Raw genomic sequence first — 224,200 nt, 5'->3', positions numbered from 1 at the left:
CCGAAGGCGTGCGTGGGTGATCCGTGCTTCGATGCCGTCGACTACGTGGTGAGCGGCGCCGGGCACGAGGGGGTCGAGGCTCGTTGCCGTTCGGTGGCGAACGCGTGCGGCCTCGACGAGGAGAGGTTGTACACCTGGAGCCGCGTCGTCGCGCCGATGTTCGCCATCTCGCACTTGACCTATGGCGGCCCGGAGCAGGCCCTCGGCGAATGGCTCGCCCTGGCTAGCTGAGGAACTCGCGCAGTACCGCGGCGACCTGCCGGATCTCACCCGCGCGCACGTTCTCCTGGCGGGTGTGCGCCAGCGTCGGGTCGCCGGGGCCGAAGTTCACCGCCGGAATCCCGAGAGCCGCGAAGCGCGCGACGTCGGTCCAGCCCAGCTTCGCGACCGCCTTGCCCCCGGCCGCGGCGACCAGCTCGGCCGCGGCGGGAGCGCTCAGCCCGGGCAGCGCACCAGGTGACAAGTCGACAATCTCGACGTCGTAACCCTCGAAGACCTCGCGAAGGTGCGCCTCGGCCTGTTCGCCGCTCCGGTCGGGCGCGAACCGGTGATTGATCGTGAGCACGGCCTCGTCCGGGACGACGTTGCCCGCGACGCCGCCGCCGATCTTCGTGGCCTGCAAGCCTTCGCGGTAGGTCAGGCCGTCGATGTCGACCACGCGCGGCGTGTACTCGGCCAGCCTGCGCAGCGGTTCGGCGAGGCCGTGGATGGCGTTGACGCCCATCCAGCCGCGCGCGGTGTGCGCACGGGCGCCTTCGACGCGGATCTCGATCCGCATCGTTCCCTGGCAGCCGCCTTCGATCCCGCCGTTCGACGGCTCACCGAGGATCGCGAGGTCGGCCCGCAGCCACTCGGGCAGCTCGCGCTCGATGCGCCCGAGACCGTTCTTCGTCGCTTCGATCTCTTCGCAGTCGTAGAACACGAAGGTGATGTCGTGCCTCGGCTCCCGGAGAGCGGCGGCGAGGTGCAGGAAGACGGCGTCGCCGCTCTTCATGTCGACGGTGCCCAGACCGTGCAGGATCTCGTCGTCACCGGTCCCCTCACGGCGCACCGGCAGGTTCTCGTTGACCGGAACGGTGTCGAGATGCCCGGCCAGCAGCACCCGCGAGGGGCGGCCGAGGTTCGTGCGGGCGAGGACCGCGTCACCGTTGCGGATCACCTCGAGATGCGGCGCCTGCTCCTGGAGCGCGGCCTGCACGGTGTCCGCGATCACCTTCTCCTGCTCCGAGACGCTGAAAATGTCCACCAGCGCGGCGGTGAGGTCGACGGGATCGGCGTGCAAGTCGAGCGAAGGCATGCCCGCACCGTACCGCCGGGGGCCCGCGACTACCGTGGAGGAGTGCGCATGCGAACGATCTTGGTCGCCCTCCTCCTGGTGCTCAGCGGGTGCGGATCGAGCGAAGTCCCGGTGAAGGTCCGGCCGACCCAGGACACGGGGCCGGACGTGCTGCCGATCAAGCTCAAGGCACTGACCACCGACCAGTGCTATCTGGCGCCGGGGACCGAATCGCCCAAGAGCTGCCAGAAGTACGTGACCGAACTCGCCAGCGCCGCGGGCACCGTCCGCAAGCGTCGCCCGGACCTCTCGTCGCACGCCGACGTCCTCGATCGCCCGATCGCCGCCTACCGCACCGCGAACTGCCAGAACCAGGACGCCGCCGGTGGGCCGTGCGGCCAGGCGCTCAACGACATGGCGACGGCGCTGACCAGTGTGAAGAGCCTCGTCGGCGGCTGAGGAGGGTCACTGGGTTACCGTTCAGGTCGTGAGCGAGCAGACCCCTGACCCCGAAACGACCGGCGCCACCGGCGTCGGACTGGCCACCGTCACGACCGACGGCACGGTACTGGACACCTGGTTCCCGCTGCCCAAGCTGACCGACGGCACCGATGGCAAGGCCGGCACGGTACGGCTGACCGCCGAAGAGGCCTCCGAGGCCCTCGGCGAGGCCGCGGCCGCCCAGCTCGGCCCGGACACCGATCGCGGTGTCGAGGTCGTCGCGGTCCGCACGACCATCGCCCGGCTCGCCGACGCCCCCGGTGACACGCACGACGTCTACCTGCGGCTTCACCTGCTGTCGCACCGGCTGATCCGGCCGCACGGCGCGAGCCTCGACGGCATCTTCGGCCTGCTGGCGAACGTCGTGTGGACCAACCACGGGCCGTGCCCCGTCGAAGGCTTCGAAGCGACCCGGCTGCGGCTTCGGGCGCGCGGCAACGTCACCGTGTACGGCGTCGACAAGTTCCCGCGGATGGTGGACTACGTCGTGCCGGCCGGCGTCCGGATCGCCGACGCCGACCGCGCCCGGCTCGGCGCGCACCTGGCCAACGGCACCACGGTCATGCACGAGGGCTTCATCAACTTCAACGCCGGCACGCTCGGCGCCTCGATGGTCGAAGGCCGGATCTCGGCGGGCGTCGTGGTCGGCGACGGCTCCGACGTCGGCGGCGGCGCGTCGATCATGGGCACGCTGTCCGGCGGTGGCAAGGAGACCATCTCGATCGGCGAGCGCTGCCTGATCGGCGCGAACGGCGGCGTCGGCATCTCGCTCGGCGACGACTCGGTCGTCGAAGCGGGCCTGTACGTCACGGCCGGCACGAAGGTGACCTTCGAGGGCAAGGTCGTGAAGGCGCTGGAGCTGTCCGGCATCTCGGGCGCGGTGTTCCGGCGGAACTCCGGGACCGGCGCCGTCGAGGTCGTCGCGCGCACCGGCGTCGGCATCGAGCTGAACGCGGCCCTGCACGCCAACTGACCTGCGAAAAGAGAGCAAGGGACCTTTGCTACCGCCTGGGGTCTCTCGGGTGTCGCGAAAGCCACTTTCGCGACGTCTGACGTCCCGAAAGTGGCTTTCGCGACATCCTCGGCTGCACCAAAAGAGAGCAAGGGACCTTTGCTACCACTCTCCCCCGGAGGGCGGTAGCAAAGGTCCCTTGCTTCTCTCACGGCCTGGACCACCTTGCCGGTTCACCTAGAATTCATCTTGTGACAGCCGAGACCCTGCCGCGCAAGAACGTCCCTTCGACAACTCCGGCCGCGCTCGGGCTCGGCGACCGTCCCGCGAAAGCCGGGCCGGACGATCCGGCGGCCACCCACGTCCGGGTCAAACTCGACGTCGAGATCCGCGCGCTCCTCGCGCACGAACCGGGCACCAAATCCGGCGCCGACCCCGAAGATCTCCACCAGATGCGGGTCGCGCTGCGCCGCATGCGGAGCGTCCTCAAGCTCTCGGGCCGTCTCGTCGGCCCGGACGCCGAGACGGTGCGCGCCGAGCTCGGCTGGCTCGGCCAGTCCCTCGGCGACGTCCGCGACTACGACGTCCTGATCGGGCACCTCCGTGAGGTCGTCGCCGAATTCGAAGTGCGCGACCAGCCGGCCGCGCGCCGTCTGGTGTCGAAGTTCGTCACCGAGCGCGGCGTCGCGAAGCGGCGGCTCACCCGCGCGCTCGCCAGCCCCCGGTACGCCTCGATGCTCCAGGACATCGGCCGCCTCGCCCGGCAGCCCGCCACCGAAGAAGCCGCCGAAAGTCCCCAGACCTCGGCCGATCTTGTCGCTGGCCTCGCGAAGCCACATCGGAAGCTCGCCAAGGCTGTGAAGGCCCTTCCCGCCGATCCACCGGACGACGACCTTCACGCGCTTCGCATCTACGGCAAGAAACTCCGCTACGCCGCCGAGATGGCCAAGCCCGCCGCGAAGAAGAAGCAGGCGGAACGGATTCAGCGGTTGATCAAGGCCACGAAGAACTTCCAGACCGTCCTCGGGGACCACCAGGACGCCTGCGTCGCCGCCGACCGGATGCACAGTGTGGTGGCCTCCGTCGACCCCGAGGTCGCGTTCATCGCGGGCCGGATCGCGGAGAAGGAGCTGCTGCGCCGAGCCGAGGTCCGTGCCGTGTGGCGCGACGTCTGGGCCGAAGTCGACCAGGCCGCTCAGGCGGTGAGCGCGCGGACATAGCCGTCCGGACGGATCAGCACCTGCCGCCCGTTCCCGGCTTCGTATGCGGCGAAGGCATGCCCGCCGACGTCCTCGAAATCAGTGTCGGACAGCGCGCTGCCCGCGGGCAGGATCCGCCGCGCGCCTTCGGGCGCCGGACCGTCGCCGAACACCAGCACCGTCGCCTGCGGGCCGCGCAGCAGCTCGAACAGCCGGACGGACTTGCCGTTCGCGTCCTTCAGCGGCGCGTCCGGCGCCCGGTCTCCGGCCCGGATCCGGCCGGTGGACGCGGGCGCGAGCGGACCACCGCGATACCCGATGTCGAGCTGACGCGTGTTCTCCCCGCGCTCGTGCGCGTCGTCCGCGCCTTCCTTGTACTTCTCCAGGATTTCGGTGCTGATCTTCAACACCCGCGCGGCGACTCCACGCCTTTCGGGCTCGTAGCTGTCGAGCAGTTCCGGTGACCCGTCGGCGAGCTTCCAGCCCAGGTTGTACGCGTCCTGGACGCCGGTGTTGAGCCCCTGCCCTCCGGTCGGCGGGTGGACGTGCGCCGCGTCGCCGGCGAGGAACACTCGACCGTCACGGAACCGCTCGGCGAGCCGGATGTTGGGCCGCCACACCGTCGACCAGGCGAGGTCGTGCAGCCGGACCCCGCCGCCGGACAGCTCGTCGAGCCGGGCCTGCAACGTATCGAGCGACGCCTCGACCTCCTCCTCGCCCAGCGGCGCGCCGAACTGGAAGTGCGGCACCCCGGGCAGCGGCGTGAGCACGATCCCCGACATCGGATCCTCGGGCTTCGCGAACCAATGCCCGTACGCGCGATCGAGCCCCTCGGCCTGGACATCGCCGAGCAGCATGCGGACCGACTCGTCGGTGGCGCCCTCGAACGCGATCCCCAACGCCTTGCGTACGAAACTCTTTCCGCCGTCGGCGCCGACGAGGTAGTCGACCCGCACCCGCTCGCCCGGCAGCTCGGCCGTCACCCCTCCGGTGTCCTGCTCGAAGCCGAGCAACGGCGTACCGAGCTCGACCTGGACGCCGAACTCGGCGAGCCTGTCGCGCAGGATCCCTTCGGTCCGGGACTGGCCGAGGAAGAACCCGTTCGGATACGGCACGTCCGGGGTCGGCTCGGCGAGCTCGGCCATCCAGCGCTCGCCGACGACCTCGCCGCCCAGATGGATCTTCATCGCGACGGGCGGCTGCCCGGCGGCCAGCACCGCGTCCAGCACGCCGAGATCCTCGAAGACCTCCAGCGTGCGCGGTTGCAGCCCATCACCGCGCGAGCCCTCGAAGAACGTCTCGGCCTTCTCCACGATCCGCACGCCGACACCGCGGCGCGCGAGATCGATGGCCAGCGTGAGCCCGGTCGGCCCGGCGCCCGCGATCAGTACCTCGGCCATCGTCCCCTCCAATGAATTATGATTCAGTGAATTCGGATTCAGTTTGACCGTTGCTAGCCTTCCTTGTCAAGGAGGTGCCGATGACGGCGACGAGCCGCAAGGAGAAGGCGGCGGAAACCGAGGCCGCGCTCAAGGAGGCGGCGAAGCGCGTCTTCGCGGCGAAGGGGTACCTGAACACCAAGATCACCGACATCACGTCGGAGGCCGGGCGCGCGGCGGGTTCGTTCTACAACCACTTCACGAGCAAGGAAGAACTGCTCGAAGCGCTCCTCGACGACCTCGCGGCGGAGAGCGACGTCAACGCGACCTCACCGGAGCACATACCCGACTTCACCGACCCGCAAGCCGTGCGCTGGCACGTCTGCGAGTACTGGAACTTCCACCGCGACAACGCCGCGACGATGCTCGCGCTGCGCCAGGCCGCGATGGTCAGCGACGAGTTCGCGCGCACCTACGCGCGCTTCGGCGCCGCCCAGGCGGCAGATCTCCTGGACCACCTCGGGTACATCACCGCGGCGGGCATGGAGCTGCCGGCGTCGGAGCAGGTCACGCTCGCGATGATGGCCGAACTGGTCAACGGTTTCGCGCACACGTGGCTGCTCGACCCCTCGGCGATCTCCGAAGAAGAAGCCGTCGAGGCACTGACGCGCTTCGTCTACCGGGGTTTCACCGGTCGCGACGTGCCATGAACGGTCCTTTCCTTGCAAATTTCGCAAGGAAAGGACCGTTCCTAGCACGCGATGGGGCGCACGAAACGCGCCGAAATCAGGCGGTGAGCCGCTCCACAGCCGCGTCGATCCGCTCGTCCGTGGCGGTCAAGGCGATCCGGACGTGCCGCCCACCGGTCGGCCCGTAGAACGTCCCCGGCGCGGCGAGGATGCCGCGCTCGGCCAGCCAGTCGACCGTGTCGAGCGCGGATTCGCCGCGCGTGGACCAGAGATACAGCCCGGCCTCGGAATGCGAGATCTCGAAACCGCTGTCCAGCAACGCCTTCCGCAGCACCAGCCGACGGCGCGCGTAGCGTTCCCGTTGCGCGGCAAGCGCTTCGTCGTCCTTCAGCGCGGCGACCATGGCCTCCTGCACCGGCCGCGGCACGATCAGCCCCGAATGCTTGCGGATCTCCAGCAGCCCGGCGACGAGCTTCGGGTCACCGGTGACGAAACCGGCGCGGTAGCTGGCGAGGTTCGCCGACTTCGACAGCGAGTGGACGGCCAGCAGGCCGTCGAGGGAGCCACCGCACACGGACGGGTGCAGGATCGACACGGGCTCGTCTTCCCAGCCCAGCGCCAGATAGCACTCGTCGGAGACCACTACGACGCCGCGTTCACGCGCCCACTCGACGACTTTGCGCAGGTGGTCGACACCGAGCACGCGCCCGGTCGGGTTGGACGGCGAGTTGATCCACAGCATCGCGGGCCGCTGCGGGCCGACCGCGACAGTGCTGTCCGCGCGCAGCAGGGAAGCGCCCGCCAGCAGCACGCCGACCTCGTAGGTCGGGTACGCCACCTCGGGGATGACGATGAGGTCGCCGGGGCCGAACCCCAGCTGCCGCGGCAGCGAAGCGACCAGTTCCTTCGAACCGATCGTCGGCAGCACGGCCGCCTCGGGAATCCCCTCGATGCCGTGCCGCCGCGAAAGCGCCTCGATCGCGGCGGCCCTGAGCTCGGGAATCCCGTGCGTGGTCGGGTACCCCGGGATCTCCGACACGGACGCGAGCGCCGCGCGGATGCTCTCGGGGACCGGGTCCACCGGCGTGCCGATCGACAGGTCGACGAGGCCGCCGGGGTGCGCCTGGGCCTTCGCCTTCGCCTCGGCGAGGGAATCCCAGGGGAAATCGGGAAGAGCGACCCGGCTCATTCGCCCTGCGGGGGAAGAGCCTTGATGAAGGCGGGGTCGTGACTGGTCTTGCCGACCTTGGAGGCGCCACCGGGCGAGCCGAGCTCGTCGAAGAAGTCGACGTTGGCCTTGGTGTAGTCGTTCCACTCGTCGGGGACGTCGTCCTCGTAGTAGATCGCCTCGACGGGGCAGACCGGCTCGCAGGCACCGCAGTCGACGCATTCGTCCGGGTGGATGTACAGCATGCGGTCACCCTCGTAGATGCAATCCACGGGGCACTCGTCGATACACGCCTTGTCGAGCACGTCGACGCAGGGCTCGGCGATCACGTAGGTCACTGCGTACTCCTGCTTTATCTCTGCTTCACCAGTCTGCAACGGACATTACGCGCCCACGGGCGCGACCGGCCCGCTTAGGCCACCCTTATCGCCAACCCCGGGTATGGGCTTTCAGCGGTCTTTCCGGCGCGGCGGCGGAGTGGCCCTGCTGTCCCCGGTGATGACGAACTTCGGCGCGGCGGGCTTGGCCGCCACTGCGTCCTTCTCGTCCTTCTCGACGGCCTTTTCCGCGCCCAACGCCCGGTTGAAGCCGTCCGAGATCTCGCGGACGAGGTCTTCGTTGTGCCTGTCGTCCTTGCGCGCGATGCTCATCGGGGTCCCTCCACTGCCTTCCTTGGCACAATCTAACCGTGAACAGTGCGGAAATGCTCGAGCTCACCTGTAGCCGGGCTTGGCCTCCCCTGCTGGAGAGCCGGATCGGCGACTGGCGGCTCCGCTGGGCGGACGGGTTCACCGCCCGGGCCAACAGCGCCCTGGCGATCGGTGACCCGGGAAAACCGCTGCCAGAGGCCCTGCGGGCGGTCTGTGACTTCGCCCACGATCATGCCATCCCGCCGGTCGTTCAGGTGATCCAGAACACGTCTTTGGAGGATGCCATCGCCGCCTGCGGCTGGGTCCAGTATGTGGAACATCGGCCCGCGCACGAGGTTCGCGTGCTGACCGGCCCGCTTCCGCGAGGGACCTCGGTGGGAGCGGCGATTCTCGACGAACCGACGTCCGGATGGTGGGAACTGACGGCGGACGGCGCGGATCCGGCGGAAGCGCCACGGCACGTCCTCGGCACCGGCAAGGTCGGCTTCGGCCTCGTGGAACTGGACGGTGTCACAGCCGGCGCGGTTCGGGGAGCGATCGTCGGCGAGTGGCTGCACATCGCCCGGTTGGCGGTACGGCCGGAGTTCCGGCGGCGAGGGCTGGCGCGCGGGCTGATGAACGCCGTGGGCGGCTGGGGTGCCGCTCAGGGCGCGACCGGGATGGTGCTGCAGGTCGCCATGGCGAACTCCGGCGCGCTGAAGCTGTACGAAAGCCTGGGCTGTACGGAGCACCACAGGTACCGCTACTGGGCCCCGGCTCCGGGGGCGTGCGAGGATCGCCCGTCGTGAAGGTCGTCATTTTGGTCGGCGGAGTGGGCGGGGCCCGCTTCCTGCTGGGGGTCAAGCAAGCACTGGGTCTGCCCGCGAGGGGTTCCGCGCCGGAATCGCCGCACGAGATGACCGCGCTGGTGAACACCGGGGACGACGTGTGGATGCACGGTCTGCGCATCTGCCCGGACCTGGACACCTGCATGTACACCCTCGGCGGGGGGATCGACGAAGAGCGCGGCTGGGGCCATTCCGGGGAGACCTGGACGGTCAAGGAGGAGCTCGCCGCGTACGGCGCCGAGCCGACCTGGTTCGGGCTGGGCGACAAGGACATCGCGACGCATCTGATCCGTTCGCGGATGCTGCGCGCGGGCTATCCGCTCTCGCAGGTCACCGAGGCGCTGTGCGATCGCTGGCAGCCGGGCGTGCGCCTGCTGCCGATGTCCGACGACCGCGTGGAAACGCATGTCGTGATCGACGATCCGGAAGATCCGGGCCAGCGCAAGGCGATCCATTTCCAAGAGTGGTGGGTGCGCTACCGCGCCGAGCCGAAGGCGCATTCGATCGTCGCCGTCGGCGCCGACGAGGCCAAACCGGCGCCGGGCGTGCTCGACGCGATCGCGGCCGCCGACCTCGTGCTGTTCGCGCCGTCCAATCCGGTGGTCTCGGTGGGCACGACGCTCGGCGTCCCCGGAATCCGCGACGCGCTGCGGAAGACACGCGCCAAGGTCGTCGGTGTCTCGCCGATCATCGGCGGGAAGCCGTTGCGCGGGATGGCCGACGCGTGCCTGAGCGCGATCGGCGTGGAGACCTCGGCCGAAGCCGTCGGACGGCATTACGGCTCCCGCAAGGAATCCGACGGTGTCCTCGACGGCTGGCTGGTCTCCGAAGGGGAGACCGTCGACGTGCCGGGGGTCGCCGTCCGCGACGTACCGCTGCTGATGTCCGATGTGGACGCTACGGCCGCCATGGTGCGCGCGGCCTTCGATCTGGCTGGAGTTTCCGTTGAGTGACCACGCTTCGGCGAAGATCGAGATCCTGCCGGTCGGCGGCCTGCCGGAGTTCCGGCCCGGCGACGACCTGACCGGCGCCATCGTCGGCGCGGCCCCGTGGCTGCGCTCGGGAGACGTCCTGGTCGTCACGAGCAAGATCGTCTCCAAGACCGAGGGCATGCTGATCCGCGTCCCCACCGATCCTGAGGAACGCGACGCCGCCCGGCGCAAGCTCGTCGAGGAGGAGTCCGTCCGGGTGATCGCGCGGATCAACCGGACGGTGATCACCGAGAACAAGCTCGGCATCGTGCAGGCCGCGTCCGGCGTGGACGCGTCGAACGTGGCCTCCGGTGAGGTCGCGCTCCTGCCGTCCGATCCGGACGCTTCCGCGCTCGCGCTGCGGAACGGGCTGCGTGAACGGCTCGGCGTCGAGGTCGCCGTCGTGGTCACCGACACGATGGGCCGCGCGTGGCGGGTCGGGCAGACCGACGCCGCGATCGGCGCGTCCGGTCTGCGGGTGCTGCATTCCTACGCGGGCGAGGTCGACGGCCAGGGCAACGAACTCGCCGTCACCGAGGTGGCGATCGCCGACGAACTCGCCGCCGCGGCGGATCTGGTGAAGGGCAAGCTCGGCGGGACGCCGGTCGCCGTCGTGCGCGGCCTCCAGCTCACCGACGACGGCTCGACCGCCCGTAAACTGCTCCGGCCGGTCGAGGAGGACCTGTTCCGCCTCGGTACCAACGAATCCATCGCGCAGGGCCGCCGTGAAGCCGTGCTCGCGCGGCGTTCGATCCGGTCGTTCACCGACGATCCGGTCGATCCCGAGGTGCTGCGCCGCGCGGTCGGAACCGCGCTGACCGCGCCCGCGCCGCACCACACGAAGCCGGTCCGGTTCGTGTGGCTGCGCGAGGAAGGCTTGCGCCGCCAGCTTCTCGACGCGATGAAGGCGTCGTGGCAGGCGGATCTCGAAGGCGACGGCTTCACGCCCGGGCAGGTCGCGAAACGGCTCGGCCGCGGCGACATCCTGTACAACGCGCCCGAGGTCGTGGTGCCGTTCCTCGTCGCCGAGGGCGCGCACACCTATCGGGACGAGCGCCGGAACGCTTGTGAGCACACGATGTTCACCGTCGCCGGCGGCGCGGCGGTGCAGGGCCTGCTGGTCGCGCTCGCCGCCGAAGACCTCGGCTCGTGCTGGATCGGGTCGACCATCTTCGCGGCGGACGTCGTGCGCGACGTGCTCGGCCTCGACGAGCGCTGGGAACCGCTCGGCGCCGTCGCGATCGGGCATCCCGCCGCGCTCCCGCCCGCGCGCGGTTCCGTCGAACCCGGTGAAGGACTTCTCGAACTGTGACCCTGCATGACGACGTCGTGTCCACTTTGTCCGGTTGGCGACCGGTGGACGCGACCCAGGAATCCTTACGCCAGGCCTATCTCGGCTTCCTCGCCGCCCGCGACGACGTCTGCCTTCGCGAATGCGCGGCCGGGCACATCACCGCGTCGGCCGTCCTCCTCGACGCCGACGCGGAACACGTGCTCCTCACCCTGCATCCGCGAGTCGGCCGCTGGCTGCAGCTCGGCGGGCACTGCGAACCCGGCGACGCGACGCTCGCGGACGCCGCTCTCCGTGAGGCACGAGAGGAATCCGGTATCGAGGACCTCGTCATCGACCCGGCGCCGGTGCATCTCGACGTCCACCCGATCACGTGCTCGCTCGGCGTGCCGACCCGGCATTTCGACGTGCGTTTCGTGGTGCGCGCACCCCGGGGAGCACAACCGGTCCAAAGCGACGAATCGGACGATCTTCGTTGGTGGCCGGTGGATTCCCTGCCGAAAGGGTCGGAAGATCTCGCCGAACTGATGGAAGCCGCCGTACCCGCGACGTCCGGCCGTTAGGGTGTCGGCTGACGTTCTTAAGGGGGAATGATGCTGACGACGCTGACGCCATACCTGGACCGGGTCCGGGTGCACAGCAGCGGTGACGGTGACGGTTTCGGCTGGTTTCTGCTGATCCTGGCGATCATCGTCATCATCATCGTGATCGTGGTGATCATCGTGAAGGTCAACCAGGCGAAGAAGCCGCCGATGACCTTCCCCCAGAACCCGAACTTCGGCGGTGGCGGCCCGGCCCCCGGTTTCCCGCCGCCTCCCCCGCCCGGCGGTGGCCCCGCCCCGCAGGGCAACTGGCAGCAGCAGCCCGGTTTCCCGCCGCCTCAGCCCGGCTACGGCCAGGCGCCCGGTTTCCCGCCGCCCCCGGCCCCCGTTCCGGCGGGTTTCGCGCCCCCGCCCGGCGCCCCTGCGCCCAACCCATTCGCCGGGGCCCAGCCGCCCATGCCCGGTTTTCCGCCGCCTGCTCCGCAGGCCGGACCGCCGATCGACCCGAACGCGGACCGCACCCAGGTCGTGTCCCCTCAGCAGCAGGCGGCCGCCGACCGCACTCAGGTGGTCTCCCCCGCCGGCGCCGACCGCACTCAGGTCGTCTCGCCGGCGGGCGGCGACCGGACACAGGTGGTGCCAGGCGGCAACGGTGACGCCACCCAGGTCGTCCCACCCGCTCGCTAGCCCCGCTTGCTTTTGTGTCACTGATTGTGTCATCATGGCGATACGATCGCTGACACAAAGGGGGGCGGCACAGTGGTGGAACTCAGCGAATCCCAGCAGTTTCAGCTGACCAGGATGAAGCTGCGCAGCCGGATCAGAGGGCAGACGGTCGCCGTGGCGGTGGTTCTTTTCGCGGCGACCTGGGGAACCTGGTTCCTGCTGAGCCAGGAGTTCGTCGTACGGAGTTCGGGCGCCGCGGCGGAGGTTTTGTCGCGCCGGAGGGCAGGCTGGCCGGAGTTCTCCGAATCGGGAGCGTTGATCGCGGTTCTGGTGAGCTTCGCCGTGCTGGCCGGGCTCATCTCGTGGACCTTCCAGCGAATACGGAAGGCGGAAAAGCGGCTGGCAAGGTCCCTGCCGCGCCGGATCGCGCACGGGAAAAAGCTGGGCGTCCTCGACGTGGCCGGTGCCGGCCCGGTCGTGCTGTGGCTGCTCAGCACGGTCGGCGGGATCGCCATCGGCCTGGGCATCGGACTGCTCGCGGAGCCCATCGAAACCCGGCTGGCCGGCTTCACCTACGCGGCGGGCATCGTCGTCCTCGGCGGGCTGTCTCTCGTCCTCGTCCGTCAAGTGATCGAGCAGCCCGCACTGGCCGACGACGAACTTTCCCTGCGCACGGACGACGCGCTCCGCCGGAAGGACGGGCAGCTGGCCCTGCTGCCCGCCGGGATCTACCTCGCGCTCCCCATGACCACCGCGGTGCCGGAATTCGCCGGGCTGTTCTGGGGGTTCCTCCTGGGAGCCGCGGCGGTCACCCTGGTCGCCGTACTGGCGGCCCGGATCCGCCAGCCGCATCGGCCCCCATCGGCGCCGCCGAGCACGGTGCTCTGATCAAGCCCGCCGACAAAGAGACCCCTGGAGCACGAAGTGATCGTCAGCGTCGACACCAACTCACCGGTCCCCCCGTACGAACAGGTACGAGCGGCCTTCGCCGCACAGATCACGGACCGGACGCTGTCCGTGGGAACGAAACTACCGACGGTCCGCAAACTGGCCGAGGATCTCGGTATCGCGCCCAATACGGTCGCCAAGGCCTACCGCGAACTGGAAGAGGCCGGCCTGATCGAAACCCGCGGCCGGGCAGGCACCTTCGTCGGGGACTCTGGCGACCAGAACCGGAAACTGGCGCAGAAGGCAGCCTCCGAGTACGCGGCGATCACCCGCAAGCTGGGGCTGAGCCAAGGCGAAGCGATCGCCATCGTGAACGCCGCACTGGCCGCGAACGTCACGGCATACCGCACGCGGCTGCAGGAACGCCCCGCCCATTGAGCACCGTTGCCACCTCTGCCACCTCCGGAGACACCGCGGCCGGGACGGTTCGAGGCGGCACGGCGAGCCGACCGGCCGCCGCCGGGCCGGTGACCGGATCGCCGGTTAGGCTCACGGCATGGTCTTCCTCTTGGTACTGGTGGTCGGCGCCCTGATCCTGGCCGGGATCGGCGTCGGGATCTACTTCCTCGTGAAGTCGAACAGCAAGCCGCAGCCGCCCGCTCTCCCGTACCACCAGTACCCGCCCCAGCAGCCGCAGTACCCGAGCCAGCAGCAGCCCTACCCGCCGCAGGGCTGGGGTAACTGACAACCGCGTCTAGAGGACTGAACGCGGGCCTCGGGCGATCACATCGCGCGATAGTCGCGGAGCTCGATCTTCGGCCCGAACCTCGGGCGGCGGAATCCGGCCGTCGACAGGTAGCGCACCGCGCGCTGCCGTTGCGGTGAATACGGCGCCAGCACCTCGGACATCCCGGCGTCGTCGAGTTTCGTGCCGACCAGCGCGTGCCCGACCATCGACGGGATGTTGTAGTCACCGAAGCTCACCGCGTCCGGGTCTCCCCAGGCGCGCTGCGCGATCTCCGCCGCGGTCCACACGCCGATGCCCGGCACCTTCCGCAGCCAGGCCCGGCCTTCGACACCCTTCAGCTCCACGGCCTTCTCCAGCCGCGACGCGACGCGGGCCGCGGCGATCAGCGTCGTCCGCCGTTTCAGGTCCACCCCGGCGCGATGCCATTTCCAGTCCACAATGGATCGGATGGCGACGGGCGTCGGCGGCACCCGCAGCCGCGACGGGCCCGGCCCCGGGGCCTGCTCCCCGAACCAGCGGCACAGCTCACCCCACGACCGCAGCGCCTCCGTGCTGGTCACCTTCTGTTCCAGCACGGCGAGCACCAGCGCGTCCCACACCCGGCCGGTCGAGCCGAGGCGCAGCCCCGGGTTGCGGCGGCGCGCCGTCGCGATGACGTCGTGGTGGGCGACGAATTCCGAGTCGTCGTCGTGCGCGCCCAGCATCGCCGGGACACCCTCGAGCAGCCTGTCCGCGCCGGGCCCCCAAGCCTCCGCCTCGATCTCCCCGTCCGCGCGCCGCAGCAGCGCGAGCGTGCCCGCGCCGTCCGCGGTGTTGGCGGCCACCCAGGTGACCCCGCTCTCGGCGCGGACGACGTTGGGCGACCGCGATCCACGGCTCAGCGGGCCCAGAACCGTGTCCAGGTCCAGCTCGAAGGCAGGACGGAATCGCACACGCCGAACCTACCCGGCACTCGGCTAGGGTGAGCGGGCCACCTGTAACCGTAAGCCTATGGAGGACACCGACGATGACCGAGCGACCGGCGAAGGCCTCGATCGTCAGCGGGTACTTCAACCCGCTCCACCAGGGCCATCTCGACCTGTTCGAGGCCGCGCAGGCGCGGTCCGGCTACCTGATCGTCATCGTCAACAACGATCACCAGCAAGTCCTCAAGAAGGGCAGGGTGATCCAGACCGAGGACGTCCGTGCCCGGATCGTCCGCGCGCTGCGCATCGTCGACGACGTGTACATCGCCGTCGAGCAGGGGCCGGGTATCAACGAATCGTTCGACCAGATCCGCGCGGCGTACCCGGACACGGAGCTCGAGTTCTGCAACGGCGGCGACCGGCGCAACGTCGACGAGCTCCCGGCCGACGAGGTCGAGGCGGGGGCCCGCAACGGCATCTCGATGATCTACGGCATCGGCGGCACGGACAAGGCCGACTCCAGCACCCGGATCCTGTCGGACATGGAAGCCTGAGGCCTTCGCGGCGCGCCAACTTTTGTCGGAAGACGTTTGCGGGTCTGCTGACGGCGGCCGCACCTAGGGCCTACCCTAGACAACACACAGTCGGCCCTGATCCCAGAGGGCCCCAGGTCAGTCGGGAGGCCTAGGGGAATGGACCCCCGTGCTCGGGCGGACGCCTTGCTCGCACGCGCAAGCGCGCGTGGAGCCTTCGTCGTGACACCGGACAACGCGACGTCTCCGATGGACTCCGCGAACACCCAGCAGATCCCCCGATCGGTGGTCGCCGAGATCGACCGTTCCTCGGACCCGGATACGACCACTCAGCTGCCGGCTTCGTTGATCGCCGAGAACGATCACCCGCTCGCGGGGCCCGAACCGACGACGCGGCTGGACCTGCCGCCGGCTCGGGGCGAAGGCTCGACTCAGCCGCAGCCGTACCCGCGCCGCCCCGGCGCTCCGCAGCAGACCAGGCCGTTACCGCAGGCGACGACCCCGCTCACCCGGCGGCCGCCCGCCGCGCCGGTGCAGAGTCCCCTGATCGAGCAGCCGGAGCCGGAGACCGTCGAGAACGAGGTCGGCGGCCTGGTGCCGACGGTGAAGCAGAACCCTTCGGGGCGGTCGAACCTCTCGCGCCGCCTGGACGGCATCTAGCCCCTTCACGCGCGCTATGAACGGTCCGTTCCTTGCAAATTCTGCAAGGAACGGACCGTTCATAGCGTCTGGATCACCCGGTCGATCTCCTGGATCGCCGCTCCCCCGCCGTACGTGGCGTTGGACAGCATCGCGACGTCCAGGCCTTCGGCCGGATAGTGGCGCATCAGCGCGCAGACGCCGACGTTCCCGCCGTCCTTGTAGTAGTGCCGCACCGAGCCGTCCGGCGCCAGGACGAATTCGAGACCGAAGCCGTACCAGACGCCGCTGCTGTGAAGCACCTGCGGCGTGAGGAACTCCTTCGTGCGCGCGGGGCTCAGAAGCCGTTCTTCGCGGATCGCCCGCAGCAACCGGACGAGGTCGCCGACGGTGCAGTACAAACCACCATCAGGTGAACCGATCGGCGGGTAACTGAAGAGGTTCTGCTTCCAGCCGGCGACCCGTTCACCGTCGAGAATGGGATCCCAGCCTTCGGCGACCCTCGGCTCCGGATCACGGCGGTCGAAGAAACCCGAATCGGTCATCCCCGCGCGATCGAGCACGGCCTCGCGGACGTGGTCGCGATACGGCCTTCCGGTGATCTCCTCGATCACCAGCCCGGCGAGGACGTAGCCCGAATTGCAGTATCGGCAGCCCTCGCCCGGCGCGAAGTTCGGTGCCCGGTAAGCGAAATTGGGCAGATGGTCCCGCGTGTCCACCACCGAGTACACCGGCTTGTCGACCCACAACGCCTCGTAGCTCTCGCCCGCTTCCTCGTCGGCGTCGTCGGCGATCCCGGACGTATGCGTGAGCAGCTGCCGCGTCGTCGCCCCGGTGGCGATCGCCGTGCCGCCGAGGTCGACGAGCTCGCCGATCGGGCGGTCGAGATCCAGCCGCCCCTCGTCGGCCAGCCGCAGTGCGGCGATCGCGGTGACGACCTTGGTGATCGACGCGGTGTCGTACCGGACGTCCGGCGCGTTCGGCACCGACCAGCGGCGGCTGGCCAGGCCGTACCCGTGCTCGAACAGCGTCTCGTCTCCGCGCCGGATCAGCACGACGCCGGAGAAGCGGTCCTCCCCGGCGCGTTCCGTCAACCAGGTGTCCAGTGCGGCGAAGTCCATGCACCGACGGTAACGACGGCCGGGAGCCGGGTCGCGCGAATTCCGGTGGCCGGAACGGTTACTTCGGGCGCGTTTCGAGCTTGAGCCGCAGCGCGAGACCGGCCTTCACCGCGAGCATGACCGGCTTCCACAGGAGACCGCGGTAACGGTCCGCGAGGTAGCGGTACGCACTGTCGTGGTGCGCACGCAGCATCTTCGCCGAAGCCTTCGAAGTCGAGTGCCCGCCGATGTGCATGACGCTGGACGAAGGCGCGTACACGTTCAGCCAGCCCGCGCGGGTCAGCCGATCACCGAGGTCGACGTCCTCGAAGTACATGAAGTAGCGCGTGTCGAACCCGTCGACCGAGTCGAAGGCCTCGCGGCGGAACAGCAGGCAGGATCCGGAAAGCCAGCCCGCCGTGCGCTCGACCGGGGTGCCGGTCTCCTGCCGGTACTGCCGTGTCCACGGGTTGCCCGGCCACAGCTTGCCCAGCGCCGCGTGCCCGATCCCTCGGCCGAAGGACGGCAGGAGCCGGGCCGACGGGTAGACGGTGCCGTCGAGATCGTGGATGAGCGGACCGAACGCGCCACCGCGCGGCCACCGCGCGGCCACCTCGAGCAACGCGTCGAGCGAACCGGGTTCCCATTCGACGTCCGGGTTGACCACGGCGATCCAGCCGTAACCGTCGTCGAGCTCCGCGACACCTCGGTTGGCGGCCGTGCCGTAGCCGACGTTCTCGCCGATCCTGAGCAGCTTGACGTTGTCCCGGCGGGCGGCCTTGTCCAGCGCGTCGTCCGTGGAGTCGTTGTCGGCGACGACGACCTGGACGTCCCGGTCCGTCGCCTTCTCGAGCGTGTCGAGGAACTTCTCCAGGGTCTCGCCGGGGAAGTACGTCACGGTCACGACGGCGAGCCCGTCGCCGTAGCTGGGGTGCTCAGTCACGCGGTCATTGTCCACCCGTCACCGAACGCGACCACGCCCCCACCCACCTCGTGAGTGTTTAGGACGGTTCTAACCGCTCTAAACACTCACGAGACGTGGGCGAGCCTCAGCCGGCCCGCCGCCGTGCATGCCGGTGCCAGGCCTTCGCGTAAGCCTCCCGATGCCGCTCCGCGGTCGTCGCCCACGAGAACTCCTTCGCCCGCCGGAGCGCGGCTTCGGCCAGCTCCGCCCTTCGAGCCGGGTCGTCGAGCAGCTCCGAGATGGCCGCCGCGACGTCTCCCGCGCCGACCCCGCAGTAGGCGACCGCGTCCCCGCCGACCTCCGGCAGCGAAAGCCGCCTGGTCGTCAGCACGGCCGCGCCGCACGCCATCGCCTCAAGCACCGGCAGCCCGAACCCCTCTCCGAGGCTCGGGTACGCGACCAGCTCGGAGCCGCCGAGGAAGCCGGCGAGCGTGTCGAACGGCAGATATCCGGCCCGGATCACCCGCAGCCGGTGCGGTACGGCGTCGAGTGCGCGTTCGACCTGCGAATCCCAGCCCGGTTGCCCGGCCAGTACCAGCGCAGGCGGGTTCGGCCTGCCGGTCACGGCGTGCGCGAAACCACGGATCAGCGCGGGCACGTTCTTGCGCGGTTCCAGCGCGCCCAGGAAGGCGACGTACGGAGTCTTCCCGAGCCCGACGGCCTGGCGCGCGGCCTCGATCTCGGCGGGTGAGGGCGGATGGAACCGGTCCGGCTCGACGCCGTGATGGATGATCTCCAATTCCGCGTCGCGCACTTGGCCGACGCGCTCCAGTTCGGCCGCCGTCGCGATGCTCGGCACGATGCACAGCGTGGCGCGGCGAAGCGCCGTCGCGGTCCAAGCGCGGAAGAAGCGCGCTTTCACCGAAGAGTGCAGCACGGCGTCGGTGAAGAAGGTCGCGTCGTGCAGCGTCACCACCGACGCGGCCGGGCTGGCCAGCGGCATCGTGTAGTGCGGAGAGTGGACGACGTCGGCGGCGAGCCGCCGGACCAGCCGGGGCAGCGTCGCCTGCTCCCACGTCAGCCTGGCCGTCCTGGTCGACGTCGACGGCGAGGTGGGCACGATCCGCGCGCCGGGCGCCAGCCGGTCGTACAACACCGCGTCCCGCGGCTGGCAGACGACGGTGATCCGTGCACCGTCTTCGTCCAGCGCCGCGACCAGCGAATCCACGTAACGTCCGACGCCACCCCGGTCCGCGGGGACAGCGGTCGCGTCGATCAGCACGCGAGGGTCTTCGGTCACCCTAGGAGGGTACGGCGGCCTACCGGCTCCGCGGTGGGGAACCAACAAAGTCCTCGCGCAGGTGAAGATCCCACACGGCCGAAGCGGCACGCTGCCAGGTGAACTCACTCGAACGGCTGAGACCGCTGTCACGCAGCGCCGCAGCGCGCTCCGGATGTTCGAGTACGCCGCGAAGGGCGTCCGCAAGCGCTTGCGCGTCGCCGACCGGGACCGTCACGCCCGCTCCCCCGGCCACCTCGACCAGCGCGGGGACGTCCGAATGCACCACCGGCACCCCGGCCGCCATCGCCTCGATCAGTGGCAGCCCGAATCCCTCGGCCCGGCTCGGCATCGCCAGCACCGACGCCCCCCTCAGCGCGAACGCCAGCTCCGCGTCGCTCACCTTCCCCAGCACCCGGACGTCGGCGCCGTGCTCACGCGCCAGCGCCACCGGGTCGATGCCACCCCAGCCCGGCTGGCCCGCCAGCACCAGCGGCACCCCGATCCGCCCGACGGCGTCGATCAGCACGTCGACGCCTTTGCGCGGCTCGATGGTCCCGATCGCGAGCACGAACCGCTCCGGCAACGAGACCTCGGCGAACCCGGCGTGCGGCCGGACACCGTGCGGGATCACGCGCAGCGGCACCGAGACCGGCACCAACTCGGTGAGCTCGTCCGCGATCGCTCGCGTCGGCACGGTCAGGGCGGTCGCCCGCGACGCGGCCCGCGCGATCACCGCCTTGTGCCACGAGACGCCGCGCGGGGTCAGCGTCTCGGGATGCGTCCAGGGCACGGTGTCGTGCACCGCGACCGACAGCGTCCGCCCCTTCGGCACTCGCGCGGGCGCCAGCGGCGTCGGCGCGTGGACCGCGTCGCCGCCCGGCCACCACGGCAGCCCCAGCTGCCAGGCGGCGATCAGCGCCCGGGGCGGGATCGGCAGCACGCGCGGACCCTCGACCCCCTCGACGACCGCGGCCTCGACGCCGGCATGCCGGGCGACCACGCTCGACACCGTCCAACCCGGCGGCGCGGTCTCGGCGAGCGCCCGCAGCAGCTCACCGGTGTAGCGGCCGGTGCCGCCGGGGACCGGGGCCAGCAGTTGCTCGGCGAGCACGACCAGTTCGGGCATGGTCTCTATTCTCTCTGGCATGACCAGCACCACCGTCGTCGTGGTCACCTGGCGCGGCGCCGCGCACATCACCGCCTGCCTCGACGCGCTCGCCGCGCAGACCCGCCCGCATCGGACGCTGGTCGTCGACAACGCCTCCGACGACGGAACGGCCGAGCTGCTCGCCGCCCATCCGTCGAAACCCGAGGTACTCCGGCTGCGGCACAACACCGGGTACGCGGGCGCCATGGCCGCCGCGCTGGACGAAGTGGGCACCCCGCTGATGGCGTGGCTGAACGACGACGCCGCCCCCGGCCCGGAGTGGCTCGCGACCTGCGAAGACACTCTCGCCAAGGCACCACTCGCCGCCGCGGTGAGCGCACGGCTGACGCTGGCCGACGGGACCGTCCAGTCCACCGGGGTCCGCCTGACCGCCGACGGCCACGGCGCCGACCTGCCCGAACCCGTCGACGAGGTCTTCGGTTTCTGCGGGGGCGCGGCCGTGCTGAACGTCGAGGCGCTCCGTTCCGTCGGCGGCGTCCCGGCCTCCTACTTCTGCTACTACGAGGACACCGACACCGCGTGGCGGCTCCGGCTGGCGGGCTGGGACGTCGTCGGCGCCGAAGCCGAGGTCATCCATCGGCATGGCGCGAGCACCCGGCCGGGTTCGGTCCCGTTCCACCTGTGGAACGAACGCAACCGCCTGCTGACTCTCCTGCGGTGCGCCCCGCCCGCGGTGGCGATCCGTCAGCTGGTGAAGTTCACGATCCTGACCGCGATACTCCCCCTTCGCGGGAAACCGGCGGCACCGAACTTCCGTCTGAGTCTCCGGTGCCGGGTCCTGGGCGCCGTCGCCGCCCGCCTGCCGCGCACGCTGCTCGAGCGGCGGGCCATCGGGCGACGGGCGACACTGGGCCGAGGCGCGGTCTGGGACGCGTGGGCGGGCAATTAAGCTTGCCCCAATCGAGAGCAGGGAGCACGGCTTTGGCGCAGGGGGAAACGCAACCGGTCGTCTCGGTGATCGTGGTGAACTACCGGGGAGCGGCCGACACCGTCACCTGCCTGCGCGCGCTCGCCGAACACGATTACCCGAACCTCGAGGTCATCTGTGTCGACAACGCCTCCGGCGGCACCGACGTGGCCGAGATCAAGGCCGCGGCCCCGGGCGTCAAGCTCGTCGAGTCCCCGGTGAACTCCGGTTTCGCGGGCGGCTGCAATCTCGGCGCGAGGCACGCGACGGGCACCGTCCTCGCCTTCCTCAACAACGACGCCCGCCCGGCTCCCGGCTGGGTCGGCACGGCCGTGGCCGAACTGCGCGCGCAGCCGACCGTCGCCGCGGTGGCCAGCAAGGTCCTCGACTGGGACGGCACCGGCACCGACTTCGTCGACGCCGGCCTCACCTGGTTCGGCATGGGCTACAAGCGCCACGCCGGCAGCCCGCTGTCGGACGTCCCCGCCGCCGAGCACGAGATCGCCAAGGACGTCCTGTTCGCGACCGGTTCGGCGATGTTCGTCCGCGCCGGGGTCTTCGCCGAACTCGGCGGCTTCGACGAGCGGTTCTTCATGTTCTACGAGGACGTCGACCTCGGCTGGCGGCTGAACCTTCGCGGCTGGCGCGTGCGCTACGTGCCGGAGTCGCTGACCTACCACCGGCACCACGCCACCATGTCCACAGTGGACGCGCCGGACTCCGGGCGAGAGACGTTCCTGCTGGAGCGCAACGCCTTGGCGGCGCTGTACAAGAACCTCTCCGACGAGACACTGACCCGCGCGCTGCCCGCGGCGCTGGCGCTGGCCGTCCGCCGGGCGACCGCGCGCGGCGACCTCGACACCACCCGGTTCGATCTCGCCCAGGGCGTCGGCCCGGCCGAAACCGGCCCGGTCGAGGTGCCGAGGACGACGTTGGCCGGTGTGCTGGCGATCGACCAGTTCGTCGAACTGCTGCCTTCGCTCACCGAGTCCCGCGCCGCCGAACAGGCCGCCCGCGTCCGCACCGACGCCGATCTGCTTCCGTTGCTACGTAAGGCTTTGGAACCCGCGTATCCGCTGCCGCGTTATCTCGCCGCACACGAGATCCTCGTCGAGACGTTCGGTATCGACGCGCTCTTCGGGCAGCGTCGCAAGGTATTGGTGATCACCGGCGACGCGATCACCGAGCGGATGGCGGGCCCGGCGATCCGCGCGTGGAACATGGCCGCGACGCTGGCCACCGAACACGACGTCCACCTGGTGACGGTCAACCCGCTCGCCGATCCGCCGCCCGCGGCGTTCCGGGTCAGCGCGGCCACCCGACGCGACCTGGAGACGCCGATCGCCTGGGCCGACATCATCGTCCTGCAGGGCCACGTGCTCGAATTCGCGCCCTCGCTGAAGAAGGAGTACGCGCACAAGATCGTCGTCGCGGATCTGTACGACCCGATGCACCTCGAACTGCTCGAACAGGGCAAGGGCGTTCCCGACGACAAGCGGGCGCTGGACCTCATCGGGGTCACCAAGGTCCTCGACGCGCAACTGGAACGCGGCGACTTCTTCCTCTGCGCCTCGGACCGTCAACGCCACTTCTGGCTGGGCCACCTCGCCGCGATGGGCAGGCTGTCGCCGCGGCTGTACGACGCCGACCCGACCACCCAGTCGCTGCTGTCGATCGTGCCGTTCGGACTGTCGTCGCAGGCTCCGGCGCGCACCGGCCCCGGCCTACGGTCCACTTTGGACGGTATCAGCGAGACCGACCACGTCGTGCTGTGGGCGGGCGGCGTCTACAGCTGGTTCGACCCGCTGACCCTGGTGCGGGCGATCGAACTGCTGCGGCAGCGCCGCGGTGACGTCCGCCTGGTCTTCCTCGGGATGAAGCATCCCAACCCCGAGGTCACCGAAATGGACATCGGCACGCGGACGATGCTGCTGTCCGACACGCTCGGGCTCACCGGCAAGCATGTGTTCTTCAACCAGCAGTGGGTGCCGTACGAGGAGCGCCAGAACTGGCTGCTCGACGCGAACTGCGGCGTCACCACGCACTACGAACACGTCGAGACGACCTTCGCGTTCCGGACGCGGGTGCTCGACTACCTGTGGGCCGGGCTGCCGATCGTGACCACCGACGGCGACTCGTTCGCCGACCTGGTCCGCGAGGAACGGCTCGGTGTCGTCGTCCCGGCCGAGGACGTCGACGCGCTCGCCGACGCGCTCGAAAAGGCGTTGTACGACGAGGAGTTCGCCGCGGGCTGCGTCGAGCGGATGGCCGCGGTCGCCCAGCGCTACGCCTGGCCGGAGGCACTGAAACCGCTGGTGGAGTTCTGCCGCAACCCGCGGCCCGCCGCCGACCGGCTGCCCGGCTCCAGCGACCTCGTGGTCGCCGAACCGGTGCGAGGCAAGGAAATGCTGCACCGCGACGTCGCACTGATCCGCGAGTACCTCGCCGACGGCGGCCCGAAGGAGCTCGCGCGACGCGTCGGCGGCCGCGTGGTCAAGGTCGCCAAGCAGAGGCTCGGCCGTGGCTGACCGCCCCTTGCGCGTCCTGCTCGACGGGACCCCGCTGCTCGGTGCCAGGACGGGTATCGGCCGGTACACCGTCGCGCTGTCCGAAGAGCTCGCCTCGATGTCCGAAGTGGACACTCGTGCGGTCGCGTTCACGTTGCGCGGCTGGCGAAGGCTGCGGCACGTGCTCCCGCACGGCGTCCGGGCGCGCGGGATGCCGGTGGCGGCGCGGCTGCTGCGCAAGGCATGGCTGCGTTCGCAGCTGCCACCGGTGGAGCTGTTCGCCGGGCCGACGGATGTCGTGCACGGCACCAACTTCGTGCTGCCGGGCCGGTTCCGCGCCGCGGGCGTGGTGACCATCCACGATCTGGCCTTTTTGGACGCCCCCGAGGAGCTCGCGCCGAGCGATCACGAGCTGCCTCGGCTGGTGCGGCGCGGCGCCCGGCTCGCGGACGCGATCTGCACACCCACCAACGCCGTCGCCGACCAGGTCGCCGAACGGCTCGACGTGGATCGCGGCAAGATCATCGTGACCCCGCTCGGCGTGAACCCGGCCTGGTTCACCGCGCGCCCGCCGGACCCGGAACGCCGCAAGGAACTCGGGCTCCCGGACAAGTACCTGCTCTTCGCCGGCGCCCCCGGGCCCCGCAAGGGCCTGCACTGGCTCCAGCAGGCACACGAGGCCGCGCCGGATCTGCCGGATCTGGTGTTCGTCGGCCCCGGTTCGTTCGCGGTGGGCTCACGTTCGCGGCACGTCGGCTACCTGTCGGACGTCAACCTCCGGCGCGTCGTCGCCGGGGCCAGCGCGCTGGTGCTGCCGTCGCGCGACGAAGGCTTCGGGCTTCCGGTGCTGGAGGCGCTGGCGTCGGACGTCCCCGTGGTGTGCACGGACATCCCGGCGCTGCGCGAGGTCGCGGGGAACTGCGCGAGCCTGGTGCCCTACGAGGACGTCGACGGGCTCGTGGAGGCGCTGCGGATGGCCGTCAGCGATCCGCACGCCGTCGCCACTTCGGCCGCGCGCCGCGCGCACGTCGCGAACTTCACCTGGCGCGCGTGCGCCGAACTCACCGTCGCCGCGTACCGCCAGGCGAGCACGAAGCACTGACCACCCGCGCGTTTCGTCCTCTAGTTGCGGTACTTGCACACGCAAGTACCGCAACTAGAGGACGAAACGCGGGGAGGGATCAGGAAGCGAAGTAGGCCTTCAGCGCCTCGGGCCAGCCCCGGAGCGGAGTGAGGCCCGCCTCGCGCCACGACGCGTTCGACAGCACGCCGTACGCCGGGCGCGCGGCCGGACGGGGGAACTCCGCCGTCGTGCAGGGCTTCACGCGCGCCGGATCCGCGCCCAGCTCCGCGAAGATCGCCTTCGCGAACCCGCACCACGTCGTCGACCCACCACCTGTGCAGTGCAGCACCCGCTGCGACGGCCCTTCACCGGCGGCGACCCGGCCCGCCAGCTCCAGCAGACCCGCGGCGAGGTCACGGGACCAGGTCGGCGAACCGGCCTGATCGTCCACAACGGACAGTTCGTCGCGCTCCTTTTCCAGACGCGCCATGGTCTCCACGAAATTCGACCCGGTCTTGCCGTACACCCAGGACGTCCGCACGATCCACGATCGGGCTCCCGAACCGAGCAACGCGTCCTCGCCGGCGGCCTTCGTCCGGCCGTAGGCGTTGAGCGGCCCCAGCAGATCCGTGGCCTCGTACGGCGAAGTCGCGTCGCCCGGGAACACGTAGTCCGTGGACACGTGGATGAGCGGCACCCCGCGCGAAGAGCACGCGGCGGCGAGCACCCGGGGGCCGTCGGCGTTCACCGCGAACGCCCGCTCCTCGTCGGTTTCCGCCGCGTCCACCGCGGTGTAGGCGGCCGCGTTGATCACCACCGGCGACTTCCCCGCCGCCCGCGCCCGGTCCGCCAGCTCGGTCACCGCCGCGACGACCTGGCCGGTGTCGCGCACGTCCAGCTCCGACGAAGACGGGGTCGTGGCGTCGATGGAGCCCACGGCCAGTGCCCCGAGGTCCCGCCCCAGCTGCCCGGATCCGCCCGGCACGAGAATGCTCAGCACGTCGTCACTCCCCCGCACGCTTCTTCAGCGGTTCCCACCACGATCGGTTCCCGCTGTACCAGGCGACCGTTTCGGCCAGACCGTCCTCAAAGGACTTCCGGGGCGCGTACCCGAGCTCCCGCGAGATCTTGGTGATGTCGACGGAGTACCGGCGGTCGTGTCCCTTGCGGTCCACGACCGGCTCGACGCTGTCCCAGCCGGCGCCGACGGCGGCCAGCAGCCGCTCGGTCAGCTCGCGGTTGGTCAGTTCGGTGCCGCCGCCGATGTTGTAGACCTCGCCCGGCCTGCCCCCGTCGGCGACGAGCTGGATGCCGTTGCAGTGATCGTCCACGTGCAGCCAGTCACGGACGTTGAGCCCGTCGCCGTAGAGCGGGACCTTCCGGCCGTCGAGCAGGTTGGTCACGAAGAGCGGGATGACCTTCTCGGGGAATTGGTACGGACCGTAGTTGTTCGAGCACCTCGTGACACAGACGGGCAATCCGTGCGTGCGGAAGAACGAACGGGCCAGCAGATCCGAAGACGCCTTCGACGCCGAGTACGGCGAATTCGGCTCCAGCACGTGGTCCTCGTCCCAGGACCCCTTGTCGATCGAGCCGTAGACCTCGTCGGTGGACACGTGGACGAACTTCCCGACCCCCGCCTCCAGCGCGGCCTGCAACAGGGTCTGCGTGCCGAGCACGTTCGTCAGCACGAAATCGGCCGCGCCGGCGATCGAACGGTCCACATGGGACTCCGCGGCGAAGTGCACGACCAGGTCGACGCCCCGCATCAGCTCGCTGACCAGGGCGGCGTCACAGATGTCGCCCTTTTCGAACCGGTAGCGCGGATTCTCGCGGACGAGCTCCAGGTTCGCCTCGTTGCCCGCGTAGGTCAGCTTGTCGAGCACGATCAGCTCGGCGTCGGCCAAGCTCGGGTACGCACCCGTCAGCACCTGCCGGACGTAATGCGACCCGATGAACCCGGCGCCACCGGTGACCAGCACTCGCATGCCGCGATCCTCCCTCTGCTCCTTCATGACCGGCCGAGTGTGTCACGACCGGGGCAACCTTTCACCAGCCTACGGACGTCTAACACGAGACTCAGTAGAGTCTTGGACGAGGCACGCGTGTGCCCTGGGGAGATTCGTGGAGGACCGCACGTGACCGAGTGGCCCGGGCCACCCATTCCGGCGCGCCGTGGCGGCGGCGTCGTGGTGATCGCCCGCCGTGGCGTGAAGGTCGTGTTCAGCCTGGTCTCGATCACGATCCTGGCGCTGACCTGGTGGGGCTGGCAGTTCATCGGCGACCCGACCCAGGGCTTCGCGACCACGAACATCTTCGGGGACAACGGCCACCCGCCGGCGAAACCGCTGGACGGCGCGATCGACATCCTGCTCGTCGGCCAGGACAGCCGCACCGACGCGCAGGGCAACCCGCTGCCGCGCGAGGTCCTCGACATGCTGCACGCCGGTATTTCCGACGGCGAGCGCCAGACCGACACGATGATCCTGGTGCACATCCCCCAGAACGGCAAGAAAGCGGTCGCGATCTCCTTCCCCCGTGACTCGTGGGTCGAGATCGCCGGGGGTTTCGGCAAGCACAGGCTCAACAGCGCGTACGTGTACGCCTACAACGACACGTCGAAGACGCTGCAGCAGCAGGGCAACACCGACCTCAAGGACGTCGACGCCAAGGCCAAGGACGCCGGCCGCAAGAACCTGATCGCGACGCTGGAGAAGTTCATCGGCAAGCCGAAGATGATCGACCGGTACGCCGAGGTGAACCTGTCGAGCTTCTACGAGATCACCAAGGCGATCGGCGGCGTCGAGGTCTGTCTCAACAACGCGGTCAAGGAGAAGAAGTCCGGCGTGGATCTGCCTGCCGGGAAGTCGACCGTCGAGGGCGTCCAGGCGCTCGCGTTCGTCCGCCAGCGCTACGACCTGCAGAACGGCGACCTCGATCGGATCGCCCGGCAGCAGGCCTTCCTGTCCGGCCTGGCGAACAAGGTGCTCTCGTCGGACGTCCTGATCAACCCGGCGAAGATCGCGGACCTGATCGAGGCCGTGAAGAAGTCGGTCGTCCTGTCGGCCGGCTGGGATCTGCCGGAGTTCGCCGCCCAGATGCGCGGCCTGACCAGCGGAAACGTCGAATTCCACACGATCCCCACCCAGGGCGACGCGATCATCGGCGGCGCCGCGGTGCTCCGCGTCGACCCGGCGCAGGTGCAGGCCGAGGTCGCCCGCCTGACCGCCGACGGGGAGACGGCGCCGTCCGAGACCCCGGCCACCCTGCCGGGCGCGGAAGCCGTGACCGTCGAACTCTTCGACGGCACCGGTTCGCCCACGGTGGCCACCGAGACCCGGAACCAGTTGCAGGGCAAGGGTTTCAAACTCGCGGCCGAGACCAAGCTCAGCACCCGGAACTCGACGGTCATCCGGCACGCCCCGGGTGACGACGCCGCGCTGGCCCTGATCGAACAGGTCTTCGGCACCGCGGTGCAGGCCGAGGCGGATCGGGACGTCGCGCCCGGCAAGGTGCGGGTGCTGCTCGGCAAGGACTTCAAGGGCGCGTCCACCGGCCCGGCCACGCCCCCGGCGAAGACGTCGGAGCCCTCGAAACCGGCCCAGCCGCCCGCCAGCGCTCCGGCGGCGCCCACCACGAAGCCGATCGTCGCGGGCAATGTGCCCTGCGTCAATTAATTCCGGGTACTCAGCGTGGCCGCCCTCACGGTGGCTTAGCCTTCTCCTACTATCGAACAGCTGCCGCGCCAGGGGAGGTGATCAGGGATGAGCGACGAGGAACCGAAGTCCGAAGAGGACGCCGAATCGGACACCGAGAGTGACGAAAAGCTCGTCCCGACGCCGTACCCGCGGAATCCGCCCCTCCCCCAGCCGTCGACCCCGGCCGAGGAGGAGGACGAGCCGATCTCGGGTGTGCTCGACGTGCCCGAGCGCCCGCTGCGCCGCGCCGGCCGGATCACCCGGCGGATCGCGGTCGGCCTCGTGTCCCTGCTCGCCCTCGGTACGACGGGCTACGCGTACGTCACCAAGGACCAGCTGCAGGACAACGTCCCCACGACGAACGCCCTGAGCAAGCCCGACGACCCCGCCGCGCCGCCCGCCGACGACGGCGCGACCGACATCCTCCTGGTCGGCAGCGACGCGCGGACCGACGCGCAGGGCAACCCGCTGCCACCGCGTGTGCTCAAGCAGCTGCGCACCGAGGAGAAGGCCGGTGTCAACACCGACACCATCATCATCCTGCGCGTCCCGAAGAACGGCTCGAAACCGTCCGGCGTCTCGATCCCGCGCGACACCTGGACCGACATCCCCGGCCGCGGCCCGAACAAGATCAATTCGGCGTACGGCGTCGCGAAGACCAACTACGTGAACGCCCACAAGAGGGAAACCGATCAGGCGAAACTCGAACGTGATTCCGACCAGGAAGGCCGCAAAGCACTGGTCCAGACCGTTCAGGAGCTGACGCAGATCCGCGTCGACCACTACGCCGAGGTCAACCTGCTCGGGTTCTACCTCCTGACCGAGGCGCTGGGCGGCGTCAAGGTCTGCCTGAATCACTCCACCGAGGACAAGGACTCGGGCGCGAACTTCCGGCGCGGTGAACAGACCGTGTCGGGCGGCGAGGCGCTTTCCTTCGTGCGTCAGCGGAAGAATCTGCCGCGTGGTGACCTGGACCGCATCGTGCGGCAGCAGACGTTCCTGTCCTCGGCGCTGAACCAGGTGCTTTCGGCGGGGACGCTCACCAGCCCGTCGACGATGGCGGGCCTGATGGACGTCGTGCGCCGGTCGATCGTCCTGGACGAAGGGCTGGACCTGCTGGAGTTCGCGCAGCAGGCGAAGGGGATCGCGTCGGGCGATCTGACCTTCACGACCATCCCGGTGGTGAACATCAACGGCCGGAGCGCGGACGACCAGAGCATCGTCGAGATCGACCCCGCCGCCGTGCGGACCTTCATCTCCGGCTTGGCCGGCCGGGGCGGCGGTGGCGGCGCTCCCGGCGCGGCCGGAGTGCTCGCCGCGTCGAGCGTTCCCTGCGTGAACTAACGTCGTGGGCGTGAGCCTCACCGAACTGCTGCTGCGGCCCGTGCTCGGGTCGCCCGCGAAACCGCTGATCACGCATTACGACGACAAGCAGGGCAGCCGGGTCGAACTGTCCGTGGCGACCACGGTGAACTGGGCGGCCAAGACGGCGAACTGGCTGGTCGACGAATTCGACGTCGAACCCGGTGACGAGGTCGCCGTGGTGCTGCCGTCGCATTGGCAGACCGCCGGTGTCCTGCTGGGCGCGTGGTGGTGCGGCGCCAGGGTGGTGACGGAGACCGCGGGCGCGCGGGTGGCGTTCGTCGCACCGGGCGGCGCGTCCGACGCGGCCGCCACTGCCGTCGTCTCGTTGCACCCGATGGGCCTCGGGCTGCCCGCCGGCTCCGTGCCGGACGGGGCGCTGGACTACCTGACCGAAGCCCGGCTTTCGGGTGACCAGTTCAGCCCGCTGTTCCCTGTGCCCGGCGACACCCCGGCCCTTGGCTCGTCCACTGTGGACGAAGTGCTCGCCGAAGCCCGCTCTCGCGCTTCTTCGGCGGGCCTGACCGCCGAGGATCGCGTTCTGTCCACTGTGGAGTGGGCGGGCGAGGAAGGGATCCTCGCGGGGTTCCTGACGCCGTTGGCGGCGGGTGCGCATCTGGTCCAGGTCACCGACGCAAATCCGGCCAAACTCGCCTCCCGGCGCGAAGCCGAACGGACGACGGCGGATCTCGCCTCCTGAAGTGCGATGAAGGACCCTTTCCTGGCAAATTTCGCAAGGAAAGGGTCCTTCATCGCATCCGAGGTCAGGCGTCCTGGAGCTGCTTCGCCTCACGCTTGCGCCCGAAGAGCGCGTGGTCGAGCGACAGCTTGCCGGCGTTGAAGCCGAGCGCGAGCCCGGCGACCGCCAGGACGAGGACGAGTTCGTAACCGCCCTGGCCGGTGAGGCCGTTGTCGAGGTGGACCGAGAGCAGGGCACCGACGGAGACCACGACGAAGCCGAGGCCCACCAGCGGCGTCAGGAAACCGACGATGAACAAGATCGCGCCCACGATCTCCACCGCGATCGCGAAGATCGCCGCGAGCGTCGGCAGCGGGATTCCGGTCTGCTCGAAGAACTTCGCGGTGCCGTCGATCCCGTTTTCCCACTTCTGCAGGCCGTGTGCGAGGAAGACCACACCGACACCGATCCGGCCGAGCAGGAGGGCGACATCCTTGAAACGAGCGAACATCGGGTATCAGCTTTCTGGTCGGTGAATATTCAACTTACCCGGATCACGGTAGGGCACCGGACGCCTCCGATGGCACCTCCGGAGCGTGATCGACAGGTACCCGACAGGAATCCTGTCTGGCAGACTCGCGTCCGTGACGGACGAACGGCTGACCGGCCTGTGGTCGGATGAAATCCTGCAGCCGGGCAGCGTCGAATACGTCGATCTGGCGTTCCGCCGCGACGGCTCCGGATGGTTCTACTGGAAGAGCTGGAGCACCGGATTCTCGGTGTCACGCTTCACCTGGGCGACTCCGGGCGCACTGGTCGTGAAGTTCCATCGCACCCTCGATGGCAGGTGGTCCGTCGACAACGGGGTCACGCGTCACGACGTCGAGTCCGACGAGGAGGACGAGTCCCTCATCGAGCTGGGGTACGAAATCGCGCCTGTCGAAGACCCGTTCGGGACCCCGGTGACCCTGCTCTCGCTGGACCGTCCGCTGATCGAGTACCTGGCGGGTTCGCAATTCGCCCGGGTCGAGAAACCGGAATCGCTCAGCGACCCGACCGCCGATGCTCTGCGGCCAGACCCGTCCAGCCACCGCTGACGGCCAGCACCTCGAGCACCCGCTCGGCCTGCTCCGCGAACCCGGCCAGATCGGCGTGCAGCAACGCTATCCGCTCGGCGTCGAGCGGGACCTCGTCGTCGGCCCACAGCTCGATCACCGTGCTGACGGTCCACACGAGGAACTGGATGATCCGGATGAACCCCTCCGACGGCTCGTCGACGGCCTCGCGGTAGCCCGTCTCGATCTCGTCGCAGGCCGCGACCAGCTCCCGCAGCGGCCGGACGACGTCGGCCGCCGTCCCGTCCCACGCGGCCGTCGGCCACGTGCGATCCCCGAGTTCGAGCCACAACCGCCAGCCGGCGATCAGCTCGGCCTCGTCGTGCGGTGTCCACGACACCGGTGCGAACCAGAACATCTTTCGAGAGTGACACCGGTTGTCCATGATCGCCGTACTTCCGTGAAGCATCTCACCGAGGGTTAATCGATCGCGTACCTCCACGGGCGTCTCTAACCTGACGCCGTGCCCGCCATGAATCCGCCCTGGTCGGGCGACGACGAGAACTTCAACCGCGCCTGCCACGCGCGCTGGCGCGAGCGCCTCAACCGAGAAGCGCACGACGAGCAATGCGGTGGATGCGTGTTCTGGGTCGCCCTGCACGGACGACTCGGCCAGGACTACGGCGCCTGCACGAACGCACACTCCATCTTCGATGGAATTGTTCGTTTCGAGCACGACGGCTGCACCGCTTTCGCGGACCGCGGCGACGGTTCGTTCGGCTGATCCATCACACGAGCCGTAAGTACGTGAAGGCTCCCTTCATTGCGCCTAACGCAATGAAGGGAGCCTTCACGTACTTAGAAGATCAGCCCTTGAGCAGGGCGCGTGCCATGACCATGCGCTGGATCTGGTTGGTGCCTTCGTAGATCTGGGTGATCTCTCGGTCGGTTTCGGCCTTCCTGGCGATCTTGCTTGAAAACGGCCTCTGAGCTGCTCAAACGCCTCTCGACAGTTCTCGGCGGATCTTGGCCCTACCCGGCGTCTGACGGCCTGTAGACGGCCTGGCGAAACCCTGCCCACACCTCCCCTTCATTCCGATACGAAGCCAGCACGCGGCCGGTGACATCGGGTCAAGGCACGCTTTCCAGCCTTGACGCGGTGTTTCCGGCCGTTGTCACGATCAGGCATCGGGGTGAAGGGGAACCCCCGACTCGGCGTAACAGGTGGCGATACATCGACGACCGGTATGTCACGACGTTCGTTGAGGAGGGCCGACGTTGGCTATGGGGACTTGTGCGCTGCCGCTGGGTGGCGCTGCGCAAGGTGACCCGCTGGCGGCCGCGTCGCCCGGCCGGCGGGCGGAGCGGAGCGGCAGCCCGCCGTGTCGGGAACCGGCGCGGCCGCCCAGGCGAGGGGCTACCTACGCGCCCGGCGCGCCGCCCGGCGGCGGCGCGCCCTTGATCCCATAGAGCCAAATTCGGCAGTCGCTGGTGTTCGCAGTGACCGAAATCTACCCCTCTACGCATTGGATACCACTCAAAATGGCACTGACTATTCATTTTCTCAACGTTGGCCATGGCGACTGCACAATGATTGAATTCCCATCCGGGCGAATCATGATGATCGATATAAACAACTCAAAATCACTGCCAGACGAGGACATTGACGCTCTTGCAGAGCAACTCAATCTAAGCAGATACCAGTTCAAAACTGGCTACGTGACCAAAGCTAGAACTTGGGAGCAGTACTACGAATCAATGCTGGTCGACCCCGCTGAATATTTTAACGAAAAGTTCGCCGGACGCACAGTGTTTAGATACGTCCAGACGCACCCCGACATGGATCACATGAACGGAATAGCCAACTTCTTTTGGGCGGAGAAGATACCACTCGTCAACTTCTGGGATACAGCTCATAATAGAACCTTCAAGAAGGAAGATTTCGACCACTCTAGATTCGAGCACATCGATTGGTCTGCGTACAGCTTGATGCGAGAAGGGATTGGCCCCGACGACGATGTAGCCAATCCATCGCTCAAGGTTCTCAAAAAGCTTCGGGGCGCCGAGTCCAAATATTGGAGCGACGATGACATCGACATCCTTTCCCCGACGAGCGAGATAATTGAAGAATGTAATAGACGCAACGACTACAACAACTGTTCGTATGTTTTTAAGATTTCATACGCAGGTAGGTCAATTATTCTACCTGGCGACGCAGAAAGTTCTGCATGGAAGAATATTCTGGAAAACTACGATTCCGACTACTTGAAGTGCGACATACTGAAGGCGGCACATCATGGCCGCAACAGCGGATTTCACAAAGAAGCTGTGTCCGCAATGAATCCTACTGTAGTCGTATGCTCCGTAGGGAAGAAGCCCAACACGGACGCATCGAACGAGTACAGCAAGCTTGGGGCAAGCGTATTTTCGACGCGATACCACGGAACAATTAGAATGAAAATCTGGCATGACGGTGACATCTGGGTTTACAACTCAAAAGATGAGCGCATCCTTGTGATCGACTAGTAGAACCTTGCGCCACGGGGAGAATAAATGATGTCATATGGCGTTAGAGCACGGATACTACCCGTAGTCTTGACAGCGCTTCCGGCCGCATGCAGTGTCGTGGCACTAGCACCCATGTCCATTGACTGGCGAGCACTTGCAAGCTTTCCAATCCTAGGCATATTGGCATTTTTTATAGATCAATTGGGGCGCGATCTCGGACGCGGCAAGCAAGAAGAACTTTGGTTGAAATGGGGAGGAAGTCCAACCACTTTACTGCTTCGACATCGAGAGGACAGCAACAATCCAATTCTTCTCGAAAAGCGGCACGCCAATTTGCGCAGCAAGACCGGCGTGTCATTGCCGACCAAAGATCAGGAGATAGCTAATCCTGAAAATGCCGACGCGAAGTACGAGGCCGCAATTAGCGTAATGCGCACCTCAACCTACGACGCGAAGAAGTACCCTCTAGTCTTTTTGGAAAATTGCAATTACGGATTTCGGCGAAACTGCTACGGCTTGAAGCGACTGGCCATAACCGTTTGCGGACTAGCCGCAATGGTAAATGTCACCCTCGGAGCACTGACTTTTGCGCAAGTTTTGAATTTTTCTTTGGGTGCAATCATTGGCTGCTTCGCTGTTGCAATCTGCTTTCTTGGGTTCTGGATGCTCGTCGTCACGGCGAGTTGGGTCAAGGTTGCAGCTATGGCATATGCCGAAAGACTTATTGATTCTGCCGGGACAACATCTTAATACTCAAAGCATTTATGCCGGGTACTGGTGATGACTTGAGTAGAGTGCGGGTTACACGCAGTCGCTGTTAGCCTGGGTGCATGCGTGGCGCGGGTGATCAGCTCAGCATCGGGGAGCGTATTGCCTTCTACCGGCGGCGGCGTGGTCTGTCGCAGGCGGTTCTTGCTGACCTGGTGGGCCGGACTGAGGACTGGCTCAGCAAGATCGAGCGCGGCGAACGCGAGATCCGACGCCTAGACGTGCTAGCCGACGTCGCGCGGGGCCTGCGGGTGACGCTGGGAGACCTCCTAGGCGAACCCGTGCTCATGGAGGACGAGGACAAGAACGACGACGTCCCGGCCATCCGCGACGCGCTCATGGCTCCCCGGCGGCTGTCCCGCACCCTGTTCTCCTCAGCCATGTCGCCGGAGTACATCGACCCGGCCCCGGTGGCTCAGCTGGTGGAGGGTGCCTGGTCCAGCTACCAGAAGGGCGACCTCGGCCGTGTTGTCGCGGCTCTGCCGGGGCTGATCAAGACCAGTCAGGGCATGGAGTCCGCCTCGGCCGATGACGCGGCCTACCGGCGAGCCTGTGCAGCGGTGTCCGCGAGGGTTCACCACCTGGCCGCGACCACGCTGAGCAAGATCGGTGAGGCCGACCTCGCGTGGATCGCAGCGGAACGCGCCATGCAGGCAGCCGACGAGGCAGACGACCCGCTGGTCCTGGCCTCCGCTGCCCGTTCCGGCACTCACGCGCTCCTGGCCGTCGGCCGGTTCGACGACGCGCTTGAGCTGGGCGACGTCGCAGCGAAATGGCTGGTCCCGAGGATGCGCGATGGTGATCCGGCCGCGCTGAGCCTCTACGGGATGCTCTACCTTCGGACGGCCGTCGCCGCTGCTCGGCAACAGGACCGGTCGACGGCGAACGAGTTGCTGTCTCACGCGGGACGGGCGGCTGATCAGCTCGGCACTGACGCGAACCACTGGCAGACCGGGTTCGGACCGGCCAACGTCGAGCTTCACCGCCTGTCTGCGGCCCTGGACTTGGGCGACATTTCGCAGGTGATCGAGTCGGCCCCGAGGATCAGCGTCGACCACCTGCCGGTAGAGCGTCAGGTCACGCACCTGATCGACTTCGCGCGGGCGTTGAGCCTGGTCGCGAAGGATGACGAGGCGTTGTCGGCGCTGCTGGCGGCTGAGCAGAAGGCTCCGGGGATCGTGCGGCACAGTACGGCGGTGCGGGAGGTCGTGCGGTCGATGTATCGCCGTGCCCCGGCGACGGCTGGTAAGAAGTCCTCGCCCTTGTTGGCGTTGGCTGAGCGCTGCGGCGCGGTGAGGTAGGTCGGGTGGCGTCGCGTGTTCTGGGCCTGGTGGGCTCAGGTGCTGGTGGTGTTGAAGACCTTCTTCCGCGCGTGATCCGGCCCCTCCAAGAGGACGGCTGGACAGTCGCGGTGACCCTGACCCCGACTGCGGGGCGCTGGCTGGACGAGAACGGCGGCCGCGCCGAGATCGAGGAGGCCACCGGGTTCCCGGTCCGGGTCGAGCCGCGCTCGCCGGCCGAAACCAGCCCGCATCCGGCCCCGGACTGCTACCTGGTCGCGCCCGCCTCGGCGAACATGGTCGCCAAGCTCGCGATGGGCATCGCCGACAATCAAGCCCTCACGCAGGTCAACGAGGCGATCGGAACCCTGAATCTGCCGGTCGTCGTCTTCCCGCGCGTGAACGCCGCGCACGCTCGTCACCCGTCTTGGGAAACCCACATCGACGCGTTGCGGCGTGCTGGTGTGCGTCTCGTGTACGGGGACGACGTGTGGCTGCTGCATGAACCGCGGAGCGCTCCGGGCCGTGAGCTGCCCTGGTCAGCGGTGCTTTCCGCGGTGAACGAGGCCGTTCCTCTCCCCCGCTAGTCCCTACCCGGACAGTTTGTCCGGGGTGAGGCTCCTCACTGGGTGTCTCCTGTGTCCAGCGCGCCCGACCGGGCTCGCCGAGATCGAGACATCGGGAGAGCACACATGGGCATTCACGTGGTGATTCAGCCCCTCGTCGGCTACGGCGCGGCGGTGGTTTCACCCTCTCCTGGCGTTCGTCAGCTCGTCGCCGGAAGTGAAGAGACCTCCTTCATCGTCCAGGTGCCCGCCCGTATCGGCGGCCTGATGGACACCGCACGGTTCGCGCAGAGTCTCGCGGCCGCTGCCAGCGAGTTCAGCGAGTGGTGCGAAACCCAGCACCGCACGCGCTCGCATTCCTCTTCCTTCACCGATCACTGGTCCGACGCTGCCGACGAAACCGTCACGCGCAAGAACGACTGATCACACGAACCTAGGAGCAACAAATGGCTATCTACAAGGGTTTCCGGTTCCCCATCGAATTCGACGAGGCGTTCGGCCAGGGCTTGGTCATGGTCGGTGAGGTGTCGCCGGACAACGAGTACCAGTCGCGAGAGGACCGGTCGTCGGGTCGTCCGGCCCGTCAGCGGGTCGACGAGGTGACAGGCAAGCGCCAGTGGAAGGTCACGGTGACCGACCCGGACGAGGTCAAGGCGAAGCGCGCGTCGTTCGAGATCACGTTGCTGGCCGATGTGCAGCCGGTGCCGACCACGTCGGAGGTGCTGCCGGGGATGCGGCCGATCGAACTGGAGGGACTGACGGCTGAGCCGAAGGTGGCTGGTCAGGGCGAGTTCAAGTACCAGTCGTACACGTTCCGCGCGACCGGCTTCAAGGCTGCGGCGTCGGGTGGGGCGTCGAAGTCGTCGCGGACCTCGGGCGCTGCTGAGTCGACGCCCAAGGCTGCGTGATGCCGGGCGGGGTGCCGAGGAGCCACCGTGTGGCCGTGGTTCCTCCGCACCTGGTCCAGGCGTGGGAGGTGGCTTACAGCCACTACAGCGCGCTGACGGCAAGGGCGGCATCCGGCGCTGATGCTTTGGCGGCTCATGACCTGGCCGTCGCCTCGGTGGCGGTGGCGGCGTCCTGGCGAGACCTGGCCGCCGAGAGCCAGTTGCCGTGGTGGGTGCTCGCGGCCGTGACAGCTGCCGCAGAAGGTTTCGAAGAGAACGCGCGGTCGTGGGAGATGCGCGCTTACAGCGAGGAAGGGCAGGTCCGTGGCGTTCAACGCGATGTGGAAGCCAGGGCCGCAGGCGGTCGCGGGCATGCAGGGCAATGGTTCGGCGAACCCGGCTCTGGTGATCTATCTGGATCCGGACAGCCTGGCGATCCTGCCGCCGTCCGACCCGGCCGTGTGGCCGGAATTCGTCCGGCTCCTTCGCCAAATCCGCGACAGCGCGGACGAACTGGCCGTGTTCCTCGACAAGCACAAGGCGGTACCTGATGCCCAGCCGGAATGAGCCACAGACCCTCCAAGAAGCGCACGCTCTCGCCACGGCTCGCAGGCCGAAGTCTGGGGCGAACCTGGAGACGTGGTTGAAGTTCCATCAGGCCAACGCCCGCGCGTATCAGGCAGCGTCCGATGTGGACCGCTGGCACCACCACGAACTCAAGTACTGGGTGGGCTATGAGGAGCGGAAGGCCAAGGAGGTGGCCGCGCAGATCCAGAAGGAGAAGTCGCAAGCCAGCTGAAAACTGAATGACAGAGCGAAAAACGCACGTGGGGACGTGCGGCGTACAAACACGTCCTCAAACGCTTTTCTTGTCCTGTAAGGCGCAGAAGCGGAATCCGGCTACCAACCTTGCCGCTCCTGCGCTGTCCACAACCTCTGGAAGTGAACAATGACAACGCTAAACGATGGCAACAAGCGACCGCTAGACGGGGTCACCCGAACGCGCTGCACAGTCTGTAAGCGGTTCGCGAAGCTGCTTCCCGGCGAGACGGAATGCTCTCCCTGTCAAGGAATGCTGCCGCTGGACCTGACCGGCGGTGGTCGTCGATGAACACGAACGGGATCAGTGTCCTTCTCATCGGCGGCGGAGTGCTCGGCGTGGCAGTGTGGCTGCTGCACAAGATCGGTCGCGCGCTCGCCACGATCCTGGAAGTCCTGGCGGCGGCCGCGCTGGTCTTCATCTCCCTGTGGTGGCTGCTCAAATCGTTGCTGTGGCTGGCAAAGCAAGTCGTCACGCGCTGGCGGACCAGTCTCACAGTGGTGGCGATCATGGCGTGGTCGCAGTACCTCGGGTGGCTGTCCCTGGCGATCGTGGCAGCCTCGGTCGTCGCCGTGCTGGCGTCGTGGCGGCTGCTCGCGTGGTGTCCTATGACCACTACTGCGGCCGGTTCCTCCGGTCCTGGTGGATGCGCTGGGCGGTCTACGCGCGCAAGCTCCCGGCCTGGCTGCACGCCTGCGGGCTGAGCATCCGGGACGAGACGCTGCCCGTGGAAGTGACGGTGAACCTGGTCGGCCGTCGACGTTTGCTGTCCCGCAAGGCCGCTTCGGCGTCACGGGCCGTGCAGGTGCCGAAGGTGCTGAAGGTTCGATCGGGGCCGTCGTGGGATGAGGTGCGAGTGCAGCTCGTTCCGGGGCAGAAGCCCGAGGACTTCGACGAGGCCGCGCGGGCGCTGGCGGTGGCACGCAAGGTCAAGCGGTGCCAGGTCCGGGAACTGGAGCCCAACGTGGTCTCCATCGACTTCCAGCGCCGTGACCTACTCAAATCCGCGGTGACCTCCCTGCCCGTTCCTGACCTGGTGGCACCCGATGGGCTCGGCGTGGATCTGCGGCATGTGTGGTCCGGGACCACGGAGTACGGCTCGGACTGGCGGGTTCCGCTGGTCGGCTCGGGTGCGCACTGCCTGACCGCTGGCGCGACCGGATCGGGCAAGAACTCGGTGATGTGGTGCCCACTGGTGTCGGCCGCGCCCGCGATCCGGTCCGGTGTGGTCCGGGTGTCCGGCATCGATCCCAAAGGGATGGAACTCGCATATGGGCGCGGGATCTTCGCTCGGTACGCGGTGACCGGTAAGCAGGCGCTCGAACTCCTCGACGGCCTGCTTGAGGAGATGGAAGCGCGCAAGCACGAGTTCGCCGGACGCGTGCGCATGATCCCGATCAGCGTCGAGCATCCGCTAGAGGTTCTGGAGTTCGACGAGATCGGCGCGCTGACCAAGTACACCGACCGCAAGACCCGCGACGCGATCGTGGAAAAGGTCGCGCTCCTCACCACGCAGGGCCGGGCCTTGGGGATCACGGTGCGCGGCTACGTCCAGGAACCCACGAAGGACACCGTCCCGGTTCGTGAGCTGTTCCCGCGCCGCGTGTGTCTGCGGGTGACCTCCAAGACCCACGTCGGAATGGTGCTCGGCGACGGCGCGTACGAACGCGGCGCGTGGGCGAACCGGATCGGCGATTCCGAAGCTGGTGTCGGCTACGTCTGGGGCGAAGGCGTCCGCGAACCCCTGCGCGTCCGGGCCGGATGGGTCGCCGACGAGGAGATCAAGGCCCTGGAGAACTACGTGACCAACTGTGGCGCTCACGTGGTTGGACTCTCCGAGGGGAGGGCGGCATGAACCGGCTAATGGTCTTCCTCGACGCGATCCGCGACCACCTGGACTCATTCGCGCTTCCCCCGGCCGCTTCGGTTCGGGTGGGGGTGGGTCCTGATCCGATCACGGTGCAACTCGACTCCGACCGCCTGGAGGACGTAGCCCGTGGGCTGCTCACCTGGGCTGCCTCGCTCGACGACGTGACGGCCTCGCTGTGGCGTCCTGACGGTGGCGGGTCGGTGCACCTGGAACTCAGCGGCCGGACTCTCTGCGGCATCCCCGTCGTGGTCTACGGCGGCGTCTGGTTCGACGAGGCCACATTCCCGGACCTGCCTGCGGGGATGCGGCAGGAGATGCCGGTGTTCGTGCTGCGGCAGTGGAACACGCCTGGGGAGGTGGCCGCCTGATGAGCACCGAGGAATCCGCGGTGACTATGCCGGCCAAAACTCGGGCCGCTCGGATGCGTGAGCCCCTGGCGTCGGACGTGGTGAAGGCGACCGCTGAGAAGCACGGGGTCTGTGTCCGGCCGTTCACGATGGAAGTCGGCGACACCGACACCGGCGAACTCCGCTACGTCCCCGTCCCGTGTGGCTCGACCGTCGAATCGGTCTGCCTGCCCTGTGCCCGGAAAGCGAAGGCGCTGCGACAGGTCCAGTGCCGCGAGGGCTGGCACATCGACACCGAACCCGACTTCACCCCAGAGCCACCCTCCGAGGTCCAGACAGAGCTTCTGGCGTTCCGGGCTGACCTCGTCGCCGCTTACCGGCAAGAGACGGACCATGCCGAAGCCGACGAGCTGCGGGAGGAGATCCAGGGAGTCGATGAGGAACTTCGGCAACTCGGGATGCGGGGCCGTCTCCCCTCGATCGACCTGCCCACGAAGAAGGCGGTCAAGCGGTCCACCAAGCGGCGGCAGGACGCGCCGAACCTGCCTCGACGCAAGGTCGCCAAGACCACCGTGGGCCGGGAGTACGCGGGACGGTTCCGGCCGTCGATGTTCGTCACGCTCACCTGCGACACCTACGGCCCCGTTCGCTCGGATGGTGCCCCGGTCGACCCGTCGACGTATGACTACCGGCGGGCGGCTCGGGACGCGGTGCACTTCTCCGCGCTGGTGGACAGGTGGTGGCAGAACCTGCGGCGCGTAGTCGGGTGGGACGCGCAGTACTTCGCCACCGTTGAACCGCAACGGCGGGCGGCTCCGCACCTACACGCGGCCATTCGGGGATCGGTCCCGCATGACGTGATCCGCCAAGTCACCGAAGCGACCTATCACCAGGTCTGGTGGCCTGCGCACGACCAGGTCGTCTACGTCGACCGGATGCCGCTGTGGGACGGCGACCGCCGGGTGTTCGTCGACCCCGACACCCGCGAACCGCTCACCTCGTGGGACGACGCGGTGGAAGCCGTGGAAGACCCGGCACACGTGGTCACCTTCGGCCGACAGGTGCACTCCAAAGGCATCCTCGGCGGATCGGAAGAAGCCGGACGGCACATCGGCTACCTCACGAAGTACCTTACCAAGTCCACCGGTGAGGTGGTCGAAGCCGACACGGTCCGACAGAGGGATCACCACGACCGGTTGCACGCTGAGCTGTCGGTGACACCGTGCTCGCCTCGCTGCGCGGTCTGGTTGCTGTACGGCATCAACCCCAAGGGCGCCAACGGAAAGACCACGCCGGGGCACTGCAAGGGGCGTGCTCATCGGCGGACCACGCTCGGCCTGCCTGGGCGGCGGGTGCTGGTGTCGCGGAAGTGGTCGGGGAAGACGCTCGTCGACCACAAGGCGGACCGGAAGGCGTTCGTCCTGGAGGCGCTGGCGGCAGTCGGGATCGAGAAACCAGCACCCGACCCGGCTCGGCTCGTCTGGCGCAAGGTCGACTCCGGCGACCCGTCCGTGCCACCTCGGGACCACTTGGTAATGCACGCGATTTCAGAACGCATCACGTGGAAGGCCGAGTACGACAGAGCGCTACTAGCCGCACAGGATCTTTCGGCAACTCCACTAGCAGCCTGAGGGGGACGACATGGACAACGTGAGCAAGGTGGACCGGCTCTGGTCGGTCGAAGACGTCTCGGCCTACCTCGGGGTACCGGTCAAGACGCTCTACCAGTGGAAATGGCTCGGTGAAGGCCCGCCAGTCCGCAAGATCGGCCGTCACCTCCGATATGACCCGACCAAGGTCCGTGCCTGGAGCACAGACGAGGCGGCGGCCTGATGGGACACATTCAAGATCGCTGGTATCGCCCCGCCCGTGACGAGGAGACCGGGAAGGTCATCCTCAACGGGCGGGGCAAGCCCGTGCTCGAAAAGACCGAGCTGTACGGCATCGGCATGCGGTACAAGGTCCGCTACCTCGACCCCGACAACGAAGAGCGCTCGAAGTCCTTTCCGGACAAGCAAAAGAAGCGCGCCGAGAACTTCCTCATCGGCGTGGAGGCCGACAAGCGCGAAGATAAGTACATCGATCCGCGGGCGTCTTTGAAGGTCTTTCGTAAGCAGGGGGAGAACTGGCTTAAAGCCACCTCGCCTGACCCGGCCACCCGTGAGATTCTGCGTAGCCGCCTGGAAAGTCAGATCTACCCGACCTTCGGGCACCTGAAGTTCGGCCAGATCAAGCCGTCCACCATCCGTGACTGGGTGGGCGACATGGACGAGCGGGGGCTGTCCACGAACTATCAGGTTGTCCTGTTCACCATCGTTGCTGGCGTACTGGACTCAGCGGTGGACGACAGGCTGATTCGAGAGAACCCCTGTCATGCCAAGACGGTTCGCCGACCTGTCGGGGAAAGCCCGCCGGTGGTCGTGTGGCCGGAAGAGCGAGTGCACAAGGTACGGAAAGGGCTCGCCGAACGGTTCCGAATCGCCGTCCCGCTGGGCTCCGGTCTGGGCCTGCGGCAAGGGGAAATCCTCGGGTTCTCCCCGGACGACATCGACCGGGACACGATGGTCGTGCACGTTCAGAGGCAGATCAAGACCGTCAAGGGCGTGATGATGTTCGCGCCACCCAAGGGCGGGAAGACGCGGACCGTACCGCTCTCCCCCGCCATGCTCGCCGAGATCGACGACCACGAGGACCGTTTCCCGTCCGTCGCGGTCAAGCTTCCATGGCGGAAGCCAGACGGCGAACCTGTGACGGTCCGGCTTCTGATGACGGGCGAGAACGGGAGGCTCTACACCGGAGACCTGTTCACCAAGGTCGTGTGGCAGGGCGCGTTCAGGGCGGCTGAGATCGCCTACCGGGGCCGGGCGGACGGCATGCACGCGCTGCGGCACTTCTTCGCCTCGACGCTGCTGTCTCGCGCCGTGTCGATCAAGGAACTCGCCGAGTACCTCGGGCACTCCGACGCCGGGTTCACCCTGCGGACGTACACGCACCTTGTCCCATCGAGCCACGAGCGGGCTCGGCAGGCCATCGACGCGGTGTTCGGGCGGCCTGGTGTCCATGACGGCCTGGAGGCGGCCTGATCATGAGCAGCCAGAGCCGCCCGAACTACCGGATCAAGATCAAATCAGCCCTTGAGCAGGGCGCGCGCCATGACCATGCGCTGGATCTGGTTGGTGCCTTCGTAGATCTGGGTGATCTTCGCGTCGCGCATCATGCGCTCCACCGGGAAGTCGCGCGTGTAGCCGGCGCCACCGAAGAGCTGCACCGCATCGGTGGTCACCTGCATCGCGATGTCCGACGCGTACGCCTTCGCGGCCGCGGCCATGTAGCCGCCGCGCTTGTCGCCGCGCTCGGTCGCCGCGGCGGAGGCGTAGACCAGGTTCCGGGCGGCCTCGATCTTGATGCCCATGTCGGCCAGCATGAACTGGACGCCCTGGAACTCCGAGATCGACTTGCCGAACTGCTTGCGCTCCTTGACGTACGCGATCGACGCGTCGAGCGCGCCCTGCGCGATGCCCAGCGCCTGCGCGCCGATGGTCGGGCGGGTGTGGTCGAGGGTGCGCAGCGCGGTCTTCAGACCGGTGCCGGGCTCGCCGATGATGCGGTCGGCCGGGATGGTGGCGTTCTCGAAGTGGATCTCGCGGGTCGGCGAGCCCTTGATGCCGAGCTTCCGCTCCTTCGAGCCGACGACGAAGCCGGGGTCGTCCTTGTGCACGACGAACGCGGAGATGCCGTTGGCCTTCTTCTCGGCCTCGGGGTCGGTCACCGCCATCACGGTGTACCAGGACGATTCACCCGCGTTGGTGATCCAGCACTTGGTGCCGTTGAGCACCCAGTGGTCGCCGTCGAGCTTCGCGCGGGTGCGCATCGAGGCGGTGTCCGAGCCGGCTTCGCGCTCCGAAAGCGCGTAGGACGCCGAGGCCTCACCGGAGGCGATGGACGGCAGCACCAGCTTCTTGAGGTCTTCCGACGCCGAAAGGATGATCGGCACCGTGCCCAGCTTGTTCACCGCCGGGATGAGCGACGCCGACGCGTCGACCCGCGCGACCTCTTCGATCACGATGCAGGCGGCGATGGCGTCGGCGCCCTGGCCGTCGTAGGCCTCGTCGATGTGCACGGCGTTGAAACCCGACTTGACCAGCGCGTTGTACGCCTCGATCGGGTAACGCTCGTCCTCGTCGACCTCGGCCGCGTAGGGCTCGATCTCCTTCTCCGCGAGGGCACGCACCGCGGCCCGCAGCTCCTCGTGCTCTTCGGCAAGCTGGTACAGACCCGGGCCGTCAGACACCTTCGTCACCTCTTCTAACCGCGTTTGGGAGTTTGACCGATGTTAGCGCTCGTTCACATTGTGCGACATCGCGAGCGCTTGTGTCTTTGACCGCAAAGTCCGTACGTTCGAGTGATGGAGCTCACCCCGTTCCCCCGGTCGCTCGACTACCCCGAGGTCCCGGTCGGCTCGGTGCTGGCAGGCGCCGCCGCTCGCTGGGGCGCCCGCACGGCCTTCGCCCACGGAGACAAGAGCCTCACCTTCGCCGAGACGTACAGCGCGGCCTGCCGCTTCGCGAACGCCCTGCGCGCCGAGGGCATCGGCAGCGGCGACGTCGTCGCGCTCCACTTGCCGAACTGCCTGGCGTACCCGGTCGCGTACTACGGGACACTGCTCGCCGGGGCCACCTTCAGCCCGGCGAACCCGCTGCTCCCGCCCGACGACCTCGCGTTCCAACTGACCGACGCCGGTGCGGTCGCCGCTGTCACCGTCGGCCCGGTCGCCCGCGTCCTCGCTTCGGTCCGTGACCGGACGCCGGTCCGGCTGAGCATCGTGGTTCACCCGCCCGAGGCCTTGGCACCAGGCGAGGTCGAGTTCACCGAGTTCTCCTCCGCTCACTCCGACGAGCGGCCGGACGTCGATATCGACATCTACCGCGATCTCGCCCATCTGGCGTACACCGGCGGCACCACCGGACGCTCGAAGGGCGTGTGCCTGCCACACCGGAACGTCGTGGTCAACAGCCTGCAGAGCTCCTGCTGGCGGCTGGGCGCGGTCCCCGCAGTCGACGCGTCGGGAGAGGTGATCGTCGAGCAGCTCGGCGGCCCGGAGGAATGGCCGTCCCGGATCGGCACCGGCGTCGCCCTCAATCTGACGCCGTGGTTCCACGCCATGGGCACCATCGCCGCGCTCAACGTCCCGCTGCTCGACGGCGGCACCGTCGTCCTGCACGACCGCTTCGACCCGGCCGCGTACGTGGCCGACGCCGAACTGCTGCGGGTCACCACGATCGGCGGGGCACCGGCGTTGTTCGCCGCCTTGCTCGCCTGCCCCGAGTTTCACACAGCGGATCTGTCTTCGGTACTGACCATCGGGTCCGGCGCGGCGCCGATGAACCACGAGATGATCCGCGCCCTGCAGAAACGCTTTCCCGGCGTGATCATCACCGAGGGGTACGGCCTCACCGAGGTCACCATGGGCGCCGTCATCGCGCCGTCGTATCGCTCGGCCACCCGGAAGGTGGGTTCGGTCGGCTTACCTCTTCCCGACACCGAGGTCAAGATCGTCCCGGCCGAGGGCGGCGAAGATCCATTGCCCGCCGGGGAAAGCGGCGAGGTCTGCCTGCGCGGCCCCCAGGTGATGATCGGCTATCGCGACCGCCCGGAGGAGAACGCGGCCGCGCTCGTCGACGGCTGGCTGCACACCGGCGACATCGGCATCCTCGACGAAGACGGCTACTTGTCCATTGTGGACCGCAAGAAGGACATGCTGCTGTACAAGGGATACAACGTCTTCCCGCGCGAGCTCGAAGAGCTGCTGATCACCCTGCCCGGCGTCGCGGCGGCGGCCGTCGTCGGCAAACCGGACACCGAGGTCGGCGAACTGCCGGTCGCGTTCGTGGTGCGCAGCGACGAGAACGTCACGGCCGATCAACTCCTGGAAGCCGTCGGCGCGCGCGTCCTGCCATACAAACGGCTGCGGGCGATCCACTTCGTCGACCAGATCCCGGTCTCGGCGGCCGGGAAGGTGCTCAAACGGGAACTGCGCAAGCAGCTCACCGACTGAACCCCGCGCGTTTCGTCCTCTGGATGCGATAGTTCGCCATCGAACCGCCGCATCCAGAGGACGAAACGCGTATCAGCGGCCGCGGAGGTTGCCGATCATGAACTCCGCGGCCTTATGCGCCCCGGCGCACGAATCGTTTCCCCAGTACTGAGAACCACTCGGGCCGTTCACGACATACTCGACAAGCATCATTTCCGTGTCGCTGATACCCAAGTACAGATCACAAGCCCCCGGAATGTATCGCGGCGCGTACTCGACCACGGGTATTCCACCGATGGACAACTCGCGCCAGCCTGGATAATGTTGCGGATTCTCGTTCTTGACCTCAACCAGTTCAGCCAGATTGTTCGGCTTCACTATGGCGTGATAGATCCCTAGACTCGGACTGTTCGGAGCGCTCCACGTGCATCCGAGCATACCGTCCTTGCCACCGCCTTTGGCCACCTTCTCCGGCGGGTCGATGATGAACGCGGCAACCTGCTCGGGCTGCAATATCCCACACGGGAACCGAGAAAAGTCGGCACTACGAAGAGGCTTTTCAACCGGAGTGATCGGGATCACAGGTCCGGCTTGCGCGGCCGCCGGTGGCCCGCTCAGGATCGGCTTCGGCTTCGCGATCCCACAACCCGCGACGAATAGTAATCCCGCGAGAATGCCGGCGACGCGAGCAGGTGTTCGCTTTTCACCTTCACTCGGGAACGGCATCAGGCTCAATCTTCCACTGCTTCTGGTCATCCATCCCCGAACTCGGCTGATCCCGAGATTTCGTATATGTGCTCCGTCGAGTGCGGAATCGGCGATCGATGGACTGGCTGGTGTGCCTGGCGGCGGCCAGGCGGGCATCCAGCTCACCGGCTTGCGCGCGCATCGCTCGCAGATCTCGTGGCGCGTTCACGCACACATCACGACGTATGGCATTACGCTCCCTCCCCCACTACGGCCATTAGACCGATAGTGCCCGGATCGCACCTTACCGTGACGATCTTCGAGCGCAAGTGTGCGGGAAAGCCCACGAGAGGACGAAAAGCAGATTCAGCCTTCGACGCGTTTACGCAGTGCGGCGTCCTTGTCGAGCACCAGCTGTTCCAGATCCGCCTGGAACCGCGCCATTTTCGCCTGAAGCTCCTCATCGGACGCGGCGAGGATGCGCACCGCGAGCAGTCCCGCGTTGCGCGCCCCGCCGACGGAGACCGTCGCGACCGGGACACCGGCGGGCATCTGCACGATCGAAAGCAGCGAGTCCATGCCGTCGAGGTACTTCAGCGGGACCGGCACACCGATCACCGGCAGCACCGTCGCCGAAGCGACCATTCCCGGCAAGTGCGCGGCGCCGCCGGCGCCCGCGATGATCACGCGCACACCGCGCGAAGCGGCCGAAGTCGCGTAGTCGAGCATCCGCTGCGGAGTGCGGTGCGCCGAGTAGACCCCGACCTCGTATTCGACGCCGAACTCGGCCAGCGCCTGCCCGGCCGCTTCCATCGTCGGCCAATCCGAATCGCTGCCCATGATCAGGCCAACCTGCGGCGCCATTTCCTACTCCTAGTGGATCTCGTAGCCGTCGAGCCAGACGGCGTGGGAAAGCCAGTGCGCGGCAAGCAGCGCGCGGTCGCGCAGCTCTTCCATGTCGTCGCCGACGAGGTTGACGTGGCCGAGTTTGCGACCGGGCCGCTCGCCCTTGCCGTACAGGTGGACGCGGATGTCCGGATACCGCGCGAACAGGTGGTGCAGCCGCTCGTCCGGCCCCATCTCCGGCGCCTCGGGCGCGCCGAGGACGTTCGCCATCACGCAGGCGGGGGCGATCAGGTCGGTCACGCCGAGCGGGTAGTCGAGCACGGCACGCAGGTGCTGCTCGAACTGCGAGGTCTTCGAGCCGTCCTGGGTCCAATGGCCCGAGTTGTGCGGGCGCATGGCGAGTTCGTTGACCAGCAGGCCTTCGTCGGTCTCGAACAGCTCGACGGCGAGCAGGCCGGTCACGTTCAGCGTCGCGGCGATCCGCAGCGCCAGATCCTGCGCCTGCTGCGTGCGCTCGAGGCTCAGGCCGGGGGCCGGGGCGAGCACCTCGGTGTTGATCCCGCCGGACTGCACGGTCTCCACCACCGGCCACGCCGCGCCCTGCCCGAACGGCGACCGGGCCACGAGCGCGGACAGTTCGCGCCGCATGACGACCTTTTCCTCGACCAGCAAGGGGGTTCCGGCGTCGAGCAGTTCGGGGACGGTCTCGCGGGCGTGCTGCGCGGTGTCGAGCATCCAGACACCGCGGCCGTCGTAGCCGCCCTGTGCCGCCTTGAGCACCACCGGCCAGGAGTGCTTGTCGCCGAACGTGATCACGTCGTCCACAGAGGACACTTCGGCGAAGGCGGGGCCGGGGATCTCGAGCCCGGCCATCATCTCGCGCATGACGAGCTTGTTCTGCGCCATCGACAACGCGGCCGGATCCGGCCGGATGGTGACGCCTTCCATCGCGAGCGTCAGCAGGTGCTCGCCGGGAACGTGTTCGTGGTCGAACGTCAGCACGTCGACCCCGGCGGCGAACGAGCGCAGCGCTTCGAGGTCGGTGTGGTGCCCGTGCACGACCTCGCCCGCGACGAGGCCGGCGGATTCGTTCTCCCCGGCGGCCAGCACACGCAGGGACTGGCCGAGAGAGATCGCCGCCTGGTGGGTCATCCTGGCCAGCTGTCCGCCGCCCACCATGCCCACGATCGGAAGACCGGTTCGTTTGTCCACTGGCCGAAGTTCTCTTTTCCGCTGAGGCCACATTCAACACTGCGACGCAGAGATTACTTGGCCGCCACCGCCACGACCTGGGCGGACCCGCGTCGCAGCTCCCGCACGGCCAGGCCTGTGATGGCGATCGCAGCGGTGAGGACGTAGACGTTGCCGAGCAGCGACCAGCCCAGCCCCCAGCCGAACTCGGTCTCCCCGCCGTTGGGCACGAACATGATCAAGCCGCTCGCGAACAGCGCCGCGACGGCCGCGGCCGGAAGCCACGATCGGCGGACGACGAGCAGGACGAGCAGCGGCACCGTCCACACCCAGTGGTGTGACCACGACACCGGCGAGAGCAGCAGCCCGTAGAACGCGGTCACCAGCAGCGCGCCGACCGGGTCGCCGCGGCGGTGCAGGCGCACGACCAGCCAGACGGCGGGAACGGCCAGGACGGCGGCGATCGCGATGGCCACCGCCAGTGACCACGACGCGAGTTCCGAGGCGCGGTTCACCAGTCCGTTGAGTGACTGGTTGAAGATCCAGTGCACGGAGCCGACCCGGCTGGGATCGGTCGCCGACTCGGTCCAGAACCGGACGGCGTCTCCGGGGATCACCGCGAACATCACGGCTTCGAGCGCCACGAACGTGCCGAGTGCCCGCAGCGCGTCCTTCCAGCGTCCGGTGAAGAGCAGATGCGGCACGAAGATCAGCGGCGTCAGCTTGATCGCGGCCGAGATCCCGATCAGCACCCCGGCCCAGCGCGAACCGCGCGCCGAAAGCACCAGGACGTCGACGACGATCAGCGCCATCAGGATGAGGTTGATCTGCCCGAGGAAGATCGTCTTCCAGACCGGTTCCAGCGCCAGCGCGCCCGCCGTGGCCAGCGGCAGCACCCACCATCGGGTGAGCGGGGCGCCGCAGGCACGGGCGACCACGGAGATCACGACGCTGAGGCAGACCAGCGACAGAGCACCGACGACGCCCCAGGTCAGCCCGGCCGGCACGATCGCCAGCGGCAGGAACAGCGGCGCCGCGGCCGGGGTGTAGGTGAACGGCAGCAGCACCCACGGCGGCAACGTCGTCAGCGCCTCGCGGGTGTAGAGCGGTTCACCCTTCAGCAGGGTGAGGGCACCGGCCCGGTAGACGGCGCTGTCCGCGCCGAGGTGCCATTCACCGAGCCAAGCGACGACACCCAGCGTGAGCATCGCCAGCGCGAGCACACCCGCCAGCGTGATCCCGACGAGCCGGGCCTCAGCCGCCGGACGTGACTTCAGCATGCTTTTCGGTGTCCCCCGTGCCCTGCTTCCGGCGCAGGTACCACCAGCGTCCGGCGAGCGCGAGCGCCAGCACCAACGGCATGAAGATGTACGCGCTGCCGAGGATGTTCTGCCACACCTTCCAGTGCAGCTCGACATTGCGGCCGTTCGGCAGGATCAGCAGCACACAGCTGATGAAGACGAAGAACACCGCGAACGTGCCGAGCCAGCGTTTCCACGCGGTGGCGGGCGTGGTCTTCGGCAGCCGCGAGACCAGCAGGACGACCAGCGGCGCCACCCACACCCAGTGATGGGTCCAGGAGATCGGCGAGATCAGCAGGATCCAGAACGCCGTGACCAGCATCGCGGCGAGCGCCTGGCCCTTGCGGTGGAAGCGCAGCACCAGCCAGATCGCCGGGATCGCGAGCAGCGCGCCGATCCCCATCGCCGCCTTCGACGCCCAGGGCGCGAGCTCGGTGAAGCGGTTCATCAGCGCGTTCAGCGACTGGTTGCCCGCCCAGTGCACCGGGCCGATACGGCCGGTGTCGGGCAGCGTGTAGGTCCAGTAGCGGGCCGCGTCGTGCGGGATGATCAGGAACATCAGGCCCTGCATCACGACGAAGGTGACGAGCCCGCGGACGGCGTCCATCCGGCGGCCGGTGATGAACAGATGCCCCAGGAAGACGATCGGGGTGAGCTTCACCGCGGCCGCGACGCCGACGAGCACGCCGCCCCAGCGGCTGCCCCTCGCCCCGATGACCAGGATGTCGAGCATCACCAGCGCCATCAGGATGATGTTGATCTGGCCGAGGAAGATCGTGCGCCACACCGGCTCGAGGCCGAGGAAGACGAGGAAGAACGCGATCGTGGACCGGGCGGGCGAGGCCCACCAGCGGGGGCCGTCGGTCGAGGGCTTCGGCAGGGCGCCGATGGCGATCCGGACGCAGAGCGCCAGCGCGAGCAGCGAGACCGCGGTCAGGAGCCCCCAGGCCACCTGCGTCGGGACGATCGCGAGCGGGATGAACAGCAACGCGGCGGTCGGCGGGTAGGTGAACGGCAGCAGCGCCCACCACGGCTCCACCGGAAGGGTGTTCGCGTCGTACAGCGGATCACCGTTGAGCAGTGTCTCGGCGCCGGCGCGGTACACCGCGCTGTCCACGCCCAGCACCCATTCGTGCTGCCAGCCCCAGATCCCGAAACCGATCGCGACCAGCGGGATCACCGACAGGATCAGGATCGATCTCGGCCGGACGGACAAGCGGGCGAGCGACTTCCGCAGCGACAGCCGATGCTGCGGGCGGCTCGCCGAAACGTCGCCGTTGGCGTCGGCGGGAACAGTCCGGGTCACGCGAACAGGAAATCATGAACCGGGACGTCGCTGGTCGACAGGGTCGGCCGTGACCTGGAGAACGTCTTACGCTACCCCGCGTCAGGAACGCGCCAGGGTGCCGAGGAGATCGCACGCCAGGTCGTAGGTCGCCGGGAGCCGGACCGCCGAAATCTGCGGACGGCCGGTGTCCCGCAACTGGGCGTCCACGGAAAGCCGCTCGTTGAGCGCCCTTCGCAGCGCGACGCCGGACGAAGCGAGGCGCACGTCCTTCGGCACGAGGGCGCCCGCGACGGACGGCCCGATCGAGGCGACGCTCTCCCCGCCGTCGAAGACCTGCTTGAGCGCGTCCGCGACCAGGATCATCCCGGTCAGCCGGGGCCAGCCCGCGACCGAGCTGAAGTCCATCGAGACCACGAGCAGTGTGTGCGCCTCCGCGACCGGCCGCTCGTCGCGGCGGGCCTGGCGGTACAGCTCACTCAGCCGGGTCCTCAGGTAGGCGGCGGTGGGCAGCCCGGTGAGTGGTTCGGTGACCTCGGTGTTCACCAGCTGATCGGTCGCGACGTCCGCCCAGGCGAGCGCTGTCACTCTCAGCAACCGGGACGGGGTGGAGTCGACGTCCGGCGCGAGGAAACCGTCCACGGCGTCCGGGTCGGCGAGCACGGCGTGCAACGCCGCGAGGTCCGCGAGCGTTTCGGCGAGCCCGGCACCCGCGGCGGCCCGTGCCCGGCCCAGCCCCGCGAGGGCGGTCTCCGCCACTTCGGCGGGCGCGACCCGGCCGTTCTTGATCACCGCCGCGCAGACGGCGTCGACCTCGGGCAGGCCCCAGTCACTGGGGAAACGCCAGCCCGCGGCCAGGCTGGCCGTGCGCCAGCGGGCCCGCAACGCGCGGAGTGTGCGATCTCGTTCGAACCGGTTCCAGGCGGCTTGCCCATCGGATCCCCCGGACGGCGCACCGGTGGCCGGTACGTCCACTGCCCACCGCCCCTTTCCGTTCCGATCTTTTCGATCTTGCGATCGCTTCACGGTGGGGACGCCCGTCCACGCCGCGCGTGACGGCGTTTTCCAAGGATCTTTCCGAACTCTTCGGTAACCCAGGGCGGGTGATGGCGTTGCGCCCTCCGGGTCATCGAAGGGACCGCGAGGTGACGTGCGTCGCCCTGTCCGTCACACTGAGCGTGTTCGGGCGTTTAAGACAGTAGACCCGCCGAACCAGCAGATGAAGGAGCCCCGTGTCCACCGTTCCCGCCGATCTCTCCGGTAAGAGTGACGCCGAGCTGATCGCCGAGGTGCGTGACGGGAAGATCGCGTCATACGGAACCCTTTACGAGCGTCACGCCGGCGCGGCGCACAACCTCGCCCGCCAGCTCGCCCGCTCGAGTTCCGAGGCCGACGACCTCGTTTCGGAAGCCTTCGCGAAGGTGCTGGACACGCTGCGCGGCGGCAAAGGCCCCGACGCCGCGTTCCGCGCGTACCTGCTGACCGCGCTCCGGCACACCGCCTACGACAAGACGCGCAAGGACAAGCGCGTCGACCTGAACGAGGACATGTCCGACGTCGGCGGTGCCGTCGGCGAAGCGCTGACAGTCCCCTTCTCCGACACCGCCGTCGCCGGGCTCGAGCGCACGCTCGCCGCGAAGGCGTTCGCGCGGCTGCCCGAGCGGTGGCAGGCGGTGCTGTGGCACACCGAGATCGAAGGGCAGACGCCCGCCGAGGTCGCTCCGCTGCTGGGCCTGACCGCGAACGGTGTCTCCGCGCTCGCCTACCGCGCGCGTGAGGGCCTGCGGCAGGCCTATCTGCAGGTCCACCTGGCCGAGAACTCCGCCGAACGCTGCCGCGCGAGCGCGGACAAGCTCGGCGCCTGGACCCGGGACGGGTTGTCCAAACGCGAGCGGACCCAGGTGGAGAACCACCTGGACGAATGCGAGAAATGCCGCGCTCTGGCCGCGGAACTGGCCGACGTCAACACCGGTCTGCGCGGGATCATCGCGCCGATCGTGCTCGGTGGCGCGGCTCTCGGTTACCTGGCGACGACCGGGGCGGGCAAGGCGGGCGCGGTCACCGCGGCCGCGACGGCCGCCGCCGCGGGTTCGAGTTCGGGCGCCGCCGGCGCGGCCGCGGCCGGACCGCGCCAATTCGCCGGAGTGGCCGGATCGGGCGTGGCCATCGTCGCCGCCGTCGCGGTGGCGCTCGCCGCCGGTGGCGGCACCCAGGAGATCCCGGCCGCCGCCGCGGTCGCGCCGCCGGCCGCGGTGCCCGCCCCCAAACCGGCCGACCCGCCCCCGGCTCCTCCGGCCGCCCCGCCGCCGGCGCAGCAGCCCGTGCCGCCCGCGCAGCAAGTGCCGCCTCCTGCCCCTGCCCCTGCACCGGCTCCGGCACCTGCTCCCTCGCCGACGGACCCGGCAGCTCCGGCGATGACGGCGTCGACCCCGCCCGATGGTGTCCAGCTCAAGCCCGGTGAACCGGCCAACCTGCCGATCACCGTGCGCAACAACGGTGGATCGAAGTCCGAACCCGTGGCGGTCTCCCTGAATCTGCCGCGAGGCGTGCGGGCCATTCCCGCCGCGGGTGGAGGCGCGATGGGCGCCGGTGGCTTCCGGCAGCAGGCGCCGGCCACGATCGCGGTGAGCTGCCCCGGCGGCACCGGCACGGTGACCTGCCGGACCGGTACCGGCCTCGAACCGGGCCAGTCCGCGGTGCTGACGTTCCGGCTGCTCGCGGACGAGACGGCCGAGAACGGCAGCGTCGTGACCGGGTCGGTGACGGCGGGCGCGCAGATCAACGTCCGGGTCGAGGTGCAGGTCAAGGTTCCGCCGCGGCCGAAGCCGCCGGAGCCGAAGCCACCGCGGGACGACCTCTCCCTGACGGCCAGGAGCGTCGGGCTGTCCGGTTTCCCCTGGAACCGCAACCCACTGCTGAACATCAGCGTGAAGAACACGGGCGAGACGACGAAGCCGGTGACGATCACCCTCGACCACCGCGTCCTCTACTCATCGAGCTTCTCCGGCATCCGTTGCACCCCGACCGGCGAAGGTGCGTCGTGCACTTCGCGCGGCTCGCTGGCTCCGGGGCGCCAGGCGAACCTGATGGTGACGCTGAAGGGCCGTCCGCCGGCGCATGTCCCGGTGACGGTGAACGCCACCCTCGGCACCGCCAAGGCGAAGCCGGCCGAGGTCTACTTCGACTGCTGGCACCATTGGTGTGACGACGACGCGCTGCTTCCGTCGACCACTGTGCCTTCGCTGCCTTCGGTCACCTCGAAGCCTTCGGGTGCTCCGGAAACGACGAAGCCCGGACGGCCTGGGTGGCCCGTTCCGACGAAGAAGCCTCTGCCGTCCATGACGCCTTCCTCGCCTGCGCAGCGGGAGCCGGTGGAGACGACCACGACTACGAGCACGAGCGCGCCGCCGCAGCCCGGTAAGTCCAAGCCGTCCACGCGGCCCAACGGAGTGGTCGACCGCTTTTTCCAGTAGCGTCGCCCGCATGCGGGGGAAGCATCGCGAACTGCTGCGGTTCGTACTGGTCGGCGGCGCGAGCTTCGTCATCACGATGACGATCACCTACGGGCTCAAGTTCACCGTGCTGACCGACAAACCGGTGACCGCGCTGGTCATCGGCGTGCTGGTGGCGACCGTCTTCTCGTACGTCGCGAACCGTGAATGGTCCTTTCGCAGCCGCGGCGGGCGTGAGCGAGCCCACGAAGCCGCGCTCTTCTTCCTGCTCAGCGCGATCGCGCTCGGCCTCAACGCGCTTCCGCAGCTGGTTTCGCGATACGTGTTCAAGCTGGAGCAGCCCTACGTCGGGCTGCTGACCCAGGAGATCGCCGATTTCGTCAGCGGCGTGATCGTCGGCACCCTGCTCGGCACGGCTTTCCGCTGGTGGTCGTTCAAGAAGTGGGTCTTCCCGGAGGCCGGCGCGCGGCCGCGGCTGGTGCGGGGCGGCGGCGGCCGGGAGATTTCCGGCATTCCCGACGATTCCGCCGCCTGACCGCCGGGCGGTAGCAAAGGTCCCTTGCTCCCCCGGCCGCCCGTCGCCGTGTGTCGCGAAAGCCACTTTCGCGACGTCTGATGTCCCGAAAGTGGCTTTCGGGACATCATCGCCAGGGCAGGGGCGGGCCAGGCCACGGGCGGGCCAGGGCAGGGGCGGGTCAGGGCAGGGCGGGCCAGGCCACGGGCGACGTTGCGAAAGCCACTTTCGCAACGTTGACGGTTGCGAAAGTGGCTTTCGCAACGCCAGCGGCAGCGGCAGCGAGCGGGTCGGTCAGGGTCGCCACCGAAACGCCCAAAGCGTCATATATCGCGCTGTCCGTCCCCTGCCGACCCGTTCGACGGGCGACGCGATTTAGACTGATCCGGTGACCGTGGTCGAATCCGTCCTCTCCAGGACGCCCGAGCCGCTCCGATCCGTGCTGATCAAGCACCGCGAGCTGTTGAAGTTCGCGATCGTGGGCGGCACGACGTTCCTGGTCGACAACGGCGTCTGGTACCTGCTGAAACTCAGCGTGCTGGAGTCGAAGCCGACCACGGCGAAGGCCATCGCGATCATCGTCGCGACGATCGTGTCCTACATCCTCAACCGCGAGTGGTCCTTCCGGACCCGCGGCGGCCGCGAACGGCATCACGAAGCGGCACTCTTCTTCGTGATCAGCGGCATCGCCGTGGTGGTCAACCTGATCCCGCTCTACACGTCGCGCTACATCTTCGATCTCGAAGTGCCGCACGTGACGCGGTTCGTCCAGGAGCTGGCGGACTTCACCAGCGGGTCGATCATCGGCATGCTGCTGGCGATGTTCTTCCGCTTCTGGGGTTTCAAGAAGTGGGTCTTCCCGGACGAGCTGGGCAAACGCCGCCGGGACAGCGACGAGCCGGACGACGACGTCGTTCCCCTCCGCTAAAGTACTTGTCACAAGACATGTGATTGTCTAAGGTCATCCATGTCACTGTTCCTTCACTGATGACGCCGGCCGGGTTCGTACGGCCGAGCGGGACGAATTCGAGGTGATCGCCAAGCGCGAAGAGGACCGCATCCGGTTCGGATGACGGTTGAGCCTTTTCCCGTCTTGGCGGGGATACGGAGTGCTGCTCCGCGTCCCTCGCGTTCCCTCGTTTCTTCCAGTGAACGGATCCCTTTCTTGAACACCGCTCTCGGCGCGCCGCCGCGCGCCCGAAACACCCTTGCCCTCGTCGGGCTCTTCGCCGCCGTGTTCCTGGCGATGCTCGACGCCCAGGTCGTCGCGACCGCGCTGCCGCGCATGGTCGGCGAACTCGGCGGCGCCTCGTCGTTCGCCTGGGTCACCACCGCGTACCTGCTCGCGGGCAGCGTCAGCGCGCCCGTCTACGGAAAGCTCGGCGACCTCTTCGGCCGCAAACGCGTCGTGCTCGCGGCGATCGCGCTGTTCGTCCTCGGCTCCCTGGCCTGCGCGCTCGCGCCGACGATGCCGCTGCTGATCACCGCCCGCGTCCTGCAGGGAATCGGCTCCGGCGGCCTGTTCGTCGCCGTCGCCGCGATCATCGGCGAACTGTTCCCGGGACGCGAAGGCGCCCGCTACTTCGCCTGGTTCTCGATCTGCTTCGCCGGTTCCTCGCTCGCGGGCCCCGTCGTCGGCGGTGTCCTGACCGACCTGGCCGGCTGGCGGTCGATCTTCGGCCTCAACGTGCCGATCGGGCTGGCCGCGTTCGGCGTCGTCGCACGATTCCTGCGCCTCGAACGCCGCCGGACGACGGCGCCGTTCGACCTCGCGGGCATCGTCGTCCTGTCCGGCGCGATCGTCGGCCTGACCCTGGCGACACCGCTGTCGGCCGCGATCGGCGCCGCGCTGCTCGTCGCCTTCCTGTTCATCGAACGCCGGGCGGCCGAACCGGTGATCCCGCTCCGGCTGTTCCGCTCCAGGATGTTCGGCCTGAGCGTGCTGGCCAGTGCCGCCGCCGGGTTCGTCTTCCTGGGCTCGGTCAACTATCTGGCCCTCTTCCTGCAGACCGCGGGCGGTGCCGGACCTTCGGAAGCCGGGCTCCTGCTCCTGCCCATGACGCTCGCGGTCGCCGCGTCGTCGATGGTCGCGGGCCGGGTCATCGCCAAGACCGGCGCCTACCGCTGGGCACCGATCCTCAGCATGCTCCTCGGCCTCGCCGCCGCGCTCGCGATGTCCACAATGGACGAAACGACACCGTTGCCGCTCGTCGTCGCCTGCCTCGTCGTGTTCGGCGCGGCGGCCGGGCTCAACATGCAGGTGCTTTCCGTGGCGGCGCAGCAGAACGTCGCCAGGACCGATCTCGGCGCCGTATCGGCGACCGTCGGCTTCCTGCGTTCCCTCGGCACCACGGCCGGGCTGACCGTTTTCGGCGCGGTGTTCACCGGTTCGTTCGAGACCGACAGCCCGGCCGGGTACGCCTCCGCGCTCGACGGCGTGTTCTGGGCGATGGTCCCCGCGCTGGCCGTCGGCCTCGCCGCTTCCCTCTTCCTGCCGCGCGTTTCGTTGCGGCGCGACCACTAAGGAGTCCTTCGATGATCCTCGTTCTCGGTTCCACCGGCAAAATCGGCCGTGAGCTCGTGCCCGCGCTGCTGGACAGGGGTGCTCGCGTGCGTGCCCTGACGCGCGATCCCGCCCGCGCCCGGATCGATCCGCGTGCCGAGATCGCCGCCGGTGATCTCGACGCCTTCGACCCCGCCCTGCTCGACGGTGTCGACCGCGTTTTCGTACTGACCTCCGGGCACGGCTCGGACCCGCTCGCCCAGGAGCGAGCCGTGCTCAAGGCCGCCGCCGACGTCTCGCACGTCGTCAAACTCTCCACCACGGGTGTCCACTTCGGACAGACCGATCCCCTCTCCCTCGCGCACGCCGAAGCCGAACGGGCCGTGCGCGAAACCGGGCCGGACTGGACGATCCTGCGGCCGGGCACGTTCATGGACAACCGGTTCGCGTGGCTGCACGCCGTGCGCGGCGACGGGGTCGTCCGCGTACCCGAAGGCGACCCGGCTTCCGCGCTGGTGCACGTCCGTGACATCGCCGAAGTCGCCGCGACCGTGCTGACCACCGACGGACACGCGGGCAGGACGTACCCGATCACCGGCGGCGAAGCGCTCACGACGCGGCGGCAGGTGGAGATCCTCGGCGAGACACTCGGGCGGCCGCTGAGGTACGTCGAAGAGCCCGAAGCCGCTTCGCGCGCCAGGATGCTCGGATTCGGCTGGCCCGCTTCGGCCGTCGACGGGATCTTCGAGCTCAAACGGCAGTCCGCCGGGAACGAGGAGATCGTGTTCGACACCGTTCGTGAGCTGCTCGGGCGGCCGCCGCTGACCTTCGCGGACTGGGCCCGGGAGCACGCCGCCGCCTTCGCCTGACCTGCGGAAAGGGAGCAAGGGACCTTTGCTACCGCCTGGCTCCCACCGGTCCGTGAAGGCCTCCTTGAGGGCCCCAGAGTCCCTCAAGGAGGTCTTCACGGACTTGAGACCAGAACTTGCGCCGAAAGGGTTAATGGGTTGGGTGAGTCACCGCGATTACGCGATACTCATCAGGCGTTTAATTTCCGCCGGTCCGCTGTCCGGACCACGCGTTGTCCGCCGAGCGGCCCTCTCGCTAACGTGCCGCCGCGGGGAGACAGGGGGAACCGTATGAACGAACGCCTTCGCGTGCTCGTGGTCGACGACCATCCGTTGTTCCGGTTCGGGGTCTGCACACTGCTCGCCGGCGAACCACTGGTCGACGTGGTCGGCGAAGCCGCGAGCGGCGCGCACGCGATCAGCGCGGCGAGCGCTCTCGCTCCCGACGTCGTGGTCATGGACCTGCATTTGCCCGATATCAGCGGCGCCGAGGCGACCCGGCACATCGTCGCCGAACGGCCGGACGTCGGCGTGCTCATGCTGACGATGGCCGACGAAAGCGAATCCGTTTTCGCGGCGATGCGGGCCGGAGCCCGCGGATATCTGCTCAAGGACGCGGAGCCCGACGAAATCATTCGCGCCGTTCACGCGGTCGCGAGGCGCGAAGCGATCTTCGGGCCGGATATCGCGACGCGCGTCCTCGGCTTCTTCAACCACGCGCAACCGAGCACGGACACGGTGTTCCCGGAGCTCACCGCCCGCGAACGAGAGGTCCTCTCGCTCATCGCGGGCGGGCACAGCAACACCGCCATCGCCAGCACGCTCTGCCTCAGCCCGAAAACCGTGCGGAACCATATTTCGAACGTCTTCAGCAAGCTCCACGTCGCGGATCGCGCCGAAGCGATCGTGCGCGCCCGTGAAGCGGGGCTGGGTCGCTGAAAAAGCGACCCCGATAAGGGCGGCTTTTCGGGCAATTCCGGGACCGGAGTCCCATGCGCTCGGGACACCTCACCCGGCAGGGTGAGTAGCGCGAGGGGTGGGACCCTCGCACCGTTCGAGGGGAATGGGAATCACATGTTCGAACCGAACAGGACACCGGTGGTCGTCCGCGCCACCGATCCGATTTTGCACAACGGCGTCTGCATGACGCTCCGCTCCCGTGACGACGTCTGGCTGGTGGACGGGGAGACCGCCGAGCCGACCATGGTGGCCCTCCTGGTCACCGACCGCCTCGACGAGGCCATGACGCAGCTGCTTTCCGCACTGCACCACCAAGGATTCACCCGCATCGTGCTCATCGCGGGTGAAGTCGACGACAACGAGATCCTCAGCGCCATCGAGCACGGCGTCTGCGCGGTCGCCCGCCGATCCGAGGCGGGCGCCGACGTCCTGGTCCGGCTGATCAAGGCGGCCGCGGCCGGGGAAGGCGCGCTGCCGCCCGACCTGCTCGGCAGGCTGCTGCACCGGGTCTCGCGGCTGCAACGTCAGGTGCTGCAGCCGCGAGGGCTGCACTTCGGTGGCATGAGCAGCCGGGAGACCGAGGTGCTGAAGCTGGTCGCGTCGGGATTCTCGACGCAGGAGATCGCCGACCAGCTCTGCTATTCGCAGCGCACGGTGAAGAGCATCCTGCACGACGTGACCAACCGGTTCCAGCTCCGGAACCGCTCGCACGCGGTGGCTTACGCACTGCGTGAGGGATTGATCTGACCCCGTGATCAGCCAGGTCGACGAGGCGTTGTGCCTGCTCATCGCGCCCCATCTGCCGGAGGGGACGGTGGTCCGGCTGGACCCGCCGAAACCCACCTGGCAGACCGAGACGCGGGTGTCGAGCGTCGACCTGTTCCTCTTCGCCCTGCACGGCGCCGGCCCGGGAACCGGCGCCGTGCGGGCGCAGCGGTGCGAACTGTCCTATTTGGTCACGGCACAGGCGGACAAGGTCCGTGACGAGCACACCTTGCTCGACCGTTCGTTGCGGGTCCTGCTCGAGACGGAGTTCCTCATGGTCGGCGAGCAGCCTTCGCGGATCACCCTCGGGCGCACCGATCCGACCGGGTTGTGGGCGGGCCTCGGCCTGCCCGCCCGCGCGGCGTTCGTCGTCACGGTCACGGCGGAGTACCGAGACTGAGCACCGAGGACCGCCGCAGGACCACCCCGCCGATGGACGACAGCTGCCCGCCGAAGAGCTCACTCCATTCGGCGGCGCTGCCGGGCGGGCCGCATCCGCCCGCCCGCCTCGACCACTCCGCGCGGACTTCGAGGCGGTAGCCGAGGATGCCGGTCAAGGTCAGCCCGTTCCGGCTGGCGCCGATCCCGCACACGCCCTGGTAGAGCCGGCCGTCGGGCGGCCGGAATTCGGCGCTCCGCTGGACGAACCGATGGCCCGCGGCCCCGGTGACAGTGGCGACCGGGGTGTCGATCCCGCTCACGAACAGCCCCTTGGAAAGCAGGTCGAGGGCTTCGGCCTCCATCCGTTCCACCACGCCGGGAGGACGGCGGCACGCGTACAGCGCGCCGTCGAAGGACAAGCGCACGGTGACCGCCACCTTGCCGATCTCCAGGGTCGCCTCGGCCACCGGGCTCAGCGGTGGGTGGTACCGGAACGCCGACGCATGCACCCCCCGACGGTAAGTCGCGGCACGGCCACGGCATTGCCCGATCGGGACGTCCTTGGGGCGTTTCTCAGCGAGGAACCCGCTCGGCGGGCCACCGTACTTCGGCCACGTCGCCCGGCCGGGGCACCTTCAGGAAGAGGCTGAACACCGCGGGCTGTTTGCTCGACAGCTCCAGCCGGCCGCCGTCGGCCTCGATGAGCGCGCGGGCGAGCGCGAGCCCGACACCGGTCGACCCGCCGCCGGAGAAACCGCGTTCGAAGATATGCGGCGCGAGCTCGTCGGGGACTCCCGATCCGGTGTCGGCGACCTCGACGACGACGGTGCCGTCCGTGTCACCGCGCCGCGCGGCGAGCGTCACCGTTCCCGCGCCATGGCGCAGCGCGTTGTCGAGCAGGACACCGACGACCTCGCGCAACCGGCCCGGCGTCGCCCTCGCCCTCAGCCCGTCGGTGACCCGGATCCGCAGATGCCGCCCTTCGGCACGAAGCAGTTGTCGCCACTCTTCGGAGACTTCGGGGAGCACTTCCTGCAGATTCACCGGTTCGGCGCCGACCTCGCGCGCCGCACGCGCGGCGGCCAGCAGTTCGTCGAGAGCCTCGGCGAGCCGGTCGGCCTGTTCCTGCGCCGCCTTCGCCTCGTCGACGACGTCCTGGTCGGAGTGGATGGTGAGCGGTTCGAGCCGCAGCTGCAACGCGGTCAACCGGCTCCGCAGCTGGTGGGAGACGTCGCCGACGAGCTGGCGCTCCCGCTGGACGAGCTGCGCGAGCGCCGAACCCGACGCGTCGAGCGCCTCGGCGACCATGTCGAGTTCACCGACGCCATAGCGTTTGGGATCCGGCCGGAAATCGCCACCGCCGAGTTTGACCGCGCGATCCGCGACGTGTCTCAGCGGTTTCGCGAGCCTTCGCGCGGTCACCGTCGCGACCACCGTGCCGGTGCCCACGGACAGCACGACCAGCAGCACCACCAGCAGGGTGACCTGGGTCTGGCGGGTGCGCATCGGCCCGGCGGGCACGGACAGTTCGACCTCGCCGTGCAACGCGATCGGCGCCCGCTCGGACACCACGTCCGAGCCGGGGTCGGAGCCGTACCGCTTCTCGATCTGCCCTTGCGCGCGGACGGTCAGCAGACCGCCCTGTGGCACGGCGACCCGGACCAGGTCGAGGTTGATCGGCTGGCCGACCGCGATCTCGCTGTCGAGCGTCGCCGCTATCCCACGGGCCGAGGATGCCAGATTCTCCCGGTTGAGGTTCTCGACCAGCTGCCACGCGGTGATCCCCAGCGGGATGCCGAGCACCGCCGCGGTGACCGCGACGGCGAGCAGGATCGCCAGGAGGATGCGGCGGCGCATGCTATTCCGCGTTGAAGCGGAAGCCGACGCCGCGGACCGTGGCGATCCGCCGTTCGCCGTCGCCGTTCCCGCCGGGTTTGCCCGCCCGGCCGGCGGCTTCGTCGGCCGCGATCGCGAGCTTCCGCCGGAGCCAAGACATGTGCATGTCGAGGGTCTTCGAGGTTTTCGATTCGAGGTCGTTCCACACCTCGGCGAGGATCTCGTCGCGGCTGACCACCTGGCCCGCGCGGCTCATCAGCACCCGGAGCAGCTCGAATTCCTTGTTCGCCAGCTGCACCTCGTGCAGGTCCACGGTGACCATCCGGGCGCCGAGGTCCATCCGCACTCCCCCGGCTTCGAGCACGTCCGGCGCCCGCCGGCGGAGCAGGGCGCGGATGCGGGCCAGCAGTTCGGCCAAGCGGAACGGTTTGGCGACGTAGTCGTCGGCGCCCGCGTCGAGCCCGACCACGAAGTCGACCTCGTCGGTACGCGCGGTGAGCATCAGCACCGGCACCTCGGTGCCGCTGGCGCGCAGGCGGCGGCACACCTCGAGCCCGTCCATCCCGGGCAGGCCGAGATCGAGGACCAGCAGGTCCACCCGATCGCTCTCGGTCACGTCGAGGGCGGCGGGCCCGTCGCCGACGACCCGCACGTCGTACCCCTCCCGCTGGAGTGCGCGGGAAAGCGGATCGGCGATGGCCGGGTCGTCCTCGGCGAGTAGCACCATGCTCACCTGGCCAACTCTACGACTGCCGGGCGTGAAACCATCGTCACCGTGCCTGGCTACGAGAATGATCTGGAACTCGCCACCCGGCTGGCCGACGCCGCCGACGCCATCACCACCTCCCGGTTCCGCGCGCTCGACCTGGCGGTGGAACGCAAACCCGACCGGACGCCGGTCACCGACGCGGACACCGCCGTCGAGGACGCCATCCGCGCGGTCCTCGCCGCGGACCGGCCGGACGACGCGGTGCTCGGCGAGGAACGCGGCGGTACCGCGGCGACCGGCCGCGCCTGGGTGCTCGACCCGATCGACGGGACCAAGAACTTCCTGCGCGGTGTCCCGGTCTGGGCGACGCTGATCGCGCTGGTCGAAGACGGCACGCCCGTGGTGGGCATGATCAGCGCGCCGCTGCTCGGCCGACGCTGGTGGGCCGCCGCCGGCGACGGTGCCTGGATGAGCGACTCCGCGGGCGCGCGCCGCATCTCGGTGTCGAAGGTCGCTTCACTCGAAGACGCGTATCTGTCCACAACGGACCTGAACTCGTGGGTGGAGTACCACTCGCGCGAGAAGTACCTCGACCTGGTCAACGCCTGCTGGGAAAGCCGCGCGTTCGGCGATTTCTGGCACCACTGCCTGGTCGCGGAGGGCGCGCTCGACGTCACCGCGGAATGCATCGTGAACCCGTGGGACGTCGCCGCGGCCCAGGTGCTGATCACCGAAGCCGGTGGCCGGTTCAGCGACCTAAACGGCGAAGCGCGCTACGACAACGGCTCGGCGCTTTCGACGAACGGTCTGCTGCACGACGAGGTGCTGGCGATCCTGAAACGCTGACCGCGCCTCTGGCCAAGACGCGTCCCTGAACGCGCGTGAAGTGGTCGCGGTCTCGCGTCGTTCGGTTGGTCGGAGTACGTGAAGGCCCCCTTCATTGCGCCTAGCGCAATGAAGGGGGCCTTCACGTACAGCACAACTCGGTCAACCAGGCACTAATCAGACAATTCGCCGTAGCAGCTGTCCTTTGTGGACAGAGGTAAGCATGGGGTATCGCCAGCTTAAGTTCCTGGCATTGCGGCTGAGCCGAGTGAAGGCCCCCTTCCCTCGGCTGAGCCGAGGGAAGGGGGCCTTCACGCGCATCGGGGGTCACTGGGCCCCGGGCAGCAGGCCGACCGCGCCCCGCGCCACCTGCGACCAGGCGAGCCGCCCGAAGAGGTAGTGGCAGGCGACCTGTTCGCTGGTGAACCGGGCCCAGTCGTACCGGTTGCCCTGTTCACGCCAGAAGACTTCCCAGGCGGGCTCGGCACCTTCCTCCTCGGTGCGCATGAGGCACCACGCGTTGTCCGTCTCCGCGCCGACCGACACCACCTCGGGCGGCACACCCAGTGCGGCCAGCCACCGCAGGATCGTCCCCGTGTTCACCGAACCTCCCCCGTGACGTCCGCCAGGAAGCCCAGCGTGACCAGTTCATCGGCGCCCAGCACGGTGCGGAAGCGCACCCCGCCGCCGGGCTGGCCGAACCATCCGGCGGTCACCGAGCGCCAGACCGGCAGCGTCCGCACGACGCGGTAGCGCCGGTACGAGCCGACCTGGTCGGGTGGCAGCGAGCGCATCGAAAACAGGGTCGCGTCCTCGGCGAACACCCGGCCGTGCGGATCCCCGAAGCGGTCGAGGTGGGTGCCCACGTCGAGCATCACCGGCCTCGCCGGATCGGCGTCGGGCCACAGGTACCCCGTTCCGGTCACGAAACGCGCTTTCCAGTCCTCTTCGGACATTCCGCCCCACGGATCGTGGCCCCGGATCGACTCCGCCGGCGGCGCGACGCCCGGAGCCGTCGGCGAGCGCCGGAAACCGCTGCTGACGTGGGCCAGCGCGTCCAGGTCGTCGAGCACGTCCGCCTCGGGGTGGTCCTGCGGGCCGGAGCCGCCCTCGGGGAGCGGCAACTGGCGCGCGGGTTTCCCCATCGCCACCGGCAGATGCCCGATCGGGAACATGTGCACGAGGAACAGCGCGATCACGCTCTCCCGCTCGGTCCGCAAGGCCCCCATGGGCGGCGGAGCGGCCGGCCGGGGCGGAAACGGCACTCGCAGCGGCGCCACCGCGGGCGGCCACGGCGAAGGCGCGTACGGAGCCCGCGCCCCGTGCGGCGGGGTCGGGGCGTCGTACTCGGCAGGCAGCCGGATCGGGCCCGTTCCGGCCTCGCTCGGATCGGTCACCGCACCTCCCCCAAGGAATCGGACCCCACCGGCGATCGGGGGAGGCAGCGGACAGGACGCGTTACGACCTTAGCGCCGACCGGCGTTCGACGAGTTCGAAACCCGCCTTCGCGAACGTGCTCACCGTGCCGTGGTACAGATCCGCGCCCGGCCGCGAAGACGACCGCCGCCCGAACAGGGGCCAGGTCTCATCCGGCGAGCGCGTTGACCACCCGGGACGGGCTCGGCCTGCCCAGCTTCCCGGCCATCCACTTGCTCGTCGCCACCAGCGCGTCGAGATCGACACCGGTTTCGACGCCGAGGCCGTCCAGCATCCACACGAGGTCTTCGGTGGCGAGGTTCCCGGTCGCCGATTCGGCGTACGGGCAGCCGCCGAGCCCACCGGCCGACGAGTCCACAGTGGACACACCGCAGCGAAGGGCGGCGAGCGTGTTCGCGAGGGCTTGGCCGTACGTGTCGTGGAAATGGACCGCCAGGGCGCCGACGTCGCCGAACTGCCCGATCAGCGCCTCGACCTGGCCCGCGGTGGCGACGCCGATGGTGTCGCCGAGCGAGAGCTGCGAGCAGCCGAGGTCGAGGAGTCGTTTACCCACCCCGGCGACCTGCGCGGCCGGGACGGCGCCTTCCCACGGATCGCCGAAACACATCGACACGTAGCCGCGGACGTCGAGACCTTCGGCCCGTGCCCTGGTGACGACCGGCTCGAACATCGCGAACTGATCGTCCACCGTCGAGTTGAGGTTCTTCTTGGCGAAGGTTTCGGTGGCGCTGGCGAAGATCGCGATCTGCGAGACCCCGGCCTCCAGCGCCCTGTCCAGCCCGCGCTCGTTCGGGACGAGCACCGGATACCGGACGCCCTCACGCTTTTCGAGCCCCGCCAGGAGCCGCTCGGCGTCGGCCAGCTGCGGCACCCACTTCGGGCTCACGAAACTGGTCGCCTCGAGCGTGGTCAGCCCGGCGGCGGCGAGCTTGTCCAGGAACTCCAGCTTGACCTCGACCGGGACGATCGCCTTCTCGTTCTGGAGACCGTCACGCGGACCGACCTCCCAGATCGTCACCCGCTCGGGCAACGCGGCGGCCGACGGGACACGGTCGGGCAGCCCCAGCTCTCGCGTGCCCATCAGCGGCGCCGGTTTCCGCGCGGCGGGTGGCCCTGCGGCGGAAGCGGCTCGGTCTGCTGCGGCGCACCCGGCGCGAAGTCGTCGTACGGGTTGTCGTTGACTTCGCGGTAGATGACCGTGTGCACCCGCTCGACCTTGGGGATGTCGTCGAACTTCAGCGGTTCGTCCGAAGCGGACTCGATCACCAGCGTGCCGCAGCCGAACACGCGGTCCAGCAGCCCGTGCTCGAACTGGACGCTGTTGATCCGCGACAGCGGGATGTCGATCCCGGTCCGCTTGAGCACACCCTCACGGGCGATCAGCCGGTCCGTGGTGACGATGAAATGCGTCGTGCGCCACCGGACGAACGGCGCCAGGAAGAGCCACACGACGAGACCGAGCCCGACCGCGGCGATCGCGATCTCGGAGATCAGGTCCCACGGGGCCGTCGCGTCCTTCGCGACGACGGCCAGCCAGATCCCCACGCCGAGCGTCACGATCAGCGCGAGGAACGGGAAGATCAGCATCTTGAAATGCGGGTGACTGTGCACCACGACGTGCTCGTTTTCGCTGAGCAAATCGTCCGGATAGGCCACGACGGTCGCTCCCAAAGTGTGTTCGGCGCTGGTGAGCTCACCGTACCGGCGAACGGTCCCCGCGGAAGAGGAGACGCCGGAAATCGAGACGCACGGATCAGGCCCTGGCCTGCCGCACGTGGACGACGTCGCCGGCGAACACCGTGTACCGCTCACCACCCGGAACGTCGACCTGGAGCTGGCCTGCCGGATCGATGTCGGCGGCACGTCCGGTCAGCGCCGAGCCGTCGGGCAGCTGGACCTCGACGTCCTGGCCCAGCGTGGCGCAGTACCGCCGGTAGTCCCCGAGCAGCCCGGCCTCGGCCAGCGAACCGGCGGCGAGCCGCCAGCGGCGTTCGAGCTCGTCGAAACCGGTGAGCAGCCGCGAGGCGATCTCGGCGCGATCGGTCTCCGTCGCGCCCTGCTCGGCCAGCGAGGTCGCGGGCAGGCCGCCGGGCCCGGCCGGGACGTTCTCGCCGAGTGGCAGCACGTTCAGTCCGATACCGAGGATCACGGTGGTTTCGTCGCCGGCGACGGCTTCGGCCAGGATGCCCGCGCATTTGGCGCGCTCGGGGCCGGCGAGGACGTCGTTCGGCCACTTGAGGACGGCGTCGACACCGAGGCCCGCGGCGACCTCTCGCACCGCGAGGCCCGCGACCACGGAAAGTGAACCCAAATTGGCGAACGGGACGCCGCCGGGACGCAGCAGGACACTGACGTAGAGGCCCGATCCCTTCGGCGAGGCCCACTGCCGCGCGCGGCGGCCGACCCCGGCCGTCTGCTCTTCGGCGATCAGCACGGTGCGGTCTTCGGCGCCCTTCGCGGCGGATTCCCGCAGGTCGGCGTTGGTGGACCCGGTGCTCTCCACGACCTGGATCGCGGCGTACCGGCCGGACAGCGTGGCGCTCAGGCGCCCGGCGTCGAACGCTCCCGTCTCACTCATTCGTCCAGAATATGAGAGTCCCCCTAACGTGCAAGGCGTTCGCTCGTTACGCAGAGGTGGTCTCCAATAACCTGGACGGCGTGACTGAGCCCGACCCGGCCCCGAGCGCGCCCGAAACCAGCCGGAAGAAGTCGTGGGCACACGGCGTGGCGATGCGCGGCCTGGTCGCCCTCCCCCTGGTCGCGGGGCTCGCCACGGCGGGCTGGCTGCTCGCGGGCGGCAACGATCCCGCGCCGGTCGACGGGCGCCGGCCGATTCCGGTTCCCGCCGCCAAGCAGGATCCGGCCACCGTCGGCGGCGGCGCGGGTCCGTCGGTGCTCGAAGTCAGCGCGCCGGTGAAGGCGCAGGAGACGCCGAAGGGTGTCCGGCCGCTCGAAGAGTGGGCCGGCAAGCTCGCCGGGGCGCTGGACATCCCGGCGAAGTCGCTCATGGGGTACGCGAACGGCGAACTGGCGCTGCGCGGCGAGCAGCCGAACTGCCACCTGTCCTGGGTCACCCTCGCCGGGATCGGCGCGGCGAGCTCGAACCACGGGCGCGGCGGCGACAACCCGCTCGGCCTGTCGGCGCAGCAGTGGAAGAAGCACGGAGCGTCGATCCCCGGTATCGCGAAACCCGCGCTCACCGATCCCGACTCCGCGTCGGTCGCCGCCGGGCGCGCCCTGTGCTCGTCCGGGTCCGACCTCGGCGGCGGCAACGGCTGGTGGAAGGCCATCGCCGGTTACCAGGGCGGCAAGGGCAACGACGCCGAACTGTTCCGCCAGCGCGTCCTGGGCAACGCCCAGCTGTACGCGACCCTGTCCCTCGACCCGGCCCGTGCCGGCAGCCCCGCGGTGAAGGCGACCCGGTTCGCCCTCGGTCAGCTGGGCCTCCCGTACGTGTGGGGCGGCAACGGCCCCGAGGCGGGCGCGGCGGGCTTCGACTGCTCCGGCCTGACCAAGAAGTCCTACGACGAAGCCGGGATCTCCCTCCCGCGGACCGCGGACACCCAGTTCCGGGCGCTGCCGCAGGTGTCCGGCGAGCCACAGCTCGGGGACCTCGTGTTCTACGGGAATCCGGCGACGCGGATCCACCACGTCGGGCTGTACCTCGGAAACGGGCTGATGATCAACGCGCCCACCCAGGGCCAGGCGATCCAGATCCACACCTATCACTCGAAGGGCGACGACTACACGGGCGCCGGGCGGCCCGCGGCCTGAACCGGCCAACCCACCGCCGGCCCCGGTATCGGCGGCTACCGTCGCGTCCATGCGTTCGATCGAGTTTCACGGTCACTCCCCAGGACTGGCCGAGCGGGAGATGTCGCTCAAATTCGTGATCGATGGCGTTCCGTTTCTGGAGCTGGTGCGCGAGGCCGAACTTCCCGGCGCGCTCGCGGAACAGAAGGCGAGCCTCGAGGAATTCCCGACGGAGCCCGCTCCCTTGCTCGCCGGGGATTACGCACCCTCGACGAGCCTGTCCATCGTGCACCTGCTCGGCGGAACGCCGGATCGCGTTCCGCACCGCGTCGAAGACGACGAGCATCTCCTGCTGGGCTGCACCTGCGGTATCGACGACTGCTGGGCGCTGGTGGCGAAGATCGTGGCCGACGACGACACGGTGACGTGGTCGGGTCTGCGCAATACCTACCATGACTGGGACTACGGCAGCATCGGCGAACTGACGTTCTCGAGGCAGGACTACGAAAGGTCGCTTCGCGCCGCTTTCGGCGCCGGATAGTGCTCGTCGGGCCAGCGCAGCCGGTGCACGGCGGGCATCGGCATGTCCCGCGAGAAGGGCCAGCCGATCCCCGGTCCGATCCCGGCCAGCAGCCGGGACACGAAGGTCCCGTGACTGCCCACCAGCACGACACCGCCGTCATGCTCCTCCGCGAGCCGATCGGCGGCGGCCATCGCGCGGGCTGTCAGCTGCCGCAGGCTCTCGGCGCCCGGACGCGCGAGATCCGGATCCGCCCAGCTTCGCTCGTAATGCCCGGCGAAGTCCGGTGTCGGCGCCAAGCCCGAGTCCCATTCGCGTAGTTCCCAGTGTGTCGTGACTTCGAGCCCGGCCCGCCTGGCCGCGGGCTCGACCGTCGCGACCGCCCGCCGGTACGGACTCGACACGACCGCCGTCGGGTTCATCGCGACGAGCTCGTGCGCGAGCAGTTCCGCGGCCGCCACGCCGGCCGCGGTCAGTGGCCGCTCCGGGTCGTCGGGCCTGCCCGGCGACGGCGGAACGGACTCGGCGTGCCGGACCAAGACGAGGTCGCAGCTCACGTCCGCCCGGCCAGCCACTCCAGCGCCCAGGCCCCATGACGAAGCACCGAGACGTGCCCGTCTTCGGGAAAGACGCGCGACTCGCCGTTCACGCTGTGCCGGGCGAGCCATTCGCCGTGCGCGGGCGGCACGATCCGGTCCGCGCCGCCGTGCAGGTGCAGGACCGGGGCGCGGACGTCGGACGGCGCGAACCCCCAAGGCGAGACGTACGCGAGGTCGTCGTCGATCAGCCCGCCGGGACCGCCTTCGACCGCGGGACCGACCACGTCGAGCACCCAGTTCCAGTCACCCGCCAAGGCCGCGTGATCCGCCGGGGTGAACATCTCGGCGTCGTATCCGGCGGTCGCCTCATACCGCTCCTTCTCCGCCCGGCCGGCCGCGGCCGCCCTCAGCGAGGCGGCTCCCGCCGCGCCCATCCCCGCGAACCAGTCCAGTCCCTCGGCGTCGTACGGAGCCAGACTCGCGACGCAGACCAGCGCCGACACCCGGTCCGGCAGCAGGGCCGCGCAGGCGAAGGCGTGCGGTCCGCCTCCGGAATGCCCGAAGACCGCGAACCGCTCGATCCCGAGGGCGTCGGCGATCTTCTCGACGTCCGAAGCCGCCGACGCGACGTCCCGGCCCGGCCGCGGCGAGGAACCGCCGTAACCGGGCCGGTCGTAGGAGACCCACCGCAGCCCGAGCCGCTCGGCGGTCGCGAACAGCGGGACCGGCGGGGCGCCGACGTTCGGCGTGCCGTGGTGCCAGAAGACCACCGGCCCGGCCCCGCCCGTGTCGTACGTGTGGAGCGTGGTCCCGTCCCCCAGGTCCACGTCGGACTCGCTCACCATGGCCCGAGCGTAGGGCACCCTGGAGCCATGTCGCGCTATCACGAGATCAAGCACCGGGTGGCCACGACCTTCCAGCGCCACGTCGGCAACCCGATCCTCGGACGCCTGCCGTCCCAGCCGATCCTGGAGACCACCGGCCGCAAGTCCGGGGAGCCCCGGCGGACGCCGATCGGTGGCCGCCGGGTGGGCCGGTCGTTCTGGATCGTCTCGGAGTTCGGCGAGAAGTCTCAGTACGTCCGCAACATCCAGGCCGACCCGCGGGTCCGGCTCCGGCTCAAGGGGCGGTGGCACACCGGCACGGCCCGGCCCCTCCCCGAAGACGACCCCCGCGCCCGGCTGAAGACCCTGCCCACGGTCAACAGCGCCGCCGTGCGGGCGATCGGCACGGACCTCCTCACCATCCGGATCGATCTCGACGACTGAACGTTTGCCTTGACGCCAAGGGCAAGGTTTACGCTCGGTCCCATGCGGATCGGCGAGCTCGCCGCGCGTACCGGAACCACCACTCGCGCGCTGCGTTTCTATGAGTCACAAGGGCTTCTCGACGCACGGCGCGCGTCGAACGGCTACCGGGAGTACGACGAGGACGACTACCGCCTGGTGAACGAGATCCTGACCCTGCAAGCGGTCGGGCTCAGTCTCGAAGACACCAGGCCGTTCGTCGAGTGCCTGCGCGCCGGGCACGAGACCGGCGACTCGTGCGCCGATTCGATCGAGGTCTACCAACGCAAACTCGCCGAGGTGGACGCCTGTCTTGCCAGGCTCAACGACGTGCGCGAAGGCCTGCTGGCCAAACTGGCGGGCGCGCTGAAAACGCCACCGGGGCCGTGCGTCGTCGTGCCGCGAACCGAGGAGGCCTGAATGTCCCTGACCGTCGTCACCGACGAAACCTTCCAAGAGCTCGTCCTGGATCAGGACACGCCCGTCCTGGTGGACTTCTGGGCGCAATGGTGCCCGCCCTGCCACATGATCGCGCCGGTGCTCGAACAGATCGCCGAGGAACGCGCCGGCGCGCTGCTCATCCGCAAGCTCAACTCCGACGAGAACCCGCTCACGGCGCGGAATTATCAGGTCATGTCACTGCCGACGCTGATCCTCTTCCGGGGCGGGAGTCCAGTGTGGACGACCGTCGGGGCGCGACCCAAGGCCAAGTTGCTGGCCGACCTGGACGCCGCTCTGCAGCCCGCGCTCTCGTGAGTGGCCGGTAAGGCACCTGTGTCGCTCGGCGTTGCGAAAGCCACTTTCGCAACGTTGAAGGTTGCGAAAGCCACTTTCGCAACCTCGGCGCCTCCCGGTGCCCCCCGCAACCTGTCGCGAAAGCCACTTTCGCGACGTCTGATGTCCCGAAAGTGGCTTTCGCGACACGAGCACGAGGACCAAGGCGCCGCTGAAGTAATTGTGTTGCGTGACGGACCGTCGCTTCGCATCCTTCTCCCATGACTTCGACCCGCACCTTCCTGGCCCCGTCCTCCGTCGTCCGACGGGTGCGGGTGCTGCAGCAGGCCGGGTCCTGGCGGAGGCCGGCTCCAGTCCGGCCGTGAGCGCCGCGCTGGTCGCGGGCCTGCTCGCCGGGTATGGCATCGCCATCCCGGTGGGCGCGGTCGCGACCTATCTGGTGGTGCTGACGGCCCGGTCGGGCCTCAAGATCGGCGCGTACGCCGCGCTCGGCGTCGCCACGGCCGACGGGTTGTACGCGCTGGTCGCGGTCCTCGGCGGCGGCGGGCTCGTGCCCGTCATCGAGCCGATCGCCGTCCCGCTGCGCTGGGCATCCGTGGTCGTCCTGCTCGCGCTGGCCGTCCACATCGGACTCAGCGGGGTCCGGAACTTCCGTGACTCCGCGAAAGCCGAGGTGGCGCGACCGGTCGCGATCGAACCGATGAAGGCTTACGTGAGCCTGCTCGGGATCACGCTGCTGAACCCGACGACGGTGGTCTACTTCGCGGCGCTCGTCCTCGGCAGCGAAGACATGGCCGCGGCGAGCGGAGCGGAACACGTGGTCTTCGTGACGGCGGCCTTCGCGGCCTCGGCCAGCTGGCAACTGCTCCTCGCGGGCGGTGGCGCCATGCTCGGCAAAACGTTGACCGGACGCCGCGGACGGCTGGCGACGGCGCTGGCGTCGAGCGCGCTCATCACCGTGCTCGGGCTGCGGCTGCTCTGGTGAGAAAACCGCCGCGAATCGAGGACCGTGGTTGTCCGCATCGGTTGCGAGGCTGCGCCCATGACCGCAACCAAGGAACGCCCCGCCGACCTCCACACCTACCTCGCCTACCGTGACGCCCCGAAAGCCCTTCGCTGGCTCGAACGCGCCTTCGGCTTCGAGACCACCACGGAGTACCCCGACGACAAGGGCCTGATCCTGCACGCGGAACTGCGGCTCGGCGAAGTCCGGATCATCGTGTTCAGCGCGGAGGAGGACTACGACCGCCCGGCGCGCAAGGGTGAAACCGTCGGCCACGGCCTCTACGTGAGCCTTCCGACGCAGGACGCCGTGGACGCCGTGTTCGCTTCCGCCCTCGAAGCCGGCGCGACGTCGGTCTGGGAACCGGTGAACACCGAATGGGGCAACTACCGCTGCCGCGTCGACGATCTCGAAGGCTACGAATGGACTTTCGGCACGTACGTCCCCGGCGAACCGCAGGGCTAGAGCAACGGCGCGAACCACTCGCGGGCGCGGCGGAGCAGATCCAGCTGGTGCGCCCGCCCGGTGATCCGATGGCCTTCGCCGGGATAGACGACGAAATCGTGTTCGACGCCGAAATGGCGTAGCGCGCGATGGAAGAATTCCGCTTGGGACAACGGGACGTTCGTGTCGTCCGCACCGTGCACGATCAGCACGGGGGTCTCGATCTCCGACGCGTAGGAGATCGGGCTGAGCCGATCGTGCCGGTGCGGGCCGGTCCCTTCCCAGCCGATGCTCCCGCCATGCGCGGATTCCACCAGCGGACCGAGTTCACCGGTCGCGGCGAGCATTCCCCAGTCACAGATCCCGGCGACCATCAGCGCCGCCTTGAACCGGCGGGTCTGCCCGACGGCCCAAGCCGTCATGTATCCGCCGTGACTCCCGCCCACGATCCCGAGCCGCTCCGGATCGGCCACTCCTTCGGCGACCAGGAGGTCGATCCCGGTCTCGATATCGCCCCATTCCTCCAGGCCGACCCGTCCCGCGACGGCAGCGGCGAATTCGTGCCCATGGCCTTGTCCCCCACGGGGATTCGGCAGGAAGACGGCGTGCCCCGCCGAGGCCAGCCACTGCGCCGACGGGAACCAGCCGAGCATGAAGCGGTCCGCGTGGCGGTCATACGGTCCACCGTGAACCACGGTGACCAGCGAGAAAGGCCCGTCGGCCCGGGTCCTTCCGGGCGGCAGGACGAGCAGCCCGTCCAGCGCGAGACCATCGGAAGCCTTGTAGGACAAGCGTTCCTGGGCACCCCACGGAACACCGGCGAACTCCGGCGCCGTGTCGCTCACGCGCGTCGGCCGCTCATCGATGAGTCCACAATGGACATCCTTGGGGCGGTGCGCGGTGCTCAGCACGGTGACCACGATCTCGCCGTTCGAGGCCAGCTCGTCGGCATGCCCGCGCCAGAAGGACACTTCGCCGTCGCCGAGCCGATGGAGGGCCGTGTCGAGACCGTCGGCGACGAGCATCAGCGGAGCACCGGAACCGACCTGCGTGAGCTTGACCGGGCAGGCCGATTCCGGTGTCAGGTTCCGGTGCTCCCCCGTTTCCACGGGCACGTCGAAGACCGCCCGGCCGCCCACCGGTTCCGGATTCCCGAGGTACGCGACGTGCCAGCCGCCCTCGTCGCGCCACCAGACGGGGCAGGCGGCTTCGAACGCGGCCCGGCCGAGGTCGCGCCGTTCCCCGGTTTCCAGATCCAGCGAGGAAAGCCGGGGTTCGAGACTGCCGGCATCGAGTTCCGGGGTCGGCCACGTCACCACGGCGAGCGCCTTGTCGTCCTGACGGCGGGCCACGTCGACCACATGGTCTTCGATCAGCGTCGTGATCTCGCCGGTCCGTGGATCGAAGCTCCGCAGCCGCGCCGGGCGAAGGCTCTCGCTCCAGACCCAGATCTCCGCGGCGGGCGCCTCGTCTTCGGCGATGAACACGATCCGCTCACGCATCGGGACGAACGCCGTGATCTCACTCCCCCAGGCGAACAGCGGCCCGTCCTCCGTGTGGATCAGCCCGTCACGGAGGAAATAGAGAGAATCCCGTGACCACCCGGGCGAGGAACCTTCTGCCAGCTTCCGCGGCTCCTCGCCTCCGGCCACGGCCGCCAGCCAGATCTCAGGGCCGCCCTTCGCGATGGTGGCCACCTGATAGGCGATCCACCGTCCGTCCGGGGAGAGAGCGGGGTTCGACGGGACACGGCTGTCTACGATCAGCTCAGCGGTCAGCATGTGTTCATACTGCCGACAAAGCCTTTCCCAGCGCATCGAGCCAATCGTTCGTCCCCTGCTCCCGCCACGCCGGTTCCTCGTGGCCGTCGAGGAAGGTGCCCTGCTCGATCAACGTCAGCCGCGTTCCGCCGTCCTCGGCTTCGAGCAGGATCGTCGTGACCGACACGGTCGCCACGACGTCGTCCGCGGAGAGCGTTCCGGCGTAGACGATCCGCTCGTTTTCCGCGATGTCCTCGTAGCGGGCTTCGAAGACCGGCCGCTTGCCGTCGGCGGGGCCGCTGATGACCTCGCGGCCGCCGACCCGGAAGTCCAGGGAGTGCCCGCCGCCGGGCACGGTGATCCAACCGGCCTTCGCGGCCGGATCCGACCAAGCGGCGAAAACGCGTTCCGGCGCGACGGGGTAGACGCGCTCGAGGGTGAAAGTGGCGTGTTTGACGGTCATGGCCTTTTCCCTTCGTCGGTGTCCAGAAAGCCGCCAAGGCGATCGAGCCGGTGTTCCCAGCCGGTGCGCTGCCCGCCGAGCCAGTCCTCGGCCCTCCGCAGCCCCTCCGGTTCGAGGTGGCAGGTGCGGACCCGCCCCGCCTTCTCCGACCGGACGAGCCCGGCGGCCTCCAGCACCTGGAGGTGCTGCATCACGGCGGGCAGCGACATCGACAACGGCTGCGCGAGCTCCCCTACCGAGGCGGGTCCCCGGGTGAGGCGCTCGATCATTTCGCGGCGCGTCCCATCGGAAAGCGCCTTGAACACCTGGTCCATGCTTTGGTTAGGCACATGCTTAACTATCCGCCCACGCCGAGCTTTAGTCAAGTAGATGCTTAAGTTTTCAGTCTTCGGCGGTCATGCCCTCGACGAGCAGCCACTGCGACGCGAGATACGACGTCAGCACGAAGGTTTCAAGGTTGGCCCGCACCCGCTCACTGGTGACGAAATCGCGTCGGATCAGGATCGCCAGATCCGACGCGGAGAACAGCAGCGCGCCGGCCGCGATCCAGGTGCGGCGGTCACCCGACGGGATCACCATCCCGCCCGAGACCTTGGCCTTCGGCGCCAGCGCCGGGTCGGCCGCAAGGGTCGACGTCGTGCTCAACAGGCCTCCGTAGACCGAAAGCACCGAAGAGACCGGAGAGGGCTTCGGCAACGCCATCGCGACCGCGGCCGCCGCCCACGCCGCCAGCCGGGGCGGCGCGGTCGCCGCGCGCGGACGGGCACCGCGACGCCACAGCAGCGCGGAGTACAGCACCTGCATGACACCGAACGACGTCGCGCCCTTGATCAACTGGCCGTCCTCGTCGGATCGGCCCATGAAGTGATCGCCCGCGCCCGCCGCGATCAACGCGGCGACGAGCAGGCCCTTCTCCCCCGCCGCGAGCCCCCGCGAGCGCGCGACCCTGGCGGCGAGCACCGGGACCGCGGCCGGCTTGGTCACGAGCTGCAGCTTCCGATTGCCTGTCCTCGCGGAGTACACCGTGCCGATCGCGGCAGCGGCGAACAACACCCGTTCGGCGAGCTTGAGGGCCTTCACGAACCACCTCCGGAACTTATCTCTGGGTAAGTTACCAGGCGGTCAGCAGATTTCAGACGGCTTCGCGGAAGGTGTTCCGGTAAGCGCTCGGCGAGACCCCCAAGGCCGCCTGCAGATGCTGGCGCAGCGACGCGGCGGTGCCGAAGCCCGCTTCGGCGGCGACCTTGTCCACCGGCAGATCGGTCTCTTCGAGCAGCTGACGGGCCCGTTCGATCCGCTGCTGGGTCAGCCACTGCAACGCCGAAATCCCGACTTCGTCGCGGAATCGCCGCGTGAAGGTCCTCGTGCTCATCGCCTCTTTCGCCGCCAGCTCACGCAACGTCAACGGCCTGCCGAGGTTCTCGAGCGCCCAGGCCCGCGCGGCCGCCGTCGAGGAGGACTGCGGTTCCGGCACCGGCCTCCGGATGAACTGTGCCTGCCCGCCCTCGCGATGCGGCGAGACGACCGTCCCGCGCGCGACCTCGTTCGCGACCGCGGCACCGTGATCGCAGCGGATCATGTGCAGGCACAGATCGATCCCGGACGCCACGCCCGCCGCGGTCAGGACGTTCCCGTCGTCGGTGTAGAGCACGTTGGGATCGAGATCGACCTTCGGGAACTTCGCCTGGAAGTCCAGCGCCGAACGCCAGTGCGTGGTCGCCCTCCGGCCATCGAGCAGGCCGGCGGCGGCGAGCACGAAGGCACCCGTGCAGATCGACGCGATCCTGGCCTCCGGCCTGATCAGCTCCAGCGCCCGCGCGAGCGGCTCGGTGAGGTCGTGCCCCGACGGTTCGTACTCGGTGGACGACGCCGGGATGACCACGGTGTCGGCCTCGGCCAGCACCTCCGGCCCGAGCGCGACCGAGATCGTGACGTCGGCGTCGGTCCGGATCCGCCCAGGCTCAGGCGTGCAGGTGACGACCTCGTAGAGCGGCTCGCCGTCGGCGGACTTGGCCGTGCCGAACAGGCGGGCGACGATGCCGAGCTCCATCACCAGCATTCCGTGGCGGACCAGGACGGCGACCCGATGACGGCCGGGATGCTCGAAGAAGGCCATGGCTCGATTCTTGCACATGTTGTCCATCGGGCCACTCGTCCCGGCCGGGAGAACGCGCGACGGTGGGTTCATGAACGTGCTGTGGATCTACGCCCATCCGGAACCCCGCTCCCTCAGTGGCTCGCTGCGCGACGAAGGATTGCGCACCCTCCGGGCGCAGGGCGCCGACGTCCGGGAATCCGATCTGTACGCGATGAAGTGGAAGGCGGTCGTCGACGCCGGCGACTTCGGCCGGGCCGCTTCCCCGGACCGGCTCATCGTCGGCTCGACGTCGAAGAAGGCCTTCGAGACCGGCGAGCTCGGCGAGGACATCCGCGCCGAGCACGGAAAACTGACCTGGGCGGACACCGTGATCATCCAATTCCCCCTGTGGTGGTACGGAATGCCCGCCATCCTCAAGGGCTGGTTCGACCGCGTTTTCGTCAAGGGTTTCGCCTACGGCGTCCAGCGCCCCGACGGCAGGACGGCGCGCTACGGAGAAGGCGCGCTGGCCGGGAAACGCGCCATGGTCGTGCTGACCGCGGGCGCGCCGGAGGCCACGATCGGCCCGCGCGGGGTGAACGGCGAACTCGGCGACCTGCTGTTCCCCTTGCAGCACGGGACACTCTGGTACACGGGCATGTCCGTGCTTCCCCCGCTGACGATCTGCGGCGCCGACCGTGTTTCGCCCGAGCACTACGAAGCGGCCGCCGCGTCGCTGCGCGCACGGCTGCGGACACTGTCCACTCAGGAACCGATCCCGTTCCGCCACCAGAACGGGGGCGATTACGACGACGATCTGGTCCTGCGCCCGGAACTCGCGCCGGGGCGCGGCGGGATCGGCGTCCACCTCGACACTTGACCGAATATTAGCCCGTGGTTATATTAGCGTCCAAGCACATAAGGGGGTAACCGTGAACTCTCGCGCCCGGTTGGAGACCGACGGGGAACGTCCCGCGCTGCGGATGGAACGGCGTCTCGCGGACCGGCCGGAGCATGTCTGGCAGGCGATCACCGAACCGTCGAAGCTCGCGAAGTGGTTTCCCGCGACGGTCACGGTCGACCTGCGGCCGGGCGGAAAGATCGAGTTCGGCTTCGAGGGCGAAGAGGCCCCGACCGCGGGCGAAGTCCTCGAAGCCGACGAACCCCGCGTGTTCGCGTTCAGCTGGAACGACGACGTGCTGCGCTGGGAGATCACTCCGGACGGCGACGGCAGCCGTCTGCTCTTCACGCATACGTTCGGCCGTGGTGAACCCGCCATCGCCAAGATCGCGGCACCCCGCACGGCCGCCGGCTGGGACAGCTGCCTGGTGGCGCTCGTCGCCCTGCTCGACGGCGTGGACCATGAGCCGTCGGCCGACTGGGCCGGCCCGATCGAGGCCTACACCGAAGAGTTCGGGCTCGCCGAGGGCGAAGTCCTGGAAACCGATGACGGCAAGGTGATCCGCTTCCGTCGCGACCTGGTCTGGAAACCGCTCGACGAGATCTGGACCCGGCTCACCGCCGAACCGGCCGAGGGCACGGTCCTCCGCGAGGAACCGCCGCGGCTGCTGGAGTTTTCGCTGCCACGGGGAGGGATCGTCCGCTGGGAGTTCAGCCATTCCGAACTCGACGGCACCATGGTCGAGGTGACCCAGACCGTCCCCGCCGGACAGGACGACGTCGTACCCGAAGCGCTGCGGAGCTGGCGGGAGAAGCTGAAGGGGTTCTTCGCGGCGACTCAGGGAAGCTGATCTCCACCCAGGGGATGACCTCCGCCGGACGGACGCGCACGCGCCGCCCTTCTGGTTGAGTTCGCCGTATGAAACAGCCGTCGGCGCTCCCCCAACGGGTGGCGTACACGATCGACGCGTTCCTCGCGCTGGTGCTCGTCGTGGCCGTCGGCGGGAACCTGGCGGCGGGGACCTGGACGTTCCTCGTCGCCATCCCGATGTGGCTCGCCTGGGCGACGGTGGCCGCCAGCGGGATCGCGATCGCGCTGCGGCGCCATCGGCCCCTGGTCGCCTACGGCCTCGGCCTCGGCAGCCTGGTCCCGGCCCTGCTCGCCGGCAACGGGCTGGGCCCGGCCGCGCTCCTGGCCACCGCCTGCGCGCTGTACACCGTGGCGCTGGAACATCCGCGCACCCGCTCGCTGATCGCGATGGGTCTCGGCCTGGTCGTCGTCATGATCTTCGAGTTCCTGCGGCTCGGGCCGAACACGATCGCGTCGACGGCCTTCGCGGGCGGCGGCGTGGCGGGCTCGTGGGCACTCGGCTGGATGACGCGGCAACGGCGCGCGAACCTGGCCCAGCTCGCCGAAACCCAGGCCGACCAGGCGGTTTCCGACGAACGGCTGCGGATCGCGCGCGAAATGCACGACGTCGTCGCGCACAGCATGAGCCTGATCGCGGTCAAGGCGGCCGTCGGCAACCACGTCGCGAGGGAACAGCCCGAAGAAGCCCGCGAAGCGTTGCGGGTCATCGAACTCACCAGCCGGGAGACGCTCGTCGAACTCCGGCGGATGCTCGGAGTCCTCCGTTCCGGTGACGGGACGCCCGAAGCCGCGCTCGGCCCCGCGCCGAAACTCGCCGATCTGCGGACCCTGGCCGAACGCGCCGGACAGGCCGGGGTGCGCGTGGAGCTGACCGGCGAGGTGGTGGACGACCTCCCCGAAGGTGTCGCGCTTTCGGTCTACCGCATCACGCAGGAGGCGGTGACCAACGTCGTGAAGCACGCGGGACCGTCCGCCTGCCGCGTCACGATCACCGAAGGCCCCGGCGAGGTCAGCGTCGAGATCGTCGACGACGGGCGTGGCGAAGTCTCACCACCAGCCGTGGGCGGGCACGGCTTGATCGGCATGCGCGAACGCGTCGCCGTCTACGGTGGTGACTTCGCAGCGGGCCCGGTGCCCGCCGGGGGATTCCGGGTGTTCGCGCGGTTGCCGTACGCCGCCAAGGAAATGGGGACACGATGATCCGCGTACTGATCGCCGACGACCAGGCGTTGCTGCGCGGCAGTTTCCGCGTGCTCGTCGACAGCGCGCCGGACCTCGAAGTCGTCGGAGAGGCGAGCGACGGCGCGGAGGCCGCGGAACTCGCCGAGAAGGAACGCCCCGACGTCGTGCTGATGGACGTCCGCATGCCCGAACTGGACGGGATCGAAGCGACCCGGCGGATCTGCGCGTCGGCCGCCACCGAAGGCGTCCACGTGCTGATGCTGACCACGTTCGACCTCGACGCCTACGTCTATTCGGCGCTGCGCGCGGGCGCGAGCGGATTCCTGCTGAAGGACACGCCGCCCGCCGAACTGCTGAGCGCGATCCGGGTCGTCGCGGCGGGCGAGGGACTGCTCGCCCCGTCGATCACGCGAAGGCTCATCGCCGAGTTCGCCCGGCTGCCGGACCCCGGTCAGCGCGTCGCGGCTTCGCTGGACAACATCACCACGCGTGAACGCGAGGTGCTGAGCCTGATCGCGCGCGGCCTGTCGAACGACGAGATCGCCGGGACCCTGCACCTCGGGCTGGCGACGGTGAAGACGCATATCGGCCACCTCCTGCACAAGCTCGCGGCGCGGGACCGGGCACAGCTGGTGATCGCGGCTTACGAGTCCGGGCTGGTGCGGGCCTCAGTCCAGTGACGTCCGCCCAGTCACGTGAATCCTCACGGACATGTCGCGAAAGCCACTTTCAGGACATCAGACGTCGCGAAAGTGGCTTTCGCGGCACCCCACCCGGCCCCGCCCCCGAAGACCGGACGTTGCCTACGCCACACGCGAAGTGACCGTCGAGTAGCTAGGCTGCGGTTTCATGAGCAGTGCGACGGAGCCGCTCGGGACGCCGCCCGAGGACGAACCGGACATCCACACCACGGCCGGCAAGCTGGCCGACCTGTACCGCCGGTACGACGAGGCGGTCCACGCGGGTTCCGCGAGGGCGGTGGAGAAACAGCACGCCAAGGGCAAGAAGACCGCCCGCGAGCGGATCGACCTGCTCCTGGACGAGGGCTCCTTCGTCGAGCTCGACGAGCTCGCGAAGCACCGCTCGGTCAACTTCGGCCAGGAGAAGAACCGGCCCTACGGCGACGGCGTCGTCACCGGCTACGGCACCGTCGACGGCCGTCCGGTGTGCGTGTTCAGCCAGGACGTCACGGTCTTCGGCGGTTCACTCGGTGAGGTGTACGGCGAGAAGATCGTCAAGGTGATGGACCTGGCGATCAAGACCGGCCGCCCGATCATCGGCATCAACGAGGGCGGCGGCGCGCGGATCCAGGAAGGCGTCGTCTCGCTCGGGCTGTACGGCGAGATCTTCAACCGCAACGTCAAGGCGTCCGGCGTCATCCCGCAGATCTCGCTGATCATGGGCGCCAACGCGGGCGGGCACGTCTACTCCCCCGCACTGACCGATTTCGTGGTGATGGTCGACAAGACCTCGCACATGTTCATCACCGGTCCCGACGTCGTGAAGACCGTGACGGGTGAAGAGGTCTCCTTCGAGGAACTCGGCGGCGGGCGCACGCACAACACCCGTTCGGGCAACGCGCACTACCTCGGGTCCGACGACGAGGACGCGATCGCCTACGTCAAGGAGCTGCTTTCGTTCCTCCCGGCGAACAACCTGTCCGAGGCGCCGCTCTTCGAGACAGACTCCGCGCCCGGGGGATTCTTCGACGACGTCAGCGAGTCCGACCGCGAACTCGACACGCTGATCCCGGACTCGCCGAACCAGCCGTACGACATGCACGAGGTCATCAACCGCGTCGTCGACGACGGCGATTTCCTCGAGGTGCACGAGCTGTTCGCGCCTAACATCCTGGTCGGCTTCGGCCGGGTGGACGGGCGCAGCGTCGGCATCGTGGCGAACCAGCCGACCCAGTTCGCCGGCTGCCTCGACATCGACGCGTCCGAGAAGGCCGCGCGTTTCGTGCGCACCTGCGACGCGTTCAACATCCCCGTGCTGACCTTCGTGGACGTCCCGGGTTTCCTGCCCGGCACCGACCAGGAGTGGAACGGCATCATCCGGCGCGGCGCGAAGCTGATCTACGCCTACGCCGAAGCGACCGTCCCGCTCATCACCGTCATCACCCGCAAGGCGTACGGCGGCGCGTACGACGTCATGGGTTCGAAGCACCTCGGCGCGGACATCAACCTGGCCTGGCCGACGGCGCAGGTCGCGGTCATGGGCGCGCAGGGCGCGGCGAATATCGTGCACCGCAAGACCCTCGCCGCGGCCGCCGCCGACGGCAAGGACGTCGACGCGCTCCGCGCCGAGCTGATCCAGGAGTACGAAGACACGCTCCTGAACCCGTACGCGGCGGCCGAGCGCGGCTACGTCGACTCGGTGATCGTGCCCGCGCACACCCGCGGCCACATCGCGAAGGCGCTCTCGCTGCTCCAGGGCAAACGGGAGACGCTGCCGCCCAAGAAGCACGGGAACATCCCGCTGTGACCGCGCCCGAAACCCCGCTGCTGCGCGTCGTCCGGGGCAACCCGGACGACGCCGAACTCGCCGCGCTGACCGCCGTCGTCGCGGCGGCGGCCGGCGCGCGGGCACCGGAACCGGCCGCGAAACGGGAATCGTGGTGGGCGGACAAGGCTTCGCTCGTCCGGGCGCCGCTCGCGCCCGGCGAAGGGGCCTGGCGGGCTTCGGCGCTCCCTCGCTGAAAGCGGCTTCGCGGGCTATCGTGACGGATCCGCTGACCGTGCTCGCCCCAGAAAGCCGTGCGTGACGAACCAGGACCACCTCTCCACCGAATTGCGCCGTCTGCGCAAAGCCGCCGGGTTGTCCGGTACCGAAGCGGCCAGGCTCACCGGCCTCAGCCAGTCGAAGGTCTCGCGGGTCGAAACCGGCGCGTTCATGCCGACCGAGGACCAGGTCGTCGCGCTGTGCCGCGTCTACCGCGCGCCCGCGAAGGTCCGGCGGACGCTCGTCGCGATCACGCGGGATCTCCGTGAAGAGGCGTCGTCCGCCCGCGTCGTCCTCCAGCGCGGTGCCTGGCGGATGCAGCAGCGCATCGGCAAGATCGAGTCGGCGTCCGCCCGGATCCGGAGTTTCCAGCCGACCATCGTGTTCGGGCTGCTTCAGACCCGCGACTACATCACCGCCCTGTTCGGTGATTCACTGCCCGCCGGCGAACGCGACCAGACGGTGGAGGCCAGGCTGGAGCGCCAGCGGATCCTCGACTCGAACCGCGAGTTCCACTTCGTGCTCACCGAAGGCGCCCTCCGCTGGAACATGGGCGGCGCGGCGACGATGCTGGCCCAGCTCGATCACCTCGTCGAGGTGTCCCGGCAGGGCCGGGTGCGCCTGGGCGTGATCCCGTGGACCGCCCCGGTCTCGGTCCCGGTCCTCCACGGTTTCGACATCTACGATTCGCGCGCGGTGCTCCTCGGCACCCAGACGGCCACGGCGCTCGTCACGGACGAGCGCGAAGTGGCCGACTACGAGAAGAACTTCGCCGAAGTCGAGCACTACGCCACCTACGGCGACATCGCCTGCTCGCATCTGACACGGATCGCCGCCGACTACCGACAGCTCGCGGCCGATTCACTTCGGTGACCTAAGACCCTTTGCGCTATGCACTCCGAGAGTGCATCGTGAGTAAAGCAGCTGTCGGTGAAGGTGCCTTTTCGTGCGCCGAACGCGATCACCGAAGCCGTTCACCGACCAGCGGGCGCAGATCACCCGATCTCGCCAACCTTGCTGCCGCGCAACCCGTCTACTTGCCGAAACAGTCACTGGGGAAAGGGCCTCCGATGACCACCTGGCACGAGAACATGACCGGCTGGCACAAGTCGACCTACACGCACTGGGAAGAGAACGCCTGCGTCGAAGTCGGCGCCGCGCCCGGCCTGGTCGGGATCCGGGACACCAAACAGTGGGCGATGCCGGACGAGATCCGGCCGATCCTGGTGCTTCCGGCCGAGTCCTTCGCCGCGCTCCTCGAGCACCTCGGACGATGAACGACGTCGCCGAGCCGTACATGGTCCACCATCCACGGGAGATGGCGGGCCAGCTGCTCAACGGCAACTGGATCGTCGCGCGGTGGGAGCACCTCGGCGAGGACGAAGACCTCGACCACTGGACGGCCGTCCTGCGGAGCCACTGCGAAGAACTCGACGTCGATCCGTACGTCATCAACATCCCGCGGAAGAGCCTGACCATCGTCTTCAACGGCGCCCTCCCCGCGCCGACGTTCGAACAGCTCGAGAACTCGATCGCGGCCATCGAGTACCACCGCTGGTCTCGTGAGTGGTAAGGACGGTTAGAACCGTCCTTACCACTCACGAGACCTACCGGCGGTATCGCAGGCCGTAGCCGTACGGGTACAGCGCCTTCTTGCCGTCACCGACGTTCACCGGTTCCTGCGCCGCGCTGGCCGGCCAGCTGAACGTCAGCTTCCCGGTCGGGTTGTAGTCGCCGTAAAGGACATCGGCGACACCGGCGCCTTCGCTGCCCGGGAGCCAGGCGGCGAGGAGCCCGTCGAACTGCGGCAGCTGCGCGGCGATGTCGAGCGGGCGCCCCGACACGGTCACCACGACGACCGGGACTCCGGACGCCTTCAGCTTGGCGATCGTGGCGAGGTCTTCCGCGTCGAGCCCGAAGCCGTTCGGCCGGTCTCCCTGTCCTTCGGCGTACGGCGTTTCGCCCACCACGGCGAGGGCGACCTGGTAACTGCCGTCGATTCCGTCACCCGCACGGTCATAGGTCACCGTGGTTCCCTTCCCCGCCCCCGACTTGATCCCGTCGAGGATGGTCGTGCCCGGGATCACCGGGCCGCTCTGCCCTTGCCAGGTGAGCGTCCAGCCGCCCGCCTGGTTGCCGATGTCGTGCGCGTTCTTGCCCGCGACGAAGATCTTGTTGTTCTTCTTCGCCAGTGGCAGCACACCGTCGTTCTTCAGCAGCACCTGGGATTCACGGACGGCCTGCCGGGCCAGTTCACGATGTTCCTTGCTGCCGAACGTCTTCTGGAGCGAACGGTCGGTGTACGGATGCTCGAACAGGCCGAGCTTGAACTTCTCCGCCAGGATGCGGCGGTTCGCGTCGTCGATCCGGTCGCGCGAAACGCGGCCGGCTTCGACTTCGGCCTTGAGGTAGGCGATGAACTGCGGCGCGTCCCACGGGACCATGAACATGTCGATGCCCGCGTTGACCGAGAGCCGCACCTCTTCGGGAGTGAAGCCCTCCTTGCCGTCGATCTGGTTGATCGCGTTGTAGTCCGAGATCACCAGCCCGCGAAACCGCAGCTCCTTCTTGAGGACGTCGGTGATGAGGTACTTCTCGGCGTGCATGCGCACCCCCTGGAAGCTGGAGAACGAGATCATCACCGAGCCGACCCCGCGGTCGATCGCCTCCCGGAACGGCGGCAGATGGATCTGGCGCAGTTCGCGTTCGCTCACTTCGGTGTTGCCCTGATCGACGCCGTTGGTCGTGCCGCCGTCGCCGACGTAGTGTTTCGCCGTCGCGAGCACGGATCCCGGTTTCTCGCCGAGCCTGCGCCCCTGAAGCCCGGTGATGGCCGACGCGTTCGCGATGGCGTCACGCGGGGATTCGCCGAACGATTCGTAGGTCCGGCCCCACCGATCGTCACGGGCGACGCACAGGCACGGCGAAAAGTCCCACTGCGGACCGGTTCCCGCGACCTCCAGCGCCGTCGCGCGGCCGATTTTCTCGACCAGGCGCGGATTGTTGGCCGCACCGAGGCCGATGTTGTGCGGGAAGATCGTCGCGCCGTAGACGTTGTTGTGGCCGTGCACGGCATCGACGCCGTAGAGCGTGGGAATGCCGAGCGGCGTCGAGATCGCCGCCTTCTGGTACGAGTCGACCATGTCGGCCCACCCGTTCGGCGTGTTGCTGGCGGGCACGGAGCCGCCACCGGAGAGCAGTGACCCCAATTTGAGCGCGGCGGCCTGCTCGGGCGTTACGGCACCGCGTTCGGCCTGCGTCATCTGGCCGATCTTGTCGTCGAGGCTCATCCGCTCGAGCAGGTCGTTCACCCGCGCGGACGTCGATGCGTGAGGATTCTTGTAAACCGGCCCCGGGGCGGCGGACGCCACCGGCGCCAGGGCCGTACCGGCCAGGAGAAGTCCTGCGAGCACTGTGGTTTGCGTCGTGCGAAGTGATCTTCTGACGCGGAGGCGGGGCGACATTGGTTCCTCCGTAGCTCGAACAATCCATATGTTGCGCGCCACAACAAACTAGCTCCACGTACCCGTGTCCCAGGTCACAATTAGGCAACAGCGGGCTGTCGAGTACCTTCCCCTGGTGCGTTTCGTCCTCGCTTCCCAGTCCCCCGCCCGCCTCGGTGTCCTGCGTTCCGCGGGCTTCGACCCGAGCGTCGTCGTGTCCGGCGTCGACGAGGACGCGGTCGCCGCGTCCCTGACCGATCCGGCTCCCGAGGAGCTGGTCCGCGCGCTCGCCGCCGCGAAGGCCGAAGCGGTTTTCGAGGCGCTCGGCGGCCACGGTGACCTGGTGATCGTGGGCTGCGATTCGATGCTGTCGATCAACGGCGAGATGGTCGGGAAGCCGATCACGCCGGAAGCCGCGCGCGAGCGCTGGGCGTCGATGGCGGGCAAGACCGGTGAACTTCTGACCGGCCACGCGATCATCCATGTCGAGAACGGCGTGAAGACGAAAGAAGCGTCCGGCACCGAAGGCACCACTGTTCGCTTCGGCACGCCGTCGCAAGAAGAAATCGAGGCGTACATCGCCTCCGGGGAGCCGCTTCAGGTGGCCGGCGGCTTCACCCTCGACGGGCTCGGCGGCTGGTTCGTCGAGGGCATCGACGGCGATTTCTCGAGCGTCATCGGGATCAGCCTCCCGCTGACGCGGCGTTTGCTGGCCGAGGTCGGCGTGAGCGTCATCGATCTGTGGACTCGTCCCGCATCCTGAGACGACTCCCACACGAACGGGTGATCCGGAAGAGTCCTGCCTCGCCGAACGTTCTTCACGTTCGGGAAATCAGGAAACTTTCACGCACCGGAGTCGCCCCGTGTCTTTCATTCGGACCTACACAAGGCCAAAGGTCTTCGCGGCGGCGGTCCTCGGCTCGCTCGTCGTGGGCGCCCTGCTCGGCGTGCTCGCCAGGACGACCGAGGCGAGCTGGCTGACCGACCTGCTCGACCAGATCGGCACGATCTTCACGACGCTGCTGCAGATCGCGGTGATCCCGCTGGTCTTCACGGCGATCGTGGTCGGCATCAACAGCCTGCGCAACCTCGGTGGCGGCAAGAAGGCCGCGCGGCTGGGCGGCAAGACCGTCCTGTGGTTCGCGATCACCTCGTTCATCGCGTCCCTGATCGGCATCGCCGTCGCCAAGCTGTTCAACCCGGGCAGCGGGGGCCTCGGCGAGGGCGTCGCCGCGACGGCGAAGAACGCGGACAGGGCCGCCAAGAGCACCGAGAACTGGGGTTCCTGGAGCGCCTTCGTCGAAGGCCTGCTGCCCAAGAACTTCTTCACCGCCTTCACCGAGGGCGAGACGCTGCAGGTGCTGTTCCTCGCCGTGCTCATCGGCGCGGCCGCCTACAGCCTCGGCGACAAGGCCAAGCCGTTCGTCGACTTCACCACCAGCGTCTTCGAGATCATCCAGCGCTACCTCGGCTGGATCGTCCGGCTCGCCCCGATCGGCATCGTCGGCCTGATCGGCGCCGCGGTCGCGAACTACGGTGACGCCCTGTTCCGGCCGCTGTTCACCACCACGCTCGCGGTGTACGTCGGCTGCTTGGTGGTGCTGCTGGTGGTCTACCCGATCCTGCTGCAGTTCGTGGCGAAGGTCAGCCCGCTCAAGTTCTTCTCGAAGGCGGGCACGGCGATCCAGTTCGCGTTCGCTTCGCAGTCTTCGGCCGCGACGCTCCCTCTCACCCGGCAGTCCGCCGTGAACCTGGGTGTCCAGCCCGCGTACGCCGCCTTCGCGACTCCGCTGGGCAGCGCCACGAAGATGGACGGCTGCGCCGCGGTGTTCCCCGCGATCGGCGCCATCTTCATCGCGAACCTGTCCGGGGTGTCGCTGAACATCTGGCAGTACGTGGGGATCGTCGTGGTCGCCGTGCTCGGCGCGCTGGCCACCGCGGGTACCACCGGCTGGCTGACCGCGCTGACCCTGACCACCGCGTTCATCGGGCTCGACGCGCAGCAGGTGGCGCTCGGGATCGCGCTGATCTACTCGGTGAACCCGATCATGGACATGATGCGGACCGCGACCAACGTCGCCGGCCAGATCGTCGTGCCGGTGGTCGTCGCCCGGGGCGAAGGTCTGCTGGACGACGACGTGCTCAACTCGCCGACGGACCCTTCGCCGACTCCAGATGGCGAAGCGGCCACTACCTCCGCCAAGGAGCCTGCCACCGCGGGTGCGTGACGCTTCTTTGAGCGCGTGAAGGCCCCCTTCCCTCGGCTGAGCCGAGGGAAGGGGGCCTTCAGGCGCGTTCGTCCCTTGCTCCCCTCAGGGGCAAGCCCGCAGATCCGCCTTCGTCAACCGCACGTCCGGCCACCCCCGCAGCTCCGAGGGCGCGGTGTACCGGCGCGTGCAACCCACCGAGCCGCGCGCGACGTCGTAGACCTCCGCGAGCACGGGCGCCGCCTGGCATCGCGCCGAGCCGGACTGCGCGCCGGGGCATTCGTGCCGCACGACGATGACGTCCGCGATCCCGTCGGCGGTCACGTCGTTCAGGGCGACCGTCCCGGCGTCGGAGAAATAGGGCTTCCCGGTGTCCCGCCAGACCCCGCCGCGCGCGACGAACAACTCGCCCGCCGAGCCGCCGCCCGCGTCGCCGCGCACCAGGCACACCGGCGTCGTGCCATCGACGCAGCGCAGAGAATCGCCCTTCAGGGTGACCCCCATGTCGTTGAGCATCAGCGGGTACACGGTGTCCGCGCCGATCCGGACCACCCCCTCCTTGCCCGCGTCGTCGGCCAGCAGCACGACCGGCAGCCCGCCGACGGTCATCGCGCCGATCTCCCGGCAGGCGGAGGCACCGCAGTTGACGCTGGGGGCACCGTCGGACACCGGCGGCACGCCAGGGGCGCCGTCGGGCGCCGGAGCGGCGGGACGGAGCAGGACCACGGCCACGATCACGCCCGCCGTCACCACCACCGCCAGCAGCGCGGTGAGCAGCACCGATCCCGGCGCCCGCGCTTCCTGAGTCCGCATATCCGAGAGCGTAAGTGATCTAGCGCAGAGTGCACGTCTATGTTGTTCCTGTGACGAACCCCGGACTGCCCAGCGCTCTGTTCCTCCCGACGGCTAAGAAGCCGAAGGACTACACGAGCGCGGAGATCGAACTCCGCGCCACCAAGGACGGCCGGATGGCACTGATCGCCTTCAGTTCCGTGCAGCGCCTGGTCGAGTGCTGCGGTCCGCACCAGCCGTGGGCGCTGGTCAAATCCGAGCACCTCGGCCGGGTCCACCAGGCCCAGCCGTACGACCTGATCGTGCTCGATTCCGACCTTCCGGAAGAACTGCGCCACCGCTCCGCGCTGGTATAAACGGAGGTCACCGGGTGGCCTTGCTCTCACTAATCGGGGCGGGAATTTCACTAAACTGCTGCCGAGCCGCATCGGGGCGGCCCGACGTGCGAACGCAGGAGGTACGGCGTGACCGAGCAGGCCGGCACAGGTGGTCCGGTGACCAAGATCCTGATCGCGAACCGCGGGGAAATCGCGGTACGGGTGATCAGGGCGGCGAAGGACGCCGGGCTGACCAGCGTGGCCGTCTACGCCGAACCGGACCGTGACGCACCCCATGTCCGCCTCGCGGACGAGGCCTTCGCCCTCGGCGGCACCACCGCGGCCGAGAGCTACCTCGTCTTCGACAAGCTGCTCGACGCCGCCAAGCGGTCGGGCGCGGACTCGGTCCACCCCGGCTACGGGTTCCTTTCCGAAAACGCGGACTTCGCCCAGGCGGTCATCGACGCCGGGCTGACCTGGATCGGGCCGAGCCCGCAGGCCATCCGCGACCTCGGGGACAAGGTCACCGCGCGCCACATCGCGCTGCGCGCCGGCGCCCCGCTCGTGCCCGGAACCAAGGACCCCGTCGCGAACGCCGACGAAATCATCGCCTTCGCCGACGAGCACGGTCTGCCGGTCGCGATCAAGGCGGCGTTCGGCGGCGGCGGCCGCGGACTGAAGGTCGCCCGCACCCGTGAGGAGATCCCGGAGCTCTTCGAATCCGCGACGCGCGAGGCGATCTCCGCCTTCGGCCGCGGCGAATGCTTCGTCGAGCGGTACCTGGACAAGCCGCGTCACGTCGAGGCGCAGGTCCTCGCCGACCAGCACGGCAACGCCATCGTCGTCGGCACCCGCGACTGTTCGCTGCAGCGCCGCCACCAGAAGCTGGTCGAGGAGGCGCCCGCGCCGTACCTGACCGACGAGCAGCGCAAGCGCATCCACGAATCCGCGAAGGCGATCTGCAAGGAAGCCGGCTATTACGGCGCCGGGACCGTCGAGTACCTCGTCGCCGTCGACGGCACGATCTCGTTCCTGGAGGTCAACACGCGTCTCCAGGTCGAGCACCCGGTGTCCGAGGAGACCACGGGCCTCGACCTCGTGCGCGAGATGTTCCGCATCGCGCGCGGCGAGAAGCTGCGGATCACCGAGGACCCGGAACCCCGCGGCCACTCGATCGAGTTCCGCATCAACGGCGAGGACGCCGGCCGCGGCTTCCTGCCCGCGCCCGGCACCGTGACGAAGTTCGTCGCGCCGAGCGGCCCCGGCGTCCGCGTCGACTCGGGCGTCGAGTCCGGCAGCGTGATCGGCGGCCAGTTCGACTCGATGCTCGCGAAGCTGATCGTCACCGGCTCGGACCGGCAGAACGCGCTCGAGCGCAGCCGCCGCGCGCTGGCCGAGATGGTCGCCGACGGGATGGCGACGGTCCTGCCGTTCCACCGCGTGATCGTGGACGACCCGGCCTTCGTCGGCGACGAGAACGGGTTCAGCGTGCACACCCGCTGGATCGAGACCGAATTCGAGAACACCATCGAGCCGTTCGTGGCACCGGAAGCCGCCGAAGCCGAGGAAGAGCCGCCGCGGCAGAACGTCGTCGTCGAGGTCGGCGGCCGCCGTCTCGAAGTGTCGCTCCCCGGCGGGTTCTCGCTCGACGCTGGTGGCGGCGGCGGGACGGCCGTGAAGGCCAAGCCGCGCAAGCGCGCGGGCGGCACCAAGGCGGCGGTCAGCGGCGACGCGGTCACCGCGCCGATGCAGGGCACCATCGTCAAGGTCGCCGTCGAAGAGGGTCAGCGGGTCGAGGCGGGCGAGCTGGTCGTCGTGCTCGAAGCGATGAAGATGGAGAACCCGGTCACCGCGCACAAGGCGGGCACCGTCACCGGCCTTTCGGTCGAGGTCGGCGCCGCGGTGACGCAGGGTACCCAGCTGTTCGAGCTGAAGGATTGACCACGTTCCCGGTGAGTCCACTGTGGACTCACCGGGAACACCGGGTCAGCAGTACTGCTTCTCCACGTGGATGTCCTGGTGGGTACGGATCTTGTACCACCAGCCCGCCTTGCCCTTCCAGTCCTCGTCCCACCAGAAGCCGGGGAAGGTCCAGGTGGACAGCGTCCCCTTGGCCTTGCACTTGACGTAGACGCCGTCCCAGTCCTGGTCCTTGGGAGTCTTCTGGCCGGGCTTGAGCCGCCGCCATTCGGTGCCGGGCTTCGGGCCGTTCGAGTCGAACGTCCGGATCGCCCAGATGTCGTGGCCGGACTTGTTGAGCACCGTGCCGCAGATCTTGACGGCGCAACCGCCGCGCACCTCGACCTCTCCCTCCGGCGAGGTCGTGGCGTCGGCCGACGCCACGCCGAGCGGCAGCGCGGCGACCGCGATCCCGGCCGCCAGCGCGACCTTGGTGATGAACTTCCGCATGAGATCCCCCTCTCGAGCACGCCCGAGTCCCGGACGCGTGACCAGGGTGGAGGCCGCGGCGTGACCGGGACAACACCTTTGCGCCGAGACGAAAAGATGGGCGGATGCCGTGGTTGGCCGAGCCTCGCCCGGCCTACCATCGGAGGGGTGAGCGAGGTTCCCTCCCCGCGGCTGCGGATCAGCGACCAGGATCGCGAGTCCGCGCTGACCGCGCTCGGCGAGCACATGAGCGTCGGCAGGATCGACATCGACGAGTTCGGTGAGCGGTCCGCGCTGGTCACCGCCGCGAAGACGCGCGGCGAACTGTCCGAGGTCTTCGCCGACCTGCCCGAACCGCATCCGCGCTACGACACGCCCACGACCGTCGTGAGCGAACCGGAGAAACCGGCGTCGCCGTGGGCGGGCATCTCCCCGCTGCAGCGCGTCATGGGCGCGCTCCTGCCGATCCTTTTCATCGCCACCATCGCGGTCATCATCACCACCGGCATCACCTGGTGGTTCATCCTCGTCCCGATCGGGATCAGCGCCGTCGGCGAGGGTATCTGGGGCAAGGGCTGGGAGAACTCCCACAAGAAGCTCGGGAAGCAGCGCCGACGGGAACTCGACGGCTGATCCGGCCGTAGACTCGGGACGTGAGTGCCGAGAGACCGGACATGCGGCTGAGCGACGCCGAACGCCAAGACGCGCTCGAAGCGCTGGAAGAGCATGTCCGCACCGGCAGACTCGACCTCGACGAGTTCGGCTCGCGGTCGGCGAAGGTCAGCGCGGCGAGGATGGTCAGCGAGCTCGAACCGCTGTTCACGGACCTGCCCTCGCCCCGCCCCGCGGCGCTGCTCCCCCTGCCGCCGATGCCCGGTGTCGCGCAGGCGTCCGCGAAGAACGAGGTCCAGCCGTCCAAATGGCTGACGGCCAGCGCGGTGCCGATCGCCGCCGCGGTCGCGATCGCGTTGTTCTTCTTCACCCGAGGGACGTTCCTCGTCTTCCTGCTGCCGCTGGCCGTCGCGCTGATCATGAGCCGTCGCCGCTGACGGGCCGGTTACCCTCGAAGAGTGGAACCGGTGGAGATCAACGCGGGCGAGTACTACCTGCGGCAGCTGCGGGCGGACAAGGCCCTCGACGACCGTCCGGCGCTTGTCGCGGCCTTCGCCGACCCGACGCACCGCAAGTACGTCCTGAACTACCGATTGCGGGACCTCGACGAGGCGACCGAGTACGTCGCGCTGCGCGCCGCCCAGTGGGCGGGCGACGAGCGCTGTTCGTGGGCGGTGGCCGAGCCGACGACCGGGGACCTGCTGGGCGAGGTCGGTCTGCGGGACCTCGATCTCGACTCCGGGTACGCGGAAGCGTCGGTCTGGGTGCGCGCGGCGTCGCGGGGCAAGGGGGTCGCGAGCACCGCGCTCAGCGCCGCCTTGCGCTTCGGTTTCGGCGGGCTCGGCCTGCGCGAGGTCAGCTACCGCTACGAGGAGACCAACGAGGTGTCCGCCTCGGTCGCCCGCAAATGCGGGTTCACCCTGGTCGGGCCCGAACTGGACCCGGCCCCGACCGGGGAACGCCTCATCCGCTGGCGCCGCACCGCCTGACCCTCCCCGCGTTTCGTCCTCTAGTTGCGATAGTACGTGACACGAACTACCGCAACTAGAGGACTAAATGCGGTAGTACGTAGTGCGAACTACCGCAACTAGAGGACGAAACGCGGGGGTCAGAAGGGGTAGGTCGGGGGCGGGTTCCGGACGGTGACCCATCGGGTCTCGGTGAACGCCTCGATGTTCGCCGCCGCGCCGCCGAAGCGGCTCCCGGTGCCCGAAGCGGCGACGCCACCGAAGGGGCTGTTCGCCTCATCGCTGACGGTCTGGTCGTTGATGTGCACGATCCCGGTCGGGACGCGGTCGGCGAGCTCCAGTCCTTTGAGGACATCGCGCGTGACGATCCCCAGCGAGAGCCCGTACTCGCTCGCCGTCGCGAGGCGGACGGCCTCCTCCGCGTCGGAGAACCGCACGACCGGCGCGACCGGGCCGAAGATCTCCTGGGCGACCGCGGGCGCCGTCGGCGGAACGTCGGCGAGCACCGTCGCCGAGTAGAACAGCCGGTCGTACTCGGCACCGGCGGCGACCCGCGCCCCCGCCGAGACACTGGCCGTGACCAGCTCGTGGATCTTGTCCCGCTGCCCGGCGTCGATGATCGGCCCGAGCGCGACCTCGTCCCGCGCCGGGTCGCCCACCCGCAGCGCGGCCGCCTTCGCCGCCAGCCGCTCGACGAAGTCGTCGTAGAGCCGCTCGTGCACCAGGTGCCGCCCGGTGGTCATGCAGATCTGGCCTTGATGGAAGAAGGACCCGAACGCGGCGACTCCGGCGGCTTCGTCGACGTCCGCGTCGTCGAGCACGATGAGCGCGGAGTTCCCGCCCAGCTCCAGGTGTGCCCGCTTCAGGTGTTTCCCGGCGAGTTCGCCGACCTTGCGCCCGGCCCCGGTCGACCCGGTGAACGAGATGACCCGGACCGCCGGATGCGTCACCAGCGTCTCGCCGACGTCCGCGCCGCCCGGCAGCATCTGCAGCACCCCCGGCGGCAGGCCGGCTTCCTCGAAGATCCGCGCGAGGACCACGCCACCGGTGACGGCGGTGCGCGGATCCGGCTTCAGGATGACCGCGTTCCCCAGCGCGAGCGCCGGGGCCACCGAGCGGATGCCGAGGATGATCGGCATGTTGAACGGCGAGATCACCGTGACGACGCCGGCCGGGACGCGGCGCGCCATCGAAAGACGCGGTTCCTCACTCGGCAGGAGCTCACCGTACGGGCGTCCGGGCAGGGCCGCCGCTTCGTAGCATTCCTGCTCCGCGACGTGCAGCGAAAAACCCGCGACTCCCGGCACGGCGCCGACCTCGCGGACGTTCCACCAGCGGATCTCGTCGGCGTACTCCGACCACAGCGTGGCCGCCTTGCGCAGGATCGCGGCCCGCTGGACGTGCGGTGTCGCCGCCCAAGCCCGCTGCGCCTCGGCCGCCGTTTCAGCCGCTTTCGCGGCGTCTTCGGCCGAGGCCATCCCGATGCTTCCCAGCACCGCTCCGGTCGCGGGCTCCGTGACCTTCCGGGTGCCGCCGGTGCCGGGCACCCAGGAACCGCCGGCGAAGATCCGGTCCGTCCACGTCGACGAGTCGAGAAACACCACAAGGCCGCCTTCCGTCTCTGTGCCTGATCAAGGAGCCCGCGGCCGCGATCGACGTCGGCAGGGCGCTGATCGAACTTCTCCCGTTCGCGGACAAGGCCGCGAGGGCGTGGACGGCCGACGCTATGCCAGATTCACCGGATCAGGCAACGATCTCCGCGCGCAGGGCACACCACGTGGCACGGACGGTCAACTCACCGGTTCGATGATCCCCGAGCGTGCTTCCGGCGCGGCCGAACGCAACGCGTCGGCGGCCTCGTCGCTCGGCTGCGACTGGGACTCCCGTTCCGCCTCGACCCGCGCCTTGTACACCTCGACTTCGCGCTTCTCCTCGTCCTTCGACCAGCCGAGCACCTCGCCCACCAGCGTGGCGACCTGCGCGGCGCAGTCGACGCCGCGGTGCGCGTACTCGATCGAGATCCGCGTCCGGCGCGCGAGCACGTCTTCCAGGTGAAGCGCGCCCTCGTGGCTGGCCGCGTAGACGACCTCGACGCAGAGGTAGTCCGGAGCATGCTCCAGCGGCTTCAGCAGCTCTGGCCGTCCTTCGCCGAGCGCGAGGACCTCGTGCACCATCGAGCCGTAGCGGTCGAGCAGATGACGCACACGGTACGGGTGCAGCCCGTGCTCGCCCGCCAGATGGTCGGCCTGGTTCACCAGCGCGTGATAGCCGTCGGCGCCCAGCAGCGGCACCTTGTCCGTGATGGACGACTGCGGCCTGCCGGGCAGGTCGACGGCCGCGGCGTCGACGGCGTCGGCCGCCATCACCCGGTACGTCGTGTACTTGCCGCCCGCGATCGCGACCAGCCCCGGCGCGACACGCGCGACCGCGTGCTCACGCGAGAGCTTCGACGTCTCTTCGCTTTCCCCCGCGAGCAAAGGCCGGAGCCCCGCGTAGACACCCTCGATGTCGTCGTGCGTCAGCGGCGTCGCGAGCACGGTGTTCACGTGTTCGAGGAGGTAGTCGATGTCGTGCTTCGTCGCCGCGGGATGCGCGAGGTCGAGGTTCCAGTCGGTGTCGGTGGTCCCGACGATCCAGTGGTTGCGCCACGGGATGACGAACAGCACGGACTTCTCGGTGCGCAGGATCATGCCCGATTCCGACACGATTCGGTCGCGCGGGACGACGATGTGCACACCCTTGCTGGCCCGCACGCGGAACCGGCCGCGGCCGCCCGAAAGACGCTGCAGCTCGTCGGTCCACACGCCGGTGCAGTTGACCACCGCGGAGGCGTGGATCTCGGTCTCGCGGCCGTCCTCGACGTCGCGCACGCGGACCCCGGAAATACGGTCCGCCTCGCGGAGGAAACCGACCACCTGGGTGGAGGTGCGCACCACGGCGCCGTAGTGCGCGGCGGTGCGGGCGACGGTCATCGTGTGGCGCGCGTCGTCAGCTTGCGCGTCGTAGTAACGGATCCCGCCGATCAACGCGGACCGCTTCAGCGCCGGGACCATCCGCAGCGCGCCCGCGCGGCTCAGGTGTTTCTGGCCGGGCACCGACCGCGCCCCGCCCATCGTGTCGTACATCAGCAGGCCGGCCGCGGTGTACGGACGCTCCCAGACCCGGTGGGTCAGCGGGTACAGGAAGCTGACCGGCTTCACCAGATGCGGGGCGATCGTCGTCAGCATCAGCTCGCGTTCCCGCAGAGCTTCCCGCACCAGGCCGAATTCCAGCTGTTCGAGGTAACGGAGCCCGCCGTGGAAGAGCTTGCTGGACCGGCTCGACGTGCCCGAGGCGAGGTCGCGCGCTTCGACGAGGGCGACCCGCAGGCCGCGTGTCGCGGCGTCGAGCGCCGTGCCCGCCCCGACCACTCCGCCGCCGATGACGACGAGGTCGAATTTGTCCTCACCCAGCCGCTGCCAAGACTCTTCCCGCTTGAGCGGTCCCAGCCGGGCGGGGCTGTTTTCGGCTTCGCGCTGAGAGCTTGCCACGTGACATTCCTCCTTGTGCCGCTGTGGCTCCAGCATCGCACGATCGGCCGCGACCGGTCCGTTATGCGGGTGACACGTGTGGCGTAACCCTCGTCGATCTTGGAAGGATTGGTTCCCGCGACGCCTGGAAGGAACAAATACGCGACGGTAACGTGCCACGGACGTGGGTCGGCAAGGGCGCCGTAGCACACCGTGTTCGACCCTGCGCGGAATGTCCAAAGTGGAGGTCAAGCGGTGAGTGCAGGAGCCATATTCGTCTGGGAGCTGCTGGGAACGGCGGTTCTGATCCTGTTGGGTAACGGCGTGGTCGCCAACCACGTGTTGCGCAAGAACAACGGCCACAACGGTGGCGTCGTGATGATCACCCTCGGGTGGGCGTTCGCGGTCTTCGCCGGTGCGAGCATCGCGGCGCCGAGCGGCGCGCACCTGAACCCCGCGGTGACGCTGGGCCTCGCCATCGCGGACAAGACGAAGTGGGCGGACGTCCCGATCTACTTCGCCGGCCAGATGGTCGGCGCGATCCTCGGCGCCGTGCTCTGCTGGGCCGCCTACAAACTGCAGTTCGACGACCACCCGCAGCGCGACGAGACGCTCGGCATCTTCTCGACCGCGCCGCAGATCCCGAACAAGGCGTGGAACCTCGTCACCGAGATCATCGGCACCTTCGTGCTGGTCGCGTGGATCCTGCTCAGCCCGGTCTACGCCAACGCCACGGGTGAGGGCGGCACGCCGAACTTCGGCAACTCCGCGCTCGGCTACGCGGGTGTGGCGTTCGTCGTGCTGGTCATCGGCCAGTCCCTCGGTGGCCCGACCGGCTACGCCATCAACCCGGCCCGTGACCTCGGCCCGCGCATCGCGTACGCGTTCCTGCTGCCCATCAAGAACAAGGCCAACCCGAACTGGGGCTACTCCTGGGTCCCGGTCGCCGGCCCGCTGGTCGGCGGTGCCCTGGCCGCCCTGCTCTTCCTCGCCGTCCACAACCTCACCTGAGACTGGAGTTTTCGATGACTTCGTACGTAGCCGCGATCGACCAGGGCACCACGTCGACCCGCTGCATGATCTTCGACCACTCCGGCCGGGTGGTCGCCGTCGACCAGCGGGAACACGAGCAGATCTTCCCGAAGGCCGGCTGGGTCGAGCACAACGCCGAAGAGATCTGGGAGAACACGCGGGCCGTCGCCGCGGGCGCGCTGGCCAAGGGCGACCTGGTCGCGAGCGACATCGTCGCCGTCGGCATCACCAACCAGCGCGAGACCACGCTGGTGTGGGATCGCACCACCGGCAAGCCGGTGTACAACGCGATCGTCTGGCAGGACACGCGCACCGACAAGATCGTCGCCGACCTGGGCGCGCTCGGCGGCGGGCAGGAGCGCTACCGCGCGAAGGTGGGCCTGCCGCTGGCGACCTACTTCTCCGGCCCGAAGATCAAGTGGATCCTCGACAACGTCGACGGCGCCCGCGCGAAGGCCGAAGCCGGTGACCTGATCTTCGGCAACATGGACACCTGGGTGCTGTGGAACATGACCGGCGGGGTCGACGGCGGCGTGCACGTCACCGACCCGACCAACGCGTCGCGGACCATGCTGATGGACCTCGACACGCTGACCTGGGACGCCGAGATCGCCGAAGAGATGACGATCCCGCTGTCGATGCTCCCGGAGATCCGGTCCTCGTCGGAGACCTACGGCAAGGTCCGGGAAAAGGGCGCGCTGGCCGGGGTCCCGATCTCGGGCATCCTGGGCGACCAGCAGGCGGCGACCTTCGGGCAGGCGTGCCTGTCGCCCGGTGAAGCCAAGAACACCTACGGCACCGGCAACTTCATGCTGCTCAACACCGGCACCGAGAAGGTCATGTCGGACAACGGGCTGCTCACCACGGTCTGCTACAAGATCGGCTCGAACGACACGGTGTACGCGCTCGAAGGCTCGATCGCGGTCACCGGTTCGCTCGTGCAGTGGCTGCGGGACAACCTCGGTCTGATCGGCTCCGCGGCCGAGGTCGAGCAGCACGCCCGGACCGTCGAGGACAACGGTGGCGCGTACTTCGTGCCGGCGTTCTCGGGTCTCTTCGCGCCGTATTGGCGTTCCGACGCCCGCGGCGCGATCGTCGGCCTGACCCGGTTCGTCAACAAGGGGCACATCTCGCGGGCGGTCCTGGAGGCGACGGCGTTCCAGTCGCGCGAGGTGATCGACGCGATGAACGCCGACTCCGGTGTCCCGCTGAAGTCGCTCAAGGTCGACGGCGGCATGGTCGTCAACGAGCTGCTCATGCAGTTCCAGGCCGACATCCTCGGCGTGCCCGTGATCCGGCCGGTGGTCAACGAGACCACCGCGCTCGGTGCCGCCTACGCGGCCGGCCTCGCGGTCGGGTTCTGGGCGAGCGAGGACGACATCCGCAACAACTGGGCGCAGGACAAGCAGTGGGACCCGTCGATGGACGAGGCCCGCCGCGAATCCGAGTACCGGAACTGGAAGAAGGCGGTCACGAAGACCTTCGACTGGGTCGACGAGGACTGACCCGCGTTTCGCGCGTGAAGGCCCCCTTCCCTCGGCTGAGCCGAGGGAAGGGGGCCTTCACGCGCTTGGCACAGAGGACTAAATGCCGCCGCCGGTTTGCGGAGCACCGGCGGGCTTGACCTTCACCTGGGGCGGGCCGCACGGCTTGGTCAACGCTGCGGGGACGACCCCGGCCGAGCTCGACGACGGCGCACTGCTGGACGGAGGCTTGCTGCTCGAAGGCGGCGTGGTGGGCGTGGTCGTCTTCGGCGGCGGGCAGACGATCTCGAACTCGGTGGTCGCCGTCCCACTGGCGCCGGGCCGGCCCGGCCAGCCCTCACAACGGAAACTCGCCTTGAACTTGCCGCTCTTCGCCGCGGCTTTCCCGTACCCGGCATGGTTTCCCGAGCCCGGGCGGCCGCCGAGCGTGACCGGACCGGTCAGGCCCGCCGAGGTCACGGCGGAGTGCGTGCCGAAGCAAGTGGCGCTGAATCGCAGCTCCTCCCCCGGCAGGACCTTCGCCGGGCGGACCGACAGGTCCGGCGGCGGCGCCGTGGCCGACGCCTGAGGAGCGAGGAGCACACCCGCCGTCATCGCGAGCAGACCGGCGCCCGCGACGATTCCCTTGATTCCCATGATCTTTCTCCCTCGATGCGAGCCCTCGCATCGAGAACACCTTCGGGAAAGGGAATCGGTTGCCTTCAGCGCGCGAGCAGGCGGGCGAAGACGATGATGTTGTCGAGATAGTTACGCGACGCCTTGTCGAAGACCCCGCCGCAGGTGATGAGCCGCAGTTCCGGTTCGGTGGTGTCGCCGTAGACGGCGTCGGTGGGGAACTTGTCCTTCGCCACCCGCTCGACCTTGGTCACCGCGAACTCGGCCGTCGTGCCGTCCTCGCGCGCGACCGAAATCCTGTCGCCGGGCGCCATTTCCTTCAGCCGGAAGAAGATCCCCTTCCGCTGGTTCCCGTCCACGTGCCCGAGGATCACCGACGGCCCGACCTCCCCCGGGGTCGGCCCGTGCACGTACCAGCCCGCCTGCATCGGCTGGGTGATCGGCGGCACCTCGATGGTGTTGTCCGCGTTGAGCCCGAGCGGGATCAGGCTGGACTTCGCCTCGATCTTCGGCACGTCGATCGACACCGGATCGGCCTTCGGCATTCCGGCGGAGGTTTCCGGCTCGGCGCTCGGCTCCACCGCGGTCCGCTCCGCACTTACCGGAGGCGCGGCTGTCTCCCTGGGACCGGACAAGACGATCGCCAGCGTCGCCAGGACGGCCACCAGGACGGCAGCGAGCACCAGCGGTGCCCGTCGCCACCATTTCGCACTCATGCCCACCTCCCGCGGCACGCCACTCCTGGCAAACGCCGCACCCGGCCGGTCGGTTGCCCCGGCCGGGTCACGAAGTCAGGACGCCATGCTGCCGTCGCCCGCGTGAGCGGCACCGGAAGGTACCGCGCTCACCTGACGAGACGGAACGGAAAACGTTGCCGTATAAGACTTTCCGTTGCAATTGACGGTCAGCGGGTAGCGGCCGGGCGCGGTCCCGTCCTTGAGCGTGACCTCGGCACTGACGTTCGCCGGGACGCCGATGAGCGGGCCGTAGTCGTACTTCCCGATGCTCAGCACCGGCGAAGAGAACGTCGTCGACTTCGGCGCCTTCAGCCCGTCACCGCCGGGGCATCGCGCCAGCGCGACGTTGGAGTCGCCGTGGACGTACTTGTTGACGAGCCCGAGTTCGTACGCGGTGTCGTCGTTGAGCTGCACCGTGACCCCGGGATCCGGCTCGGGTTGCTGAGCGAGACCGGCCGGCGACCCCGCCAGCACCGTCGCGCCGATCGCCATCACTCCGGCGAGAACCCTGCGAATCACGGAAACCCCTAGCTGTCAACGAAACACCGACACGCGCTAGACGCGGGCGCCCCCGCGCGGGTTGCTTCGCCGGAAGCGATCAGTCCAAGTCGTCGTGGCGCATCAACTGGCGGCCCGCCTCGGTGATCGACCCCGACAGCGACGGGTACACCGAAAATGTCAGTGCCAGATGTTCCACTGTGAGCTGGTTCTGGACGGCGAGCGCGATGGGAAGGATGAGTTCGCTCGCCGTCGGCGCCACGACCACCCCACCGACGACCACGCCGGTGGCGGGGCGGCAGAACAGCTTCACGAAACCGCGTCGCAGGCCTTCCATCTTCGCGCGGGCGTTCGTCGCGAGCGGGAGCATGATGGTGCGGGCGGGCACCTCACCCGAGTCGATCGCCTGCTGGCTGATGCCGACGGTCGCGATCTCGGGGTGGGTGAACACGTTGGCGGCGACGGTCTTGAGCTTGATCGGCGCGACACCCTCACCGAGCGCGTGCCACATCGCGATGCGGCCCTGCATGCTGGCCACGGAAGCGAGCATGAGCACCCCGGTGCAGTCGCCCGCGGCGTAGATGCCGGGCGCGCTCGTGCGGGAAACGCGGTCGACGCCGATGAAGCCGCCGGGTCCGGGCTCGATGCCGACCTTCTCCAGGCCGATGTCGGTGGTGTTGGGCACCGAACCGACGGTCATCAGCGCGTGGCTGGCTTCGATCACGCGGCCGTCGGAGAGGTGGATCTCGACGCCCTTTTCGGTGCGCTCGACCTTGTCGGCGCGGGCCTGCTTGACGACCGTGGTGCCGCGCTGGGAGAACACCTCTTCGAGCACGGCGGCGGCGTCGGCGTCCTCGTGCGGGAGCACGCGGTCGCGGCTGGACACGACGGTGACCTTGACACCCATCTCGGTGTAGGCCGAGGCGAACTCGGCGCCGGTGACACCCGAACCGATGACGGCCAGGTGCTCGGGCAGCTCGCGCAGGTCGTAGAGCTGACGCCAGTCGAGGATGCGCTCGCCGTCCGGCACCGCGCCGGGCAGCACGCGCGGGGTGGCGCCGGTCGAGATGAGCACGACGTCGGCGTCGAGCACCTCGGTCGAGCCGTCGGGGGCGGTGACGGCGACCTTGTGCGTGGCGAGCCCGGTCTCTTCGTCGTCGAAGCGGGCCTGGCCGATGACGACGCGGACCCCCTCGCGCTGGACGCGGGCGCGGATGTCGGCGGACTGCGCGAGCGCGAGGCCCTTCACCCGGCCGTGGACGGTCGGCAGGTCGACGCTGGTGTCGGCCATGTCGGTGTTGATGCCGAGCTCGCGGAGGTCGTGCATGTTCGCCAGCGCGCCGGAGGAGGCGATGAACGTCTTGGACGGGACACAGTCGTAGAGCACGCACGCGCCGCCGAGGCCGTCACGCTCGACGATGGTGACGTCGGCTCCGTGCTGGGCCGCGACCAGTGCCGCTTCGTAACCGGCGGGGCCTCCGCCCATGATCACGATCTTGGTCACTGGTCTCCTCCTCGCAGCGGTGTCTGTGACTGCGTTTACCGTACGCGGGCGACCGTTGGGCGGATTGAGTGGCCGGACACGGCATGTACGTCCAGCCGGGTGACCGGCGGGTCGCTAGGCTGTCGCCGTGCCGTTGTATGCCGCGTATGGATCCAATATGGAGCCCGCCCAGATGTTGGAGCGCGCTCCCCACTCGCCCATGGCCGGCACCGGCTGGCTGGAGGGCTGGAGGCTGACCTTCGGGGGCGAAGACCTCGGCTGGGAAGGCGCGCTGGCGACCATCGTCGAAGACCCGGGCTCCCGGGTCTTCGTGGTGCTGTACGACGTCACCTCGCTGGACGAACCCAACCTCGACCGCTGGGAAGGCGGCGAGCTGGGCATCCACTCCAAGATCCGGCTCCGCGTGCAGACCATGGACGGCTCCGTGCTGGCGTGGCTGTACGTCCTGGACGCCTACGAGGGCGGCCTCCCGTCCGCGCGCTACCTCGGCGTCCTGGCCGACGCGGCCGAGGCCGCCGGCGCCCCCGCCGACTACGTCGACGCCCTCCGCACCCGCCCCTGCCAAGGCATCTCCGGCTGACCCACGAGTTACGCCCTCAATCACGCGAGTCGCGTCTCCAATCACGCGAGTTACGCCTCTGATCACGCGAGTCGCGCCGAACGACGCTCGAACGCTCCGCGTAAGTCCGCCAGCAATCGCCGTGGATCCCGCAGATCGGCCGCCGCCGCCCGGATCGTGATCCATCCGCGTGCCGCCATCCGGGCGTCCCGCTCCGCGTCGTAGTCCTGCCTGCCCTCATGCGCGGCATAGCCGTCGTACTCCAGGGCGATACGCAGCTCGGGCCACGCGAGGTCGAGCACATACAGCTTCCGCCCATCGATGGTGACCACCTCGTACTGGGCGACTGGCACCGGGAGCCCGGCCTCCACCACGATCAAGCGAAGAATGCTCTCCGGCGGCGATTCGGCCTCGCCCGTCGCGTGCGCGAGCAGCATCTGTGCCCTGTGGATACCTCGTCGGTCCCGGCGGTCGAGAATGCGATCCCGGACGTTGGAGTGGAGCACGGCACGATGGTCCGGCGGGAGGTTGTGCATGGCCTCCTCGAGCGCGGCGAACGCTGTTCGCTTGTCGCCGTCGCAGAGGTGGTCAGCCAGAGCGCGGTCCAACGAGAACACCGGAAGTCCGTCCAGTTCGAGCACATCGTCCGGGTGGAATTCGGCCCTGTGCACCACCAACCCAGACCTCGATTGGACTCGTCTCGCGTAGGGGACGGTCAGGTGGACGACCGTACTGTCGACAGCCGAAAGCCCATGCAGAGCAAGAGAAGTAGCGCCGGAAAGCACAGCTGGTGGCCCGACCGCGAGCAGTGCCGCCTGTGCCAGAGTCGGCAACTTGAGCAGATCTGCCGCGTGGACGATCACGCCTCGCCAAGGCTGAGCCAGCACCCCACGCTCCAGCCCTTCGATGACGGCACGCCGCCCCAAGATCTTGTCGGCCTCACTACGCGAGACCGCCCCATGTAGTCCTCCCCAGTTGATCACATCTTCGAGAATCTGCGACGGGATCGCTCTTGGGAAGGGCACGTTTCCCCGCTGTGGATAACTCGCCCATGTTGTGGATAACTCTGTGCCCGGATGCTCGGACCACGTTGGAGCGAACATCCGTGCACAGAGGCGTAACTCGCGTGATTGAAGCCGTAACTCGCGTGATTGAAGGCGTAACTCAGGCCAGGGTGGCCAGGGCGGTGTGGACCAGCGTCCGGACACCGCACAGGAGCGAACGCTCGTCGAGGGTGAAGGTCGGGCGGTGGATGTCGGCCATCGGGCCTTCACCGGACCAGACGCCGAGGCGAGCGAAGGCGCCCTGGACGTGCTCCAGGTACCACCCGAAGTCCTCGCCGCCGGACGACTGCTCGGTCCCGGCGACGGCAGTCTCGCCCAACGCGGCCTCGACGCCGGCCCGCATCAGCGCGTGCGACTCCGGATCGGAGACGACCGGCGGCACGCCGCGGCGGTAGTCGAGCGAGAACCCGACCCCGGTCGGCGCGAGCAGCGACTCCACCGAAGACGCGACGAGCGGCTCCAGCATCGTCCAGACCTCGTGGTCCGCGGTGCGGAGCGTGCCGCGCAGCACCCCGTCCTGAGGGACGGCGTTGGCCGCCTGCCCGGCGTGCACCGCGCCCCAGACCAGCACGGTCCCGGATCGCGGGTCGACCCGGCGCGAGAGCACCGCGGGCAGCGACGTGATCACGGTGCCCAGCGCGTGCACCAGGTCCGCGGTCAGATGCGGCCGCGAGGTGTGCCCGCCCGGCGAGGTGAGCCGCAGCTCGATGAGGTCGGCGGCCGAGGTCAGCGCGCCTTCGCGCAGGCCGACCTTGCCGACCTCGAGCCGCGGGTCGCAGTGCAGCCCGTAGATCCGCTCGACGCCTTCCATCGCGCCCGCGGCGATCATGTCCAGCGCGCCGCCGGGCATGACCTCCTCGGCGGGCTGGAAGATCAGCCGTACGCGGCCGGGCAGCTCCGGCGCGCCCGCCAGCGCCCGCGCCGCACCCAGGAGGATCGCGGTGTGCGCGTCGTGCCCGCACATGTGCGCGGCGCCGTCGGTCTTGGAGGCGTACGGGAGCCCTGTGGCCTCGGTCAGCGGCAGGGCGTCCATGTCGGCGCGCAGCGCGACGCAGCGGTCGCCGCTGCCGATGTCGCAGACCACGCCGGTGCCGGTGGGGAGCACCCATGGCTTGAGCCCGACCGAGCGGAGCAGGGACATGACCATTTCGGTCGTGGCGAACTCGTGGCGGGAGAGCTCCGGGTGCGCGTGGATGTGACGGCGCCACGCGACGACGTCGGTGGCGTTCGCGCGGAGCCAGTCGTCGAGCCAGAAGGGGCCGCGTCCGGCGCCGAGGTCATGCACAGGTGCCATGCTGACGCCGGCCTCGGAGATCAGCGCGGTGGGCGCCTCTATAGGGGCAACGACGCGACCCTCGGGGTCGCCTGGAATGTCCGGACGTGAATCGAGCACCGTCACGCCGCACCTCCTCCCGCGACACTGTCACCTTCGTCTACCACCGTACGAGTGGTCGCTGAAGGCACGCTGGGTGCCGTTCGATCTGTGATACGCATTTGCGATAGATCGTGCACCATGCGGATGACAAGCCGCTCGTCGAGTGATCGAGGCGGAGGTGGCCGGTAGTGGATCTGCGATGAACGGCTGCGAGAGTTCGGCCCGGGCTAAGCGGAGAGTCCTTCTACTTACCGGTAGCGGTTCAGGACTTCTTTTTCTTGGATCGGGCGCGACGGCCGAGGATCACCAGACCGAGCAGGATGGCCGCGGCGACGCCCGCGATGATCTTCCGCTTGGTCTCCTGGCTGTTGGCCTTGTCGGTCTCGGCGGGGTCGAGCACCGGCCCCGGAGGCGCCTGCTCGAGCGCTTCGTGCACCGCCGCTGCCTGCATGATCACCGGCGCGGGCGCCTGGATCTCAACGGCCTGCGCGACGGGAGCGCAGACGACCAGCCCGGCGGCGACGAGCCCGGCAAGCTGCCCGAGACGAGACCTTTTCGGCATGACTCCCTTTCGACGGCGTGGCGCGAACCCGATTCTGCACTCTGCCGGGTTCCCGCGTCAGCCGCCACGCGGAGGACCGGAGAACGCCTCCAGAATCCGTTGCGCGGCCAGCGTCGGGGTCAGCTCACCGTCCCGGACCGCCCGTTCGACGTCCGGAACGACCGCTCGCACGTCCGGATGTGAAGCGAGCCGCCCGAGGAGCTGCTCCCGGACCATCGACCAGGTCCACTCCACCTGCTGCCGCCGTCGCCGTCCGTCGAGTTCACCCGAAGCGGTCAGAACGTCGCGGTGACGGCCGATTTCGGCCCATACGTCGTCGAGCCCGACGTCGGTGAGCGCGCTGCAGGTCAGCACCGGGGGCGTCCACTCGGCGTCCCGGCCGTAGATCATCCGCAGCGCCCCGGCCAGTTCGCGGGCAGCGCGTTTCGCGTCGCGTTCGTGGTCGCCGTCGGCCTTGTTGACCGCGATGACGTCCGCCAGTTCGAGGACACCCTTCTTGATGCCCTGCAACTGGTCGCCCGTGCGGGCCAAGGTGAGGAACAGGAAGTGGTCGACCATGTTCGCCACGGTCACCTCGGACTGCCCGACGCCGACGGTCTCGACCAGCACGATGTCGTACCCGGCCGCCTCCATCAGCACGATCGTCTCGCGGGTCGCCCGCGCGACGCCGCCGAGCGTGCCCGAAGTCGGCGAAGGGCGGATGAACGCCTTCGGGTCCACCGCTAGGCGCGCCATCCGGGTCTTGTCACCGAGGATCGAGCCGCCCGTCCGCGTCGACGAAGGGTCGACGGCCAGCACGGCGACCTTGTGCCCGGCCCCGGTCAGATCCGTGCCGAGCTGGTCGATGAAGGTCGACTTGCCGACACCGGGAACGCCGGTGATGCCGACGCGCCGCGCGCCGCCCGCGTGCGGAAGCAGCTCGACCAGCAGCTCCTGCGCCTGCGCCCGGTGGTCCTCCCGGTTGGACTCGACGAGCGTGATCGCCCGCGACAGCAGGCCGCGGTCGCCCGCGAGGACACCTTTGGCGAGCGCCCCGACGTCGATCTTGCGCGGCAAGGTTCAGGACTCCTGGGCGGTCAGCTGTCCGATGAGGTCGATCGCCGCTTCGGCGATCACCGTGCCGGGGCCGAAGATCGCCGCCGCGCCCGCCGCGCGCAGCTCCTCGTAGTCCTGCGGCGGGATGACGCCGCCGACCACGACGATGATGTCCTCGCGGCCCTGCTCGGCGAGCTCGGCGCGCAGCGCGGGGACCAGCGAGAGGTGCCCGGCGGCCAGCGACGAGACGCCGATGACGTGCACGTCCGCCTCGATCGCCTGCCGCGCGACCTCGCCGGGGGTGGAGAACAGCGGGCCGACGTCGACGTCGAAACCGATGTCGGCGAAGCCGGTCGCGATCACCTTCTGGCCGCGGTCGTGGCCGTCCTGGCCCATCTTCGCGACCAGGATCCGGGGACGGCGGCCCTCCTCCTCGGCGAACTTCTCGACCAGTTCGCGCGCCTGCTCGACGTTCTCGGTCTTGCCGACCTCCTCGCGGTACACACCGGAGATGGTACGAATCTGGCCGGAGTGGCGCCCCCAGATCTTCTCGAGCGAGTCGGAGATCTCGCCGACGGTGGCCTTCGCCCGCGCGGCGTCGATGGCCAGCGCGAGCAGGTTCCCGTCGGACTCGGCGCCCGCGGTGAGCCGCCGCAGCGCGTCCTGAGTGGCGTCCTCGTCGCGTTCTTCGCGCAGCCGCCGCAGTTTCTCCAGCTGCTGCGCCCGCACGCCCGCGTTGTCGACCTTGAGCACGTCGATCTGCTCGTCGTCGGTGACCTGGTACTTGTTGACGCCGATCACCGGCTGGCGGCCGGAGTCGATCCGCGCCTGCGTCCGCGCCGCGGCCTCTTCGATGCGCAGCTTGGGGATACCGGCGTCGATCGCCTTCGCCATCCCGCCGGCCTGCTCGACCTCGGTGATGTGGCCCCACGCCTTGCGCGCGAGGTCGTAGGTCAGCTTCTCGACGAACGCGCTGCCGCCCCACGGGTCGATCACGCGCGTGGTGCCGGATTCCTGCTGCAGCAACAACTGCGTGTTCCGCGCGATGCGGGCGGAGAAATCGGTCGGCAACGCCAGCGCCTCGTCGAGGGCGTTGGTGTGCAACGACTGCGTGTGGCCCTGGGTCGCCGCCATCGCCTCGACGCAGGTGCGGACGACGTTGTTGTAGACGTCCTGCGCGGTCAGCGACCAGCCCGACGTCTGCGAATGCGTCCTCAACGACAGGGACTTCGACGACTTGGGCTCGAAGCCCTTCACCAGCTTCGCCCACAGAAGCCGCGCCGCGCGGAGTTTCGCGACCTCCATGAAGAAGTTCATCCCGATCGCCCAGAAGAAGGACAGGCGCGGTGCGAACTTGTCGACGTCCAGCCCGGCCTCGACCCCGGCGCGGATGTACTCGACGCCGTCCGCGAGCGTGTACGCCAGCTCCAGGTCGGCGGTCGCCCCGGCTTCCTGCATGTGGTAGCCGGAGATGGAGATCGAGTTGTACTTCGGCATGTTCCGCGAGGTGAACGAGAAGATGTCCGAGATGATCCGCATCGACGGCTGCGGCGGGTAGATGTAGGTGTTGCGGACCATGAACTCCTTGAGGATGTCGTTCTGGATGGTCCCGGCCAGCTTGTCCGGCGTGACCCCCTGTTCCTCGGCCGCGACGACGTACAGCGCGAGCACCGGCAGGACGGCGCCGTTCATGGTCATCGAAACGCTCATCTTGTCGAGCGGGATGCCGTCGAAGAGCTGGCGCATGTCGTAGATCGAGTCGATCGCGACGCCCGCCATGCCGACGTCACCGGCGACGCGCGGGTGGTCGGAGTCGTAGCCGCGGTGCGTCGCGAGATCGAAGGCGACCGAAAGGCCCTTCTGCCCGGCGGCGAGATTCCGGCGGTAGAAGGCGTTCGACTCCTCGGCGGTGGAGAAACCCGCGTACTGGCGGATGGTCCACGGCTGGTTGACGTACATCGTCGGGTACGGGCCGCGCAGATACGGCGCGATCCCCGGATACGTGCCGAGGAAGTCCACTCCGGACAGATCGTCCGCGGTGTAGACCGGCTTGACGCCGATGCCTTCGGGCGTCTCCCAGGCGAGCGCGTCGGGGCCCTTCCCGGTGGCGGCGTGCAGCGCTTCGGTCCACTGAGGACGGTCGGCGGGGTCGGGACCGCCCAGCTCGATTCCGGCGAAGTTCGGGATGGTCATCACTGCACTCCGAGCTCGGTCAACGTGCCGGTCAGGATCTCCAGGGCGTCGCAGCCCGTGTACAGGTAGCCCGTGACGTCCGGGTGGTCACCGGGTTTCCCGGCGAGCAGCACCGACGTGGCACCGGCTTCCTTCAACGCCTTCGCGACGCTGTCCGCTTCCTCCGCGTAGGAAGTGTTGCTGCCGCAGAGGCAGGCGATCTTCGTTCCGCTGGCCCGGAATTCCGCTACGACGGCCGGGATGTCCTTGGGCGCACCGGGGTTCACGGCCTCGATCCCGCCCGCCTGGAACAGGTTCGCCGCGAAACTCGCCCGCGCGGTGTGCGCCGCGACCGGGCCGAGGGTGGCGAGGAAGACGCGAGGACGGCTCGGATGCGCGTCCGCCCGGTCTCGCAGCGCCTCGAACGCTTCCGCGTACCTGTGCCGGGGCAGGCCACCGCCCGGCAGGTCTTCGACGGCGTCGCGGACGACCGCTTTCTCCGTCAGGTTGGGGAATTCGCTGACGCCGGTGATCGGATCGCGTCGGGTCGCGAGCCGCTTCGACCGCTTCCCCCAGGTCTCGGCGAGCCGTGCGGCGAGCGCGCCGGACGCCAGTTCCGCCTCGATCCCGCCCGCCGCCTCGATGGCGGTGAACTCGCGCCACGCGGCCTTCGCCAGGTCTTCGGTGAGGTTCTCGACGTACCAGGAGCCGCCCGCCGGGTCGATGACACCGGCCAGTTTGGACTCTTCCAGCAGCACGGCGTGCGTGTTGCGCGCGATCCGCGCGGAGAACGCGTCCGGCTGGCCGATCGCGGCGTCGAACGGGAGCACGGTGATCGCGTCCGCGCCGCCGACCCCGGCGCCGAAACAGGCGAGCGTGGTCCGCAGCATGTTCACCCACGGGTCGCGCTGGGTCAGCATCGCGGGCGAGGTGACCGCGTGCTGCCGCATACCCGAGCCCTTGCCGCCGGAAACCTCGGTGACGCGGGCCCACAGGCGCCGCGCAGCACGGAACTTGGCGATCGTGAGGAACTGGTCGGCCGTGGCGGCGAGCCGGAATTCGATCTGGCCCGCGGCGGTGTCGACGTCCAGCCCCGCTTCGGTGAGCGCCCGCAGGTACGCGACACCCGCGGCGATGGCCGCGCCGAGTTCCTGCGCGTCCGAGCCGCCCGCCTCGTGGAACGGGAGGCCGTCGGCGACGATCGTCCGCACCTTCGGGTGACTGACGGCGACCCGTGCCGCCAATTCCGCGGCCGGGGCGAGCGGATGCGCCGAACCGGTGCGCGCGGTCGACCCGATCGGGTCGGCGCCGAGGGTCGCGGTGACCGCGCTCGCCGGGATCTCGCGTTCGGCGAAAAGGGCGAACAACTCGTTCGCGGCGGCTTCGTACTCGTCACCCGCGTCGAGGACGACAGGCGCGAGGTCGACGTAGACCTCGTTCAGCGCGTCACCCAGATCGGCGACGGGGACGCCCTGCGCACCGGCGCGCAGCCAGATGGAGCTGACGCCGCCTTCGAGGTCGGCGAGGATCGCGGCGTTCGTGGCCTTGGTGTCACGGCGCGCGTACCGGGCACGGACGTCCCAGCCGGTCGTCACCGCGCCCTCGGGCCGGGCACTTCTCACGAACGGCGGAAGACCGGGGAAACCTGTCCCCTCGACGGCGTCTTCGGCGGTGTAGAGCGGCTGGATCTCCAGGCCGTCGTACGTCCGGGTGACGAGCTTGCTTTCGGGCAGGCCGTCGAACGACTCGTCGATGGCGCCGCTCTTGCGGAGCACGCCGGCCACGAGTTCCCGCCACTGGTCCCGGCTCGCTTCGGGGAACTCCGCCGCGAGTTCCAGCTCCTCGGGCGCGTCGGGCTCGCCTGGGGTCGGCACTGACTCCGTCTCGGCCACTTCCGTCATAGCCATCGATGCTAACGGCCCACAAGTGGCGTCACCTGTGACGCTAGTCGCGCCTAGGGGTGATCAGGGGGCGATGCCGGCCGGTCACGTGTGTCGTCCGTCTGATCACACGAAACGGCCCGGCAGTGCACCGTGCGGGCGCCGCGGTCCGAGCGGCCCCGTTCACTCCGACAGGGCACGGCGCATGGGTCCGCCACACGGGCATACGACACAATTGGGCCGTGCCGTCCGACACCCCCGAGCCCAGCGAGAGTCCCGGCGACGACAAGCGTGTGGTCGCCGGCCGATATCGGTTGCGCTCGGTCATCGGATCAGGGTCGATGGGCACGGTCTGGTCGGCCTACGACGAGTTCCTGCACCGTCCCGTCGCGGTCAAGGAAGTCCGCCTCCCGCCCGGCGTCCCGGCGTCGCAGGCCGACGAACTGCGCGAACGGACCTTGCGCGAAGCCCGCGCGATCGCCGTCCTGAGTCACCCGAACGTGATCATCCTGCACGACGTGGCGCGCGAGAACGACGAGCCGTTCGTGGTCATGGAGCTGCTGCCGTCGCGCAGCCTCGCGCACATCCTGCGCGACCACGGGCCGCTGACGGTCGAGCAGGCGGCGGCGGTCGGGATCGCGGTGGCGTCCGCGCTCGAAGCCGCGCACGCCGCCGGCATCACCCACCGTGACGTCAAACCGGGCAACGTCCTCGTCGCGGGTGACGGCCGCATCAAGCTCACCGATTTCGGCATCGCGCGCAATGTCTCCGAGGCCACCATGACCCGCACCGGGATGATGCTGGGTTCGCCCGCCTACATCGCGCCCGAGGTCGCGTCCGGCGGCGCCGTCGTCCCGGCCGCCGACCTGTGGGGTCTCGGCGCGACACTGTTCGCCGCCATCGAGGGTTCGCCGCCCTACGACGCCGACGGCGATCCGCTCGAAACGGTCGGCAAGGTCGTCAACGGGAAGGTGCCGAAGCCCGGCCCCGGTCCGCTGGCCGACGTGATCGGCGCGCTGATGAAGAAGGAGCCGTCGAAGCGGATCACCCTGCGCGAGGTCCGGCGCCGGCTGTACCCGTTGCAGGCCAAGACGCTCATCGACCTGTTCCCCGCCGAGCTGTTCCACACGCCCGACGGCAAGAAGACCACCGCGCACCTCGACGCGACCGACACCCAGGTGATCAAGCCGGTCGCGCCGGAGAAGCCGGGTGAGGGCACGAGCTCCGAACTCGCCGCCGACCCCGGTCCGCTGCCGTTCCTGAACCAGCCCGCGCCCGCGCCTCCCGTCGAGCTCGCGCCGATGCCGACCGTCACGCCACCGCCGCCCCGACGGCCCGGCCGGTCGACGGTGGGCACGGTGGTGCTGGCGCTCGCGTCGGTCGTCCTCTTCCTGCTGGCCGCGGGCGGCGGGTTCGTGCTGGCCAGGGCCGTCGGCGGGCAGGACCTGCGGCCCCCGGAGAAGGTGCAGCAGGGCGACACGATCGTCACTCAGCCGCCGCCGAAACTGATCACGCAGCAGGGTGATGCCAGCACGGTGAACGGCCTCAAGGGCGGCCGGTTCAGCGTCGGGGTCCCCGAAGGCTGGCTGAAGTTCGTCGCGCCGCACGTCACCCGGGGGGTGCCGAGCACCGTGGTCCAGTACGTCTCTCCGGACGGCCGCCAGGTCATCCGGGTCGAGCGGCTGACCGGTTTCCTGGCCGACAGCCCGCCGCCCGCCTACTTCAGCTGGCTGAAGAGCCAGCATCCGGAGATCGCGCCGATCGGCGCCCCCGCCACCGTGCCCGGCCGGGGCGACGACAGCCAGCGGTACACCTACCGGACAACCGAGCGCGCCGCCGGGAACCGCGACGCCGTGAACGAGAGCATCACGCGGACGACGTACATGGACCTGTTCGGCGGCGGCACGGATCTGTGGATCCTCTCGGTGACGTCGCCGATCGAGCAGGAGAACTCGGCGAAGACCGGGATCTTCGAGCCGGTGGCGCTTTCGTTCATCGTGGACGGCTGAAGTACGCCTTCGACGCACGCTGCTGCGCCAGCCTCCGCAACACCGAGAGCAGCCTGTCCCCGAGAACCGTCTCCACGACGGCGATCTCGATGATCTGTTCCAGCGACTCGATCCCGGCGATCCCTTCGAGGTCCAGGTCGGCGATCCGGTCGGCGATCTCGGCGTAGGCGTCGAGTTTGTCGAGGTACCAGCCGTGCCCGACCTCGCGGATCGTGCACAGGACGCCGACCAGGGCCTGGATGACCAGGTCGTCGTCGGATTTGCAGGGCCAGCCGCGGCGTTCGGCGAGGTCACGGACCGTGGCGAGCGCCCAGGCTCTGGTTTCGTCGTCGGCGACCTGCCGGGAGGTGGTGATGCCCTGCTGAGCGATGCCGAGGACGTGATGAGGGCTGGCCTCCCCGGCGTCGACCGCGGCGAGCACCTCGCCGACCGTCGCGAGCGAAAGGCCGCCGACCTCCATCAGCGCCCTGATCAGCTTGATCCGCTGGACATGCCCGTCGTCGTACTTCGCCTGGTTGGGGCTGGTCCGCTCGCCCGGTGGGAGCAGTCCTTCCCGCAGGTAGTACTTGATCGTGGCGACCGGAACTCCGGCCTTTTCGCTCAGTTCGGCCATCCGCACGCGTGCGTTCTCCGATCTCGGGGACGGTTCCAGGGTCATCCCTGAAGATTTCTCAGGATGGATAGCTTAACTTCCCATAACGGAGAGCATCGCTATCCATTCCGGGAGGGACCCATGACCATCTTGACCGATCTCCGCGAGAGAACCCGCACCTGGCACCGTGGTTCGTATCGCTGCGGACAGGCCTTCGCCGTGATCACCGTGCTGTGCGTTTTCGCCCTGCTGATCGACCAGCGGACGCTGGAAGGCGCGCCGATCTGGGCGAAACCGTTCAAATTCGCCGTCTCCGGCTCGCTGTACTTCTTCACCTGGAGCTGGCTGGTCTCCCTGCTGCCGAAGTTCCGGCGGACCGCGAGCTGGCTGGCGAACACGCTCGTCGTGATCTTCGGGGCCGAATACGCGCTCGTGATCTTCCAGGCCGCCCGCGTCCGCGCGAGCCACTTCAACAATGCGACGCCGCTCGATAACACGATCTTTCAGGTCATGGGCGGGATGATCGCCGTGCTGTGGATGGTCAACCTGGTGCTGACGATCGCCGTCCTGTTCACCCGGATCCCCGACCGCGCGACGGCGTGGGCGGCCCGGATCGGCGCGATCCTCGGCATGATCGGGATCTCGCTGGCGACGCTGATGAGCGGCCCCACCCCGGACCAGCAGGCCGTACTCGACGCGACCGGCCAGTCCGCGATGATCGGCGCGCATACCGTCGGGCTCCCCGACGGCGGCCCCGGTCTGCCGATCCTCGGCTGGAGCACGGTCGGCGGCGACCTGCGGATCCCGCATTTCCTCGGCCTGCACGGCCTCCAAGCGCTTCCGCTGCTCGCGCTCGTCCTCGGCGTCCTGGCCGCTCGCTACCCGCGGCTCCGCGACGACGTCCTCCGGCTGCGGCTCGTGGTGATCGCCGGCGTCGGCTACGCGGGCCTTCTCGCCCTGCTCACCTGGCAGGCGTTGCGCGGCCAGTCGATCGTCTCTCCCGACAGCCAGACCCTCACCGCCTTCGCCCTCCTGATCGCGGGCGTCGCCTTTAGCGGGCTGATCGCGATCGGACGGCCATCACGCGAACTGGAGGCCTCGCTGCGATGAACGTCGAGACCCTGTTCACCTGGACCTTCCCGCTGGCGACGCCGTTCTGGCTGCTGATGATCTTCCTGCCGGGCTGGTCGTGGACCCGCCGGATCATGTCCTCGCCCTGGACGCCGCTGCTGCCACTGATCCCGTACTTCGTGCTCGCCCTCGCGCATCTCGGCGAGCTCTGGACCGCGGTGAGCAGGCCGGACCTCGACGTGCTCGCCGCCTTCACCGGCACGCCGTACGGAGCGGCCACGATCTGGGCCCATCTGATCGCCTTCGACCTGTTCATCGCCCGCTGGATGTACCTCGAATCCCGCGAGCACCGAATCCATCCGCTGGTGACCGGCCCGATCCTGGCGCTCACGATCTTCCTGTCCCCGTTCGGGCTGGTGGCGTTCCTGCTCGTGAGAACCGTCCGGATACGCTCGTCGCATGAGTGAGAACGAGGTCGCGGCGGCCGCCGCCATCGCCGAACGCACCGGCGTCGAGAAGCACGACATCGCCGTCGTGCTGGGTTCGGGCTGGCGCCCGGCGGCGGACGTCATCGGGGAGCCCGAGGCGGAGATCCCGCTGGGCGAGCTGCCCGGATTCGTCGCGCCGGGCGCGGTCGGGCACGGGGGCACCGTCCGGTCGGTCCGCGTCGGCGAGAAGCGCGCGCTGATCCTGCTGGGCCGCACGCATTTCTACGAAGGCAAGGGCATCGACCCGGTCGTGCACAACGTGCGCACCGCCGCGGCGGCGGGCGCCAGGACGGTGCTGCTGACCAACGCCGCGGGCGGCCTGCGCGAGGGCTTCCGGGTCGGGCAGCCGGTGCTGATCTCCGACCACCTGAACCTCACCGCGCGCTCGCCGATCGTCGGCGCGAACTTCGTCGACCTGACGGATCTGTACGCGAAGCGGCTGCGCGATATCGCCCGCGAGATCGACCCTTCGCTGGAAGAAGGTGTCTACGCGGGGCTGACCGGGCCCCATTTCGAGACGCCCGCGGAGATCCACATGCTGCGGACACTCGGCGCCGACCTCGTCGGCATGTCGACGGTGCTGGAGGCCATCGCCGCCCGCGCCGCCGGGGTCGAGGTGTTCGGGCTTTCGCTGGTGACCAACCTGGCGGCCGGGATGACCGGGGAACCGCTGAACCACGAAGAGGTCCTGGAGGCGGGACGCCAGTCCGCCACCCGGATGGGCACCCTGCTCAAGGAACTCGTCGCCCGCGCCTGACAAGTGTCATGAAAGGGTCGTTCAGGACGTTTTTCGTCCTGAACGACCCTTTCATGACATCCGGGGCACTTCTCAGCCGGCGAACTCGGGAAGCCGCTGGGCGACCTCCGCGGGAGAAGGCATCGCGGCGACCTCGGCGGCGAGGTCCCGCGCGGCGCCGAGCACCGTTTCGTCGGTGAGCAGCTTTCGCGCCCGCTCGAAGATGGCGTCCTCGACGGCGTCGCCACCGATCAGTCGCGCGCCGACACCGGCCGCGACCACGGCTTCCGCGTTCGTGAACTGGTCCGCGCCCTGCGGCAGCACCAGCTGCGGCAACCCGGCGCCGAAGGCCCCCAGCGTCGTCCCGCTGCCGCCGTGGTGGACCACGAGGTCGACGTGCGGCAGGAGCTCGACCTGCGGCACCCACGCCTCGACGCGGACGTTGCCCGGGACTTCGCCCAGGCTCGCCGGATCCACCGTCGGGCCCGCCGCGACGATGACGTCCGCGTCGATCCTGGCGAGACCGCCGATGGCCCGCTTCAACACGTCTTCGTCACCGAAAGCGGTGCCGAGGGTGAGATAGATCAGCGGACGGCTCTTGTCCCGCCCCGCCACCCCCGCCGGGAGATCTCCCGGCTCCGCCCAGCCGACGGGACGCAGGGGGATCCGGTTCGCTTCGGCCAGGAAATCGGGCGCCTGCACCGATTCCGGGCAGATGTCGACGACCGGGTCGCCGAAGGACGGCAGATTCACGCCCTGGAAACCGACTTCCGCCGCGAATTCCGCGAGACGGCCGTAGATGACGTCCAGGACATCGTCCGGCGAGAACCGGCCGAAACCGTGCCCTATCGCGGGAATTCCGGCGAGCCGGGCGGCGATGGCGCCCCCGGCGTTGCCGCTTTCGTAGACGACGAGATCGGGGCGGTGCCGGTCCAGCACCGGCGCGAGATCGGCGACGAACCGCCGTGGCAGCACGTTTCCGAACACTTCGCCGATAACGGGATGGAAGGACTCGGGCGGGGCGTCCTTGGCGCGGGGCTGAGCGTCGGGGCCGAAGTACGACTCGAACGCCTGCCGCATGCCGAATCCGGCGCTTTCCGTGGCCAGACCGGCCTTTTCGACCACCGGGAGCAGGTCGTCACCCGTGGCGAACAGGACGTCGTGCCCGGCGTCGCGCGCGGCGACGGCGAGCGGTAGTAGGGGATAGAGATGACCATGACTCACCAGAGAAGTGAAGATCAATCGCACCCTCTCCAACGTACCCGTAGGCTGACTCGGTGACGACTTCCTTGACCTCGGAGCTGCGGGATCGGGCGTTCCGCTGGATCGCCGACGACCCGGACGACGATTCCCGCGTCGAGCTGCAGAACATCCTCGCGCGCGCGATGGGCGGCGAAGCCGGCGCGGCGGACGAACTCGCGGACCGGATGGCCGGCCCGCTCGAATTCGGCACCGCCGGGCTGCGCGGTCCGGTGCGCGCGGGCCCCAACGGGATGAACGTCGCGGTCGTCACCCGGACCACGGCCGGGGTCGCCGCCTGGCTGACCTCGCAAGGACATTCGGGCGGGGTCGTGGTGGTCGGCCGCGACGCGCGGCACGGTTCGGAGGCCTTCGCCGAGGCCGCCGCCGAGGTGCTGGCGGCCGCCGGGTTCGCGGTGAAGACGCTGCCCGGCCCGTTGCCCACCCCGGTGCTCGCGTTCGCCGTACCGGAGCTCGGCGCGGTCGCGGGTATCCAGATCACCGCGTCGCACAATCCCCCCGCCGACAACGGCTACAAGCTTTACGACGCGTCGGGTGGCCAGATCGTCCCGCCTTCGGACGGACAGATCGAGCGGGCCATCGAAGCCGCTCCCCCGGCGATCAGCGTGCCCCGCGAGCCGGGCGCCGAGGTGCTGGGCGACGAACTCCTGGACGCGTACCTCGCGAAGGTCGCGCTGCTGCCGCGTGGTCCGGAGCGCGAGGTCAAGGTCGCCGCGACGGCGTTGCACGGCGTCGGCGCGGACACCCTGCGCGTCGCGTTCGAACGCGCCGGATTCGGCGATCTCCATCTGGTGACCGAGCAGGCCACGCCCGATCCCGACTTCCCGACGGTCGCCTTCCCCAATCCGGAAGAACCGGGCGCGACGGATCTTCTGCTCGCGCTGGCGTCCGAAGTGGACGCCGAGCTGGCGATCGCGCTCGACCCGGACGCCGACCGCTGCGCGCTGGGCGTGCGCGAGCGCGACGGTTCGTGGCGGATGCTGCGCGGCGACGAAACCGGCGTGCTCCTCGGCTGGCATGTCCTGTCCACAGTGGACACAACGGACCCGCTGGTCGCCACGACGATCGTGTCGTCGTCGATGCTCGGCGAAGTCGCGAAGGAGTTCGGGGCACGCTACGCGGAGACCCTGACCGGGTTCAAATGGCTGGTCCGCGCGGGCGAAGGGCTCGTGTTCGCGTACGAAGAGGCGCTCGGCCTCTGCGTGAACCCCGGTTTCGTCCGCGACAAGGACGGCATCTCCGCCGCCGTGCTCGCCGCGGCGTTGACCGCCTCCCTGCGCGCGTCGGGCCGCGGGCCGCTGGACGTCCTCGACGAACTGGCGGTGAAGCACGGGGTGCACGTGACGGATCAGGTCTCGTTGCGGGTCACCGATCTGTCGGTACGGGAGCGGCTGATGGCCGGCCTGCGCGCCACTCCCCCGGCGGCGCTGGGCGGCACCGCCGTCACGATGGAGGACCTCCTGCCCGACGCCGACGTCCTCCGCCTGACCGGCGAGGGCCTGCGTGTCGTGATCAGGCCGTCCGGGACCGAGCCGAAGCTGAAGGCGTATCTGCAGGTCAAGGAGCCGGTCACGGGCGGCCTCGCCGACGCGCGCGCCGCCGCGGAAGCGCGGCTGTCCGCGCTGCGAACCGACATCGAAGCCCGGCTGGCCTGACATGCCGAAGCTGCTGATCGTCCACCACACGCCGTCGCCCTCGACGCAGGCGATGTTCGAAGCCGTGCTTTCGGGCGCGAACCATCCGGACATCGAGGGCGTCGACGTGGTGCGGCGGGCGGCGCTGGGCGCGACCGCGCCCGACGTCCTGGAGGCCGACGGCTACCTGCTCGGCACCCCGGCGAATCTGGGGTACATGTCCGGCGCGCTGAAGCATTTCTTCGACACCGTCTACTACCCGTGCCTGGATTCCACGCGGGGACGGCCGTTCGGGTTCTTCGTGCACGGCAACAACGACACCGCCGGCACGGTGCGCGCGATCGAGGCCATCACGACCGGGCTGGGCTGGGAAAGCGCGGCTTCCCCGGTGCTCGTCACCGGCGAACCGGGCAAAGCGGATTTGGAAGCCTGTTTCGACTTGGGCGGCACCCTGGCCGCCACGCTGATGCCCTAACCCCCGCCCGCGTTTCTTCCTCTTGTTGCGGTAGTCCGCACTACGAACGACCGCAACAAGAGGACGAAACGCGGGGGAGAAAATAAAGGGGCCTGTCACCGGAAGCCCTGGGGGTCGACCTCCGGCAACAGGCCGAGGCCAAGGGTTCGCCGTGACGGCGATCGACCTTGGCCGCCTCAGCGTACTACATCCGGCACGATCTTGTGCACCCACCGCGAAAGACGGCTCTCACTCCGGCGTCCGTACACCCCCAGGGCACGGATTCCGGAGTGAGAGACCGGAAACGGCACGAAACCGCTTGACAACTGTAAACCACTGCATACATACGCTGTCAACAGCTGCGGACAGGCTGTATCGCGTTACACTCCCACTACGGAACGGGACCAGTGAACGGATGGGGGGTCATGTCGCCGTACCAGACCTTCGCCCAGAAGCTGAGCGCGCTGATCGATTCGGCGCGCGCGAACGAAGGCGCCCCGCACAGCTATCGCGAGCTGTCCGCGGCGATCGATCGCGCCGGCGGGCCCACCATGTCGCCCGCGTACCTCCAGCAGCTCGCCACGGGTAAACGCGTCAACCCGAAGATCCACTACGTCGAGGCGCTGGCGAAACTGTTCGGGGTTCCGATCACCTACTTCTTCGAAGACCAGGAACCGCAGCCCGTCGGAGAGGCGAAGCTCATGGCCATGCGCGCGCAGGAGCTTTCCCCGCAGGGCCGCCGCCAGGTCATGGATCTGCTGGAGCTCGTCGAGCGGTACGAACGGGCCGAGCGCGACCAGCCGGACGAAAGCCGATGAAGGAACGCGAACTCCGCAAACGCTGCCGCAAGATGCTGAACAAGCTCGACATCGAGCCGCCGCTCGACGTCGGCGTGCTCTGCGAGCGGCTCGGCGAACAGCGAGGCAGGCCGATCCGGCTGATGCCGTATCCGCTGGAGGTCCCCGGCCCGTTCGGCTGCTGGATCGCCACCGGTTCGGCGGACTACATCTTCTTCCAGCAAGAGACCACGAAGTCCCACCAGGATCACATCATCCTGCACGAACTCGGCCATATGCTCGCCGATCACCACCCCGGCGGCGACGCCGAACCCGCCGACTTCCTGCGTGGTCCCGCCTCCGGCCTCGACGGCGACGCGGTTCACCGCGCTTTACGCCGCACCTCCTACGATGAGGCGCACGAATGGGAAGCCGAGACCGTGGCGACCATCATCCTCGAATGGGCGTCGGTCTTGAACTACACGATTCCCCGTCGCGCCGACGACGATGACGTCCGCCGCGTCCAAGGCGCGCTGGGCGACCATCAAGGGTGGCTGTGAACTCGCTGTTCTCCCCTCTCAACGTCGTGGCGATGGTGCTGTTCGCGACCGCGCTCGCCTGGCGGATCTACCAGACGTACCGCGCGCCCCGGCTGCTGCCGAACTGGGCGATCACGGTCACGATCGTCTGCGTCGCCGGCTCCTTCCTCGCCCAGCAGAAGGTGATCGTCGGCTGGCTCGACGACCTGACCGGCAAGGGCACGGGCCGGCTGGTCAACAACATCCTGCTCGCCATCGGGGTGTGCGCGCTGTTGATCGTCTTCCTCGGCTCCGCGCTGGGCCCGCGCCGCCCGAAACGCGTCCTGTTCGAACTGATCCCGCTGTCCGGCGCGATCGCGCTGATGCTGGTCGCCATGGCCCTCACCCCGCCGGAGGTACGCGGGCTCGCACTGAGCCCGAAGCTCGTGCACACACCCGGCGTGGCGCTGTTCTACCTGGGCGCCGGGATCTACCTGATCTACGGCCTTTCCGCCTGCGCCTGGTGGATCTTCCGCTACATCCGCGCCGCGGACCGGCATCTGAAGACCGGGCTGAAACTCAGCGCCGCCGGGCTGATCTGCCTCTCCGTCGGCAGTGTCTTCCGCGCGCTCTACATCGTGATCGCGTGGGCGTTCGGGCCGTCGATCCCGTTTCTGCTCACCGTCGCGGTCCCGCTGGTACTCCTCGGGATCGTGCTCTTCCTGGCCGGGATCACCTATCCCGGCGCCCGCGCGCGGTTCGCCGCGCTTCGCCGCCGTCGTCTGCACCGGCGTCACCACGACAAGCTCACCCCGTTGTGGACCGCGCTGGCCGGGATCTACCCGAACATCGTGCTCCGGACCACGCCACAGGGCAGGTGGGAGCGGTGGCGCCCGCGTACGGTCCACCGCCGGTACTACCGCCGCGTGATCGAGATCAGGGACGGGCTCGTGCAGCTGAGCCCCTATCTGGAAACCGATCTCACCACGCTCGCCGCCGACGACCCGAGGGCCGCGGCGGAAGCGCTGAAGACGGCGATCGCCCGGCAGACCGCCGGCGAGGAGACCGACGGGCGGGCGAAACTCGTGCTCCCGGGCGGCGCCTCCGACATCGAATCCGACGTCCGGCCGCTGCTCGCCCTGTCCGCCGCCGTCTCCAGGAGCGACGCATGACCGCACAACTGCTGCTCACGGGCGAGCGCGTCCTGCCGCGTCCGAGCACGCCGGTCGAAGACGGCGCCGTCCTCGTCGAGGGCGGCCGGATCCTCGCGGCAGGCCCTCGCGCCGAAGTCGTGGCGCAGGCGTCGCCGCACGCGGAAACGCTCGACTTCCCCGGCGCGACAGTGCTGCCCGGCCTGTTCAACGCCCACGTGCACCTGGCTTTCGACGCCTCCCGCGAGATGCTGCCGAACTTCCTGGCGAGCGACGACGACGCCCTCCGCGCGGGTGCCAAGGAGCGGTTGGGACAGCTGCTGCGCAGCGGCGTCACGACGGTGCGGGACCTCGGCGACCGCGACGCGCTGGGCGCGCGGGTCCGGGCGGATCTCGAAGGCACCGCCGCGCCGCGCCTGCTCACCGCGGGAGCGCCCCTGACCGTCCTCAAAGGACACTGCCATTTCTTCGGCGGCGAGGTCGACGGCGACGACGCGATCCGGGCCCTGATCGACGAGAACGCGGCGGCCGGCGCGGACGTGATCAAGGTGATGGCCAGCGGCGGCCAGATCACCGAGGGCGGCGCGGACATGTGGGAATCGCAGTTCGACGTCCGGGCGCTGCGCCTGATCGTCGAGCACGCGGCACGCCACGGGCTCCCGGTCGCGGCGCACGCCCACGGCTCCGACGCGATCGAGGCGTCGGTCGAGGCGGGTGTCCGCACGATCGAGCACTGCACCTGGCTGACCGGCCCCCAGCGCCAGGACAGGCGCGAGGGCGTCGCCAAGCGCATGGCGGCCGAGGGCATCGCGGCGTGTTCGACGAGCAGCCGGAACTGGCGGACGCTGGCCGAGCGCATGGGCGAGGAACTGGCGAAGACCGTCTACGGGCGGCTGTCCTGGCTGGAGGAGCTGGGGGTCCCGCTGCTGTCGGGGACCGACGCCGGGCTGCCCGGGTCGGTGTTCGACGACCCCGTCGGCGCCCTCGAACTCTACGAATGGCTTGGCTTCGGCAGGCGCCGGATCCTCGAGATCGCGACGGAGGACTCCGCCGCCGGGCTCGGGCTCGGCGACGTGACCGGGCGGCTCGCCCCCGGTTTGAGCGCCGACGTCCTGGTGGTCGACGGCGATCCGCTCGCCGATCTTTCCGCGCTCCGAAACGTTCGCCTGGTCGTTTCGCGCGGGGTGGTGGCGAGCGGCTCGGCTTGATCGAGACCGGTCTCCTCGGCGCCGACGGGTGCCTCATGGCCAGGACGCGTCGCGAAAGCCACTTTCGCGACGCCTGGTGTCCCGAAAGTGGCTTTCGCGACACCAGCGCCGCGGCCGCATGGGACACGGGGGCGGCACCGCCTGGGCAGGCGTGAAGGGGACTTTCCCCGTATCCGATGCGGCGAAAGTCCCCTTCACGACACCCGGCACCGTCTCGCCGGCCAAGCGGACCTGAATCACCACTCACGACCCCGTCCGGCGTCGAACGCCAAGTTTCGTGACAGCGTTTTAAAACAGTGTTATCGTTTCCGCGTGGAAGAACCGATCAAACTCTTCACCGTCATCGCGCTCGTTTCCCTGCCGACGGTGATGTACGGCGGCTACGCGCTGATGGGTGTCCTGCGTGACCGGAAGCTGACCGAGCACCAGCGCGGGATGTTCCGCGCCGGCCACGCGCACGCCGGTGTCCTGCTGGTTCTCGCGCTGGTCGCGCTGCAGATCCTCGGGCAGACCGGGCTCCCGTCCGCCGCGCTGTGGATCGTCTGCTTCCTGCTGCTGTTCGGCGTGCTCGCCCAGTCCGGCGGCTTCTTCCTGCACCTGGCGCCGGGCAAGGGCAAGCTCGGCGGGCGGGTCACCAGTGCCGGGGCGGTGCTGCTCGGGGCGGCGATCCTGACCACCGCGTACGGCGTCGCCTTCGCTGGTTAAGCTTGCTGACGTGCCTGAATACCTGCCGACAGCCCCCGCCAAGGGGACCCGCGACTTCCTGCCCGCCGAGATGTCCGTCCGGACGCAGGTGTTCGGCCATCTCTACGACGTGCTCGAACTCCGGGGTTTCCTCCGCTACGACGGGCCGATCCTCGAACCCGCGGAGATCTACGAGCGGAAGTCCGGGCAGGAGATCGCGGACCAGCAGCTGTACACGCTGACCACCAAGGGCGGCGAGCGGCTGGCGCTGCGCCCGGAGATGACGCCGTCGGTCGCCAGGATGATCGCGGGCAACGCCAAATCGCTGCAGTTCCCGGTGCGCTGGTACAGCCACCCGAACTGTCACCGCTACGAGCGGCCGCAGCGCGGGCGGGTCCGCGAGCACTGGCAGATCAACGCGGACATCTTCGGTTCGGACAGCGCGAACTGTGAGATCGAGATCTTCGAGCTGATCCACGACATGATGAGCGCGCTCGGCGCGACCCCTGACATGTTTCAGGTGCGGGCGAACGACCGGAACCTGCTCTCGTCTGCGCTCACCGACATCGTCGGCGTGACCGCGGAGCAGTTGCCGCAGGTGTTCACCCTGGTGGACCGCTGGGAGAAGTCGGACCGCACGAAGCTGAGCGACACCGCGACCGAGATCGGGCTGACCGACAAGCAGTTCGAGAAGCTGACCGAGATCCTGTCCTCCGGCGCGGCCCTGCTCGACGAGCTTCCGGAGCAGGTCAAGGAGAACTCGAACCTGGTCAAGGTGCTGAACAGCGGCGCCGCGGACCTCATCACGTTCGATCCGATGATCGTGCGCGGGCTCGCGTACTACACGTCGACCGTGTTCGAGGTCTTCGACACCTCCCCGGAGAACCGTCGCGCCCTCTTCGGCGGCGGCCGGTACAGCGACCTGGCGTCGTTGTTCACGTCGCAGCAGATCCCCGGGATCGGCTTCGGCATGGGCGACGTCACGCTGATCGACTTCCTCGACACCCACGGCCTCACCCCGAAGCCGCGCAGCGAGGTCGACGTCGTGGTGATCCCGGTGGTCGAAGAGCTCACCGACGCCTCGCGCGAGGTCGCCGGGCGGCTCCGGAAGGCCGGCCTGCGCACGTCCACGCCCGTCGAACTCCGCAAGCTGGGCAAGGAACTCACCCGGGCGGACAAGGCCGGGGCGCGGGCCGTGGTGATCGTGGGCCAGGAGGACTGGGACGCCGGGAACGTGACGGTGCGCGGCCTCGCGACCCGCGAGCAGCGGACCGTGGCGCTCGACGGCGTGGTCGACGCGGTCAATTCCTCGCTCTGACAACGAAAAAAGCCGGCGCTCCCTGATCGGGAGCGCCGGCTTTTTCGTGTTCAGCGGGACAGCATGCGCATGGCCGCTTCGGGGTACCGCTCCCCCGCGACCGCGTCGGCCGGGACCGCCGCCTCGATCGCGGCGATGTCCTCGGCCGTCAGCTTCAGGCCGACGGACGCGACGTTCTCTTCCAGGTACTTGCGGCGCTTGGTGCCCGGGATCGGCACGACGTCGTCGCCCTGCGCCTGCACCCACGCCAGCGCCAGCTGACCCGCGGTGACACCCTTATGCTCCGCCAGCGCGCGCAGCGCCTCGACGATCGCCAGGTTCCGCTCCAGATTCCCTTCGGCGAACCGCGGCTGCGTCGTCTGCCGGAAGTCACCGTCGGCGAAGTCCTCTTTGGACTTGAAGCGGCCGGTGAGGAAACCGCGGCCCAGCGGGGAATAGGGCACCAGCCCGATACCGAGTTCACGACAGACCGGGACGACCTCGTTTTCGATGTCGCGCGACCACAGCGACCATTCCGTCTGCACGGCCGTCACCGGGTGCACGGCGTGCGCCCGCCGGATGGTGTCCGGGCCGGCCTCGGAAAGCCCGATGTGCCGGATCTTCCCCTGCTCGACCAGCGAGGACAGGGCGCCCGCGGTCTCTTCGATCGGCACGTCCGGGTCGACGCGGTGCTGGTAGTAGAGGTCGATGTGGTCGACGTTCAATCGGCGAAGCGACGCCTCGACCTGTTGCCGCACATAGAATTCGTCGCCCCGGACACCGCGCTTCGAGGGGTCCGCCTCGTCGCGCACGATGCCGAACTTGGTCGCCAGCACGACCTGGTCCCGCTTGCCGGCCAGCGCGCGGCCGACCAGCTCCTCGTTGCGGCCGAAGCCGTACATGTCGGCGGTGTCGATCAGGGTGACACCCAGTTCGATCGCGCGGTGGATCGTCGCGATCGATTCGGTGTCGTCACCTTGGCCGTAGAACTCGCTCATGCCCATGCAGCCGAGGCCCTGCGCGCCGACTTCCAGCGTGCCGAGCCCGCGGGTGGGCAGGGTGGAACCCGTCATGATCTCTCTCGCACTTCTCTGGGGTTTTACTTACCGGCGGCGCGGGCGAGCCGCTCCGGGTAACGCTCACCGGCGAACGCCTCGGCGGGCGCGGCCTTTTCGATGGCCTCCATGTCCACTTCGGACAGTTCCAGTTCAGCCGCGGCGGCGTTCTCTTCGAGGTACTTGCGCCGCTTGGTGCCCGGGATCGGCACGACGTCGTCACCCTGCGCCTGCACCCAGGCCAGCGCGAGCTGCCCGGCGGTGACGCCCTTCTGCTCGGCCAGCGCGCGCAGCGCCTCGACGATCGCCATGTTGCGTTCGAAGTTGCCCTCGGCGAAGCGGGGCAGCCCTCGGCGCAGGTCGTCCGCCGGAAGGTCCTTCACCGACGTCACGCCGCCGGTGAGGAATCCCCGGCCAAGCGGCGAGAAGGGCACGATGCCGATGCCCAGCTCGCGAACGGTCGAGAGGATCTCGCCTTCGATGCCGCGGGTCCACAGTGACCACTCGCTCTGCAGCGCGGTCACCGGGTGGACGGCGTGGGCGCGACGGATCGTCTCGGCACTGGCCTCGGAGATCCCGGCGTAGCGGATCTTGCCCTCTTGGACCAGCTCGGCGAGCGCGCCCCAGGTCTCCTCGACCGGCGTGTCCGGGTCGACGCGGTGCTGGTAGTAGAGGTCGACGTAGTCGACGTTCAGCCGGCGAAGGGATTCTTCGCAGCTCTGCTTGACGTACGCCGCGTCGCCGCGCGCGGACATCCCGCCGTCCTGATCCCAGACGATGCCGAACTTGGTCGCCAGGACGACCTGGTCCCGCTTGCCCGCGATCGCGCGGCCGACCAGCTCTTCGTTCGCTCCGGCGCCGTAGACGTTCGCGGTGTCGAGCAGGGTCACACCCAGTTCGAGAGCGCGGTGGACGGTGGCGATCGACTCCGTGTCGTCGTCGCGGACGCCGTAGGCCTGGCTCATCCCCATACAGCCGAGGCCCTGCGCGCCGACCTCCAGGCCGCCGAGCCTCCTGGTGCTGATCACGCTGAAATTCCCTCCACGGTGGCTCCGGTGCCGAGCACCTTGCGCTCCACCTGGTCGTAGTGGTCGATCTTGTAGTCGAGGATGTCGAGGCAGGTCTGCAACTCGGCGATCCGGTCGGCGACCGATTTGCGCTGGTCGACGAGGATCGCCTTGCGCCTTCCCGCGCTCGACGCCCCGTGGTGGCGCAGGGAGGCGTACTCCCGCATCCGCTTGATGGGCATGCCGGTCAGGCGGAGCTTGGTCAGGAACGCCAGCCACCCGAGGTCGTCATCGCTGTAGGCGCGGCGCCCGGCCGCGTCCCGCGCCGGAGGCTCGACGAGTTTGATGCGCTCGTAGTACCGGAGAGTGTCGATGGACAGTCCGCTACGTCGTGCGGCTTCCGCTATCGAGTAGCTCATGTGAACGACAGTACGACCTGGAGTGCGCTCCAGGTCAACTCCGAATCCGAGCGATTGATAACAGCGTTGCGATACTCTCTGCGCATGCCCCGCCCCAGGACGCACGACGAGAACCTCCGGCTGAAACTGCTGGACCGCGCCGGTGAACTCATTTCGGCCGACGGCCCCAAGGCGCTGAGCCTCCGCAAGCTGGCCGCCGACGTCGGCACGTCCACCACCGCGGTCTATTCGCTCTTCGGCGGGAAAACGGACCTCGTCGGCGCGCTGTTCACCGAGGGCTTCCGCCGCTTCGGCCGCCGGATGTCCGGGGTCACGCTGAGCGGCGACCCGGTCGAGGACCTGGTGCGGCTCGGCGTCGCGTACCGGGAAAGCGCGCTGGCCGACCCGCACCTCTACGCGATCATGTTCACGAAGTCGGTGCCGGGTTTCGAGCCGGCGGAGGAGACGTCCGAGCAGGCCCGCGCCACGATGGCGCCGCTGGAGGGGACGATCCGTGCCGCGGTCGCCGACGGCGTCTTCCTCGACGTGCCGCCCGAGGTCATCGCCGTGAGCTGCTGGGGCATCGTGCACGGGCTCGTCTCCCTGGAGCTGAACGGGAACCTGCCCGACGAGTTCACCGTGAGCGCGGCTTACGAGGCCGCGCTGCGGGCGAACGCTTCGGGCTGGCTGCGTCGCGTTTAGCAGGCTGAACGCGATCTGACAGCACCACCCGCGTTTCGCGGGCTAAACGCGATCTGACAGCACCACCCGCGTTTCGCGGGCTAAACGCGATCTGTGCAGAACTGCGCCCCGCGGCGGATGCCGTGAAGGCCTCCTCGCCTACCTTCAGAGCAGGGAAGGAGGCCTTCACCCCCTCGGCAACTGGCGCCAGATCGCGTTTAGCCCGCGAAACGCAGGTCCGCCCGCCCCGCGCAAATACGTGAAGGCCCCCATCCTTGCGCCTAGCTCCGTGAAGGCCCCCTTCACGTACTTTCCAGCGCCCCATAGCGCGTGAAGGCCCCCTTCCCTCGGCTGAGCCGAGGGAAGGAGGCCTTCACGCGCACCCCAACCCAGAAGGATCGCGTTTAGCGGGCTAAACGCGACCCGCCCGCACCACCCGCGTTTAGCGGGCTAAACGCGATCAGTAGAGCGGCAGGGTGCCCTGGTACAGGATCACCCCCGCCGCGTCCAGGACCGTGACCCCCACCTTCGCGTTCTCATAGTCCCGGCTGACCCCGTCCGGTATCCAAGCCCCGAAGGTCCCGGCCCCGACCACCGCGTCGAAGGTCTTGCCGGTGCCGAAGTCGAGCTTCACGGTGTCCGCGGCCTCGGGCACGACCCCCAAGTAGACGTTCCGCGGCTTGTCGCCCGTCCTGCCGACCGTTTCGGTCCGCAGCGCGTACACGGGCCCCGTGGGCTTCGGCTGGTCGTACATGATCCGGTAGTACTCGGTATTCCCGTCCCCGTACCCGAGCCCTCCCTGGCACACGGTGACCAGGCCACCCGAACGAGCGACGACCACTCCGACGTCGTCGCCGTCCAGGAACGCGCCGACCTCGTAGGCGTCCGGGTCAGGCAGCGTTTCGGACGCCCCCTCCACACAGACGTCGAAGAACTCACCACCCGGCGTGGCCCGGTCGGGCACCGGGAACACCGGCTTGTCGAGATCCGTCGCGGCAGGCTCCGGCGCGGGACGAAGGGGGTGCGGCGCGTGGTACCCGCGAGGGCGGGATTGCCCTCCCGGCGTCGGCCCGACGGCGTAGGTGGTCCGAGAAGGCTTCATCGGCGCGATGTGCACGAACAGATTCCCCGGCCGGAAGACGGGAATGTCCCTTCTGGACAACGACGCGTCGTTCTGTCCCGTCATTTCCACCTTCGGCCATTCGGGATCGGCGATACCCGCGACCGTCCCGGCCCTGGTCATCAGCAGGGCAGCGGTCCCCGTGCCCGGCAGGTAGAGCGGAGCGGCGTCCGGGTCGGACACGGTCGCCGTCATCAGCGTGGTCTCGCAGAAGAACGGCTTGCCGCGTGCCACCACCGCGACGACGGTGACCGACGGCGAAACGACGGTGAATCGCGGCACCCACTCGCTCCGGCCCGGGAAGCTCGCCGCCCTGCCCTTCTTCTGGAGCGCCGCCCAGCACCGGTTCATCGACTCCTCCGCCTTCGGCCCGTCGAGGGAGAAGTCAGGATTCGCGACGACGGGCCCCTGCCCGTCCGGTTCCCGGATGAGCACGGCCGTGACCAGGGCACCGGCCAGGACCAGGATCACGGCGGCCGCCGCGGCGACGATCGGCCAGCGCCGCCGCGCGGGTTTTCCCATTCCCTCCCGCAGCGACATCCGCAGGTTGTCCAGCACTTCCGGAGGGAGTTCACGCCTGCCGGGCAGGCCGAGGTCGTCGGTCATTTCTCCTCCAGGGCAGCCCGCAGCTGCGTACGGGCCCGCGAGATGTGAGCGCGAACGGTCACCTCGGCCACGCCGAGCAGTTCGGCGGCGTCGGCGAAGGAGAGATCGCCGAGCAGGCAGAGTTCGACGGCTTGCCGCTGCGATTTCGGCAGCTTCGCGACCAAGGCGAGCACCTGCCGGAGGCGGTCTTCGCCGTCGAGCTGGTCGACGACGGTGTCGGCGTGGTCGGACACCGACCGCGGCTCCGGCAGCCGCCGGACCAGCCGGAGCCGCCGCCCGGTACTGCGGTGTTCGCTTCGCGCCAGGTTCCCCGTGACGGTGTACAGCCAGGGCAGCGCGCTGTCGCGGATGAGCGTGATGTCCGCCCGGCGCCGCCAGGCGGTAAGAAACGTCGTCGACGTCAGGTCTTCGGCCGACGCCCACGACCCGGTCAGCCGGTAGGCGTGGTTCCACACCGACTGGACATGTCGTTCGAACAGCTCGGTGAACGCGGTGTGATCACCGCCCGCGGCCGCCCGCCAAAGCTCCGTGTCGCTCCTGTCGGGAGGAGGTTCGCACGAGTCCACCGGCACCCCCACCGTTCCGGTCACTGTTCTGGTCACATCTGTCAGTGGCCGGAGACGGCGTGGTTGTTGCGAACCGGCCGGATCGCGTTCAGCGGGCTAAACGCGATCCGGCGGTGTCAGACGGCCCCGTACTGCCGGTCCCCCGCGTCGCCGAGCCCGGGCACGATGAACCCGGAGTCGTTCAGCCGCTCGTCGATGCTCGCGGTCACCACCCGCAGCGGCAGCCCGGTCTTCTTCAGGTGCTCGATGCCCTCAGGCGCCGCCAGCGCGCAGATCGCGGTGACGTCGGTGGCGCCCCGGTCGGTGAGCAGCCGGATCGTGTACTCCATCGACCCGCCGGTCGCCAGCATCGGGTCGAGCACCATCACCGGCCGGTCGGCGAGCGATTCGGGCAGCGATTCGAGGTACGGCGTCGGCTGGAGGGTCTCCTCGTCGCGCGCGAGGCCGACGAAACCCATCTGAGCGTCCGGGATCAGCTTGTGCGCCTGGTCCGCCATCCCGAGCCCGGCCCGCAGCACCGGCACGAGCAGCGGCGGGCTCGCCAGCGCGTAACCGTCGGTGCGCGCCACCGGCGTGTGGATCCGCTCGATCCGCACCGGCAGGTCGCGCGTGGCTTCGTAGACCAGCATGACGGTCAGTTCGTGCAGCGCCGCGCGGAAGGCGGCGCTGTCGGTGCGCGCGTCGCGCATGGTGGAGAGCCTGGCCTTGGCCAGCGGGTGATCAACGACGTGCACATCCATGCCGGTCAATTTAGCCCGTCACGCCTGCCGCGCGAACCAGCCGACCCAGCGGCGCTGCCAGGGCGTCTCCACCGAACGCTTGTCGTGGTTGGCCCGCGCCCACGCCACCGCCTCGTCCGCGCTCAGCCCGGAAAGGGTGGCGAGACAGGACAGCACGGTGCCGGTCCGCCCCACCCCGCCGTAACAGGCGACCTCGACGCCTTCGCCCGCCGCCGCCCGGGCGTGCAGGTCGACGATCCGGTGCCGCGCGTCCGCCCAGTCCGTCGGCAACAGGAAGTCGGGCCAGCGGATCCACGCCCGCTCCCACTCCATTTTGTGATCGTGTTTCCGGCGCAGCTTCGCGCCGCCCAGATACAGTCCGAAATCCGGCGAAGGCCCGTCTGGCCAGGGACGCCCCAGGCCCCGTCCGCGCACCTTGATCCCGTCCGGCAGCTCGACGGCGCCGGGTAGTGAGTTCCCCATCACGGGAGGATGCCACTGTCGACCATAAGATGGACGCTTGGCCCTCCCGTCGGCGCTAGGCTCCTCCGCGTGAGTGAAGAACCGGCCCTGCCGGGCCCCGAACAGATGCGCATCTCCGACGCCGACCGCGAGCAGGTCGCGCAGGTGCTGCACGCGGCGATGTCCGAAGGGCGCATCACCATAAACGAGCTGGAAGAGCGGCTCACCGTCGTCTACGCGGCCAAGACCGTCGGGGACCTCAAACCGGTCACCGCGGATCTGCCCCAGCATTCGCGGTCGGCGATCGAGCCGGCGACCTCGCGCGCGCTGGGCCTGCCCGACGACCGCATCGGCGGGCATCCGGGTTCCGGCGCCTCGATCGCCGTCATGTCCGGCGCGTCGCGCAAGGGCAGCTGGGTGGTCCCGCCGCAGCACAACAGTTTCGCGTTCTGGGGCGGTGCCGATCTCGACCTGCGGCACGCGCGGTTCGCCGAGAAGCACTCGACGATCACCGCGGTCGCGATCATGGGCGGGATCGACATCGTCGTACCCGACGACATCAACGTCGACGTCACCGGAATCGGCTTCATGGGCGCGTTCGAGCTGGAAGACCGCGCCGGGACGCCCGCGGCGCCGCCGACGGCGCCCACCGTGAAGATCACCGGCCTGGCTTTCTGGGGAGGCGTCACCGTCATCCGGAAACCGCGTAAAAAGGACGTACCCGAACTCGAAGCCTGATCTGACCCTGGGGGGTTCACCACATGCGCCGAAGTTTCCTCGCGATCGCTTGTGCCGCACTGCTTTCCGCCACCGCTTTCCCGGCGGCGGCCGCCGAGAAGACCGATCCGCGCCAGGCCGCGATGGACGCGGCGGTCGCCGCGGGCATCCCCGGCATGGTCGCCGTCTCCGACGAGTTCCGCGGCGTCAGCGGCGTCGCGAACATCGAGCGGCCGGGTAAGCCCGACGCGTCGGGCCGCTGGCGGATCGCGAGTGTGTCCAAGGTGTTCGTCGCGACGCTGGTCCTGCAGCTCGTGGCCGAGAAGCGGGTCGGGCTCGACGAGCCCGTCCAGCGCTCTCTGCCCGGATTGCTGCCGTATCCGGAGCCGATCACCGTCCGCCAGCTGCTGCAGCACACCAGCGGCCTCCCGCGGGACCTCGCCCCCGAGGACACCTGGGCGTCCGGGCCGGAGGTCGACACCGAACGCTTCGAGCACTTCGACAGTGACGACCAGATCCGCCTGAGCGTGTCGAAGCAGCCGCTGCAGTTCAAACCCGGGACGGGCTGGGGGTACTCGAACACCGGCTACAACGTCCTCGGCCTCCTGGTCGAGAAGGTCACCCGGAAGCCGCTGGAACGCGCGCTCGCCGAACGGATCACCGGGCCGCTGCACCTGCGCGACACCTCGCTGCCCCGCGACTTCCCGTTCCTGCTCCGCCCGGCCGCCCGCGGCTACGAGCAGCTGTACGACGCGCCGCGCGGCCTCACCGACGTCACCACCTACAACTACTCGCGCTACTTCGGCGCGGGTGGCATGGTGTCGTCGGCCAAGGACCTCAACCGGTTCTTCGAAGCGTTGTTCGGCGGGCGCCTGCTGCCCGCCGGCCTGGTGACGCAGATGAAGACGACGGTCCCGGTGGGCGGCGGCATGGAGTACGGCCTCGGCCTGATGAAGCTGAACCTCAAGGCCGCGGGCGCCTGCGCCGAGGACGTCTCGATCTGGGGGCACGGCGGCGACCTGCCCGGCTTCGCCACCCTCAGCTTCCACGACGACTCCGGCAAGAACATCTCCACATTGGCCACCGTGGACCTCACCGCGTCGCCGGAAGCCGCGCTCAAGCGCCAGCTGCCGATGATCTCCGAGTTCTGCTCGCCGGTGCCCTCGACCAGGGCGGTCGCCCAGGCCCCGGTGCCCAGCCTGTAGGCCGCTTACACTCACCCGTATGACAGCTACGACCAGCTCGTCAGCGGCGACGGCCACCCCGTCGCCGCTGGCGGACGCGACTCGCGACGAGGCGAGCCTGCGCCGGTTCCTGCACGGGCTGCCTGGTGTCGACCAGGTCGGCGTCGAGCAGCGGGCCGCGGGACTCGGCACGCGCAGCATCAAGAAGGCCGCCAAGCTCTGGGCGATCGACACCGCCATCTCGATGGTCGACCTGACGACCCTCGAAGGCGCCGACACCCAGGGCAAGGTCCGCGCGCTCGCGGCCAAGGCCAAGCGGCCGGACCCGGAACGCCCGGACACCCCGCGGGTCGCGGCCGTCTGCGTGTACCCGGACATGGTCGAGACGGCTGTCGAGGCGCTTCGCGGCACCGGCATCCACGTCGCGAGTGTGGCCACCGGCTTCCCGGCCGGCCGCACGAGCCGCGAGATCAAGCTGGCCGACACCAAGATCGCCGTGGACGCGGGCGCCGCCGAGATCGACATGGTGATCGATCGAGGCGCGTTCCTGGAAGGCCGCTACCTGGAGGTCTTCGAGGAGATCCAGGCGATCAAGGCCGCCTGTGGCAGCGCCCACCTCAAGGTCATCCTCGAAACCGGTGAGCTCGCCACCTACGACAACGTCCGCCGCGCGTCCTGGCTCGCGCTGCTGGCGGGCGGTGACTTCATCAAGACCTCCACCGGCAAGGTCTCGCCCGCCGCGACGCTGCCGGTCACCCACGTGATGCTGCAGGCCGTCCGCGACTGGTTCGTCCAGACCGGTGAACTGCGCGGCGTCAAACCGGCCGGTGGTATCCGGACGACCAAGGACGCGATCAAGTACCTGGTCGCGGTGCACGAGGTCGCCGGCGAGCAGTGGCTGAACCCGGACCTCTTCCGGTTCGGGGCGTCCAGCCTGCTCAACGACCTCCTGCTGCAGCGCCGCACCCAGGCCGACGGCCACTACAGCGGTCCCGACTACGTGACGGTGGACTGATCCATGGGCATCTTCGAGTACGCGCCCGCGCCCGAATCGCGCGACCTCGCGAATCTCAAGTCGCATTACCGGCCGTTCGTGAACGGCGAATTCGTCGACGGCTCGGGTGAGCCGCTCAAGACGATCAACCCGGCCACCGAAGAGGTGCTCGCCGAGGTCGGCACCGCGTCGGTGTCCGATGTGGACACCGCGGTCAAGGCCGCGCGCAAGGCATACACAGGCGTCTGGTCCAAGATGCCGGGCTCCGAACGCGCCAAGTACCTGTTCCGCATCGCGCGCCTGATCCAGGAGCGGTCACGGGAGCTGGCCGTGCTGGAAAGCCTCGACAACGGCAAGCCGATCAAGGAATCGCGGGATTCCGACGTGCCGACGGCCGCCGCGCACTTCTTCTACCACGCGGGCTGGGCCGACAAGCTCGACTACGCGGGCTATGGCCCGAACCCGAAGCCGCTCGGTGTCGCAGGCCAGGTCATCCCGTGGAACTTCCCGCTGCTGATGCTGGCGTGGAAGATCGCGCCCGCGCTGGCCACCGGCAACACCGTGGTGCTCAAGCCCGCGGAGACCACGCCGCTGACCGCGCTCGTGTTCGCGGAGATCTGCCAGCAGGCCGAACTCCCGCCCGGCGTGGTGAACATCCTGCCCGGCGCCGGGGACATCGGCGCCGCGCTGGTGGGCCACGGCGACGTGAACAAGGTCGCCTTCACCGGATCGACCGAGGTCGGCAAGGCCATCCAGCGCCAGATCGCGGGCACCGCGAAGAAGCTGACGCTGGAGCTGGGCGGCAAGGCGGCGAACGTCGTTTTCGACGACGCCCCGCTGGACCAGGCCGTCGAGGGGATCGTCAACGGGATCTTCTTCAACCAGGGCCACGTCTGCTGCGCGGGCTCGCGGCTGCTGGTGCAGGAGTCCATCGCCGACGAGCTGCTCGAAAAGCTGCGCTACCGCGTCTCGACGCTGCGGCTGGGCGACCCGCTGGACAAGAACACCGACATCGGCGCGATCAACTCCGCCGAGCAGCTCGCGAAGATCAAGGGGCTCGTGGAATCCGGCGACGCCGAGGGCGCGCAGCGCTGGACCAGCCCGTGCCCGGTGCCGGACCGCGGTTTCTTCTTCGCTCCCACGGTGTTCTCCGACGTCCAGCAGTCGATGCGCATCGCCCGCGAGGAGATCTTCGGTCCGGTGCTCTCGGTGCTGACCTTCCGCACGCCGGACGAGGCCGTCACCAAGGCGAACAACACGCCGTACGGGCTCTCCGCCGGAATCTGGACCGAAAAGGGCTCGCGCATTCTCTGGATGGCGAACCGGCTCCGCGCCGGTGTCGTCTGGGCCAACACGTTCAACCGCTTCGATCCCGCCGCGCCGTTCGGCGGCTACCAGGAGTCGGGTTTCGGCCGCGAAGGCGGACGCACCGGACTGGAGGCCTACCTCGATGTCTGACCGTATTTCGGTGGCGAAGACCTACAAGCTCTACATCGGCGGCAAGTTCCCGCGTTCGGAATCGGGCCGGGTGTACCCGGTCACCGACACCAAGGGCAAGTTCCTGGCGAACGCCTCGCACGCGTCCCGCAAGGACGTCCGTGACGCGGTTTCGGCCGCCCGCAAGGCTTTCGGCGGCTGGTCGGCGGCGACCGCGTACAACCGCGGCCAGGTGCTGTACCGGGTGGCGGAGATGCTGGAAGGCCGCCGCGAGCAGTTCGTCGCGGAGGTCTCCGCTTCGGAAGGCGTGGCGGCGAAGAAGGCTCAGTCCATTGTGGACGCCTCGATCGACCGCTGGGTCTGGTACGCGGGCTGGACGGACAAGATCGCGACCGTGCTCGGCGCGGCCAACCCGGTCGCGGGCCCGTACTTCTCCTTCACCGTCCCGGAACCGACCGGTGTCGTGGGCGTGCTCGCGCCGCAGCGGTCGTCGTTGCTGGGCCTGGTGAGTGTGCTGGCCCCAGTGCTGGCGACGGGCTCGACCGCCGTGGTCGTCTCCAGTGCGGACCGGCCGCTGCCCGCGATCACGCTTTCGGAGGTGCTGGCCACTTCCGACCTGCCCGGCGGGGTCGCGAACATCCTGACCGGCCGCGCGTCCGAGCTGGGCTCGTGGCTCGCGTCGCACGGGGACGTCAACGCCCTCGACCCGACCGGCGCCGAGCCGTCCGCGCGGGCGGACCTGGCGCGTGAGGCGGCGGGGACCGTGAAGCGGGTGCTGACCGTCCCGGACGCCGAGCCGGACTGGACCGCCGACGCCGACATCTCGCGGCTGCGGCGGTATCTGGAGGCGAAGACCGTCTGGCATCCGCTGGGCGTCTGATCGCGTAGCGGGTGAAGGCCCCCTTCCCTCGGCTGAGCCGAGGGAAGGGGGCCTTCACTGCGTCGGGATCGCGTCGGCGGGCCTCTGGCCGGGCCTCACGGGTCCAGATCGGCCCCGGTCAGCGCCCGTCCCGGCAGCGGCTCGTTCGAGCCGACGGCCCGCAGGCCGTCGATCATGATCCCGATGCATCGCCTGGTCGCCATCCGCGCGACCTCCTCGCCCTTGCCCGGCATCTGCCGCAGCAACGTCGCGAACAGGATGGCGACGTCACCGGTGGCGACGTCCGTCCGGAGCCTGCCCTCCGCCTGCGCCCCGCGGACGAAAGCGTCCATGACCAGGAGCAGCTCGTCACGCAGGGCCTTGATCGCGGGATCACTCTTCAGGATCGCCAGCGCCCGGGGCGACACCATCGCGAGCTGGATGCTCAACTGCAACTCCATCGACTGGTGCAACAGCCGGATCAGCGCCTCCCAGTCCGAGGCCTCCTGATCCCTCGCGGCCTTCGCGTCCCTGAGAACGCGGTCGAAGTTGTCGACGGCGACCGCCCGGATCAGCGCGTCGCGATCAGGGAAGCGCCGGTACAAGGTGCCGACGCCGACGCCGGCCGAGCGCGCGATCTCCTCCATCGGGACCTCGGCGCCTTGGGCGGCGAAGATGACTCTCGCGGCGGCCAGGATCTGATCCCGGTTCCGGCGCGCGTCGGCGCGCAAGCGGGTCTCGGGGTCGGCTGTCATGATCCTCGCCTCTCGAAGGGGCCTTCAGGGCCGTGATTCTCGCACGTGAGGGCGTGCCCTTCACGCTTCCCGGGAAACCACCCCTTCGCGAGTGGACGACCAGCCTCCGCTTGAGTACCTTGGTGACATAAGCGGAATGAAACCATCCGCATACGTTTTTTGGGGCCCCCTGTCCGATTTCGCCCGAACCCACCCGACATCTGGGGAAGGACAAACCCGATGACTGACGTCGAGGAAACCACCGCGACCTTGCCGCTGGCCCGGAAATGCCCGTTTTCACCACCACCCGAATATGAGCGGCTTCGCCGGGAAAGTCCGGTTTCCCGGGTCGGTCTCCCGTCCGGCCAAACGGCTTGGGCGCTCACCCGGCTCGAAGACATCCGCGAAATGCTGAGCAGTCCGCATTTCAGTTCGGACCGGCAGAGCCCGTCGTTCCCGTTGATGGTCGCGCGGCAGATCCGCCGCGAGGACAAGCCGTTCCGCCCCTCCCTCATCGCGATGGACCCGCCGGAACACAGCAAGGCCAGGCGTGACGTCGTCGGGGAATTCACCGTCAAGCGCATGAAAGCGCTCCAGCCTCGAATTCAGCAGATCGTCGACGAACATCTCGACGCCCTGCTCACCGGGCCCAAACCCGCCGATCTCGTCCAGGCGCTTTCCCTGCCGGTTCCGTCCTTGGTGATCTGCGAACTGCTCGGTGTCCCCTATTCGGACCACGAGTTCTTCCAATCCTGCAGTTCCAGGATGCTCAGCCGGGAGGTCACCGCCGAAGAACGGATGACCGCGTTCGAGTCGCTCGAGAACTATCTCGACGACCTCGTCACCAGGAAGGAAGCGAACGCCACCGAGGACGACCTCCTCGGCCGCCAGATCCTCAAGCAGCGGGAAACGGGCGAAGCCGACCACGGCGAACTGGTCGGGCTGGCGTTCCTGCTGCTCATCGCCGGCCACGAGACGACGGCGAACATGATCTCGCTCGGCACGGTGACCCTGCTGGAGAATCCCGATCAGCTGGCGAAGATCAAGGCGGACCCGGACAAGACCCTCGCCGCCATCGAGGAACTCTTGCGGGTCTTCACCATCGCGGAAACGGCGACCTCACGCTTCGCCACGGCGGACGTCGAGATCGGCGGCACGCTCATCCGCGCGGGCGAAGGCGTCGTCGGGCTGAGCAACGCGGGCAACCACGACCCGGACGGCTTCGAGAACCCGGACGCCTTCGACATCGAACGCGGCGCACGGCATCACGTCGCCTTCGGATTCGGGGTGCACCAATGCCTCGGCCAGAACTTGGCGCGGTTGGAACTCCAGATCGTGTTCGATACGTTGTTCCGGCGAGTACCGGGCCTCCGGATCGCCGTTCCGGTCGACGAACTGCAGTTCAAGCACGATTCGACGATCTACGGCCTCCACGCCCTTCCGGTCACCTGGTAGGAGGAGCCATGAAGATCATCGCGGACACCGGGAAATGCGTGGGCGCGGGCCAGTGCGTGCTCACCGATCCCGACCTGTTCGACCAGAGCGAGGACGACGGGACCGTCATCGTGCTGAACGCCGAGCCCGAAGGCGAAGAGGCCGAGGAGAACGCGCGCACGGCGGTGCACATTTGTCCGGGGCAGGCACTGTCGCTCGCGTAGGGAGTGGGGCTCGTGAGTGGTAAGGACGGTTCTAACCGTCCTTACCACTCACGAGGCGTTACTTGACCGCGCCCATCGAGAGCCCCCGCACCAGGTGGTTCTGCGCGATCCAGCCGACGATCATCACCGGCAGCGACGCGAGCAGCGCGGCCGCGGAGAGCTGCGCCCAGTACAGGCCCTCGCTGGTGATGAACCCGACCAGGAACACCGGCACCGTCCCGGCGCGCGCGGCGGTGAGGTTGACCGAGTAGAAGAACTCGGTCCACGAGAAGATCACACAGATCAGCGCGGTCGCGGCCACCCCGGGCGCGACCACCGGCATGATGATCTTCCGCAGCAGGATCGGCAGCGTCGCCCCGTCGATCCGCCCCGCCTCGATCATCTCGTGCGGCACCTCCAGGAAGAACGACCGCATCATCCAGATGGCCAGCGGCAGGTTCATCGAGGTGTACAGGATGATCAGCGCCCACACGTTGTCCAGCAGCTGAGTGTTCTGCGAGATCACGTAAAGCGGGATGATCGCCGCCACGATCGGCAGCATCTTCGTCGACAGGAAGAAGCCGAGCGCGTTGCTCGTCCCCTTCACCGGCGCGAGCGAGAGCGCGTACGCCGCCGGGATTCCCAGCAGCAGCACGAAAAGCGTGGAAACCACGGTCACGAACGCCGAGTTCGACAGGTACGGCAGGAAGCCGCGTTCGAGCACACCCGCGAACTGGTCGAGTGTCGGGCTGAAGAACAGGCGCGGCGGGTCGGTGTAGGCGTCGGCCTCCTGTTTGAAGGCCGTGAGGATCATCCACAGCAGCGGGAACACGAACAGGATCGCGATCACCCAGGTCGCGACCGTCAGCGCGCCGGGGCCGAAACGGCTTTTCATTTCGCGCCTCCCTGTACCGAGAACGTGCGGAACATCAGCCGTAGCGCGAAGGTCGCGACGATCATCGTCAGGATCACGACGATCACGCCCATCGCGGACGACTGCCCGATGTCGAAACCCTGGAACGCCCGCTGGTAGATGTAGAACGGCAGGTTCGTGCTGGCCGTCCCCGGGCCGCCTTGGGTCATCAGGAAGATCGCGTCGAAGCTGTTCACGATGTAGATCGCGCCCAGCAACGTCGCCAGCTGCAGGAACCGGCTCAGATGCGGCAGTGTGATCGCGGTGAACGTCCGCCAGCGGCCGGCGCCGTCGACCGACGCGGCCTCCAGCACGTCCTTCGGCTGGCTCTGCAACCCGGCCAGGATCAGCAGCATCATGAACGGCGTCCACTGCCAGACGACCTGGGCCATCACGGCGGCCAGCGGGAATTCCGAAAGCCAGTCGACGTCGGTGCCGAACACGAAGTGCAGCAACCCGTACGTCGGGTCGAACATCGTCGTCTTCCACAGCAGCGCGCCCGCCGCGGGCAGGATGAGGAACGGCGTGATCAGCAGGGTCCGGACCACACCGCGGCCGAGGAACTTGCGGTCCAGCAGGATCGCCAGCCCCAGGCCGAGCAGCAGCGAGAAGAACACGCACACCACCGTGAGCACGACGGTGTTCAGCAGCGCCCCGAGGAACGTCGAGTCGGCGAAGACGTCGATGTAGTTCTGCAACCCGACGAAATGCCGCGAACCCGGCCGCACCAGGTTCCACGACTGGAACGAGTAGAACACCGTCAGCACGAAGGGCAGCTGCGTCACGGCGACGACGAACAGCAGCGCCGGCAGCAACGGCAGCCGTCGTTTGAACGGCGTATCGGTACCGCGCTTCGGAGCCGCCTTCTTCGCGTGGGCGGGCTCCGGGCGGGCAGGAGCGGAGATCGTGGCCATCACTGCGCCTCCTGATACGACTTGCCGACGGTCTGTGCGTACTCCTGCGACTGTTCGAGTGCTTCGTCCACGGTGATCTGGCCCGCGATCGCCGCGGAAAGCTGCTGGCTCACGCGGGTGCCGAGATCCTGGAACTCGGGGATGCCGACGAACTGGATGCCGGGATAGGGCACCGGATTCACCATCGCCTTGCGCTGGTCGGCGTCCGCGATCCCGTCCAGCGTCGGCTGCGCGTAGGCCTTGGCCGCCTCGCGGTACTGCGGGATGTCGTAGGTCGATTTCCGCACGCCCGGCGGGACGCGGTTCCAGTCGCCGAACTCCGTGGCGACCCGCTGCACGTAGGCCTTGTCGGTCATCCAGGCCATGAACTTGAAGGCGGCTTCTTTGTCCTTCGCCACCTTCGGGATCGCCAAAGCCCAGGTGTAGAGCCAGCCACTCGACTGTGTCTTCTCCACCGGCGCCGGGGCGTATCCGGACTTGCCGACGACCTTGCTGGCCGACGGATCCTCGTTCGTGCCCGCCATGACCGTGGCGTCGTACCACATCGCGGCCTGGCCCTGGGTGTACCGCGTGCCGCATTCGGAGAAGCCCGCGCTCGACGCGCCGACCTCGCCGTGGTTCCGCACGAGGTTCACGTAGAACTCGGCGGCGGCCTTGAACTCGGGGCTGGTCAGCTTCGCGTTCCAGTCCTTGTCGAACCACTGCGCGCCGAAGGTGTTGGCGACCGTGGTGAACGGCGCGAGGCTCTCGCCCCAGCCGGGCTTGCCGCGCAGGCAGATCCCGGCGATGCCCTTGGCCTTGTCGTCGAGCTTCGCGGCGTACTCGGCGATCTGCGTCCAGGTCGGCTTGGCGGGCATGGTGATCCCGGCCTGTTCGAACAGATCCTTCCGGTAGGCCAGGAACGACGACTCGCCGTAGAACGGCACCGCGTAGAGCGACCCGTTGTGCGACAAGGATTCCTTGATGCTCGGGATGAAGTCGTCCGCGTCGTAGGACGGGTTCGCCGCGATATGCGGGCCGAGGTTTTCGAGCCAGCCGTTCGCGGCCCACTGCGGCGCCTCGTAGTTGCTGATCATGACGACGTCGAACTCGCCGCCTTCGGTGGCCGTCGACGCGGTGATCTTCGCGCGTGCCTGGTTCTCCGGCAACGACACGAATTTGAGGCTGACGCCGGGATTCGCCTTCTCGAACTCGCCGGAAAGCTCGATGGCGTCCTTCATCTGCGGGTTCGCGACGATCGCGACGACGAGCGTCCGGTCACCGGTCCCGAGCGCGCCCGCACCGGCGCACCCGGTGAGGGTCAGCAGGAGTACCGCGAGCAGAGCGGCCGCTTTACGCACTTTCGCCTCCCGGTATTACCTGCACCTTCAAGCCGGCCCCGCTGCGCATGAGGGCGAGAGCGTCGGGGTACTGCTCCAGCGGCAAGGTGTCGGTGAGCAGCGCGGCGGTGTCGACGGCGCCGTCGGCGACCAGGTCGAGCGCGGCACCGAAGCTGTTCATGACGGCCATCGAGCCGACGACGGTGATCTCGTCGTTGTAGATCCGGAACGGCGAAAGCGCGACGCGGGCTTCGGCGGGCGCGACGCCGAAGACCAGCAGGCGGCCTCCGCGCTGAAGCGAGTCGAAAGCGGCTTCGATGGCGGGCGCGGCGCCGGTGCAGTCCGCGGCGGCGTCGAACTTCTCGTCGTCCAGATCCTTCACGTCGCCCGCGACCGCGGCAGCGCCGAGGTCCATGGCACGGCCGAGGCGGGCCGTATTGCGGTCGACCACCGTGACGTGGGCGCCCGCGCGCTGCAGCAACTGCTGCATGATCAGCCCCATCGTGCCCGCGCCGACGACGAGGAACCGCTCCCCCGCCTCGACGCCGATGCGGCGCACGCCGTGCACCGCGCAGGAAACCGGCTCGACGAGGGCGCCCTGTTCCCAGGTCATCGTGTCCGGCATGCGGTAGCAGTTCGCGGAGGGAACGGCGACGTACTCGGCGAAAGCGCCGTTCACGGTGTCGCCGGTCGCGTTCCAGTTCTCGCAGAGGTTGCCGCGGCCGGACCGGCAAGGCTTGCAGTAGCCGCAGAACAGCGACGGGTCGACGGCCACCCGGTCGCCGATCTTCCAGCCGCCCGGCACATCCGCGCCGAGTTCGACGATCTCGCCGGCGAATTCGTGGCCGGGGACGATCGGATAGGGCGTCGGCGGGAAATGCCCGTCGGCGATGTGGAGGTCGGTCCCGCAGATCCCGCAGGCACCCACCTTGACGACGACCTGGCGATCCCCCGGTTTCGGATCGGGCACCTCGCCGACCCTGATCTCCCCGGGCTTGTCCACGATCGCGGCACGCATGCCAGCTCCTCTTCTCTCCGCTCAAATGAGCGGGACGGGCCTATGCTTCGGACTGCATGTCCAGGCATGGTGAACTTTTCCCTGGTGTTACGTCAACCTTTCGGGTTGATTTCGCGCTATAGTGCTCAGATGAGCGGGAAGAAGCAGGTTCCCGGCCTGGTGGAGTCACTACGCCTGGCCGCGGTCGCCCGGCGGTTCTACGAGCAGGGCGCCTCGAAACTCGAGATCGCCGACGAGTTCGGGATCAGCCGGTTCAAGGTCGCGCGAATGCTGGACGCGGCCAGGGAAACCGGCATCGTCCGGGTCGAGTTCCGGCTGCCGGCGCCGGTCGATCTCGTGCTGTCCGAGGAGATCCGCGCGGCGTACCGGCTCGACCGGGTCCTCGTGCTCGAACGAGCGCCGGAACCCGAATCCCGCGAAGTGGCGCGGCGCAAGATCGGCACGCTCGCCGCCCGCCTCCTGACCGAGATCGTCACTCCCGGCGACGTCCTGGGCCTGTCGTGGGCACGTTCGGTGAACGCGATGACCGACGCGATCGAGTCACTGCCGAAATGCCCGATCGTGCAACTGTGCGGGGTGCAGGCGGGGATGGACATGCGCGACCGTTCGGTGGAGACGGTCAGCCGCGTCGCGTCGGTGTCCGGCGGCGAGCCGTACCCGATCTTCGGCCCGCTCGTCCTCCCCGACCGTCGCACCACCGAGACGCTGCGCCGGCAGCCTGGCATCGCGGAGACCTTCGGTCAGTTCAAGAACCTGACCAAGGCCGTCGTCAGCATCGGCGCGTGGAAACCCGAGGAGTCGACGGTCTACGACGCCCTGGACGAAGCCGAGCGGAGCGCGATCGCGAAACGCGGCGCCAAGGCCGAGGTCTCGGCGCGCCTGTTCGACGCCGACGGGACCCCGATGTCCACCGGGCTGGCCCACCACGTGCTGGCCATCAGCGCCGAAGACCTGCTGGCCGTCCCCGAAGTGATCGCGCTCGGCTACACGGAGCCGAAGGCCGAAGCGATCGACGCCGTCCTGCGCTCGGGCATGGTCTCGACGCTGATCACCGACGCCGCCGCGGCCGTTCCGCTGCTCAAGCTGGCCGAGGCGCGCCCGCTCCCCTAACCGCGAGTTACGCCTCCAATCACGCGAGTTACGCCTTCAATCACGCGAGTTACGCTTCCAATCACGCGAGATCGCCGCTCAATCACGCGAGATCGCGTAACCGGGTCGCCTCGTCCTGCGCCGCCATCACCTCGTCGCCGTGCCGGAACGCCCACGCCCCGAAGGCCTCGATGGGCGCCAGCAGCGTGACCCCGAGATCCGTCAGCGAGTACTCGACCTTCGCTGTCCGCCCGCAGTCGCGCCGGTGGACGAGCCCGTGGAACTCCAGCCGCCGGACGGTCTCCGTGAGCACCTTCGTGCTGATCCCGCCGAGCCGTCGCCGCAGTTCGGCCGGGCGCAGCGGTCCTTCGCGCAAGGCCCACAGCACGACCGGGTTCCACGTGTTCGCCATCAGGTCGAAGGCCAGCCGGGCACGGCAATCGGCGAGGAAGACGTCGTTCATCGGACCTCCGGTAACCAATCGGTACCCGCGCGGCTTTCTACCGTCGTGCTGTCCACTCGATCTTAGGGAGCAGCACATGCGTATCGGTATCTTCGGCGCGGGCGGGATGGCGGAGGCGCTCGGCGGCCAGTGGGCCAGGGCCGGGCACGAGGTGATGGTCGCCGCCCGCGACCGCGTCAAAGCCGCCAGGATCTCCCCGCGGGTGGGGACTTGGGAGGAGACCGCCCGCGCCAGTGACGTGATCCTGCTCGCCGTTCCCGCCGCGTCGGTACCGGAAGTCCTTGCCGCGGCGGGGACTCTCGACGGCAAGGTGCTGATCGACTGCACGAACGCCGTCGGCCCCGGCGCCGTGCTCACGGTGCCCGATCAGGCGGCTCGGATCGCCGCGGCCGCACCCGGCGCGCACGTGGTCAAGGCGTTCAACCTGTGTCACGTGGACGTCTGGCGGATGACCCCGCCGGTGTTCGGCGGGCGTCCGCTGGCGGTGCCGATCTGCGGCGACAAGGTGGGCGAGGTGAGCGAACTGGTCCGCGACATCGGGTGCGTTCCGCTGGTCGCGGGAGGTCTCGACCGGGCCGCACTCATGGAGGCGACGATGGCGTTCATGGTCGGCCTGTGGTTCGACGGCCACGACGCCCAGGCCTGCTTCCCGCCCCTTCCGGCCTGATTTCAGGGTCGTCCCCGATGTGCCGGGCCGGGCGGTCGCGCGAACCTGTGCGCCATGCGGACGAAGACCTGGCGGCAGCTGACCGTGTGGCTGCACGTCGTCACTTCGGTGGGCTGGATGGGACAAGCCCTGGCGCTGTTCACCTTGCTGGTGATCGGCCGCACCAGCGAGGACCGTGAAATCCGCGTGGCGGCGACGTCGATGGCGCACGAGATCGACACGGTCCTGCTGGCGCCGCTCGCCAACGCGTCGGCGTTCACCGGTTTCGCGCTCGCCGCCGCGACGGCCTGGGGGTTCACCCGGCACTGGTGGGTGCTGGCGAAGTTCGCGATCACGCTCGTCCAGCTCTACGCCGGGATCTTCCTGCTGTCCGGTGCTTTGCGGGACTCCGTCGGCGGCGATCCGCCGCCGGCGCAGCTGGCCGCCGGGACCGCGCTGATGGCGAGCGCGTTGGCGTTCCAGGCGTGGCTTTCGGTGGCGAAGCCGTGGGGCAAGGTCCGCTCCGGCGTGAAGCTCCCGACGGCGCCGACGTGGGTGTTCGTCGCCGCGGTCCTCGCTCCGCTCACCGACATCACGGTGGGGCTGCTCCTGGGCTATCCGCTACCCGCGCTCTCGCTGGCGGTGCTGATCATTCAGCTGGTGCGCCGCCGGCGAGTGCTGGGTCAGGCCTCGATGACGCCGGTGGCCTGAGACCAGACACAGCGCCACGTGCCGCCGTCCTCGGTGTAGACGTCGGTGTGCCAGGCCTCGTGCCGCGGGATGTCCGCGCCGTCGACGGTCAGTTCGATGAAACACCGGTAGCGGAGGACGACGACGTCGGTGCCGACGATGGCGTCGATGTCGCCGATCAGCTCCAGCTCCCGGTAGGCGACCCGTCCGGTGGTGAGGAGATCCAGGTATTCGGCCTTCGTCCACACGGTGCCGGTCGGGTTGCACAACCGGTACTCCTCGGCGTGCAAGCGGTCGTAGGTGCCGCGATCCACGTCGAGGAGACAGCGGATCCGGTCCTGCTCGGCCTCGATCACCCGGCCGGCCACGTCGTCGGTCATACCCCGCTCCCCTTCGCTGTCCCGCACTGTCCTGCACTGTCCTGCCCAGGAACGCGCCAGGCGTCAGAGCCGATCCACCGCCGTGATCCGGATGACCGCCGAGCCCGCCTCGTCCGAAGCCGCCAGATCGACCTCCGCGCCGATGCCCCAGTCGTGATCGCCCGCGGGATCGTCGAAGATCTGTCGCACCCGCCAGATCTCCTTCTCCTGCTCGATGATCAGCAGCTTCGGCCCGCGCGCGTCCGGCCCGATGCCGAGCGTTTCGTGCTCGTCGAAGTAGTCCTCGATGGCGTCTTCCCACGCGTCCGCGTCCCAGCCCGACGCGGCGTCCAGCTCGCCGAGCGTGTCGTAGGCACGCCGCGAAGCCAGCTCCACCCGGCGGAACAGCTCGTTGCGCACGAGCACCCGGAACGCCCGCTCGTTCCGCGTGACCGCGGGCGGCTCGGACGGCGGCCGCGTCGAGACCGGGCCCTCCTCTTCGGGATGCCGCAAGGCTTCCCACTCGTCCAGGAGGCTGGAGTCGACCTGGCGCACGAGTTCGCCGAGCCATTCGATGAGGTCCTGCAGCCCCTCGTTCTTGGCCTCGTCGGGCACCGTGTGCCGCAGCGAGTCGTAGGTGTCGGTGAGGTACCGCAGCACCAGCCCTTCCGAGCGGGCCAGCTGGTAGAAACCGATGTACTCCACGAAGTTCATCGCGCGCTCGTACATGTCGCGCACGACGGACTTCGGCTTGAGCTCGTAGTCCTCGACCCACGGATGCCCTTGCCGGTAGCGGGAATACGCCGCCTCCAGCAGCTCTTCCAGCGGCTTCGGGTACGTGACGTTCTCGAGCAGCTCCATCCGCTCGTCGTACTCGATGCCCTCGGCCTTCATCGCCTGCACGGCCTCGCCGCGCGCCTTGAACTGCTGCTGCGACAGCACCGGCCGCGGATTGTCCACAGTGGATTCCACAATGGACACGACGTCGAGCGGGTACGACGGTGATTCGACGTCGAGGAGCTCGATTGCCGCCAGCGCGAACGGCGAAAGCGGCTGGTTCAGCGCGAAGTCGAACTGCAGGTCCACCGTCAGCCGGACGATGCGGCCCTGCTCGTCGGGTTCGTCGAGCCGTTCCACGACACCGGCCGCGAGCAGCGCGCGGTAGATCGCGATCGCGCGCAGGATCAGTTTCCGCTGAGCCGGACGGTCGGAGTGGTTGTCCTCCAGGAGATGCCGCATCGAGTCGAACGCGTTGCCCGGCCGGGAGATGACGTTCAGCAGCATCGAGTGGCTGACGTGGAAACTCGACGTCAGCGGCTCCGGCTCGGCCGCGATCAGCCGGTCGAAGGTGCTCTCCGTCCAGTTGACGAACCCCTCGGGCGCCTTCTTGCGGACGATCTTCTTTTTCTTCTTGGGATCGTCGCCCGCCTTCTCCAGCGCCTTGGCGTTTTCGACGACGTGGTCCGGCGCCTGCACGACGACGTAGCCGTCGGTGTCGTATCCGGCGCGGCCCGCGCGGCCGGCGATCTGGTGGAACTCGCGCGCCTTGAGATGCCGTTGCCGCACACCGTCGTACTTCGTCAGCGCGGAGAAGACCACTGTGCGAATTGGTACGTTGATGCCGACGCCGAGCGTGTCGGTCCCGCAGATCACCTTCAGCAGCCCCGCCTGCGCCAGCTGCTCGACGAGGCGCCGGTACTTCGGCAGCATGCCGGCGTGGTGCACGCCGATCCCGTGCCGGACCAGCCGCGACAGCGTCTTCCCGAACCCGGCCGAGAAGCGGAAGTCGCCGAGCATGTCGGCGATGGCCTCCTTCTCCGCCTTCGAAGTGACGTTGATGCTCATCAGCGTCTGCGCGCGCTCGATCGCCGCGGCCTGCGAGAAGTGCACGACGTAGACCGGCGACTGTCCGCCGTTGAGCAGCTCGGACATCGTCTCGTGCAACGGCGTCAGCGCATAACGGAAGGTCAGCGGCACCGGCCGCTGCGCCGAGGTGACCACCGCGGTCGGACGGCCGGTCCGGCGGGTGAGATCTTTTTCGAAGAACGAGACGTCGCCCAGCGTGGCCGACATCAGCACGAACTGTGCCTTCGGCAGTTCCAGCAGCGGCACCTGCCAGGCCCAGCCTCGATCCGGCTCCGAATAGAAGTGGAACTCGTCCGCGACGACCTGGCCGACCGGCGCGTCGGCACCGAAGCGCAACGCCATGTTCGCCAGGATTTCCGCCGTGCAGCAGATGATCGGCGCGTCGGCGTTGACCGCCGAGTCGCCGGTCATCATGCCGACGTTCTCGGCGCCGAAGATCTCGATGAGCTGGAAGAACTTCTCCGAGACCAGCGCCTTGATGGGGGCCGTGTAGTAGCTGCGGCGGCCGTGCGCGAGCGCGGTGAAGTGCGCCCCGACGGCGACCAGGCTCTTACCCGAGCCCGTCGGCGTCGACAGGATCAGGTTCGCGCCGGAGACCACCTCGATGATGGCCTCTTCCTGCGCGGGGTACAGCTCCAACCCGCGCTCGGCCGTCCAGGTGGAGAAGGCTTCGAACAGCGAGTCGGGGTCGGGATCCGCAGGCAGGAGGTCTGTAAGTGTCATCAGAGGACCTATCGTGCCATCCGTTGGTCGCTTCTTGCCCAGGGGTGATCGCGCCCATCGGCGGAAACCCGTAGGCTTCGCGGTACCGCGCACCTTCCGGGCACCATCACCCGGCCGCGCACACAGGCGGTAATCCGAGAGGGCTAAAGGAATGGCACAGGACATCATCCCGATCGAACTCGGCCTGCCACAGGGTGACGTCGTCACCCTCTGGGCGCCGCGCTGGCGGGAAGACGGCGAGGAATGGGAAGCCTTCCTCGGCGACGAGGAGGACCTGTACGCCTTCCCGGACGCCGCGCATCTCGCCGCCTTCGTGCGGACCTCCGAGCAGCACGACCTGCTCGACCACCCCGCGTGGGAGGTCGTCCCGGCGCTGAACGTGCCCGAGCTCATCCCGGACGACGACCACACCTACGACCTGGTGGGCGTCCCCGAGCTGGTCGCCGAGAAGCCGGACCAGTGGACGCTCGGCGAGCTGGCCGAGATCATCGGCATCGTGCGTTCGCTCGCGGACGTGTGCGAGCTGGACGAGGTCCACGAAGTCCTCGACGCGCACGAGAGCTTCTCGCTGCTGGACCAGGGCACGCTGCCCTTCTCCGGCCGTGACGGCGAGCGCCTCTGGGCGGACCTGTCGCAGGCGGTCTCCGAGAAGTGGGACACCGTGCTCGACGCGATCGACGGTCTCGTGACCGTCCCCGACGTCGACGAGAAGGTCCTGGAGCAGACAGCGGAGGAGCTCGCGACGTTCCTCGCGGAATCCGCCGAGGCCGAAGCGGCCGCCGTCGACGCGGACCTGGTGGACGACGCGGACGAGGACGACGACGAAGACGACGAGCCCGTCGGCTTCTGGGGCGAGGTCGGCATCGACCCGATCAAGATCATCACCTCCGGCGCCGAGTACTACACGCTGCGCTGCTACCTCGACGACAAGCCGATCTTCCTCGGCAGCGAAGGCGAGATCGACGTCTTCACCTCCGAGAAGGCCCTGATCCGCGCGATCGCGGACGGCAAGGAGCTGGCGGACAACGATCTCGCCCAAGTGTCCACTTGGGACGAGGTGTCCACGAAGGCCACCGCGGGCGAGCTCGAGATCGAGGTCGACACCGAGAACACCTACGTGCTGAACGGGATCGCCGAAGACATCGCCGAAGGCCCGGAATCGATCGACCCGACCCAGCTGGAGCTGGCCGTCGAGCTGATCACCGACGCCGCCGAGTGGGCCGAAGACGACAGCGTCGAAACCGCGCTGGCCGCCAACGAAAGCCTCGGCTGGCTGGTGTCGTTCGTGCTGCGGCCGGACCCGTCGCGGCTGGAGCCGAGCGCTCCGTTCGACGCCGAGCAGTCCGAGTGGCGCAAGCTCGTCGAGACCTTCGAGAACAGGTTAGCTGTCGCGCGCTGACGAAAAGCGCGCCGAAGGGGCGTCGTTCCCGATCAACGTCACGTTGGGCGGGAAGGCGCCCCTTCATCGCGTTTTCGTGGGCCTTCGGCCCGAAAGAGGGCGCGCGAGGTGAAGTCTCTCGTCGCGCTGGCGCGCTTCCGAGAGACGGTCTGCCGGTCACCTTGCAGGGCGCGCTGGTCTTGGGGGCATGGTCGCTTCGTGCTTGACGGGCACCAAGGCGACGGCCAGCGCGGGGAAGATCGCGGCCACGCAGAACGCCAGCGCGTACCGCGAATCACCGATCACCAAGCCCAGCATCGGCGGGGTCAGCGCGGCGGCGACGTTCTGGCCGGTGTTCTGCGTGCCCATCGCCCGCCCCGCCCACGCGAGCCCGGCCATCTCCGCCGACGCGGTGAACCCGAGCCCGTTGTCGGACACGGTGATCACCGCGGCCAGGACGAGCGCGAGCAGCACCAGCCACGGCCACGTCGCGTCCCCGAGCGCGACCAGCAGCATCACCGCGCCGCTCGCGATCGCCAGCTGCCGCATCGGCCGCAGCCTGCTCCCGACGCGGTCGGACCAGTAGCCCGACACCAGCCTGCCCAGCGCGCCGAGGATCTGGACGGCGCCGACGAACCAGCCCGCGGACGCGGCCGTCCAGCCGTGCATGGTCACCAGGTAGACGGGCGTGAACGCGGAGACCGTGAACTGCGGGACGACGAGCAGCGCGCTCGCGCCGTGGACCCGCCACAACGCCGGCCTCCGGTACGGCGACGGCGGTTTCTCCCCCGTCGTCCCGGATTCCGGACGCGGTGGGTCGATCAGGAGCCAGGCCACCAGCAGCGCGACGCCGATCGCGGTCAGCGCGGGCAGCAGGAGCGAGACCTGAAAGCCCCAGCGGTCCGCGAGCGGCGGGAGCCCGAAGGCGGCGACGCCCACCCCGAGCGGCTGGGCCATCTGGCGGATGCCCATCGCGAAGCCGCGTTCGGCCGGGCCGAACCAGCCGAGGACGGCCCGGCCGCTCGCGGCGTTCACTGACGCGGTGCTCGCGCCGGCGAGCAAGAACACCCCAAAGAGGATCCCGAGCGAGTGGTCACCGGCGGCCGCGTACACGAGGAGTAACCCCGAGACGCCGAGCCCGATGGCCATTACCAAACGCTCTCCGTAACGGTCCGCGGCCGCGCCCCACAGGATCAAGGTGAACAACAGGCCAAGGCTCGGCGCCGCGACCACGGTCCCCGCTTCAGCGAGCGAGAGCCCCTCCGCGCGCTGCATCGACGGCACCAGGAACGGGATCCCGTAAAGGAACGAACAGCTCGCGGTCTGCGCGGCGAGGCCGAGCGCGAGGATGAGCCAGCGTCGTTTGCCGCCGATCCCCACGTCCACGACCTGCGCCATCTTCGCCACCGTTCCACTATTTGGGATATAACTCCTACATAGTGAACGATAGTTGTCACTGCTAACTAACGCAAGGCCGCGTAGCCGGGCTTGATGACCGTGTTGATGATGTCGAGCCGCTGGTCGAAATCGAGGAAGGCGGATTTCATCGCATTGATCGTGAACCACTCGAGATCGGCCAGCCCGAAGCCGAACGCCTCGCTCAGCGCCGCGAATTCGCTGGTCATCGAGCAGCCGCTCATCAGCCGGTTGTCGGTGTTGACGGTGACCCGGAACCGCAGCCTGGCGAGCAGGCCGATGGGATGTTCGCCGATCGAGCGCGCCGCTCCCGTCTGGACGTTGGACGTGGGGCAGATCTCGAGCGGGATCCGCCGGTCGCGGACGTAGGCGGCCAACCGTCCCAAATGGACCGTGCCGTCGCTGTCGGTCTTGATGTCGTCGACGATGCGCACGCCGTGGCCGAGGCGCTCCGCGCCACAATGCTGAATCGCCTCCCAAATGGACGCGAGCCCGAACGCCTCACCGGCATGAATCGTGAAATGCGCATTATTCGTCCGCAGGAACTCGAATGCGTCGAGATTTCGGGTAGGCGGAAATCCGTCTTCCGGTCCGGCGATGTCGAACCCGACCACGCCGGCGTCGCGGTAGCGGACGGCGAGCCCGGCGATCTCGAGCGCCCTGGCGTGCTGGCGCATCGCGCAGAGCAACGTCCCGACCCGGATCCGGCCGCCGCTGGCCGCCACTCTCCGTTCACCTTCGGCGAATCCGGCCTGAATGGCTTCGACCACCGCATCGAGTGACAGACCGCGTTCGACGAAGAGTTCGGGGGCGTAGCGCACCTCGGCGTAGACGACACCGTCGGCCGCGAGGTCTTCGACCGCTTCGGCGGCCACTCTGACCAGCGCTTCCTCGGTCTGCATGACACCGCAGGTATGCGCGAACGTCTCAAGGTACGAGACGAGGGAGCCGGAATCGGCCGCGTCGCGGAACCATCGGCCCAGTTCGACGGGATCGCCGGTCGGCAGGGCCTGATACCCGGTCTGCTCGGCGAGCTCGGCGACCGTGGCCGGCCGCAATCCGCCGTCCAGGTGGTCGTGGAGGAGAACCTTGGGAGCGCGGGCCAGTACCGCCTCCGGGACGCGTGGTCTGCTGCTTTCAGAGGACATACGTAACGGTAACCAGCCTGTCATTCCCCTACATGGCGGTAAGTCTCATGCTTGACTTAACCCTCGGCTTTGTGGATCACCGGCTGAATCGGCCATCAGGGCAGAGCTCGGCATTGTCCGATACCCGGGGGCCATACGCAGAGCAATTCCGCAATGGATAAGCTTCACGTCACGTCCCTCCCATTTCCCCGCCCACGAAGGACACCGCAGTGACCACTGACAACCACATTGCAGCCCCGTCCTTCGACCGGATGCGCAACATGCTGGTGCGCGCGGCCGAAGTGCGTGAGAGCGAACAGCAGCAGATCTTCGACGCGCTCGACGACATCTACGCACGTCTGGCCCCCGTCGACTCGCTCGGCGCGGTGCGCAAGCGGCTCTCCGAGATGCCCGACCGCACCGAGACCAGCGTGCTCGCCGAACGTCTCGACGAGACCATGTCGCGGCTCGAAGCGCAGGACACCGCGATCGCCGCGCTGACCCGCGCCGTCGAAAGCATCGTCGACAAGCTGGCCAAGCCGTTCGCTCAGCTCGACGGCCGTCTCGACGGCATGGCCGCGCGTCTGGAAGGCGTCGGGGGCCGGATGGACGGGCTCGAGGACAAGCTCCAGAACATCCACCGCCGTCTCGACGAGCTCGGCGCGCACCTCGACAAGCAGGACGTGAAGACCGACACGCTGCCGCAGTCGGTGATCGGCCCGGTGCGCGAGCGCGTCGAGCAGGCCGAGTCGACCCTGCGGGACCGCGTCGACACCGTCGACCGCGAGCTGCGCACCCGCGTCGAGAACCTCGACAAGGCGACCAAGGAAAGCCTCACCGCGAACACCGAGGCGCTGAAGACCGCGCTGACCGAGACCGGCGAGATGATCGACGCTTCGGAGCGTCTCGACGGCCTCGGCGACCGGCTCGAGAAGGTCACCTCGCGGCTCGACGACCTGGCCGAGCGGCTCGACAAGGTCGAGGACGGCTTCACCGGGCGTCTCGGCGACCTCGACGGCTCGATCCGCTCCGGTCTGTCGAAGGTCGAGAACACGCTGCAGAAGCAGCCGGACACCGACTCGGTCGACTCGCTGGTGCGCAAGAGCAACGACGAGTCCGTGCGCCGCATCGGCGGCCAGCTGGACGAGGCCATGGCGACCTTCGCGGAGCTGATGCTCGGCGGCGGCCCGGCCATGCAGCAGATCTCCCCGCCGCCGCCCGCCCCGCGTCAGCCGCGCCGCAGCTCGCGCAACGGCCGGGCGCCCAAGGCGGCCGACGCCAAGGCGAAGGCCGACGGCGCCGACGAGACCACCGACTGACGCTCGCTCACGCTGAAGGCCCCCTTCCCACGGCTTCGCCTGGGACGGGGGCCTTCGCGCTTCTCCGGCCACGACCTGCGTTTCGCGGGCTAAACGCGATCCGCCCCTCCCTCGCGTTTCGGCCTCTAGATGCGGTGCAACGCCCTGGGCCCGGCGTCGGTCGGGCCGGGCCCGATGGCCCCAATGTGGCATTGGAGGCGCTCAGCGTCCCCAATGCCACATTGGGGACACCCGCCCCGCGCCGACCTGCGTTTAGCGGGCTAATCGCGATCCGCTCCCCGCGTTTCGTCCTCTAGATGCGGTACTTGCGCGTGCAACTACCGCATCTAGAGGACGAAACGCGAGGGGCGCCGGGGCGCGGACGTCCTGAAGGCCCCCTCAGGACGTTCAACGTCTCAAAGGGGGCCTTCAGGACACAGGGGTCGCGAGCAGGGCGCCGACAGATCGCGATTAGGGGGCTAAACGCAGGTCAGGGGCGCACGGTCTCCAGGACGAGCGGAGCGGAGGCCGGAGCCTCAGCGGAGACAGCGTAGGCGTCTTCGAGCGCAGCGAGAGCCGAAGGAACAGCCTCCGGCGTATCGGTGTGCAGCTCCAGCAGCGGCTGCCCGGCCGACACGGGATCGCCCGGCTTCGCCAGGCACAGGACACCGGCCGCGGCCTGGACCGGGTCCTCCTTGCGCGCCCGCCCGGCCCCGAGCCGCCAAGCGGCGACCCCGACCGCATAAGCGTCCAAACGCGACAAAACCCCATCGGCGGGCGCCGGAACCACGTGCACATGGCGAGGCCGCGGCAAAGCGGCCTCCGGATCCCCGCCCTGCGCGGCGATCATCCGGCACCACGTCTCGTAAGCCCGGCCGGAAGCCAGTACCTCAGCCGGGTCCACATCGGACAGCCCGGCCAGCGCCAGCATCTCCCGCGCCAACGCCACGGTCAGCTCGACGACGTCGGAAGGACCGCCGCCCCGCAGCACCTCGACCGACTCCGCGACCTCGATCGCGTTGCCGACCGCGTGTCCCAAAGGCACGTTCATGTCCGTGATCAGCGCCGTCGTCGCGACACCGTGCGCGGTCCCGATCTCCACCAGCGTCCGCGCGAGTTCACGGGCCTGCGGCAGCGTCTTCATGAACGCGCCCGAACCCGTCTTCACGTCGAGCACCAGCCCGGCCGAGCCCTCGGCGATCTTCTTGCTCATGATCGAGCTCGCGATCAGCGGGATCGACTCCACCGTCGACGTCACGTCCCGCAGCGCGTACAGCTTCTTGTCCGCGGGCGCCAGCCCGGAGGTCGCCGCGCAGACCACCGCGCCGACCTCGTCGAGCTGCCGGATGATCTCCGATGTCGACAAAGAGGCACGCCAGCCCGGAATCGACTCCAGTTTGTCCAGCGTTCCGCCGGTGTGCCCGAGCCCGCGCCCCGACAGCTGCGGGACAGCCGCCCCACAAGCCGCGACGAGCGGCGCCAGCGGGAGCGTGATCTTGTCGCCCACCCCGCCGGTCGAATGCTTGTCGATCGTCGGGCGGCTGACCTTCAGATCCAGCCGCTCCCCCGACGAGATCATCGCGCCGGTCCAGCGCGCGATCTCACCGGAGTCCATCCCCCGCAGGAAGATGGCCATCGCGAGCGCGGCCATCTGTTCCTCGGCGATGTCGCCGCGCGTGTACGCGTCGATCGTCCAGTCGATCTGTTCGTCGGTGAGCCGTCCGCCGTCCCGCTTCGCGCGGATGACGTCGACGGCGGCGAAAGCGCTCACGGCAGGTCGTCCGGTCCGAACGCGTCCGGCAGCACCGCCGACATCGGCAGGATGCCGCTCGGGGTGTCCACCAGGCAGTCGGAACCACCGTGCTCGAACAGGATCTGACGGCAGCGCCCGCACGGCATCAGCAGCGCGCCTTCACCGCTGCGGCACGCGACGGCGACGAGTTTGCCGCCGCCGGTCAGCCGCAGCTGCCCCGCCATCGTGCATTCCGCGCACATCCCCAAGCCGTACGAGGCGTTCTCGACGTTGCAGCCGACGACGATCCGGCCGTCGTCCACCACCGCCGCGACACCGACGTGCAGGCCCGAGTACGGCGCGTACGCCGACTTCGCCGCCTCGATGGCCTGAGCCCGCAAGGCTTCCCAGTCGTACTCCGCCATGTCAGTCCTCACCTCGCCGGTACAGCGCGCCGTCGGCCTTCGGCGGCCGCAGCCGCTGCGAAGCCACCGCCAGCACGATCAGCGTCACGAAGTGCGCGGTGTACGGGATGAGGTCGCTGGGCAGGTCGTCGTTGGTCCAGTAGATCGCGTACAGCAGGCCCGCGCCGACGACACCGAGCGCGGAAGCGATCCACTGACGCCGGAACAACTGCACCGCCACGATCACGGCCAGCAGGATCACCGCGCCGTACAGCAGCGCGAGCACCGCGGTACCGCCACCGGCGAGCTGGAGACCGTCCGCGTAACCGAACAGCGCCGCGCCACCGAGCAGGCCGCCCGGCCGCCAGTTTCCGAAGATCATCGCCGCGAGGCCGATGTACCCGCGGTTGTTGGTCTGGTTCTCCAGGTAGTCCGCGCCACCCGCGAGCAGCACCAGCGACGCGCCACCCATTCCGGCGAGCCCGCCGGAGATGATCATGGCGACGTACTTGTGCAGATAGACGTTGACGCCGAGGGATTCCGCCGCCACCGGGTTCTCACCGCAGGACCGCAACCGCAGGCCGAACCGCGTGCGCCACAGCACGAAGTAGCTGATCGGCACCAGCGCGATCGCGATCATCGTCAGCGGCGCGACCTCGGTGATCAGCCCGTTGAGGATGCCGGCGAGGTCGGAGATGAAGACGCGCTGCATCTTTTCCAGGTCCGACAACCAGTCCGAGAGGAACGTCGCCGAGTACGTGTCGAATTTCGGCACCGGCGGCGACTGGCGCGGGTTACCCGAAAGCGGGGTGAACACCAGGTTCGCCAGGTACTTCGCGACACCGAGACCGAGCAGGTTGATCGCCACACCGGACACGATGTGGTTGACGTTGAAGGTCACCGTCGCGACGGCGTGCAGCAGCCCGCCGAGCGCGCCGAACACCACCGCCGAGATCAGTCCCGCCCAGACCCCGCCGTGGTACGCGCCCCACGCGGCGCCCCAGGTGCCGAGGATCATCATGCCTTCGAGGCCGATGTTGATCACGCCCGCGCGTTCGGCCCAGAGACCGCCGAGCGCGCACAGCAGGATCGGCAGCGCCAGCCGCAACGCGGTGTGCGCGGTGTTGGTCGAGGTCAGCGTGTTGACGCCGGTGGCGTACGACGCGATCGCGAGCACGCCGACCGCCAGCAGCCCCCAGATGGCGCCCTTGAGCCATCCGGGGATACGCCGCTTCGGCGGCTTCACCGGCATGGTGGTCCCGCCCGTGTTGGACGACAGAACATCCGTGCTCACACCGCACCCCCTTCGGAAACGCTGGAACCCTTACCCGCCAGCGCGCGACCGACGCGACGCTGTTCGGCGGCCAGGTCCGCGCGGCGCACGATCTCGTACGCGATGACGACCGACAGCACGATCACGCCCTGCATGATCGTGGCGATCTCTTTGGACACGTTGATCTGCTCCAGCGACACCGCGGACCGGTCGAGGAACGCCCACAGCAGTGCGCCCAGCGCGATCCCAGCGGGGTGGTTGCGCCCGAGCAGGGCGACCGCGATACCGGTGAAGCCGTACATCTGGGTCGAGGTGATGCCGTAGCTGAAGTCGCGGCCGAGCAGTTCCGGCATCGCGACCAGGCCGGCGACACCACCGGAAAGCAGCATCGCGATCAGCGTCATCTTCTTGGCGTTGACGCCACCCGCCGCGGCGGCCGTCGTCGATTCGCCGGAGGCCTTGAGTTCGAAGCCGAACCGGGTCCGGTTGAGCATGAACCAGTAGGCCCCGCCGATCAGCGCCGCGATGATCACGAAGCCGAACAGCTCGCCGGACCCGATCGGGATACCGGGGATCCGGCCCGTCTCGGCGATCTCACGGGTGGCGATGTTGTTGCCGGTCTGCACGCCGAACTGGTCCGCGTTGACCAGGAACGCCACGATGCCGCCGACGATCGCGTTCAGCATGATCGTCGAGATGACCTCGGAAACCCCGCGGGTCACCTTCAGCACGGCGGGAATGGCCGCGTAGAGCATGCCGCTGGCCACCGCGACGATGAGGATCGCGATCACGTGGATCACCGGCGGCAGCTGCAGCGCCCCGCCGATGATGGCGGTGACGATGGCGGCGAACCGGTACTGGCCCTCGACACCGATGTTGAAGAGGTTCATCTGGAAGCCGATGGCCACCGCGAGCCCGGACAGGTAGTAGACCGTCGCGAGGTTCACCGTGTCGACGGCCGTCGAGCCCTTGAAGAGCTGGCCGATCATCGTGCCGTAGGCCTGGAGCGGATCCGCCCCCGAGATGATCAGCGCGATGGCCGTCAGGATGACCGCGAAAACGATCGCGAGCAGAGGCGGCAGCAGCCTCGTACGCCAACTACTCACGATGCACCTTCTTCGGAGTCTTCGGAGGCACCCGTCATCGCGGAGCCCAGTTCCTGCGGGGTCACGGTCGCGGGGTCGGCCTCGCCGACCAGCCGTCCGCGCAGCATGACCTGGATGGTGTCGGAAAGCCCGATCAGCTCGTCGAGGTCGGCCGAAACCAGGAGGACGGCCAGCCCGGCGGCACGCGCCTGGCGGATCTGTTCCCAGATCAACGCCTGCGCGCCGACGTCGACGCCGCGCGTCGGATGCGACGCGATCAGCAGGACGGGGTTGCCGGAAAGCTCGCGCCCGACGATCAGCTTCTGCTGGTTACCACCCGAAAGCGCGGCGGCGGGGACGTCGATACCCGGCGTGCGGACGTCGTACTCCTCGACGATGCGGCGGGTGTCCTCCCGCGCGCCGTCGATGTCGAGCAACTGTCCTTTCGCGACCGGCTTGCGCGTCTGGTAGCCGAGGATCCGGTTGACCCACAAGGGTTGCGTGAGCAGGAGACTGTGCCGCGTGCGGTCTTCGGCGATGTAACCGATCCCGGCCTCGCGCCGGGCGAGCGTCCCCAGCTTGTGCAGCTCGACGACCTTGCCGTCGGCCTCGGTCAGTTCGATCCGGCCGCCGCCCTTGCGCATGCCCATGATCGTCTCGACGAGTTCGGTCTGGCCGTTGCCCTCGACGCCGGCGATCCCGAGCACCTCGCCCGCGTGCACGGTGAAGGAGATGTGATCGAGCACGTTCCGCTCGGAACCCTCGACGCTCAGGCAGACGTCGTCCAGACGGAGGACGTTCCGGTCGGTCACCGTGGATTCGCGGGTCTCCGGGCTGGGCAGCTCCGTGCCGACCATCATTTCGGCCAGCTGCCGGGAGGTGATCGTCTTCGGGTCGGCCGTGCCGACGGTGGTGCCGCGGCGGATCACGGTGACCGTGTCGGCGATCGCGCGCACCTCGTCGAGCTTGTGCGAGATGAAGATGAAGGTGAAGCCGTCCTTCTGCATGGCGCGGACGGTCTCGAACAGCGCGTCGACCTCCTGCGGCACGAGCACCGCGGTCGGCTCGTCGAGGATGATGATCCGCGCGCCGCGGTAGAGCACCTTGACGATCTCCACGCGCTGGCGGTCGGCGACGCCGAGCTCTTCCAGCAGCGCGTCCGGGCGGGCGCGCAGGCCGACGCGTTCGGCGAGTTCCGCCAGCTTCGCCCTCGCCGCGCGGCCGATGCCGTGCAGGTTCTCCGCGCCGAGGAAGACGTTCTCCCCGACGGTCAGGTTGTCGGCCAGCATGAAGTGCTGGTGGACCATCCCGATCCCGGTCTTGATGGCGTCCTGCGGGTTGCGCAGTTTCACCGGCTGACCGTTGATCGCGATGTCGCCCTCGTCCGGCTGCTGCATGCCGTAGAGGATCTTCATCAGGGTCGATTTGCCCGCGCCGTTCTCGCCGCAGACGGCGTGCACCTCGCCCTTGGTGACGGTGAGGTTGACGTCGGAGTTGGCCACGACACCGGGGAACCGCTTCGTGATCCCGGTCAGCTGCACGGCCGGTTCACCCCGGTCGGGGGCGTCGGTGACCTCGGCCTGGGGAGCGCTCATGAAAAAGCCATCCAGTCTGGGAGTTAAACAGGTGAGGGCTCGGAAGGGTCGACCTTCCGAGCCCTGCTGCCTGGTGGAGCTTACTTCTGCGGCTTGTCCGAGACGGTGATCGCCCCGGAGACGATCTGCGCCTTGTAGCCGTCGAGGACGTCCTTGATGTCGTCGACCTTGCCACCGGAGGTGGCGTAGCCGATGCCGTCGACCTTGAGGTCGAACCGCTTCGGCAGCGACGTCAGGTCGCCCTTCGCCAGCGCGCGCAGGTAGTCGAACACCGCCACGTCGACGCGCTTGAGCATGGAGGTGATGATGACGTCCTTCGACGCCTCGACCGTCTTCTGGTTGTACTGGTCGGAGTCGACGCCGATGGCCATGGCGTTGTTCGACTTCGCGGCCTCGAAGACGCCCTTACCGGAGGCACCGGCGGCGTGGTAGATCACGTCCGCGCCCTTGGCGATCTGCGCGGCGGCCTTCACGTTGCCCTTCGCCGGGTCCTGGAACCCGGAGAAGTCACCGGCCGGGGTGAGGTACTCGTCCTCGATGACGGCCTTGGACGAAGCGGCCTTCACACCCTGCAGGAAGCCGGCCTCGAACTTCTGGATCAGCGGCGTGTTCACGCCACCGACGAAGCCCACGTGGCACTTCTTCGACTTGTAAGCGGCGGCGACACCGGCCAGGAACGAGCCCTGCTCCTCGGCGAACACCAGCGAAGTGACGTTCGGCGCCTTGACGGAGTCGTCGTCGACGATCGCGAACTGGGTGTTCGGGTACTTCGGCGCGATGGCGCCGACGGCCTTGGCGTAGGCGAAGCCGACGGCGATGACCGGGCTGAAGCCCTGCGAAGCGAGCTGGTCGAGACGCTGCGACTTGGCGGCCTCGTCCTCGGTCGCGGCGGCGGTGCTTTCGGTGACCGTGGTGACGCCGAGATCGGCCTTCGCCTTGTCGGTACCGGCGGCGGCGGAGTCGTTGAACGACGCGTCGCCGCGGCCGCCGACGTCGAAGGCCAGCGCGACCTTGAGCTTGCTGCCGTCGACCTTCTCACCCGACTGCGCGGAGCTGCTCGACGCGGCCGGCGCGGCCGGCGGCTTCGGCGCCGTCACGCAGCTGGCGGACTGGTCCCCAGTGCTCGCGTTGTTGTTGTTCCCCGCACCCGAATCCTTCGCGCACCCGGCCAGTACGAGTGCACCGGCCATGGCGGCGGCGGCCAGCGCGGTTCCACGCATGCGACGCAACGTGTGTCTCCCTCCCCGCTGATCCAGCGGATGGTCCGAAGAAAGCGACCCGGCGACACTGCCGGGTTCGACCGAGAGACGGTACCTAACGGCCGCTTTGCTGCCATAGGAAAGGCACGCTACGTAACACAAACGTTTACTCATGAGTCGTAAGCGCGACGAATGGAGCACTCACAGTGATCAGAATGGAGTAATCGCAGGCAGCGCTCGGCCCTCGGACCGCGTGCAGCGCCCAAGATCGTCACGCACCGTTCAAGCCCTCCGGCGGGACGGCTCGCACGTCCACAGTGGACGAACCGGTGAGTTACCGGCCGCCGTCACTCGATCGGGCAAGGGTCCCGATGTCTGGTCCATCACACAGAGGAACCCGGAGGTGAGCCCACCGTGAGGTGCGGGTCTAGCATCCTTTTCATCCACGCTCGATGACCATGATCTCGGCACCGTCGCCGGAGCCGTCCCCAGGTGGACGTCCCGGCGGCAGGCGCGGAAACCAGCGGTCAGCGGGCCCAAGCCATGACGTTGGAGGCCGTTCACCGATGTCCACCACGGCTAGCACCGCCACTGAGGCGGCCGCGAGCGATCGGGCGGGTGCCTCACGCCGGCAGGGGACCTTCTACCGGGGAGACCCCGGTATGTGGTCCTGGGTGCTGCACCGCATCACCGGCGTGCTGACATTCTTCTTCCTTTTCGTGCACGTGCTCGACACCGCGCTCGTGCGCGTGTCGCCCGACTCGTACAACGAGGTCATCGAGACCTACAAGACCCCCCTGGTCAACCTCCTCGAGGTCGGCCTGGTCGGCGCGGTGCTGTTCCACGCGCTCAACGGCATCCGGGTCATGCTGGTCGACTTCTGGGAGAAGGGACCGAAGTTCCAGAAGCCGATGCTCTGGACCATCCTGGCCATCTGGGTCGTGGTGATGATTCCCGGTGCCTACTTCATGATGAAGCGCACCGTCGAAGTTATGTTCGGGGGGCACTGACCATGGCGACCGAAGTTCTCGCACTCGACAAGCCGCGCTCGCCGAAGCGCCCCGCTGCCCGCCGCAGCAACTTCGAGCTCTACAGCTGGCTGTTCATGCGCATCTCGGGCCTCGCCCTGATCGTGCTGGTGCTCGGCCACCTGTTCATCATGAACATCCTCGACGGCGGCGTGCACCGCATCAACTGGGGCTTCGTCGCCGGCCGCTGGGCCTCGCCGTTCTGGCAGTTCTGGGACCTGTCGATGCTGTGGCTCGCCGAGATCCACGGCGGCAACGGCCTGCGGACGATCATCGACGACTACGCCCGCAAGGACAGCACCCGGTTCTGGCTGAAGATCGTGCTCTACGTCTCGATGGTGCTGATCCTCGCCGTCGGCACGATGGTGATCTTCACCTTCGATCCCGGTATCTCGGCCAACTGACGCCCCACCACACGTTCAAAGCGGAGTCCTCATGCAGTTCCACAAGTACGACGTGGTGATCGTCGGCGCCGGTGGCGCCGGCATGCGCGCGGCCATCGAATCCGGCCAGCGTGCCCGCACCGCGGTCCTCACCAAGCTCTACCCGACGCGTTCGCACACCGGCGCCGCCCAGGGCGGCATGTGCGCCGCGCTGGCGAACGTCGAAGAGGACAACTGGGAGTGGCACACCTTCGACACGATCAAGGGCGGCGACTACCTGGTCGACCAGGACGCCGCCGAGATCATGGCGAAGGAAGCCATCGACGCGGTCCTCGACCTCGAGAAGATGGGCCTGCCGTTCAACCGGACGCCCGAAGGCAAGATCGACCAGCGCCGCTTCGGCGGGCACACCCGTGACCACGGCAAGGCCGCGGTGCGCCGCGCCTGCTACGCCGCGGACCGCACCGGGCACATGATCCTGCAGACGCTGTATCAGAACTGCGTCAAGCACGGCACCGAGTTCTTCAACGAGTTCTACGTGCTCGACCTGGTGCTGACCCCGGACGAGAACGGCAACCCGGCCGCTTCCGGCGTCGTCGCCTACGAGCTGGCGACCGGCGAGCTGCACGTCTTCCAGGCGAAGTCGATCGTGTTCGCCACCGGCGGCGCGGGCAAGATCTTCAAGACGACGTCGAACGCGCACACCCTCACCGGTGACGGCCTCGGCATCATCTTCCGCAAGGGCCTGCCGCTGGAGGACATGGAGTTCTTCCAGTTCCACCCGACCGGTCTGGCCGGGCTCGGCATCCTCATCTCCGAGGCCGTGCGCGGCGAGGGCGGCATCCTCCGCAACGCCGACGGCGAGCGGTTCATGGAGCGCTACGCCCCCACCATCAAGGACCTCGCGCCGCGGGACATCGTCGCCCGCTCGATGGTGCAGGAAGTGCTGCAGGGCCGCGGTTGCGGGCCGAACAAGGACTACGTCGTCCTCGACGTCACGCACATCCCGGAAGAGACGCTGAACGCGAAACTCCCGGACATCATGGAGTTCTCGCGGACGTACCTGGGCGTCGACCCGGTCACCGAGCCGGTGCCCGTGTTCCCGACCTGCCACTACGTGATGGGCGGTATCCCGACCAACATCCACGGCGAGGCGTTGCGGGACAACGAGAACGTCATCCCCGGCCTGTACGCCGCGGGTGAGGTGGCGTGCGTTTCCGTGCACGGCTCGAACCGTCTCGGCACGAACTCGCTGCTCGACATCAACGTGTTCGGCCGTCGCGCCGGCATCGCCGCCGCCGAGTACGCGCTGGCGCACGAGCACATCGAGCTGCCGGAGAACCCGACTCGCGTGGTGGAGGACCAGCTCGCGCTGCTGCTTTCGGAGCACGGTGACGAGCGCGTCGCCGACATCCGCACCGAGCTGCAGCGGACCATGGACTCGCACGCTTCGGTGTACCGCACGGAGGACACGCTCAAGCAGGCGCTGACCGACGTGCAGGCGCTGAAGGAGCGGTACAGCCGGATCACCGTGTCGGACAAGGGGAAGCGGTACAACACCGACGTCCTCGAAGCCGTCGAGCTGGGCTTCCTGCTCGAACTCGCCGAGGTCCTGGTCGTCGGCGCCCTGGCGCGCAAGGAATCCCGCGGCGGGCACGCGCGCGAGGACTACCCGAACCGCGACGACACGAACTTCATGCGGCACACCATGGCCTACAAGGAGGGCGAAGGCCTCACCGCCGACGTCCGCCTGGACTACAAGCCGGTGACCTTCACCCGCTACGAACCGATGGAGCGGAAGTACTGATGACCACGGCAACCCCCGAGAAGTCGGAGGCCGTGTCCTCCGACCACACGCCGATCACCGTCACGCTGAAGATCCTCCGGTTCAACCCCGAGATCGACAACGAGCCGCACTGGGAGTCCTACGACGTCCCGGCGCAGCGCACCGACCGGCTGCTGAACCTGCTGTTCTACGTGAAGGACTACATCGACGGGACGTTCTCGTTCCGGCGCTCGTGCGCGCACGGCGTCTGCGGTTCCGACGCGATGCAGATCAACGGCATCAACCGGCTGGCGTGCAAGGTCCTGATGAAGGACCTGCTCGAGACCAACGGCAAGAAGACGACGATCACCATCGCGCCGATCAAGGGTCTGACCACGCTCAAGGACCTTTACGTCGACATGGACCCGTTCTTCGAGGCGTACAAGGCCGTGAAGCCGTACCTGATCGCCTACGGGAACGAGCCCACGCGTGAGCGGATCCAGTCGCAGGCCGACCGCGACCGGTTCGACGACACGACCAAATGCATCCTGTGCGCCTGCTGCACGTCCTCGTGCCCGGTGTACTGGAACGACGGCTCGTACTTCGGCCCGGCCGCGATCGTCAACGCGCACCGGTTCATCTTCGACTCGCGTGACGAAGGCGCCGAAGAGCGTCTCGACATCCTGAACGACTCCGAGGGTGTCTGGCGCTGCCGGACGACCTTCAACTGCACCGATGCCTGCCCGCGCGGCATCCAGGTCACGAAGGCGATTCAGGAGGTTAAGCGCGCTTTGCTCTTCAAGCGCGTCTGACGCCTCTGGTTGGCGCTTTGCGCGTGAAGGCCCCCTTCCCTCGGCTGAGCCGAGGGAAGGGGGCCTTCACGCGCTTCAGGAGTTATCCACAAGAAGCCAGTTATCCACAGGCCCAGGAAAAGCGTCTGGCGCGATCGGTGATGCCGCGCCCATCCTGATCATCATGGTCAACAGGGGGAGATGGGCTCAGCATCCCGAACTGCTGCTGGCGAGAAGCCGCAATGGTGTCATTCGGGTCGCCGACCTCGAGTCGGAGGACATGAGCAGCAGCACGATCTATGCGCGCTGTCTACCAGGCGGCCCCTGGCAACGACCGCTGCCAGGGATCGTGCTCTTGCACAACACCGAACCGAAACCCGACGAACTGATCGCCGCCGCACTGCTCTACAGCGGCGCCAAGAGCATGCTCACCGGCGTCGCCGCCTGTCGTCTACACGGATTGCGCCCTGCGGCGCTCCCCACAGGCCGCGACCTGCACCTGTTGATTCCTCATGACCGGAAGGTCCGCAGTACCGGCTTCGTCACTACGGAGCGGACACTCCGATACCCGGAACCGAGGATGATCGGCGAGGTACCGGCGGCGCCGCTGATACGCGCGACCACAGATGCCGTCCGGCGGCTTCGTGAAACCGGCCCGGTGGAGGAAATACTGATCGAAGCGGTCCAAGGTGGTCGCTGCTCACCGTCTGCACTCCTTCGAGAGCTCGATCACGGTACGCAACGAGGAACCGCGATTCCCCGCCGGCTGCTTTCGAGCTGGATCGATATCCGTTCGATGGCTGAATCCCGAGCGCGCACACTCAGCCTTCGGTTGCCTACGCCTCCGAGCCATTGGAACTGCAAAGTCTTCGATCAGCGCGGCAAATACTTGGGACGCCCGGACGCCTGGTGGGACGACATCGGCCTCGCTTGGGAAATCGACTCGTTCGACTTCCACTTCAGGCGGGCCGACTACTCACGAACGTTGAACCGGAACACGCGTTACACGGCCTCGGGCATCCTCCTCGTGCAGACACTTCCGTCTCGGCTCCGAGACGATCCGGTCGGCGTGGTCGGTGAGCTGATCGCCGCGCACGAAGCCGCCTCTGCTCGCCCACGTCCCGCAGTCCGCGTCGCCGACTCCGACGCCGCGTGAAGGCCCCCTTCCCTCGGCTGAGCCGAGGGAAGGGGGCCTTCACGCGCTACCGGAGGCCTTCACAGAAAGTCGCTATTCGAGGACGCGTGCCAGAGCACCGGAGTCGGCGGTACCGGGCAGCCGGTCGAAAGCCTCCGGGTCGATGTACCCGACGGCACCGGTGCTCACGTCCCGCAGCATGTTGTACAGCCCCGCCATCACCGCCCGCGTGAAACGCTCCCGGTGCTGCTGCCCGAGCGTCTGCGTCTGCCCGCGCACCTCGAACAGCACCGTCCCGGTCCCGTTCAACGCGAACGAACACCGCGCCTGCCCCGGCAGATCCCGGTCCGGCGCGTGCGGATACCGCGCCCCGACGAACCCGCGCGACGTCATCCCGTTGAACGCGCTGATCGCCAACTGCCGCGATTCGTCCTTTGTGTACACATCACGGTACTTCGCGTACTTCTGGCCGGGCTCGAAGAACTTGTCGGGCAGCGGCGGGTAGTCGATGCCGACGTCGAGCAGCCGGTCGCTGCCCTCCTGCCGGACGCAGGCGCCTTGGTGGTGCAGATCGACGTAGACGTCGGGCACCTTCCCCCGCAGCGCGGTCAGCTCCAGGTACACCGAACGCAGCGCCCGCGCCTCGGGCGTGATGAACCAGCCCGGCTGATCCGGCGCGCCCGGGACGTCCTCCGCGCGCGGGACGTAGTTCAGTTCGGGATTGAAGTCGCGGTTGACGTCGAACCCCGGCCGCTTGCGGTAGTCGTCGCCCTGGAGGACGTCGCTGAGGTAGTTCCAGGTGGGCGGCCGGTCCTTCAGCTGGGGGAACTTCCGCTGCACCTCGGCCCACGACAGGTCGTTGCCGCGCCGGTCGAGTTCGGCGCCGTCCGGGTTCAGCTTCGGCACCGCGACGAAGGTGATGGTCTTCCGCAGGCGCTCGGCGTCCCGCGACTCCGACGTGCCGAGGTAGTCGAGGATGCGCAGCAGGGCGTCGGTGCCGGTCTTCTCGTTCCCGTGGATCTCGCTGGAGACCACGAAGACCTTCGGCCCGGTCCCCACGGTCGCCTGATGGATCACCCGGCCGCGGTTCGACCGCCCGACCTCCTTGACCGCCACTCGCCCCTGGCTCACCCGTTCGAGTCGCCCGAGCTCCCGCACCATCTCGCGATAGTCGGTGAACTCGTTGATGGGCAGCTCCCGCGGCTCCTCGCTACAGGGCGCCACCGGCGCCGCCACCGCCGTGGGCGCGCTGACGAGCGGGAGCATCGCCAGCCCCACCACCACGGGAACCAACCGACCGGACAACGACATCGTGAACTCCCCACTGTCGAAGGTGCTCACAACGTAGCGAGGACACCGGCGGAATGGCCAGGAAAACGAAACCGGGGCCGGCCCACGAACGTGGACCGGCCCCGGCGAACGCGAGGAACTACTTCACCGCGTCCAGGGCGTTGACGCGGCCGTGGCCGTAGTACGAGTTGTCCTTCGCCGGGCCTTCACAGACCGGCGCCGCGGTTCCGCAGGGAACCGTGTCCGCCTGGTGCTCCAGCAGCCAGGTCAGCACCCGCGGCGGAGCGTGGCGGTAGCGGGACGCCAGCAGCGCGGCGACACCGGCGGCGTGCGGGGACGCCATCGAGGTGCCGCACTTGGCGCCGTAGCCGCCGTTGAAGATCGTCGACAGCGGGCAGCCCACACCCTCGCCGGTGGGCGGAAGCTGGGCGCGGTCGCCGCCGGGAGCGGTGACCGAAACGTCGTCACCGAAGTTGCTGTACGACGACTTCGTGCCCGCGTAGCCGATGGCCGAGACGTTGACGACGCCGTCGATGGCCTTGGGCAGGATGCCGCAGCTCGTGTCGACCGGGTGCGGGCGGTTCGGGTCGGTGGTCTGCTTGTCCGGGTCGAAACCGCTGTTGCCGGCGGCGGCGACGTTCAGCACGCCGCGGCCGGTCGAGTAGGTCACCGCGCGGCGGACGGCTTCGAACGCGGCCGCGTCGCCCGGCTCCTTCGAGCAGTAGAACATGCCCGGGTCGATGTAGTAGCTGTTGTTCGTGACCGGGAAGCGGTGCTTCGCCGCCCACATGAACCCGCACACCGCGGCCTCGGGGAGGATCAGGCCGTCGTCGTTCACGACCTTCACCGACGCCAGCTTGACGCCGGGCGCGACGCCGGTGAAGCCACGAGCGGCGTCCTTGCCCGCGATCGTGCCGGCGACGTGCGTGCCGTGGTCGGAGTTCGTCGGCGCCCAGGCGGCGGGCGTGGTGTCGGGCGCGCCGCTGTTGCAGCCTGCCGACACCTTCGGGTCGAGGGCCGCCTTCAGCGCGGGGTGGGTGGGCTCGATACCCGAGTCCAGCACGCCGACGGTCACCGAGCGGCTGCCGCCGGAGATCTTGTTCGCCTCGGGAGCCTGGATCGCCCGCATATCCCACTGCTGGGCCGACAGGTCCTCTTCGACGGCGACGCTGGTGGTCTCTTCGTTCTCCTTGGTGTCGACCACGGCGGAGCGGGTCGAGCGGCTGGTCGCCGCGGGCGGGAACGCGACGTCACGGCCGCCCGAGTAGGCGCGGAAGACGCCGATCTTCGCCTGGAAGTCGGCGTTGCGCGAGGAGGCCACCGCGACCCCGATCTCGGGGTAGTACGCGACCTTCTCGCCGCACTTGGCGCGCAGCTCGTTGTCGACCTTGCGCTCCGGGGTGCGCGGGTCGTAGAGCACCACGTAGTTGAACGGGGCGCTCGCGGTGTCGCACTGCGGCGCGGGCGCGGCGCTCGCCGACGGAGCCGAGAACACGCTTCCCGCCGCCGCCGCGACGAGCGCGGGGACGAGCAGGCGTCTGATCCGGGACATTCCACCTCCATGATTCGGTGGAGTGAACCTAAGCGAGCCGGACCCTGCCCAACACCGTCAAAAGGACGACAAACCCGATCAGGCGTCAGCCTTTTCCGCGTCCCGTGACTTGGCGCCACGAAGCGTGCGCAGACCGATGAGGCCGATGATGGTGCCGAGCACGAACGAGACCACCGTCAGCACCGCGTGCACGATGAAGTAGGCCGTGGGCGAGCCGTCCGCGGCCCAGGCGCGGTCACTGTCCCAGAGGTTCTTGGCGAACGTGATCCAGATGATCCACGACCACACGCCGAAACCCAGCAGGAACATCGAAGTACCTCGCGAAATGCGCATGCCCCTGAGTATGCAGCGGGCCCGGCGACGCTACATTGCTCGGGTGCACAGCGCTATCTCCCGGTCGCTCCTGGTCCTCGTTTCCGGTGTGCTCGCCCTCGCGGTGACGCCGGTGGCCACAGCCGCCCCGAAGCCACCAGCCCAGGCGCAGCCGTGCGCGAACAAGGTCACGCCTCCCCCGCCCGTCGACACCTCCGAGAAGCCGCGCCCCGGCGAAGCCGCTCCCGCCCCGCTGCCGGTGCCGCCGGTCCCGGTCGGCGGCGACCGGATGGCCGAATGCGGGCTCGTGCTCCCGAAGCGCGCGCTGAACCCGCCCGAGGGGAACACCTCGGCGGCGTGGGTGCTGCAGGATCTCGAAACCGGTGACGTCATCGCGGCGAAGGATCCACACGCCCGTCAGCGCCCGGCGTCGCTGATCAAGGTCCTGCTCGGGCTGGTCGTGGTCACCGAACTCCCGCCGGGCAGGATCGTCGTGGCGACCAAGGAGGACGCCGAGCAGGAGTGCACCTGCATGGGCATCGGCGCCGGCGGTCAGTACACAGTGGACCAGCTGCTGCACGGACTGCTGATGCACTCGGGCAACGACGCGGCGCACGCGCTCTCCACCGTGCTCGGCGGCCTGGACGCGACGCTGGCGAAGATGAACGCGCTGGCCAACCGCGTCGGCGCCACGGACACCCGGGCCGCGACACCGTCCGGGCTCGACGGTCCCGGCATGTCGACCTCCGCCTACGACATGAGCCTGATCTTCCACTACGCGATGAAGAACCCCGAATTCGCCAAGGTGGTCAAGACCAAGAGCTTCGAGGTCCCGGCCACCGGCGGGAAACCGGTCGTCACGATCTACAACGACAACCGGCTCCTCGGCAGCTATCCCGGGTTCACCGGCGGGAAGACCGGCTTCACCGACGACGCGCGCCACACCTACGCCGGCAGCGCGGTCAAGAACGGTCACCGCGTCGGGGTCGTGATGCTGCGCGCCGAGCAGCGGCCGACCCGGGTCACCGAGCAGGCCGCGAAGCTGCTCGATTACGGCATCGCGCTGCGCGAGTCCAAGGCCGAATCGGTGGGGCGCATCGAATACCGGTCACCGGAAGCGGTGAACGCGGACCCGGCCAACGCCGCGCCGAACGCCGACGGCGCGTCGAACAGCGGAGCCGCGGCCGCGGCCGAAGACCCGTTCGGCGTGACGGGCTGGATCATCACGCTGGTGGTCTTCCTGATCATCGTGGCGTCGTTCGTCGTCGGCCACCAGCGCAAGAAGGCCATGGCCGGCGAATAGCGTCAGGACTTGCGGCGGCCGAGCCAACCCAGCAGCGCGCCGGTCGCGAAAGCCCCGCCGACGGCGCCGAGTCCCGGCCCCTGCTGAACGGTCACCCTCGGGTGGATCAGCACCGGGGCCGGCGGCTCGATGACCGTCTTCAGGTTCTCCTTCGCCGTCGCCGTCCACGCGGTGACGAACAACAGGAAGCGCGACACCAGGTTCGCGAACACGAGCAGACCGATCACCGGGCCGAACAACGTGAACGCCGGTGATTTCGTGACACTGCCGAGGTAAAGGGTCGCGGCCTGCTGGAGCACGATGAACCCGACCGCGGCGAAGATCGCGCCCTTGACCGCGCTGCGCAGCGCGACGTGCTCACGAGGCAGCCTCGCGATGACCCACAGGAAGACCAGGGTGTTCGCGAGCAGGCCGAGCACGATCGTCGCGACCTTCAGCAGGAACACGGCCCAGCCCTGGTTCTGGAGGCCGACCAGTTCGAGCAGGAACCGCCCGACCCCGCTGCCCGCCGCGGTGAGACCGAACGAGATCACCAGCGCGAGACCGAGCCCCACGAGGGACAGCAGGTCCTTGATGGTCGTCGAAACCAGCGGGAGCTTCTGCTTCTCCTGGCCCCATTGAGCGGTCAGCGCGTCACGCAGGTTCGACATCCAGCCGACACCCGAGTACAGGGCGAGCAGCAGGCCGAACACCCCGATCCCGCCGCCGGAGTCCAGCGCCGCCTTGATGATGCTGCCGACGAGATCGCTCAGTCCTTCCGGGACCGACTTCTTGATGCCGTCGACGAGCTGGTTCGTCACCACCTGGTCGCCGGCGAGCACGATCTTGATGATCGCGAAGGCGACCATCAAGATCGGGATCACCGACAGCACGCTGAAGTAGGTGATGGCGGCGGCGTAATGGTTGCCGTAGCGCTCGGTGAAGGCGTCGTTGGCCCGGATGAGGTGATCGAGCCAGCCGTACTTCCGCCTCAGGCGCGGTAACAGCTTGTCCTGTTCCGGCTTCGCGCCGTCATCATTCGCCACCGTCAAACGCTAACCACACGGCGGCGACATCGCAGCGCGAATCAGCCCGCCGGGGGAAGGAACCCGATGTTCCCGTAGACGTTCCGCAACGTCACCGAAGCGACTTCCCTGGCCCGTTGCGCGCCGAGGGCCAAGGCCTTGTCGAGCTCGGCGACGTCATCCAGATAGGACTGGACGCGTTCCTGCACCGGCGTGACCCAGTCGACGAACGCCTCCGCGACCCCCTTCTTCAGGTCGCCGTATCCCTTGCCCTCGTACGAGTTCTCGAGTTCGGCGACCGGCTGGTCGGTCAGCGCGGAGAGGATCGTCAGCAGGTTCGAGACGCCCGGCTTGTTCTCGGCGTCGAAGACGATCTCGCGGCCGGTGTCCGTGACCGCCGAGCGCACCTTCTTCGCCGACTTCTTCGGGTCTTCGAGCAGTTCGATGAGGCCGTTGCCGGTCGACGAGGACTTGCTCATCTTCGCGGTCGGGTCCTGGAGGTCGTAGATCTTCGCCGTGTCCTTGACGATATGCGGCTCCGGCACGGTGAACGTCTTGCCGTAGCGGTTGTTGAACCGCTGCGCGAGGTTGCGCGTCAGCTCCAGGTGCTGCCGCTGGTCCTCGCCGACGGGGACCTCGTTCGCCTGGTACAGCAGGATGTCCGCGGCCTGCAGGACCGGGTACGTGAACAGGCCGACGCTGGCGCGATCCGTGCCCTGCTTCGCCGCCTTGTCCTTGAACTGCGTCATCCGGCCCGCTTCGCCGAACCCCGTCTGGCACTCCAGCACCCAGCCGAGCTGGGCGTGCTCGGGCACGTGGCTCTGGACGAACAGCGCGCTGCGGGCCGGGTCGACGCCGAGCGCGAGCAGCTGCGCGGCCGAGCGGCGCGTGCGGTCCAGCAGCACCTTCGGATCCTGCTCGACGGTGATCGCGTGCAGATCGACGACCATGTAGAAGGTGTCGTGGGTGTCCTGCAGCCGCACCCACTGCCGCAGCGCGCCCAGGTAGTTGCCGAGGTGGAACGAGTCGGCGGTGGGCTGGATCCCGGAGAGCACGCGCGGGCGCTTCTGTTCGTCGGACACGCCCGGATTCTCTCAGGCCATGCCACGGCGGGTCACTCGGCCTCACCCCGGCCGAACGGTCTAAACGGTTAAACGCCACATACTTCCGACGGTTCTGGCCAGGGTGCCCGATTCCTAGCGTTCATGGCACCGGATCTTCCGGCCACACCGAAGGAGAACCCAGATGAAGGCACGATCCCTACTGATGGGCTTGGCCATGGCGGCCGCGGCCGTCTTCTCGCTTTCCGGCGTCGCGGCGGCGGCCGAGCCCACCGGAGGCGTCCAGCCGAACATCGTCGGCGGCGGCAACGCGACCCAGGTCTACTCGTTCATGGTGTCCCAGCAGTCGAGCTCCGGTGGCCACCAGTGTGGTGGCTCACTGATCAGCTCGACCTGGGTGGTCACCGCGGCGCACTGTGGCACGCCGTACCAGGTGCGCGTCGGCACCACGAACCGCACCAGCGGCGGCACCGTCGCCCGCGTGGCGCAGCGTATCGCCCACCCGAGCGCCGACCTGGCGCTGCTGCGTCTCTCGACGGCGGTGTCGCAGGCGCCGGTCACGATCGCCGCTTCGTCCGGGGCCGTCGGCACCGCGACGCGGATCATCGGCTGGGGCCAGACCTGCCCCACCCGCGGTGGTTGTGGCGCCCCGATCAACCTCCAGGAGCTGAACACCTCGATCGTCGCCGACAGCCGGTGCCTCGGCATCAGCGGCGCCAGCGAGATCTGCACCAACAACCCCAACGGCAACTCGGGTGCCTGCTACGGCGACTCGGGCGGCCCGCAGGTGAAGCAGGTCAGCGGTGTCTGGCAGCTGGTCGGCGCGACGAGCCGCGCCGGGAACAACAGCAGCACCTGCGCGACCGGGCCGTCGATCTACGTGGACGTCCCCTACTTCCGCAGCTGGATCCGCACCAACTCCGGCGTCTGATCCTGGCCCCGCGTCGCCCCACCGTCCCCGGGGGCGACGCGGGCCCAGCCGGTTCAGCAAGGAACCGTGCGGAAGTTCGAAAAGCCGCTCCAGCAGCGCGACCGCCTTCAGGGAGTCGCACCGCTCGGGGCGGCTTCTTCCGGTCCGCCAGTAGCTCAAGGTCGCGACACTGATCCGGACACCCTCCAGGGCGAGCCGGTGCCGGATCCGGTCGAGGCCGAGGCCGCTGTCCGTGATCGCCCGGTCCAGGGCGCGGGGGAAGGGGTCACCGGGCCGGCTGCGACGCCGTGTCACCGTCATGGACCCGAGCGTGGCGATCAGCGAGCGGCTAAACAATCCGGGCAGGACTAGGTGTACCTACCCAAAAATCCGCCGACCTGCGTTTAGCCCCCTAATCGCGATCCGGACACCCACGGCCGCCGACCTGCGTTTCGCGGGCTAAACGCGATCCGGGCACCCACGGCCGCCGACCTGCGTTTCGCGGGCTAAACGCGATCCGAGCCGGGGAGACGCAGGTCAGGGGCGCGGCTGGCGAGTGAGGGCGTCGTCCGCGAGCACGGCCTCGGCCATCGCGGCGACGGGCTGCGCCGGGGCGACGGGAGCGGGAGCGACGGCGGCCGCGCGGGCCTTCCGACGCTGACGGAACACGCCGAAGGCCATCCCGACGACGCCGAGCGCGACGGCGATCAAGCCGACCGGGCCCAGAAGACCGAAAGCCATCTCCGACCGCGACGTCGTGTCCGCGGCCGACGCCGGTACCGCGCCCGCGATGAGCAGCGCGACCGGGATCGCGATGACCGCCGCGGCCCTCGCCGCGGGCAGGGTCGATCGCATCAGGAGATGAACTGGGTTCCGCACCGGAGTGCCTCCCGTGACGTGACATTGCCGAACCGGAACGCTAACCCGAACGAGTGAGCATTTCCAGGCTGCTGGTCAAAAAACTACCGAGCGTGTCAAGACCTGTGGGTTCTGATCAACTCGGGGCACGAGACTAGCCCCTCACAGGGGGGATGTTTCGAGCACCCCTCTTCTCAGAGTTGCCGAGGTCGAGATCGGTTTCTGACAAAACCGGACAGGGTTAGGCCATTCGGCTGTCGCGCGCGGCCGAACAGGCAGTATCCGGCTTTCCCCGGTTGGTTTCTTGTCCGCAATGGTCTATACCTGTTGGCCATACCCGTTAAAAGGTATAGACCAATCTCCCTGCATGGTCCCCTCGTACGAAGGAGCCACCGATGTCTCTTCGACGTATTCTCGCGGCGGTCGCCGCCACCTTCGCCGCCACCACGGTCGCCGTGGTCGTCCCGGCCCAGTCCGCCTCCGCCGCGGACTGCGTGGCGCCGTGGAACGCGAGCTCGGTCTACTGGGGTGGCAACACCGCCTCCTACAACGGACACAACTGGTCCGCGAAGTGGTGGACACAGAACGAAACCCCCGGGACGGCACAGGTCTGGGCCGATCAGGGCGCCTGCGGCGGCACGACCAACCCGCCGAACCCGTCCGGCTTCGTGGTCAGCGAGGCCCAGTTCAACCAGATGTTCCCGAGCCGGAACCCCTTCTACACCTACAACGGCCTGGTCACCGCCCTGAGCGCGTACCCGGCCTTCGCGGGCACGGGCAGCGACACCGTGAAGAAGCAGGAAGCGGCGGCCTTCCTGGCGAACGTCAGCCACGAGACCGGCGGCCTCGTCCACATCGTCGAACAGAACGAGGCCAACTACCCGCACTACTGCGACACGAGCCAGTCCTACGGCTGCCCGGCGGGCAACGCCGCGTACTACGGCCGCGGCCCGATCCAGCTGAGCTGGAACTTCAACTACAAGGCCGCCGGCGACGCGCTGGGCCTGCCGCTGCTGACCAACCCGTGGCTGGTGCAGAACGACGCGGCGGTCGCCTGGAAGACCGGCATCTGGTACTGGATGACCCAGAACGGCCCCGGCACGATGACGCCGCACAACGCGATGGTCAACAGCCGCGGCTTCGGCGAGACCATCCGCAGCATCAACGGGAGCATCGAGTGCAACGGCGGCAACCCCGCCCAGGTGCAGAGCCGCGTGAACAAGTATCAGCAGTTCACCGGCATCCTCGGCGTGAGCCCGGGCGGCAACCTGTACTGCTGATCCATCCAGGGTGCTGAAGGGGCCCTTTGCCGCATCTCACGCGGCGAAGGGCCCCTTCAGCCTTCGAGGAATGCCAGCAGCCGTCGCAGCGAAGCGTCCAGGACCTCAAGGTCCTCGCCGAGCGGCGAGAGCAGCTTCGCGACGTTCGCCGTGTGCTCGGTCATCGCGGCGTCGACGACACCGAACCCGCGCTCGGTCAGCGTGACCCGGAAGCTGCGCCGGTCTTCGGGATCCAGGGCCCGCTCGACCAGCCCCGCCGACTCGAGCCTGTCGATCCTGCTGGTCATCCCGGCCCTGGACATCATCAGCGTCGCGGACAGCTCGGACGGGATCAGCGTGTACGGCCACCCGGATCGCCTGAGCGCCGCGAGCACGTCGAACTCCCCCTGCTTCAAGCCGTGCTTCGCGAACACGGCTTCCACCATGGGAGTGGTCAGCATCGCCACGCGACCGAGGCGCCCGGCGACCCCGATCGCGGTCAAGTCCAGCTCCGGCCGTTCGCGCCGCCATGCGCCGACGATCGTGTCGATCGCGTCCGTGTTCCGTTCTTCGCTCACCGACGCAGTCTATTCGACGGGAGATAGTTTGACAGCGAACTATCAGTGGTGGAACTATCGAGAGCATGACCCAGCGCATCGAATCCCGCGAACCCGTTCTCGTCCGCGCCGCCGAGGCCGAGACCGTCGGCGCGGCCCCCACCCTCGTCACACTGCTCGCCGACGTCTCGACCACAGGCGGAGCCCTGAGCAGCGCGCGAACACGGTTAGGCGTCGGGGCGGATGGAGCGGCGCCGCACTATCACACCGGCTCCTCCGAGATGTTCTTCATGCTCGGCGGAAGGCTGGAAGTGCTTGTGGGAGAAGAGATCGTCACCGTTTCCGAGGGCGACATGCTGGTCGTTCCGCCGCTGACCACGCACGCTTTCCGCGCGACCGTCGACTCGTCGGCGGACGTCCTGATCGTGTTCGTCCCCGGCGTGGAACGGTTCGGCTACTTCCGCCTGCTGGAGAAGGTCGGGCATGGCGAGGCGACCGTCCAGGATCTCTTGGACAGTCAGGAAAAGTTCGACAACCACTTCGTCGAGAGTCCCGTGTGGACGGAGAGCGCGAAGTCCCGTCAGTAGCCGCGCGGCGGGTACCCCTGGGGCGGATACCCGGGCTGCGGGTACTGCGGTGGCGGGTACCCGTGATGATGCGGCGGATACGGCTGCTGTCCGTACTGAGGCGGCGGGTACTGCGGCGGCGGATACCCGTGATGATGCGGCGGATACGGCTGCTGTCCGTACTGAGGCGGCGGGTACTGCGGTGGATAGCCGGGATTCTGCGGCGGATACGGCTGGTGCGGGTACTGGGGCTGCTGCGGAGGTGGCGGCGCGGGCTGACCGCCGCTGAGGTGAAACGGCAACTGCGACACCAGCTGCGCGAGACGCCCCAGCGTCGAGAGCACGTCATCCGGCTTGGTCCGGCCGAAGGTCGGGTTCTCGACGTACACCAGTTCCGCGCCCACCAGCGACCAGGTGTGCAGTTTCAAGGACCGCATGGTGGCGGCGACCTGCGGCGTGAGCACGCCGACCGCCACGTTCGGATCGGTGTCGATCAGCTTGTACCAGCGGTTGAACTTCCGGTCCGCGGTGGCGGGCTCCGGGTACTGCTCGACGTCCCAGGCGGATTCGATGCTCGACACGATCTGGAAGTTCGGCATCGGCGCGGGCAGGGTGACCGCCCAGACCGTGTCGATCGAGATCGTGTCGAGCTCGTTGACCTTCTTGTTGGTCCACCGCGTGTGCACGCTCGTGACCGTCGGGCGGCGGTGGTAGTCGAAGACACTGAACGGCAGCCCTTGGTACGCGCCGCTCAGCGCGCCGAACGCCATCCGCTTGTCTCCGCGCTGGTTGAACGGCAGCACCGTCCACCGCTCCAGCATGTTCGGCGCGTCCGGGCTGAACTCCCACCCGTACTGGCCGGACATGGCGTAGCGCTCGGCGTTCGTCGCCTCGATACGCCTGGCTTCGTTCGTCTCCATCGCTACCCCCGGGTCTCCTGAGCGCAGGTTATCCGCAGTGCGCCGGCGCGTGTTCCGGGCCTACGCGTCTTGCAACCGGCGCGGGAAGCCGCTCAGTGAGCACCTGCCATACCAAAGCATCGTCGACCGTTGCGTAACCATGGATGAGAATGTTGCGAAATGCGACGATGCGTCCCAGGTCAGGCACTTGTGCCGCAAGATCACCATCTTGGACAGCTGGTTCAGCGCCTCACCGATGATTTCGAACTGACGCTCTACCGCCGAGCGCAGCATGGCGTTCGACTGGTAACCCTCGAAGTCCTCGCCCCTCGCTGAACTCGCTCAGCAAATCCGCCGCTCGCAACGCATCCCAAAGGTAAGCACGAGCGTCACGCTGCATAGAGAAGCTCCCGGGTTTCCAGCACCTGCCGTTTGAAGTACGGATTGCGAATACTGGTCACGCTGACGAGATCGACCGGGCGTTCCAGTAACCGCTCAAGCCCTTCCTTCAGATCGAAGTAGGTGCTGAAGTAGTCGAACCCTGGCCCCGCGTCGAACTCGACAAGCACGTCGACATCGCTGGACAGCAAGTCGAACCTGTCGCTCACGGCGGAGCCGAACAGATCGAGGCGGCGCACTGAATGCGTTCGGCAAAGATCTTCGATCTCACGCTTCCTGAGTTCGATCGACTCGTGCACGCCGCCACCTCCTGACCCTGATTGTGCCTGACCGGGTCCCGCTGGTCACGGTGAACCGAGTTATCCCGAGTACGTCGCCGTCACCGGCGCGTGGTCGGACCAGCGCTGGTGGTAGGACTCGGCGCGCTCGACCACGACGGAGGTGCACCGCTCGGCCAGGCCGGGGGTGGCGATCTGGCAGTCGATCCGCCAGCCGGTGTCGTTGTCGAACGCCTTCCCGCGGTACGACCACCAGGTGTACGGACCAGGGCCTTCCGGGTCGAGCTTGCGCTGCACGTCGACGTAGCCCGCCTCGCTGAACACGCGGCCGAGCCACTCCCGCTCTTCCGGCAGGAAGCCCGAGCTCTTCTGGTTTCCGCGCCAGTTCTTCAGGTCGATCTTGTCGTAGGCGATGTTCCAGTCGCCCACGACGACGACCTCGCGGCCGCCGGCCTCGGCCTTGGCGCGCAGGTCGACGAGGTACGGCAGGAACGCCGCCATGAAGCGCTCCTTTTCGTCCTGGCGCGGGGTCCCGACGTCGCCGCTGGGCAGGTACAGGCTCGCGACCACGACGTTCGGCAGGTGGATCTCGGCGTAGCGGCCGCTGTCCTCGAATTCGGGCTCGCCGAAACCGATGCGGACCTCTTCCGGCTCCGCGCGGCTGAAGAGCATGACACCGTTGCGCCCCTTCTGGGCCGACGGCGCGTGCACGACATGCCAGCCTTCGGGCGCGGCGGCACCGGCCGGCAGCTCCTTGAGCTCGGCCCTGACCTCCTGGCAGGCGACGACATCGGCCTTCGTCGAGCCCAGCCACTCGACGAAGCCCTTTTTCGCGGCGGCGCGGAGGCCGTTGACATTCACTGTGGAGACGGTCAGCACCCGTCGCACGCTACCCGGAGGGTCCGACAGAAACGGCACTGGGAGACTGCGCGGATGAGCGAGCTGACCGTGCTGGGCAGCTGCGGCGCCTGGCCGGAGCCGGGCCGGGCCTGCGCCGGCTTCCTCCTGGTCCACGAGGGTTTCCAAGTCGTGCTCGACCTCGGTTACGGCGCCGCGTCACGGCTGTTCGAACACTGCCCGGGCGGCCGGGTCGACGCCGTGGTGGTGACGCACGAGCATCCCGATCACTGCGCCGACGTGAGCGCGCTGGGCCGGGCGCGCGCCTACGGGCTGCCGGACGAGCCGAGGATCCCGCTGCACTGCACTCCGGGCACGGTGCGCCGGCTCGAAGCGCTGGAACCGCGACCGCATCCCACGACGATCTTCGACGTGCGCGAACTCGGTCCGCCGTGCGAGGTCGGGCCGTTCCGGATGACGACGTTCCTGCTCCCGCACCATGTGCCGAACCACGGCGTGCGCCTGACCGCGCCCGGGCTCACCGTCGCCTATACCGGCGACAGCGGACCCAGCCCGATCCTGGCGGAACTGGCACGCGACGCCGACCTCCTCATCGCGGACGCCACGCTCCAGGGTCCGTCGCCCGACGAGACGCCGCGTCTGGTGTCGACGGCGGGCGAGGCGGGGTACTGGGCGGAGCGTGGCGGTGCCCGGCGGCTGCTGCTGACTCATTTCTGGCCCGGTTCCGACCGCGCGATCTCGGTGGCCGAAGCGCGGGAGGAGTTCAGCGGCGAGGTGCTGGCGGCCGAGGAAGGCGCCCACCTGCGTTTCGCGGGCTAACCGCGATCCCGCAGGTCAGCGGCCACCTGCGTTTCGCGGGCTAAACGCGAACCCGCAGGTCAAGGGCCGCATTTCGCGCCTTCGACCGGGGGCGCGAACTCGGCGGAGACCCACTTGCCCTCGGCGATCTTGCGGAAGCCGTTCTCGACCACCGGCTGCGCGTCGATCTTCGTGTCCTTGACGTACTTGCCGACGATCTTCTGCCCGCCGGGCGCGTCGCGCGCGTTGAGCACGTCGGCGGTCACGACGACCTGGCAACCGGTCGGGCTCGACGCGCTCGACTCCCTGTCCTGCCCCGAGATGGCGACGACGACGATCAGCGCCAGTCCGCCGCCGACGAACAAGACCGGTTTCGAGATGGCCATGCTGGTCACTCCTCGAACAAGGGAATCGTTTTCTGTCCGGTCCAGAGTGGCAGAAGCCGGGGCGGGCGCCCAGATCCCGGATTGCCAACCACCCGGAGGCGCCAACAGGACAGCCCCCGTACTACCCACCGTCACAACGCGAAGGCGCGACGCGAAAGGCCCCCTTCCGCGAGGGAAGGGGGCCTTCAGGCGCTCAAGCGACTCAGCCCTGGGCGATCTTCTCGGCCAGGTTGGCGTCCAGCGTCGCGAGGAACTCCTCGGTGGTCTGGAACGGCTGGTCCTTGCTGATCAGCAGCGCGAGGTCCTTGGTCATCTTGCCGCTCTCGACGGTCTCGACGACGACCTGCTCCAGCTTGTTCGCGAACCCGATCAGCTCCGGGTTCGAGTCCAGCTTGCCGCGGTGCTCGAGCCCACGGGTCCACGCGAAGATGGACGCGATCGGGTTGGTCGAGGTCGGCTTGCCCTGCTGGTGCTGGCGGTAGTGCCGGGTCACCGTGCCGTGCGCGGCCTCGGCCTCGACGGTCTTGCCGTCCGGGGTGCGCAGCACCGAGGTCATCAGGCCCAGCGAGCCGAAGCCCTGCGCGACGGTGTCGGACTGCACGTCACCGTCGTAGTTCTTGCAGGCCCAGACGTAGCCGCCCTCCCACTTCATCGCCGCGGCGACCATGTCGTCGATCAGGCGGTGCTCGTAGGTGATGCCCTTGGCGTCGAAGTCGGCCTTGAACTCGGCCTGGTAGATCTCCTCGAACACGTCCTTGAACATGCCGTCGTAGGCCTTCAGGATGGTGTTCTTGGTCGACATGTAGACCGGGTACTCCCGGTCGAGGCCGTACTGCAGCGAGGCGCGCGCGAAGTCCTCGATGGACTTGCGGAAGTTGAACATGCCCATGGCGACGCCGCCGCCCTCGGGGTACTGCGCGACCTGGAACTCCATCGGCTCGGAACCGTCGGCCGGGGTGTAGGTCATGGTCAGCGTGCCCGGGCCGGGGACCTTGAAGTTGGTCGCCTTGTACTGGTCACCGTGCGCGTGACGGCCGATGATGATCGGCTTGGTCCAGCCCGGTACCAGGCGCGGGATGTTCTGGATGACGATCGGCTCGCGGAAGATCACGCCGCCGAGGATGTTGCGGATCGTCCCGTTGGGCGACAGCCACATCTTCTTCAGGCCGAACTCCTCGACCCGCGCCTCGTCCGGCGTGATCGTGGCGCACTTGACGCCGACGCCGTGCTTCTTGATCGCGTTGGCGGAGTCGATGGTGATCTGGTCGTCGGTGCGGTCCCGCTCCTCGATGCCCAGGTCGTAGTACTCCAGGTTCACGTCCAGGTACGGGTGGATCAGCCTGTCCTTGATGAACTGCCAAATGATGCGGGTCATCTCATCACCGTCGAGCTCGACGACGGTGCCCTGGACCTTGATCTTGGCCATGAGCAGCGGTGCTCCTTCCGCGGATCTTCGCGTTCTACTTCAGTCTCTCCGGTAGCGGTACAAGCGTACTGCTTAACGGTGCTGGATGGTTCCAGTAGTGGTCGGTATCAAGTCTCCACGAGGCGGATGTGTCCGACGTCACCCGGTCGTACGACGGCCATCCGGCCGTCACGGGAACGACGGCGACCGCGTCATCATCGAACCGAACCCGACGATCGGCCCGTCGGCCACCGGAAAGGCGGACCTCATGACCACCGACCCCTACGCCGTGCAGCCGCCAGGGCAGCCGGCGCCGTACGTCCAGCCTAGGCAAAGCGGCCGAGCGGTGCCCCGGGTGATCAGCGGGCTGGGCGGTGCCCTGCTCACGCCGGTCGCGCTCGGCCTGACCATCTACGGCGGCACACTGCTCCAGCAGGGTTTCTCCCGCTCCCTGTCCATCAGCGAGGACCCGCTCGGCATCGTCCTCCTGGTCCTTGGGGGCCTGCTCCTGCTCGGCGTCGCGTTCCTCGGGGCGCTGTCCGGGCTCGGACCGGTGCTGGGTGGGCTGCTGTGGGGTGTGCTGCCGGGCGTGGGGTTCCTCCTGAGCCCGCGCGACGTCATGAGCCTCATCTACGACATCGGCGGCCGCGGCCTCGGCGTCGGCATGGTGACCTGGCTGGTGATGGGCGCGCTGATCGGGAGCGGTTTCCTCCTCATCGGGGCGGGCCTGGTCGGCACCCTCTCGCGCCGTCGCTCGAATCGCGTTTAGCGGGCTGAACGCGATCCGGGGAGATCGAAGTGAACCGAAGTGGGCCGGCGTCCGTAGTCCGGTGCAGGGAGGTGACCCGCCGATGTCATCGCACCGGTATGCCGCGGAGTACGACGACGAGGACTACCAGGAGTACGGGGAGTACGAGCAACCCGAAAGCCCGCGAGATCCGCGAAGGCCGTACGAGGACGTCGAGTCGTATGAACCGTACGAGCCCTTCGACGACGATCTGAGCCCCGAAGACCCGCGCGCCGGCCGAGGCGTGCGTCGCGTCCTCAGCGGCGCGGGCGGCCTGATCCTGACGCCGGTCGCCCTCGGCCTGCTGGCCTGGGGCGGCCTGCGGCAGCAGATGCTCGTCCAAGCGACGCTCAGCACCCAGCGTGACGTCCTCAGCATCGGCCTCCTCGTCGGCGGCGGGGTCCTGTTGCTGTCGGTCGGGCTGCTCGGCGCGCTCTCGGCGACCGGCCCGATCCTCGGCGGGCTGGTCTGGGGTGTCGCCCCCGGCGTGGCCACGATCGCCGTCCCGGAATGGGGCTTCCGGCTGGTGAAGTACCTGCCGCAGAACGACGTCACGTACGGCGTCACGAGCTGGCTGTTCATCGGCGGGCTGCTCGCGACGGGTTTCCTCCTGATCGGCGCCGGCCTCGCGTCGAGACTCGCCCGGCGGCGCCGCTGAGCGTGCTGGGACCATCGGCGCATGGGTCTGTTCACCGTTCCCGAAGCCCGCGCCGAGCTCGCCCGGCTACGCCCCGTGCTCGACGAGCTGATCCGCCTCCGCGCCGACGCGGCCGAGCTCGCCGCGTCCCTGCGCCCTGGCGGCCGCGAGACCCCGCTCGGCGGGATGCCGGAATGGAAGGCCGCGCAGGCCCGGCTGGACGATCTGATGACCACCGTCCAGCGGACGGGCGCGGAGCTGAAGGGGTTCGCCCCGCTCCTGATCGACTTCCCCGCCGAGCTCGACGGCGTCGACGTCCTGCTCTGCTGGCTCGAAGGCGACGCGGAGCTGTCCTGGTATCACCGCGCCGACCTGGGTTTCGCCGGACGCCGCCGCCTTCCCGATAGGGTCGCGGTCGTGAGCGAGGAGATCGCGGCCGGGCTTTTCGACGGCATCGCCGCGCGCTACGACGAAGACACCTTTCACGGTCTGGTCGCCGACGCGCTCGTCGACGGCCTCGGCTGCCCTGCGCCCGAACGCGTTCTCGACGTCGCGACCGGGACCGGGGTCGCCGCGTTCGCCGCGTTACGGCTGGACCCGGGCGAAGTGCTCGCGATCGACATCTCGCCGGGCATGATCGCCCGAGCCGAGACGAAGGCGGCGACACACGATCCCGGCAAGCGCATCACCTGGCAGGTCGCTTCCGCGGTTCCGTCGCCGGTGGAGGACGAGGGCGCCGACGCCGTGCTGTGCGCGTCTTCCCTGCACTTCCTCGGCGCGGCCGCGCTCCGCGACTGGCTGCGGGCGCTGCGCCCGGGCGGCAGGGTGGGCTTCAGCCTGCCGCTCGCGTCGGCGTTCCGGCCGTCGGAGGCGTTCGCCGCGATCGTCCCCACCGACCTGAAGCTGCCGGAAACCGAGGACGACGCGGCGGAACTGGCCTCCGAGGCCGGCTTCACCGAGGTGACCGTGAAACGCCTCGACGTCGAGACCGACGATCGGGTCCGGTCGGTGTTCGTGGTGCACGCGACCAGGCCCTGACCCTTACAGCGGCGCGAAGAACGGCACGCATTTCGGCGCGGGCGCGTTCTCCGGGTCGAGCGCCTTGAGGATCAGGCTCGTCACGTTCGGGTCGATCGCCTGGCTCAGGTGCCCGGAAACGTCGGCGCCGCAACGATCCTGCAGCACGATGTCGGTCGCGCCCGGCTCGGCCAGCACCCCGCTGGTGTACGGCGTGACCACCCGATCGTGGCGGCTCACGATGCTCGTGTAGGTCGGCCCCGGCACGGTCACGCCGTCGCGGGCGAGGTCGTCGAGGAAGTCCGACGGCGCGAGGTATTCACGGCACGCTCCGCACACGCCGTCGGCGAGAAGGTCGACGCCGGGCAGCGACAGCACGGCCTTGGCGAGACTGGAGAAGCCGTTGAGCGTGGTGCCTTTGAAGTTCGAGCCGAAGCCGACGAAATGCTTCACCTTTTCCGCGCCTCCCTCGAATTTGAGGTAGTACGCGGGCATCGTCGTGCCCTCGGAATGCCCGACGATGTCGACCTTGTCCGCGCCGGTGCTCGCTCGCACGCGGTCGACGAACGCGCCGAGTTCGACGGCGCTCTTCCGCATGGAGGCGAGCCCGCCGAACAACTGTCCACCCAGGACAGTGGCGCCGTAGGTCAGCGAATAGACGCAGTAACCGGCGTTCTTGAGCTTCGGCGCGTGGTAGAACCAGTTGGTCGTCGCGTTGCCGCCGAGGCCGTGCACCAGCACCACGGGCTCGGGATGGCTCGCGCTCGGTTGGCACGACCAGTCGTTCCAGCCGCTCGACGGCGCCGCGCTCGCCGCCGCCGGGACGGCGATCGTGAACGTCAAGGCCGCGGCGACCGTGGTGAGGATCCTTCTGGCCCGCATTCCCGCCTCCGGTTACTCGTCAGTATGTGATGCGAGTCATCATGCGTCACAAATCGACGTCCGGAACCAGGAGAACCACCAGACTTACCCGACAGTTCTTGTGATGCATCACAAGGGCAGCAGAACCCGTCGTTCGATCGGGCTGGACATGACGATCGACGTCGTCGTGGCGCCCAGTACGGAAAGATCCTCCAGCAGCTCTTCCAGGTGACCGGTGTCGCGCACGGCGATCTTCAGGATCCAGCAGTCCTCGCCCACCACGTGGTGGAGTTCGAGGATCTCCGGCCGGTCCATGATCTTCCGCGTGCGCGGGTGCCGGACGGTGAACCCGCTGTGCGGCGCCATCCGCACGAACGCCCGCAGGCCCAGGCCGACCCCGGTGGGCGAAACGAGCGCCGCGTAGCCGGTGATCGTGCCGTCGGCTTCGAGCCGTTTGACGCGCTCGCCGACGGCCGCGGGGCTCAGCGAAACACGCCGCCCGAGCTCGCTCAGGGTGATGCGGCCTTCCTCTTGGAGAAGTTCGAGGAGTCGCCGGTCGATCACGTCCAGTGAACTTTCGGTGGATCCTCGATTCAACCGAGAATCTTTCAGCGATTCCGCTGTTTCACCCATGTTCTCCCCTTCAACCACTCGGATCGCCACCGTAACACTGGTGGACATGACGAAAGTGCTCGTTCTCGGCGGAAGCCGGTACTTCGGCCGCGGGGTGGTCGAGCGGCTGCGCGACGCCGGTTCGGACGTCACCGTCCTCAACCGCGGGTCCGCGCCCGCTCCCGGCGGCGTCGCCCACCTGATCGCCGACCGCGACGACGAAGCCGGGCTGAAGGCCGCGCTGGGTTCCCGTTCCTTCGACGTCGTTCTCGACCAGGTCTGCTACACGCCGGTCCAGGCGGAGATCGCTCGCCGTGTCCTCCGCACGGACCGCTACGTGATGACGTCCACGATCGAGGTCTACGACCGGATCCGGACGGAGACGCCGATGACCGAATCGCTGGTCGCCCCGGTGAACGTCGACCCCGAACTTCCCGAGTACGACTACGGCGAAGGCAAGCGCCAGGCCGAAACGGTCTTCGCGGCGGCGGACACACCGTTCGCTTCGGTGCGCGTCGCGCACGTCCTCGGCGGCGAGGATTTCACCGGACGGCTGCGCCATTACGTCGAACGGCTGGACGCGGGAGACGCTGTGGACGTCCACGCGGATCCGCGCCCCTCGACGTTCATCCACGCGAGTGAGATCGCGGATTTCCTGACCTGGGCCACGCTCGCGGACTTCACCGGCCCGGTCAACGCCGGCTCGCACGGCGAACTGTCGGCGCTCGATCTCGCCGCCGCTATCAGCACGGAGCCCCGATTCCGGGTCGTCGAGCGGAACGCCTCCCCGTTCTCGTTCGACCGGTACGCCGTCCTGGACACCTCGCGCGCTGCCAGCCTCGGCTTTTCGTTCTCCGCCACCACCGCTTGGCTCAGCGAAGCCATCGAAGACGCCAGAAAGGCATGACCCCCATGCGTTACCGCAGCATCGGAGACGTCGAAGTGAGCGCGATCGGGCTGGGCGCGATGCCCCTGTCGATCGAGGGCCGGCCGGATCGCGACCGAGCGATCGTCACGATCCACGCCGCGATCGACGCCGGTGTCACGCTGATCGACACGGCCGACTCCTACCACTGGCACGCGGGCGAAATCGGGCACAACGAGGAGCTGATCGCCGCCGCCCTGTCCGTCCACAGTGGATCGGACGCGGTGCTCGTCGCGACGAAGGGCGGTCGCGGCCGTCCCGGTGACGGCTCGTGGACCGTCACCGGGACTCCCGCGCACCTCAGGAACGCCTGCGAGGGCTCCCTGAAACGGCTCGGCGTCGACGCGATCGGGCTCTACCAGCTGCACAAGCCCGACGAGAACGTGCCGTGGGCGGAGTCCGTCGGCGCGATCAAGGACCTCGCCGACGAAGGCAAGATCCGGCTCGCCGGGATCTCCAACGTCTCCCGGGCACAGATCCTCGAAGCACGGGAGATCCTCGGCGAGACCCTGGTTTCGGTGCAGAACGAACACGCGCCCGCGCAGCTGGTGCACGAACCGGAGCTGGCGCTGTGCACCGAGCTCGGGCTCGCCTATCTGCCGTGGGGTCCGCTCCGCGGCATCGACGGGGAGTTCCTCGCCGTGGCCGAGGAACGCGGGGTCAGCCCGCACCAGGTCTGCCTGGCCTGGCTGCTCGCGAAGTCGCCGTCGATGATCGCGATCCCCGGCTCGACGAGGCCCGCGACCATCCGGGATTCGGCGGCCGCGGCCGATCTCGTGCTCACCGCCGAAGAGCTGGCCCGCTTGCCGTGATCAGGCCCCGGCCACCAGCGCCACACCCAGGCCGATCATCGTCGCCGCGACCAGGCCGTCCAGCACCCGCCACGACGACGGCTTGCGGAAGAACCCGCTGAGCAGCCGCGCGCCGAAACCGAGCGCGAGGAACCAGAGCACACTGGCCGACACCGCGCCCACGCCGAACGCCCATCGGTCGCTGCCGTGTCCGGCCGCGATGGCGCCGAGCAGGAGGAGGGTGTCGAGGTAGACGTGCGGGTTCAGCCAGGTGATCGCCAGTGTGGTCAGCACGATGCGGCGCATCGATCCGCCGGTCTCCGGGCCGCCGGTCTCCAGCGTGGACGGTTTGAACGCGCGACGGGCGGCGAGAGCGCCGTAGCAGAGCAGGAAGGCGCCGCCGACCAGCGCGACGATCGTCAGTGCTTCGGGTGACGTCCCCACCAGCGCGCCGACCCCGCCGACGCCGAGGCTGACCAGGATGGCGTCCGAGAAGATGCAGATCAGCACCACGACGAGCACGGCTTCACGCCGGATGCCCTGCCGCAGCACGAAGGCGTTCTGCGCGCCGATCGCGACGATGAGGGCCATGGTGGCGCCGAACCCGGCGACCGCGCTGAACAGAACGTCTCCCATACGGACGACCCTAGGAAGCGAATCGTCAACAGTACAGCTAAAGATTCTTACGTAAGATTAGCGCTCGTGATGACAGATCTGCCCCTCGACCTGGTCCGCACGCTGCTGGTGGTCGCCGACGAAGGCACGTTCGACGCGGCGGCTTCGGCGCTGCACGTGACCCCGTCGGCGATCAGCCAGCGCGTCAAGGCGCTCGAACAGCGCACCGGCCGGGTCCTGCTGATCCGCACGAAACCGGTGCGGCTGACCGAATCCGGGCAGGCGGTGGTGCGATTCGGCCGTCAGGTGGCCCTGCTGGAGGCCGACACCCGCGCCGAACTCGGCCTGACCACCGGCGACGAGCCGGTCCGGCTGACGATCGCGGTGAACGCCGATTCGCTGGCGACCTGGTTCCTGCCCGCCCTCACGAGGGTGCCGCCCGAGCAGAAGATCTGCTTCGAACTGCATCGCGAGGATCAGGACCACACCACGACCCTCCTGCGGGAGGGCCTGGTGATGGCCGCCGTGACGTCGTCACCCGATCCGGTCGCCGGGTGCTCGGTCCACCGGCTCGGGCACATGCGCTACCTGGCCGTCGTGAGCCCGGCACTCGGCACGGACCTCGACCTCGCCGAAGCACCCGTCGTCGTCTTCGACCGCCGCGACGACCTCCAAGACCGCTTCGCTCGCGAGCGCGGCACGATCGCGAGCAGGTTGCGGCACTACGTCCCGTCGTCCGAAGGGTTCTTCGACGCCGTCGCGGCCGGCATGGGCTGGGGCATGGTGCCGCTCGCGCAGATCGGCGACCGGCTGCGTGACGGCAGTTTCGTCTGTCTCGACCCCGATCACCCGATCGACGTACCGCTGTTCTGGCAGCAGTGGAAACTCGACTCCCCCGCGCTGGCGGCGGTGTCGGCCGCCGTCACCACGGCGGCCGCGGACCTGTTGGTGGATCCGCACGGATGAGGACGCGCGCATCGGGCCGGTCGTGAGATCCTGGGCGCCGGACGCGGCCCCTCTGATCTGAGAAGATGACGCCATGCCGAACGAGCTCCGACTGACCGGCGACGCCGATGCCGACAAGCTGCTCAACGACGATCCGTTCGCCCTGGTGACCGGGCTCCTGCTTGATCAGCAGTATCCGATGGAACACGCCTTCCGTGGGCCGAAGAAGATCGCCGACCGGATGGACGGCTTCGAAATCCACAAGATCGCCGAAGCCGACACCGAGACCTTCGTCGAACTCTGCGTCACCCCACCGGCCATCCACCGTTATGGCGGCTCCATGGCCCGGCGGGTCCAAACCCTCGCCCAGTACATCATCGAGCACTACGACGGCGACACCGCCGCGATCTGGACGGCCGGGCGACCGAAACCCAACGGCGAAGAGGTTCTCAAACGCCTCAAAGCCCTTCCCGGCTACGGCGAGCAAAAGGCGAAGATCCTCCTCGCGCTCCTCGGCAAACAGCTCGGCGTCCAGCCCAAAGGCTGGCGTGCCCTCGCCGGCGCGTACGGCGACCGCGGTTCCCGCCGTTCCATCGCCGACGTCACCAGCCCCGAAACCCTCGCCGAAGTCCGCGCCTTCAAGAAGGCGGCCAAAGAAGCCGCGAAGGCGACCGCCGGATGACCACCGAGGCGGCACGTGTCGCCGTAGTCACCGGAGCCGGCCGGGGGATCGGCCTGGCGATCGTTCGCGCGCTGGTCGAAGACGGATACACGGTCGTGGCGGGCAGCCGCACCGTCACCGCCGATTTGAAGGAGCTGACCCCGGACGCGCTCCAGGCCGACTTCGGCCACCCCGACGAGCCCGCCCGCGTCGTGCGGCACGCGCTCGACCAGCACGGCGGGATCGACCTGCTGGTCAACAATGTCGCGGGCACGTCGACGCCGCCCGGCGGTTTCCTTCAGCTCGACGACGACGCGTTCCTGCACACCTTCAACGTGACCTTCATGTCGAACGTCCGTGCCACGCGGGCCGCGCTGCCGAGCCTGCTGGAACGCCGCGGCGCGGTGATCAACATCAGTTCCGTCAACGCGAAACTGCCCCAGCCGCGGCTGGTCGCGCAATCCGCGGTCAAGGCCGCGGTGTCGAACCTCGGCAAGGCGCTCGCCGAGGAATTCGGCGGTCAAGGGCTGCGGGTGAACACGATTTCGCCCGGCCCGGTGTGGACCGACCTGTGGACGTCACCCGGTGGTCCCGGCGACATGATCGCCCAGCGAGCGGGGGCCACGCTGGACACGTTCAAGGACCGGCTGCCCGCCACCGTCGGCACCTCGACCGGCGAGTTCGCCGATCCCGGCGAGATCGCGGCGCTCGTGGTGTTCCTCGCCTCGGGCAAGGTGGCCAACATGAGCGGTGCGGATCTGGTGATCGACGGCGGGATGATGAAGACGGTCTGAGCCGGCGGCTACTTCTTCCCCGCGCCGGGCCACGGCCCCGGTGTCTCGGCGGGCAGCTCGGCCTGCTCGACCTCGGTGCGGAAGAGCCGGAAGCCGCGTGCCTGGTAGTTCTTGAGCGCGGCCGGGCCGTCCGTGGTGCAGGTGTGGACCGTGACGCGGCGCGTCGGCGTCTTGCCCGGCCAGCGCTCCGCGAGGGCCCACGCCTCCCGCAGCGCGACGGTCAGCAGGTGCCCGCCGACGCCCTTGCCGACGAAAGACGACATCAGGCCGAAGTACGCGAGCTCTACTTCGCCGTTGACAGTGCCGTCGAGCTCGAAGTACCCGCACGGTGTCCCCTGCGCATACGCCACCCAGGTCTCGACGCCCGGCCTGTCCAGCCACTCGACCCACCGCGTCCACGTCCAGCCGAGCCGGTCGATCCAGAACCAGTCGCCGCCGACGGCGGTGTAGAGGTAGCGGTTCAGTTCCGGGCTGACCAGCTCGGCGCGGGTGACCGTCACCGGGACGGCCGGCGGTTTCGCCGCGCTCAGCTCGTCCGGCGAGGTCTGCTCGAGGTGCCAGGTCGTGATCTCCATACGGCGATCATTTCAGCCAGACCCGCAGCGGCCCCAGCGCCGTATAGCCGTTGCGGAGGGCGGCGTCGAGATCCTCACCGTGCTCGTAGCCGGTGATCGGCAAGCCGGGGAAGCTCGCCGCGACGGCCGAGGTCGCGCCGCGCCAGGCGTCGTCCAAGTCGTCTTGAGTGTACAAATTGGACAGTCCGGCGAAGGCGCCGTCCCGGTTGGCCGTCACTCCGGCGACCCCGTTCGACCACACGGCGACGGAGGGATCCTCGAAGGGATCGTCGACCCGGGACCAGCCCGGTTCGAGCGGCACGTCGGCCATCCGCGTGATCCAGGTGGCCTCGAAGAGCACCTCGAAACCTTCGCTTGCGAGATCCAAGCAGCCGAAGCTGTCCTTCACCGCGCAGCCCGGCGACGTGTCGATCCCGTCCAGTACTTCCGCCACTGTCGCGTCCGGGGTCAGAGTCATCGCGTCGGGATACAACGGCGGGGTCCGGCACGCCGATTTCCAGACGCGGGCGGTGAAGGTGCCCGTCCGGCATACGGTGTCGCACCAGCGGGCGTTGACCCGCGCGGCGTCCGCTACACCCGCGCGAACCACAGCACGTCCGGTTCCCCTTGCGGCACCGGGATCTTCAGCTCCCGCACCTCTCCGAACCGCGCACGGAGCCGCTTCGTGAACGACGGCACCGACTCGGCGCTCCACACCCCGAGCACGCCGCCGGGCCGCAGCCGTTCGGCGAGCATGTCGAGCCCTTCGTCCCGGTAGAGCTTCGCGTTGCCGTCGGTGACCGTCCACTCAGGACCGTTGTCGATGTCGAGGCACAGCGCGTCGAACCGTTCTTCCGTCCGGCGCAGCCACTTCACCAGATCGGCCTCGACCACGGTGACCCGTTCGTCGGACAGGGCGTCGTCATGGACGGCCCTGAGCGGGCCCTCGCGATTCCAGCCGATCACGGCGGGCTCTCGCTCGACGACCACGACCTCGCCGACGCCGGGATGATCCAGCGCGGCGCGCAGCGAATAGCCGACGCCGAGACCGCCGATCAGCATCCGGGACCTGCCGGGCACCAGGTCCGCCGCCACCGACACGAGCAACCGTTCGGATTCACCGTTCCGGGTGTCCATCAGGAAGACGCCGTTGGCGATGACCTCGAAGTCGTCTCCTGCCCGGCGGAGCACCAATTCGCCGCTCTTCCCGGCGACTTTGTCGAGTACGTCGGTCATCCGGGCAGCTTATCGGCGACGGTCACAGCAGGCCCGCCAATTTGTAGAGGACCAGGCTGCCGGCGACGGCGACGTTGAGACTCGCACCGGTACCCACCATGGGGATTTCGACGACGGTGTCGAGAAGGTCGAGCGCGTCCGGCGGAATCCCCTGCTGCTCATGACCGAGCACGGCGATCGTCCGGCCACGAGCGGGCGGGAGATCGGCGAGACGCACGGCCTCGTCGGCGAGTTCGACGCCGACGATCGCCGAGCCCGCCGCCTTCTCCCGCGTCAGCCAGCCGGGTGGATCGTGCACCCAGTGCACACAAGCCGGACGCCGCAACGTGTTCCCCCGGCGCAGCGCCTCCGGCACCCACGGAAACCTCGGTACGGCAAGGCAAGCGCCCACGGCGTCGCAGGTCCGCAGCAGAGTGCCGAGGTTCGCGCCGTGCAGTGGCCACAGCGGTGCCGCGACGAGATGTCCCCAGCAGGAATGGGCTTTCCTTCTTCGGGCCGCACGCAGCTCCGAGGGCGCGCGGACCCGGATCGACGGGCTCACCGGAGGCGAGGCGTCGCGCCTCCAAGGATTTCGAGGATCATGCCGACACTGTAGCGGGATCACTCCGACGCTCCTAACCTTGAAACGTCGGAGGTGGTTCTCATGCAGGCGACCGTCGGAGACGAGATCCACGTGCACGGACGCACGGTGGGCTCGGCCGAACAACGCGGCGAGATCCTGGAGGTACGCGGCGAACACGGTGCCCCGCCGTATCTCCTCCGGTTCGCGGACGGACACGAAGGGCTGGTGTTCCCCGGCCCCGACTGCGAAGTCCAGACGCGCGCCGAGTAGGCGTCACTCGGCCATGGCGGGCTGCTTCACGCGGCTCCGCCAGCCCGCCACGACCACGGCCGCGCCGAGCGCGGTCAGCGCCGCCGCGATCTCGGGCAGCAGGAGCGGCCCGCCGCCGCTGAGCACCGCTCCCCCGACCAGGCCGGAGAGGCCGACGCCGAGATAGATCGCGGACGCGTTGAGCGAGAGGACGAGCCCGGCGTTCTGCTTGGACAGCTCGATCAGCCGGTGCTGGATCGGCGGATTCACCGACCAGGTGGCCAGGCCCCACAGGAAGAGGACGATCGCTGCGCCCGCGACGGTGGTCGCGACCAGGGGCAGCAGCGCGAGCACCACGGTGATCCCGCCGAACACGACCAGCAGCGGCCCCTTGGCGCCCCAGCGGTCGGTCGCGCGGCCGCCGAGGACGTTGCCGAGCGCGCCGCCGGCGCCGTAGACGAACAGCAGCAGGCTGACCGTCGTGCCGTGGACGCCCGCGGTGGCGGACAGGACCGGCGAGATGAAGGTGTAGACGGAGAAGGCCGCGAGGCAGCCGAGCACGGTCGCGCCGAGCATGGCGAGGACGCGCGGGTCCTTGGCGACGGTGAACCGTTCGGCCAGCCGGACCGGGGGTGGCGCCGGAACGGCGGGCAGGACCATCCGGACGGCGAAGGCGCCGAGGAGCGAGAAGGCCGCGACGAGCGCGAAGACGGCCTGGTAGCCGACGCTCTGCGAAAGGACACTGCCGAGCGGGACACCCAAGATCGTCGCGACGGTGAGCCCGCCGAAGACGAGCGCGACCGCGCGGCCTCGGCGTTCGGGCGAAGTGAGTTCGGCGGCGACGGCGCTCGCGGCCGGAGTGAAGACCGCGGCGCCGATCGCGGTGACGACCCGCGCGAGGAGCAGGGTCACGTAGCCGGGCGCGACGGCGGCGAGGGCGTTGCCGATGGCGGTGACGACGAGGGCGGCGACCAGGAGTGTGCGGCGCTCCCAGCGGCCGGTGATCGCGGCGAACAGCGGTGAGCCGACCGCGTACGCGATGGCGAAGGCGGTGACCAGCTGGGCGGCGGCGGTCTCGGACACGGCGAGCTCGCCGGTCAGCGCGGGCAGCAGCCCGGCGACGACGTAGCCGCTGGTGCCGACCGCGAAGGTCCCGAGCGCCAGCACCGCGGTCCTGGGTGGTGCGAAAGTCATGACTCCCCAGCTCCAGACCCCACAGATCGCGTTTAGCCCGCGAAACGCAGGTCGGCGCCGGATCGCGTTTAGCCCGCTAAAGGCGACATGGGGGTCGTTGTTCGATGGTTGTCGTAGTTCGATGGAGACCGTACTACGAACTCGCGGGAAGTTCGAGAGGCGTCGTACTATGGACGGATGGCCGCGACGCAGCAGTACGTCTATCCCGATCAGGACGAGATCCGGATCGAGGCGGTCCTCGCCGCGCTCGCGGACCCGGTCCGCCTCGACATGGTCCGCCAGCTGGCCGGCTCCGAGACCGAGATCTCGTGCAGCGGATTCGACGTCGCCGTGACGAAGTCCACACTCACCCATCACCTGCGCACGCTGCGCGAAGCGGGCGTCATCATGGGCCGCCAGCAGGGCACCGCCCGCTACAACTCCTTGCGCCGCAAGGATCTCGACGAACTGTTCCCCGGCCTGCTCCAGGGCGTGCTCGCCGCCCGCCGCTGAGGGTGGCCAGCCTCACCTGAAACCGGGATGACAAAGACACCCTCGATCGGTTGAACTGGACGCAGGACAGCGGGGCCGCACGCGCTGTCTTCTTTTGTGTCCGAGACCTAAATCGATTCAGCTCCCCATCCGCGACGCTGGGCGAGTAATCGTTTACTCACGTACGACCCTCGAAGGGAGAGCCGTGCCCGTCGCGCTGCTCGCGCTCGCCATCGGTGCCTTCGGCATCGGGACCACCGAATTCGTCATGATGGGCGTGCTGCCCGAAGCCGCCGCGGACTTCGGTGTGTCGATCCCGTCCGCCGGGTACCTCATCTCCGGCTACGCCCTCGGCGTCGTCGTCGGCGCCCCGCTGCTCACCGCCGCCGCCGTCCGGCTGCCGCGCAAGACGATGCTGCTGGCGATGATGGGGCTGTTCACGCTCGGCAACGCCCTCTTCGCGCTCTCGCCGAACCAGGAGTTCGGCGTCGCCTTCCGCTTCCTCGCCGGCCTGCCGCACGGCGCGTTCTTCGGCGCCGGCGCGGTCGTCGCGTCCAGCCTGGCCAAACCGGGCGAACGCGCGAAGGCCGTCTCGATGATGTTCATGGGCCTGACCCTGGCCAACGTCGTCGGTGTGCCGCTGGGGACGCTGCTCGGCCAGAAGGTCGGCTGGCGCGCGACCTTCGGCGTCGTCGCCGTGATCGGCCTGCTCGCCATGGCCGCGATCGCGAAACTGGTCCCCCACCAGGGCAAACCGGTCGAGCCGTCACTCCGCGGCGAACTCGGCGCCTTCCGCCGTCCGCAGGTGTGGCTCGCGCTCGCGATCGTCACCTTCGGCCTCGGTGGCGTGTTCGCCTGCCTGTCCTACATCGCGCCGATGCTGACCGACGTCACCGGCTACTCGCCGTCCGACGTCACGCTGCTGCTGTCCCTGTCGGGTGTCGGCATGACGATCGGCAACTACCTCGGCGGCAGGCTCGCCGACAAGGCGCTGATGCCGAGCCTCTACGTCTCGCTGATCGGGCTCGCTTCGGTGCTGGCGATCTTCACCTTCACCGCGAACGGCAAGGTCGGCGCGGCGGTGACGATCTTCTTCGTCGGCCTCGCCGGATTCATGATCGGCCCGATGATGCAGGCGCGGATCATGGAGAAGGCCGGCGGGACACCGTCGCTGGTTTCCGCCGCCGTGCAGTCGGCGTTCAACATCGCGAACTCGATCGGCGCCTACCTCGGCGGCCTGGTGATCGCCGGTGGGCTCGGCCTGGTCGCGCCCAACTGGGTCGGTGCGTCGCTGGCCGTCCTGGGGCTTTCGCTGGCCGTGGTGTCCGGCGGCATGGACCGCCGCGAAGCCCGGCTCGCCCCCGCGATGGCTTCCTGAGCGCTCAATGCGCGTGAAGGCCCCCTTCCCTCGGCTGAGCCGAGGGAAGGGGGCCTTCACGCGCATCAGGACAGGGGTCCGCCGGTGATCGTGAACGCGATGAACAGGATCAAGACGGAAAGCGCGCCGTAGGTCAGGACGTCGACCGGTTTGCCCCGGATCGCCAGCAGCCCGGCCTTCGCCTCGGGCAGCACCGCCCGGAGCAGCCCGGCGAGCAGTAACGCGCCGCCGATCAGCGCGGCCCCCTGCCGCCAGTGGTACTGGCCGATCCGGAGGGCGGCGACCGCCACCACCAGCATCACCAGCAGGAACGGCAGGTGACGGAGCAGTACCCCACGGTCACGCCGTTGTCCGGCCACCGCCATCAGTCCTCGTCCTTCAGGGTCTCGCGGGCGATTCGGTTCACTCGGTCAGTATCCCGGGTGAGTGACCCGGCACCAGGTCAGGGCGTCTTCCGGCGAGTCAATAGCGGCAAAACCCACATGCGGGGTGCACACGAGCGCGGATACGGTCAAAATGTGACCGTGGCACAACCGACGACTCAGTTGAACGCGACCGAGCAGGACACCCTGGTCAAACAGATCGGCCTCGCCCTGCTGCGGGCCGCTCCGCGTGATTGGCGGAAGGTGACCGCCGAGTACCGAGCCGTCGGCAGGTACCACGAGATGACCGGGGAGATCATCACCGAGGACGGCTCCTCACACGAATGGGTCGCGACGCACGACATCGCGACGCTGTTCGGCAGGCTCCGCGCCGGGATGTACCGCGACGGCCGCGGCACCTGGTTCAACGCCCGTTACCAGCTCGACCACCCGTCCAGCTACAACCTCGAGTACAACCGCGACGAGCCGCAGTGGCGTCTCGCGCCGCCGCCGCAGGCGCTCTCCGACGAGCTGCGCATGTTCCCCCGCTCCGAGGAGAACGTGCCCGAATGGCTGATCCGGCGCATGTCCGGCCTCGGCCCCGAGCAGCCAGGACCGCATTTCCGCATCGCCCGCATCTTCGACACCATCGGCCCGGCCGGGCGCCCGGTGATCAACCGGCCCGACCTGGAGATCGAGGAGCAGGACCGGCTGCTCGAGTACCTCGACCACGCGCCGCTGGTGGTCACCGAACGCGGCTACGACATCGACCGGCTCGCCCAGACCCCCGAGGCCACCGTCCCGGTCGCCTTCCACAGCGACGGGCAGTGGATCTGGCCCGCCGCCGTGAACTTCTACCTGCGCCAGTACGGCGTCTCGCCGGAGCTCGACCTGATCGAGCATGTCCGGCAGAACGACTTCACGCTGCCCGAGGTCGACGGCCCGACGCTGCAGGCCGCGGCGGGGTACCTCACCCGGGGGAATCAGCAGCCTCCGCAGCAGCAGCGTCCCCACGGTCCGGGTGGCCCCAACAACGGCGCGCCGGCCGGCCCGCCTCCGCAGGGTCCGCCGCAGAACGGCCCGGTGCCGCCTCAGCAGGCCGCGCCCGGTCAGCCCGGCCCCGGTGGCCCCGGCCCGAACCAGGCCGCACAGCCACCGCAGCAGCAGGGGCCGGACCAGGCCGCGGTGGCCGCCGCGGCCGCCGCTCCGGTCGCCGCGGCGGCGGCCGTCCCCGCCGCCGAATCCACCGTCCCGGACCAGGCCGAGCAGGCCCAGCGGTACGAAGACGACTACGACACCCAGGACTACCAGGCGCAGGACTTCCACGAGGCCGCCGCCGAGCAGCAGTACGAAGACGGCTACGAAGCCCCGTACGCGTCCGAGCAGGACGCCTTCACCGACGAGGAGCGGCAGGGCACCGAACCCGAGCCGCAGCTCGCCGACCCGGAGGCGACCACGTACGCGCGGGTCCCGCAGGCCGGCGCCTACGAGCAGCCGCCGCTGGAGGAGGAGCAGGACGCGTACGCCCGGCAGGAGGAAGACCAGCCGTACGCGCCGCCCGAAGAGGAGGCGACCACCGGCTACACGCCGGTCGAGCAGGCCGACGCCGGTCCCGAGCTGCCCCTCCTCACGCACGACGCGGAGCCGGACGTGGTGCCCCCGCCGTCGGACACCGAGGTCACGCAGGTCGACGGCCCGCCGCAGGAGCGGGGGACCTTTGCTACCGCCCCCGTGCCCCACCCGGAGCCCGAGCCGCGGCGCGAGGAAGCGGCCCCGCGCCGCGACGAGCACCCGGAGCCGGTGCTGAACGAGCTGCAGGCGAAGTTCGACGAACTCGACGTGCCCGCCGACGTCTACCGCATCGGCTCGCCTGCCGAGCACGGCTGGAGCGTCGAGCAGGTCGACGGTGGCGGCTGGCGGGTCGGCTGGTACGACGGGAAGCTGACCAATCCGGCGGTGTTCGGCGACGCCGAGGACGCGGCCGCGTTCATGCTCGGCAAGGTCCTGCTGAACCCGAACGGCGCCCCGCCTCCCGAAGAGCCGCCCGCCGCCGAAGAACCGCCTGTCGAGGAGCCCGCTCCGGCGCCGCCCGTGCTGGCGACGCTGTCGCCGGAGATCGCGACCGGTTCGCATCCGGTGCCGCCGCGGGAATCGATCCCGGCACAGGAACAGACCGCGTTCACGACGGCCGATGAGCTGCTCGGGGACGATCTGGACGACGAGCCCGCCCCCGCGCCGGTTCCGCCCGCGCCCCCGGCGCGCCCGAACCCGGTGCTGGCGTCACCTCCGCCCGTGCCTCCCGCGCCGCCGCGGCGTGAGCCGCCGCCTGCGCCGCCGATGCGGCGCGAGGAACCGGCCCGTCCGCCCGCTGCGGCGAACGCCGGGGCACCCGACGCCAAACAGAACTGGCCGATCTCGCCGCTCAACGGGGAGCCGCCGCTGACGCTGTTCCGCGGCAAGGAGCTGCGCGAGCTGCCCGCGGGTAGCGAGCTGGACCGCTTCGGCGGCCCGAACGGCAACCTGACCTACGCCGCCGGGACGCCGTTCGAGGAGCGCTCGCTCGTGCCGGAGTGGGTGAACCGGCCGTACCACGTCTACCGCGTGCAGCGGCCGCTCGAAGCCCTCGCCGGTGTCGCGATCCCGTGGTTCAACCAGCCCGGTGGCGGGTCCGCGTACCTGCTGCCCGCGTCCATCGAGGAACTGCTCGCCGAGGGCGACCTCATCGAGCTGGACCCGGGCGAACCGCCGATCGACTAGCGCTCTCAAGCGCTATGAACGGGCCGTTCCTTGCAAATTTTGCAAGGAACGGCCCGTTCATAGCACGCGGGGTCAGTGGATGACGAGGCCGTGCGCGGCGGCGTAGGCGATCGCGGTCTCGGTGTCCACGTGGACCCCGGAGAGGTTCGCCTGCACCAGGCCGTTGGCGTCGAGCCGCGCGCCGCGCAGGTCCGCGCCGTCGAGTTTCGCGCCCGCCAGCCGGGCACCGGTGAGGTCCGCGCCACGCAGGTCGGCGCCGGTCAGGTCCGCGTCGAGCAGATTCGCCTCCCGCAGCCGCAGGCCACCGAGGTCCACTTTGGACAATCGGGCCTTGCTGAGCGAGACCAGCGAGAGATCGCATTCGGTGAAGGCGATCTTCTGGAATCGGCAGTCTACAAAGGACGATCCAAGCATCGAGCAGGAGCTCCACCGCGTGCTCGCCAGCACACTGCGGTCGAAGGTGCACGAGCGGAACGCGGACGCCTCGTGGCGCGAGCCCTCGAAGTCGACCTTGGTGAAGTCGCACTGGTCGAAGGTGCAGCCCTGGGTGCGCAGCCCGCGCAGGTCCGCCTCGGTGAAATCACAGCCGACGAAACTGCGTTTTTCCCACCATTGCTCGGAAAGAACGGCTTCTCGGAAATTCGAAGTGCTCCCTCCCGCTGAGAATTCGTCCGGCTGGCCCTCCGCGGTCTCGATCACCCGTCCAGGATCGCATACCCGCTCACGGCCAGGTGATCCCGCCGAACAAGTCGCGCAGCTTCGCCGCGCGGCGCTCCGAAGACGCGGCGATCCAGCCGATCCGGCCGAGCAGATGGGCGCGGAAGTCCGGGTGACCGGCCCGGTTCTGTTCCTCCGGGCCGGTCACCCGACGCAGTTGTGGAGCAGCGCGCGCAGGGCGTCGTAGTCGGCACGCGTCGCGGCGGGCGAACTGTTCACCACCAGTCCCGCCACCCGTTGCCGCTGGTGCGCGGCGGCGATCGACGTCTTGTCGTCCCGGAGCCGGAAGCCCTCGTCGGTCACGATCCGCCGGACTCCGGGCAGCAACCGGTGCAGTGGCAAGGAATCCCCGGAGAACGCCAGATCATCGGCGTACCGCGTGTACGTCGCGCCCAGTGCTCGCGCGAGCCCGTCGAGCCGGCGGTCGAGATGGTGCGTGACCGCGTTCGCGACCGCGGGCGACGACGGCGCGCCCTGCGGCAGATGCGTGGCCGCCAGATCGCGCAGCAGCCGCGCACGCGCCGGGTCCCGCCGTCCCCCGGGCACTGTCGCGAGGACAGCCGGCGGAACGGCCGTGGTGAGTACGCCCGCCAGCGCTTCGGCCACGGCGGGCGGATAGCCGGCGAGGGCGAGCAACGCCGAGATCCGGCGCGCGGACACCGCCGGGAAGAACCCTTCGAGGTCCATCCGGACCACGGTCTCCCGGCCGGAATGCGGTACCGCGCACGACATCGGCGACCGGCCGCGCCGGAATCCGTGTGCGGCCTCGTGCACCGGCAGCGCGCCGACGACGTGCCGCACGATCCGGCGTTGCAGTTCGGCGATCCGCGGTTTCGGCCGTTCGATGAGCCGCACTCCACCCGAAGCGGTCGGGATCCAGCGATAGGTGTAGTGCCGGACCGGCTCGGCCGCACGCCTGTTCCACCCCTTCGCGTCGGCGAACCACGAGAGTTCGCCGGGCGTCAGGTCGAGCCCGGCGGCGCATTCGTCGAAGGTCGCCCAGCGGGCCACCTGGAATCGCCAGACCGGCGGCAGGGATTCGAGGAGCGACGCGGAGGTGACTCTTTCTCCTGTCATCCGCGCGGACTCGCACGCGGAGCATGCCGCGCTCGCGCGGGGCGCCTTGTCTCGCTGAGTTCGTACTCCCCGGGGTTGCCCCGGAGTGGGTGGCGATCCACCGGCTCACCTCCGCGTCGCTATCGCCACCCTACCGACTTCAGCGACTGGGAATGATCTCCGTGCCGGAGACGTAGCGCATGGCCTCGATGAACTTCGGATCGTTCATCCGGCGCTCCATCTCCGGATAGTCGAGGTCGACCAGCCGGGTCTGGATCCACCAGAGGTTGCCGAACGGGTCGAGAACCCGGCCGACGCGATCACCGAAGAACAGTTCGGTCTGCTTCGTGACCTCTTCGGCGCCCGCCTCGATCGCCCGGCGCTGCGTCTCGACGCTGTCTTCGACGTAGAGCCGCAGGTACGCCGGAGTGTCGACCCAGTGGTCCCGCGAGTCGAACAGCATGACCACCGAGTCGCCGATCCGGACTTCCGCGTGCCCGATCTTCCCGCCTTCGACGTACACCGGTTCGCCGATGGGCTCGGCGTCGAAGACGCGCTTGAGGAAGTCGATCACGCCCGCGGTGTCACGCGAGATGATCCACGGGGTGACCGAGTGGTAGCCGTCGGGGATCGGGTTGGTCATCGGGGTTCTCCTCGGTCGTCGGGTGCGATGAGAAGAACGCTAGATCCCGTATAGGACAGATCGTGTCCTAATGCGAACTCAGCAGGAAAGGCGGCGTCGACTCCTGCCACTCCGGCATGTCCAGTGAGTTGAGCACCTCGACGATCCGCTTCTCCTCGTAACGGAAATGCGTCTCCATGATCGCCGTGAGGCCGTCCAGTTCCCGTTGGACGAAAAGGATCTCGTCCGGGCTCGACCCGGGACCGACACCGCCGACCAGCTCTTCGAGCCGTTCGATGATCCCAGTCATGATCTCGTGGTCGTGCGCGAGCTCTTCGAGCGAAGGCCGCAATTCGGGGAATTTGTCCGCCAGCACAAGGAAAGCGCCACCGTCTTCCCCGGTGTGATGCCTGGTCAGCGCCGAGCAGAAGGTGAGGCAATGCGCGCGGAGATCGCGCAGCCGCTCGGCACGCCCCTCCGCGACCGACCCGAGGTCGTCGTGCAGCAGGGCCAGCTCTTTACGCAGCCAGTTGTGAACCTGAACGAGTTGATTTCCGAACGCCGTCAACCGGCCGTTCGTCCGAGAAGGGGTTTCCATGATTTCCCATGGTCCGGCGCCTCCATGCCCGCGACGGTCTCTTTGCCGGGTGCACTGCGACGCTGGAAACACTTCAGCACGACGCACTGATGATCGTCAAGAGGGTTCAGCGGAAGTCACGGGACTTGGCGGTGATCCGCAACGGCAGGTGCCGGATCTGTTCGGCGAGGACGTTCACCACCTCTCCGGTGCGCTCGACCACACCCCGGACCAGCAGCGCGGGGCTGCCGCGAGCGACCCGGTGATAGCGCTGCCACACCCCCATCGTGCAGATCACGTTGATCATCCCCGTCTCGTCTTCGAGGTTCATGAAGGTGACCCCGCCCGCGGTCGCCGGCCGCTGGCGATGGGTGACCGCGCCGCCGGTCAGCACGTGCGTGCCATGCGGGATCCCACGCAGGCCCGCCGCCGTGACGACGCCGAGTTCGTCGAGGTGCTCCCGGATGAACTGGGTCGGGAAGCTGTCCGGCGACACCCCGGTGGCCCAGACGTCCGCGGCCGCGACGTCGATCTCGTCCATTCCCGGCAACATCGGCGCCTTGGCCCCGGTGATGAGCCCTGGCAGCTTCTCCGGGCTTTCGTCGGCGACCGCGCCCGCCGCCCAGAGCGCGCTTCGCCTGCTCTCACCGAAGCAGCCGAAGGCACCGGCCGCGGCCAGCGCCTCGACCTGCGGCCTGGTCAGCCGCACCCGTCGGGCGACCTCCGGCAGATCCGCGAACGGGCCCCCGCTCTCCCGTTCCTCGACGATCTTCTTCGCCAGGTTCTCGCCGATCATCCGCACGGTGGACAGGCCGCCCCGCACGGCGAGCTGCTTTCCCCCTTCCGGCAAGGGTTCCAGCGTCGCGTGCGGAAGGCTCGCGTTGATGTCCGGGCCGAGCACACGCACCCCGTGCCGCCGCGCGTCGGCGACCAGCGACTGCGGTGAGTAGAACCCCATCGGCTGCGCGCGCAGCAAACCCGCCAGGAACGCGTCCGGGTGGTAGTACTTGAAGTACGCGCTCGCGAACACCAACAGGGCGAAGCTCAGCGCGTGACTCTCCGGGAAGCCGAAATTCGCGAACGCCTTGAGCTTGCCGAAGATCTTCTCGGCGAGCTCGCCTTCGACGTCGTTCTTCGCGGCGCCTTCGAGGAAACGGCGTTTGAGCCGCTCCATTTTCTGTTCGGACCGTTTCGCCCCCATGGCGTGCCGCAGCTGATCCGCCTCCGCCGGCGTGAAATCGGCGATGTCGAGGGCGATCTGCATCATCTGTTCCTGGAACAACGGGACACCGAGGGTCTTCCCCAGCGCGTTGGCCAGTTTCGGATGGTCGAAATCCCATTTCTCCTGGCCGTTCTTGCGCCGGATGTAGGGATGCACCGATCCACCCTGGATCGGGCCGGGCCGGATGAGCGCTACCTCGACCGCCAGATCGTAGAATTCCCTGGGGCGCAAGCGGGGCAGCGTGGCCAGCTGCGCACGGCTCTCCACCTGGAAGACACCGATCGCGTCGGCGCGGCAGAGCATTTCGTAGATGTTCTGATCCGTGAGGTCCAATTCGGAGATGTCGACCTCTTCTCCCTTGTGGTCACGGACCAGATCGATCATGTAGTGCAGGGCCGACAACATCCCGAGCCCGAGCAGATCGAATTTGACCAGCCCCGCGGCGGCGCAGTCGTCCTTCTCCCACTGCACGACACTGCGGTTCTCCATGCGGGCCCATTCGATCGGGACGACTTCGCTCACCGGCTGCTTGCAGATCACCATTCCGCCGGAGTGGATACCCAGATGCCGCGGGAAGTCTTCGAGCGCGCAGGCCAGCTCCACGACCTCTTCCGGGATGTCGTGATCGTGGTCCTTCTCCGTGGCCCGCAACGCTCCCCAGCGGTCGATCTGTTTGCTCCACGCGTCCTGCTGGCCGGGCGTGTAGCCGAGCGCCCGCGCCGCGTCCCGGACCGCGGACCGTGCCCGGTAGGTGATCACGTTCGCGACCTGCGCGGTGTTCAGCCGCCCGTACTTTTCGTAGACGTACTGGATCGCCTCCTCGCGGCGATCGGATTCGATGTCGAGGTCGATGTCCGGGTAGCCGTCGCGATCCGGCGCGAGGAACCGTTCGAAGAGCAGGCCGTAGCGCACGGCGTCGACCTTGGTGATGCCGAGCGCGTAGCAGACGGCCGAGTTCGCGGCCGATCCCCGGCCCTGACAGAGGATCTTGTTCTCCCGGCAGAAGTTCACGATGTCCCAGACGATCAGGAAGTAGCCGGGGAAACCCAGCTCTTCGATGATGTCCAGTTCGTGGTCGATCAGCTTGCGGGCCTTTTCGCGGTATTCCTCGTCTTTGTTCTTCTCGTGCTCTTTCGCGCCTTCGTTGGTGAGGTAACGCAAGTAGGACGCTTCGGTGGCGTGCCCCCGCGGCACCTCGAACGGTGGCAGTTCCGGCTGGATGTGGTGGAGTTCGAACGCGCACTCCCGGCCGAGCAGCGCCGCCCGCTGCACCGCGCCCGGGTATCGCTCGAAGATCTCGGCCATCTCCTCCCCCGACCGCAGGAACGCCGTCCCCGCGGCGGGCAGCCAGCCCTCCATGTCCTCCAGGCCCCGCCTGGCGCGGACGGCGCTGAGCGCGTCGACGAGCGGTGCCCGCTCCGGCCGGGCGTAGTGCGCGGCCGTGGTCGCCACCGTCGGCAGGCCGAACTCTTCGGCCATCTCGCTCAGCAGGTCGTTGTGGGTGCTGTCCAGGGGGAGGCTGTGGTCGATGAGTTCGACGTAGACGTTGTCCCGGCCGAAGCAGTCGATGAGTTCCTTCAGCCGCACGACGGCCGCGGCGGGGCCTTCGGTGACGAGCGCCTTGCGCACCGCGCCCTTACGGCACCCGGTGAGCACCACGCACTTCCCGCGTACCTCTTCGGCGACCGCGCGCAGATCGTAGACCGGCCTGCCCTTCTCCGCCCTTTCCTTGGGGGACAACGACTGCCTGTCGAAACCGTACAGCTGGCCGGCGGTGATCGCCCGGTTCAGGCTCAGGTACCCGTCCTGTTGCTTGGCCAGCAGGAGCAGATGCTCGCCCTCGGGATCGGCGAATCCGTTCTGCGGCCCGGACAGCCCGAAACTGAGCTCCGTGCCGAAGACGGTGTGCACGCCCAGCTCCCTCGCCGCTTCGGCGAAGCGCACCACGCCGTACATGCCGTCGTGATCGGTGAGCGCGATCGCGTCCAGGCCCAGCCGCGCCGCCTCCTCCACCAGCTCCTCGGGATGGCTCGCCCCGTCGAGGAAGCTGAAGTTCGAATGACAGTGCAGCTCGGCGTACGGCACCCGGCGCGCGGTGGCGCCGTCGTCGTCACCGATCAGCCCGGCGAGATCCGCGGGCCGCTGGTAGCCCTGCCGCTTGGCACTCCAGGCGGGGCTGTCACCGCCGTCGCCGGGCGGTACCTCGCCCGCGAGCTCGCGGGCGAGATCCTTCCACGGCCGCGGAGGATTGTTCCAGCCCATCGGTCACCGGTTCTCGGTCGAGCTTCTCGGCGCGGGAACGAACACTTCCGCGCGCGGCACGCACGCCGCCCAAGCGGTGTCCAGCTCGGCACGCTGTACCGGGATGGCCGGCTCTTCCAGCCAGCGTCGCACCAGCCGCGTGTACTCCTCGTCCATGGTCAGTCGTACTTCCCTTCCAGTGTCCACATCGGATTCTTGTGATGCTCGAAGCGCAGCAGCACCGCCTCTTCTGCGTCCTGCCCGTCGGCCAGCAGCACCTGCAACCGCATCCGGGTCCCCGACCGGGCGTGCCCCGCCCCGGCCCGGACACCGACGAACCACGGCCCGGCCCAGGCGATCACCTCGCGCGGCTCACCGCCCTCGAAACTCACGAGGAACGGCGCGGCGGTGACCCGGCGTCGCGCGGTGATCTCCACGACGCGCCCGTTCTCGTCCAGCACCTGAGCGGGCACCGGGCGGGCGAACACCGTCGCCGGGGAGGGCGACGGAAGCCGCCCGGCCCAGTTCGCGTCCGCCTGCGCCGATTTCTCCCGCCTGTCACCCCACGGCACCAGCCGGACCCGCTCGGCGGGACCGCGACCACCGTCGAGCACCGCGGTGAAGACGCTCTCCGGGCCGAGCAGCCCCTGCACCCGCACCAGCGCGCGGCCCGCCCGCTCACCGGACAGTCCTTCGTCCTCTGTGGACGGTCGCAGCACACCCGTCGCGCCCGCCTGCCACAACCCGAGCTGCAGCGACCGTCCTTCGACCGTCTCCTCCGGCTCCAGCCGCAACCGCACGACTCCGGAATGGGGGCGGTCCTTGGCTTTCAGCCAGCCTTCGAACTGCCAGCGCACCCTGTCCGCGACGCCGAGCGGGGTCAGGGGCTCGGCGCAGCGCCACACCCGGCCGAGCTGTTCACCGGTCTCCGTGGTGGCGTAGATACCGAGCCGGGTGCAGGCCAGCCCGTGTGCGGCGAGCCCGGCGTGGAACCGTTCACCGAGCCCTTTCGCCACGAACGCGGCGGCGTCGACCCGGTCGATCGGCGGGTCGAACGCCTTCGCGAGGGAGAGTTCCGGTGGCGGCCGCCGACGCGACGGCGGCCGCTCGGACCGTCCTCGCGCCAGCCTGTGCGCGAGCACACCCTCCGCCCCGAAGCGCGCGGAGACGTCGCTTTCGTCGAGGGCGGCGAAGGCGCCCAGCGTGTGCAGGCCGAGCTGTTTGAGCAGGGTGACCAGCTCAGCCCGGCCCGCCTCGGGCTGATCGAGCTCGCGGATGGGCAACGGGGCCAGGAACTCCGCCGTGCCACCGGGTTCGACCAGCGCCGAACGGCGGGCGGCGAGCGTCGCGGCGAACAGGCCGTCGGCGACGCCGACCTGGCTTTCCACTCCCGCCGCCACGGACACCTCGTCCACCAGCCTTTCGAGCAGGCCGTGCTCACCGCCGAAGTACCCGGCCGCGCCGTCGACCGGGACGGCGACGATCCCCGGGCGCACCACCTCGACCCCGACGGCCAGCTCCTCCACCGCCCGTGCGACGGACTCGAAGAGCCGGGCGTCACGACCGTCGTCCTCGCCGAAGACCGCCAGCTCCGGGCAGCAGGACTGGGCCTCGCGCCGCCGCATCCCGCGACGGACGCCGTATCCCCTGGCCACCGCGGTGCAGGCGACCACGCGGTTCGCCGAGAAGACCGCGGCGGGACGGCCGACGGGTTCGCCCGCGACGGCCGCGGCGGCGACCGCGGGCCAGTCCGGGCACCACAGCACCAGCATGCGCACAGGCAGGTTCACGCCGTCCCCCACCTGGTCGCGGGGAAGTCCGCTCGCTCGACCTCGCCCTGGCCGGGAAACCGCAGCAAGGCCGACATCGGCCGGGCGGCCGCGCCCCGGCCGCCCGCCCGTACTTCCACCTCACGGGTGCGCAGGTAGCCCGCGCCACCGCCCTCGAAGCCCGTCCAGCGCGAGCGACGACAGCTCAGCTCGACCTCGGCACCGGGCCAGGAGCCCAGCGAAAGCAGCACCGAACCGCGGTTGCGCGCGCGGGCGGACAGCCTTCTCGCCACGTCGGGCCGGGCGAGCCCCGGACCGACGACCACGAGGTCGAAACCGTCGAGCAGGGCCGCGGTCACCGCCGGGAACTCGGCACCGGGACGGGGGACCAGCGCCAGCCTGCCCACCTCGACCCCGAGTTCCGCGGCGGCGACCACCCCGAGCGCGGGCAGGCCGACCGCGACCGCCCACGCACCGCCGGCGGTCGCGGCGGCCAGCAGGGTGAGCATCAGTGACGTGGACCCCAGCACCGAAACGGTGCTCCCGCGCCGGAGCCCCGCGGCGGGCAGCAGACCGGACAACGCCGGGGACACCGGGAGCACCCTTCCCGTCGTCCTCGCGTGTTCGGCCACGGAAGCCACGCCACTGGCCGTGCTCACTCCTGGCAAAGCCGCCAGCCTCGCCAACGGCAAGGCCCGCGCCTCGACCACCTCCGCTGTCACCGGACCTCGCCTCCCCACGACACCTAGACCGTCCTTTGTGGACGGCACCGGCGTGCCACGGGGAAGGCGGCACTTCGAACGCTTGTTCGATACCTCCAGTAGACCGGGTGGCGCAGCGGTTGTCAAGCGAGCCGGGGCCGACCGCCGGGATCCGCTCCGAGTATCCGACGATGGGCCCATGTACCCGGAGATCGAGCCCCACGCGTCAGGCCATCTGGACACCGGTGACGGCAACCTCGTGTACTGGGAGGAATGCGGGAATCCCGACGGAAAACCGGTGGTGTTCCTGCACGGCGGACCCGGCGGCGGCTGCTCGCCGTCGCACCGCCGGCTGTTCGACCCGTCCGCCTACCGGATCGTCCTGTTCGACCAGCGCGGATGCGGGCGGTCGCTGCCGCACGCTTCGGTGTCGGGCGATCTCTCGTCGAACACGACCTGGCATCTCGTCGAAGACATGGAACGCCTGCGGGAGTCGCTGGGCATCTCCCGGTGGCAGGTGTTCGGCGGGTCCTGGGGATCGACGCTGGCGCTGGCGTACGCCGAGAAGCACCCGGGACGGGTGTCGGAACTGGTGCTGCGCGGAGTCTTCACGATGCGTTCGTCCGAAGTGGACTGGTACTACCGGGGCGCCGGCGCGGCGAACGTCTTCCCGGATCTGTGGGAGAAGTTCACGGCGCCGATCGCCGGGCTCGACGGCGATCCCGTCGAGCTGTACGCGAAGCTGCTCGCCGACCCCGACCCCGCGGTGCACGGGCCCGCCGCCGTCGCGTGGAGCACCTGGGAGGGAGCGACGGTGACGCTGCTCCCCCGGCCCGAAATGGTGGCGGATTTCGCCGTACCGGAGTACGCGCTGGCGTTCGCGCGTATCGAGAACCACTATTTCGTGCACAACGGGTGGCTCGAAGAGGGACAGCTGATCCGAAACGCCGCCGTGCTGAAGGACATCCCAGGCGTGATCGTCCAGGGGCGGTACGACCTCGCCACACCCGCGGTGTCCGCGTGGGACCTGCACAAGGCATGGCCGGAATCGGAGCTGGTGATCGTGCCGGACGCCGGGCACGTGTACGACGAGCCCGGCATCCTGGCCGCGTTGCTGGAGGCGACGGACCGGTTCCGCGACCAGCCCTAGCGAGGAAGCGGGGCCGGGTGGTGCCGCCGGAACGCGGCTGCGGCGGTGCCGCCTTCACCGTGCAGCCAGTCGTAGAGGAAGCGGAACTCCGGGCCGAACCGGTCCGCCTCGGCGTTCAGCCGTTCCGGTGACGTCGACGGCCAGTGACCGGTCTCGACGCGGTCCCGCAGCACGCGCAGCGCCGTCAGTTCCTCCGCGGCGGTGTGCTGGCAGTGGCCGCCCCGGTTCACGAACAGCTGCCGGATCCGGCCGGGATCGACGCGGTCGCCGTAGGTCCGCTCGTGTTCGGGGGCGACGCCGTCGCCGATGGGGTGCAGCGTGACGACGGGCGACCGGCCACGTCCGGACGGCGTCCCGACGCGGGTGAGCCATCGGGCGGCGGCGTGGTCGGCCTCGACCCGGGGCGCGGCGGCGAGCGCGGCCAAGTCGGCGCCGAGGTCGAGGCCGGCCGCACGGTAGGCCTGTTTCACGAGGTCACGTTCACTGGACCGGGCGAGCACGTCGCGGTAGTCCACGCCGATGTTCCCGATCGGGTTCCCGCCTACCCGCGCCTCCAGGTCGGTCCGGTGCGCGCCCCAGGCGAGCTGGTCGTAGACGGCCAGGACGAACTCCGTCTGCTGACGGATCTGCGCGGCGACGTCGGCGGACCGGGGATGGTGCGCCGTCGACCAGCCGGGGACGTCGGCGAACGCGTTGGCGAGGGCGAGCCGCGCCCGTCCATCGGGTGATTCCAGCGCCTTGGCGACCACCTGACGGGCGTTCGCGAGGTTCGCCCCAGGGTCGGCGATACGAGCGACCTCCAGTTCCGGCGCCAGCAGCGTCCGGACCGTGAACCCCAGGTCGAGCGCCTGACCGAACAGAGCGGAACCGCCCGCGACGGGGCCGCACATCGCCAGCACGCCGTCGATCCGGTGCGGAAGCCGCTCGGACAACAGGACCGCGTTGAGCCCGCCGCCCGAAGCGCCCCAGGTGAGCACCTGCTCCGGACGGCCGACGGTGCGGTCGAACCAGGACAGCAACGCCGTCTGGTCATGGACGGCCTCGCGGGCCGAGAAACCGCTCGGCTTGCTGTAGAGCGACGCGGCCAGCGCGTAACCCTCGCCGAGGAGAACGGGTTTCGCCTCTTTCCGGTTGGCGAGCTCGATCTCCTCGGGCACGTAGCCCGGCGGGTAGATGCCGTGGTTGTACAGCAGCAATCTGCCGTTCCAGTTCGGCGGCACCTCGACCCGGTACGGGGCGCCGTCGATCACTCCGGTGTGCACGCGGACGTCGTCGGTCACGATGGCGGGCGCGCCGGTGACGATCAGCGCGGCGGCCAGGATTCCTGTCATTGTCATGGCGGAAAGGCTGGCAGCGCGAGGCTTCGCGGGAATCCGTCCAGACGCGGCTTCTCGTCTACGCTTCGCGGCGTACGAGCTCACTCTTGCGGCGGATGAGCTCCTCGACGGCGGAGGGCAGCGTGGTCTCGAAGTCGATGAGCTTGACCCAGGTCGGGGTCAGCACGACACGGACCATGCCGTCGTAGAGCGACCGCACGCTTTCCTCCCACTCGGCCCGCTGCTCGGGCGTCATCTCGTAGGTGCCGCTCCACTGCAGGTACTCGTCGGGGATGCCGTCCACCTGATCCAGCTCGACCGTGCCGCGGAGGAGCAGGATCTTCGGCGGATGGGATTCGGTGTCGATCGTCAGCGCCACGGCGGGGTCGCGGCGCAGCGCGGGGAGCTTCTGGGCGTTCGTCGGGGTGCACATGACGATCTCCCGGCCGTTCCAGTGGATGCCGATCGGGATCGCCCGCGGCGTGCCGTCGAGCGCGGTGTAGGCCAGGCGGGCCAAGTCGCGCGCCAGGAGCTCCTGGCTGAGCGGGCGGTTCAGGATCTCGTCGATCGTGTGCTGACGCATGTCTCTCTCCTCGGTCACCGTCTTCGCGGACACCCCGGGGACGCCTCTGCCCTGCGCACTTCGACACTCCAAAATGTGACCTGTGTCACATCGCCTTTAGCGGGCTAAACGCGATCCGGTTGTCGAAAGTGCCCCTGGCCAGGCGTCGCTCTAGTGAAGACAGAAGAGAGAGGACGAGTCATGGCGAAGGAATCCGAGGTCCGCTTCGAGGGCTTCCTCCCCACCACACCCGCGGACACCTGGGCAGCGATCACCAAGGACAGCGGCGGCTGGCTCTGGCCGATCCACTACGAACCCCGCGACGGCGGCGCCGAATCCGGCCTCACCCCCGACGGCGGCATGGTCACCGTCTGGAAGCCGTCACAGCGCTTCGTCACCTACGCGGAAGACGAAAACGGCTGGTTCAACACGCTCGAATACGTCCTCGAACCGAAGGACGGGGGCACCTACCTGCGCTTCGAGCACACCACCGTCCTCGACGACTGGGACGTCGAACACGACGCGTGCGAGCAGCACACGTCGTTCTACTACCACTCGCTGGGCGAGTATCTGACGCACTTCAACCGCCGTCAGGCGAAGTACTTCAAGGCCGACGCATCCGAAGCGTCGACGACCCCGGAGGCATTCGAGGTCGTCCGGGCGGCGATAGGCGCGAAGGCCGTGGGTGACCGGGTGTACCTCGACGTCCCCGGCGTCGAGGGTGTCGTCGACTACCTGACGCCGGCCTTCATCGGCGTCCGGACCGAAGACGCGCTGTACCGCTTCTACGGCCGGAACGTCTGGGGCTGGCCCGTCGGCATCGGACACCACCTGTTCGCCGAAGACGCCGACGCGGACGAAGCCGAGCAGGCGTGGACAGCCTGGCTGGACGGCCTGTACGCCTAGCGGGGCAGGTTCTTCACGAGCTCCGCGCCCACGGACTTCGCCACTTCGGCGGACTCCGCGGGCGGGATCGGCGAGTTCGTGAAGAACCCTTTGTCCCATCCCTTGTAGGTGACGATGACGACGTGCACGCCCTGGATGACCCGCAGCTCCGCGCCGCTGAAGGCGCTGTCGGTGTCGAGGGAGACGAGAACCGCCTTCTCCCCGATACCCTGCACCTGCTGCTGACGCTCGGACGGCGCGGCCGACCCGGTGGACGACTCCGACGCCCGCTTCTCGGCGTCCCGCCCCTCGTAGCGATACACCGTGACCTGGAGGGCACGGTCGTGGACGTTGTCGCTCTCCGGCGGCAGCCAGGAACAGCCCTGCTGCTTGGTGACGATGTCGCCCGCTTTGATCTCGTTGTCGCGGACGCCCTGGAAGCTGCTGGTGAACGTCTTGTTCAGGATCTCCGGCGAGAGGGCGCACTCGGCGGGCGGCTGCTGCGAGACCGGGGCCTTGCCGACCGACGAGTAGTACTCGGACGCGAAGATCCCGCCGGGGATGCCCAGCCCGAGAAGGACCACGCCACCCACGATCAGGCCGACGATCAGCCCGGTCTTTTTCTTCTTGGGCGGCGGCCCGTAACCGGGCGGACCGTATCCGGGCGGCGGGCCGTACCCGGGCTGGGGCGGACCGTAACCCGGCTGCTGCCCGTACCCCTGCCCAGGTTGCGGGCCGTAACCCGGCCCCTGGCCGTACCCCTGCGGCGGCTGGTGCACCGATCCTCCCCTACCGATTCGCTACGTCCGCGTCGCGTTTAGCCCGCTAAAGGCGACGCGCGCCCGGACCTGCGTTTCGCGGGCTAAACGTCATCCGCGGTCAGCATGGCACGACGGTCGACAGCGCGGGTCTCCGGTGGTCAGCGCGCCGAATCGAAGGCCGCCATGGCAACGGTCTCGGCCTCGCCGGAGAGCACGTCGGCCGGCACGCGCTCGTCCGTGAAGAAGCCCTTGTCCTTGGCCGAGTACATGACCTGGACCTGGACCTTGCCACGCTGCGCCCACAGCTCCGCCCTGCTGTGCGCGGTGCCGGACCGCTCGATCCGGAACCATGCCCGGTCCGAGATCTCCGGCAGCGGGACGACCTCGCCCGTCGCCGGTGGGGTGAAGTCGCTCGCCCGCTGCTCGGCCTCAGGTCCGGTGAAGACATTGACCGAGACGTAAAGAGATCGATAGCGGATGTGCTCGGCGGGCGTCGGCCGCCAAGTGCACGCGGTGAGCTTCGACGACGTGGCGGCCGCGGACGGTGGGCTGACCTGGACCTCGGCGAGATTCGGGACACCGAGGCGGTCCATTGTCGGCCGCAAGGCCTCGCACTCCGGCGGGGCCGGAGTCGACATCGGCGCCGCCCCTGTCGACTTGTAGTACTTCGACGCGAAGATGCCCCCGGTGACGCCACCGCCGACAAGCAGTACCAGCACCGCGACCATCACCAGGATCAGGACGACGCGGCGTTTCTTCCTTGCCTTCTCCGCCACCCACGGCGGCGGAGGTCCCTGATACATCCGAGTCCCCCTCAGATCGCGATTAGGGGGCTAAACGCAGGTCCGGGCCCGGATCGCGGTTAGCCCGCTAAACGCAGGTCGGCGTCAGTGGGCGAAGTGGCGCGTGCCTGTGAGGTACAGGGTGACCCCGGCGGCCTCGGCGGCCGCGATGACCTCGGCGTCGCGGATCGAGCCGCCCGGCTGGACGACGGCGCGGACGCCGGCCTCCAGCAGCACCTCGAGCCCGTCCGGGAACGGGAAGAAGGCGTCCGACGCGGCGACGGAGCCCTTCGCCCGGTCGCCCGCACGCGACACCGCGAGCCGCGAGGAGTCGACCCGGTTGACCTGGCCCATGCCGACGCCGACGGTCGCGCCGTCGTTCGCCAGCAGGATCGCGTTCGACTTCACCGCGCGCAGCGAACGCCACGCGAACTCGAGATCGGCCAGCGTCCGCTCGTCGGCGGGCGCGCCGGTCGCCAAGGTCCAGTTCGCCGGGTCGTCGCCCTCGGCGGCGATCGTGTCGACGGTCTGCACCAGCATGCCGCCGGAGATCGGCCGGAACTCGATCGGATCCGGCGACGTGATCGCGGGCAGCTTCAGCAGCCGCACGTTCTTCTTGCGCTGCAGAATCTCCAGCGCCTCGGCGTCGAAGTCCGGCGCCAGGACGACCTCGGTGAACACCTCGGAGATCTGCTCGGCGGCCTCGCGGCTCACCGGCCGGTTGGTCGCGATCACCCCGCCGTAGGCCGAGACCGGGTCGCACGCGTGCGCCTTCCGGTGCGCCTCGGCGATGTCCTCGCCGACCGCGATCCCACACGGGTTGGCGTGCTTGATGATCGCGACGGCCGGGGCCTCGAAGTCGTAGGCGGCGCGGCGCGCGGCGTCGGTGTCGACGTAGTTGTTGTACGACATGGCCTTGCCGTGCAGCTGTTCGGCGTGCGCGAGGCCCGGCCGCCAGTGCTTGTACAGCGCGGCCTTCTGGTGCGGGTTCTCGCCGTAGCGCAGCACGTCGCCGCGCTCCCACGAAGCGCCGGTGAAGTCCGGGAAGCCGGAGTCGTCCGCGGGCGCGTAGACGTTCGCGAACCACGAGGCGACCGCGGTGTCGTACGCCGCCGTGTGCGCGTAGGCCTGCGCGGCGAGCCGCTTGCGGTCGGCCAGTTCGAAACCGCCCGCGGCGACGCGCTCCAGCACCCACTCGTAGCGGGACGGGTCGACCACGACGGCGACGCTGTTGTGGTTCTTCGCCGCGGCGCGCACCATCGCCGGGCCGCCGATGTCGATGTTCTCGACACAGTCTTCCGGGCTCGCGCCCGAGGCGACGGTCTGCGTGAACGGGTACAGGTTGACCACGAGCAGGTCGAACGGCGCGATGTCGAGCTGCTTGAGCTGCTCGACGTGCTCCGGACGGTCACGGTCGGCGAGCAGACCGGCGTGCACGCGCGGGTGCAGCGTCTTGACCCGGCCGTCGAGGGACTCCGGGAACCCGGTGACCTCTTCGACCGGCGTCACCGGCACCCCGGTGTTCGCGATGACCTTCGCCGTGCCGCCGGTCGACACGATCTCGACACCCGCCGCGTGCAGCCCGGTGGCGAGTTCGAGCAGGCCGGCCTTGTCGGAGACGCCGATCAGCGCGCGCCGGACGGGACGCTGTCCCTGTGCGGTACTCACGAAAACCTCACCTTTCGTCCCTCGACCGCGCACCCGCTCCGGCCGAGTTTTTCGATCGTTTCCACCAGGAGCCTGCGTTCCACGGCCTTGATCCGCTCGTGCAGGACGTGCTCGTCGTCGTCGGGCTCCACGATCACCGGCTCCTGCGCGATGATCGGCCCGGTGTCGACTCCGGCGTCGACGAAATGGACCGTCGACCCGGTGACCTTGACGGCCATCGCCAGCGCGTCGGCCACGGCGTGCGCGCCGGGGAACGACGGCAGCAACGCCGGATGTGTGTTGATCACGCGGCCAGGGAACCGCGCGAGGAATTCGGCGCCGAGGATCTTCATGAACCCCGCCGAGACGACCAGATCCGGCTGGTAGGCGGCGACGGCTTCGGTGATCGCCTTGTCCCACGCCGCACGATCCGGGTGATCGGCCATCCGCACGGTGAACGACGGCACGCCGGCGCGTTCGGCCCTGGTCAGCGCCGCGACCCCGGTGCGGTCCGCTCCGACGGCGACCACCTTCGCCGGGAAGTTCGGCTTTTCGACGGCGTCGAGCACGGCTTGCAGCAGCGTGCCGGAACCGGACGCGAGGACGACGAGCTTCACCGGAGTGGGCAGGTCCAACCGACTAGCCAGAACGGGCTCCTTGCCACGGCGGTACGCACTCGGGCGTACGGCGCTTCACCTGGTCGCGACAACCCTAACGGTCGTCACCGGGGGCGCTTTCGTCGCCGGACCCCTCGGTGGAGTCGGTCACAGCGTCATCGTCGCCATCGTCGGGCTCGGGCTCGGATTCCGGCTCGGGTTCCGGCTCCGCTTCGGGCTCGGGTTCCGGCTCCGCTTCGGCTTCGGGCTCGGGTTCGGCTTCGGGGTCCGCCAAGGCCTCCTCGGCGTCCTCCACCGGTTCCTCGGTGTCTTCCTCGACCTCGGCGAGGTCTTCGACGTCGGGTTCACCCGGGGGTTCGGGGGCCTCGTGCGGTCCGGTGAAGAACGCGACGAAGCCGCCGGGAACGACGATCCAGCAGAAAGCGATCACGGAAGCGACCCCGACCGGCACGCTGACCGGGTCGAACGGACCGTCGCCGAGCCTGCCGCCGGAAAGGGTCCCGAGGATGACGCAGCCGAACGCGACGAGCGCGCCCGCGACGGCGATCGCCCGCATCCGCAGCATCGGGTCCTCGTCGATCGCGCGGAGCCGCCAGCCGACCAACGCGCCGACCAGCGCGGGCAGGAGCAGCAACGCGGGCCACCAGACGGCATGGTGCGACGGGACCCCCGCCAGCACCGGCACCCCCGGCAGCTGCCCTTCCTGGTAGCCGAACATGCCGACGGTCAGTGAACCGACCGAGAAACCCGGCCCGCTGGTGAACGACAGCGCGGCGACGACCGCGTTCGGCAGGTAGGCGACGGAAAGCAGGAACAGGCCGAAGCTCGCCCCGAACCCCGGCTCGAACAAACTGTCCACAGTGGACCAGGAGAACGCGGTGGCCGCGGTGAACACCACGGCGCCACAGGCGATCAACGCGGCGAGGCCGAGCGCACCCGCCCGCAATCCTTGGACGGCCACCGGGTCGAACCGCTCCCGCACCACGGCGGGCAGCCCACAGCTCCTGGCGACCCCCGCGATGGCGGCGATTCCGGCGAGGAGGCCCGGCACGCAGAAGGCGGTCAGCGGGTTCACGTCGACCGGCGATCCGCCCGTCAGCAGGGCGACGAGCACACCGGCCACGGCGTGGGCTCCGGCGATCACCGTCACCACCGGAACGGCGTCCGCCGGAGTCCGTCCGCCGGTCCGGCGGACGGCGCGCGCGGCCGCCCTCGCCACGAGCCAGCCGACGAGGAGCGTCGGCAGCAGGGGCAGGACGCCGAGCGGATGACCGCCGAGGTCGAGTTCCACCTGCCACGAGGCGAGCCAACCGGGGCCGGCGGCGAGCACGGCGCCGGTGGCGGAGAAGCGGGACCGATCGGCGGCGAACGAAACCATCGCGAGAACGGCCGCGACGGCGGTGAAGGAGAACAACAGGGGCGAGCAGGCCGCCGCGAGCAACACACGAACCCGCTTCGCCCTGGAGACCTCCAGCTCGGGGACGAGGTCGCTCACCGGCTCTTCGCCCGGCGGGCGTTCGTCGCGGGTGAGCAGCTTCATGAATCGCACCATGACATCCGGACTGGGCCGTCCGGGTGAGGCACGCCGCCGCCGGCCGGGGCACGTGGCCCAACCCACCCGGTCGGGTAACCCGGACAAGAAAAACACCCGCTGTGACACGGAGAGTCACAGCGGGTGTTTTCGGTTCGGGAAGGTCAGCTCTGCTGGCCGAAACCGCCGGGCGGCGTGCCCGGGTTCTGGCCCGACTCCGAGGAAGAGGAGGACGGCGGCTGCTGGAAGAACTGGCCCTGCTGCGGCGCGTACGTCGTGGCCTGCTGGCCCGGCGGCTGCGTGACCGGCGGCTGGAACCCGCCCGGCTGCGAGAACGGGCCCGACTGCTCACCCGGCTGCTGGCCCTGCTGGCCGGCGGCGGGGAACGGCTGGACCTGCGTGGCGGCCGGCCCCTGCTGGCCCTGCTGGCCGAACGGACCCTGCGGGCCCTGCTGCGGGAACTGCTGGCTGTACGGGGCCTGCGGCGCCTGCTGCTGCGGTTTCGCGGCGGGCAGCTTGATGACGTCGTGCTCGAACAGCAGCGCGGCGACCGCGACGAGCATCTGCAGGATGCCGAGGATCAGCACCACGGTGAGGATGCCGGGGACCGAGACGTCCTCACGGCCGCTCCCGTAGCCGATGATCAGGTCCAGGCCGCCGAACGCGCCGAGGACACTGAACAACGCGGCGAACGGCAGCGTCTTCGGGCCGCGCGGCAGCGCGTGCAACCCCGCGAGCAGACCGCTGACCAGCAGGAAGAGCGAGACCTGCCCGGCGGCGTCGGCCTCGTCCGAGAAGCCGATGAAGAACTGCACCAGGCCGAGGACGGCGACGGCGAGCGCGAGCAGCAACGCCAGGTTCAGCGGGGCGGCCGGTGACGGCGCCTGCTGCTGCGGAAAGGCTCCCGAGCCGGGGTTGGGGTGTTGCTGGCCGCCACCCTGCTGGGGGTAGCCGGGCCCACCGCTGGGATAGGACATCCGAATGCTCTCCTGTCGTTCGACCGGCACCCCGGGGCGCGCGGGACTCCCGGGACAAACGAGGCGGCTGTGATGCTCGAACGCTAGCGCACACGCGGACACCCCACGCCTCGGGCTCTGAGACGTCTCTACACCCGGTCAGGTTCCCGGCGGAACCCCTCGACGACGACCGGATCGCGATTAGGGGGCGAAAGGCGACGCGGCCCCCTGATCGCGTTTAGCCCGCGAAACGCAGGTCGGCCGCCCGATCGCGTTTAGCCCGCGAAACGCAGGTCGGCCGCCCGATCGCGTTTAGCCCGCGAAACGCAGGTCGGGGGCGCACCTGCGTTTAGCCCCCTAATCGCGATCCGGGGCGCAAAGAGGCGGGCCGGGCACCGGTGAGGGTGCCCGGCCCGCCGGGGAAAGCGTCAGTCTCCGCAGATCAGAGGCTGTTGTACAGCTCGCGCGCCAGGACGGCGGTCTCGCTCGGGGTCTTCCCGACCTTGACGCCGGCGGCCTCGAGGGCCTCCTTCTTCGCGGCGGCCGTGCCGGAGGAACCGGAGACGATGGCGCCGGCGTGGCCCATGGTCTTGCCCTCGGGCGCGGTGAAGCCCGCGACGTAGCCGACGACCGGCTTCGTCACGTTGTCCTTGATGTAGGCCGCGGCGCGCTCTTCGGCGTCGCCGCCGATCTCGCCGATCATCACGATGACCTTGGTCTCGGGGTCGGCCTCGAACGCCTCGAGGGCGTCGATGTGCGTCGTGCCGATGACCGGGTCGCCGCCGATGCCGACACCGGTCGAGAAACCGATGTCACGCAGCTCGTACATCATCTGGTAGGTCAGCGTGCCCGACTTCGACACGAGACCGATCGGGCCGGCACCGGTGATGTCGGCCGGGATGATGCCCGCGTTCGACTTGCCCGGGCTGATCACGCCGGGGCAGTTCGGCCCGATGATGCGGGTCTTGTTGCCGGTCGCGACCGCGTGCGCCCAGAAGTAGGCGGAGTCGTGCACCGGGATGCCCTCGGTGATCACCACGGCGAGCGGGATCTCGGCGTCGATCGCCTCGATGACCGCGTCCTTGGCGAACTTCGGCGGCACGAAGATGACCGAAACGTCGGCGCCGGTCTCCTTGATGGCCTCCTCGACCGTGCCGAACACGGTGAGGTCCTTGCCCTCGATGGAGACGGTCTGGCCGGCCTTGCGGGCGTTGACGCCACCCACGATGTTCGTGCCGGACTTCAGCATCTTGGTCGCGTGCTTCATGCCCTCGGAGCCGGTGAGCCCCTGGACGATGACCTTGCTGTTCTCGTTGATGAAGATCGACATCTCACGCACCTGCCGCGGCGAGCTCGGCGGCCTTGTCGGCCGCGTTGTCCATTGTGTCCACCACGGTGACGAGCGGGTGGTTCGCGTCGGCGAGGATCTGACGTCCTTCGACGACGTTGTTGCCGTCCAGCCGCACGACGAGCGGCTTGGTGGCCTCGTCGCCCAGGATCTTCAGCGCTTCGACGATGCCGTTCGCGACGGCGTCGCAAGCGGTGATGCCACCGAAGACGTTGACGAAGACGCTCTTCACGTCGGTGTCGTTGAGGATGACGTCCAGACCGGCCGCCATGACCTCGGCCGAAGCGCCGCCGCCGATGTCGAGGAAGTTGGCCGGCTTGACGCCGCCGTGCTTCTCGCCCGCGTACGCCACGACGTCCAGCGTGGACATCACGAGGCCCGCGCCGTTGCCGATGATGCCGACCTCGCCGTCGAGCTTGACGTAGTTGAGGTCCTTGGCCTTGGCCTTCGCCTCGAGCGGGTTCTCCGCGTCCTTGTCGACCAGGGCCTCGTGGCCCGGCTGACGGAACGAGGCGTTCTCGTCGAGGGTGACCTTGCCGTCGAGGGCGATGATCTTGTCCTGCGGGTCACGGACCAGCGGGTTGACCTCGACCAGCGTGGCGTCCTCGGAGACGAAGGTCTCCCAGAGCTTCACGACGACGTCGGCGGCCTCGTCGACGACCTTCTCCGGGAACTTGCCCGCGGTCAGGATCTCGACGGCCTTCGCCTTGTCGACACCGGCGATCGCGTCGACCGGGATCTTCGCGAGCGCTTCGGGACGCTCGACGGCCAGCTGCTCGATCTCCACGCCGCCTTCGGCGGAAGCCATCGCGAGGAAGGTGCGGTTCGCACGGTCCAGCAGGAAGGAGAAGTAGTACTCCTCGGAAATGTCCGAGGCTTCGGCCACCAGCACGCGACGCGTGATGTGGCCCTTGATGTCCAGGCCGAGGATCGCCTCGGCCTTCTCGGCGGCCTCATCCGGCGTCTGGGCCAGCTTGACGCCGCCCGCCTTGCCGCGGCCGCCGGTCTTGACCTGGGCCTTGATGACGACCTGGTTGCCGATCTTCTCGGCGGTGGCCTTGGCTTCTTCGGGGGTGTTTGCCACGGCACCCGGCAGAACCGGTACTCCGTGGGCGGCGAAGAGATCCCTCGCCTGGTATTCGTAGAGGTCCACTACTCCAGTCTCCTGACGACACGCCACTGTGGTGGTCCGTTGCCGGACCGCGCTGTCGGACCAGTCGAGGTTAGCGACCTGCGTAGAAGCAGGGGACTCCGCACCTGGTGAAGTCGGTCACCGTACGCGGTCAGACGGTGTTTCCACGGTGTGAGACCGCACACCGGAGACCCAGTTCGCCGCGTTTTCCAGGGTTTCGAAGACGTTCTCGAACCCGCTCGGGCCGTTACCGACCGCGAAGAGCCGAACGCCGGGGACCGCGGCGGCCAGCCCTTCCGGTTCGCTCGCACCGCACAGCACGCCGAGGATGTCCGGATCCTCCTGTTCGACCGTGCTGACCATTTGGCCGACCGTTTCGAGACGCCCGGCGTAGACCACCTCGACGCCTTCGTCGCGCAGCAGCCGCCCGAGAGCGACCGCCGAACCTTCCTCGACGTCGAACTCGGCCAGCACGACCCGGAGAAGACGGCGCGTCATCCGGCCCGCCGTGCGCCAGCGACGGCCATCCCGGCCGTGACGAGGGTGGCGACGACGCCGGCGAGCGCGAGCCAGAACCCGATCCCGGCCGACGAGCCGTCGTACTCAGAGCCGACGAGCGGGAGTTCCGCCGCGCGCAGGCCGAGCACCAGCGCGGCCCCGGCC

Annotated in this window: 239 protein-coding genes and 1 pseudogene (2 of these 240 only partly in view); 121 read left to right on the top strand and 119 right to left on the bottom strand. The window is 68.8% G+C overall.

The genetic code is table 11. The annotated features are described in order from the left end of the window. On the top strand, positions 1-231 hold the 3' end of the coding sequence (locus ACOCEP_RS16400) for an aminoglycoside phosphotransferase family protein (RefSeq protein ID WP_482338164.1). 657 nt of this gene lie to the left of the window's left edge; the window shows 231 of its 888 coding nt (coding positions 658-888); its start codon lies beyond the left edge, outside the window; the stop codon is at positions 229-231. Here the strand turns inward: ACOCEP_RS16400 and dapE are convergent. Beyond that, the gene (dapE, locus tag ACOCEP_RS16395; protein ID WP_482338163.1) at positions 224-1,297 is read right to left on the bottom strand and encodes a succinyl-diaminopimelate desuccinylase; all 1,074 of its coding nucleotides are present in this window, start codon (positions 1,295-1,297) and stop codon (positions 224-226) included. The genes ACOCEP_RS16400 and dapE overlap by 8 nt on opposite strands. A gap of 48 nt (positions 1,298-1,345) precedes the next feature. Between dapE and ACOCEP_RS16390 the strand changes: the two genes are divergently transcribed. From ACOCEP_RS16390 to ACOCEP_RS16380, 3 genes are all read left to right on the top strand, one after another. Beyond that, positions 1,346-1,735 carry a hypothetical protein gene (locus ACOCEP_RS16390; protein ID WP_482338161.1) on the top strand — a complete coding sequence of 130 codons (390 nt, stop codon included), beginning with the start codon at positions 1,346-1,348 and terminating at the stop codon, positions 1,733-1,735. Between the two features lie 28 nt (positions 1,736-1,763). Beyond that, on the top strand, positions 1,764-2,750 hold the full coding sequence (dapD, locus tag ACOCEP_RS16385; protein WP_482338160.1) for a 2,3,4,5-tetrahydropyridine-2,6-dicarboxylate N-succinyltransferase: 987 nt from the start codon (positions 1,764-1,766) through the stop codon (positions 2,748-2,750). Positions 2,751-2,980: 230 nt separating this feature from the next. Next, positions 2,981-3,949, top strand: coding sequence for a CHAD domain-containing protein (locus ACOCEP_RS16380; RefSeq protein WP_482338158.1), 969 nt, complete (start codon positions 2,981-2,983; stop codon positions 3,947-3,949). Here the strand turns inward: ACOCEP_RS16380 and ACOCEP_RS16375 are convergent. Beyond that, on the bottom strand, positions 3,925-5,328 hold the full coding sequence (locus ACOCEP_RS16375; protein ID WP_482338156.1) for an FAD-dependent monooxygenase: 1,404 nt from the start codon (positions 5,326-5,328) through the stop codon (positions 3,925-3,927). The genes ACOCEP_RS16380 and ACOCEP_RS16375 overlap by 25 nt on opposite strands. Positions 5,329-5,408: 80 nt before the next feature. On the opposite strand from ACOCEP_RS16375, the gene ACOCEP_RS16370 reads away from it, so the two are divergent. After that, positions 5,409-6,017, top strand: a complete 609-nt coding sequence (locus ACOCEP_RS16370; RefSeq protein WP_482338155.1) for a TetR/AcrR family transcriptional regulator — start codon at positions 5,409-5,411, stop codon at positions 6,015-6,017. Positions 6,018-6,093: 76 nt separating this feature from the next. On the opposite strand, the gene dapC is transcribed toward ACOCEP_RS16370, so the two are convergent. The 3 genes from dapC to ACOCEP_RS16355 form a co-directional block, all read right to left on the bottom strand. Continuing rightward, on the bottom strand, positions 6,094-7,185 hold the full coding sequence (gene dapC / locus ACOCEP_RS16365) for a succinyldiaminopimelate transaminase (protein ID WP_482338154.1): 1,092 nt from the start codon (positions 7,183-7,185) through the stop codon (positions 6,094-6,096). Continuing rightward, positions 7,182-7,502, bottom strand: a complete 321-nt coding sequence (fdxA, locus tag ACOCEP_RS16360) for a ferredoxin (protein ID WP_016331413.1) — start codon at positions 7,500-7,502, stop codon at positions 7,182-7,184. Before fdxA ends, dapC begins: the two co-directional genes overlap by 4 nt. Before the next feature lie 111 nt (positions 7,503-7,613). Further along, positions 7,614-7,814 (bottom strand): hypothetical protein, encoded by a 201-nt coding sequence (locus tag ACOCEP_RS16355; protein ID WP_126736392.1) that lies wholly within the window; start codon positions 7,812-7,814, stop codon positions 7,614-7,616. Between the two features lie 53 nt (positions 7,815-7,867). On the opposite strand from ACOCEP_RS16355, the gene ACOCEP_RS16350 reads away from it, so the two are divergent. From ACOCEP_RS16350 to ACOCEP_RS16315, 8 genes are all read left to right on the top strand, one after another. Further along, positions 7,868-8,602 carry a GNAT family N-acetyltransferase gene (locus tag ACOCEP_RS16350; RefSeq protein ID WP_482339738.1) on the top strand — a complete coding sequence of 245 codons (735 nt, stop codon included), beginning with the start codon at positions 7,868-7,870 and terminating at the stop codon, positions 8,600-8,602. Further along, positions 8,599-9,594, top strand: a complete 996-nt coding sequence (gene cofD, locus ACOCEP_RS16345; protein WP_482338151.1) for a 2-phospho-L-lactate transferase — start codon at positions 8,599-8,601, stop codon at positions 9,592-9,594. Before ACOCEP_RS16350 ends, cofD begins: the two co-directional genes overlap by 4 nt. Then, positions 9,587-10,924, top strand: coding sequence for a coenzyme F420-0:L-glutamate ligase (locus ACOCEP_RS16340; protein ID WP_482338149.1), 1,338 nt, complete (start codon positions 9,587-9,589; stop codon positions 10,922-10,924). Before cofD ends, ACOCEP_RS16340 begins: the two co-directional genes overlap by 8 nt. Then, a complete protein-coding gene (locus ACOCEP_RS16335) occupies positions 10,921-11,466 on the top strand; it encodes an NUDIX hydrolase (protein ID WP_482338147.1) in 546 nt (181 codons plus the stop codon). The genes ACOCEP_RS16340 and ACOCEP_RS16335 overlap by 4 nt, the downstream gene beginning before the upstream one ends. 30 nt (positions 11,467-11,496) lie before the next feature. Then, entirely contained in the window at positions 11,497-12,132 is a 636-nt protein-coding gene (locus ACOCEP_RS16330; RefSeq protein WP_482338145.1) for a hypothetical protein, read from the top strand. Between the two features lie 72 nt (positions 12,133-12,204). Next, entirely contained in the window at positions 12,205-12,999 is a 795-nt protein-coding gene (locus ACOCEP_RS16325) for a hypothetical protein (protein ID WP_482338143.1), read from the top strand. Between the two features lie 36 nt (positions 13,000-13,035). Next, entirely contained in the window at positions 13,036-13,437 is a 402-nt protein-coding gene (locus ACOCEP_RS16320; RefSeq protein ID WP_482338142.1) for a GntR family transcriptional regulator, read from the top strand. Positions 13,438-13,555: 118 nt separating this feature from the next. Beyond that, positions 13,556-13,744 (top strand): hypothetical protein, encoded by a 189-nt coding sequence (locus tag ACOCEP_RS16315; protein ID WP_482338141.1) that lies wholly within the window; start codon positions 13,556-13,558, stop codon positions 13,742-13,744. A gap of 38 nt (positions 13,745-13,782) precedes the next feature. On the opposite strand, the gene ACOCEP_RS16310 is transcribed toward ACOCEP_RS16315, so the two are convergent. Beyond that, positions 13,783-14,679, bottom strand: a complete 897-nt coding sequence (locus tag ACOCEP_RS16310; protein ID WP_482338140.1) for a DNA-3-methyladenine glycosylase family protein — start codon at positions 14,677-14,679, stop codon at positions 13,783-13,785. 74 nt (positions 14,680-14,753) lie between these two features. Here ACOCEP_RS16310 and ACOCEP_RS16305 point away from each other — a divergent pair, with 74 nt between their 5' ends. Beyond that, positions 14,754-15,206, top strand: coding sequence for an adenylyltransferase/cytidyltransferase family protein (locus tag ACOCEP_RS16305; protein WP_482338139.1), 453 nt, complete (start codon positions 14,754-14,756; stop codon positions 15,204-15,206). Between the two features lie 138 nt (positions 15,207-15,344). Beyond that, positions 15,345-15,845 carry a hypothetical protein gene (locus ACOCEP_RS16300; RefSeq protein WP_185927248.1) on the top strand — a complete coding sequence of 167 codons (501 nt, stop codon included), beginning with the start codon at positions 15,345-15,347 and terminating at the stop codon, positions 15,843-15,845. 59 nt (positions 15,846-15,904) lie between these two features. Here the strand turns inward: ACOCEP_RS16300 and ACOCEP_RS16295 are convergent, their stop codons facing one another. From ACOCEP_RS16295 to ACOCEP_RS16280, 4 genes are all read right to left on the bottom strand, one after another. Further along, entirely contained in the window at positions 15,905-16,945 is a 1,041-nt protein-coding gene (locus ACOCEP_RS16295) for a serine hydrolase domain-containing protein (RefSeq protein ID WP_482338137.1), read from the bottom strand. Between the two features lie 58 nt (positions 16,946-17,003). Next, on the bottom strand, positions 17,004-17,867 hold the full coding sequence (locus ACOCEP_RS16290) for a glycosyltransferase family 2 protein (RefSeq protein WP_482338136.1): 864 nt from the start codon (positions 17,865-17,867) through the stop codon (positions 17,004-17,006). Positions 17,868-17,973: 106 nt separating this feature from the next. After that, positions 17,974-19,110 carry a glycosyltransferase family 4 protein gene (locus ACOCEP_RS16285; RefSeq protein ID WP_482339737.1) on the bottom strand — a complete coding sequence of 379 codons (1,137 nt, stop codon included), beginning with the start codon at positions 19,108-19,110 and terminating at the stop codon, positions 17,974-17,976. Positions 19,111-19,147: 37 nt separating this feature from the next. Beyond that, entirely contained in the window at positions 19,148-20,236 is a 1,089-nt protein-coding gene (locus ACOCEP_RS16280) for a glycosyltransferase family 4 protein (protein ID WP_482339736.1), read from the bottom strand. Between the two features lie 19 nt (positions 20,237-20,255). Between ACOCEP_RS16280 and ACOCEP_RS16275 the strand changes: the two genes are divergently transcribed. From ACOCEP_RS16275 to ACOCEP_RS16265, 3 genes are read left to right on the top strand one after another with little or no spacing between them, the layout of a single operon-like run. Continuing rightward, positions 20,256-21,167 (top strand): glycosyltransferase family 2 protein, encoded by a 912-nt coding sequence (locus tag ACOCEP_RS16275; protein ID WP_482338135.1) that lies wholly within the window; start codon positions 20,256-20,258, stop codon positions 21,165-21,167. Positions 21,168-21,199: 32 nt separating this feature from the next. Beyond that, positions 21,200-23,713 carry a glycosyltransferase gene (locus ACOCEP_RS16270; RefSeq protein WP_482338133.1) on the top strand — a complete coding sequence of 838 codons (2,514 nt, stop codon included), beginning with the start codon at positions 21,200-21,202 and terminating at the stop codon, positions 23,711-23,713. Continuing rightward, positions 23,706-24,794 carry a glycosyltransferase family 4 protein gene (locus ACOCEP_RS16265; protein WP_482338132.1) on the top strand — a complete coding sequence of 363 codons (1,089 nt, stop codon included), beginning with the start codon at positions 23,706-23,708 and terminating at the stop codon, positions 24,792-24,794. Before ACOCEP_RS16270 ends, ACOCEP_RS16265 begins: the two co-directional genes overlap by 8 nt. A 79-nt stretch (positions 24,795-24,873) precedes the next feature. Here ACOCEP_RS16265 and rfbD read toward each other — a convergent pair whose 3' ends face one another. Together rfbD and rfbB are read right to left on the bottom strand one after the other, a co-directional pair. Continuing rightward, complete coding sequence (gene rfbD / locus ACOCEP_RS16260) at positions 24,874-25,755, bottom strand: dTDP-4-dehydrorhamnose reductase (protein ID WP_482338131.1); 882 nt, start codon at positions 25,753-25,755, stop codon at positions 24,874-24,876. Positions 25,756-25,759: 4 nt separating this feature from the next. Next, entirely contained in the window at positions 25,760-26,743 is a 984-nt protein-coding gene (rfbB, locus tag ACOCEP_RS16255) for a dTDP-glucose 4,6-dehydratase (RefSeq protein WP_482338129.1), read from the bottom strand. Positions 26,744-26,893: 150 nt separating this feature from the next. Between rfbB and ACOCEP_RS16250 the strand changes: the two genes are divergently transcribed. The 3 genes from ACOCEP_RS16250 (at position 26,894) to ACOCEP_RS16240 (ending at position 30,515) form a co-directional block, all read left to right on the top strand. Beyond that, positions 26,894-28,432, top strand: coding sequence for an LCP family protein (locus ACOCEP_RS16250; protein ID WP_482338127.1), 1,539 nt, complete (start codon positions 26,894-26,896; stop codon positions 28,430-28,432). Positions 28,433-28,519: 87 nt separating this feature from the next. Then, positions 28,520-29,797 (top strand): LCP family protein, encoded by a 1,278-nt coding sequence (locus tag ACOCEP_RS16245; protein WP_482338126.1) that lies wholly within the window; start codon positions 28,520-28,522, stop codon positions 29,795-29,797. Positions 29,798-29,807: 10 nt separating this feature from the next. Then, complete coding sequence (locus tag ACOCEP_RS16240) at positions 29,808-30,515, top strand: TIGR03089 family protein (protein WP_482338125.1); 708 nt, start codon at positions 29,808-29,810, stop codon at positions 30,513-30,515. A 64-nt stretch (positions 30,516-30,579) separates the two neighbouring features. Here ACOCEP_RS16240 and ACOCEP_RS16235 read toward each other — a convergent pair whose 3' ends face one another. Beyond that, entirely contained in the window at positions 30,580-31,005 is a 426-nt protein-coding gene (locus ACOCEP_RS16235) for a DoxX family protein (RefSeq protein ID WP_007031884.1), read from the bottom strand. Between the two features lie 133 nt (positions 31,006-31,138). On the opposite strand from ACOCEP_RS16235, the gene ACOCEP_RS16230 reads away from it, so the two are divergent. Beyond that, on the top strand, positions 31,139-31,591 hold the full coding sequence (locus ACOCEP_RS16230) for a hypothetical protein (RefSeq protein WP_482338123.1): 453 nt from the start codon (positions 31,139-31,141) through the stop codon (positions 31,589-31,591). Here ACOCEP_RS16230 and ACOCEP_RS16225 read toward each other — a convergent pair. After that, the gene (locus ACOCEP_RS16225; protein ID WP_482338121.1) at positions 31,539-31,967 is read right to left on the bottom strand and encodes a hypothetical protein; all 429 of its coding nucleotides are present in this window, start codon (positions 31,965-31,967) and stop codon (positions 31,539-31,541) included. The genes ACOCEP_RS16230 and ACOCEP_RS16225 overlap by 53 nt on opposite strands. A gap of 114 nt (positions 31,968-32,081) precedes the next feature. Here ACOCEP_RS16225 and ACOCEP_RS16220 point away from each other — a divergent pair, with 114 nt between their 5' ends. The 14 genes and pseudogenes from ACOCEP_RS16220 to ACOCEP_RS16155 all read left to right on the top strand — a co-directional run bounded on the left by ACOCEP_RS16220 (position 32,082) and on the right by ACOCEP_RS16155 (position 43,678). Then, positions 32,082-32,333 (top strand): DUF3027 domain-containing protein, encoded by a 252-nt coding sequence (locus ACOCEP_RS16220; protein ID WP_482339735.1) that lies wholly within the window; start codon positions 32,082-32,084, stop codon positions 32,331-32,333. A 716-nt stretch (positions 32,334-33,049) separates the two neighbouring features. After that, the gene (locus ACOCEP_RS16215) at positions 33,050-34,075 is read left to right on the top strand and encodes a ComEC/Rec2 family competence protein (protein WP_482338120.1); all 1,026 of its coding nucleotides are present in this window, start codon (positions 33,050-33,052) and stop codon (positions 34,073-34,075) included. A 114-nt stretch (positions 34,076-34,189) separates the two neighbouring features. Continuing rightward, positions 34,190-34,807 (top strand): hypothetical protein, encoded by a 618-nt coding sequence (locus ACOCEP_RS16210; RefSeq protein WP_482338119.1) that lies wholly within the window; start codon positions 34,190-34,192, stop codon positions 34,805-34,807. An 80-nt stretch (positions 34,808-34,887) separates the two neighbouring features. Further along, positions 34,888-36,126 (top strand): helix-turn-helix domain-containing protein, encoded by a 1,239-nt coding sequence (locus ACOCEP_RS16205; RefSeq protein WP_482338117.1) that lies wholly within the window; start codon positions 34,888-34,890, stop codon positions 36,124-36,126. 5 nt (positions 36,127-36,131) lie between these two features. Further along, entirely contained in the window at positions 36,132-36,692 is a 561-nt protein-coding gene (locus ACOCEP_RS16200; RefSeq protein WP_482338115.1) for a flavoprotein, read from the top strand. 105 nt (positions 36,693-36,797) lie between these two features. Next, positions 36,798-37,094, top strand: coding sequence for a hypothetical protein (locus ACOCEP_RS16195; protein ID WP_093935085.1), 297 nt, complete (start codon positions 36,798-36,800; stop codon positions 37,092-37,094). A 23-nt stretch (positions 37,095-37,117) separates the two neighbouring features. Continuing rightward, positions 37,118-37,579 carry a hypothetical protein gene (locus tag ACOCEP_RS16190; protein WP_378276362.1) on the top strand — a complete coding sequence of 154 codons (462 nt, stop codon included), beginning with the start codon at positions 37,118-37,120 and terminating at the stop codon, positions 37,577-37,579. A gap of 303 nt (positions 37,580-37,882) precedes the next feature. After that, a complete protein-coding gene (locus tag ACOCEP_RS16185) occupies positions 37,883-38,125 on the top strand; it encodes a hypothetical protein (protein WP_482338113.1) in 243 nt (80 codons plus the stop codon). Then, the gene (locus ACOCEP_RS16180) at positions 38,109-38,357 is read left to right on the top strand and encodes an AMED_5909 family protein (protein WP_482338111.1); all 249 of its coding nucleotides are present in this window, start codon (positions 38,109-38,111) and stop codon (positions 38,355-38,357) included. Before ACOCEP_RS16185 ends, ACOCEP_RS16180 begins: the two co-directional genes overlap by 17 nt. Positions 38,358-38,665: 308 nt before the next feature. Then, positions 38,666-40,233: pseudogene (locus tag ACOCEP_RS16175) on the top strand (FtsK/SpoIIIE domain-containing protein). Next, the gene (locus ACOCEP_RS16170; RefSeq protein WP_482338110.1) at positions 40,230-40,616 is read left to right on the top strand and encodes a hypothetical protein; all 387 of its coding nucleotides are present in this window, start codon (positions 40,230-40,232) and stop codon (positions 40,614-40,616) included. Before ACOCEP_RS16175 ends, ACOCEP_RS16170 begins: the two are co-directional and overlap by 4 nt. After that, the gene (locus ACOCEP_RS16165; RefSeq protein WP_482338108.1) at positions 40,616-42,226 is read left to right on the top strand and encodes a replication initiator; all 1,611 of its coding nucleotides are present in this window, start codon (positions 40,616-40,618) and stop codon (positions 42,224-42,226) included. The genes ACOCEP_RS16170 and ACOCEP_RS16165 overlap by 1 nt, the downstream gene beginning before the upstream one ends. A gap of 10 nt (positions 42,227-42,236) precedes the next feature. Then, positions 42,237-42,428 carry a helix-turn-helix transcriptional regulator gene (locus tag ACOCEP_RS16160; protein WP_044854561.1) on the top strand — a complete coding sequence of 64 codons (192 nt, stop codon included), beginning with the start codon at positions 42,237-42,239 and terminating at the stop codon, positions 42,426-42,428. Next, complete coding sequence (locus ACOCEP_RS16155) at positions 42,428-43,678, top strand: tyrosine-type recombinase/integrase (protein ID WP_482338106.1); 1,251 nt, start codon at positions 42,428-42,430, stop codon at positions 43,676-43,678. The genes ACOCEP_RS16160 and ACOCEP_RS16155 overlap by 1 nt, the downstream gene beginning before the upstream one ends. A 44-nt stretch (positions 43,679-43,722) precedes the next feature. Here the strand turns inward: ACOCEP_RS16155 and ACOCEP_RS16150 are convergent, their stop codons facing one another. Beyond that, on the bottom strand, positions 43,723-44,895 hold the full coding sequence (locus ACOCEP_RS16150; protein ID WP_482338105.1) for an acyl-CoA dehydrogenase family protein: 1,173 nt from the start codon (positions 44,893-44,895) through the stop codon (positions 43,723-43,725). 105 nt (positions 44,896-45,000) lie between these two features. Between ACOCEP_RS16150 and ACOCEP_RS16145 the strand changes: the two genes are divergently transcribed. Then, positions 45,001-46,650 carry a class I adenylate-forming enzyme family protein gene (locus ACOCEP_RS16145; protein WP_482338103.1) on the top strand — a complete coding sequence of 550 codons (1,650 nt, stop codon included), beginning with the start codon at positions 45,001-45,003 and terminating at the stop codon, positions 46,648-46,650. A gap of 72 nt (positions 46,651-46,722) precedes the next feature. Here ACOCEP_RS16145 and ACOCEP_RS16140 read toward each other — a convergent pair whose 3' ends face one another. From ACOCEP_RS16140 to ACOCEP_RS16115, 6 genes are all read right to left on the bottom strand, one after another. Continuing rightward, entirely contained in the window at positions 46,723-47,355 is a 633-nt protein-coding gene (locus tag ACOCEP_RS16140; RefSeq protein WP_482339734.1) for a DUF3558 domain-containing protein, read from the bottom strand. 327 nt (positions 47,356-47,682) lie between these two features. Further along, entirely contained in the window at positions 47,683-48,180 is a 498-nt protein-coding gene (gene purE / locus ACOCEP_RS16135; RefSeq protein WP_192746641.1) for a 5-(carboxyamino)imidazole ribonucleotide mutase, read from the bottom strand. Positions 48,181-48,189: 9 nt separating this feature from the next. Continuing rightward, complete coding sequence (locus ACOCEP_RS16130) at positions 48,190-49,374, bottom strand: 5-(carboxyamino)imidazole ribonucleotide synthase (protein WP_482338101.1); 1,185 nt, start codon at positions 49,372-49,374, stop codon at positions 48,190-48,192. Between the two features lie 53 nt (positions 49,375-49,427). After that, a complete protein-coding gene (locus tag ACOCEP_RS16125) occupies positions 49,428-50,633 on the bottom strand; it encodes a glycosyltransferase 87 family protein (RefSeq protein WP_482338100.1) in 1,206 nt (401 codons plus the stop codon). Then, a complete protein-coding gene (locus ACOCEP_RS16120) occupies positions 50,608-51,960 on the bottom strand; it encodes a glycosyltransferase 87 family protein (RefSeq protein ID WP_482338098.1) in 1,353 nt (450 codons plus the stop codon). The genes ACOCEP_RS16125 and ACOCEP_RS16120 overlap by 26 nt, the downstream gene beginning before the upstream one ends. Before the next feature lie 81 nt (positions 51,961-52,041). Further along, complete coding sequence (locus ACOCEP_RS16115; RefSeq protein WP_007031897.1) at positions 52,042-52,914, bottom strand: nucleotidyl cyclase domain-containing protein; 873 nt, start codon at positions 52,912-52,914, stop codon at positions 52,042-52,044. A gap of 257 nt (positions 52,915-53,171) precedes the next feature. Here ACOCEP_RS16115 and ACOCEP_RS16110 point away from each other — a divergent pair, with 257 nt between their 5' ends. The 8 genes from ACOCEP_RS16110 to ACOCEP_RS16075 all read left to right on the top strand — a co-directional run bounded on the left by ACOCEP_RS16110 (position 53,172) and on the right by ACOCEP_RS16075 (position 61,381). Beyond that, on the top strand, positions 53,172-55,412 hold the full coding sequence (locus ACOCEP_RS16110; protein ID WP_482338097.1) for a sigma-70 family RNA polymerase sigma factor: 2,241 nt from the start codon (positions 53,172-53,174) through the stop codon (positions 55,410-55,412). Between the two features lie 10 nt (positions 55,413-55,422). Continuing rightward, positions 55,423-55,926: a GtrA family protein gene (locus tag ACOCEP_RS16105; protein ID WP_482338095.1), complete on the top strand. Its 504-nt coding sequence runs from the start codon at positions 55,423-55,425 to the stop codon at positions 55,924-55,926. Positions 55,927-56,293: 367 nt separating this feature from the next. Next, complete coding sequence (locus tag ACOCEP_RS16100; protein WP_192746646.1) at positions 56,294-56,833, top strand: GtrA family protein; 540 nt, start codon at positions 56,294-56,296, stop codon at positions 56,831-56,833. Between the two features lie 237 nt (positions 56,834-57,070). After that, positions 57,071-58,429 (top strand): MDR family MFS transporter, encoded by a 1,359-nt coding sequence (locus tag ACOCEP_RS16095; protein ID WP_482338093.1) that lies wholly within the window; start codon positions 57,071-57,073, stop codon positions 58,427-58,429. Positions 58,430-58,440: 11 nt separating this feature from the next. After that, a complete protein-coding gene (locus ACOCEP_RS16090; protein WP_482338091.1) occupies positions 58,441-59,277 on the top strand; it encodes an NAD(P)H-binding protein in 837 nt (278 codons plus the stop codon). A gap of 270 nt (positions 59,278-59,547) precedes the next feature. Continuing rightward, positions 59,548-60,195, top strand: coding sequence for a response regulator (locus ACOCEP_RS16085; RefSeq protein ID WP_482338090.1), 648 nt, complete (start codon positions 59,548-59,550; stop codon positions 60,193-60,195). A gap of 135 nt (positions 60,196-60,330) precedes the next feature. Then, positions 60,331-60,963 carry a helix-turn-helix transcriptional regulator gene (locus ACOCEP_RS16080; protein ID WP_192746650.1) on the top strand — a complete coding sequence of 211 codons (633 nt, stop codon included), beginning with the start codon at positions 60,331-60,333 and terminating at the stop codon, positions 60,961-60,963. 4 nt (positions 60,964-60,967) lie between these two features. After that, positions 60,968-61,381, top strand: coding sequence for a hypothetical protein (locus tag ACOCEP_RS16075; RefSeq protein WP_482338089.1), 414 nt, complete (start codon positions 60,968-60,970; stop codon positions 61,379-61,381). Here ACOCEP_RS16075 and ACOCEP_RS16070 read toward each other — a convergent pair. From ACOCEP_RS16070 to ACOCEP_RS16060, 3 genes are all read right to left on the bottom strand, one after another. Then, positions 61,359-61,871, bottom strand: coding sequence for a hypothetical protein (locus ACOCEP_RS16070; RefSeq protein ID WP_482338088.1), 513 nt, complete (start codon positions 61,869-61,871; stop codon positions 61,359-61,361). The genes ACOCEP_RS16075 and ACOCEP_RS16070 overlap by 23 nt on opposite strands. Before the next feature lie 64 nt (positions 61,872-61,935). Beyond that, positions 61,936-63,219 carry an ATP-binding protein gene (locus ACOCEP_RS16065; RefSeq protein WP_482338086.1) on the bottom strand — a complete coding sequence of 428 codons (1,284 nt, stop codon included), beginning with the start codon at positions 63,217-63,219 and terminating at the stop codon, positions 61,936-61,938. A 1-nt stretch (position 63,220) separates the two neighbouring features. After that, positions 63,221-63,925, bottom strand: coding sequence for a response regulator transcription factor (locus tag ACOCEP_RS16060; RefSeq protein WP_482339733.1), 705 nt, complete (start codon positions 63,923-63,925; stop codon positions 63,221-63,223). 39 nt (positions 63,926-63,964) lie between these two features. Here ACOCEP_RS16060 and hisN point away from each other — a divergent pair, with 39 nt between their 5' ends. After that, positions 63,965-64,753, top strand: a complete 789-nt coding sequence (gene hisN, locus ACOCEP_RS16055; protein WP_482339732.1) for a histidinol-phosphatase — start codon at positions 63,965-63,967, stop codon at positions 64,751-64,753. Between the two features lie 306 nt (positions 64,754-65,059). On the opposite strand, the gene ACOCEP_RS16050 is transcribed toward hisN, so the two are convergent. The 5 genes from ACOCEP_RS16050 to ACOCEP_RS16030 form a co-directional block, all read right to left on the bottom strand. Then, positions 65,060-65,335 carry a hypothetical protein gene (locus ACOCEP_RS16050; protein ID WP_037316053.1) on the bottom strand — a complete coding sequence of 92 codons (276 nt, stop codon included), beginning with the start codon at positions 65,333-65,335 and terminating at the stop codon, positions 65,060-65,062. Continuing rightward, positions 65,332-66,129, bottom strand: coding sequence for a TNT domain-containing protein (locus ACOCEP_RS16045; RefSeq protein ID WP_482338084.1), 798 nt, complete (start codon positions 66,127-66,129; stop codon positions 65,332-65,334). The genes ACOCEP_RS16050 and ACOCEP_RS16045 overlap by 4 nt, the downstream gene beginning before the upstream one ends. A gap of 188 nt (positions 66,130-66,317) precedes the next feature. Next, entirely contained in the window at positions 66,318-67,250 is a 933-nt protein-coding gene (locus tag ACOCEP_RS16040; RefSeq protein ID WP_482338082.1) for a hydroxymethylglutaryl-CoA lyase, read from the bottom strand. Next, positions 67,250-67,825: a PH domain-containing protein gene (locus ACOCEP_RS16035; protein ID WP_126735188.1), complete on the bottom strand. Its 576-nt coding sequence runs from the start codon at positions 67,823-67,825 to the stop codon at positions 67,250-67,252. Before ACOCEP_RS16035 ends, ACOCEP_RS16040 begins: the two co-directional genes overlap by 1 nt. A gap of 97 nt (positions 67,826-67,922) precedes the next feature. Beyond that, positions 67,923-68,747, bottom strand: coding sequence for a biotin--[acetyl-CoA-carboxylase] ligase (locus ACOCEP_RS16030; protein WP_482338080.1), 825 nt, complete (start codon positions 68,745-68,747; stop codon positions 67,923-67,925). Between the two features lie 80 nt (positions 68,748-68,827). Here ACOCEP_RS16030 and ACOCEP_RS16025 point away from each other — a divergent pair, with 80 nt between their 5' ends. Together ACOCEP_RS16025 and ACOCEP_RS16020 are read left to right on the top strand one after the other, a co-directional pair. Then, positions 68,828-69,943, top strand: a complete 1,116-nt coding sequence (locus ACOCEP_RS16025; RefSeq protein WP_482338079.1) for a C40 family peptidase — start codon at positions 68,828-68,830, stop codon at positions 69,941-69,943. Between the two features lie 49 nt (positions 69,944-69,992). Then, positions 69,993-70,463: a hypothetical protein gene (locus tag ACOCEP_RS16020; RefSeq protein WP_482338078.1), complete on the top strand. Its 471-nt coding sequence runs from the start codon at positions 69,993-69,995 to the stop codon at positions 70,461-70,463. Here the strand turns inward: ACOCEP_RS16020 and ACOCEP_RS16015 are convergent. Beyond that, complete coding sequence (locus ACOCEP_RS16015; RefSeq protein WP_482338076.1) at positions 70,424-71,017, bottom strand: histidine phosphatase family protein; 594 nt, start codon at positions 71,015-71,017, stop codon at positions 70,424-70,426. The genes ACOCEP_RS16020 and ACOCEP_RS16015 overlap by 40 nt on opposite strands. Continuing rightward, positions 70,996-71,826, bottom strand: a complete 831-nt coding sequence (locus ACOCEP_RS16010) for an alpha/beta fold hydrolase (protein WP_482338075.1) — start codon at positions 71,824-71,826, stop codon at positions 70,996-70,998. Before ACOCEP_RS16010 ends, ACOCEP_RS16015 begins: the two co-directional genes overlap by 22 nt. 27 nt (positions 71,827-71,853) lie before the next feature. Here ACOCEP_RS16010 and ACOCEP_RS16005 point away from each other — a divergent pair, with 27 nt between their 5' ends. From ACOCEP_RS16005 to ACOCEP_RS15985, 5 genes are all read left to right on the top strand, one after another. Beyond that, entirely contained in the window at positions 71,854-72,249 is a 396-nt protein-coding gene (locus tag ACOCEP_RS16005; protein ID WP_482338073.1) for a nitroreductase/quinone reductase family protein, read from the top strand. 42 nt (positions 72,250-72,291) lie between these two features. Beyond that, positions 72,292-72,687: a MerR family transcriptional regulator gene (locus tag ACOCEP_RS16000; protein ID WP_482338071.1), complete on the top strand. Its 396-nt coding sequence runs from the start codon at positions 72,292-72,294 to the stop codon at positions 72,685-72,687. Further along, a complete protein-coding gene (gene trxA / locus ACOCEP_RS15995) occupies positions 72,688-73,023 on the top strand; it encodes a thioredoxin (RefSeq protein ID WP_482338069.1) in 336 nt (111 codons plus the stop codon). Positions 73,024-73,363: 340 nt separating this feature from the next. Next, positions 73,364-73,987: a LysE/ArgO family amino acid transporter gene (locus ACOCEP_RS15990; RefSeq protein ID WP_482338067.1), complete on the top strand. Its 624-nt coding sequence runs from the start codon at positions 73,364-73,366 to the stop codon at positions 73,985-73,987. Between the two features lie 57 nt (positions 73,988-74,044). After that, positions 74,045-74,470, top strand: a complete 426-nt coding sequence (locus ACOCEP_RS15985) for a VOC family protein (protein WP_482338066.1) — start codon at positions 74,045-74,047, stop codon at positions 74,468-74,470. On the opposite strand, the gene ACOCEP_RS15980 is transcribed toward ACOCEP_RS15985, so the two are convergent. From ACOCEP_RS15980 to ACOCEP_RS15960, 5 genes are read right to left on the bottom strand one after another with little or no spacing between them, the layout of a single operon-like run. After that, positions 74,467-76,230 carry a S9 family peptidase gene (locus ACOCEP_RS15980; RefSeq protein ID WP_482338065.1) on the bottom strand — a complete coding sequence of 588 codons (1,764 nt, stop codon included), beginning with the start codon at positions 76,228-76,230 and terminating at the stop codon, positions 74,467-74,469. The two genes, ACOCEP_RS15985 and ACOCEP_RS15980, sit on opposite strands and share 4 nt — an antisense overlap. 4 nt (positions 76,231-76,234) lie before the next feature. After that, a complete protein-coding gene (locus tag ACOCEP_RS15975; protein ID WP_482338063.1) occupies positions 76,235-76,672 on the bottom strand; it encodes an SRPBCC family protein in 438 nt (145 codons plus the stop codon). Further along, a complete protein-coding gene (locus tag ACOCEP_RS15970) occupies positions 76,669-77,001 on the bottom strand; it encodes an ArsR/SmtB family transcription factor (RefSeq protein WP_482338061.1) in 333 nt (110 codons plus the stop codon). The genes ACOCEP_RS15975 and ACOCEP_RS15970 overlap by 4 nt, the downstream gene beginning before the upstream one ends. Positions 77,002-77,053: 52 nt before the next feature. After that, on the bottom strand, positions 77,054-77,752 hold the full coding sequence (locus tag ACOCEP_RS15965) for a lysoplasmalogenase family protein (protein ID WP_482338060.1): 699 nt from the start codon (positions 77,750-77,752) through the stop codon (positions 77,054-77,056). 52 nt (positions 77,753-77,804) lie between these two features. Next, positions 77,805-78,815: a GlxA family transcriptional regulator gene (locus ACOCEP_RS15960; RefSeq protein WP_482339731.1), complete on the bottom strand. Its 1,011-nt coding sequence runs from the start codon at positions 78,813-78,815 to the stop codon at positions 77,805-77,807. A gap of 43 nt (positions 78,816-78,858) precedes the next feature. Between ACOCEP_RS15960 and ACOCEP_RS15955 the strand changes: the two genes are divergently transcribed. The 9 genes from ACOCEP_RS15955 to ACOCEP_RS15915 all read left to right on the top strand — a co-directional run bounded on the left by ACOCEP_RS15955 (position 78,859) and on the right by ACOCEP_RS15915 (position 85,999). Beyond that, complete coding sequence (locus ACOCEP_RS15955; RefSeq protein WP_482338058.1) at positions 78,859-79,629, top strand: NAD(P)H-dependent oxidoreductase; 771 nt, start codon at positions 78,859-78,861, stop codon at positions 79,627-79,629. Positions 79,630-79,681: 52 nt separating this feature from the next. Next, positions 79,682-80,500 carry an SRPBCC family protein gene (locus ACOCEP_RS15950; RefSeq protein ID WP_482338057.1) on the top strand — a complete coding sequence of 273 codons (819 nt, stop codon included), beginning with the start codon at positions 79,682-79,684 and terminating at the stop codon, positions 80,498-80,500. Positions 80,501-80,568: 68 nt separating this feature from the next. Then, positions 80,569-81,720 (top strand): sensor histidine kinase, encoded by a 1,152-nt coding sequence (locus tag ACOCEP_RS15945; RefSeq protein WP_482338055.1) that lies wholly within the window; start codon positions 80,569-80,571, stop codon positions 81,718-81,720. After that, positions 81,717-82,382 carry a response regulator gene (locus ACOCEP_RS15940; RefSeq protein ID WP_482338053.1) on the top strand — a complete coding sequence of 222 codons (666 nt, stop codon included), beginning with the start codon at positions 81,717-81,719 and terminating at the stop codon, positions 82,380-82,382. Before ACOCEP_RS15945 ends, ACOCEP_RS15940 begins: the two co-directional genes overlap by 4 nt. A gap of 169 nt (positions 82,383-82,551) precedes the next feature. Continuing rightward, on the top strand, positions 82,552-84,189 hold the full coding sequence (locus ACOCEP_RS15935; RefSeq protein WP_482338051.1) for an acyl-CoA carboxylase subunit beta: 1,638 nt from the start codon (positions 82,552-82,554) through the stop codon (positions 84,187-84,189). After that, on the top strand, positions 84,186-84,404 hold the full coding sequence (locus ACOCEP_RS15930) for an acyl-CoA carboxylase epsilon subunit (protein ID WP_482338050.1): 219 nt from the start codon (positions 84,186-84,188) through the stop codon (positions 84,402-84,404). The genes ACOCEP_RS15935 and ACOCEP_RS15930 overlap by 4 nt, the downstream gene beginning before the upstream one ends. Positions 84,405-84,465: 61 nt before the next feature. Continuing rightward, complete coding sequence (locus ACOCEP_RS15925) at positions 84,466-85,299, top strand: helix-turn-helix domain-containing protein (protein ID WP_482338049.1); 834 nt, start codon at positions 84,466-84,468, stop codon at positions 85,297-85,299. 197 nt (positions 85,300-85,496) lie between these two features. After that, positions 85,497-85,703: a DUF397 domain-containing protein gene (locus tag ACOCEP_RS15920; RefSeq protein WP_126735206.1), complete on the top strand. Its 207-nt coding sequence runs from the start codon at positions 85,497-85,499 to the stop codon at positions 85,701-85,703. Then, positions 85,700-85,999, top strand: coding sequence for a hypothetical protein (locus tag ACOCEP_RS15915; RefSeq protein WP_482338047.1), 300 nt, complete (start codon positions 85,700-85,702; stop codon positions 85,997-85,999). Before ACOCEP_RS15920 ends, ACOCEP_RS15915 begins: the two co-directional genes overlap by 4 nt. Before the next feature lie 34 nt (positions 86,000-86,033). Here ACOCEP_RS15915 and ACOCEP_RS15910 read toward each other — a convergent pair whose 3' ends face one another. Next, complete coding sequence (locus ACOCEP_RS15910; RefSeq protein WP_482338045.1) at positions 86,034-87,839, bottom strand: glycoside hydrolase family 3 protein; 1,806 nt, start codon at positions 87,837-87,839, stop codon at positions 86,034-86,036. A gap of 166 nt (positions 87,840-88,005) precedes the next feature. Here ACOCEP_RS15910 and ACOCEP_RS15905 point away from each other — a divergent pair, with 166 nt between their 5' ends. Both ACOCEP_RS15905 and ACOCEP_RS15900 read left to right on the top strand, forming a co-directional pair. After that, positions 88,006-88,632: a Maf family protein gene (locus ACOCEP_RS15905; RefSeq protein ID WP_482338044.1), complete on the top strand. Its 627-nt coding sequence runs from the start codon at positions 88,006-88,008 to the stop codon at positions 88,630-88,632. 100 nt (positions 88,633-88,732) lie between these two features. Further along, positions 88,733-90,097 carry a dicarboxylate/amino acid:cation symporter gene (locus ACOCEP_RS15900; RefSeq protein ID WP_482338042.1) on the top strand — a complete coding sequence of 455 codons (1,365 nt, stop codon included), beginning with the start codon at positions 88,733-88,735 and terminating at the stop codon, positions 90,095-90,097. A gap of 84 nt (positions 90,098-90,181) precedes the next feature. Here the strand turns inward: ACOCEP_RS15900 and ACOCEP_RS15895 are convergent, their stop codons facing one another. After that, complete coding sequence (locus tag ACOCEP_RS15895; protein ID WP_482339730.1) at positions 90,182-90,856, bottom strand: hypothetical protein; 675 nt, start codon at positions 90,854-90,856, stop codon at positions 90,182-90,184. An 83-nt stretch (positions 90,857-90,939) separates the two neighbouring features. On the opposite strand from ACOCEP_RS15895, the gene ACOCEP_RS15890 reads away from it, so the two are divergent. Next, entirely contained in the window at positions 90,940-91,224 is a 285-nt protein-coding gene (locus tag ACOCEP_RS15890; protein WP_465417226.1) for an SAV_915 family protein, read from the top strand. 108 nt (positions 91,225-91,332) lie between these two features. Further along, entirely contained in the window at positions 91,333-93,126 is a 1,794-nt protein-coding gene (locus ACOCEP_RS15885) for an acetyl/propionyl/methylcrotonyl-CoA carboxylase subunit alpha (protein ID WP_482338040.1), read from the top strand. Positions 93,127-93,171: 45 nt separating this feature from the next. Here ACOCEP_RS15885 and ACOCEP_RS15880 read toward each other — a convergent pair whose 3' ends face one another. After that, positions 93,172-93,594 (bottom strand): hypothetical protein, encoded by a 423-nt coding sequence (locus ACOCEP_RS15880; RefSeq protein ID WP_482338038.1) that lies wholly within the window; start codon positions 93,592-93,594, stop codon positions 93,172-93,174. 147 nt (positions 93,595-93,741) lie between these two features. Here ACOCEP_RS15880 and ACOCEP_RS15875 point away from each other — a divergent pair, with 147 nt between their 5' ends. Genes ACOCEP_RS15875 through ACOCEP_RS15865 form a run of 3 tightly spaced genes read left to right on the top strand, consistent with a single transcriptional unit; the run spans position 93,742 to position 95,174 of the window. Next, positions 93,742-94,206 carry a DUF1707 SHOCT-like domain-containing protein gene (locus ACOCEP_RS15875; protein ID WP_482338036.1) on the top strand — a complete coding sequence of 155 codons (465 nt, stop codon included), beginning with the start codon at positions 93,742-93,744 and terminating at the stop codon, positions 94,204-94,206. 41 nt (positions 94,207-94,247) lie between these two features. Next, positions 94,248-94,622 carry a DUF1707 SHOCT-like domain-containing protein gene (locus ACOCEP_RS15870; RefSeq protein ID WP_482339729.1) on the top strand — a complete coding sequence of 125 codons (375 nt, stop codon included), beginning with the start codon at positions 94,248-94,250 and terminating at the stop codon, positions 94,620-94,622. A 21-nt stretch (positions 94,623-94,643) separates the two neighbouring features. Beyond that, on the top strand, positions 94,644-95,174 hold the full coding sequence (locus tag ACOCEP_RS15865) for a GNAT family N-acetyltransferase (protein WP_482338034.1): 531 nt from the start codon (positions 94,644-94,646) through the stop codon (positions 95,172-95,174). Positions 95,175-95,293: 119 nt separating this feature from the next. On the opposite strand, the gene ACOCEP_RS15860 is transcribed toward ACOCEP_RS15865, so the two are convergent. Then, positions 95,294-96,757, bottom strand: coding sequence for a benzaldehyde dehydrogenase (locus ACOCEP_RS15860; RefSeq protein ID WP_482338033.1), 1,464 nt, complete (start codon positions 96,755-96,757; stop codon positions 95,294-95,296). 186 nt (positions 96,758-96,943) lie between these two features. Continuing rightward, on the bottom strand, positions 96,944-98,683 hold the full coding sequence (locus tag ACOCEP_RS15855) for a glycerol-3-phosphate dehydrogenase/oxidase (protein WP_482338032.1): 1,740 nt from the start codon (positions 98,681-98,683) through the stop codon (positions 96,944-96,946). Positions 98,684-98,917: 234 nt separating this feature from the next. On the opposite strand from ACOCEP_RS15855, the gene ACOCEP_RS15850 reads away from it, so the two are divergent. Next, positions 98,918-99,673, top strand: a complete 756-nt coding sequence (locus ACOCEP_RS15850) for an MIP/aquaporin family protein (protein WP_174492067.1) — start codon at positions 98,918-98,920, stop codon at positions 99,671-99,673. A gap of 14 nt (positions 99,674-99,687) precedes the next feature. Further along, on the top strand, positions 99,688-101,199 hold the full coding sequence (gene glpK, locus ACOCEP_RS15845) for a glycerol kinase GlpK (protein WP_482338030.1): 1,512 nt from the start codon (positions 99,688-99,690) through the stop codon (positions 101,197-101,199). A 78-nt stretch (positions 101,200-101,277) separates the two neighbouring features. Here the strand turns inward: glpK and ACOCEP_RS15840 are convergent, their stop codons facing one another. The 4 genes from ACOCEP_RS15840 to ACOCEP_RS15825 all read right to left on the bottom strand — a co-directional run bounded on the left by ACOCEP_RS15840 (position 101,278) and on the right by ACOCEP_RS15825 (position 104,532). Then, positions 101,278-101,814 carry a hypothetical protein gene (locus tag ACOCEP_RS15840; protein ID WP_482338029.1) on the bottom strand — a complete coding sequence of 179 codons (537 nt, stop codon included), beginning with the start codon at positions 101,812-101,814 and terminating at the stop codon, positions 101,278-101,280. Between the two features lie 65 nt (positions 101,815-101,879). Beyond that, positions 101,880-102,509, bottom strand: coding sequence for a class F sortase (locus ACOCEP_RS15835; protein WP_482338027.1), 630 nt, complete (start codon positions 102,507-102,509; stop codon positions 101,880-101,882). Between the two features lie 75 nt (positions 102,510-102,584). Further along, on the bottom strand, positions 102,585-103,022 hold the full coding sequence (locus ACOCEP_RS15830; RefSeq protein WP_482339728.1) for a hypothetical protein: 438 nt from the start codon (positions 103,020-103,022) through the stop codon (positions 102,585-102,587). Between the two features lie 106 nt (positions 103,023-103,128). Further along, complete coding sequence (locus tag ACOCEP_RS15825) at positions 103,129-104,532, bottom strand: NAD(P)H-quinone dehydrogenase (RefSeq protein ID WP_063272373.1); 1,404 nt, start codon at positions 104,530-104,532, stop codon at positions 103,129-103,131. 127 nt (positions 104,533-104,659) lie between these two features. Here ACOCEP_RS15825 and ACOCEP_RS15820 point away from each other — a divergent pair, with 127 nt between their 5' ends. Then, positions 104,660-105,112 (top strand): gamma-glutamylcyclotransferase family protein, encoded by a 453-nt coding sequence (locus ACOCEP_RS15820; protein ID WP_179948472.1) that lies wholly within the window; start codon positions 104,660-104,662, stop codon positions 105,110-105,112. 62 nt (positions 105,113-105,174) lie between these two features. On the opposite strand, the gene ACOCEP_RS15815 is transcribed toward ACOCEP_RS15820, so the two are convergent. From ACOCEP_RS15815 to ACOCEP_RS15790, 6 genes are all read right to left on the bottom strand, one after another. Next, positions 105,175-106,017 carry a DUF559 domain-containing protein gene (locus ACOCEP_RS15815; protein WP_482339727.1) on the bottom strand — a complete coding sequence of 281 codons (843 nt, stop codon included), beginning with the start codon at positions 106,015-106,017 and terminating at the stop codon, positions 105,175-105,177. 238 nt (positions 106,018-106,255) lie between these two features. Further along, positions 106,256-107,554 carry an amidohydrolase gene (locus ACOCEP_RS15810; RefSeq protein ID WP_482338025.1) on the bottom strand — a complete coding sequence of 433 codons (1,299 nt, stop codon included), beginning with the start codon at positions 107,552-107,554 and terminating at the stop codon, positions 106,256-106,258. 238 nt (positions 107,555-107,792) lie between these two features. Next, a complete protein-coding gene (locus ACOCEP_RS15805) occupies positions 107,793-108,092 on the bottom strand; it encodes a hypothetical protein (protein ID WP_482338024.1) in 300 nt (99 codons plus the stop codon). Between the two features lie 57 nt (positions 108,093-108,149). Next, positions 108,150-109,148: a methylmalonyl Co-A mutase-associated GTPase MeaB gene (meaB, locus tag ACOCEP_RS15800; protein WP_482338023.1), complete on the bottom strand. Its 999-nt coding sequence runs from the start codon at positions 109,146-109,148 to the stop codon at positions 108,150-108,152. 3 nt (positions 109,149-109,151) lie between these two features. Then, a complete protein-coding gene (scpA, locus tag ACOCEP_RS15795; RefSeq protein WP_482338022.1) occupies positions 109,152-111,320 on the bottom strand; it encodes a methylmalonyl-CoA mutase in 2,169 nt (722 codons plus the stop codon). Continuing rightward, on the bottom strand, positions 111,320-113,200 hold the full coding sequence (locus ACOCEP_RS15790; RefSeq protein ID WP_482338021.1) for a methylmalonyl-CoA mutase family protein: 1,881 nt from the start codon (positions 113,198-113,200) through the stop codon (positions 111,320-111,322). The genes scpA and ACOCEP_RS15790 overlap by 1 nt, the downstream gene beginning before the upstream one ends. 221 nt (positions 113,201-113,421) lie before the next feature. Between ACOCEP_RS15790 and ACOCEP_RS15785 the strand changes: the two genes are divergently transcribed. Then, positions 113,422-115,188 (top strand): serine/threonine-protein kinase, encoded by a 1,767-nt coding sequence (locus ACOCEP_RS15785; RefSeq protein WP_482338020.1) that lies wholly within the window; start codon positions 113,422-113,424, stop codon positions 115,186-115,188. Here the strand turns inward: ACOCEP_RS15785 and ACOCEP_RS15780 are convergent. Beyond that, positions 115,172-115,846: a MerR family transcriptional regulator gene (locus ACOCEP_RS15780; RefSeq protein ID WP_482338018.1), complete on the bottom strand. Its 675-nt coding sequence runs from the start codon at positions 115,844-115,846 to the stop codon at positions 115,172-115,174. The genes ACOCEP_RS15785 and ACOCEP_RS15780 overlap by 17 nt on opposite strands. Positions 115,847-115,921: 75 nt before the next feature. On the opposite strand from ACOCEP_RS15780, the gene ACOCEP_RS15775 reads away from it, so the two are divergent. The 3 genes from ACOCEP_RS15775 to ACOCEP_RS15765 are packed head-to-tail and all read left to right on the top strand — an operon-like array spanning position 115,922 to position 118,096. After that, the gene (locus ACOCEP_RS15775) at positions 115,922-116,890 is read left to right on the top strand and encodes a hypothetical protein (protein WP_482338017.1); all 969 of its coding nucleotides are present in this window, start codon (positions 115,922-115,924) and stop codon (positions 116,888-116,890) included. Further along, positions 116,887-117,318 (top strand): ABA4-like family protein, encoded by a 432-nt coding sequence (locus tag ACOCEP_RS15770; protein ID WP_482338016.1) that lies wholly within the window; start codon positions 116,887-116,889, stop codon positions 117,316-117,318. The genes ACOCEP_RS15775 and ACOCEP_RS15770 overlap by 4 nt, the downstream gene beginning before the upstream one ends. Continuing rightward, positions 117,311-118,096, top strand: a complete 786-nt coding sequence (locus tag ACOCEP_RS15765) for a purine-nucleoside phosphorylase (protein ID WP_034304710.1) — start codon at positions 117,311-117,313, stop codon at positions 118,094-118,096. The genes ACOCEP_RS15770 and ACOCEP_RS15765 overlap by 8 nt, the downstream gene beginning before the upstream one ends. 72 nt (positions 118,097-118,168) lie before the next feature. On the opposite strand, the gene ACOCEP_RS15760 is transcribed toward ACOCEP_RS15765, so the two are convergent. Next, a complete protein-coding gene (locus ACOCEP_RS15760) occupies positions 118,169-119,323 on the bottom strand; it encodes a glycosyltransferase (RefSeq protein WP_482338014.1) in 1,155 nt (384 codons plus the stop codon). Positions 119,324-119,352: 29 nt separating this feature from the next. On the opposite strand from ACOCEP_RS15760, the gene ACOCEP_RS15755 reads away from it, so the two are divergent. From ACOCEP_RS15755 to hisS, 8 genes are all read left to right on the top strand, one after another. Further along, complete coding sequence (locus ACOCEP_RS15755) at positions 119,353-120,990, top strand: phospho-sugar mutase (RefSeq protein ID WP_482338013.1); 1,638 nt, start codon at positions 119,353-119,355, stop codon at positions 120,988-120,990. Between the two features lies 1 nt (position 120,991). Continuing rightward, positions 120,992-121,444 (top strand): flavodoxin family protein, encoded by a 453-nt coding sequence (locus ACOCEP_RS15750; RefSeq protein ID WP_482338011.1) that lies wholly within the window; start codon positions 120,992-120,994, stop codon positions 121,442-121,444. A gap of 404 nt (positions 121,445-121,848) precedes the next feature. Continuing rightward, the gene (locus tag ACOCEP_RS15745) at positions 121,849-122,241 is read left to right on the top strand and encodes a helix-turn-helix domain-containing protein (protein ID WP_378444729.1); all 393 of its coding nucleotides are present in this window, start codon (positions 121,849-121,851) and stop codon (positions 122,239-122,241) included. Continuing rightward, positions 122,238-122,759, top strand: coding sequence for a hypothetical protein (locus tag ACOCEP_RS15740; RefSeq protein WP_482338010.1), 522 nt, complete (start codon positions 122,238-122,240; stop codon positions 122,757-122,759). Before ACOCEP_RS15745 ends, ACOCEP_RS15740 begins: the two co-directional genes overlap by 4 nt. Then, positions 122,756-123,889 (top strand): MAB_1171c family putative transporter, encoded by a 1,134-nt coding sequence (locus ACOCEP_RS15735; RefSeq protein ID WP_482338009.1) that lies wholly within the window; start codon positions 122,756-122,758, stop codon positions 123,887-123,889. The genes ACOCEP_RS15740 and ACOCEP_RS15735 overlap by 4 nt, the downstream gene beginning before the upstream one ends. After that, a complete protein-coding gene (locus tag ACOCEP_RS15730; RefSeq protein ID WP_482338007.1) occupies positions 123,886-125,076 on the top strand; it encodes an amidohydrolase family protein in 1,191 nt (396 codons plus the stop codon). Before ACOCEP_RS15735 ends, ACOCEP_RS15730 begins: the two co-directional genes overlap by 4 nt. A gap of 312 nt (positions 125,077-125,388) precedes the next feature. Next, on the top strand, positions 125,389-125,781 hold the full coding sequence (locus ACOCEP_RS15725; RefSeq protein WP_482338005.1) for a hypothetical protein: 393 nt from the start codon (positions 125,389-125,391) through the stop codon (positions 125,779-125,781). A 10-nt stretch (positions 125,782-125,791) separates the two neighbouring features. Further along, the gene (gene hisS / locus ACOCEP_RS15720) at positions 125,792-127,078 is read left to right on the top strand and encodes a histidine--tRNA ligase (RefSeq protein ID WP_482338004.1); all 1,287 of its coding nucleotides are present in this window, start codon (positions 125,792-125,794) and stop codon (positions 127,076-127,078) included. 50 nt (positions 127,079-127,128) lie between these two features. On the opposite strand, the gene ACOCEP_RS15715 is transcribed toward hisS, so the two are convergent. The 3 genes from ACOCEP_RS15715 to ACOCEP_RS15705 are packed head-to-tail and all read right to left on the bottom strand — an operon-like array spanning position 127,129 to position 129,538. Further along, positions 127,129-128,130, bottom strand: coding sequence for an aldo/keto reductase (locus ACOCEP_RS15715; RefSeq protein ID WP_482338002.1), 1,002 nt, complete (start codon positions 128,128-128,130; stop codon positions 127,129-127,131). A gap of 26 nt (positions 128,131-128,156) precedes the next feature. Next, positions 128,157-129,140 carry an aldo/keto reductase gene (locus ACOCEP_RS15710; RefSeq protein ID WP_482338001.1) on the bottom strand — a complete coding sequence of 328 codons (984 nt, stop codon included), beginning with the start codon at positions 129,138-129,140 and terminating at the stop codon, positions 128,157-128,159. Next, positions 129,137-129,538 carry a MerR family transcriptional regulator gene (locus tag ACOCEP_RS15705; RefSeq protein ID WP_192746704.1) on the bottom strand — a complete coding sequence of 134 codons (402 nt, stop codon included), beginning with the start codon at positions 129,536-129,538 and terminating at the stop codon, positions 129,137-129,139. Before ACOCEP_RS15705 ends, ACOCEP_RS15710 begins: the two co-directional genes overlap by 4 nt. 84 nt (positions 129,539-129,622) lie before the next feature. Here ACOCEP_RS15705 and ACOCEP_RS15700 point away from each other — a divergent pair, with 84 nt between their 5' ends. Continuing rightward, the gene (locus ACOCEP_RS15700; RefSeq protein ID WP_482338000.1) at positions 129,623-130,219 is read left to right on the top strand and encodes a TetR/AcrR family transcriptional regulator; all 597 of its coding nucleotides are present in this window, start codon (positions 129,623-129,625) and stop codon (positions 130,217-130,219) included. Between the two features lie 439 nt (positions 130,220-130,658). Here ACOCEP_RS15700 and ACOCEP_RS15695 read toward each other — a convergent pair whose 3' ends face one another. The 4 genes from ACOCEP_RS15695 to ACOCEP_RS15680 all read right to left on the bottom strand — a co-directional run bounded on the left by ACOCEP_RS15695 (position 130,659) and on the right by ACOCEP_RS15680 (position 133,692). After that, entirely contained in the window at positions 130,659-131,924 is a 1,266-nt protein-coding gene (locus tag ACOCEP_RS15695; RefSeq protein ID WP_482337998.1) for a hypothetical protein, read from the bottom strand. After that, positions 131,921-132,514 carry an RNA polymerase sigma factor gene (locus ACOCEP_RS15690; RefSeq protein ID WP_482339726.1) on the bottom strand — a complete coding sequence of 198 codons (594 nt, stop codon included), beginning with the start codon at positions 132,512-132,514 and terminating at the stop codon, positions 131,921-131,923. Before ACOCEP_RS15690 ends, ACOCEP_RS15695 begins: the two co-directional genes overlap by 4 nt. A gap of 92 nt (positions 132,515-132,606) precedes the next feature. Then, entirely contained in the window at positions 132,607-133,230 is a 624-nt protein-coding gene (gene upp, locus ACOCEP_RS15685; protein ID WP_482337997.1) for a uracil phosphoribosyltransferase, read from the bottom strand. 18 nt (positions 133,231-133,248) lie between these two features. Continuing rightward, the gene (locus ACOCEP_RS15680; RefSeq protein ID WP_482337996.1) at positions 133,249-133,692 is read right to left on the bottom strand and encodes a protein-tyrosine phosphatase family protein; all 444 of its coding nucleotides are present in this window, start codon (positions 133,690-133,692) and stop codon (positions 133,249-133,251) included. Between the two features lie 105 nt (positions 133,693-133,797). Between ACOCEP_RS15680 and ACOCEP_RS15675 the strand changes: the two genes are divergently transcribed. From ACOCEP_RS15675 to ACOCEP_RS15655, 5 genes are read left to right on the top strand one after another with little or no spacing between them, the layout of a single operon-like run. Then, entirely contained in the window at positions 133,798-134,409 is a 612-nt protein-coding gene (locus ACOCEP_RS15675; protein WP_482339725.1) for a DUF1707 SHOCT-like domain-containing protein, read from the top strand. Between the two features lie 23 nt (positions 134,410-134,432). After that, complete coding sequence (locus ACOCEP_RS15670) at positions 134,433-135,593, top strand: serine hydrolase domain-containing protein (protein ID WP_482337995.1); 1,161 nt, start codon at positions 134,433-134,435, stop codon at positions 135,591-135,593. A 19-nt stretch (positions 135,594-135,612) separates the two neighbouring features. Further along, positions 135,613-136,587, top strand: coding sequence for a deoxyribose-phosphate aldolase (deoC, locus tag ACOCEP_RS15665; protein WP_340684595.1), 975 nt, complete (start codon positions 135,613-135,615; stop codon positions 136,585-136,587). Between the two features lie 3 nt (positions 136,588-136,590). Then, entirely contained in the window at positions 136,591-138,024 is a 1,434-nt protein-coding gene (locus tag ACOCEP_RS15660; RefSeq protein WP_482337993.1) for an aldehyde dehydrogenase family protein, read from the top strand. Next, entirely contained in the window at positions 138,017-138,883 is an 867-nt protein-coding gene (locus tag ACOCEP_RS15655) for an aldehyde dehydrogenase family protein (RefSeq protein WP_482337991.1), read from the top strand. The genes ACOCEP_RS15660 and ACOCEP_RS15655 overlap by 8 nt, the downstream gene beginning before the upstream one ends. A gap of 95 nt (positions 138,884-138,978) precedes the next feature. Here ACOCEP_RS15655 and ACOCEP_RS15650 read toward each other — a convergent pair whose 3' ends face one another. Next, entirely contained in the window at positions 138,979-139,617 is a 639-nt protein-coding gene (locus ACOCEP_RS15650; RefSeq protein ID WP_482337990.1) for a TetR/AcrR family transcriptional regulator, read from the bottom strand. Between the two features lie 219 nt (positions 139,618-139,836). On the opposite strand from ACOCEP_RS15650, the gene ACOCEP_RS15645 reads away from it, so the two are divergent. Then, positions 139,837-141,051: a cytochrome P450 gene (locus ACOCEP_RS15645; protein WP_482337988.1), complete on the top strand. Its 1,215-nt coding sequence runs from the start codon at positions 139,837-139,839 to the stop codon at positions 141,049-141,051. Positions 141,052-141,059: 8 nt separating this feature from the next. Further along, complete coding sequence (locus tag ACOCEP_RS15640; RefSeq protein ID WP_126735249.1) at positions 141,060-141,254, top strand: ferredoxin; 195 nt, start codon at positions 141,060-141,062, stop codon at positions 141,252-141,254. A 58-nt stretch (positions 141,255-141,312) separates the two neighbouring features. Here the strand turns inward: ACOCEP_RS15640 and ACOCEP_RS15635 are convergent, their stop codons facing one another. From ACOCEP_RS15635 to ACOCEP_RS15620, 4 genes are read right to left on the bottom strand one after another with little or no spacing between them, the layout of a single operon-like run. Continuing rightward, positions 141,313-142,128, bottom strand: coding sequence for a carbohydrate ABC transporter permease (locus ACOCEP_RS15635; RefSeq protein ID WP_340684600.1), 816 nt, complete (start codon positions 142,126-142,128; stop codon positions 141,313-141,315). Next, the gene (locus ACOCEP_RS15630; protein ID WP_038519394.1) at positions 142,125-143,060 is read right to left on the bottom strand and encodes a carbohydrate ABC transporter permease; all 936 of its coding nucleotides are present in this window, start codon (positions 143,058-143,060) and stop codon (positions 142,125-142,127) included. Before ACOCEP_RS15630 ends, ACOCEP_RS15635 begins: the two co-directional genes overlap by 4 nt. Then, positions 143,060-144,400, bottom strand: coding sequence for an ABC transporter substrate-binding protein (locus ACOCEP_RS15625; RefSeq protein WP_482337986.1), 1,341 nt, complete (start codon positions 144,398-144,400; stop codon positions 143,060-143,062). Before ACOCEP_RS15625 ends, ACOCEP_RS15630 begins: the two co-directional genes overlap by 1 nt. Then, positions 144,393-145,397, bottom strand: coding sequence for a zinc-dependent alcohol dehydrogenase family protein (locus tag ACOCEP_RS15620; protein WP_394360601.1), 1,005 nt, complete (start codon positions 145,395-145,397; stop codon positions 144,393-144,395). Before ACOCEP_RS15620 ends, ACOCEP_RS15625 begins: the two co-directional genes overlap by 8 nt. A 129-nt stretch (positions 145,398-145,526) precedes the next feature. On the opposite strand from ACOCEP_RS15620, the gene ACOCEP_RS15615 reads away from it, so the two are divergent. Then, positions 145,527-146,507 carry a sugar-binding transcriptional regulator gene (locus ACOCEP_RS15615; protein WP_482337985.1) on the top strand — a complete coding sequence of 327 codons (981 nt, stop codon included), beginning with the start codon at positions 145,527-145,529 and terminating at the stop codon, positions 146,505-146,507. Positions 146,508-146,589: 82 nt separating this feature from the next. Here ACOCEP_RS15615 and ACOCEP_RS15610 read toward each other — a convergent pair whose 3' ends face one another. Further along, positions 146,590-146,949: a winged helix-turn-helix transcriptional regulator gene (locus tag ACOCEP_RS15610; protein ID WP_482337984.1), complete on the bottom strand. Its 360-nt coding sequence runs from the start codon at positions 146,947-146,949 to the stop codon at positions 146,590-146,592. On the opposite strand from ACOCEP_RS15610, the gene ACOCEP_RS15605 reads away from it, so the two are divergent. Together ACOCEP_RS15605 and ACOCEP_RS15600 are read left to right on the top strand one after the other, a co-directional pair. After that, positions 146,888-147,616 carry an NADPH-dependent F420 reductase gene (locus ACOCEP_RS15605; RefSeq protein ID WP_482337983.1) on the top strand — a complete coding sequence of 243 codons (729 nt, stop codon included), beginning with the start codon at positions 146,888-146,890 and terminating at the stop codon, positions 147,614-147,616. The two genes, ACOCEP_RS15610 and ACOCEP_RS15605, sit on opposite strands and share 62 nt — an antisense overlap. 54 nt (positions 147,617-147,670) lie before the next feature. Next, positions 147,671-148,306 carry a hypothetical protein gene (locus tag ACOCEP_RS15600; protein ID WP_482337982.1) on the top strand — a complete coding sequence of 212 codons (636 nt, stop codon included), beginning with the start codon at positions 147,671-147,673 and terminating at the stop codon, positions 148,304-148,306. Here the strand turns inward: ACOCEP_RS15600 and ACOCEP_RS15595 are convergent. Together ACOCEP_RS15595 and ACOCEP_RS15590 are read right to left on the bottom strand one after the other, a co-directional pair. After that, the gene (locus ACOCEP_RS15595; protein ID WP_482337980.1) at positions 148,279-148,665 is read right to left on the bottom strand and encodes a nuclear transport factor 2 family protein; all 387 of its coding nucleotides are present in this window, start codon (positions 148,663-148,665) and stop codon (positions 148,279-148,281) included. The genes ACOCEP_RS15600 and ACOCEP_RS15595 overlap by 28 nt on opposite strands. A gap of 63 nt (positions 148,666-148,728) precedes the next feature. After that, positions 148,729-151,233 carry a DEAD/DEAH box helicase gene (locus ACOCEP_RS15590; protein ID WP_482337978.1) on the bottom strand — a complete coding sequence of 835 codons (2,505 nt, stop codon included), beginning with the start codon at positions 151,231-151,233 and terminating at the stop codon, positions 148,729-148,731. A gap of 151 nt (positions 151,234-151,384) precedes the next feature. Here ACOCEP_RS15590 and ACOCEP_RS15585 point away from each other — a divergent pair, with 151 nt between their 5' ends. Further along, entirely contained in the window at positions 151,385-152,632 is a 1,248-nt protein-coding gene (locus tag ACOCEP_RS15585) for a primosomal protein (RefSeq protein ID WP_482337976.1), read from the top strand. Between the two features lie 156 nt (positions 152,633-152,788). Here the strand turns inward: ACOCEP_RS15585 and ACOCEP_RS15580 are convergent, their stop codons facing one another. Next, complete coding sequence (locus ACOCEP_RS15580) at positions 152,789-154,009, bottom strand: MFS transporter (protein WP_482337975.1); 1,221 nt, start codon at positions 154,007-154,009, stop codon at positions 152,789-152,791. Between the two features lie 65 nt (positions 154,010-154,074). Next, positions 154,075-155,175 (bottom strand): adenosine deaminase, encoded by a 1,101-nt coding sequence (locus ACOCEP_RS15575; protein WP_482337974.1) that lies wholly within the window; start codon positions 155,173-155,175, stop codon positions 154,075-154,077. 209 nt (positions 155,176-155,384) lie between these two features. On the opposite strand from ACOCEP_RS15575, the gene ACOCEP_RS15570 reads away from it, so the two are divergent. After that, the gene (locus ACOCEP_RS15570) at positions 155,385-156,473 is read left to right on the top strand and encodes a PA containing protein (RefSeq protein WP_482337972.1); all 1,089 of its coding nucleotides are present in this window, start codon (positions 155,385-155,387) and stop codon (positions 156,471-156,473) included. A 469-nt stretch (positions 156,474-156,942) separates the two neighbouring features. On the opposite strand, the gene ACOCEP_RS15565 is transcribed toward ACOCEP_RS15570, so the two are convergent. From ACOCEP_RS15565 to ACOCEP_RS15540, 6 genes are all read right to left on the bottom strand, one after another. After that, positions 156,943-158,223, bottom strand: a complete 1,281-nt coding sequence (locus ACOCEP_RS15565; RefSeq protein ID WP_482337971.1) for a thymidine phosphorylase — start codon at positions 158,221-158,223, stop codon at positions 156,943-156,945. Next, positions 158,220-158,609: a cytidine deaminase gene (locus tag ACOCEP_RS15560; RefSeq protein WP_016331264.1), complete on the bottom strand. Its 390-nt coding sequence runs from the start codon at positions 158,607-158,609 to the stop codon at positions 158,220-158,222. Before ACOCEP_RS15560 ends, ACOCEP_RS15565 begins: the two co-directional genes overlap by 4 nt. Before the next feature lies 1 nt (position 158,610). After that, positions 158,611-159,840 carry an ABC transporter permease gene (locus ACOCEP_RS15555; protein WP_482339724.1) on the bottom strand — a complete coding sequence of 410 codons (1,230 nt, stop codon included), beginning with the start codon at positions 159,838-159,840 and terminating at the stop codon, positions 158,611-158,613. A 38-nt stretch (positions 159,841-159,878) separates the two neighbouring features. Then, positions 159,879-160,967 (bottom strand): ABC transporter permease, encoded by a 1,089-nt coding sequence (locus ACOCEP_RS15550; protein WP_482337969.1) that lies wholly within the window; start codon positions 160,965-160,967, stop codon positions 159,879-159,881. Continuing rightward, positions 160,964-162,541 carry an ABC transporter ATP-binding protein gene (locus ACOCEP_RS15545; protein WP_482337968.1) on the bottom strand — a complete coding sequence of 526 codons (1,578 nt, stop codon included), beginning with the start codon at positions 162,539-162,541 and terminating at the stop codon, positions 160,964-160,966. The genes ACOCEP_RS15550 and ACOCEP_RS15545 overlap by 4 nt, the downstream gene beginning before the upstream one ends. A gap of 80 nt (positions 162,542-162,621) precedes the next feature. Continuing rightward, a complete protein-coding gene (locus tag ACOCEP_RS15540; RefSeq protein ID WP_482337967.1) occupies positions 162,622-163,761 on the bottom strand; it encodes a BMP family lipoprotein in 1,140 nt (379 codons plus the stop codon). 545 nt (positions 163,762-164,306) lie between these two features. On the opposite strand from ACOCEP_RS15540, the gene sdhC reads away from it, so the two are divergent. The 5 genes from sdhC to ACOCEP_RS15515 all read left to right on the top strand — a co-directional run bounded on the left by sdhC (position 164,307) and on the right by ACOCEP_RS15515 (position 168,863). Further along, a complete protein-coding gene (sdhC, locus tag ACOCEP_RS15535; protein ID WP_076857541.1) occupies positions 164,307-164,750 on the top strand; it encodes a succinate dehydrogenase, cytochrome b556 subunit in 444 nt (147 codons plus the stop codon). A 2-nt stretch (positions 164,751-164,752) separates the two neighbouring features. Further along, entirely contained in the window at positions 164,753-165,172 is a 420-nt protein-coding gene (locus ACOCEP_RS15530) for a succinate dehydrogenase hydrophobic membrane anchor subunit (RefSeq protein ID WP_034304594.1), read from the top strand. Between the two features lie 31 nt (positions 165,173-165,203). Then, entirely contained in the window at positions 165,204-166,958 is a 1,755-nt protein-coding gene (gene sdhA, locus ACOCEP_RS15525) for a succinate dehydrogenase flavoprotein subunit (protein WP_482337965.1), read from the top strand. Then, positions 166,958-167,728: a succinate dehydrogenase iron-sulfur subunit gene (locus ACOCEP_RS15520; protein WP_016331256.1), complete on the top strand. Its 771-nt coding sequence runs from the start codon at positions 166,958-166,960 to the stop codon at positions 167,726-167,728. Before sdhA ends, ACOCEP_RS15520 begins: the two co-directional genes overlap by 1 nt. Positions 167,729-167,891: 163 nt before the next feature. After that, on the top strand, positions 167,892-168,863 hold the full coding sequence (locus ACOCEP_RS15515; protein WP_482337964.1) for a hypothetical protein: 972 nt from the start codon (positions 167,892-167,894) through the stop codon (positions 168,861-168,863). A 72-nt stretch (positions 168,864-168,935) separates the two neighbouring features. On the opposite strand, the gene ACOCEP_RS15510 is transcribed toward ACOCEP_RS15515, so the two are convergent. From ACOCEP_RS15510 to ACOCEP_RS15500, 3 genes are all read right to left on the bottom strand, one after another. Continuing rightward, a complete protein-coding gene (locus ACOCEP_RS15510; RefSeq protein ID WP_482337963.1) occupies positions 168,936-170,153 on the bottom strand; it encodes a M14 family zinc carboxypeptidase in 1,218 nt (405 codons plus the stop codon). 118 nt (positions 170,154-170,271) lie between these two features. Next, positions 170,272-171,684 (bottom strand): S8 family peptidase, encoded by a 1,413-nt coding sequence (locus ACOCEP_RS15505; protein ID WP_482337961.1) that lies wholly within the window; start codon positions 171,682-171,684, stop codon positions 170,272-170,274. A gap of 78 nt (positions 171,685-171,762) precedes the next feature. After that, positions 171,763-172,017, bottom strand: coding sequence for an SCO4848 family membrane protein (locus ACOCEP_RS15500; protein ID WP_026467335.1), 255 nt, complete (start codon positions 172,015-172,017; stop codon positions 171,763-171,765). 43 nt (positions 172,018-172,060) lie between these two features. Between ACOCEP_RS15500 and ACOCEP_RS15495 the strand changes: the two genes are divergently transcribed. After that, on the top strand, positions 172,061-173,299 hold the full coding sequence (locus ACOCEP_RS15495) for a D-alanyl-D-alanine carboxypeptidase family protein (RefSeq protein ID WP_482337960.1): 1,239 nt from the start codon (positions 172,061-172,063) through the stop codon (positions 173,297-173,299). Positions 173,300-173,301: 2 nt separating this feature from the next. On the opposite strand, the gene ACOCEP_RS15490 is transcribed toward ACOCEP_RS15495, so the two are convergent. Both ACOCEP_RS15490 and trpS read right to left on the bottom strand, forming a co-directional pair. Beyond that, positions 173,302-174,330 carry a YhjD/YihY/BrkB family envelope integrity protein gene (locus ACOCEP_RS15490; protein ID WP_482337958.1) on the bottom strand — a complete coding sequence of 343 codons (1,029 nt, stop codon included), beginning with the start codon at positions 174,328-174,330 and terminating at the stop codon, positions 173,302-173,304. A 35-nt stretch (positions 174,331-174,365) separates the two neighbouring features. Continuing rightward, entirely contained in the window at positions 174,366-175,385 is a 1,020-nt protein-coding gene (trpS, locus tag ACOCEP_RS15485; RefSeq protein WP_482337956.1) for a tryptophan--tRNA ligase, read from the bottom strand. 163 nt (positions 175,386-175,548) lie between these two features. Between trpS and ACOCEP_RS15480 the strand changes: the two genes are divergently transcribed. Then, positions 175,549-176,295 (top strand): S1 family peptidase, encoded by a 747-nt coding sequence (locus ACOCEP_RS15480; RefSeq protein WP_482337955.1) that lies wholly within the window; start codon positions 175,549-175,551, stop codon positions 176,293-176,295. Positions 176,296-176,811: 516 nt separating this feature from the next. Here the strand turns inward: ACOCEP_RS15480 and ACOCEP_RS15475 are convergent. Continuing rightward, a complete protein-coding gene (locus tag ACOCEP_RS15475) occupies positions 176,812-177,129 on the bottom strand; it encodes a hypothetical protein (protein ID WP_482337954.1) in 318 nt (105 codons plus the stop codon). Positions 177,130-177,527: 398 nt separating this feature from the next. Between ACOCEP_RS15475 and ACOCEP_RS15470 the strand changes: the two genes are divergently transcribed. Continuing rightward, complete coding sequence (locus ACOCEP_RS15470; protein ID WP_482337953.1) at positions 177,528-178,412, top strand: glycoside hydrolase family 19 protein; 885 nt, start codon at positions 177,528-177,530, stop codon at positions 178,410-178,412. A gap of 56 nt (positions 178,413-178,468) precedes the next feature. Here the strand turns inward: ACOCEP_RS15470 and ACOCEP_RS15465 are convergent, their stop codons facing one another. After that, complete coding sequence (locus tag ACOCEP_RS15465; protein WP_482337951.1) at positions 178,469-178,969, bottom strand: MarR family winged helix-turn-helix transcriptional regulator; 501 nt, start codon at positions 178,967-178,969, stop codon at positions 178,469-178,471. 65 nt (positions 178,970-179,034) lie between these two features. Here ACOCEP_RS15465 and ACOCEP_RS15460 point away from each other — a divergent pair, with 65 nt between their 5' ends. Then, positions 179,035-179,535 (top strand): cupin domain-containing protein, encoded by a 501-nt coding sequence (locus ACOCEP_RS15460; protein ID WP_482337950.1) that lies wholly within the window; start codon positions 179,035-179,037, stop codon positions 179,533-179,535. On the opposite strand, the gene ACOCEP_RS15455 is transcribed toward ACOCEP_RS15460, so the two are convergent. From ACOCEP_RS15455 to ACOCEP_RS15440, 4 genes are all read right to left on the bottom strand, one after another. Next, positions 179,529-180,434, bottom strand: a complete 906-nt coding sequence (locus ACOCEP_RS15455) for a hypothetical protein (protein WP_482337948.1) — start codon at positions 180,432-180,434, stop codon at positions 179,529-179,531. The two genes, ACOCEP_RS15460 and ACOCEP_RS15455, sit on opposite strands and share 7 nt — an antisense overlap. A gap of 28 nt (positions 180,435-180,462) precedes the next feature. Then, the gene (locus ACOCEP_RS15450) at positions 180,463-180,621 is read right to left on the bottom strand and encodes a HepT-like ribonuclease domain-containing protein (RefSeq protein ID WP_482337947.1); all 159 of its coding nucleotides are present in this window, start codon (positions 180,619-180,621) and stop codon (positions 180,463-180,465) included. Between the two features lie 181 nt (positions 180,622-180,802). After that, entirely contained in the window at positions 180,803-181,111 is a 309-nt protein-coding gene (locus ACOCEP_RS15445) for a nucleotidyltransferase family protein (RefSeq protein WP_482337946.1), read from the bottom strand. 60 nt (positions 181,112-181,171) lie between these two features. Further along, entirely contained in the window at positions 181,172-181,978 is an 807-nt protein-coding gene (locus ACOCEP_RS15440; RefSeq protein WP_482337945.1) for an exodeoxyribonuclease III, read from the bottom strand. A 45-nt stretch (positions 181,979-182,023) separates the two neighbouring features. Between ACOCEP_RS15440 and ACOCEP_RS15435 the strand changes: the two genes are divergently transcribed. Further along, positions 182,024-182,767: an MBL fold metallo-hydrolase gene (locus ACOCEP_RS15435; RefSeq protein WP_482337944.1), complete on the top strand. Its 744-nt coding sequence runs from the start codon at positions 182,024-182,026 to the stop codon at positions 182,765-182,767. A gap of 59 nt (positions 182,768-182,826) precedes the next feature. On the opposite strand, the gene ACOCEP_RS15430 is transcribed toward ACOCEP_RS15435, so the two are convergent. Further along, positions 182,827-183,132 (bottom strand): SH3 domain-containing protein, encoded by a 306-nt coding sequence (locus ACOCEP_RS15430; RefSeq protein WP_482337943.1) that lies wholly within the window; start codon positions 183,130-183,132, stop codon positions 182,827-182,829. 202 nt (positions 183,133-183,334) lie between these two features. Next, the gene (locus ACOCEP_RS15425) at positions 183,335-184,558 is read right to left on the bottom strand and encodes an NADP-dependent isocitrate dehydrogenase (protein WP_482337941.1); all 1,224 of its coding nucleotides are present in this window, start codon (positions 184,556-184,558) and stop codon (positions 183,335-183,337) included. A 247-nt stretch (positions 184,559-184,805) separates the two neighbouring features. Here ACOCEP_RS15425 and ACOCEP_RS15420 point away from each other — a divergent pair, with 247 nt between their 5' ends. The 3 genes from ACOCEP_RS15420 (at position 184,806) to ACOCEP_RS15410 (ending at position 186,999) form a co-directional block, all read left to right on the top strand. Beyond that, positions 184,806-185,306: a hypothetical protein gene (locus ACOCEP_RS15420; protein ID WP_482337939.1), complete on the top strand. Its 501-nt coding sequence runs from the start codon at positions 184,806-184,808 to the stop codon at positions 185,304-185,306. A gap of 82 nt (positions 185,307-185,388) precedes the next feature. Next, a complete protein-coding gene (locus tag ACOCEP_RS15415) occupies positions 185,389-185,982 on the top strand; it encodes a hypothetical protein (RefSeq protein WP_482337937.1) in 594 nt (197 codons plus the stop codon). Between the two features lie 21 nt (positions 185,983-186,003). Further along, positions 186,004-186,999 carry a DUF2203 family protein gene (locus tag ACOCEP_RS15410; protein ID WP_482337936.1) on the top strand — a complete coding sequence of 332 codons (996 nt, stop codon included), beginning with the start codon at positions 186,004-186,006 and terminating at the stop codon, positions 186,997-186,999. A 3-nt stretch (positions 187,000-187,002) separates the two neighbouring features. Here ACOCEP_RS15410 and ACOCEP_RS15405 read toward each other — a convergent pair whose 3' ends face one another. Continuing rightward, positions 187,003-187,860, bottom strand: coding sequence for an alpha/beta fold hydrolase (locus ACOCEP_RS15405; RefSeq protein WP_482337935.1), 858 nt, complete (start codon positions 187,858-187,860; stop codon positions 187,003-187,005). 108 nt (positions 187,861-187,968) lie between these two features. Further along, positions 187,969-188,403, bottom strand: coding sequence for an Lrp/AsnC family transcriptional regulator (locus tag ACOCEP_RS15400; protein WP_241783211.1), 435 nt, complete (start codon positions 188,401-188,403; stop codon positions 187,969-187,971). Between the two features lie 115 nt (positions 188,404-188,518). On the opposite strand from ACOCEP_RS15400, the gene ACOCEP_RS15395 reads away from it, so the two are divergent. Further along, on the top strand, positions 188,519-189,358 hold the full coding sequence (locus ACOCEP_RS15395) for a Rossmann-fold NAD(P)-binding domain-containing protein (protein WP_482337934.1): 840 nt from the start codon (positions 188,519-188,521) through the stop codon (positions 189,356-189,358). A 5-nt stretch (positions 189,359-189,363) separates the two neighbouring features. Continuing rightward, entirely contained in the window at positions 189,364-190,188 is an 825-nt protein-coding gene (locus ACOCEP_RS15390; RefSeq protein WP_482337932.1) for an aldo/keto reductase, read from the top strand. Here the strand turns inward: ACOCEP_RS15390 and ACOCEP_RS15385 are convergent, their stop codons facing one another. Next, complete coding sequence (locus ACOCEP_RS15385; RefSeq protein WP_482337931.1) at positions 190,189-190,803, bottom strand: LysE/ArgO family amino acid transporter; 615 nt, start codon at positions 190,801-190,803, stop codon at positions 190,189-190,191. A gap of 66 nt (positions 190,804-190,869) precedes the next feature. Here ACOCEP_RS15385 and ACOCEP_RS15380 point away from each other — a divergent pair, with 66 nt between their 5' ends. The 3 genes from ACOCEP_RS15380 to ACOCEP_RS15370 all read left to right on the top strand — a co-directional run bounded on the left by ACOCEP_RS15380 (position 190,870) and on the right by ACOCEP_RS15370 (position 193,182). After that, the gene (locus ACOCEP_RS15380) at positions 190,870-191,748 is read left to right on the top strand and encodes a LysR family transcriptional regulator ArgP (RefSeq protein ID WP_482337929.1); all 879 of its coding nucleotides are present in this window, start codon (positions 190,870-190,872) and stop codon (positions 191,746-191,748) included. Positions 191,749-191,821: 73 nt separating this feature from the next. Then, complete coding sequence (locus tag ACOCEP_RS15375; protein ID WP_482337927.1) at positions 191,822-192,409, top strand: HhH-GPD-type base excision DNA repair protein; 588 nt, start codon at positions 191,822-191,824, stop codon at positions 192,407-192,409. After that, entirely contained in the window at positions 192,406-193,182 is a 777-nt protein-coding gene (locus tag ACOCEP_RS15370; RefSeq protein ID WP_482337925.1) for an SDR family NAD(P)-dependent oxidoreductase, read from the top strand. The genes ACOCEP_RS15375 and ACOCEP_RS15370 overlap by 4 nt, the downstream gene beginning before the upstream one ends. Before the next feature lie 8 nt (positions 193,183-193,190). Here the strand turns inward: ACOCEP_RS15370 and ACOCEP_RS15365 are convergent, their stop codons facing one another. From ACOCEP_RS15365 to ACOCEP_RS15350, 4 genes are all read right to left on the bottom strand, one after another. Then, the gene (locus tag ACOCEP_RS15365) at positions 193,191-193,757 is read right to left on the bottom strand and encodes a GNAT family N-acetyltransferase (protein ID WP_482337924.1); all 567 of its coding nucleotides are present in this window, start codon (positions 193,755-193,757) and stop codon (positions 193,191-193,193) included. Between the two features lie 7 nt (positions 193,758-193,764). Then, on the bottom strand, positions 193,765-194,214 hold the full coding sequence (locus ACOCEP_RS15360) for a hypothetical protein (protein ID WP_482337923.1): 450 nt from the start codon (positions 194,212-194,214) through the stop codon (positions 193,765-193,767). Positions 194,215-194,327: 113 nt separating this feature from the next. After that, positions 194,328-194,972: a spermine/spermidine synthase domain-containing protein gene (locus ACOCEP_RS15355; protein WP_482337921.1), complete on the bottom strand. Its 645-nt coding sequence runs from the start codon at positions 194,970-194,972 to the stop codon at positions 194,328-194,330. 22 nt (positions 194,973-194,994) lie between these two features. Further along, positions 194,995-195,513 (bottom strand): TrmH family RNA methyltransferase, encoded by a 519-nt coding sequence (locus tag ACOCEP_RS15350; RefSeq protein WP_482337919.1) that lies wholly within the window; start codon positions 195,511-195,513, stop codon positions 194,995-194,997. 102 nt (positions 195,514-195,615) lie between these two features. Between ACOCEP_RS15350 and ACOCEP_RS15345 the strand changes: the two genes are divergently transcribed. Next, entirely contained in the window at positions 195,616-195,804 is a 189-nt protein-coding gene (locus ACOCEP_RS15345; protein WP_482337918.1) for a DUF1918 domain-containing protein, read from the top strand. A 3-nt stretch (positions 195,805-195,807) separates the two neighbouring features. On the opposite strand, the gene ACOCEP_RS15340 is transcribed toward ACOCEP_RS15345, so the two are convergent. Continuing rightward, positions 195,808-196,977 carry an MFS transporter gene (locus ACOCEP_RS15340; protein WP_482337916.1) on the bottom strand — a complete coding sequence of 390 codons (1,170 nt, stop codon included), beginning with the start codon at positions 196,975-196,977 and terminating at the stop codon, positions 195,808-195,810. Between the two features lie 177 nt (positions 196,978-197,154). Between ACOCEP_RS15340 and ACOCEP_RS15335 the strand changes: the two genes are divergently transcribed. Beyond that, complete coding sequence (locus tag ACOCEP_RS15335) at positions 197,155-197,469, top strand: ArsR/SmtB family transcription factor (RefSeq protein WP_482337915.1); 315 nt, start codon at positions 197,155-197,157, stop codon at positions 197,467-197,469. A gap of 184 nt (positions 197,470-197,653) precedes the next feature. Beyond that, on the top strand, positions 197,654-198,826 hold the full coding sequence (locus ACOCEP_RS15330; RefSeq protein WP_482337913.1) for an MFS transporter: 1,173 nt from the start codon (positions 197,654-197,656) through the stop codon (positions 198,824-198,826). 65 nt (positions 198,827-198,891) lie between these two features. Here the strand turns inward: ACOCEP_RS15330 and ACOCEP_RS15325 are convergent, their stop codons facing one another. Further along, a complete protein-coding gene (locus tag ACOCEP_RS15325; protein WP_482337912.1) occupies positions 198,892-199,191 on the bottom strand; it encodes a DUF3017 domain-containing protein in 300 nt (99 codons plus the stop codon). 153 nt (positions 199,192-199,344) lie between these two features. Between ACOCEP_RS15325 and ACOCEP_RS15320 the strand changes: the two genes are divergently transcribed. Then, entirely contained in the window at positions 199,345-201,945 is a 2,601-nt protein-coding gene (locus tag ACOCEP_RS15320) for a TNT domain-containing protein (protein WP_482337910.1), read from the top strand. A 72-nt stretch (positions 201,946-202,017) separates the two neighbouring features. On the opposite strand, the gene ACOCEP_RS15315 is transcribed toward ACOCEP_RS15320, so the two are convergent. From ACOCEP_RS15315 to ACOCEP_RS15275, 9 genes are all read right to left on the bottom strand, one after another. Beyond that, a complete protein-coding gene (locus ACOCEP_RS15315) occupies positions 202,018-202,644 on the bottom strand; it encodes a pentapeptide repeat-containing protein (RefSeq protein ID WP_482337908.1) in 627 nt (208 codons plus the stop codon). 22 nt (positions 202,645-202,666) lie between these two features. After that, the gene (locus tag ACOCEP_RS15310; protein ID WP_482337907.1) at positions 202,667-202,810 is read right to left on the bottom strand and encodes a hypothetical protein; all 144 of its coding nucleotides are present in this window, start codon (positions 202,808-202,810) and stop codon (positions 202,667-202,669) included. After that, positions 202,807-203,739 (bottom strand): reverse transcriptase family protein, encoded by a 933-nt coding sequence (locus tag ACOCEP_RS15305; protein ID WP_482337905.1) that lies wholly within the window; start codon positions 203,737-203,739, stop codon positions 202,807-202,809. The genes ACOCEP_RS15310 and ACOCEP_RS15305 overlap by 4 nt, the downstream gene beginning before the upstream one ends. Before the next feature lie 139 nt (positions 203,740-203,878). Then, positions 203,879-204,361 carry a VOC family protein gene (locus ACOCEP_RS15300; protein WP_482337904.1) on the bottom strand — a complete coding sequence of 161 codons (483 nt, stop codon included), beginning with the start codon at positions 204,359-204,361 and terminating at the stop codon, positions 203,879-203,881. Positions 204,362-204,428: 67 nt separating this feature from the next. After that, positions 204,429-204,938 carry a hemerythrin domain-containing protein gene (locus tag ACOCEP_RS15295; protein ID WP_482337903.1) on the bottom strand — a complete coding sequence of 170 codons (510 nt, stop codon included), beginning with the start codon at positions 204,936-204,938 and terminating at the stop codon, positions 204,429-204,431. Between the two features lie 106 nt (positions 204,939-205,044). Then, complete coding sequence (locus ACOCEP_RS15290; RefSeq protein ID WP_482337902.1) at positions 205,045-208,401, bottom strand: error-prone DNA polymerase; 3,357 nt, start codon at positions 208,399-208,401, stop codon at positions 205,045-205,047. Positions 208,402-208,404: 3 nt separating this feature from the next. After that, the gene (locus tag ACOCEP_RS15285; RefSeq protein WP_167373507.1) at positions 208,405-208,557 is read right to left on the bottom strand and encodes a hypothetical protein; all 153 of its coding nucleotides are present in this window, start codon (positions 208,555-208,557) and stop codon (positions 208,405-208,407) included. Between the two features lie 2 nt (positions 208,558-208,559). After that, complete coding sequence (locus ACOCEP_RS15280) at positions 208,560-210,152, bottom strand: DNA polymerase Y family protein (protein WP_482339723.1); 1,593 nt, start codon at positions 210,150-210,152, stop codon at positions 208,560-208,562. A 14-nt stretch (positions 210,153-210,166) separates the two neighbouring features. Further along, entirely contained in the window at positions 210,167-210,841 is a 675-nt protein-coding gene (locus tag ACOCEP_RS15275; protein WP_482339722.1) for a hypothetical protein, read from the bottom strand. Positions 210,842-211,049: 208 nt separating this feature from the next. On the opposite strand from ACOCEP_RS15275, the gene pip reads away from it, so the two are divergent. After that, positions 211,050-212,000 carry a prolyl aminopeptidase gene (pip, locus tag ACOCEP_RS15270; RefSeq protein ID WP_482337900.1) on the top strand — a complete coding sequence of 317 codons (951 nt, stop codon included), beginning with the start codon at positions 211,050-211,052 and terminating at the stop codon, positions 211,998-212,000. Here the strand turns inward: pip and ACOCEP_RS15265 are convergent. Both ACOCEP_RS15265 and ACOCEP_RS15260 read right to left on the bottom strand, forming a co-directional pair. After that, positions 211,997-213,337: a hypothetical protein gene (locus tag ACOCEP_RS15265; protein WP_482337898.1), complete on the bottom strand. Its 1,341-nt coding sequence runs from the start codon at positions 213,335-213,337 to the stop codon at positions 211,997-211,999. The two genes, pip and ACOCEP_RS15265, sit on opposite strands and share 4 nt — an antisense overlap. Positions 213,338-213,395: 58 nt before the next feature. Next, on the bottom strand, positions 213,396-213,899 hold the full coding sequence (locus ACOCEP_RS15260; protein WP_482337897.1) for a pyridoxamine 5'-phosphate oxidase family protein: 504 nt from the start codon (positions 213,897-213,899) through the stop codon (positions 213,396-213,398). A gap of 180 nt (positions 213,900-214,079) precedes the next feature. Between ACOCEP_RS15260 and ACOCEP_RS15255 the strand changes: the two genes are divergently transcribed. Further along, on the top strand, positions 214,080-214,784 hold the full coding sequence (locus ACOCEP_RS15255; RefSeq protein WP_482337896.1) for an SRPBCC family protein: 705 nt from the start codon (positions 214,080-214,082) through the stop codon (positions 214,782-214,784). Here the strand turns inward: ACOCEP_RS15255 and ACOCEP_RS15250 are convergent. From ACOCEP_RS15250 to ACOCEP_RS15205, 10 genes are all read right to left on the bottom strand, one after another. After that, positions 214,781-215,542, bottom strand: coding sequence for a hypothetical protein (locus tag ACOCEP_RS15250; RefSeq protein WP_482337895.1), 762 nt, complete (start codon positions 215,540-215,542; stop codon positions 214,781-214,783). The two genes, ACOCEP_RS15255 and ACOCEP_RS15250, sit on opposite strands and share 4 nt — an antisense overlap. 140 nt (positions 215,543-215,682) lie before the next feature. Beyond that, positions 215,683-216,327: a hypothetical protein gene (locus ACOCEP_RS15245; RefSeq protein ID WP_482337893.1), complete on the bottom strand. Its 645-nt coding sequence runs from the start codon at positions 216,325-216,327 to the stop codon at positions 215,683-215,685. 84 nt (positions 216,328-216,411) lie between these two features. Next, positions 216,412-217,974: a bifunctional phosphoribosylaminoimidazolecarboxamide formyltransferase/IMP cyclohydrolase gene (gene purH / locus ACOCEP_RS15240; protein ID WP_482337892.1), complete on the bottom strand. Its 1,563-nt coding sequence runs from the start codon at positions 217,972-217,974 to the stop codon at positions 216,412-216,414. Further along, positions 217,971-218,588: a phosphoribosylglycinamide formyltransferase gene (purN, locus tag ACOCEP_RS15235; RefSeq protein ID WP_482337891.1), complete on the bottom strand. Its 618-nt coding sequence runs from the start codon at positions 218,586-218,588 to the stop codon at positions 217,971-217,973. Before purN ends, purH begins: the two co-directional genes overlap by 4 nt. 76 nt (positions 218,589-218,664) lie before the next feature. Then, positions 218,665-220,122 carry a cell division protein PerM gene (locus ACOCEP_RS15230; protein ID WP_482337889.1) on the bottom strand — a complete coding sequence of 486 codons (1,458 nt, stop codon included), beginning with the start codon at positions 220,120-220,122 and terminating at the stop codon, positions 218,665-218,667. A gap of 143 nt (positions 220,123-220,265) precedes the next feature. After that, positions 220,266-221,078 carry a DUF5336 domain-containing protein gene (locus tag ACOCEP_RS15225; RefSeq protein WP_482337888.1) on the bottom strand — a complete coding sequence of 271 codons (813 nt, stop codon included), beginning with the start codon at positions 221,076-221,078 and terminating at the stop codon, positions 220,266-220,268. A gap of 421 nt (positions 221,079-221,499) precedes the next feature. Beyond that, positions 221,500-222,387, bottom strand: a complete 888-nt coding sequence (gene sucD, locus ACOCEP_RS15220) for a succinate--CoA ligase subunit alpha (RefSeq protein WP_005165134.1) — start codon at positions 222,385-222,387, stop codon at positions 221,500-221,502. A gap of 1 nt (position 222,388) precedes the next feature. Next, complete coding sequence (gene sucC / locus ACOCEP_RS15215) at positions 222,389-223,558, bottom strand: ADP-forming succinate--CoA ligase subunit beta (RefSeq protein WP_126736646.1); 1,170 nt, start codon at positions 223,556-223,558, stop codon at positions 222,389-222,391. 117 nt (positions 223,559-223,675) lie between these two features. Then, on the bottom strand, positions 223,676-224,035 hold the full coding sequence (locus ACOCEP_RS15210; RefSeq protein WP_482337886.1) for a hypothetical protein: 360 nt from the start codon (positions 224,033-224,035) through the stop codon (positions 223,676-223,678). Continuing rightward, positions 224,032-224,200, bottom strand: the end of a protein-coding gene (locus ACOCEP_RS15205; RefSeq protein ID WP_482337884.1) for a hypothetical protein. It continues 1,676 nt past the right edge of the window; the window shows 169 of its 1,845 coding nt (coding positions 1,677-1,845); its start codon lies off the right edge, out of view — the gene reads right to left on this strand; its stop codon occupies positions 224,032-224,034. The genes ACOCEP_RS15210 and ACOCEP_RS15205 overlap by 4 nt, the downstream gene beginning before the upstream one ends.

This window comes from Amycolatopsis sp. CA-211722, assembly GCF_056828465.1.
Note: the sequence above shows the minus strand (reverse complement) of the source record. Positions and strands in the feature narration are given on the sequence as shown.

Coding starts and splice junctions, on each gene's coding strand:
- dapE (WP_482338163.1), bottom strand. CDS start 1,297: ATGCCTTCGCTCGACTTGCACGCCGATCCCGTCGACCTCACCGCCGCG.
- ACOCEP_RS16390 (WP_482338161.1), top strand. CDS start 1,346: ATGCGAACGATCTTGGTCGCCCTCCTCCTGGTGCTCAGCGGGTGCGGA.
- ACOCEP_RS16375 (WP_482338156.1), bottom strand. CDS start 5,328: ATGGCCGAGGTACTGATCGCGGGCGCCGGGCCGACCGGGCTCACGCTG.
- ACOCEP_RS16370 (WP_482338155.1), top strand. CDS start 5,409: ATGACGGCGACGAGCCGCAAGGAGAAGGCGGCGGAAACCGAGGCCGCG.
- dapC (WP_482338154.1), bottom strand. CDS start 7,185: ATGAGCCGGGTCGCTCTTCCCGATTTCCCCTGGGATTCCCTCGCCGAG.
- ACOCEP_RS16355 (WP_126736392.1), bottom strand. CDS start 7,814: ATGAGCATCGCGCGCAAGGACGACAGGCACAACGAAGACCTCGTCCGC.
- ACOCEP_RS16350 (WP_482339738.1), top strand. CDS start 7,868: ATGCTCGAGCTCACCTGTAGCCGGGCTTGGCCTCCCCTGCTGGAGAGC.
- ACOCEP_RS16330 (WP_482338145.1), top strand. CDS start 11,497: ATGCTGACGACGCTGACGCCATACCTGGACCGGGTCCGGGTGCACAGC.
- ACOCEP_RS16315 (WP_482338141.1), top strand. CDS start 13,556: ATGGTCTTCCTCTTGGTACTGGTGGTCGGCGCCCTGATCCTGGCCGGG.
- ACOCEP_RS16305 (WP_482338139.1), top strand. CDS start 14,754: ATGACCGAGCGACCGGCGAAGGCCTCGATCGTCAGCGGGTACTTCAAC.
- ACOCEP_RS16300 (WP_185927248.1), top strand. CDS start 15,345: ATGGACCCCCGTGCTCGGGCGGACGCCTTGCTCGCACGCGCAAGCGCG.
- ACOCEP_RS16295 (WP_482338137.1), bottom strand. CDS start 16,945: ATGGACTTCGCCGCACTGGACACCTGGTTGACGGAACGCGCCGGGGAG.
- ACOCEP_RS16280 (WP_482339736.1), bottom strand. CDS start 20,236: ATGCCCGAACTGGTCGTGCTCGCCGAGCAACTGCTGGCCCCGGTCCCC.
- ACOCEP_RS16275 (WP_482338135.1), top strand. CDS start 20,256: ATGACCAGCACCACCGTCGTCGTGGTCACCTGGCGCGGCGCCGCGCAC.
- rfbB (WP_482338129.1), bottom strand. CDS start 26,743: ATGCGAGTGCTGGTCACCGGTGGCGCCGGGTTCATCGGGTCGCATTAC.
- ACOCEP_RS16245 (WP_482338126.1), top strand. CDS start 28,520: ATGAGCGACGAGGAACCGAAGTCCGAAGAGGACGCCGAATCGGACACC.
- ACOCEP_RS16235 (WP_007031884.1), bottom strand. CDS start 31,005: ATGTTCGCTCGTTTCAAGGATGTCGCCCTCCTGCTCGGCCGGATCGGT.
- ACOCEP_RS16225 (WP_482338121.1), bottom strand. CDS start 31,967: ATGTTCTGGTTCGCACCGGTGTCGTGGACACCGCACGACGAGGCCGAG.
- ACOCEP_RS16220 (WP_482339735.1), top strand. CDS start 32,082: ATGAATCCGCCCTGGTCGGGCGACGACGAGAACTTCAACCGCGCCTGC.
- ACOCEP_RS16210 (WP_482338119.1), top strand. CDS start 34,190: ATGTCCATTGACTGGCGAGCACTTGCAAGCTTTCCAATCCTAGGCATA.
- ACOCEP_RS16205 (WP_482338117.1), top strand. CDS start 34,888: ATGCGTGGCGCGGGTGATCAGCTCAGCATCGGGGAGCGTATTGCCTTC.
- ACOCEP_RS16195 (WP_093935085.1), top strand. CDS start 36,798: ATGGGCATTCACGTGGTGATTCAGCCCCTCGTCGGCTACGGCGCGGCG.
- ACOCEP_RS16190 (WP_378276362.1), top strand. CDS start 37,118: ATGGCTATCTACAAGGGTTTCCGGTTCCCCATCGAATTCGACGAGGCG.
- ACOCEP_RS16180 (WP_482338111.1), top strand. CDS start 38,109: ATGCCCAGCCGGAATGAGCCACAGACCCTCCAAGAAGCGCACGCTCTC.
- ACOCEP_RS16170 (WP_482338110.1), top strand. CDS start 40,230: ATGAACCGGCTAATGGTCTTCCTCGACGCGATCCGCGACCACCTGGAC.
- ACOCEP_RS16165 (WP_482338108.1), top strand. CDS start 40,616: ATGAGCACCGAGGAATCCGCGGTGACTATGCCGGCCAAAACTCGGGCC.
- ACOCEP_RS16160 (WP_044854561.1), top strand. CDS start 42,237: ATGGACAACGTGAGCAAGGTGGACCGGCTCTGGTCGGTCGAAGACGTC.
- ACOCEP_RS16155 (WP_482338106.1), top strand. CDS start 42,428: ATGGGACACATTCAAGATCGCTGGTATCGCCCCGCCCGTGACGAGGAG.
- ACOCEP_RS16145 (WP_482338103.1), top strand. CDS start 45,001: ATGGAGCTCACCCCGTTCCCCCGGTCGCTCGACTACCCCGAGGTCCCG.
- ACOCEP_RS16140 (WP_482339734.1), bottom strand. CDS start 47,355: ATGCCGTTCCCGAGTGAAGGTGAAAAGCGAACACCTGCTCGCGTCGCC.
- purE (WP_192746641.1), bottom strand. CDS start 48,180: ATGGCGCCGCAGGTTGGCCTGATCATGGGCAGCGATTCGGATTGGCCG.
- ACOCEP_RS16125 (WP_482338100.1), bottom strand. CDS start 50,633: ATGCTGAAGTCACGTCCGGCGGCTGAGGCCCGGCTCGTCGGGATCACG.
- ACOCEP_RS16105 (WP_482338095.1), top strand. CDS start 55,423: ATGCGGGGGAAGCATCGCGAACTGCTGCGGTTCGTACTGGTCGGCGGC.
- ACOCEP_RS16090 (WP_482338091.1), top strand. CDS start 58,441: ATGATCCTCGTTCTCGGTTCCACCGGCAAAATCGGCCGTGAGCTCGTG.
- ACOCEP_RS16085 (WP_482338090.1), top strand. CDS start 59,548: ATGAACGAACGCCTTCGCGTGCTCGTGGTCGACGACCATCCGTTGTTC.
- ACOCEP_RS16080 (WP_192746650.1), top strand. CDS start 60,331: ATGTTCGAACCGAACAGGACACCGGTGGTCGTCCGCGCCACCGATCCG.
- ACOCEP_RS16065 (WP_482338086.1), bottom strand. CDS start 63,219: ATGCGCCGCCGCATCCTCCTGGCGATCCTGCTCGCCGTCGCGGTCACC.
- ACOCEP_RS16060 (WP_482339733.1), bottom strand. CDS start 63,925: ATGGTGCTACTCGCCGAGGACGACCCGGCCATCGCCGATCCGCTTTCC.
- ACOCEP_RS16040 (WP_482338082.1), bottom strand. CDS start 67,250: ATGGGCACGCGAGAGCTGGGGCTGCCCGACCGTGTCCCGTCGGCCGCC.
- ACOCEP_RS16030 (WP_482338080.1), bottom strand. CDS start 68,747: ATGAGTGAGACGGGAGCGTTCGACGCCGGGCGCCTGAGCGCCACGCTG.
- ACOCEP_RS16020 (WP_482338078.1), top strand. CDS start 69,993: ATGCGTTCGATCGAGTTTCACGGTCACTCCCCAGGACTGGCCGAGCGG.
- ACOCEP_RS16010 (WP_482338075.1), bottom strand. CDS start 71,826: ATGGTGAGCGAGTCCGACGTGGACCTGGGGGACGGGACCACGCTCCAC.
- ACOCEP_RS16005 (WP_482338073.1), top strand. CDS start 71,854: ATGTCGCGCTATCACGAGATCAAGCACCGGGTGGCCACGACCTTCCAG.
- ACOCEP_RS16000 (WP_482338071.1), top strand. CDS start 72,292: ATGCGGATCGGCGAGCTCGCCGCGCGTACCGGAACCACCACTCGCGCG.
- trxA (WP_482338069.1), top strand. CDS start 72,688: ATGTCCCTGACCGTCGTCACCGACGAAACCTTCCAAGAGCTCGTCCTG.
- ACOCEP_RS15985 (WP_482338066.1), top strand. CDS start 74,045: ATGACCGCAACCAAGGAACGCCCCGCCGACCTCCACACCTACCTCGCC.
- ACOCEP_RS15980 (WP_482338065.1), bottom strand. CDS start 76,230: ATGCTGACCGCTGAGCTGATCGTAGACAGCCGTGTCCCGTCGAACCCC.
- ACOCEP_RS15975 (WP_482338063.1), bottom strand. CDS start 76,672: ATGACCGTCAAACACGCCACTTTCACCCTCGAGCGCGTCTACCCCGTC.
- ACOCEP_RS15960 (WP_482339731.1), bottom strand. CDS start 78,815: ATGGACAACATGTGCAAGAATCGAGCCATGGCCTTCTTCGAGCATCCC.
- ACOCEP_RS15955 (WP_482338058.1), top strand. CDS start 78,859: ATGAACGTGCTGTGGATCTACGCCCATCCGGAACCCCGCTCCCTCAGT.
- ACOCEP_RS15945 (WP_482338055.1), top strand. CDS start 80,569: ATGAAACAGCCGTCGGCGCTCCCCCAACGGGTGGCGTACACGATCGAC.
- ACOCEP_RS15940 (WP_482338053.1), top strand. CDS start 81,717: ATGATCCGCGTACTGATCGCCGACGACCAGGCGTTGCTGCGCGGCAGT.
- ACOCEP_RS15935 (WP_482338051.1), top strand. CDS start 82,552: ATGAGCAGTGCGACGGAGCCGCTCGGGACGCCGCCCGAGGACGAACCG.
- ACOCEP_RS15920 (WP_126735206.1), top strand. CDS start 85,497: ATGACCACCTGGCACGAGAACATGACCGGCTGGCACAAGTCGACCTAC.
- ACOCEP_RS15915 (WP_482338047.1), top strand. CDS start 85,700: ATGAACGACGTCGCCGAGCCGTACATGGTCCACCATCCACGGGAGATG.
- ACOCEP_RS15880 (WP_482338038.1), bottom strand. CDS start 93,594: ATGCGGAAGTTCATCACCAAGGTCGCGCTGGCGGCCGGGATCGCGGTC.
- ACOCEP_RS15870 (WP_482339729.1), top strand. CDS start 94,248: ATGCGGCTGAGCGACGCCGAACGCCAAGACGCGCTCGAAGCGCTGGAA.
- glpK (WP_482338030.1), top strand. CDS start 99,688: ATGACTTCGTACGTAGCCGCGATCGACCAGGGCACCACGTCGACCCGC.
- ACOCEP_RS15840 (WP_482338029.1), bottom strand. CDS start 101,814: ATGGGAATCAAGGGAATCGTCGCGGGCGCCGGTCTGCTCGCGATGACG.
- ACOCEP_RS15835 (WP_482338027.1), bottom strand. CDS start 102,509: ATGAGTGCGAAATGGTGGCGACGGGCACCGCTGGTGCTCGCTGCCGTC.
- ACOCEP_RS15830 (WP_482339728.1), bottom strand. CDS start 103,022: ATGGCGATCGGCGCGACGGTGCTGGCGGGGTCGCCGGCCGGTCTCGCT.
- ACOCEP_RS15805 (WP_482338024.1), bottom strand. CDS start 108,092: ATGCCGAAAAGGTCTCGTCTCGGGCAGCTTGCCGGGCTCGTCGCCGCC.
- scpA (WP_482338022.1), bottom strand. CDS start 111,320: ATGACCATCCCGAACTTCGCCGGAATCGAGCTGGGCGGTCCCGACCCC.
- ACOCEP_RS15790 (WP_482338021.1), bottom strand. CDS start 113,200: ATGACGGAAGTGGCCGAGACGGAGTCAGTGCCGACCCCAGGCGAGCCC.
- ACOCEP_RS15780 (WP_482338018.1), bottom strand. CDS start 115,846: ATGACCCTGGAACCGTCCCCGAGATCGGAGAACGCACGCGTGCGGATG.
- ACOCEP_RS15775 (WP_482338017.1), top strand. CDS start 115,922: ATGACCATCTTGACCGATCTCCGCGAGAGAACCCGCACCTGGCACCGT.
- ACOCEP_RS15770 (WP_482338016.1), top strand. CDS start 116,887: ATGAACGTCGAGACCCTGTTCACCTGGACCTTCCCGCTGGCGACGCCG.
- ACOCEP_RS15765 (WP_034304710.1), top strand. CDS start 117,311: ATGAGTGAGAACGAGGTCGCGGCGGCCGCCGCCATCGCCGAACGCACC.
- ACOCEP_RS15750 (WP_482338011.1), top strand. CDS start 120,992: ATGCCGAAGCTGCTGATCGTCCACCACACGCCGTCGCCCTCGACGCAG.
- ACOCEP_RS15745 (WP_378444729.1), top strand. CDS start 121,849: ATGTCGCCGTACCAGACCTTCGCCCAGAAGCTGAGCGCGCTGATCGAT.
- ACOCEP_RS15740 (WP_482338010.1), top strand. CDS start 122,238: ATGAAGGAACGCGAACTCCGCAAACGCTGCCGCAAGATGCTGAACAAG.
- ACOCEP_RS15730 (WP_482338007.1), top strand. CDS start 123,886: ATGACCGCACAACTGCTGCTCACGGGCGAGCGCGTCCTGCCGCGTCCG.
- ACOCEP_RS15715 (WP_482338002.1), bottom strand. CDS start 128,130: ATGACGGGTTCCACCCTGCCCACCCGCGGGCTCGGCACGCTGGAAGTC.
- ACOCEP_RS15705 (WP_192746704.1), bottom strand. CDS start 129,538: ATGAGCTACTCGATAGCGGAAGCCGCACGACGTAGCGGACTGTCCATC.
- ACOCEP_RS15700 (WP_482338000.1), top strand. CDS start 129,623: ATGCCCCGCCCCAGGACGCACGACGAGAACCTCCGGCTGAAACTGCTG.
- ACOCEP_RS15695 (WP_482337998.1), bottom strand. CDS start 131,924: ATGACCGACGACCTCGGCCTGCCCGGCAGGCGTGAACTCCCTCCGGAA.
- upp (WP_482337997.1), bottom strand. CDS start 133,230: ATGGATGTGCACGTCGTTGATCACCCGCTGGCCAAGGCCAGGCTCTCC.
- ACOCEP_RS15680 (WP_482337996.1), bottom strand. CDS start 133,692: ATGGGGAACTCACTACCCGGCGCCGTCGAGCTGCCGGACGGGATCAAG.
- ACOCEP_RS15675 (WP_482339725.1), top strand. CDS start 133,798: ATGCGCATCTCCGACGCCGACCGCGAGCAGGTCGCGCAGGTGCTGCAC.
- ACOCEP_RS15670 (WP_482337995.1), top strand. CDS start 134,433: ATGCGCCGAAGTTTCCTCGCGATCGCTTGTGCCGCACTGCTTTCCGCC.
- deoC (WP_340684595.1), top strand. CDS start 135,613: ATGACAGCTACGACCAGCTCGTCAGCGGCGACGGCCACCCCGTCGCCG.
- ACOCEP_RS15660 (WP_482337993.1), top strand. CDS start 136,591: ATGGGCATCTTCGAGTACGCGCCCGCGCCCGAATCGCGCGACCTCGCG.
- ACOCEP_RS15655 (WP_482337991.1), top strand. CDS start 138,017: ATGTCTGACCGTATTTCGGTGGCGAAGACCTACAAGCTCTACATCGGC.
- ACOCEP_RS15650 (WP_482337990.1), bottom strand. CDS start 139,617: ATGACAGCCGACCCCGAGACCCGCTTGCGCGCCGACGCGCGCCGGAAC.
- ACOCEP_RS15645 (WP_482337988.1), top strand. CDS start 139,837: ATGACTGACGTCGAGGAAACCACCGCGACCTTGCCGCTGGCCCGGAAA.
- ACOCEP_RS15640 (WP_126735249.1), top strand. CDS start 141,060: ATGAAGATCATCGCGGACACCGGGAAATGCGTGGGCGCGGGCCAGTGC.
- ACOCEP_RS15635 (WP_340684600.1), bottom strand. CDS start 142,128: ATGAAAAGCCGTTTCGGCCCCGGCGCGCTGACGGTCGCGACCTGGGTG.
- ACOCEP_RS15630 (WP_038519394.1), bottom strand. CDS start 143,060: ATGGCCACGATCTCCGCTCCTGCCCGCCCGGAGCCCGCCCACGCGAAG.
- ACOCEP_RS15620 (WP_394360601.1), bottom strand. CDS start 145,397: ATGCGTGCCGCGATCGTGGACAAGCCCGGGGAGATCAGGGTCGGCGAG.
- ACOCEP_RS15615 (WP_482337985.1), top strand. CDS start 145,527: ATGAGCGGGAAGAAGCAGGTTCCCGGCCTGGTGGAGTCACTACGCCTG.
- ACOCEP_RS15610 (WP_482337984.1), bottom strand. CDS start 146,949: ATGAACGACGTCTTCCTCGCCGATTGCCGTGCCCGGCTGGCCTTCGAC.
- ACOCEP_RS15600 (WP_482337982.1), top strand. CDS start 147,671: ATGCGGACGAAGACCTGGCGGCAGCTGACCGTGTGGCTGCACGTCGTC.
- ACOCEP_RS15595 (WP_482337980.1), bottom strand. CDS start 148,665: ATGACCGACGACGTGGCCGGCCGGGTGATCGAGGCCGAGCAGGACCGG.
- ACOCEP_RS15590 (WP_482337978.1), bottom strand. CDS start 151,233: ATGACACTTACAGACCTCCTGCCTGCGGATCCCGACCCCGACTCGCTG.
- ACOCEP_RS15585 (WP_482337976.1), top strand. CDS start 151,385: ATGGCACAGGACATCATCCCGATCGAACTCGGCCTGCCACAGGGTGAC.
- ACOCEP_RS15580 (WP_482337975.1), bottom strand. CDS start 154,009: ATGGCGCAGGTCGTGGACGTGGGGATCGGCGGCAAACGACGCTGGCTC.
- ACOCEP_RS15575 (WP_482337974.1), bottom strand. CDS start 155,175: ATGTCCTCTGAAAGCAGCAGACCACGCGTCCCGGAGGCGGTACTGGCC.
- ACOCEP_RS15560 (WP_016331264.1), bottom strand. CDS start 158,609: ATGGCGGAGTACGACTGGGAAGCCTTGCGGGCTCAGGCCATCGAGGCG.
- ACOCEP_RS15555 (WP_482339724.1), bottom strand. CDS start 159,840: ATGCCGGTGAAGCCGCCGAAGCGGCGTATCCCCGGATGGCTCAAGGGC.
- ACOCEP_RS15545 (WP_482337968.1), bottom strand. CDS start 162,541: ATGAGCGCTCCCCAGGCCGAGGTCACCGACGCCCCCGACCGGGGTGAA.
- ACOCEP_RS15540 (WP_482337967.1), bottom strand. CDS start 163,761: ATGCGTGGAACCGCGCTGGCCGCCGCCGCCATGGCCGGTGCACTCGTA.
- sdhC (WP_076857541.1), top strand. CDS start 164,307: ATGTCCACCACGGCTAGCACCGCCACTGAGGCGGCCGCGAGCGATCGG.
- ACOCEP_RS15530 (WP_034304594.1), top strand. CDS start 164,753: ATGGCGACCGAAGTTCTCGCACTCGACAAGCCGCGCTCGCCGAAGCGC.
- sdhA (WP_482337965.1), top strand. CDS start 165,204: ATGCAGTTCCACAAGTACGACGTGGTGATCGTCGGCGCCGGTGGCGCC.
- ACOCEP_RS15520 (WP_016331256.1), top strand. CDS start 166,958: ATGACCACGGCAACCCCCGAGAAGTCGGAGGCCGTGTCCTCCGACCAC.
- ACOCEP_RS15515 (WP_482337964.1), top strand. CDS start 167,892: ATGGTCAACAGGGGGAGATGGGCTCAGCATCCCGAACTGCTGCTGGCG.
- ACOCEP_RS15510 (WP_482337963.1), bottom strand. CDS start 170,153: ATGTCGTTGTCCGGTCGGTTGGTTCCCGTGGTGGTGGGGCTGGCGATG.
- ACOCEP_RS15505 (WP_482337961.1), bottom strand. CDS start 171,684: ATGTCCCGGATCAGACGCCTGCTCGTCCCCGCGCTCGTCGCGGCGGCG.
- ACOCEP_RS15500 (WP_026467335.1), bottom strand. CDS start 172,017: ATGCGCATTTCGCGAGGTACTTCGATGTTCCTGCTGGGTTTCGGCGTG.
- ACOCEP_RS15480 (WP_482337955.1), top strand. CDS start 175,549: ATGAAGGCACGATCCCTACTGATGGGCTTGGCCATGGCGGCCGCGGCC.
- ACOCEP_RS15475 (WP_482337954.1), bottom strand. CDS start 177,129: ATGCGATCGACCCTGCCCGCGGCGAGGGCCGCGGCGGTCATCGCGATC.
- ACOCEP_RS15470 (WP_482337953.1), top strand. CDS start 177,528: ATGTCTCTTCGACGTATTCTCGCGGCGGTCGCCGCCACCTTCGCCGCC.
- ACOCEP_RS15460 (WP_482337950.1), top strand. CDS start 179,035: ATGACCCAGCGCATCGAATCCCGCGAACCCGTTCTCGTCCGCGCCGCC.
- ACOCEP_RS15455 (WP_482337948.1), bottom strand. CDS start 180,434: ATGGAGACGAACGAAGCCAGGCGTATCGAGGCGACGAACGCCGAGCGC.
- ACOCEP_RS15435 (WP_482337944.1), top strand. CDS start 182,024: ATGAGCGAGCTGACCGTGCTGGGCAGCTGCGGCGCCTGGCCGGAGCCG.
- ACOCEP_RS15430 (WP_482337943.1), bottom strand. CDS start 183,132: ATGGCCATCTCGAAACCGGTCTTGTTCGTCGGCGGCGGACTGGCGCTG.
- ACOCEP_RS15425 (WP_482337941.1), bottom strand. CDS start 184,558: ATGGCCAAGATCAAGGTCCAGGGCACCGTCGTCGAGCTCGACGGTGAT.
- ACOCEP_RS15420 (WP_482337939.1), top strand. CDS start 184,806: ATGACCACCGACCCCTACGCCGTGCAGCCGCCAGGGCAGCCGGCGCCG.
- ACOCEP_RS15415 (WP_482337937.1), top strand. CDS start 185,389: ATGTCATCGCACCGGTATGCCGCGGAGTACGACGACGAGGACTACCAG.
- ACOCEP_RS15410 (WP_482337936.1), top strand. CDS start 186,004: ATGGGTCTGTTCACCGTTCCCGAAGCCCGCGCCGAGCTCGCCCGGCTA.
- ACOCEP_RS15405 (WP_482337935.1), bottom strand. CDS start 187,860: ATGCGGGCCAGAAGGATCCTCACCACGGTCGCCGCGGCCTTGACGTTC.
- ACOCEP_RS15395 (WP_482337934.1), top strand. CDS start 188,519: ATGACGAAAGTGCTCGTTCTCGGCGGAAGCCGGTACTTCGGCCGCGGG.
- ACOCEP_RS15390 (WP_482337932.1), top strand. CDS start 189,364: ATGCGTTACCGCAGCATCGGAGACGTCGAAGTGAGCGCGATCGGGCTG.
- ACOCEP_RS15385 (WP_482337931.1), bottom strand. CDS start 190,803: ATGGGAGACGTTCTGTTCAGCGCGGTCGCCGGGTTCGGCGCCACCATG.
- ACOCEP_RS15375 (WP_482337927.1), top strand. CDS start 191,822: ATGCCGAACGAGCTCCGACTGACCGGCGACGCCGATGCCGACAAGCTG.
- ACOCEP_RS15370 (WP_482337925.1), top strand. CDS start 192,406: ATGACCACCGAGGCGGCACGTGTCGCCGTAGTCACCGGAGCCGGCCGG.
- ACOCEP_RS15365 (WP_482337924.1), bottom strand. CDS start 193,757: ATGGAGATCACGACCTGGCACCTCGAGCAGACCTCGCCGGACGAGCTG.
- ACOCEP_RS15360 (WP_482337923.1), bottom strand. CDS start 194,214: ATGACTCTGACCCCGGACGCGACAGTGGCGGAAGTACTGGACGGGATC.
- ACOCEP_RS15355 (WP_482337921.1), bottom strand. CDS start 194,972: ATGACCGACGTACTCGACAAAGTCGCCGGGAAGAGCGGCGAATTGGTG.
- ACOCEP_RS15345 (WP_482337918.1), top strand. CDS start 195,616: ATGCAGGCGACCGTCGGAGACGAGATCCACGTGCACGGACGCACGGTG.
- ACOCEP_RS15340 (WP_482337916.1), bottom strand. CDS start 196,977: ATGACTTTCGCACCACCCAGGACCGCGGTGCTGGCGCTCGGGACCTTC.
- ACOCEP_RS15335 (WP_482337915.1), top strand. CDS start 197,155: ATGGCCGCGACGCAGCAGTACGTCTATCCCGATCAGGACGAGATCCGG.
- ACOCEP_RS15325 (WP_482337912.1), bottom strand. CDS start 199,191: ATGGCGGTGGCCGGACAACGGCGTGACCGTGGGGTACTGCTCCGTCAC.
- ACOCEP_RS15305 (WP_482337905.1), bottom strand. CDS start 203,739: ATGACAGGAGAAAGAGTCACCTCCGCGTCGCTCCTCGAATCCCTGCCG.
- ACOCEP_RS15300 (WP_482337904.1), bottom strand. CDS start 204,361: ATGACCAACCCGATCCCCGACGGCTACCACTCGGTCACCCCGTGGATC.
- ACOCEP_RS15295 (WP_482337903.1), bottom strand. CDS start 204,938: ATGGAAACCCCTTCTCGGACGAACGGCCGGTTGACGGCGTTCGGAAAT.
- ACOCEP_RS15290 (WP_482337902.1), bottom strand. CDS start 208,401: ATGGGCTGGAACAATCCTCCGCGGCCGTGGAAGGATCTCGCCCGCGAG.
- ACOCEP_RS15285 (WP_167373507.1), bottom strand. CDS start 208,557: ATGGACGAGGAGTACACGCGGCTGGTGCGACGCTGGCTGGAAGAGCCG.
- ACOCEP_RS15280 (WP_482339723.1), bottom strand. CDS start 210,152: ATGCTGGTGCTGTGGTGCCCGGACTGGCCCGCGGTCGCCGCCGCGGCC.
- pip (WP_482337900.1), top strand. CDS start 211,050: ATGTACCCGGAGATCGAGCCCCACGCGTCAGGCCATCTGGACACCGGT.
- ACOCEP_RS15265 (WP_482337898.1), bottom strand. CDS start 213,337: ATGACAATGACAGGAATCCTGGCCGCCGCGCTGATCGTCACCGGCGCG.
- ACOCEP_RS15260 (WP_482337897.1), bottom strand. CDS start 213,899: ATGCGTCAGCACACGATCGACGAGATCCTGAACCGCCCGCTCAGCCAG.
- ACOCEP_RS15255 (WP_482337896.1), top strand. CDS start 214,080: ATGGCGAAGGAATCCGAGGTCCGCTTCGAGGGCTTCCTCCCCACCACA.
- ACOCEP_RS15245 (WP_482337893.1), bottom strand. CDS start 216,327: ATGTATCAGGGACCTCCGCCGCCGTGGGTGGCGGAGAAGGCAAGGAAG.
- ACOCEP_RS15230 (WP_482337889.1), bottom strand. CDS start 220,122: ATGGTGCGATTCATGAAGCTGCTCACCCGCGACGAACGCCCGCCGGGC.
- ACOCEP_RS15225 (WP_482337888.1), bottom strand. CDS start 221,078: ATGTCCTATCCCAGCGGTGGGCCCGGCTACCCCCAGCAGGGTGGCGGC.
- sucD (WP_005165134.1), bottom strand. CDS start 222,387: ATGTCGATCTTCATCAACGAGAACAGCAAGGTCATCGTCCAGGGGCTC.
- ACOCEP_RS15210 (WP_482337886.1), bottom strand. CDS start 224,035: ATGACGCGCCGTCTTCTCCGGGTCGTGCTGGCCGAGTTCGACGTCGAG.